The 228,004-nt window shown below is 66.6% G+C and carries 216 protein-coding genes and 1 tRNA gene (2 of these 217 only partly in view); 115 read left to right on the plus strand and 102 right to left on the minus strand.

Going from position 1 to position 228,004, the window contains the following annotated elements; all coding sequences use genetic code 11:
• A protein-coding gene (locus tag N6C22_RS15800; protein WP_261652083.1) for a lycopene cyclase domain-containing protein crosses the window boundary here: on the minus strand, positions 1–50 show its beginning. The gene continues 331 nt to the left of window position 1, outside the view; 50 of the gene's 381 nt are visible here — the first part of the coding sequence; the start codon lies at positions 48–50; its stop codon lies beyond the left edge, outside the window.
• A gap of 92 nt (positions 51–142) precedes the next feature.
• Here N6C22_RS15800 and N6C22_RS15805 point away from each other — a divergent pair, with 92 nt between their 5' ends.
• On the plus strand, positions 143–1,300 hold the full coding sequence (locus N6C22_RS15805) for a CBS domain-containing protein (protein WP_261652084.1): 1,158 nt from the start codon (positions 143–145) through the stop codon (positions 1,298–1,300).
• A gap of 62 nt (positions 1,301–1,362) precedes the next feature.
• Here N6C22_RS15805 and radB read toward each other — a convergent pair whose 3' ends face one another.
• The gene (gene radB, locus N6C22_RS15810) at positions 1,363–2,061 is read right to left on the minus strand and encodes a DNA repair and recombination protein RadB (protein WP_261652085.1); all 699 of its coding nucleotides are present in this window, start codon (positions 2,059–2,061) and stop codon (positions 1,363–1,365) included.
• Between the two features lie 88 nt (positions 2,062–2,149).
• On the opposite strand from radB, the gene N6C22_RS15815 reads away from it, so the two are divergent.
• Positions 2,150–2,911: a hypothetical protein gene (locus tag N6C22_RS15815; protein ID WP_261652086.1), complete on the plus strand. Its 762-nt coding sequence runs from the start codon at positions 2,150–2,152 to the stop codon at positions 2,909–2,911.
• Between the two features lie 86 nt (positions 2,912–2,997).
• Here the strand turns inward: N6C22_RS15815 and N6C22_RS15820 are convergent, their stop codons facing one another.
• Positions 2,998–3,288 carry a hypothetical protein gene (locus N6C22_RS15820; RefSeq protein WP_261652087.1) on the minus strand — a complete coding sequence of 97 codons (291 nt, stop codon included), beginning with the start codon at positions 3,286–3,288 and terminating at the stop codon, positions 2,998–3,000.
• Positions 3,289–3,656: 368 nt separating this feature from the next.
• On the opposite strand from N6C22_RS15820, the gene N6C22_RS15825 reads away from it, so the two are divergent.
• From N6C22_RS15825 to N6C22_RS15835, 3 genes are all read left to right on the plus strand, one after another.
• Complete coding sequence (locus tag N6C22_RS15825; protein ID WP_261652088.1) at positions 3,657–5,882, plus strand: CDC48 family AAA ATPase; 2,226 nt, start codon at positions 3,657–3,659, stop codon at positions 5,880–5,882.
• 93 nt (positions 5,883–5,975) lie between these two features.
• Positions 5,976–7,649, plus strand: a complete 1,674-nt coding sequence (locus N6C22_RS15830) for a CARDB domain-containing protein (protein WP_261652089.1) — start codon at positions 5,976–5,978, stop codon at positions 7,647–7,649.
• Positions 7,650–7,835: 186 nt separating this feature from the next.
• Entirely contained in the window at positions 7,836–8,057 is a 222-nt protein-coding gene (locus N6C22_RS15835) for a hypothetical protein (protein ID WP_261652090.1), read from the plus strand.
• 19 nt (positions 8,058–8,076) lie between these two features.
• Here the strand turns inward: N6C22_RS15835 and N6C22_RS15840 are convergent, their stop codons facing one another.
• The gene (locus tag N6C22_RS15840) at positions 8,077–9,009 is read right to left on the minus strand and encodes an EamA family transporter (RefSeq protein ID WP_261652091.1); all 933 of its coding nucleotides are present in this window, start codon (positions 9,007–9,009) and stop codon (positions 8,077–8,079) included.
• A gap of 160 nt (positions 9,010–9,169) precedes the next feature.
• Here N6C22_RS15840 and N6C22_RS15845 point away from each other — a divergent pair, with 160 nt between their 5' ends.
• Complete coding sequence (locus N6C22_RS15845; RefSeq protein WP_261652092.1) at positions 9,170–9,805, plus strand: ribonuclease H; 636 nt, start codon at positions 9,170–9,172, stop codon at positions 9,803–9,805.
• An 81-nt stretch (positions 9,806–9,886) separates the two neighbouring features.
• Here the strand turns inward: N6C22_RS15845 and N6C22_RS15850 are convergent, their stop codons facing one another.
• The 3 genes from N6C22_RS15850 to N6C22_RS15860 all read right to left on the minus strand — a co-directional run bounded on the left by N6C22_RS15850 (position 9,887) and on the right by N6C22_RS15860 (position 13,886).
• On the minus strand, positions 9,887–10,354 hold the full coding sequence (locus N6C22_RS15850; protein ID WP_261652093.1) for a twin-arginine translocation signal domain-containing protein: 468 nt from the start codon (positions 10,352–10,354) through the stop codon (positions 9,887–9,889).
• Positions 10,355–10,474: 120 nt separating this feature from the next.
• Positions 10,475–12,739, minus strand: coding sequence for an NADP-dependent malic enzyme (locus N6C22_RS15855; protein WP_261652094.1), 2,265 nt, complete (start codon positions 12,737–12,739; stop codon positions 10,475–10,477).
• Positions 12,740–12,803: 64 nt separating this feature from the next.
• Positions 12,804–13,886 carry a Xaa-Pro peptidase family protein gene (locus tag N6C22_RS15860; RefSeq protein ID WP_261652095.1) on the minus strand — a complete coding sequence of 361 codons (1,083 nt, stop codon included), beginning with the start codon at positions 13,884–13,886 and terminating at the stop codon, positions 12,804–12,806.
• Between the two features lie 172 nt (positions 13,887–14,058).
• Between N6C22_RS15860 and N6C22_RS15865 the strand changes: the two genes are divergently transcribed.
• From N6C22_RS15865 to N6C22_RS15890, 6 genes are all read left to right on the plus strand, one after another.
• A complete protein-coding gene (locus N6C22_RS15865) occupies positions 14,059–14,559 on the plus strand; it encodes a cytochrome AA3 biosynthesis protein (RefSeq protein WP_261652096.1) in 501 nt (166 codons plus the stop codon).
• Between the two features lie 84 nt (positions 14,560–14,643).
• Positions 14,644–16,323 carry a Na+/H+ antiporter NhaC family protein gene (locus tag N6C22_RS15870; protein WP_261652097.1) on the plus strand — a complete coding sequence of 560 codons (1,680 nt, stop codon included), beginning with the start codon at positions 14,644–14,646 and terminating at the stop codon, positions 16,321–16,323.
• 344 nt (positions 16,324–16,667) lie between these two features.
• Positions 16,668–17,480, plus strand: a complete 813-nt coding sequence (locus N6C22_RS15875) for a transporter substrate-binding domain-containing protein (RefSeq protein WP_261652098.1) — start codon at positions 16,668–16,670, stop codon at positions 17,478–17,480.
• A gap of 69 nt (positions 17,481–17,549) precedes the next feature.
• A complete protein-coding gene (locus tag N6C22_RS15880; protein WP_369684448.1) occupies positions 17,550–18,380 on the plus strand; it encodes an amino acid ABC transporter permease in 831 nt (276 codons plus the stop codon).
• A complete protein-coding gene (locus tag N6C22_RS15885) occupies positions 18,377–19,117 on the plus strand; it encodes an amino acid ABC transporter ATP-binding protein (RefSeq protein ID WP_261652100.1) in 741 nt (246 codons plus the stop codon). The genes N6C22_RS15880 and N6C22_RS15885 overlap by 4 nt, the downstream gene beginning before the upstream one ends.
• Before the next feature lie 84 nt (positions 19,118–19,201).
• Positions 19,202–19,507 (plus strand): YgaP-like transmembrane domain, encoded by a 306-nt coding sequence (locus tag N6C22_RS15890; protein ID WP_261652101.1) that lies wholly within the window; start codon positions 19,202–19,204, stop codon positions 19,505–19,507.
• Positions 19,508–19,584: 77 nt separating this feature from the next.
• Here the strand turns inward: N6C22_RS15890 and N6C22_RS15895 are convergent, their stop codons facing one another.
• Positions 19,585–20,898 carry a S8 family serine peptidase gene (locus tag N6C22_RS15895; RefSeq protein WP_261652102.1) on the minus strand — a complete coding sequence of 438 codons (1,314 nt, stop codon included), beginning with the start codon at positions 20,896–20,898 and terminating at the stop codon, positions 19,585–19,587.
• A gap of 212 nt (positions 20,899–21,110) precedes the next feature.
• Here N6C22_RS15895 and bioB point away from each other — a divergent pair, with 212 nt between their 5' ends.
• The 4 genes from bioB to bioD all read left to right on the plus strand — a co-directional run bounded on the left by bioB (position 21,111) and on the right by bioD (position 25,300).
• Positions 21,111–22,226 carry a biotin synthase BioB gene (bioB, locus tag N6C22_RS15900; RefSeq protein ID WP_261652103.1) on the plus strand — a complete coding sequence of 372 codons (1,116 nt, stop codon included), beginning with the start codon at positions 21,111–21,113 and terminating at the stop codon, positions 22,224–22,226.
• A gap of 21 nt (positions 22,227–22,247) precedes the next feature.
• Positions 22,248–23,312: a transcriptional regulator gene (locus N6C22_RS15905; RefSeq protein ID WP_261652104.1), complete on the plus strand. Its 1,065-nt coding sequence runs from the start codon at positions 22,248–22,250 to the stop codon at positions 23,310–23,312.
• Between the two features lie 111 nt (positions 23,313–23,423).
• The gene (locus N6C22_RS15910; RefSeq protein WP_261652105.1) at positions 23,424–24,629 is read left to right on the plus strand and encodes an 8-amino-7-oxononanoate synthase; all 1,206 of its coding nucleotides are present in this window, start codon (positions 23,424–23,426) and stop codon (positions 24,627–24,629) included.
• Positions 24,626–25,300, plus strand: a complete 675-nt coding sequence (gene bioD / locus N6C22_RS15915; RefSeq protein ID WP_261652106.1) for a dethiobiotin synthase — start codon at positions 24,626–24,628, stop codon at positions 25,298–25,300. The genes N6C22_RS15910 and bioD overlap by 4 nt, the downstream gene beginning before the upstream one ends.
• A gap of 68 nt (positions 25,301–25,368) precedes the next feature.
• Here bioD and N6C22_RS15920 read toward each other — a convergent pair whose 3' ends face one another.
• Both N6C22_RS15920 and N6C22_RS15925 read right to left on the minus strand, forming a co-directional pair.
• Positions 25,369–26,850: a hypothetical protein gene (locus N6C22_RS15920; protein WP_261652107.1), complete on the minus strand. Its 1,482-nt coding sequence runs from the start codon at positions 26,848–26,850 to the stop codon at positions 25,369–25,371.
• 94 nt (positions 26,851–26,944) lie between these two features.
• Positions 26,945–28,453 carry a replication factor C large subunit gene (locus N6C22_RS15925; protein WP_261652108.1) on the minus strand — a complete coding sequence of 503 codons (1,509 nt, stop codon included), beginning with the start codon at positions 28,451–28,453 and terminating at the stop codon, positions 26,945–26,947.
• A gap of 136 nt (positions 28,454–28,589) precedes the next feature.
• Here N6C22_RS15925 and N6C22_RS15930 point away from each other — a divergent pair, with 136 nt between their 5' ends.
• From N6C22_RS15930 to N6C22_RS15950, 5 genes are all read left to right on the plus strand, one after another.
• Positions 28,590–29,597 carry a metal ABC transporter solute-binding protein, Zn/Mn family gene (locus N6C22_RS15930; RefSeq protein WP_261652109.1) on the plus strand — a complete coding sequence of 336 codons (1,008 nt, stop codon included), beginning with the start codon at positions 28,590–28,592 and terminating at the stop codon, positions 29,595–29,597.
• Positions 29,594–30,340 carry a metal ABC transporter ATP-binding protein gene (locus N6C22_RS15935; RefSeq protein WP_261652110.1) on the plus strand — a complete coding sequence of 249 codons (747 nt, stop codon included), beginning with the start codon at positions 29,594–29,596 and terminating at the stop codon, positions 30,338–30,340. The genes N6C22_RS15930 and N6C22_RS15935 overlap by 4 nt, the downstream gene beginning before the upstream one ends.
• Positions 30,341–30,342: 2 nt before the next feature.
• Positions 30,343–31,251, plus strand: coding sequence for a metal ABC transporter permease (locus N6C22_RS15940; RefSeq protein ID WP_261652111.1), 909 nt, complete (start codon positions 30,343–30,345; stop codon positions 31,249–31,251).
• Positions 31,252–31,342: 91 nt separating this feature from the next.
• Positions 31,343–32,608, plus strand: a complete 1,266-nt coding sequence (locus tag N6C22_RS15945; protein ID WP_261652112.1) for a PQQ-binding-like beta-propeller repeat protein — start codon at positions 31,343–31,345, stop codon at positions 32,606–32,608.
• Between the two features lie 85 nt (positions 32,609–32,693).
• Complete coding sequence (locus N6C22_RS15950; protein ID WP_261652113.1) at positions 32,694–33,884, plus strand: PQQ-binding-like beta-propeller repeat protein; 1,191 nt, start codon at positions 32,694–32,696, stop codon at positions 33,882–33,884.
• A 98-nt stretch (positions 33,885–33,982) separates the two neighbouring features.
• Here N6C22_RS15950 and N6C22_RS15955 read toward each other — a convergent pair whose 3' ends face one another.
• Positions 33,983–34,609 carry a TMEM175 family protein gene (locus N6C22_RS15955; RefSeq protein WP_261652114.1) on the minus strand — a complete coding sequence of 209 codons (627 nt, stop codon included), beginning with the start codon at positions 34,607–34,609 and terminating at the stop codon, positions 33,983–33,985.
• A gap of 127 nt (positions 34,610–34,736) precedes the next feature.
• Between N6C22_RS15955 and N6C22_RS15960 the strand changes: the two genes are divergently transcribed.
• The 11 genes from N6C22_RS15960 (at position 34,737) to N6C22_RS16010 (ending at position 45,429) form a co-directional block, all read left to right on the plus strand.
• Positions 34,737–35,318 (plus strand): flavodoxin domain-containing protein, encoded by a 582-nt coding sequence (locus N6C22_RS15960; RefSeq protein ID WP_261652115.1) that lies wholly within the window; start codon positions 34,737–34,739, stop codon positions 35,316–35,318.
• 4 nt (positions 35,319–35,322) lie between these two features.
• Positions 35,323–36,186, plus strand: a complete 864-nt coding sequence (locus N6C22_RS15965; RefSeq protein ID WP_261652116.1) for a hypothetical protein — start codon at positions 35,323–35,325, stop codon at positions 36,184–36,186.
• 54 nt (positions 36,187–36,240) lie between these two features.
• Complete coding sequence (locus tag N6C22_RS15970) at positions 36,241–37,080, plus strand: SDR family NAD(P)-dependent oxidoreductase (protein ID WP_261652117.1); 840 nt, start codon at positions 36,241–36,243, stop codon at positions 37,078–37,080.
• Positions 37,081–37,335: 255 nt separating this feature from the next.
• A complete protein-coding gene (locus N6C22_RS15975) occupies positions 37,336–39,027 on the plus strand; it encodes a nitrite/sulfite reductase (RefSeq protein ID WP_261652118.1) in 1,692 nt (563 codons plus the stop codon).
• Entirely contained in the window at positions 39,017–40,627 is a 1,611-nt protein-coding gene (locus tag N6C22_RS15980) for a Coenzyme F420 hydrogenase/dehydrogenase, beta subunit C-terminal domain (protein WP_261652119.1), read from the plus strand. The genes N6C22_RS15975 and N6C22_RS15980 overlap by 11 nt, the downstream gene beginning before the upstream one ends.
• 81 nt (positions 40,628–40,708) lie before the next feature.
• Complete coding sequence (locus N6C22_RS15985; protein ID WP_261652120.1) at positions 40,709–41,164, plus strand: pyridoxamine 5'-phosphate oxidase family protein; 456 nt, start codon at positions 40,709–40,711, stop codon at positions 41,162–41,164.
• Positions 41,165–41,235: 71 nt separating this feature from the next.
• On the plus strand, positions 41,236–41,889 hold the full coding sequence (locus N6C22_RS15990; RefSeq protein WP_261652121.1) for a GNAT family N-acetyltransferase: 654 nt from the start codon (positions 41,236–41,238) through the stop codon (positions 41,887–41,889).
• Positions 41,890–41,981: 92 nt separating this feature from the next.
• Complete coding sequence (locus N6C22_RS15995) at positions 41,982–43,439, plus strand: hypothetical protein (RefSeq protein WP_261652122.1); 1,458 nt, start codon at positions 41,982–41,984, stop codon at positions 43,437–43,439.
• Between the two features lie 114 nt (positions 43,440–43,553).
• Positions 43,554–44,177, plus strand: coding sequence for a GNAT family N-acetyltransferase (locus tag N6C22_RS16000; protein ID WP_261652123.1), 624 nt, complete (start codon positions 43,554–43,556; stop codon positions 44,175–44,177).
• Positions 44,178–44,179: 2 nt separating this feature from the next.
• Positions 44,180–44,803, plus strand: coding sequence for a GNAT family N-acetyltransferase (locus N6C22_RS16005; protein ID WP_261652124.1), 624 nt, complete (start codon positions 44,180–44,182; stop codon positions 44,801–44,803).
• A 2-nt stretch (positions 44,804–44,805) separates the two neighbouring features.
• Positions 44,806–45,429, plus strand: a complete 624-nt coding sequence (locus tag N6C22_RS16010) for a GNAT family N-acetyltransferase (protein WP_261652125.1) — start codon at positions 44,806–44,808, stop codon at positions 45,427–45,429.
• A 115-nt stretch (positions 45,430–45,544) separates the two neighbouring features.
• Here the strand turns inward: N6C22_RS16010 and sod are convergent, their stop codons facing one another.
• Positions 45,545–46,147, minus strand: a complete 603-nt coding sequence (gene sod, locus N6C22_RS16015) for a superoxide dismutase (protein ID WP_261652126.1) — start codon at positions 46,145–46,147, stop codon at positions 45,545–45,547.
• Between the two features lie 227 nt (positions 46,148–46,374).
• Between sod and N6C22_RS16020 the strand changes: the two genes are divergently transcribed.
• Positions 46,375–46,992, plus strand: a complete 618-nt coding sequence (locus N6C22_RS16020; protein WP_261652127.1) for a hypothetical protein — start codon at positions 46,375–46,377, stop codon at positions 46,990–46,992.
• Positions 46,993–47,008: 16 nt separating this feature from the next.
• Here the strand turns inward: N6C22_RS16020 and N6C22_RS16025 are convergent, their stop codons facing one another.
• Positions 47,009–47,497, minus strand: coding sequence for a GNAT family N-acetyltransferase (locus tag N6C22_RS16025; RefSeq protein WP_261652128.1), 489 nt, complete (start codon positions 47,495–47,497; stop codon positions 47,009–47,011).
• Between the two features lie 56 nt (positions 47,498–47,553).
• Positions 47,554–48,195: a metal-dependent hydrolase gene (locus N6C22_RS16030; protein WP_261652129.1), complete on the minus strand. Its 642-nt coding sequence runs from the start codon at positions 48,193–48,195 to the stop codon at positions 47,554–47,556.
• A 102-nt stretch (positions 48,196–48,297) separates the two neighbouring features.
• Here N6C22_RS16030 and N6C22_RS16035 point away from each other — a divergent pair, with 102 nt between their 5' ends.
• The gene (locus N6C22_RS16035; RefSeq protein ID WP_261652130.1) at positions 48,298–49,005 is read left to right on the plus strand and encodes a helix-turn-helix domain-containing protein; all 708 of its coding nucleotides are present in this window, start codon (positions 48,298–48,300) and stop codon (positions 49,003–49,005) included.
• Positions 49,006–49,010: 5 nt separating this feature from the next.
• Here N6C22_RS16035 and N6C22_RS16040 read toward each other — a convergent pair whose 3' ends face one another.
• A complete protein-coding gene (locus N6C22_RS16040; RefSeq protein WP_261652131.1) occupies positions 49,011–49,490 on the minus strand; it encodes a DoxX family protein in 480 nt (159 codons plus the stop codon).
• Positions 49,491–49,643: 153 nt separating this feature from the next.
• Here N6C22_RS16040 and N6C22_RS16045 point away from each other — a divergent pair, with 153 nt between their 5' ends.
• The gene (locus N6C22_RS16045) at positions 49,644–50,456 is read left to right on the plus strand and encodes a hypothetical protein (protein WP_261652132.1); all 813 of its coding nucleotides are present in this window, start codon (positions 49,644–49,646) and stop codon (positions 50,454–50,456) included.
• Positions 50,457–50,458: 2 nt separating this feature from the next.
• On the opposite strand, the gene N6C22_RS16050 is transcribed toward N6C22_RS16045, so the two are convergent.
• The 5 genes from N6C22_RS16050 to N6C22_RS16070 form a co-directional block, all read right to left on the minus strand.
• Positions 50,459–51,382, minus strand: a complete 924-nt coding sequence (locus N6C22_RS16050) for a hypothetical protein (RefSeq protein ID WP_261652133.1) — start codon at positions 51,380–51,382, stop codon at positions 50,459–50,461.
• Positions 51,383–51,465: 83 nt separating this feature from the next.
• Entirely contained in the window at positions 51,466–52,803 is a 1,338-nt protein-coding gene (gene hmgB / locus N6C22_RS16055; RefSeq protein ID WP_261652134.1) for a hydroxymethylglutaryl-CoA synthase, read from the minus strand.
• 256 nt (positions 52,804–53,059) lie between these two features.
• Positions 53,060–55,357, minus strand: coding sequence for a PKD domain-containing protein (locus tag N6C22_RS16060; RefSeq protein WP_261652135.1), 2,298 nt, complete (start codon positions 55,355–55,357; stop codon positions 53,060–53,062).
• Positions 55,358–55,406: 49 nt separating this feature from the next.
• Positions 55,407–55,988, minus strand: a complete 582-nt coding sequence (locus tag N6C22_RS16065) for a DUF2150 family protein (RefSeq protein ID WP_261652136.1) — start codon at positions 55,986–55,988, stop codon at positions 55,407–55,409.
• A 102-nt stretch (positions 55,989–56,090) separates the two neighbouring features.
• The gene (locus N6C22_RS16070; protein ID WP_261652137.1) at positions 56,091–56,930 is read right to left on the minus strand and encodes a TatD family hydrolase; all 840 of its coding nucleotides are present in this window, start codon (positions 56,928–56,930) and stop codon (positions 56,091–56,093) included.
• 187 nt (positions 56,931–57,117) lie between these two features.
• Between N6C22_RS16070 and N6C22_RS16075 the strand changes: the two genes are divergently transcribed.
• The gene (locus N6C22_RS16075; protein ID WP_261652138.1) at positions 57,118–58,998 is read left to right on the plus strand and encodes a S8 family serine peptidase; all 1,881 of its coding nucleotides are present in this window, start codon (positions 57,118–57,120) and stop codon (positions 58,996–58,998) included.
• 288 nt (positions 58,999–59,286) lie between these two features.
• On the plus strand, positions 59,287–61,161 hold the full coding sequence (locus N6C22_RS16080) for a S8 family serine peptidase (protein WP_261652139.1): 1,875 nt from the start codon (positions 59,287–59,289) through the stop codon (positions 61,159–61,161).
• A gap of 140 nt (positions 61,162–61,301) precedes the next feature.
• Here N6C22_RS16080 and N6C22_RS16085 read toward each other — a convergent pair whose 3' ends face one another.
• Entirely contained in the window at positions 61,302–61,760 is a 459-nt protein-coding gene (locus tag N6C22_RS16085) for an NYN domain-containing protein (RefSeq protein WP_261652140.1), read from the minus strand.
• A gap of 259 nt (positions 61,761–62,019) precedes the next feature.
• Here N6C22_RS16085 and N6C22_RS16090 point away from each other — a divergent pair, with 259 nt between their 5' ends.
• From N6C22_RS16090 to N6C22_RS16135, 10 genes are all read left to right on the plus strand, one after another.
• Complete coding sequence (locus N6C22_RS16090) at positions 62,020–63,609, plus strand: S8 family serine peptidase (RefSeq protein WP_261652141.1); 1,590 nt, start codon at positions 62,020–62,022, stop codon at positions 63,607–63,609.
• 197 nt (positions 63,610–63,806) lie between these two features.
• Complete coding sequence (locus tag N6C22_RS16095) at positions 63,807–64,457, plus strand: adenylate kinase (RefSeq protein ID WP_261652142.1); 651 nt, start codon at positions 63,807–63,809, stop codon at positions 64,455–64,457.
• Between the two features lie 36 nt (positions 64,458–64,493).
• Positions 64,494–65,402 carry a DUF106 domain-containing protein gene (locus tag N6C22_RS16100; protein WP_261652143.1) on the plus strand — a complete coding sequence of 303 codons (909 nt, stop codon included), beginning with the start codon at positions 64,494–64,496 and terminating at the stop codon, positions 65,400–65,402.
• Positions 65,403–65,489: 87 nt separating this feature from the next.
• Positions 65,490–66,389 carry a DUF106 domain-containing protein gene (locus N6C22_RS16105; protein ID WP_261652144.1) on the plus strand — a complete coding sequence of 300 codons (900 nt, stop codon included), beginning with the start codon at positions 65,490–65,492 and terminating at the stop codon, positions 66,387–66,389.
• Between the two features lie 102 nt (positions 66,390–66,491).
• Positions 66,492–67,067 (plus strand): (d)CMP kinase, encoded by a 576-nt coding sequence (gene cmk / locus N6C22_RS16110; protein WP_261652145.1) that lies wholly within the window; start codon positions 66,492–66,494, stop codon positions 67,065–67,067.
• A 2-nt stretch (positions 67,068–67,069) separates the two neighbouring features.
• Positions 67,070–67,945: an RNA-guided pseudouridylation complex pseudouridine synthase subunit Cbf5 gene (locus tag N6C22_RS16115; RefSeq protein WP_261652146.1), complete on the plus strand. Its 876-nt coding sequence runs from the start codon at positions 67,070–67,072 to the stop codon at positions 67,943–67,945.
• A 70-nt stretch (positions 67,946–68,015) separates the two neighbouring features.
• Positions 68,016–68,086: transfer RNA gene (locus N6C22_RS16120), tRNA-Pro, on the plus strand.
• Positions 68,087–68,930: 844 nt separating this feature from the next.
• Positions 68,931–69,338, plus strand: coding sequence for a type IV pilin N-terminal domain-containing protein (locus tag N6C22_RS16125; RefSeq protein WP_261652147.1), 408 nt, complete (start codon positions 68,931–68,933; stop codon positions 69,336–69,338).
• Between the two features lie 2 nt (positions 69,339–69,340).
• Positions 69,341–69,763, plus strand: a complete 423-nt coding sequence (locus N6C22_RS16130; RefSeq protein ID WP_261652148.1) for a type IV pilin N-terminal domain-containing protein — start codon at positions 69,341–69,343, stop codon at positions 69,761–69,763.
• Between the two features lie 247 nt (positions 69,764–70,010).
• Complete coding sequence (locus tag N6C22_RS16135; RefSeq protein ID WP_261652149.1) at positions 70,011–70,832, plus strand: hypothetical protein; 822 nt, start codon at positions 70,011–70,013, stop codon at positions 70,830–70,832.
• A gap of 6 nt (positions 70,833–70,838) precedes the next feature.
• Here N6C22_RS16135 and N6C22_RS16140 read toward each other — a convergent pair whose 3' ends face one another.
• From N6C22_RS16140 to N6C22_RS16175, 8 genes are all read right to left on the minus strand, one after another.
• Positions 70,839–72,953, minus strand: coding sequence for a type B DNA-directed DNA polymerase (locus tag N6C22_RS16140; RefSeq protein ID WP_261652150.1), 2,115 nt, complete (start codon positions 72,951–72,953; stop codon positions 70,839–70,841).
• A complete protein-coding gene (locus tag N6C22_RS16145; protein ID WP_261652151.1) occupies positions 72,953–73,264 on the minus strand; it encodes a hypothetical protein in 312 nt (103 codons plus the stop codon). Before N6C22_RS16145 ends, N6C22_RS16140 begins: the two co-directional genes overlap by 1 nt.
• A gap of 2 nt (positions 73,265–73,266) precedes the next feature.
• Positions 73,267–73,920: a hypothetical protein gene (locus N6C22_RS16150; RefSeq protein WP_261652152.1), complete on the minus strand. Its 654-nt coding sequence runs from the start codon at positions 73,918–73,920 to the stop codon at positions 73,267–73,269.
• 239 nt (positions 73,921–74,159) lie between these two features.
• A complete protein-coding gene (locus tag N6C22_RS16155; RefSeq protein ID WP_261652153.1) occupies positions 74,160–74,768 on the minus strand; it encodes a hypothetical protein in 609 nt (202 codons plus the stop codon).
• Between the two features lie 243 nt (positions 74,769–75,011).
• Positions 75,012–75,650 (minus strand): hypothetical protein, encoded by a 639-nt coding sequence (locus N6C22_RS16160; RefSeq protein WP_261652154.1) that lies wholly within the window; start codon positions 75,648–75,650, stop codon positions 75,012–75,014.
• Positions 75,651–75,900: 250 nt separating this feature from the next.
• A complete protein-coding gene (locus N6C22_RS16165; protein WP_261652155.1) occupies positions 75,901–76,662 on the minus strand; it encodes a hypothetical protein in 762 nt (253 codons plus the stop codon).
• A 188-nt stretch (positions 76,663–76,850) separates the two neighbouring features.
• Complete coding sequence (locus tag N6C22_RS16170; protein WP_261652156.1) at positions 76,851–77,627, minus strand: hypothetical protein; 777 nt, start codon at positions 77,625–77,627, stop codon at positions 76,851–76,853.
• Between the two features lie 63 nt (positions 77,628–77,690).
• Positions 77,691–78,722, minus strand: a complete 1,032-nt coding sequence (locus N6C22_RS16175) for a Cdc6/Cdc18 family protein (RefSeq protein WP_261652157.1) — start codon at positions 78,720–78,722, stop codon at positions 77,691–77,693.
• A 99-nt stretch (positions 78,723–78,821) separates the two neighbouring features.
• Between N6C22_RS16175 and N6C22_RS16180 the strand changes: the two genes are divergently transcribed.
• From N6C22_RS16180 to N6C22_RS16190, 3 genes are all read left to right on the plus strand, one after another.
• Positions 78,822–79,697 (plus strand): protein phosphatase 2C domain-containing protein, encoded by an 876-nt coding sequence (locus tag N6C22_RS16180; protein WP_261652158.1) that lies wholly within the window; start codon positions 78,822–78,824, stop codon positions 79,695–79,697.
• A gap of 41 nt (positions 79,698–79,738) precedes the next feature.
• Entirely contained in the window at positions 79,739–80,422 is a 684-nt protein-coding gene (locus N6C22_RS16185; protein ID WP_261652159.1) for a hypothetical protein, read from the plus strand.
• Positions 80,423–80,532: 110 nt separating this feature from the next.
• Positions 80,533–80,811 carry an amphi-Trp domain-containing protein gene (locus N6C22_RS16190; protein ID WP_261652160.1) on the plus strand — a complete coding sequence of 93 codons (279 nt, stop codon included), beginning with the start codon at positions 80,533–80,535 and terminating at the stop codon, positions 80,809–80,811.
• Here the strand turns inward: N6C22_RS16190 and N6C22_RS16195 are convergent.
• On the minus strand, positions 80,707–82,473 hold the full coding sequence (locus N6C22_RS16195) for a glycosyltransferase family 39 protein (RefSeq protein WP_261652161.1): 1,767 nt from the start codon (positions 82,471–82,473) through the stop codon (positions 80,707–80,709). The genes N6C22_RS16190 and N6C22_RS16195 overlap by 105 nt on opposite strands.
• A gap of 24 nt (positions 82,474–82,497) precedes the next feature.
• Complete coding sequence (locus N6C22_RS16200; RefSeq protein WP_261652162.1) at positions 82,498–83,925, minus strand: arylsulfotransferase family protein; 1,428 nt, start codon at positions 83,923–83,925, stop codon at positions 82,498–82,500.
• A 164-nt stretch (positions 83,926–84,089) separates the two neighbouring features.
• Here N6C22_RS16200 and N6C22_RS16205 point away from each other — a divergent pair, with 164 nt between their 5' ends.
• The 3 genes from N6C22_RS16205 to N6C22_RS16215 are packed head-to-tail and all read left to right on the plus strand — an operon-like array spanning position 84,090 to position 88,129.
• Complete coding sequence (locus tag N6C22_RS16205; RefSeq protein WP_261652163.1) at positions 84,090–85,430, plus strand: hypothetical protein; 1,341 nt, start codon at positions 84,090–84,092, stop codon at positions 85,428–85,430.
• Positions 85,431–85,432: 2 nt separating this feature from the next.
• Positions 85,433–87,307: an ABC transporter substrate-binding protein gene (locus N6C22_RS16210; protein WP_261652164.1), complete on the plus strand. Its 1,875-nt coding sequence runs from the start codon at positions 85,433–85,435 to the stop codon at positions 87,305–87,307.
• 21 nt (positions 87,308–87,328) lie between these two features.
• Positions 87,329–88,129, plus strand: coding sequence for a phosphatase PAP2 family protein (locus N6C22_RS16215; protein WP_261652165.1), 801 nt, complete (start codon positions 87,329–87,331; stop codon positions 88,127–88,129).
• Here N6C22_RS16215 and N6C22_RS16220 read toward each other — a convergent pair.
• Both N6C22_RS16220 and ilvD read right to left on the minus strand, forming a co-directional pair.
• Positions 88,126–88,590 carry a hypothetical protein gene (locus N6C22_RS16220; protein WP_261652166.1) on the minus strand — a complete coding sequence of 155 codons (465 nt, stop codon included), beginning with the start codon at positions 88,588–88,590 and terminating at the stop codon, positions 88,126–88,128. The two genes, N6C22_RS16215 and N6C22_RS16220, sit on opposite strands and share 4 nt — an antisense overlap.
• A gap of 719 nt (positions 88,591–89,309) precedes the next feature.
• Positions 89,310–91,037 (minus strand): dihydroxy-acid dehydratase, encoded by a 1,728-nt coding sequence (ilvD, locus tag N6C22_RS16225; protein WP_261652167.1) that lies wholly within the window; start codon positions 91,035–91,037, stop codon positions 89,310–89,312.
• A gap of 231 nt (positions 91,038–91,268) precedes the next feature.
• On the opposite strand from ilvD, the gene N6C22_RS16230 reads away from it, so the two are divergent.
• The 9 genes from N6C22_RS16230 (at position 91,269) to N6C22_RS16270 (ending at position 100,980) form a co-directional block, all read left to right on the plus strand.
• Complete coding sequence (locus tag N6C22_RS16230) at positions 91,269–92,582, plus strand: alpha-amylase domain-containing protein (protein ID WP_261652168.1); 1,314 nt, start codon at positions 91,269–91,271, stop codon at positions 92,580–92,582.
• A 215-nt stretch (positions 92,583–92,797) separates the two neighbouring features.
• Positions 92,798–93,754 (plus strand): glycosyltransferase, encoded by a 957-nt coding sequence (locus tag N6C22_RS16235; protein WP_261652169.1) that lies wholly within the window; start codon positions 92,798–92,800, stop codon positions 93,752–93,754.
• A gap of 82 nt (positions 93,755–93,836) precedes the next feature.
• Entirely contained in the window at positions 93,837–94,829 is a 993-nt protein-coding gene (locus N6C22_RS16240) for a beta-ribofuranosylaminobenzene 5'-phosphate synthase family protein (protein WP_261652170.1), read from the plus strand.
• Positions 94,830–95,262: 433 nt separating this feature from the next.
• Positions 95,263–96,096, plus strand: a complete 834-nt coding sequence (locus N6C22_RS16245; protein WP_261652171.1) for an HTR-like protein — start codon at positions 95,263–95,265, stop codon at positions 96,094–96,096.
• A 56-nt stretch (positions 96,097–96,152) separates the two neighbouring features.
• Entirely contained in the window at positions 96,153–97,031 is an 879-nt protein-coding gene (locus N6C22_RS16250; RefSeq protein ID WP_261652172.1) for a hypothetical protein, read from the plus strand.
• On the plus strand, positions 97,024–97,563 hold the full coding sequence (locus tag N6C22_RS16255; RefSeq protein WP_261652173.1) for a hypothetical protein: 540 nt from the start codon (positions 97,024–97,026) through the stop codon (positions 97,561–97,563). Before N6C22_RS16250 ends, N6C22_RS16255 begins: the two co-directional genes overlap by 8 nt.
• Positions 97,564–97,569: 6 nt before the next feature.
• Positions 97,570–97,893 carry a transcription factor S gene (locus N6C22_RS16260; RefSeq protein WP_261652174.1) on the plus strand — a complete coding sequence of 108 codons (324 nt, stop codon included), beginning with the start codon at positions 97,570–97,572 and terminating at the stop codon, positions 97,891–97,893.
• 92 nt (positions 97,894–97,985) lie between these two features.
• Positions 97,986–100,673 (plus strand): phosphoenolpyruvate carboxylase, encoded by a 2,688-nt coding sequence (gene ppc, locus N6C22_RS16265; RefSeq protein ID WP_261652175.1) that lies wholly within the window; start codon positions 97,986–97,988, stop codon positions 100,671–100,673.
• A gap of 118 nt (positions 100,674–100,791) precedes the next feature.
• Positions 100,792–100,980 (plus strand): hypothetical protein, encoded by a 189-nt coding sequence (locus N6C22_RS16270; RefSeq protein WP_261652176.1) that lies wholly within the window; start codon positions 100,792–100,794, stop codon positions 100,978–100,980.
• Between the two features lie 251 nt (positions 100,981–101,231).
• Here N6C22_RS16270 and N6C22_RS16275 read toward each other — a convergent pair whose 3' ends face one another.
• Entirely contained in the window at positions 101,232–103,448 is a 2,217-nt protein-coding gene (locus N6C22_RS16275; protein ID WP_261652177.1) for a bacterio-opsin activator domain-containing protein, read from the minus strand.
• A gap of 263 nt (positions 103,449–103,711) precedes the next feature.
• A complete protein-coding gene (locus N6C22_RS16280) occupies positions 103,712–104,317 on the minus strand; it encodes a response regulator transcription factor (protein ID WP_261652178.1) in 606 nt (201 codons plus the stop codon).
• A gap of 111 nt (positions 104,318–104,428) precedes the next feature.
• Between N6C22_RS16280 and N6C22_RS16285 the strand changes: the two genes are divergently transcribed.
• Positions 104,429–104,935, plus strand: coding sequence for a YkgJ family cysteine cluster protein (locus N6C22_RS16285; protein ID WP_261652179.1), 507 nt, complete (start codon positions 104,429–104,431; stop codon positions 104,933–104,935).
• Positions 104,936–104,998: 63 nt separating this feature from the next.
• A complete protein-coding gene (locus tag N6C22_RS16290; protein WP_261652180.1) occupies positions 104,999–105,310 on the plus strand; it encodes a hypothetical protein in 312 nt (103 codons plus the stop codon).
• Positions 105,311–105,327: 17 nt separating this feature from the next.
• Here the strand turns inward: N6C22_RS16290 and N6C22_RS16295 are convergent, their stop codons facing one another.
• Entirely contained in the window at positions 105,328–106,224 is an 897-nt protein-coding gene (locus N6C22_RS16295; RefSeq protein WP_261652573.1) for a ZIP family metal transporter, read from the minus strand.
• Between the two features lie 66 nt (positions 106,225–106,290).
• Positions 106,291–106,983, minus strand: a complete 693-nt coding sequence (locus tag N6C22_RS16300) for an SDR family NAD(P)-dependent oxidoreductase (protein ID WP_261652181.1) — start codon at positions 106,981–106,983, stop codon at positions 106,291–106,293.
• A 124-nt stretch (positions 106,984–107,107) separates the two neighbouring features.
• Here N6C22_RS16300 and N6C22_RS16305 point away from each other — a divergent pair, with 124 nt between their 5' ends.
• From N6C22_RS16305 to cruF, 3 genes are read left to right on the plus strand one after another with little or no spacing between them, the layout of a single operon-like run.
• Entirely contained in the window at positions 107,108–108,595 is a 1,488-nt protein-coding gene (locus N6C22_RS16305; RefSeq protein WP_261652182.1) for an NAD(P)/FAD-dependent oxidoreductase, read from the plus strand.
• Entirely contained in the window at positions 108,595–109,473 is an 879-nt protein-coding gene (locus N6C22_RS16310) for a prenyltransferase (RefSeq protein WP_261652183.1), read from the plus strand. Before N6C22_RS16305 ends, N6C22_RS16310 begins: the two co-directional genes overlap by 1 nt.
• The gene (gene cruF / locus N6C22_RS16315) at positions 109,466–110,353 is read left to right on the plus strand and encodes a bisanhydrobacterioruberin hydratase (RefSeq protein ID WP_261652184.1); all 888 of its coding nucleotides are present in this window, start codon (positions 109,466–109,468) and stop codon (positions 110,351–110,353) included. The genes N6C22_RS16310 and cruF overlap by 8 nt, the downstream gene beginning before the upstream one ends.
• A gap of 27 nt (positions 110,354–110,380) precedes the next feature.
• Here cruF and N6C22_RS16320 read toward each other — a convergent pair whose 3' ends face one another.
• The 7 genes from N6C22_RS16320 to N6C22_RS16350 form a co-directional block, all read right to left on the minus strand.
• Positions 110,381–110,833, minus strand: a complete 453-nt coding sequence (locus N6C22_RS16320) for a disulfide bond formation protein B (RefSeq protein WP_261652185.1) — start codon at positions 110,831–110,833, stop codon at positions 110,381–110,383.
• 69 nt (positions 110,834–110,902) lie between these two features.
• A complete protein-coding gene (locus N6C22_RS16325) occupies positions 110,903–111,037 on the minus strand; it encodes a hypothetical protein (protein ID WP_261652186.1) in 135 nt (44 codons plus the stop codon).
• 76 nt (positions 111,038–111,113) lie between these two features.
• Positions 111,114–111,926, minus strand: coding sequence for an SDR family oxidoreductase (locus N6C22_RS16330; protein WP_261652187.1), 813 nt, complete (start codon positions 111,924–111,926; stop codon positions 111,114–111,116).
• Between the two features lie 84 nt (positions 111,927–112,010).
• On the minus strand, positions 112,011–113,060 hold the full coding sequence (locus tag N6C22_RS16335; RefSeq protein ID WP_261652188.1) for an NAD(P)-dependent alcohol dehydrogenase: 1,050 nt from the start codon (positions 113,058–113,060) through the stop codon (positions 112,011–112,013).
• Positions 113,061–113,123: 63 nt separating this feature from the next.
• Positions 113,124–114,089: a phytoene/squalene synthase family protein gene (locus N6C22_RS16340; RefSeq protein WP_261652189.1), complete on the minus strand. Its 966-nt coding sequence runs from the start codon at positions 114,087–114,089 to the stop codon at positions 113,124–113,126.
• 121 nt (positions 114,090–114,210) lie between these two features.
• Positions 114,211–115,545, minus strand: coding sequence for a phosphoribosylamine--glycine ligase (locus N6C22_RS16345; RefSeq protein WP_261652190.1), 1,335 nt, complete (start codon positions 115,543–115,545; stop codon positions 114,211–114,213).
• A gap of 64 nt (positions 115,546–115,609) precedes the next feature.
• Complete coding sequence (locus tag N6C22_RS16350) at positions 115,610–116,827, minus strand: DUF3179 domain-containing protein (RefSeq protein WP_261652191.1); 1,218 nt, start codon at positions 116,825–116,827, stop codon at positions 115,610–115,612.
• Between the two features lie 165 nt (positions 116,828–116,992).
• Here N6C22_RS16350 and N6C22_RS16355 point away from each other — a divergent pair, with 165 nt between their 5' ends.
• The gene (locus tag N6C22_RS16355) at positions 116,993–118,234 is read left to right on the plus strand and encodes a carboxypeptidase regulatory-like domain-containing protein (RefSeq protein WP_261652192.1); all 1,242 of its coding nucleotides are present in this window, start codon (positions 116,993–116,995) and stop codon (positions 118,232–118,234) included.
• 12 nt (positions 118,235–118,246) lie between these two features.
• Here the strand turns inward: N6C22_RS16355 and N6C22_RS16360 are convergent, their stop codons facing one another.
• Positions 118,247–118,765: a gamma carbonic anhydrase family protein gene (locus N6C22_RS16360; RefSeq protein WP_261652193.1), complete on the minus strand. Its 519-nt coding sequence runs from the start codon at positions 118,763–118,765 to the stop codon at positions 118,247–118,249.
• Positions 118,766–119,244: 479 nt separating this feature from the next.
• Between N6C22_RS16360 and N6C22_RS16365 the strand changes: the two genes are divergently transcribed.
• From N6C22_RS16365 to N6C22_RS16375, 3 genes are read left to right on the plus strand one after another with little or no spacing between them, the layout of a single operon-like run.
• Positions 119,245–121,479 carry an ATPase, T2SS/T4P/T4SS family gene (locus N6C22_RS16365; RefSeq protein ID WP_261652194.1) on the plus strand — a complete coding sequence of 745 codons (2,235 nt, stop codon included), beginning with the start codon at positions 119,245–119,247 and terminating at the stop codon, positions 121,477–121,479.
• Positions 121,476–123,542 (plus strand): type II secretion system F family protein, encoded by a 2,067-nt coding sequence (locus tag N6C22_RS16370; RefSeq protein WP_261652195.1) that lies wholly within the window; start codon positions 121,476–121,478, stop codon positions 123,540–123,542. The genes N6C22_RS16365 and N6C22_RS16370 overlap by 4 nt, the downstream gene beginning before the upstream one ends.
• Before the next feature lie 17 nt (positions 123,543–123,559).
• Entirely contained in the window at positions 123,560–125,215 is a 1,656-nt protein-coding gene (locus N6C22_RS16375; RefSeq protein WP_261652196.1) for an Ig-like domain-containing protein, read from the plus strand.
• Positions 125,216–125,442: 227 nt separating this feature from the next.
• On the opposite strand, the gene N6C22_RS16380 is transcribed toward N6C22_RS16375, so the two are convergent.
• Complete coding sequence (locus N6C22_RS16380) at positions 125,443–126,336, minus strand: DMT family transporter (RefSeq protein WP_261652197.1); 894 nt, start codon at positions 126,334–126,336, stop codon at positions 125,443–125,445.
• Positions 126,337–126,390: 54 nt separating this feature from the next.
• Positions 126,391–127,428, minus strand: coding sequence for an NAD(P)/FAD-dependent oxidoreductase (locus tag N6C22_RS16385; RefSeq protein ID WP_261652198.1), 1,038 nt, complete (start codon positions 127,426–127,428; stop codon positions 126,391–126,393).
• Positions 127,429–127,549: 121 nt separating this feature from the next.
• Between N6C22_RS16385 and N6C22_RS16390 the strand changes: the two genes are divergently transcribed.
• On the plus strand, positions 127,550–128,806 hold the full coding sequence (locus N6C22_RS16390) for a sodium:proton antiporter (RefSeq protein ID WP_261652199.1): 1,257 nt from the start codon (positions 127,550–127,552) through the stop codon (positions 128,804–128,806).
• A 135-nt stretch (positions 128,807–128,941) separates the two neighbouring features.
• Here N6C22_RS16390 and N6C22_RS16395 read toward each other — a convergent pair whose 3' ends face one another.
• Together N6C22_RS16395 and N6C22_RS16400 are read right to left on the minus strand one after the other, a co-directional pair.
• On the minus strand, positions 128,942–130,138 hold the full coding sequence (locus tag N6C22_RS16395; RefSeq protein WP_261652200.1) for a redox-regulated ATPase YchF: 1,197 nt from the start codon (positions 130,136–130,138) through the stop codon (positions 128,942–128,944).
• 106 nt (positions 130,139–130,244) lie between these two features.
• Positions 130,245–131,546, minus strand: a complete 1,302-nt coding sequence (locus N6C22_RS16400) for a cytochrome P450 (protein WP_261652201.1) — start codon at positions 131,544–131,546, stop codon at positions 130,245–130,247.
• A 124-nt stretch (positions 131,547–131,670) separates the two neighbouring features.
• On the opposite strand from N6C22_RS16400, the gene N6C22_RS16405 reads away from it, so the two are divergent.
• From N6C22_RS16405 to N6C22_RS16415, 3 genes are all read left to right on the plus strand, one after another.
• Complete coding sequence (locus N6C22_RS16405; RefSeq protein WP_261652202.1) at positions 131,671–132,621, plus strand: D-2-hydroxyacid dehydrogenase; 951 nt, start codon at positions 131,671–131,673, stop codon at positions 132,619–132,621.
• Positions 132,622–132,670: 49 nt separating this feature from the next.
• Complete coding sequence (gene msrB, locus N6C22_RS16410) at positions 132,671–133,087, plus strand: peptide-methionine (R)-S-oxide reductase MsrB (protein ID WP_261652203.1); 417 nt, start codon at positions 132,671–132,673, stop codon at positions 133,085–133,087.
• Between the two features lie 393 nt (positions 133,088–133,480).
• Positions 133,481–135,247 carry a hypothetical protein gene (locus N6C22_RS16415; protein WP_261652204.1) on the plus strand — a complete coding sequence of 589 codons (1,767 nt, stop codon included), beginning with the start codon at positions 133,481–133,483 and terminating at the stop codon, positions 135,245–135,247.
• Between the two features lie 8 nt (positions 135,248–135,255).
• Here N6C22_RS16415 and N6C22_RS16420 read toward each other — a convergent pair whose 3' ends face one another.
• The 6 genes from N6C22_RS16420 to N6C22_RS16445 form a co-directional block, all read right to left on the minus strand.
• Complete coding sequence (locus N6C22_RS16420) at positions 135,256–135,558, minus strand: antibiotic biosynthesis monooxygenase (protein WP_261652205.1); 303 nt, start codon at positions 135,556–135,558, stop codon at positions 135,256–135,258.
• 334 nt (positions 135,559–135,892) lie between these two features.
• Positions 135,893–136,552 carry a helix-hairpin-helix domain-containing protein gene (locus N6C22_RS16425; RefSeq protein ID WP_261652206.1) on the minus strand — a complete coding sequence of 220 codons (660 nt, stop codon included), beginning with the start codon at positions 136,550–136,552 and terminating at the stop codon, positions 135,893–135,895.
• A 130-nt stretch (positions 136,553–136,682) separates the two neighbouring features.
• Complete coding sequence (locus N6C22_RS16430; RefSeq protein ID WP_261652207.1) at positions 136,683–137,828, minus strand: AI-2E family transporter; 1,146 nt, start codon at positions 137,826–137,828, stop codon at positions 136,683–136,685.
• 90 nt (positions 137,829–137,918) lie between these two features.
• The gene (locus tag N6C22_RS16435) at positions 137,919–138,764 is read right to left on the minus strand and encodes an ion transporter (protein ID WP_261652208.1); all 846 of its coding nucleotides are present in this window, start codon (positions 138,762–138,764) and stop codon (positions 137,919–137,921) included.
• Positions 138,765–138,828: 64 nt separating this feature from the next.
• Positions 138,829–141,993, minus strand: coding sequence for a PAS domain-containing protein (locus N6C22_RS16440; RefSeq protein ID WP_261652209.1), 3,165 nt, complete (start codon positions 141,991–141,993; stop codon positions 138,829–138,831).
• Positions 141,994–142,079: 86 nt separating this feature from the next.
• Positions 142,080–142,346 carry a hypothetical protein gene (locus tag N6C22_RS16445; protein WP_261652210.1) on the minus strand — a complete coding sequence of 89 codons (267 nt, stop codon included), beginning with the start codon at positions 142,344–142,346 and terminating at the stop codon, positions 142,080–142,082.
• A gap of 263 nt (positions 142,347–142,609) precedes the next feature.
• Between N6C22_RS16445 and eif1A the strand changes: the two genes are divergently transcribed.
• Positions 142,610–142,897, plus strand: coding sequence for a translation initiation factor eIF-1A (gene eif1A / locus N6C22_RS16450; RefSeq protein WP_261652211.1), 288 nt, complete (start codon positions 142,610–142,612; stop codon positions 142,895–142,897).
• 134 nt (positions 142,898–143,031) lie between these two features.
• Here eif1A and N6C22_RS16455 read toward each other — a convergent pair whose 3' ends face one another.
• On the minus strand, positions 143,032–143,796 hold the full coding sequence (locus N6C22_RS16455; protein ID WP_261652212.1) for a cupin domain-containing protein: 765 nt from the start codon (positions 143,794–143,796) through the stop codon (positions 143,032–143,034).
• A gap of 98 nt (positions 143,797–143,894) precedes the next feature.
• Here N6C22_RS16455 and N6C22_RS16460 point away from each other — a divergent pair, with 98 nt between their 5' ends.
• Positions 143,895–144,896 (plus strand): NAD-dependent epimerase/dehydratase family protein, encoded by a 1,002-nt coding sequence (locus N6C22_RS16460; RefSeq protein ID WP_261652213.1) that lies wholly within the window; start codon positions 143,895–143,897, stop codon positions 144,894–144,896.
• A 13-nt stretch (positions 144,897–144,909) separates the two neighbouring features.
• Here the strand turns inward: N6C22_RS16460 and N6C22_RS16465 are convergent, their stop codons facing one another.
• From N6C22_RS16465 to N6C22_RS16485, 5 genes are all read right to left on the minus strand, one after another.
• Positions 144,910–145,155 (minus strand): hypothetical protein, encoded by a 246-nt coding sequence (locus N6C22_RS16465; RefSeq protein ID WP_369684449.1) that lies wholly within the window; start codon positions 145,153–145,155, stop codon positions 144,910–144,912.
• A 1-nt stretch (position 145,156) separates the two neighbouring features.
• Entirely contained in the window at positions 145,157–146,077 is a 921-nt protein-coding gene (locus tag N6C22_RS16470) for an EamA family transporter (protein WP_261652215.1), read from the minus strand.
• A 25-nt stretch (positions 146,078–146,102) separates the two neighbouring features.
• A complete protein-coding gene (locus N6C22_RS16475) occupies positions 146,103–146,945 on the minus strand; it encodes a winged helix-turn-helix domain-containing protein (RefSeq protein ID WP_261652216.1) in 843 nt (280 codons plus the stop codon).
• A gap of 408 nt (positions 146,946–147,353) precedes the next feature.
• A complete protein-coding gene (locus N6C22_RS16480) occupies positions 147,354–147,548 on the minus strand; it encodes a cold-shock protein (RefSeq protein ID WP_261652217.1) in 195 nt (64 codons plus the stop codon).
• Between the two features lie 388 nt (positions 147,549–147,936).
• Positions 147,937–148,134, minus strand: a complete 198-nt coding sequence (locus N6C22_RS16485) for a cold-shock protein (protein ID WP_261652218.1) — start codon at positions 148,132–148,134, stop codon at positions 147,937–147,939.
• Positions 148,135–148,505: 371 nt separating this feature from the next.
• Here N6C22_RS16485 and N6C22_RS16490 point away from each other — a divergent pair, with 371 nt between their 5' ends.
• Both N6C22_RS16490 and N6C22_RS16495 read left to right on the plus strand, forming a co-directional pair.
• Entirely contained in the window at positions 148,506–148,949 is a 444-nt protein-coding gene (locus N6C22_RS16490) for a CBS domain-containing protein (protein WP_261652219.1), read from the plus strand.
• Between the two features lie 77 nt (positions 148,950–149,026).
• Positions 149,027–149,392, plus strand: coding sequence for a rhodanese-like domain-containing protein (locus N6C22_RS16495; RefSeq protein ID WP_261652220.1), 366 nt, complete (start codon positions 149,027–149,029; stop codon positions 149,390–149,392).
• 56 nt (positions 149,393–149,448) lie between these two features.
• Here N6C22_RS16495 and N6C22_RS16500 read toward each other — a convergent pair whose 3' ends face one another.
• The 3 genes from N6C22_RS16500 to N6C22_RS16510 all read right to left on the minus strand — a co-directional run bounded on the left by N6C22_RS16500 (position 149,449) and on the right by N6C22_RS16510 (position 153,105).
• Positions 149,449–150,990 carry a hypothetical protein gene (locus tag N6C22_RS16500; protein ID WP_261652221.1) on the minus strand — a complete coding sequence of 514 codons (1,542 nt, stop codon included), beginning with the start codon at positions 150,988–150,990 and terminating at the stop codon, positions 149,449–149,451.
• Between the two features lie 52 nt (positions 150,991–151,042).
• Positions 151,043–151,888: a fructosamine kinase family protein gene (locus N6C22_RS16505; RefSeq protein ID WP_261652222.1), complete on the minus strand. Its 846-nt coding sequence runs from the start codon at positions 151,886–151,888 to the stop codon at positions 151,043–151,045.
• A 101-nt stretch (positions 151,889–151,989) separates the two neighbouring features.
• Entirely contained in the window at positions 151,990–153,105 is a 1,116-nt protein-coding gene (locus tag N6C22_RS16510) for a glutamate-cysteine ligase family protein (protein ID WP_261652223.1), read from the minus strand.
• A 630-nt stretch (positions 153,106–153,735) separates the two neighbouring features.
• On the opposite strand from N6C22_RS16510, the gene pdhA reads away from it, so the two are divergent.
• The 4 genes from pdhA (at position 153,736) to N6C22_RS16530 (ending at position 160,846) form a co-directional block, all read left to right on the plus strand.
• A complete protein-coding gene (gene pdhA / locus N6C22_RS16515; protein ID WP_369684450.1) occupies positions 153,736–154,812 on the plus strand; it encodes a pyruvate dehydrogenase (acetyl-transferring) E1 component subunit alpha in 1,077 nt (358 codons plus the stop codon).
• A gap of 273 nt (positions 154,813–155,085) precedes the next feature.
• Positions 155,086–155,847 (plus strand): response regulator, encoded by a 762-nt coding sequence (locus N6C22_RS16520; RefSeq protein ID WP_261652225.1) that lies wholly within the window; start codon positions 155,086–155,088, stop codon positions 155,845–155,847.
• Positions 155,848–155,862: 15 nt separating this feature from the next.
• The gene (locus tag N6C22_RS16525; protein WP_261652226.1) at positions 155,863–159,846 is read left to right on the plus strand and encodes a PAS domain S-box protein; all 3,984 of its coding nucleotides are present in this window, start codon (positions 155,863–155,865) and stop codon (positions 159,844–159,846) included.
• A gap of 52 nt (positions 159,847–159,898) precedes the next feature.
• A complete protein-coding gene (locus tag N6C22_RS16530) occupies positions 159,899–160,846 on the plus strand; it encodes an ArsA family ATPase (RefSeq protein WP_261652227.1) in 948 nt (315 codons plus the stop codon).
• An 18-nt stretch (positions 160,847–160,864) separates the two neighbouring features.
• Here the strand turns inward: N6C22_RS16530 and N6C22_RS16535 are convergent, their stop codons facing one another.
• The 4 genes from N6C22_RS16535 to N6C22_RS16550 form a co-directional block, all read right to left on the minus strand.
• On the minus strand, positions 160,865–161,554 hold the full coding sequence (locus tag N6C22_RS16535) for a metallophosphoesterase family protein (RefSeq protein WP_261652228.1): 690 nt from the start codon (positions 161,552–161,554) through the stop codon (positions 160,865–160,867).
• Between the two features lie 75 nt (positions 161,555–161,629).
• Positions 161,630–162,079 carry a universal stress protein gene (locus tag N6C22_RS16540; RefSeq protein WP_261652229.1) on the minus strand — a complete coding sequence of 150 codons (450 nt, stop codon included), beginning with the start codon at positions 162,077–162,079 and terminating at the stop codon, positions 161,630–161,632.
• Positions 162,080–162,111: 32 nt separating this feature from the next.
• Complete coding sequence (locus N6C22_RS16545) at positions 162,112–163,290, minus strand: MFS transporter (protein ID WP_303647768.1); 1,179 nt, start codon at positions 163,288–163,290, stop codon at positions 162,112–162,114.
• Positions 163,291–163,411: 121 nt separating this feature from the next.
• Positions 163,412–164,272 (minus strand): mechanosensitive ion channel family protein, encoded by an 861-nt coding sequence (locus N6C22_RS16550; protein WP_261652231.1) that lies wholly within the window; start codon positions 164,270–164,272, stop codon positions 163,412–163,414.
• Between the two features lie 98 nt (positions 164,273–164,370).
• Between N6C22_RS16550 and N6C22_RS16555 the strand changes: the two genes are divergently transcribed.
• Positions 164,371–164,592 carry a hypothetical protein gene (locus tag N6C22_RS16555; RefSeq protein ID WP_261652232.1) on the plus strand — a complete coding sequence of 74 codons (222 nt, stop codon included), beginning with the start codon at positions 164,371–164,373 and terminating at the stop codon, positions 164,590–164,592.
• A 37-nt stretch (positions 164,593–164,629) separates the two neighbouring features.
• Here the strand turns inward: N6C22_RS16555 and N6C22_RS16560 are convergent, their stop codons facing one another.
• The 4 genes from N6C22_RS16560 to N6C22_RS16575 all read right to left on the minus strand — a co-directional run bounded on the left by N6C22_RS16560 (position 164,630) and on the right by N6C22_RS16575 (position 167,457).
• Positions 164,630–165,271, minus strand: coding sequence for a helix-turn-helix domain-containing protein (locus N6C22_RS16560; protein ID WP_261652233.1), 642 nt, complete (start codon positions 165,269–165,271; stop codon positions 164,630–164,632).
• A gap of 71 nt (positions 165,272–165,342) precedes the next feature.
• Positions 165,343–166,116, minus strand: a complete 774-nt coding sequence (locus tag N6C22_RS16565; RefSeq protein ID WP_261652234.1) for a Nif3-like dinuclear metal center hexameric protein — start codon at positions 166,114–166,116, stop codon at positions 165,343–165,345.
• A 150-nt stretch (positions 166,117–166,266) separates the two neighbouring features.
• Positions 166,267–167,079 carry an agmatinase gene (speB, locus tag N6C22_RS16570; RefSeq protein ID WP_261652235.1) on the minus strand — a complete coding sequence of 271 codons (813 nt, stop codon included), beginning with the start codon at positions 167,077–167,079 and terminating at the stop codon, positions 166,267–166,269.
• On the minus strand, positions 167,080–167,457 hold the full coding sequence (locus N6C22_RS16575; RefSeq protein WP_261652236.1) for a translation initiation factor IF-5A: 378 nt from the start codon (positions 167,455–167,457) through the stop codon (positions 167,080–167,082). It lies immediately after the preceding gene.
• 177 nt (positions 167,458–167,634) lie between these two features.
• Between N6C22_RS16575 and N6C22_RS16580 the strand changes: the two genes are divergently transcribed.
• Together N6C22_RS16580 and N6C22_RS16585 are read left to right on the plus strand one after the other, a co-directional pair.
• Positions 167,635–168,165: a DoxX family protein gene (locus N6C22_RS16580; protein WP_261652237.1), complete on the plus strand. Its 531-nt coding sequence runs from the start codon at positions 167,635–167,637 to the stop codon at positions 168,163–168,165.
• Between the two features lie 145 nt (positions 168,166–168,310).
• The gene (locus tag N6C22_RS16585) at positions 168,311–168,601 is read left to right on the plus strand and encodes a hypothetical protein (RefSeq protein ID WP_261652238.1); all 291 of its coding nucleotides are present in this window, start codon (positions 168,311–168,313) and stop codon (positions 168,599–168,601) included.
• Positions 168,602–168,604: 3 nt separating this feature from the next.
• Here N6C22_RS16585 and N6C22_RS16590 read toward each other — a convergent pair whose 3' ends face one another.
• The 4 genes from N6C22_RS16590 to N6C22_RS16605 all read right to left on the minus strand — a co-directional run bounded on the left by N6C22_RS16590 (position 168,605) and on the right by N6C22_RS16605 (position 172,943).
• On the minus strand, positions 168,605–169,681 hold the full coding sequence (locus N6C22_RS16590) for an aminotransferase class I/II-fold pyridoxal phosphate-dependent enzyme (RefSeq protein WP_261652239.1): 1,077 nt from the start codon (positions 169,679–169,681) through the stop codon (positions 168,605–168,607).
• 340 nt (positions 169,682–170,021) lie between these two features.
• Positions 170,022–171,704: an ABC1 kinase family protein gene (locus N6C22_RS16595; RefSeq protein ID WP_369684420.1), complete on the minus strand. Its 1,683-nt coding sequence runs from the start codon at positions 171,702–171,704 to the stop codon at positions 170,022–170,024.
• 6 nt (positions 171,705–171,710) lie between these two features.
• Complete coding sequence (locus N6C22_RS16600; protein ID WP_261652240.1) at positions 171,711–172,070, minus strand: Hsp20/alpha crystallin family protein; 360 nt, start codon at positions 172,068–172,070, stop codon at positions 171,711–171,713.
• A 75-nt stretch (positions 172,071–172,145) separates the two neighbouring features.
• Positions 172,146–172,943, minus strand: a complete 798-nt coding sequence (locus N6C22_RS16605) for an E3 ubiquitin ligase family protein (protein WP_261652241.1) — start codon at positions 172,941–172,943, stop codon at positions 172,146–172,148.
• 126 nt (positions 172,944–173,069) lie between these two features.
• Between N6C22_RS16605 and glp the strand changes: the two genes are divergently transcribed.
• From glp to N6C22_RS16620, 3 genes are read left to right on the plus strand one after another with little or no spacing between them, the layout of a single operon-like run.
• On the plus strand, positions 173,070–174,290 hold the full coding sequence (gene glp, locus N6C22_RS16610) for a gephyrin-like molybdotransferase Glp (protein WP_261652242.1): 1,221 nt from the start codon (positions 173,070–173,072) through the stop codon (positions 174,288–174,290).
• Complete coding sequence (locus N6C22_RS16615; protein WP_261652243.1) at positions 174,287–176,173, plus strand: molybdopterin biosynthesis protein; 1,887 nt, start codon at positions 174,287–174,289, stop codon at positions 176,171–176,173. The genes glp and N6C22_RS16615 overlap by 4 nt, the downstream gene beginning before the upstream one ends.
• Before the next feature lie 60 nt (positions 176,174–176,233).
• Entirely contained in the window at positions 176,234–178,003 is a 1,770-nt protein-coding gene (locus tag N6C22_RS16620) for a M3 family oligoendopeptidase (RefSeq protein ID WP_261652244.1), read from the plus strand.
• A gap of 21 nt (positions 178,004–178,024) precedes the next feature.
• Here N6C22_RS16620 and N6C22_RS16625 read toward each other — a convergent pair whose 3' ends face one another.
• Complete coding sequence (locus tag N6C22_RS16625) at positions 178,025–178,717, minus strand: HAD family hydrolase (RefSeq protein ID WP_261652245.1); 693 nt, start codon at positions 178,715–178,717, stop codon at positions 178,025–178,027.
• Between the two features lie 93 nt (positions 178,718–178,810).
• Here N6C22_RS16625 and N6C22_RS16630 point away from each other — a divergent pair, with 93 nt between their 5' ends.
• Complete coding sequence (locus N6C22_RS16630; RefSeq protein WP_261652246.1) at positions 178,811–179,818, plus strand: M48 family metallopeptidase; 1,008 nt, start codon at positions 178,811–178,813, stop codon at positions 179,816–179,818.
• 6 nt (positions 179,819–179,824) lie between these two features.
• Here the strand turns inward: N6C22_RS16630 and lwrS are convergent, their stop codons facing one another.
• Both lwrS and N6C22_RS16640 read right to left on the minus strand, forming a co-directional pair.
• Complete coding sequence (lwrS, locus tag N6C22_RS16635) at positions 179,825–180,196, minus strand: LWR-salt protein (protein ID WP_261652247.1); 372 nt, start codon at positions 180,194–180,196, stop codon at positions 179,825–179,827.
• Between the two features lie 13 nt (positions 180,197–180,209).
• On the minus strand, positions 180,210–180,485 hold the full coding sequence (locus N6C22_RS16640; RefSeq protein ID WP_261652248.1) for a 4a-hydroxytetrahydrobiopterin dehydratase: 276 nt from the start codon (positions 180,483–180,485) through the stop codon (positions 180,210–180,212).
• Positions 180,486–180,581: 96 nt separating this feature from the next.
• Between N6C22_RS16640 and N6C22_RS16645 the strand changes: the two genes are divergently transcribed.
• Both N6C22_RS16645 and N6C22_RS16650 read left to right on the plus strand, forming a co-directional pair.
• A complete protein-coding gene (locus N6C22_RS16645) occupies positions 180,582–181,427 on the plus strand; it encodes a hypothetical protein (RefSeq protein WP_261652249.1) in 846 nt (281 codons plus the stop codon).
• A gap of 41 nt (positions 181,428–181,468) precedes the next feature.
• On the plus strand, positions 181,469–182,983 hold the full coding sequence (locus N6C22_RS16650; protein ID WP_261652250.1) for a sorbosone dehydrogenase family protein: 1,515 nt from the start codon (positions 181,469–181,471) through the stop codon (positions 182,981–182,983).
• On the opposite strand, the gene hemA is transcribed toward N6C22_RS16650, so the two are convergent.
• The 4 genes from hemA to N6C22_RS16670 form a co-directional block, all read right to left on the minus strand.
• On the minus strand, positions 182,967–184,322 hold the full coding sequence (gene hemA, locus N6C22_RS16655; RefSeq protein WP_261652251.1) for a glutamyl-tRNA reductase: 1,356 nt from the start codon (positions 184,320–184,322) through the stop codon (positions 182,967–182,969). The two genes, N6C22_RS16650 and hemA, sit on opposite strands and share 17 nt — an antisense overlap.
• Positions 184,319–184,966, minus strand: a complete 648-nt coding sequence (locus N6C22_RS16660; RefSeq protein ID WP_261652252.1) for a bifunctional precorrin-2 dehydrogenase/sirohydrochlorin ferrochelatase — start codon at positions 184,964–184,966, stop codon at positions 184,319–184,321. The genes hemA and N6C22_RS16660 overlap by 4 nt, the downstream gene beginning before the upstream one ends.
• A gap of 139 nt (positions 184,967–185,105) precedes the next feature.
• On the minus strand, positions 185,106–186,176 hold the full coding sequence (locus N6C22_RS16665; protein ID WP_261652253.1) for an Lrp/AsnC family transcriptional regulator: 1,071 nt from the start codon (positions 186,174–186,176) through the stop codon (positions 185,106–185,108).
• Between the two features lie 212 nt (positions 186,177–186,388).
• Entirely contained in the window at positions 186,389–186,793 is a 405-nt protein-coding gene (locus N6C22_RS16670; protein ID WP_261652254.1) for a DUF5778 family protein, read from the minus strand.
• A gap of 131 nt (positions 186,794–186,924) precedes the next feature.
• Here N6C22_RS16670 and uppS point away from each other — a divergent pair, with 131 nt between their 5' ends.
• Both uppS and N6C22_RS16680 read left to right on the plus strand, forming a co-directional pair.
• Complete coding sequence (uppS, locus tag N6C22_RS16675) at positions 186,925–187,848, plus strand: polyprenyl diphosphate synthase (RefSeq protein WP_261652255.1); 924 nt, start codon at positions 186,925–186,927, stop codon at positions 187,846–187,848.
• 114 nt (positions 187,849–187,962) lie between these two features.
• The gene (locus tag N6C22_RS16680) at positions 187,963–188,580 is read left to right on the plus strand and encodes a hypothetical protein (protein ID WP_261652256.1); all 618 of its coding nucleotides are present in this window, start codon (positions 187,963–187,965) and stop codon (positions 188,578–188,580) included.
• Between the two features lie 33 nt (positions 188,581–188,613).
• On the opposite strand, the gene N6C22_RS16685 is transcribed toward N6C22_RS16680, so the two are convergent.
• The gene (locus N6C22_RS16685) at positions 188,614–189,222 is read right to left on the minus strand and encodes an undecaprenyl diphosphate synthase family protein (protein WP_261652257.1); all 609 of its coding nucleotides are present in this window, start codon (positions 189,220–189,222) and stop codon (positions 188,614–188,616) included.
• Positions 189,223–189,320: 98 nt separating this feature from the next.
• Between N6C22_RS16685 and N6C22_RS16690 the strand changes: the two genes are divergently transcribed.
• From N6C22_RS16690 to N6C22_RS16700, 3 genes are read left to right on the plus strand one after another with little or no spacing between them, the layout of a single operon-like run.
• Complete coding sequence (locus N6C22_RS16690; RefSeq protein ID WP_261652258.1) at positions 189,321–190,682, plus strand: DUF92 domain-containing protein; 1,362 nt, start codon at positions 189,321–189,323, stop codon at positions 190,680–190,682.
• Positions 190,679–191,098 (plus strand): N-acetyltransferase, encoded by a 420-nt coding sequence (locus N6C22_RS16695; protein WP_261652259.1) that lies wholly within the window; start codon positions 190,679–190,681, stop codon positions 191,096–191,098. The genes N6C22_RS16690 and N6C22_RS16695 overlap by 4 nt, the downstream gene beginning before the upstream one ends.
• A gap of 51 nt (positions 191,099–191,149) precedes the next feature.
• Positions 191,150–191,944, plus strand: coding sequence for an alpha/beta hydrolase (locus tag N6C22_RS16700; protein ID WP_261652260.1), 795 nt, complete (start codon positions 191,150–191,152; stop codon positions 191,942–191,944).
• A 3-nt stretch (positions 191,945–191,947) separates the two neighbouring features.
• On the opposite strand, the gene N6C22_RS16705 is transcribed toward N6C22_RS16700, so the two are convergent.
• From N6C22_RS16705 to N6C22_RS16715, 3 genes are all read right to left on the minus strand, one after another.
• Positions 191,948–192,124, minus strand: coding sequence for a hypothetical protein (locus tag N6C22_RS16705; protein ID WP_261652261.1), 177 nt, complete (start codon positions 192,122–192,124; stop codon positions 191,948–191,950).
• A 122-nt stretch (positions 192,125–192,246) separates the two neighbouring features.
• The gene (gene dnaG, locus N6C22_RS16710) at positions 192,247–193,677 is read right to left on the minus strand and encodes a DNA primase DnaG (protein ID WP_261652262.1); all 1,431 of its coding nucleotides are present in this window, start codon (positions 193,675–193,677) and stop codon (positions 192,247–192,249) included.
• Positions 193,678–193,845: 168 nt separating this feature from the next.
• Positions 193,846–194,778, minus strand: a complete 933-nt coding sequence (locus N6C22_RS16715; RefSeq protein ID WP_261652263.1) for a helix-turn-helix domain-containing protein — start codon at positions 194,776–194,778, stop codon at positions 193,846–193,848.
• Positions 194,779–195,024: 246 nt separating this feature from the next.
• Between N6C22_RS16715 and N6C22_RS16720 the strand changes: the two genes are divergently transcribed.
• A complete protein-coding gene (locus tag N6C22_RS16720) occupies positions 195,025–195,681 on the plus strand; it encodes a hypothetical protein (RefSeq protein WP_261652264.1) in 657 nt (218 codons plus the stop codon).
• Between the two features lie 49 nt (positions 195,682–195,730).
• Here the strand turns inward: N6C22_RS16720 and N6C22_RS16725 are convergent, their stop codons facing one another.
• From N6C22_RS16725 to N6C22_RS16735, 3 genes are all read right to left on the minus strand, one after another.
• Entirely contained in the window at positions 195,731–196,453 is a 723-nt protein-coding gene (locus N6C22_RS16725; RefSeq protein WP_261652265.1) for a hypothetical protein, read from the minus strand.
• Between the two features lie 216 nt (positions 196,454–196,669).
• Positions 196,670–197,227: a maltose acetyltransferase domain-containing protein gene (locus N6C22_RS16730; protein WP_261652266.1), complete on the minus strand. Its 558-nt coding sequence runs from the start codon at positions 197,225–197,227 to the stop codon at positions 196,670–196,672.
• A 39-nt stretch (positions 197,228–197,266) separates the two neighbouring features.
• Positions 197,267–198,685 (minus strand): MFS transporter, encoded by a 1,419-nt coding sequence (locus N6C22_RS16735; protein ID WP_261652267.1) that lies wholly within the window; start codon positions 198,683–198,685, stop codon positions 197,267–197,269.
• 443 nt (positions 198,686–199,128) lie between these two features.
• Between N6C22_RS16735 and N6C22_RS16740 the strand changes: the two genes are divergently transcribed.
• Entirely contained in the window at positions 199,129–200,019 is an 891-nt protein-coding gene (locus N6C22_RS16740; protein WP_261652268.1) for a DUF6293 family protein, read from the plus strand.
• 18 nt (positions 200,020–200,037) lie between these two features.
• Here N6C22_RS16740 and N6C22_RS16745 read toward each other — a convergent pair whose 3' ends face one another.
• Complete coding sequence (locus N6C22_RS16745; RefSeq protein ID WP_261652269.1) at positions 200,038–200,625, minus strand: metal-dependent hydrolase; 588 nt, start codon at positions 200,623–200,625, stop codon at positions 200,038–200,040.
• A 260-nt stretch (positions 200,626–200,885) separates the two neighbouring features.
• On the opposite strand from N6C22_RS16745, the gene N6C22_RS16750 reads away from it, so the two are divergent.
• From N6C22_RS16750 to N6C22_RS16760, 3 genes are all read left to right on the plus strand, one after another.
• Positions 200,886–203,501 carry a valine--tRNA ligase gene (locus N6C22_RS16750; protein ID WP_261652270.1) on the plus strand — a complete coding sequence of 872 codons (2,616 nt, stop codon included), beginning with the start codon at positions 200,886–200,888 and terminating at the stop codon, positions 203,499–203,501.
• A 130-nt stretch (positions 203,502–203,631) separates the two neighbouring features.
• Entirely contained in the window at positions 203,632–204,054 is a 423-nt protein-coding gene (locus N6C22_RS16755) for a hypothetical protein (RefSeq protein WP_261652271.1), read from the plus strand.
• Between the two features lie 55 nt (positions 204,055–204,109).
• The gene (locus N6C22_RS16760; protein WP_261652272.1) at positions 204,110–204,526 is read left to right on the plus strand and encodes a hypothetical protein; all 417 of its coding nucleotides are present in this window, start codon (positions 204,110–204,112) and stop codon (positions 204,524–204,526) included.
• Between the two features lie 6 nt (positions 204,527–204,532).
• Here N6C22_RS16760 and N6C22_RS16765 read toward each other — a convergent pair whose 3' ends face one another.
• Entirely contained in the window at positions 204,533–205,261 is a 729-nt protein-coding gene (locus tag N6C22_RS16765) for a DUF1405 domain-containing protein (RefSeq protein ID WP_261652273.1), read from the minus strand.
• Between the two features lie 68 nt (positions 205,262–205,329).
• Positions 205,330–205,635: a CGCGG family rSAM-modified RiPP protein gene (locus N6C22_RS16770; protein WP_261652274.1), complete on the minus strand. Its 306-nt coding sequence runs from the start codon at positions 205,633–205,635 to the stop codon at positions 205,330–205,332.
• Between the two features lie 171 nt (positions 205,636–205,806).
• Between N6C22_RS16770 and pdxS the strand changes: the two genes are divergently transcribed.
• Positions 205,807–206,715 (plus strand): pyridoxal 5'-phosphate synthase lyase subunit PdxS, encoded by a 909-nt coding sequence (pdxS, locus tag N6C22_RS16775; protein WP_261652275.1) that lies wholly within the window; start codon positions 205,807–205,809, stop codon positions 206,713–206,715.
• 202 nt (positions 206,716–206,917) lie between these two features.
• Here the strand turns inward: pdxS and N6C22_RS16780 are convergent, their stop codons facing one another.
• The 4 genes from N6C22_RS16780 to N6C22_RS16795 form a co-directional block, all read right to left on the minus strand.
• Complete coding sequence (locus N6C22_RS16780) at positions 206,918–207,286, minus strand: hypothetical protein (RefSeq protein WP_261652277.1); 369 nt, start codon at positions 207,284–207,286, stop codon at positions 206,918–206,920.
• 4 nt (positions 207,287–207,290) lie between these two features.
• Positions 207,291–207,596, minus strand: coding sequence for a hypothetical protein (locus tag N6C22_RS16785; RefSeq protein WP_261652278.1), 306 nt, complete (start codon positions 207,594–207,596; stop codon positions 207,291–207,293).
• Positions 207,597–207,665: 69 nt separating this feature from the next.
• Positions 207,666–208,547, minus strand: coding sequence for a homoserine kinase (locus N6C22_RS16790; protein ID WP_261652279.1), 882 nt, complete (start codon positions 208,545–208,547; stop codon positions 207,666–207,668).
• Positions 208,548–208,611: 64 nt separating this feature from the next.
• Positions 208,612–210,444, minus strand: a complete 1,833-nt coding sequence (locus tag N6C22_RS16795) for a histidine kinase N-terminal 7TM domain-containing protein (RefSeq protein ID WP_261652280.1) — start codon at positions 210,442–210,444, stop codon at positions 208,612–208,614.
• Between the two features lie 107 nt (positions 210,445–210,551).
• Here N6C22_RS16795 and N6C22_RS16800 point away from each other — a divergent pair, with 107 nt between their 5' ends.
• Positions 210,552–211,925 carry an NAD(P)/FAD-dependent oxidoreductase gene (locus tag N6C22_RS16800; RefSeq protein WP_261652281.1) on the plus strand — a complete coding sequence of 458 codons (1,374 nt, stop codon included), beginning with the start codon at positions 210,552–210,554 and terminating at the stop codon, positions 211,923–211,925.
• Between the two features lie 482 nt (positions 211,926–212,407).
• Here the strand turns inward: N6C22_RS16800 and N6C22_RS16805 are convergent, their stop codons facing one another.
• On the minus strand, positions 212,408–213,001 hold the full coding sequence (locus tag N6C22_RS16805; protein WP_261652282.1) for a DUF6149 family protein: 594 nt from the start codon (positions 212,999–213,001) through the stop codon (positions 212,408–212,410).
• 172 nt (positions 213,002–213,173) lie between these two features.
• On the opposite strand from N6C22_RS16805, the gene N6C22_RS16810 reads away from it, so the two are divergent.
• The 11 genes from N6C22_RS16810 to N6C22_RS16860 all read left to right on the plus strand — a co-directional run bounded on the left by N6C22_RS16810 (position 213,174) and on the right by N6C22_RS16860 (position 223,047).
• Positions 213,174–214,424, plus strand: coding sequence for an NAD(P)/FAD-dependent oxidoreductase (locus N6C22_RS16810; protein ID WP_261652283.1), 1,251 nt, complete (start codon positions 213,174–213,176; stop codon positions 214,422–214,424).
• 99 nt (positions 214,425–214,523) lie between these two features.
• Entirely contained in the window at positions 214,524–214,754 is a 231-nt protein-coding gene (locus tag N6C22_RS16815; RefSeq protein ID WP_261652284.1) for a hypothetical protein, read from the plus strand.
• Positions 214,755–214,834: 80 nt separating this feature from the next.
• Positions 214,835–215,248, plus strand: coding sequence for a hypothetical protein (locus N6C22_RS16820; RefSeq protein WP_261652285.1), 414 nt, complete (start codon positions 214,835–214,837; stop codon positions 215,246–215,248).
• Between the two features lie 39 nt (positions 215,249–215,287).
• The gene (locus N6C22_RS16825) at positions 215,288–216,160 is read left to right on the plus strand and encodes a hypothetical protein (protein ID WP_261652286.1); all 873 of its coding nucleotides are present in this window, start codon (positions 215,288–215,290) and stop codon (positions 216,158–216,160) included.
• A gap of 63 nt (positions 216,161–216,223) precedes the next feature.
• Complete coding sequence (locus N6C22_RS16830) at positions 216,224–216,469, plus strand: hypothetical protein (RefSeq protein ID WP_261652287.1); 246 nt, start codon at positions 216,224–216,226, stop codon at positions 216,467–216,469.
• A 55-nt stretch (positions 216,470–216,524) separates the two neighbouring features.
• Positions 216,525–217,055, plus strand: coding sequence for a DUF5815 family protein (locus N6C22_RS16835; protein WP_261652288.1), 531 nt, complete (start codon positions 216,525–216,527; stop codon positions 217,053–217,055).
• Positions 217,056–217,137: 82 nt separating this feature from the next.
• The gene (locus tag N6C22_RS16840; protein WP_261652289.1) at positions 217,138–217,377 is read left to right on the plus strand and encodes a hypothetical protein; all 240 of its coding nucleotides are present in this window, start codon (positions 217,138–217,140) and stop codon (positions 217,375–217,377) included.
• A gap of 210 nt (positions 217,378–217,587) precedes the next feature.
• Positions 217,588–220,791: a carbamoyl-phosphate synthase large subunit gene (carB, locus tag N6C22_RS16845; protein ID WP_369684422.1), complete on the plus strand. Its 3,204-nt coding sequence runs from the start codon at positions 217,588–217,590 to the stop codon at positions 220,789–220,791.
• 94 nt (positions 220,792–220,885) lie between these two features.
• Complete coding sequence (locus N6C22_RS16850) at positions 220,886–221,869, plus strand: PrsW family intramembrane metalloprotease (protein WP_261652290.1); 984 nt, start codon at positions 220,886–220,888, stop codon at positions 221,867–221,869.
• 71 nt (positions 221,870–221,940) lie between these two features.
• Positions 221,941–222,201 (plus strand): hypothetical protein, encoded by a 261-nt coding sequence (locus N6C22_RS16855; protein WP_261652291.1) that lies wholly within the window; start codon positions 221,941–221,943, stop codon positions 222,199–222,201.
• A gap of 105 nt (positions 222,202–222,306) precedes the next feature.
• Complete coding sequence (locus N6C22_RS16860) at positions 222,307–223,047, plus strand: SDR family oxidoreductase (protein WP_261652292.1); 741 nt, start codon at positions 222,307–222,309, stop codon at positions 223,045–223,047.
• A gap of 71 nt (positions 223,048–223,118) precedes the next feature.
• Here N6C22_RS16860 and N6C22_RS16865 read toward each other — a convergent pair whose 3' ends face one another.
• The 4 genes from N6C22_RS16865 to carA form a co-directional block, all read right to left on the minus strand.
• Positions 223,119–225,083, minus strand: a complete 1,965-nt coding sequence (locus N6C22_RS16865; protein WP_261652293.1) for a sensor histidine kinase — start codon at positions 225,081–225,083, stop codon at positions 223,119–223,121.
• A gap of 2 nt (positions 225,084–225,085) precedes the next feature.
• A complete protein-coding gene (locus N6C22_RS16870; RefSeq protein ID WP_261652294.1) occupies positions 225,086–226,399 on the minus strand; it encodes a spermidine/putrescine ABC transporter substrate-binding protein in 1,314 nt (437 codons plus the stop codon).
• Between the two features lie 88 nt (positions 226,400–226,487).
• On the minus strand, positions 226,488–227,810 hold the full coding sequence (locus tag N6C22_RS16875; RefSeq protein WP_261652295.1) for a spermidine/putrescine ABC transporter substrate-binding protein: 1,323 nt from the start codon (positions 227,808–227,810) through the stop codon (positions 226,488–226,490).
• Between the two features lie 75 nt (positions 227,811–227,885).
• Positions 227,886–228,004, minus strand: partial view of a glutamine-hydrolyzing carbamoyl-phosphate synthase small subunit gene (carA, locus tag N6C22_RS16880; protein WP_261652296.1) — the end only. The gene runs 961 nt beyond the window's last position; only the last 119 of its 1,080 coding nucleotides appear in the window; the start codon falls outside the window, past its right edge; it ends in the stop codon at positions 227,886–227,888.

Genomic DNA, 228,004 nt, shown 5'->3' on the forward strand with positions numbered 1-228,004 from the left:
TCGGTCGCGAGGTAGGTCCAGGGACCGAGTACCGTGATGTCCGGCAGCACGTGCAGGGGTTGGTGTGGGTGACGCAAAATCCTACTGGGCTGAGATTGGCGGTATCTTGAAGACCGATGCGGGAGAACTCCTACGTTGTACTATGGATATTTCTGATATCGCGACTACGGAGTTCATCGAAGTCGATGTCGGCGAGCGCCTCGGGAAGGTTCGCTCGGTGTTCGAGAACGAGAACCCGAAAGGGATCATCGTGACCCGGGACGGCGAGTACGAGGGTGTGCTCTCCGAGCGCGTGCTGCTCCAGTCGCACGTCGAGGACGACGCCAAGGTCAAGGCCCTGGTGAAGCCCAGCCGGAACGCGCCGGCACCGAAGGTCGACCGGCACGAGGACGTCCGGGAGACGGCACGCGTCCTCGTCGAGGGCGGGGTGAAGGTCGCTCCCGTGTTCGAGGGAGACAACCTGTGGGGCATCGTCACGGCCGACGATATCCTCGACGCGGTGTTGCACAACCTCGACGCGCTCACCGTCGAGCAGATCTACTCCGACGACCCCGTCACCCTCGGTGAGCAGGACAGCCTCGGGAAGGTCATCAACCTGCTCCGCGAACACGGCATCTCGCGGCTGCCCGTCGTCAACGAGGGCGGCTACCTCTCGGGCGTCGTGACCCGACACGACATCGCAGACGTGGTCATCCGCGACATGAACAAGGCGACCACGGGCGAGCGCGCGGGCGACACCGACCGCGTCCTCGACATGCCCGTCTACGACATCATGACCAGCCCGGTCATGACGACCACCGTCGACGCCTCCGTCGAGGAGGCCGTCTCGACCATGCTGGAGAACGACCTCGGCGGGCTCGTCGTGGTGAACGACGACGACGACCGACTCGTCACCGGTGTCGTCACCAAGACCGACGTGCTCCGTGCCCTGACGTTCACCGAGGAGGAGCACATGGACGTCCAGATCACCAACATCAACCTGCTCGACACGCTCTCCCGCGAGGAAATCCGCCAGTCGCTGGAGGAGGTCGTCGACAAGTACCAGAAGATGGACGTGCTCCACGTCCACGTCCGCTTCCAGGAGCACAAGGAGAAGCTCCGCGGGACGCCCCTCATCTACAGCCAGATCCGTGTCCGGACGACCAACGGTCAGGTCGCCGGCTCCGGTGAGGGCTACGGTGCCGAGTCCGCCTTCCGCGTCGCACTCGACAAGCTCGAGCGCAACGTCCTGGAGATGAAGAACTACCGTTCGGACGAGCAGTACCGTGGCCAGCTGCTCCGCAAGCTCGACGAGCTGTAAGCGGAGGACGACCACCCCACGGGACACCGGGACCCTCCCCGGCGGTCCGGTTCGACCCGTCCTCAGACGTCAGCTGCAGCGATACCGGAATCCGTTATCTTGAACTGAATCGACTCACCGGCGGGTTTCGCTCGATGCTTCTCCAGCGTCGCGCGCCGGTTCCCGCCCCGGAACCGGTCGATGCGGACGACACTTCCCATCCAGTGTTCCAGCGTGTTGCCCCCGAGCGCCCGCGTCCGGTCGCTGTCGATGTCGGAGAACACCTGGTTCGTGAGCAACACCGCGAACTCGTGTTTGCGGGCGAGCGAGAGCAGGTGGGTGACCTGTCTGCCGACCTTTCGCAGGGCCTCGCCACCCTTCGAGTCCTCGCCGCGTTCGAGCCGGTAGAAGCCGGTCGCGGAGTCGACGACGACGAGGTCGGCCCGGTCGGCGAACCCGTCAACGTCGCGGACCGCCTCCTCCTGTTCCTGGAAGTCGAGCGCCTCCTCGACGATGATGCGGCCGGTGATGTCCTCGACGGACTCCGCCGAGCGCGAGGCCCGCGCGTTCGCGATCTGTTCGAAGCGGTCGAGCGACAGCCCTTCCGTGTCGATGTAGACGACGGTCCCCCCACGGGCGGCGGTCTCGACGGCGGAGACGAGCGCCACGTTGGTCTTGCCGGCGGCCGGCGGCCCGTACACCTGCGTGACGGTGCCTCGCTCGAACCCGCCCCCGAGGAGGTCGTCGAGGTCCGCACACCCCGTCTCGATGTTCCCTTGCACGTTCCCCCGTGGGTCGGACCCGGATAAAAAATCTCGGAAAGGCCGGGCACAGATTGACTTTAAGCCGGTCGGCTCGAAAGGACAGGGAGTGATAGTCGTCGCCACCGCCGACTTCGAGGTCTACCACGGCGTCGTCAACGAACTACGCGACCGTGGTGTGACGTTCACGACCATCGAGCCCGATGACGAGTTGCCCGAGCAGACAGCCGTCGTCATCACGGGCGAGGACGAGGAGGTCGAGGGACCGCGCGTGGTCCACGCCGACCCGGACGACCCGCGGCGCGCGGTCGACGCCGCGCTGACCCATCTCCGTGGAGAGGGTGGCCAGACCATCGTCGGGGTGGACCCCGGTCGCCGCCCCGGCATCGCGGTGCTCGCCGGTGACACGGTCGTCGCGGCGTTCCAGGTGCCGGCCGACGACGCGGTCGCCGTCATCGAGCGCGAGGTCGCGGACGCGGTCGACCCCATCGTCCGCGTCGGTGACGGGGCGCGCCTCGAAGGGGCCAGCATCGTGAACGCGCTCGACGACGTGCGGGTCGAGCTCGTCGACGAGACGGGGACGACGCCGTACCTCGGGACCGGCGCGCGCGGGATGGGCGACGTGCTCGCGGCGGCGAACATCGCCCGCATCGAGGGCGAGGTCATCGAGAACCGCGACATCGAGCCGACGGCCGGGGAGTTACAGGTCATCAAGAACCGCTCGCGCGAACAGTCCGGCGAGAACCGGGCCATCGACGAGGACCTGGCCCGGCGGGTCGCCGCCGGCGAGTTGAGCATCGAGGAGGCACTGGCGCTGCATCGTGGTGAGGACCCCGCGCTCACCGGGGACGATTCGGACGACGAGGAGTAGCCGGACGATACAGCAGCTCCGTTACGAGAGTGGTTCAGAAAGAAGCGAGGCCGCGGCGAGACGTGTCTCCAGGCGTCTCGTGCGGGTTATCTGGCGGCCCAGTCGCAGTCGGTACAGGCCGGGACGCCCTGGACGTTGACGAGTGAGCCATCACAGTTCGGACAGGCCATCGTGATCGCGACGCCGCCGTCCGCGACGACCGTCTTCTTCTCCGGTTCGGTTTCGCCGCTCTCCTCGGTCGCGTCGTTCTCGTCCGTCACGGGCTCAGAATGCCGCCACATCCCGAACGTGAACGGATGGTCCTGGTAGATCGATTCACGCGTTTCTTCGTCCTCGCTGACACTCTCCTCCCCAGGGGCTGTGTTGGTGGCAGTCATCGTCGGTCGCTACTGGAAAATTCGGACGCATATCATATAAGGCTAGGTGCGGATGTGTATCGTGGACTAAGGTATCTTAATACAATATAAGGCAGAGTGCCGTTCTGCACGCGACCTACGAGTGACTTAGTATCTCTGGGTTTCTACATACGCACGTTGGATGAACACACGAACTGAACCGCCGGGAGGACGTCGTCATCGGCATCAGGCGTCACTGTCAGGCCGGTAGGCCTTTGTATGTCTCAGAACCAACTTTAAGTGTTAACACACGACATGGGACTGACGGCGAATCGACCGCGGACCCCCGGGACCAAAAACCCTATCGGCACGCGAGACGCATTTCAGACCATCCCCGTAGCCCAACAATCATGAACGAAGTTCAACTAGAGGTCGCCAAGGCGTACCCGAACGATTCGGGACGCGGTATCGCCAGGCTCGACCCGGATACGCTGTTGCATCTGAAGCTCAGCCCGGGCGATATCATCGAAATCGAAGGTGCAGATACGACCGCCGCGAAGGTGTGGCGCGCAGACCGACAGGACTGGAACACAGACACCGTCCGCATCGACGGGTTCACCCGCCAGAACGCCGACGTGGGCATCGGCGAGCGGGTGACCATCAGAAAAGCAGAGGCCACCAAGGCGGACACGCTCGTCCTCGCACCCCCCGAGGAGGCGTCGGTCCAGTTCGGCTCCGACGCCGCCGGCATGGTGAAACGACAGATCCTGAAGCGCCCAGTCGTCGAACGCGACATCGTCCCGGTCATGTCGAGCACGAACCACCCGTTCATGCGCTCGCCGGGACAGGCCATCCCCCTCATCGCGGTCGAGACCGAGCCCGACGGCGTCGTCCTCATCACAGAGGACACCGAGGTCGAGCTCCGTGAGGAGCCCATCTCCGGCTTCGAGAAGACCGGCGGTGGCATAACCTACGAAGACATCGGTGGCCTCCAGGGCGAGATCCAGCGGGTGCGCGAGATGGTCGAGCTCCCGATGAAGCACCCGCAGATATTCAAGAAGCTCGGCATCGAGCCCCCGCAGGGTGTCCTCCTGCACGGCCCACCGGGCACGGGTAAGACCTTGCTGGCGAAGGCGGTCGCCAACGAGACCTCTGCGAGTTTCTTCTCTATCGCTGGGCCGGAGATCATCTCGAAGTACTACGGTGAGTCCGAACAACAGCTCCGCGAGATATTCGAGGACGCTGCCGAGGAGTCACCGGCTATCATCTTCATCGACGAGCTCGACTCCATCGCGCCCAAGCGCGAGGACGTGACCGGCGAGGTCGAACGCCGTGTCGTCGCCCAGCTCCTGACGATGATGGACGGGCTCGAAGCCCGCGGCCAGGTCATCGTCATCGCGGCGACCAACCGCGTGGACTCGGTCGACCCGGCACTGCGCCGCCCCGGTCGCTTCGACCGCGAGATCGAGATCGGCGTGCCCGACGAGGAGGGCCGCGAGGAGATACTGCAGATCCACACCCGCGGCATGCCGCTGTCGGACGACGTGAGCCTGGACCACCTCGCACACGAGACCCACGGCTTCGTCGGTGCCGACATCGAGAGCCTCACGAAGGAGGCCGCGATGAAGGCGCTTCGCCGGTACCTCCCCGAGATAGACCTCGACGAGGAGGACATCCCGCCGAGCCTCATCGACCGGATGATCGTCAAGCGCACGGACTTCAGCGGCGCGCTCAACGAGGTCGAACCGAGCGCGATGCGCGAGGTGCTCGTCGAGCTCCCGAAGATATCCTGGGACGACGTCGGTGGCCTGGAGACGGCCAAGCAGAACATCCAGGAGTCCATCGAGTGGCCGCTGAACAACCCCGAGAAGTTCGAGCGGATGGGTATCGACCCGCCGGCCGGCGTGTTGCTCTACGGCCCGCCGGGCACCGGGAAGACGCTGATGGCGAAAGCCGTCGCCAACGAGACGAACGCGAACTTCATCTCGGTGCGTGGCCCGCAGCTGCTCTCGAAGTGGGTCGGTGAGTCCGAGAAGGCCATCCGGCAGACGTTCCGGAAGGCCCGCCAGGTGGCCCCGACGGTCATCTTCTTCGACGAGCTCGACTCGCTCGCCCCGAGCCGGGGTGGCGAGATGGGTTCGAACGTCTCCGAACGGGTCGTCAACCAGCTCCTGACCGAGCTCGACGGCCTCGAGGAGATGGGCGAAGTGATGGTCATCGGCGCGACCAACCGGCCAGACATGATCGACCCGGCGCTCATCCGCTCGGGTCGGTTCGACCGGCTCGTCATGATCGGCCAGCCCGACGTCGAGGGTCGCGAGCAGATCCTCCACATCCACACGGAGAACATCCCGATGGCCCCGGACGTGAGCCTGCGCGAACTCGCAGAGCTCACCGACGGCTACGTCGGGTCCGACCTGGAGTCCATCGCGCGTGAGGCCGCCATCGAGGCCCTGCGCGAGGACGAGGACTGCGAGGTCGTCGAGATGCGCCACTTCCGCAAGGCGATGGAGTCGGTCCGGCCGACCATCACCGAGGACATCCTCGACTACTACGAGCAGATGAAAGAGGACTTCAAGGGCGGGACGGCCGACGTGGGCCACGACCGCCAGAGCAGTCGTATCGGCTTCCAGTAAGCGGGTCGCTGCGGGCGTCCTCCCGCATCGTCGCCACATCGTCCGGCGAACGCTTTTAAGTCTATGCGGGTTACACCTCCACTCGAATAGCGAATGCCGTCGGACCCCCCTGCAGGCCCACCAGCGCCCGAGCCCGCGAGCACGCGGAGCGACGGCACCTACCGCCCACTCCGGGACCCGCAGGTCATCCTCCTGATACTCATCGTCCTGGGCACGTTCGCGGTGATGGCCGGCGGGCTCGGAACCGGGCCGCCGTTCGGCGACGACGACGAGTCGAGCGGCCCGGTGTTCCCGGTCTTCGATTACGACGGGGAGGACCGACCGGAAGCGGAGACGCTCACGCTGGCGGCGAACCGGACCGTCGTCGACCCCGCGGGCGCTGTGAAGTTCACCGTGACCGCGTCGAACAAGCCGGTCGCGAACGTCTCGCTGCGGGTCGACGGCCGGAGCGCCGAGACCGACCAGAACGGCACGTCCGTCCTCACCTTCGACAGCCCAGGCTCCTACGAGGTGGTGCTGGTCCCGACGAACACCGACAACACCAGCACCGAGAGCGTCACCGTCAGGGTGCGCCGATACGAGGTCGACCTGGCGGCGTCGGTCCCCACCTCGGATCCGGTCACCGGACAGAACGTGACCGTCGCGGTGACCCGTGCCGACACGGGCGCGGCCGTCGCCGGCACGGTCGTCGCGGGTGGCCGGACGGTGAAGACCGGCGACGACGGCCGGGCGAACGTGACGTTCTCGACCGCCGGCACCCACACCGTAACGGTCCGGGCCCCACAGACCGAGACCGAGCGCTTCACCGACGCAGAGACGACCGTCGTCGTCGACCGACGGGTCGTCGGGCTGAACCTCGTGCTCGGCACGACCGAGACGCGGGTCGACGACCCCGTCCAGGCAACCGTGACCCGGGCGGACACGGGTGCCCCGGTGAACGCGACGGTCACCGTCGGGAATTCGACGACCACGACCGGGGCCGACGGCCAGACCAACCTCTCCTTCCCGACCAGTGGCACGTACGCGGTCACGGTCGAGGCACCACAGACCTCCGCCGTCAGGTTCGACTCGGCGACCACCGAGTTGTCGGTCGAACCGAAGCTGGTCGACCTGCGACTGGCCGTGAACCGGTCGACGGTGCCGGTCGGTGAGCGCGTGACGTTCACGCTCCGCCGAACGGACACCGGCGAGCCCGTCGCGGGGACCGTCGACCTGTTCGGGACGCCGTACCGGACCGGCGAGGACGGTCGGCTCCGGGTCGCCTTCCAGCGGGGAGCAGTCGTGACCGCAGTCGGAGACGCAGCCGAGACCGACACGACGCGGTTCGTCTCGTCGAGCCGGAAGCTCACCGTCCTCGGGCCGGACTGGGCGGTCATCGACCTGCAGGCCCCCGACGCTGTCCAGCGGAACGAGTCGGTCACGGTCACCGCCACGGTCCGGAACGACGGGACGGCCAGTGCGACCGAAGAGGTCGCGTACCGCATCGGTGACCGGACGCTGGCGACTCGCACGGTGTCGGTCGACGCCGGCGAGACGACCGAGGTCCAGTTCACCGTCGACGCGGTCGACCTCCCTGCCGGGAACTACACCCAGGCGGTGTCCATCCGCTGGGCAACCGCCGGGGCGGACCTGACCGTCACCGCGAACCGGAGCGAGCCCAGCGAGCGCGTGACCGACGACCGCCCGAGGCGCGAGCTCACCGCGGACATGACAGCCGGCTCGAACCGGTCGTTAGCTCGCGCCGAACACACGGTTCGCCAGTGGTAATCCGGATAGGTCAGCTCGGTTTCCTCGGTCGATTTTACCGCCCGAGCAGTGCCGATAAAACGTCTCGGGCGTGCTGCATCCGTCGTGAAACGATTAGGACACCCGTATATTTCTGTGAAACGTCGAGAAATAAAACAAACGCTCGTCCGGGTATAAGACCCCTGCTAGCGTAGTACTGTATGTCGCATGGCAAGTTCTCCACTCGAACAGATTTCGAACCGCCCCGCCGACGGGACCGGGTTCCAGCCCGTCCAGATGTTGAGCTTCTGGGCTGCCGTCTCGCTCCCGTTCGTGAACGTCGCTCTCCTCACCGTCGGTCTCGACACACCGACGAAGACCGCGGCATTCCTCTCGCTGTTGCTGTTGAACCTGCTCGCACTGGCGCTGGGTCGGACCTACCAGCCCTGAAAACGGACGCCCGCGAGTCTTACGATTCTTGCCGTCCCGTCGTTCTGATGTCTTCGACCTCCGCCGCGAGCGCCCGCCGTTTGACCACGGCGAAGCCGGCGAAGATTATCACGAAGCCGACGACGGTGTAGACGTCGACGGTATCGCCGAGGACCGCCCACCCCGAGAGCGCCGCGAACACCGGCGCCACGTACGACACCATGTTTATCTCGACCGGGCCGAGCCGGTCGAGCAGGTCGAAGTAGATGAGGAAGCCGAGGGCGCTGGCGAAGATGGAGAGGTACACCAGCGAGGCGATCGCCCGCGGCGTCCACTGGATGAGCGCGAACGATTCGCTCGGCATGGCGATGCTCACGGCGTGCATCAACAGCGCACCGAGGAGCATCGACCACGCCTCCATCGCCTCGATGGAGATGTCGCTGTCGATTCTACGGGTGAGCACGCTCCCCAGCGCGAAGGCGGCCGCAGCCCCGAACACGAGGAGCTTCGAGACCACCGCATCGGAGAGCAATGCGTCCGGGTCGGGGTGGACGAGCACCGCGACGCCGACCAGCGCGAGGAACATCCCCAGCCACGTCTCCGGGGTCACCGGTTCGTCGGGGAGCAGCAGGCGAGCGAACGCGGTCGTCAGGACCGGTGAGAGCGCGACGAGGACGGCGGCGGCCCCACTGCTCACGGGGCCGGTCTCGCCGACGAACAGCAGCGCGTGGTAGGCGGCGATCATGAACACGCCCCCGATGACGACCTCCAGCCAGCCGGCCCGGGAACGGGGCAGCCAGTCGTCGACGGCGTAGACGGCGTAGCCGAGCATCAGGACACCCGCGATGTCGTACCGGAGGGCCGCGAACAGGACCGGCGGGATGTCGGCGACCCCCGCCTTGATGGCCATGAACGCGCTCCCCCAGACGGCCGCGAGAACGAGAAAGAGCGAGACGTTCCGGTATCTGGTCACGGCCGAGACGAGCGGACCGACGATAAGGAAACTTTCTATCCCGGCCCGCGACGCCGGTTTAGGTCGGTTATTTCACGACTTCTGGCCGCTGTCGCGCACCCTGTTGTTCACTTTCACCCCGGGGCGTACCGTTTATATTCATGCTCGTATAATCTCAGGTATGGCCGCTCATGGCCGTCCCGCCTTGCGGGATCTGTTCGACGAGTCGCCGACGCCGCACATCGCACACCCGCCTACGACTCACCACCGCGATTTCTACGTCGCCACAGACGGTTCCTACCGAGCCTCTGGTGAGGGCGGACTCGGTGTCGTCATCGAGACCCGAGACGGCACCCGTGTCACACGCGTGTCGACCGGTGACTCGCCCCCGGACAACAACGTCGCCGAGTACCGCGCACTGCACCTCGGCCTCGACGTGCTCGCCGCTCGTGCGCCCGCGGATGCCCGCGTCGGCATCCTCGTGGACCACAACGACCTCGCGGCGAACGTCAACAACGCGGTACTCGCTACTCGACACCCGGACTGGCAACCGACCAAACCGTTCGTCGTCCCGCGGGCCAGCGAGAACCACTGGCGCGGCATCCGCGCCCGTCTCTGTGGCTTCGGCGAGGTGCGCGCCGCGCGCATCCGGTCCGACGACAACCCGGCGCACCCGCTGGCGAACGCGCCGAACCGCTACGCGCACGTCAACGACGAACCGGAACGGTGTGTCTTGCCCGAACCGCTCGGTCCGGCCGAGCCGGCAGGACCGCAGTACCCGCCGCCGTCGCGGGCCGACCGCCACGCGTCGGACTAGGCGGTGTCAGTACCGGTATTCGAGGGCGTACCTAGGGACGGCTCTCGCACTCCAGAACGAGTGTTCGACGATTCTTCTGTCCTACTCCACGAGTCTGCGCCGGTCGACGATCACGACCGTCGTCGCGTCGCGGATGCCGAGGACGACGCGTTCCCCAGCAGCCACCTCGTCCTCGTACACCAGGTCACCGTCGATGGAGATGTCGACGAGGTAGTCGGTGTCGGTGTCGAACTGCCCACTCAGGTAGATACGTTCGGCGTAGCTGAGCTCGCGCTCGCGGTTGTAGATGGTCGTCAGGTCTTCCAGGCGCGTGAGCCGAACCGAGACGTCGAGCAGGCCCGAGGCCGTCGAGATGACTTCGAGTTCCGGGGCGGGCTTCTCGGGAGCTGCAGTGGTCGTCGCGGCGGGCTCGGCCGTGGCGGTCGCTTCTGTGGGAGAAGTGATCGGGTCCCGTGTCTCGGGCTCGGCACGGGATTCGCGGAGGGACCGACCGAGGAAGCCGGTCGCTCCGGCGGCCGCGGTCAGCGTGAGGAACCGGCGACGGTTCATACTCGATGCTAGACGTGGGGCAGTAAAAGGGCACAGAAAACACAAACAGTCGTTTGAGATACCGCGCTTTGATATCGAGATGACAGGTCCCGGAAAACCCGGGACGTGTTCCCCCCGAGATTACTCGTTCTGCTGGGCGTCCACGACCGCCACACCTGCGAGGTTGACGATGTCCTTGACCTCGTCACCGCGCTGGAGCACGTGGACCGGCTTGTCCATGCCGACGAGCATCGGGCCGATGGCCTCCGCGCCGCCGAGGCGCTGGAGCAGCTTGTAGCCGATGTTGCCGGCCTCGAGGTTCGGGAAGACGAGCACGTTCGCGGGCTCGTCGAACTCGGCGAAGTCGTAGGTGCCTTCGAGGATCTCCTCGACGACGGCGGTGTCGGCCTGCATCTCGCCGTCGACCGGGAAGTCGACCTTCGGGTCGTCCCGGAGCATGTTGGCCGCGCGGCGCGGCTTGCGCGTCCCGGGGTTGTCGACCGAGCCGAAGTTGGAGTACGAAAGCATCGCGACGCGCGGGTCGACGTTGAACCGGCGGGCGAGGTCGGCGGTGTGTTCGGCGACCTCGGCCAGCACCTTCGCGTCGGGGTCCTGGTTGACGGTGGTGTCGGCACAGAAGATGACGCGGTTCTTGAACGTCAGCATGTACACACCGGCCGCGTAGTTGGCGTCCTCGCGGGTGCCGATGACCTGCAGGGGCGGGCGCAGTGCGGAGGGGTAGTGGTGGGTCAGGCCGGTCAGCATCGCGTCGGCGTCGCCACACTCGACCATCACGCTGCCGAAGTAGTTGGTGTCGCGGCGGATCATGTCGACCGCCTCGCTCTTGGTCAGGCCCTTGCGCTTCCTGATGCGGTAGAGGCGGTCGGCGTAGTCCTCGTACTCGCCGTCGGCTTCACGCGGGTTGGCGATCTCGGGGTCGAACTCCAGCCCGAGTCGGTCTTTCGTCTTCTCGATGCGGTTCGGGTTCCCGATGAGGATGGGCTCGGCGATACCCTGCTCTGCGAGCTGGTAGGCCGCCCGAATCATCTTCTCGTCGTTCCCCTCCGCGAGCGCGATGCGCTTGGGGTCGGACTTCGCCTTGTTGAGGACGACGCGCATCATCTCGCGGGACTTCCCGAGGCGTGCCTCCAGGCGCTCCTCGTACTCATCCAGGTCGAGCTCCTTGCGGGCGCAGCCGGAGTCCATCGCGGCGTCGGCGACGGCCGGCGCGACCTCGAACAGCACACGGGGGTCGAGCGGCTTCGGGATGATGTAGTCCGCGCCGAACTGCAGGGGCTGGTCGCCGTAGGCCTTGACGACCGCGTCCGGCACGTCCTGTTTCGCGAGGTCGGCCAGCGCCTTCGCGGCGGCGACCTTCATCTCCTCGTTGATCTCGGTCGCGCGAACGTCGAGCGCGCCACGGAAGATGAACGGGAACCCGAGGACGTTGTTGACCTGGTTCGGATAGTCAGAGCGCCCGGTGGCCATGATGACGGTGTCGTCGCGGGCCTCCTTGGCCGCCTCGTAGCCGATCTCGGGGTCCGGGTTCGCCATCGCGAACACGATGGGGTTGTCGGCCATCGACTGGACCATCTCCTGGGAGACGAGGCCGCCGATGGAGAGTCCGACGAACACGTCGGCATCTTCCATCGCGTCGGCGAGGTCCCCGCCGGGGACGTCCCGGGCGAACTCGCGCTTGTACTTGTTCACGTCGCCTGCCTCGGCGCGCTCCTGCGTGATGATACCCGAGGAGTCACACATCGTGATGTTCTCGCGCGTGGCACCGAGAGAGACGTAGAAGCGGGCGGTTGCGAGCGCGGACGCGCCAGCGCCGGAGAAGACGATGTCGAGCTCGCCGATGTCCTTGCCGGCGATCTCGCAGGCGTTGACGAGGGCGGCACCCGAGATGATGGCGGTGCCGTGCTGGTCGTCGTGGAAGACGGGGATGTCCATCTCCTCTCGGAGCGTCTCCTCGATGGTGAAACACTCCGGCGCGGAGATGTCTTCGAGGTTGATGCCCCCGAACGTCGGCTCCATCGAGCGGACGGAGTCGATTATCTTCTCGGGGTCGGCCTCGTCGAGCTCGATGTCGAACACGTCGATGTCGGCGAAGCGCTTGAACAGGACGCCCTTCCCCTCCATGACGGGCTTCGAGGCCTGCGCGCCGATGTCGCCGAGGCCGAGGACGGCGCTCCCGTTCGAGACGACGCCCACGAGATTGCCCTTCGCGGTGTACTTGTAGGCGTCGTCGGGGTTCGCCGCGATCTCGTTACAGGGGGCAGCGACACCCGGCGAATACGCCAGCGAGAGGTCTCGCTGTGTGTTGGTCGGCTTCGTCGTCGATATCTCCAGTTTCCCGGGTGGGTCCTCCGCGTGATACTCGAGTGAATCCTCGTCGATTCCCATACTCGGACCCACCACCGCCCCCGACAAAAAGCTAATCGAAAGAACAGTCCGACAATCGTCGAAATCAGGGTGACAGCACGGCTGGAATCGAGTACGTCTCGTCGGAACCGACGGCCGAGGCCCGCTGGATGGGCCACCCACCCGTGTCGGTCAGCCGGTCGACCATCCCGTCGGCCGTGACGAGGGTCGTATCTTCCCGGCGAACACCCGGCAGCGACGGCGTCCACGCGTAGGCCATCGGTCCCTGCAGGAGCACGTCGGACTCGGGCGTCGCCAGCCACTCCCGGCGGGAATAGCCCGTCGCCCCTCCCTGCGGATGCGCCTGCCAGCGGTCGGGCGACCCGACCGCGTCGTAGGCCGACTGGATGGCCGCGAACACGTCACCCACGGTGCCAGCCCCCTCCCCGGTGACCCCCGAAGCGGTCGCCGCGTAGGCCGTCGCCTCGACCCGGGCCGCAGCCTCGTGGCGTGCTTCGAGCCACTCTGGTGCGTCGAACGCGACCGTCCGGGTGCAGCCCGCGTGGAGGCCGTCGCGCCGCCCCGTGACCGAGACCACCACGTAGTCGCCGAGTTCGAGGGCGGTCGGCCTCGGCCGGACGAACCGCTGGGCGCGCGCTGCCCCGCCGACGAAGATGCTCACCGGCTCGATGTCACGCGCCGCCAGCGCGATGCGCACCGCGGAGCCGACCTCGTGCTCGGAGTCACCGGACTGGAGTTCCCGACAGACCGCCTCGACCGCGCCCGCCACGTCCTGTCCGAGCTGGTCGTATCGCTCGATGTCGCCGTCGACGAGTGGCTGTCGGAGCGCGTACGCGTCGACCGTCGCCAGCCCGTCCAGTGCCAGGTCGGCCGCCGCGTCCTCGCTGGCCCGGGCCACCACCGCCGCTTCGAGAGAGGACTCGTACCACGCGAACGTCTCGACGGCCACGTCGTCGTCGAGCTCCTCGGTCTGGAGCCGGTCGGCGTCCGGGCCCGCGAGGACGGTGACGCCATCGCCGTCGTAGCATGCCGCCGCGACACCGACCGCGTCGCTGGCGTCGATGCGGGTATCTGCCCCCGTGAGCCAGGCGACGTTCGCGGGGTCGAGGAACCACAGTTCGTCGTATCCCTGCTCGTCGAGGAAGGCGTCGAGACGGGTCTGTATCATGGCTTGACGGCTCTCGTGTCGAGGCTTGAAACCTGCGGACCAGCACGGGAACCGGCAGCCCGTTCCCACGTGCTGGGCGCTTCCGCACATCTTCCTGCGGAACCGGCAGCCCGTTCCCACGTGCTGGGCGCTTCCGCACAGTTGATATGGCCCGATTCCTGAGACACAGAGTATGCAAGCGCTCAGCAGGCGCGGCGTCCGCATCCTCGCCGTCGTCACGACCGTTCTGACGGGACTGCTCATCCTGCTCGGGGTTTACACCGCAGCGACAGGGACAGGGCTCACGTGCCAGGGCCGCTGGCCGCTGTGTGGCGGGCCGGTGTTCGGCCTGCTCCCGCCGAACTACGCCTCGATTCCGGAGTGGACCCACCGGTTCGTCGCGTCCATCACCGGCTTCTTCATCCTCGGGACGGCCTACGGCGCGTGGAAGGTGTTCGACCAGCGTCGCATCCACATCGCGCTCGCCGTGGCGATCCTCGTCCTGCCGGTCCAGATCCTGCTCGGCCGCGAGACCGTCGTCACCTACACCGCACTGGTCCAGACGCTGCACCACGCGGCCGCCCTCGTCATCTTCGGCGGCTTCGTCAGTGGGACCGCCTGGATGTTCGACGGGACCGAGACGCGCCACGAGTCCGCCAGCGCGACCGGCCACGGCGTGAACGCCGACGACTGACGGCGTAGCGGGCCCCTCGCTTCTGTCTGAACCGCCGACATTTATGCATAAGTTTCTTTTGGCAGTAGTGTGCCACACGGGAACATGGCACTCGAACAGATAGACGCAGGTGCATGGTCGGTCGTCCCGGCACTCGTGGCTATCGCGACGGCGTGGTACACGCGTGAAGCCCTCATCGGGTTGTTCCTCGGGGTACTCACCACCGGGAGTATCTACGGTGCGCTGCAGCCAACCGCCGTGGGTGTCCCGGCCGACATCGCGAACGGGTCGCCCGCGCTCGGGTCGGTACTCGGGACCGTCTTCGGGCTGAAGACCATCCCGACGCTGGTGGCGACCGCGCCGCTGTTCGGCAGCGAGTGGTACATCAAGAACGTCCTCATCGCCCTGTTCGCCATCGGTGGCACCATCGGGTTGATGATACGCGCCGGGGCGCTGCAGGGCGTCCTGCAGGCACTCGCGAAACGGGCCGAGGACGCCGGAGACGCCGAGAAAGCGGCCTTTCTGGCAGGCGTCGCCATCCACATCGACGACTACTTCAACTGCCTCGTGGTCGGCTCGATGATGCGCCCGCTGACGGACAAGTACAACGTCTCGCGGGCGAAGCTGGCCTACTACGTCGACAGCGCCGGCTCCCCCGCAGCCCGCCTCGCGTTCTACTCGACGTGGGGCGTCGCCCTCATCGGCTTCATCGGCGCGGGCCTCACCGCGGCGAAGACCCAGGGGACGCTCCCGCCGGGCATGAGCGAGATGGTCACCGGCTCCGGCGAGAACGCCAGCGCCGTCACCAGCGAGGTGTGGCCGCTGTTCCTCAACACCCTGTTCACCGGCTTCTACTCGTGGATCGCGCTGGTCATCGCAGCGCTGGTCGCCTGGCAGGTCATCCCGAACTTCGGGCCGATGGCCCGCGAGGAGAAGCGCGCCCGTCAGGAGGGCAAGGTCGTCGGCGAGGACCAGGACCCGATGCTCTCGCGCGAGATGGATGAGTACGAGATGGCCGAGACCGCCGAGCCGCGCTGGCAGAACTTCGCCATCCCCATCGGTGCGATGATCCTCGTCGCACTCGGCTCGATGTTCTGGACGTCGTCGCCGTTCGTCACCGCCGACCAGTACGACACGCTGTTCAGCATCGGCGGGTACAGTCTGCTCCTGCCCGCCGGCGGCGAGGTGGGCTTCGCACCCGGTTCGTTCGAACTCGGGCTCGCGGCGACCACGGCCCTCATCCTCTCGTTCGTCCTCTACCGGCTCCGCGGTGACATCCCCACGAACGACGACGCCACGAACGCGATGGTCCGCGGGTTCAAGGGCATCTTCCTCGCCGCGGCCATCCTCATGATGGCCTCGAGCATCCAGAACTCGGTGACGACGCTCGGTATCGCCGCGTTCGTCACGCAGTGGTTCCAGGGCGTCCCGGCGTTCATCGTGCCCCTCATCGTGTTCCTCGTGACCGCGTTCGTGAGCTTCTCCGACGGCTCCTCGTGGTCGACCTACGGCATCATGTTCCCCATCGCCATCCCGGTCGCACTGACCACCGGCGCGAACCTCCCCATCGTCATCGGGGCGGTGTTCTCCGGTGGCATCTTCGGCGATCACACCTCCCCCATCTCCGATACGACGGTGCTGGCGTCCTCGACCAGTGGCTCCGACCACATGGTCCACGTCCGGACGCAGATTCCGTACGCGCTCCTGACGGCTGGCATCACCGCACTGGTGCTCCTGATTGCGGGCTTCGTCGTGCCCGAAGGCTTCCAGATAATCCCGTACTGACCGGGCCACCAATTTTCGACGGCCTGTTCGAGGGAGACGGGGGCTACGAGTTCAGCGTGGCAGTCGGTGAGTCGCTGTCCAAGAACTACACGTGGGAGTTACGGACGGAGGAGAACTACCGCTACATCGATCTCCACGAGATCAACATCAAGTACGTTACCTGGCCCTGAGAGCCCGTTCAATCCACCGGAGGGGTTTCGCCCCTGGGACGTGGGACTGGCTGTCAATGTCGGCGTCGAGATACTCCCACCGTGACCGAATTATCCAATTTTCTACGCGCATCCGTGTGTAAACGTAGGATTTCCATCGAACCGTTTATTATGGACGGCACGAACCCGCATGGCATGGATAGACGCAATTACCTCAAGACGAGCGGTGCAGCAATCGCAGGAATGGGCCTCGCTGGCTGTCTGGGCTCGCTGACCGGTGGCAGCGGCGAGACCATCACCATCGGCTCCGACATCCCGTACAAGCCGTTCGAGTACCGTGAGGCAGACGGTGACCTCACCGGGTTCGACGTGGAGATCGCCGAGGCCGTCTTCGGCGACGAGATGGGCCGTGACTACGAGTTCAAGCAGACGAGCTTCGACGGTATCATCAACTCCCTGAACAACGGGAACTTCCGCGTCATCATGAGCGCGATGACCATCAACGACGAACGCGCACAGGAGGTCGACTTCTCTGACCCGTACTTCACGGCGTACCAGACCGTCCTCGTCCTCAAGGACGGCAACATCTCCGCGAAGGAGGACCTGAAGGGCAAGAACGTCGGCGTGCAGAAGGGGACGACCGGCGAGGCCGCAGCAGAACAGCTCAAAGAGGAGTTCGGTGGCGACCTGACCCTCAAGAGCTACGACCAGATTACGGGCGCGTTCGACGCGCTGACCAACAACCAGGTGTCGGCCGTCATCAACGACAACACGGTCAGCGCCGAATTCGCGAACGAGAACGACGCCGTGGTATTCCTCGAGGGCGACGGAGCCGCCGTCGAGGCTGGGCAGGAGGCACCGCCGTACCTCACCCTCACCGTCGAGAACTACGGTATCGCGTTCCGGCAGGACGACGACGACTTCCGTTCGGAGGTCAACGACGCCATCGCCGCCATCAAGGAGAACGGAACGTACGACGACATCTACAGCAACTACTTCCAGGGCTAATCCGTAGCCATGTCCAGCGCAACAGCGGAAACGGACGCAGGCAGTGAGGGGACGGCCAGTTCCCTGCTCATGCGGGACCGGCTGGTCCGTCGCGTCGGTGAAGTACTGGCAGCCACGTTCGTCGTGGTCGTCCTGACGATGGTCGGGTACATCGTGTCCACACAGGTGGACACCGAACTGCTCCAGGTCGTATTCCCGCGGTTCGTCGAAGCGTTCCTGCTCGTCGTCCAGATCGTCGGGATCTCCAGCGTGCTGTCGGTTTCACTCGGCGTCCTCGTCGGACTCGCGCGCATCTCCACCTCGCCCATCACGGGGCGAATCGCCAAGGGCTACGTGGAGTTCTTCCGTGGGACGCCGTTGCTGTTCCAGCTGTTCCTCATCTACTTCGGTATCCCGAGCCTCTGGGCAACCGGCACCTTCCCCATCCAGAACTGGGAGATACCTGCTGCCATCATCGGCCTGACGCTGAACCACGGTGCGTACGTCGGTGAAGCTGTCCGTGGCGGTATCGAAGCCGTCCCGGAAGGGCAGATGGAGGCCGCGCGCTCGCTCGGGATGTCCCGCGTGATGGCACTCCGGCAGGTCGTCCTCCCGCAGGCGTGGCGCAACGCGCTCGCTGCCATCGGGAACGACCAGATCATCCTGGTCAAGGACACCTCGCTCCTGACGGTCATCGCCGTCCCCGAGATAATGAGCCTGTTCCGGAACATCAACTCCAACCAGCTCGACGCGTGGACGCCGCTGGTCTGGGTGTGCCTGTTCTACCTCGCCATCACGATGTCGATGAGCTACCTCGTCAGCGTGCTCGAAGAGCGCGCCGACTGGGGCAGTGGTGAGAGCGACTCGAAGACTGCACAGCTCAAGCGGATGTTCATGGGCAGCCGAGGTGACATGTCGTGAGCGACCAGCATTCCCTCGTCGAGTTCGATGGCGTGAACAAGTACTTCGGCGAGAACCACGTCCTCAAGGACGTCGATCTCGCCGTCGAAGAACGCGAAGTGGTCGTCGTCATCGGCCCCTCGGGCTCCGGGAAGTCGACGCTGCTTCGCTGTACGAACCGACTCGAAGAGATCCAGTCGGGAGAGATTCGCCTCGACGGCGAACCCATCTCGGACCCGGAGGCGGACATCAACCGACTCCGCCAGCGTATCGGGATGGTGTTCCAGAGCTTCAACCTCTTCCCGCACAAGACCGCCATCGAGAACGTCGCCCTCGCACCCATCGAGGTGAAAGGACAGGACGAAGGCGAGTCGATGGTCCAGGCGGGGGACCTGCTCAAGCAGGTCGGTCTCTCGGGCAAGGACGAGTCCTACCCGAACGAACTCTCCGGCGGCCAGCAACAGCGCGTCGCCATCGCCCGGGCACTCGCGATGAACCCGCAGGTGATGCTGTTCGACGAGGTCACGAGCGCACTCGACCCCGAACTCGTGGGTGAAGTGCTCGAGGTCATGCGCGACCTCGCCTCGGAGGGCATGACCATGCTCGTGGTCACCCACGAGATGGACTTCGCGAAGGAGGTCGGTGACCGCATCGTGCTGATGGCCGAGGGTGAGATCGTCGAGGTGACACCTGCAGACGAGTTCTTCGAGGAACCCGAGACGGAGCGCGGACAGCGGTTCCTCGGTCGGCTGTTATAGCACCTGCAGCCAACACGCCTTCTTTCTCGAACCGCGGTTTCTCCTCGCCGGCACCGCTATCCCCCGTTGCGACCAACTGATACCATGGCATCGACTGATAAGACCAGGGGAGGCGGCGTCGCCGATGCGGCCGGACAGCTCTACCGCTGGACGCTCGGTATCGGGCACGAACGGAACATCGGCGGGATAGAGCGAACGGTCCGGTACACGCTCGGAATCGTGTTCGTACTGGCGGCACTCGCCGTCCTCGTCGTGCCCGTCCTGTCCGGACTCACGAACCTCGCACTGGCGGTCGTCCTGTTCGTTTGCGGCGCGTTCTCCATCTACGAGGCGCGGGTGCAGTACTGCCCGCTGAACGACACCCTCGGACGGAGCACGTACCGGGAGTGACGAGCCAGCGGCTCGCGGGTGCGGAAGCCGGCGAAAACGGAATGTGTTGAAGGGTATCGACGGGATGTCGATTGGGTTCAGTCCTTGACGGCGGCCTCGACGTCGACGAAGCCAGCGCCGTGGTACGGCTTGTCGCCCACGTCACGCGCGGTGCGGCGGAGCACGTTGCGGACCTTGTTGGCGTTGGAACTGCTCATCTGGCTGGCGACGAGTGCGGCTGCGCCCGCGACGTTCGGGGCGGCCATCGAGGTGCCAGCGACCCAGCTGTAGGTGTGCTGGGCACCGAGGTAGGACCCATCGTCGCCGAAGACCGGCAGCGAGATGGCGTTGAGGACGAGGTCGTAGTACCAGCCGGGGACGTCGTTGGCGGCTGCCTCGGGGTCGTAGTTGCCACCGGGTGCGGAGACGTCGATGGCGTTGGTACCGTAGTTCGTGTAGACGGCGGGCGTCTCGGGCGGCTGCTCGAAGCCGTCGTCGCCCCAGCCGAAGCCGACCGGGCCGGTCGCCGAGATGCTCATCACGTTGGAGGCCTCGTTCGGCAGCGAGATGACGCCACCGTCGTGCTGGAGGTCCGCGGCGTCGTTGCCGGCGGAGATGACGTAGAGGGTGCCCTGGCGGCGACCGTACGCCATCACGCTGTTGACGACCTTGCCGTAGAACGAGCCGAGTTCCTTGCGGGAGATCGGGTACGCGCCGATGCTCATGTTGGCGACGTCACAGCCGATGGCCGCGGAGTACACGGCGGCCGCGAGGATGTCGGCGAAGCTCGCCAGTGCGCTGGGCGAGAAGACCCGGCAGTCGACGATCTCGGTCGCCGGGGCCGTGCCCGCGACGCCTGCTTCGTTCTGGTCGTTCGAGGCGATGATACCTGCGACGTGGGTGCCGTGGTAGCCGCCAGCGGGCTTTGCAGCACCGTAGCCGTCGCCGGTGAAGTCCTGCGAGAGGTCCGTGTTCACGGCGTGTGCGAGGTCCGGATGGCCGGCGGCGACGCCTGTGTCGATGACGGCGACGCGGGTACCCTCACCGCGGGAGACCTCGTGGGCCTCGGGCACGTTCTGTGCCTCTTTGCCCCACTGGAGACCGTAGAGCGGTTCGTCTTCGAGTTCGGCACCGACGTCCTGCTTCATCGTCGGCCTGTCGAGCTGGATCTCGACGTCGGGCGCGTAGTCGAAGCCGGCCGATTCGAGCGCGGACTCCGGGCCTTCGACGACCGTGAAGTCGACGGGGTCCATGGCGTGGACGACCGAGAGGTCGCTGCCGAGGTCCTCGGCGTTCGCTTTGACGATGAATCGGTCCGTCGATTCGGCCGCGGTTACGGTCGAGCCGACCGCGATGCCACCGAGTAGTCCCCCACTGAGCTTGAGAACGTCACGTCTGGTGTGGTCCACCATGTCATCAACCGAGGGCCAGCATGACTTAATATTTGCTACTTGAGTCTCTAAATTACTGTTGAACATCGATATAATAGCCACTATTATGAAACCCAAAAAATCGCTGTAGCAGTCCTGACTCGCCATACTTGCATCACAACTACACCCGATGACCGATAGCGACAGCCGACCCGACCCCAAGGATTATCAACTCGTCAACCGAGCGCTAGGATGTGGTTTACGAGACAGGAAACAGGACGGTCGACGACGCCGTCGAACGGGTGGTCGCGGGCGAGACGCTCGACCGGACGGACGGGCTCGCGCTCGTCGCCCAGCCGGTCGCTGACCTCGCACCGGCCGCGGACTACGTCCGGTCGGAGTTCGGCGACGACACCGTCGATGCCTGCTCCATCGTGAACGCGAAAGCCGGCAACTGCGCCGAGGACTGTGGCTTCTGTGCCCAGTCGGTCCACTTCGACACCGGCATCGAGAACTACGGCTTCCTCGGGCCCGAGAAGGTCCTCGAGGCCGCAAAGCGCGCCGAACGCGACGGCGCGCAGCGATTCGGTATCGTGGTCGCCGAACGCGGTGTCTCGAAGGAGCAGCGCCCCGAGGAGTGGGCGGAGGTCATCGAGGCCATCCGCCTGGTCCGCGACGAATGCGACCTCGACGTGGACGCCTCGCTCGGCATCCTCACCGAAGAGGAGGCCGCCATCCTCGCCGACGAGGGCATCGAGCACTACAACCACAACATCGAGACCTCGCCGCGGTACTTCCCGGAGATCGTCGGCACCCACGACTTCGCGGACCGCGTGCACACGCTCGAGGTGGCCAAGTCGGCCGGGATGGACCTCTGTGCCGGCGTCATCCTCGGCATGGGCGAGACGCCGACCGACCGGGTCGACGCGGCCATCGCCCTGCAGGACATCGGCGTCTCCTCGCTCCCGGTCAACATCCTCAACCCGGTCGCCGGCACCGAGTTGGGCGGCACGGACTCGGCCGACATCACCACCGAGGAGATACTGAAGACCATCGCCGTCTACCGGTTGCTCCACCCGCACGCCCGGGTGCGCCTGACCGGCGGGCGCGAGGTCAACCTCGCGATGGACGAGCAACACCTGCCCTTCGAGGCGGGTGCCGACGGCATCCTCACCGGTGACTACCTCACGACCGAGGGCCAGACACCCGGCGACGACATCCGCGTCATCGAGCGGGCCGGCCTGGAGCCGAACATGGAGACGAACGAGTTCGACGCGGACGCGGTGAAGTCGGGAGCCAGCGAGGACCCCGACCTCGGCACCGCGGCCGGGTCCGCAACGAGCACCGCCAGCCAGACGACCGACGACTGACCCCGACTTCCCTACCCAGCTATGGACGACATCACCTTCGCCGTACTCGGCACCGGTGGCATCGGCCGACGAACACTCGACGTGGCACAGCACAAGGAGGGCGTGACCCCGGTCGCGGCCTGCGACCGCAACGGTATCGCGGTCGACCACGACGGCCTCGACGTGGCGGAACTCCTCGACGCGACCGAGGGGAACATCGCGAGCGCCCCCGGGGACGACGACGACGCGCGCACCGACGGCGGCACGACCGCTGTCAAACAGCACGGGGAAGACGCCGGCGTCGTCGCCTCCGCACAGGGCGAGCCGACCGAGACACCCATCCAGGACGTCATCGACGAAGCCGTCTCGGAGAACATCGACGCGGTCCTCATGGCGCTCCCGAACCTCACCCACGACTTCATCCCACAGACGGCCGAACGCTTCGCGGAGGCGGGCTACGAGGGCGTCCTCGTGGACGTGCTCAAGCGCTCGCGTGTCATCGGCATGCTAGACGAGCGCGAGGAGACCTTCGTCGAGTCGGGCATGACCTTCGTCTGCGGCGCGGGCGCGACCCCCGGCTTCCTGACCGGTGCGGCCGCACTCGCCGCCCAGTCGTTCGTCGAGGTCGAGGCGGTGGAGATCTGGTGGGGCGTCGGCCTCAAGTCGGGCTACGAGGACAACCGCGGGACCGTCCGTGAGGACATCGCCCACCTCGACGGCTACGACATCGGGACCGCCCGGGACATGAGCGAGGCGGAGATCGAGGAGCTCATCGACGAGCACGACGGCGTCCTGGAGTTCCACGACATGGAGCACGCCGACGACGTGTTGCTCGAACGCGCCGGTATCTGCGACGCCGAGGACGTGACCGTCGGTGGCGTCCTCGACGTCCGGCAGGACGAGAAGCCGACGACCACGACCGTCAGCGTCACCGGGACGACCTTCGACGGCGAGACGGGCACGAACACCTTCCAGCTCGACGACTGCACGAGCATGGAGGCGAACGTGAACGGGCCTGCACTCGGTTACATGAAAGCCGGCGTCCGGATGAACCGTGACGGTCGCTACGGCGTCTTCGGGCCCGCAGAGCTCATGCCCGGGTTCTGAGAGGCCCGCGACCCGTCGGGACGCGCCTCAGCCGAGTGGACACTCTCTTCTGCAAGAACCTGTATCGGGATTCCGAACCGTTCAAGATGCGATGTGCAAACAGTGAACCAGATGAGTAACCGCGGGTTCGACCTGGCAGGACGGGTCGCCGACCGTCGAGACGCCGCGCTCTACCGCGACCTCGAGCCGGTGGACAGGGTCGCAGAACGGTGCTACTTCGCCCCCGACCCCGGCGCAGCCCTCCCAGTCCTTGACGGGACACAGCACCTCGTGTTCGCGTCGAACAACTACCTCGGCCTGACACAGCACGACCGCGTCCAGCAGGCCGCCGCCGACGCCGCCGACGTGGTCGGAACCGGTGCCGGCGCGAGCCGGCTCGTGACCGGCGATACCCTGGTCCACCGCGACCTGGAGATGCAGCTCTCGGAGGTCAAGGGAACCGAGCGCGCGCTCGCCTTCTCCTCGGGCTACGCCGCCAACGTGGGCACCATCGCCGCCCTCTCGCCCGACGTGGTGTTCTCCGACGAACTGAACCACGCCAGCATCATCGACGGCTGTCGGCTCGCCGACGCTGATGTCGTCGTGTACGACCACTGCGATGCCGATTCGCTCCACGAGGAGCTGACCCACCGCGCCGAGACCAGACCGGGCGACGAGTCGTGGCTCGTCCTCACCGACTCCGTGTTCAGTATGGACGGGACGGTCGCTCCCCTCGCGGACATCTGCGACGCCGCCGAGGAGTTCGATGCGTGGGTGATGGTCGACGAGGCGCACGCGACCGGCCTGTACGACCACGGCGGCGGCATCGTCCAGCGCGACGGGCTCGAAGACCGCGTCCACGTCCAGATGGGCACGCTCTCGAAGGCGCTTGCGAGCCAGGGCGGCTACGTCGCCGGGAGCGAGACGCTCGTGGAGTACCTCGTGAACACCGCCCGGTCGTTCGTGTTCTCGACCGGGCTGGCCCCGCCGGCCGCAGCCGCCGCCAGCGAGGCCCTCCACATCACCCGCCACGGGGAGTGCCGCGACCGGCTCTGGAGCAACGCTGCTCACCTCCGGACCGGGCTGGAGGACCTCGGCTACCAGGTGTGGGGCGATTCGCAGATACTCCCCGTGGTCGTCGGCGACCGGGCCGACGCGCTTGCGCTCGCCGACGCAGTCCGCGAGGCCGGCGTGGTCGCACCGGCAATCAGACCACCCACGGTCCCCGAGGGGACGAGCCGCCTCCGCGTCGTCCCGATGGCGACCCACTCGAAGACCGACATCGAGGACTGCATCGAGGCGTTCCGCGTCGCCGGCGAGGAGGTGGGCCTGCTGTGAGCCGCCGGCTGGCCGTCGTCGGGACCGGCACCGGCGTCGGCAAGACCGTCGTCACCGCTGGGCTGACCGGCTGGCTCCGCGAGACGGGGCTCGATGCCCGGGCGGTCAAACCCTGCCAGACCGGCTACCCGCCGGACGACGACGCCGGGTTCGTGCAGGCCGCCTGTGGTGACCCGGCCGCCGCGACCTGTCTCGACCGACTGGAACCGCCGCTCGCGCCCCGCGTGGCGGCCGAACAGGAGGGCGTTGACCTCCAGTATTCGGACGTCCGCGACCGGGCGGCAGCCGCCCTCGACGAGCCCGCGGTCGGCATCCTCGAAGGCGTCGGCGGCCTCCGGGTCCCGCTGGCCGGCGAGCACGAGATACTCGACCTCGTGGCCGACCTCGACCCGACCACGGTTCTCGTGGCACGGTCCGGGCTGGGGACGCTCAATCACACCGCGCTCTCGGTCGACGCGCTCCGGGCACGTGGTGTCGACGTCCACTGCATCGTGCTGAACGAGTACGCGGGTGAGACGGTCGCAGAGCGGACCAACCCCGGAGAACTCGAACGCATGACGGGCCTGCCGGTGTACACGCTCCCCGAACTCGCGCTCGATTCGCCGGGTGACGCGGTAACTGGGGTCCGGGACAACCTGCCGGACGACGTGTTGCCGGGTATCGAGAGGTAGTAGCGGTCCGGTGTCTCGGCAGGAAGAGAACAGGGAGAAGAATCGCGGCTGGTCGGGGTGCCCTCGCTCTACGCGACGACCCGGGTCGCGGCCTGCTGGTCGACGACGACGCGGGTATCCTCGCCGTCGTCGTCCGCCTGCACGCTACCGGCCTGCTTGGAGTCGGTCATCGTGATGGTGACGTGGGAGTTGTTCCCCGTCGCGGTGGCCTGGGTCACGAAGTTCTCGTGACCGGCCAGGATGACGACCGTCTCGGAGTCGATGTCGACCATACGGTAGTTGTGCTCTTCGTCCATGGCGTAGACGCCGTTCTGCTCGGTGCCACGGTTGTCGAGCCACTGCTGGTAGATGTCGACGAACTCCTCCTTCTCGGAGGCGTTGTCGAAGCGGACCGTCCAGCCGTAGCCGTACTTGTAGCTCTCGGCGTAGCTGGTGTTCTGGAACTGCATCAGGCGGTCCGCGCCCCAGCCCTCGGCCCCGGCGGCGGCGAGCTCACCGGAGACCTCGGCGCGGAGCGACGAGCGCAGGAACAGCTCGCCCTTGGTGGACTTGGAGTACTGGTTCCAGACCGAATCCGACCCCTGCTCGACGGTGAGGTTCTTCGGGAGGTCCTCGTCGGGCATCTTGTTGTGCATTATCTGCTCCATCGTGACCGCGGGGTTGTCGTAGAGCTTCTCGAACTCGGCGGTGGAGTTGACGCGGAACTTGGTGTAGCGCTCGCCCATCACGTACGGGCCGAGCGTGTACATCGAGAACGCAGAGGAGTTCGCCCACGACTCGACCGAGCGGGAGGCGGCCTCCTTGCCCATGTACCGCTCCTGGTACTCGCTCTCGAAGTAGACCGCGCTGCCCTCGATGAGGGAGGTCTCGACGTTCGCGAGGTTCACGCCGTCACTGCGGAGGTTCGAGGCGAGGCGATCCTGGCTGCCCTGGTAGAACTGGACGGCGTGCAGGAACTCGTGGGCCGCGGTGACCTCGGCCTCGGAGGCGTTCTGCGTGCGGCCCGGGGCGGGCGAGCCGTCCTGCTTCGCGATGTAGCGCATGACGACGTTGACCTCGACGCCACCGTCGGGGTTCATCTGCGGCTGGGCGTAGCCAGCGACGTACACGCTGGGCGTGCCCTCGGGGGCGATGCCCATGACGGCCTGGAACGACTGGTTGCTGAAGCCGAACTGGTCGAAGGTGTACGGCGTGGTCTGCTCGGGGCTCTTCGACTGGATGGAGGGGCCCTGCGTGACGTTCGAGCCGGTCATCTCCAGGATGTTGCGGTACACCTGGTCGGCGTCGAAGCCGAGGCAGACGCCGCTCTCCTGGACGATGTCGTCGTCACCCTGGCCGGAGTACTCGCAGGACTCCTTGGCCGGTTCGGACGTGGTCGTCTGCGTCGCGGTCGGCGTCTGTGTCGCCGTGGTCGTCGTCTGTACGGTCGTAGCGGTGGACGTCGCTGCCTCGGTGTCCTCGATGGTCGTCGAGGTGTCCTGTGTGGCGGTGTTGCAGCCAGCCACGAGGAGCATGAGGGCCAACGTCAGTGCGAGAAGCGGGCGTTTCATCGGAAAACTACACGAAAAACAGGAGTCGTGAAACTTGAGCCTTCCGATATTTTTTCACAGCCAAACAGGTAAGAAGTTTAACCTTGAGAGAAATTCACATCCAGTCGTCGAGTCCGGACTGGCCGTCGTCCGTCTCGGCCTCCTCATCTGCCGATTCCTCGGCTTGTTCGGTCGTGTCAGCGCTGTCCCCGCCACCGAGGGTCTGCTGGTCGTCGTCCGAGCCGGACTCCTCGCTCTTGCCCCCGTCGGCTGCCGATTCCGCGGCGGCCCCGCCCCGCGTCGAATCGCTCGCGAAGCCCTCGAACGCGCCACCGGAGTGTTCGACGGCCTCGGTCTCGCGCAGCTCCTCGGCGTCCGCGACGATGTCCTGGACCTTGTTCGTGCTCTCACCGCTCCCCGTGATGAACGACACCTCGGCGGCGTCGAACTCGTAGACTGCGGCCATCTGGACGGTCAGGTCGCGGGGCTTGCAGTGGTGGGTCATCGTCGCCAGGAACGGCATCACGTCCCGGCGGGCCGTCGCGATGCTGAAGCCGCCCTTCTCGGCGATCTTGCGGGCGATGGCGTCGCGCTTCTTCCGGGTGCCCTTCGACCGTCCGAGCTTCGACCAGTAGCTCGGCGGGCCGTACCGGGTCCAGCCGCCGTGGTCGTGCTGGCGCGAGGCCGCGACGCCCGCGGCCACGTTGTCGGTGACGTAGCGCCAGAACGAGTAGTCCTGCGTCGAGCGCACCCGGCCGAGCCAGGTGTCGCCCCGCGCGATGTAGCCGTAGGCGTCGGCGAGTTCGTCGCCCCGGTAGTCCTTCGGCATGTTGTCCTCGACCCAGTTCAGCAGGTCGTCGGGCGTCTCGTCCACGTCGTAGGCCGCATACAGCGCCTCCTGTGCGCCCTTGTGCTTGATGACGTCGTCGAGGAAGTCGAAGATGCCCTCCGTCTTGTCCCGCTCGCCCATCACCACGTCGTCGACGGTGAGTCGCTGGCCCTGTTCGGCGAGCGCCTGCAGGTCGTTGACGGCCGAGCGCAGGTCGCCGCTCGTGTTCTCGGCGATCTTCTCCAGCGCGTCCTGTTCGTACTCGATATCCTCCTTGCGGCAGAGGTCTCGGAGGACGGGCACGATGGAGCGCTTCGAGACGTCGCGGAACTGGATGTCCTTGCAGGCGTTCCGGAGGCTGTTGCTCATGTCGTAGAACTCGTTCGCGATGAGCACGATGGGCTGGTTCGCCTCCTTGACGATGCGGGTCACCTCGCGCGAGCCGCCGTAGTCGCTGTTCCCGTGGAAGTTGTCGGCCTCGTCCACGATGAGCAGCTGGCGGCCGCCGCTGCCGCCGCCGAGCGTCTGGTTCTGCGAGGCGCGCCCGGCGAAGCGCTTGATGTCGTCGGCAGTCCGCGAGTCGCTCGCGTTCAGCTCCATCACCGGCCAGCCCATGTCGTTGGCCAGCGCGTGCGCCGCAGAGGTCTTTCCGACCCCCGGCGAGCCGTGGATGATGGCGGCCTGCCGGTGGTCGTCCCACGTGTCGGCCCACTGCTTGAACTGCTTGCGGGCCTTGTCGTTCCCCCGGACCTCCGACAGGGTTCTCGGGCGATACTTTTCGGTCCAGTCAGCCATTGCACGGTGGTTGGTGTGAGCCGCGTTTAGTGGTTGCGGAGCGGCCATCGCGGCCACGGGAGCCCGAGGCAGTTGTTGTTAATAATCGGCCAAGAAGTTAACAAGAGCTATTAACTAGCGTGTTTTCGTTAGCAACATGGAACGAACGACGCGCCGGAGCGTCCTTCTCGGGAGCGCGGCAACGACAGCGGCACTCGCCGGCTGTCTCGGGTCCATCACAACCGGGTCCGAGGGCGGCGAGGGCGAGACGACGGTCCAGACCTCCTTCTTCGTGGTCTCGGACTTCGCGAGCGCCGTGGCAGGTGACGACCTCGCCGTGAACAACCTGATCCCGTTCGGCCAGCACGGCCACGGCTGGGAACCGGGCCCCGACGTCCAGCGGAAGGTCCACGGGGCCGACGGGTTCGTTTACGTCGGCGAGGGGTTCCAGCCCTGGGCAGACAAACTCGTCCGGAACGTCCGCGACGACGGGGCGGACGTCCACGTCATCGAGGCCTGGGAGGGCATCGACCTGCTGCCGGCCGACGGCGGGCACGAGGAAGAACACCACGACGAATCGGGTCACGACGACGAGCACCACGAAGAGGAGGAACACGACGACCACGGCGCGGTGGACCCCCACTTCTGGCTCGATTCGGACCGGGCGACCCGGGCGGTCCGGACCATCGCCGACGGCCTCGCGAGCGTCGACCCGGACAACGAGGCGGCCTACGCCGAGAACGCGGACGCGTTCACCGACCGCCTCGCGGCCATGGACGCGACGTTCGAGGAGCGACTGACCGACCGGACGACCGACACCGTCCTCGTCGCGGGCCACAACTCCTTCCAGTACCTCGGGAACCGCTACGACTTCCACGTCGAGGCGCTGACCGGGATCGCGCCGGACGCGACTCCCACGCCGAAGGACATCACGCGGGCGCAGGCCGTCATCGACGAGCACGACATCGAGTACCTGCTCGCGCCGGTATTCGAGTCCGACCGGGCCGCGACCCAGCTCGTCGCCGAGACCGACGCGACCGAGGTCCTGCCCCTGACGCCGGTCCCGAGCCTCACCGACGAGTGGCACGAGCGGGGCTGGGGCTACGTCGACGTGATGGAGAACGTGAACTTGCCGTCGCTGGCGACGGCCCTGGGGGCCGAATGAGCGTCGTCGAGCTCACCGACGTGACCTTCGGGTACGGCGGGCAGCCCGCAGTCGAGGACGTCTCGCTTGCCGTGGAGGCAGGCGACTTCCTCGGGCTCGTCGGCCCGAACGGGTCGGGGAAGACGACCCTGCTCCGGCTCATGCTCGGGCTGGTCCGCCCCGACAGCGGCGAGGTCCGACTCTTCGACGAGCCCGCACGCCGGTTCTCCGATGGGACGAAGGTCGGCTACGTCGCCCAGGAGACCACCGGGACCGCGAGCGGGATGCCCATCACGGTCCACGAGGTCGTCAGGATGGGCCGGTACCCCCACGTCGGCCTCGGGCGGTTCGGGACCGACGACCGCGAGGCGGTCGCCGAGGCCATGGCGCGCGTCGGCGTCACCGACCTGCAGGACCGCCGCATCTCGGCGCTCTCGGGCGGGCAGCGCCAGCGGGTGTTCATCGCCCGGGCGCTCGCCGCCGAGGCGGACCTGCTCGCACTCGACGAGCCGACCGTCGGGGTCGACGCCGAGTCCCGCGAGGAGTTCTACGACCTGCTCCGGGACCTGAACGCCGAGGGGCTCACCATCGTCCTCGTCGAGCACGACATCGGCGTCGTCACGGCCTACACCTCGACGGTCGCCTGCATCAACCGGAGGCTCTTCTTCCACGGGGACTCGCTCGACTTCTCCGAGAGCGACGCCCTCACCGATGCCTACGGAGCGAACCAGCGACTGCTCGACCACCACCATCACCACCACTGACCATGTCCACGCTCACCCTCTCTGTCGCGTCACTCTCCAGCACATCCCCCTTCCAGCCCACCTTCCTCGGGTTCCTCGCCGAGATGCTCGGCTACCCCTTCATGCAACGCGCGTTCATCGCAGGGGTCTGTATCGCCGTCGTCGCCCCGCTGGTCGGGTCGTTCCTCATCCACCGCCAGCTGTCGATGATCGGCGACACGCTCGCCCACACCGCCTTCGCCGGGGTCGCCGTCGGCCTGTTCCTCGGCGAGACGGTCGGCCTCGGCGTCTCGCCGTACCTCACCGCCCTCGTGGTCGCCGTGCTCGCCGCGTTGCTCGTCCAGCTCCTCTCGGAGCACACCGAGGTGTACAACGACGTGTCGATGGCCATCGTCCTCACCGGCGGGTTCGCCCTCGGGACCGTCCTCATCAGCCTCACCAGCGGCGGCATCGCGGTCGGCATCGGTCAGTACCTCTTCGGGAGCCTGTCGACGCTGACGCGCCCCGCCGTAGAGCGACTGGTGGTCCTCAGCGCGGTCGTCGCGCTCGTGGTCGCGCTCGCGTACCGGCAGCTGCTCTACGTCACCTTCGACGAGGCGGCGGCCCACACCGCGGGCATGCGCGTCGACTGGTTGAACCGGCTGCTCGTCGTCCTCACCGCACTGGTCGTCGTCGGCGCGATGCAGATGATGGGCGTCATCCTCGTCGCCGCGTTGCTGGTCGTCCCGGTCGCGACCGCCATGCAGGTCGCCGGGAGCTTCCGGCAGTCCCTCGTGTTCGCCATCGTCGCCGCCCAGGTCGCGGTGCTCTCGGGGACGACGCTCTCGTACACCTACGGTATCGCCGCCGGCGGCACCATCGTCCTCGTCGCAATCGGGGGCTACCTGCTGGCGGCCGCGGTCGGGGGACTCGGACTCGCAGGAGCGCGGTGAAGCGGTCCCGGAACGGTGGGTCGGGCCGGACGGTCGTGGTGTCCGTATCAGTCCCGAAACTACTTTACTTAACAGTTCTTCCCGCAGAATTATGTGGGGCTTTCAAGCGCGTGGACGGGCGGTCGACCGGCGCACAGTCCTGGCGGGTCTGGGACTGTCGCTCGGGTCGGGCTGTCTCCGTCTCGAGGAGGCGAACGCGACGGGCGAGCCGGGGACCGGAGCGACGGGGACCCGACGGCGCACGACGCAGGGGACGCAGACCGCCAGTGCGACTGCCACCGACACCGAAACGGCGACTGCCGAACCGACGGACACGGCCGAACCGACGGACACCGAGACCGAGACGGAGACGGAGACCGACCCCGGTCCATCGCTCCAGCTGCGGTGGGAAGACCGGCGTCGAACGAAATACGGCGTCGCAGATGACGGACTCCTCATCAACGCCTGGGATCACGGGGTGCAGGCGACGGAAGTCTCGTCGGGAGACACCCGCTGGGAACAGCGGTCGCTCGCGCGAATCGGGACGGACTGCGTTCCACTACTGACAGACGACTACGTGTTCGCTGCCGGCCGGAACGAAGACGAATCGGGGAATCTCGTCCTGAAGATCGACCGTCGCAGCGGTGCGATTGTGGCCCAGAACACCATCGAACGGATAACCCCGTTCATCGGGCAGCCACACCTCGCCGACGGCACCCTCGTCCTCGGTATCGAGACGTACAACGACAACGATACCCTGTACACCCTCGACGCCGATACCCTCGAAGTGACGTGGTCCGGCCAGCCGACCACGGAGCGATTCATCGGTGCGGCCGTCGTCGACGGATTGATCTACACGAACTTCTTCAACTTCGACGCCCTGTTCTCGTTTCCCGACTTCTCCCTGCTCTGGGAAGACGATGGTGCAGGCCTCGGCAGCCCGCCGGTGGCCCACGACGGGCTCCTCTATGTGCCGGGGGACTCCTGCGTTCGGTGTCTGGACCCGGCCACCAGGGAGACGCGGTGGAAATCGATGCGGTTCGGGCGGGCGGAGGCGATCCGGGTCGTCGAGGATACGGTCTTCGTCGGCAGTTCGACCTACGCCACGGCGTTCGACAGGGCGACCGGGGAGCTGCGCTGGCAGACCTCGGTCGGCCAGGACACCTCGAATGGGCTTTCGCCCAACCGATTCGCCGTCGAAGCGGACCAGGGTCTCGTCTGGGGGCTCGGGAAGTACAACGTCACTGGCATCGATAGCACGACCGGAGAGGTCGTCGGCCGGGGCGAAGTCGGTGAGTGGGCTGACTGGCTCGCGGCCGACGGCGACCGCGTGGTCGCCGGAAACGTCGACGGCAGGAAGTGCTATCAGGTGCCATGAACGGCCACATCGCACTGGCGCATCCGAGAGACGACCGGCGGAACAGTCGGTATGAAGACACCAGATGGGTGAGAGGAGGTGTGAGATGACGCGACGACGCACCGTCGTCTGTGGCCTCGCGTCGCTTCTCAGCGCCGGCTGCCTCCGGCTCCAAGACACCACCGAGGAGGCCGGGCCGGCCAGGGAGCCGTCGACGACGGGCGAACCCAGCAGTGTGAAGGCCGAGTCGACGACAAGTGTGAAGACCGAGTCGACGACGACCGACGTGACGCCGAAGGTGAAGGAGGTGTGGGAAGAGTCCCGGTACGGGCAGGCCGGGGTCGCCGATGGCACCGACCTCGTCACGACCCGGCGCGTCGGCGTCCAGGTGGCCGCCGTGTCCGACGGGAGCAGGAAGTGGAACCAATCGGTCCCCGGTGACATCGAAGCTGCCTGTCTCCCGGTCGTGACGGACGAGTTCGTGTACGTCGCTGGCCAGGAGCGAGGGGCATCGACGAGCACGGTCAAGAAGTTCCGCCGGGACGGTGGTGCGCTGGCAGCCCAGGCCACGGTCGAACACTCCGAGAACTTCCACGGGGAACCGCAGCTCGTCGACGACCTGCTGGTCGTCGGCGCAGACCCCGGGCACGGTAGTGACCAGGACACGCTGTTCGCGTTCGACGCGGAGACCCTCGACCTCGTCTGGTCCGGCCAGCCCGTCAACGACCAGTTCGTCGGTGCGGTCGTGGTCGACGACACCCTGTTCGCCGGGTTCCACGGCTACGTCGGCGCGTTCTCGCTCCCCGACTTCGAACGCGTGTGGGAGCAGGACCGCAGCGGCGCGACGGGCCCGCCAGTGGCACACGAGGGGACCGTGTACCTGCCGGCAGATACCGAGGTCCAGGCCATCGACGCGGCCAGCCGCGAGACCAGCTGGCGGACACCGATAAACGAACGGACCAGACACGCCCAGGCCGTCGGCGACACGCTGCTCGTCGGTGGAAGGTCGAACCTGTACGCGCTCGATACCGGCACGGGGTCTGTTCGCTGGCGGGGGCACATCGCCTCGGCGACGGACGATTCGAGCACCGCCGCCGGCCCGGAAGGTGTGGCAGTCCAGCCAGCGGCCGGCGTCGTCTGGGGCACCAGTGGTGCGACCGTCACTGGCATCGACATCGAAACCGGAGCCGTCTTCGGGACCATCGAGTTCCCCGAGCGCGCCCGGTGGGTGACCGCGGTCGGCAAGCGTCTCGCGGCTGGAACCGCCGAGCGAACGGCCGGCTACGTCGTCGAGTGAGGCCTGTTCGGGCGCGAGTCGCGACCGAGGACCGCACGGAGGTCACCGGTACCTGCCGGCGGCCAGTCCGTTACTGGGCGTGACGCGATACCTGCCGGTCACGCCGTGACCCTGACGAGTCTGAGCTCGAAGAACGCGTTGACCGGCACGAGGAGCAACCACGAGAGGATACCGAACGTTGGATTCACGAACGCGAGGAGCGCCGCGAGCGTGAAGACCGTCGGCGTCGCCAGGAACCGGGCCGCCTGGAGCAGGACGGTGGGCGAGGTGAGCCCCTCCGCGATGAGATGCCTGCGCGCGGCGTGGACCCACAGGAGCGCGAGGCAGAGGCCCGTCATGGCCTGGACGACCGAGTAGAAGACGACGCCGAACCGGGTCGTCGGATAGGCCGTGAACAGGGCGGTCGCGAAGGGGAGGAACGCCACGAACAGCAGGAAGACGAGGTTGAGCCACAGCACCTTGCGGTCGTGCCCGGTGACGTAGATGAAGACCCGCCGGTGGAGCACCCAGTAGAGGCCGATGACCAGGAAGCTGAGCACGTAGCCGAACAGTTCGTGCCCCTGCTCGAACACCAGTTCGGTGAGGGCACGGTCGGTTGCGCCACCGGTGACGGTCGGGACGGTGAGGTCCAGTACCAGCAGCGTGATGGCGATGGCGATGACGCCGTCACTCAGGGCGACCAGTCGTGCGGTCTCCTCACTCTCGGACTCGTACGCCTTCGCCATACCTTGGTATAGGCCACGGTCACAGAAAGCGCGCACCCCCACCCGGCCAGCGAGTCGTTCCCACCGGGAGAGAATCTGAGACGACTATTCGGTCCGATACGTCGAATCTCTACGTGGTGACAGACACATGGCCGATTTCCTCGTGTGCTACGGGACCGGTGAAGGACAGACAGCGAAGGTAGCCGCCGCCATCGAGGCGGACCTCGCGGCACGCGGCCACGAGGTCACGACGGTCGACCTGACCGAGTTGCCGCCCACACTCGACGTGACGGCCTTCGACGCGGTGCTCGTCGGTGCGTCCATCCACATGGGGACCCACCAGAAGCACGTCGCCGCGTTCGTCCGGGAGAACCGGCGCGAACTCGCGTCGCGCCCGTCCGGGTTCTTCCAGGTCTGCCTGTCGAGCGCGGTCGAGGACGAGGCCAGACAGCTCGAGGCCGCCCGCTACGTCGAGGAGTTCGTCGAGAAGACGAGCTGGCATCCCGACCGGGTGGCCAGCTTCGCGGGGGCCATCCGTTACTCCGAGTACGGCCTGCTCAAGCGCGTCATGATGAAGAAGATCGCCAGCGAGGCGACCGGCGACACGGACACGTCCCGCGATTACGAGTACACCGACTGGGACGCGGTGGACGAGTTCGCCGTCGGGTTCGCCGAGTTCGTCGAGGGCGAGTCGGCGGCCGGCGAACCGGACGCGGCCACCGCGAGGTAGCGCGATGGGCACATCCTCTCTCGCGCTGCCACGCCGGCTCCTGGCCGCCTCGCTCGTGACGCTCGTTCTGGCGACGCTCGCCGCCGGTGCGGGCCTGCTCGTGCCGTCGCTCTACCGCGATTCGGACCCGCTCCTCCCGCAGCTCTACGGCCAGGACTTCCTGACGCTGACGGTGGCGGTCCCGGCGCTGGCCGTCGCGCTCCTCCTGGCGGCACGCGGGTCGGTCCGGGGGTACGTCGCCTGGCTCGGCGTCACCGGCTACCTGCTGTACACCTACGCCTCCTACGCGGTGATGACGGCGTTCAACCCGCTCTATCTCGTGTACGTTGCACTGTTCGGGCTGGCGCTGTTCACGCTCGCCGCGGGGGTCGCACGACTCGACCCCGACGTGGTGCGCCGGCAGGTCGGCGACGGGCCGGTCCGGGCGGCCGTCGCCTACCAGGTCGTCGTGGCGCTGCTGGTCGGCGTGCTCTGGCTGGCCGACGTGGTACCCGCGAGCATCTCGGGGACCATCCCGGCGGCCATCGAGAACACCGGCCTGGTCACGCCCGTCATCCAGTCGCTCGACCTCGCGGTGCTCCTGCCCGCGTTCGCGCTGTCGGCGTACTGGCTGTGGCGGGGGCGCGCCTGGGGGTACGCCTTCACTGCCGTCCTGCTCGTGAAGGCGACGACGCTCGGGCTCGCGGTCCTGGCGATGGTCGCCGTGATGCTCCGGGACGGGCAGCCGGTTTCGGCGCCACAGATAGTCGTCTTCGTCCTCCTGAGTGTGGCTGGGTTGGCCGTGACCGGCTGGTTCCTCCGTGCCATCGGCCCGGACAGCGACGCGACCCGGACCGCGACGGTCACGGCCGACTCACCCGGCCACTGACCCGGAATCGAGTTTGCGAGACGACCTTTTCCCCCTCCGTACCGTACACACCCCATGAGAGACCTCTCGGATACCGTCGCGCTCGTGACCGGGGCGAGTCGCGGCGTCGGTCGAGGCATCGCCGAAGAACTCGGGGCGGCCGGCGCAACGGTGTACGTCACCGGGCGAAGCGTCGCGGAGGACACGACGGAGGACATGCCCGGGACGGTGACGGAGACGGCCACACTCGTCACCGAGGCCGGTGGCGAGGGCATCGCCGTCGAGTGCGACCACACGGACGATTCGGCGGTCGAGACGCTGTTCGACCGTATCGAGAGCGACCACGGCGGCCTCGACCTGCTCGTGAACAACGTCTGGGGTGGCTACGAGGGCCACGACGAGACGTTCGGCTACCCGTTCTGGAAGCAACCCATCGACCGCTGGGACCGCATGTTCGACGCCGGCGTCCGGGCGCACTTCACGACCAGCCAGCTCGCGGCCCCGCTGATGCGTGCCCAGCAAGACGGCCTCATCGTCGGTATCTCGGCGGGTGACGGCGAGAAGTTCCGCGGCAGCGTCCCCTACGACGTGGCCAAGACCGCGGTCGACCGCCTGCATCAGGGGATGGCGTACGAACTCGAACCCGACGGGGTGACCTCACTCGTGGTCTATCCCGGCTTCACCCGGACCGAACGAGTCGTCTCGTCGTTCGATTCGGTCGGCGAGGAGCTGCCCGAAGGCACCCACTCGCCCGAGTTCGTCGGCCGGGCCGTGGTCGCGCTGGCGGCCGACGAGGACGTGTTCTCGAAGACCGGCGGCATCTTCAAAGTGGGCGACCTCGCCCGCGAGTACGACTTCACGGACACCGACGGGAGCCAGCCCGAGCCGTACGACCTCCCGACGGACCCGGTCTGAGCAGGCAGCGGTGGCCGGTCGGGCCACGCTGGTGACACGAGCAGGCGTCACCGAGACGAACTGAGACACGACCACCGCGGCCCTCACCGCTTCTCCGGGGGTCCTCTCGAAGTTCGTCCCTCGGTAGCACGTCACAGGAACCGGCAACGTCGTCGTCCATCTCGGTGACGCGACAGGTATGGCCGGGACGGGGAGGTACAACCCCGCAACCGGCGTGTATGTGATTACCTAGCGCGGCAACGCGCAGCTCTACTCATGAATACGGTCGAACGCTGGAAACAGGAGAAGCACCCGCTCGACGTGCTCGACGACGTGCGGGAGTACGCCGCCGAAGGCCTCTCGTTCGCGGATATCGAGGAACGGGCCGGCGACGGCGAGTGGGAACGGCTGAAGTGGGCCGGGCTGTACGCCCACGGCAACCATCGCGGCTACTTCATGCTGCGGACGAAGGTCCCCGGCGGCCGACTCACACCCGAACAGGCCAGGGTCATCGGCGAGGTCGCCACCGAGTACGCGACCGCCCCGCCCGAACACGGTGGGAGCGACCAGAATCCCGTGTGGGGCGACGCCTACCTCGATATCACGACCAGACAGGACGTGCAGATGCACTGGATCCGCATCGAGGACCTCCCCGAGATATGGGACCGCTACGACGAGGTCGGCCTGACGACGGTCCAGGGCTGTGGCGACTCCGCCCGGAACGTGCTGGGTTGTCCCGCGGCCGGACTGGACCACCACGAGTGCTTCGACGCCCAGCCGGTGGTCGACGCAGTCTCTGACTTCTTCACCGGGAATCGCGAGTACGCCAACCTGCCCCGGAAGTTCAAACTCACCATCACGGGCTGCCGGCACGACTGCGCGCAGTCCCAGATAAACGACCTCGGGCTCGTTCCGGCTCGCAGCGTCGTGGACGGTGAGGACTTCTACGGCTTTCACGTCCGGGTCGGCGGCGGTCTCTCCGACGGCCCGCGGATGGCCTCGGACCTCGACGTGTTCGTCCGACCCGAGGACGTAGTCGAGTTCTGTCGCGCCGTCGCCCAGACGTTCAAGGAGTTAGGCGACCGCCACAACCGCGGCGTCTGCCGGATGCGCTACCTCGTCCAGCAACTCGGTCCCGAGACGTTCGAGCAGGCGGTCCGGGACCGCTGCACGGTCGACCTCCCCGGCAGGGGCACCGACCTGACCGAGGGCTACCGCGGCGACCACGTCGGCGTCCACACGCAGAAAGACGACTCGCTCAGGTACGTCGGGTTCAACGTCGTCGCGGGCCGTATCGGCGGCGAAGAGTTCGCCGCGGCCGCCCGCGCCGCCCAGGCGTACGGCACCGAGGACGCGACCGTCAGACTCGCCACCGACCAGAACTTCCTCGTGAGTCACATCCCCGAAGACAGGGTCGACGACCTGCTCGCCGAACCGTTTGCGGCGGACTACCAGCCAGACCCCGGCCCGTTCTCTCGCGGCGCGGTCGGCTGCACCGGCAGCGAGTTCTGCAACTACGGCATCATCGAGACCAAGCTCCGCATCCGCCGGTGGGCGAAGGCACTCGACGAACAGGTCGTCGTCCCGGATGACGTGGACGTGGTCAGGCTGCATCTGTCCGGCTGTTCCGCCTCCTGTGCCCAGCCCCAGATTGCGGACGTCGGCTTCCGCGGCGAGACCGTCAAGATCGACCGCGGCGGCGAGGGTGACGACATCGTCGAGGGTGTCGACTTCGGCCTCGGCGGGAGTCTCGGCAGCGACAACGAGTTCCTCGACTGGGTCGAGACCGCGGTGCCTGCGGACGCGGTGGTTCCCGCACTGGAACAGCTCCTGCAGGCGTTCGTGACCGACCGCGAGGCCGGCGAGCGCTTCTACCAGTGGTGCCGCCGGGTCGGCAACGACCGGCTTCGGCAGGTCATGCAACGGGCCGACGCGAACGTCTCGGGAGGTGTCGCACATGGCGACTGAGGACGAGGAGCGGGGCGACGCCCCGGAGCAGTACGAGTCCGTGATTCCGGCCGACGTGGCCCCGGAGTTGACCGAACCGGGTGACGGCAAGCGAGAGCGTGACCCGGCCCCCGTCCCACACGTCCCCGAGACCGACCGGGACGCCGGGAACCCGACAGTCCCGACCGTTTCGACCAGTTCGTCAGGGGGTGACGCTGGCTGCTCCGGCGACACCTGCACCTGCGGCGACGCTGCCCCCGTCACCGACGGCGGCAGTCGCCCCGTGAACGTCGATGCCGACGGGAGCCTCGGCGACCTCTCGTTCACCCGACCTGCCGAGAACACCAGCCAGAACGTCGACGACGGCGACCCCGCCACCCGGGTCCAGTTGCCGGACGGTGCAAGTCTGGAGACGCCACCCGCCGCCATCAGGAGCGAGATGAACGACATCGAGACGCCGGACGGGAAGACCTGGTTCATGGAGCTCGACGAGGCCGTCATCGACGAGGGGCGGTGCATCCAGTGTGGCACCTGCGTCGCGGCCTGTCCCTCGGACTCCATCGGCATCGGCGACGACGACCTCCCCGAACTCGTGAAGATGTGCACCGGCTGCTCGCTGTGCTGGGACTTCTGCCCCCGGGGCGGCCTGCGGTACGAGCGCCAGTGGACGATCACCGGCGGCGAGGACAACGTGACGGGGGCGGGCGACCCAATCACCGAGTTCTCCGCCCGCGTCGACGAGGACTGGCGCGAGGGCGCACAGGACGGCGGCGTGGTCACCTCGGTGCTGAGCCACCTGCTCGCGGCGGGCGAGATAGACGGCGCACTCATCGCGACCGAGAGCGACGACGAGGAGTGGAAGGCCGAACCCTTCCTCGCGACCAGCCACGAGGACCTGGTCGCGAATTCGGGGAGCTTCTACAACCAGACGATGGCACTGGGCAGTCTGGATCCCGAGCAGTGGGCCGACCAGCTTCCGGACAAAGACCCCGAAGACCTCTCGCTCGCACTGGTCGGGACGCCCTGCGAGATAGAGGGCATCCGCGCCCTGCAGGACTTCGAGTGGGAGTACGGCGCACAGGAGGCCGGGGTGCGCGCCATCGACTACACCATCGCGCTGATGTGCACGAAGAATTTCAATTACTACTCCCTCATCGGCGAGCAACTGGCGGAGAAACGCGGCATCAGTCCTGCAGACATCGGGAAACTCGACGTGCTCCACGGGAAACTGCTGGCGTACGACCACGACGGTGACCTGCTCGTCGAGGAGGACGTGAAGAACTTCCACGATGCCGCACTCAAGGGCTGTAGCGAGTGCGCCGACTTCACCGGCTACTGCGCCGACCTCACCGTCGGCTCCGTCGGGTCGAGCGACGAGTTCTCCAGCGTCATCGTCCGGACCGAGCAGGGGCTGAAGGCGTGGGAACTGACCGAACCCGACCTGGTGTCCCACGACCTCGAGGACCGTTCCGCCATCGGAAAGTTACAGTCATGGGACAAGAAACAGGCGTTCGAGGCCCTGCAACGCCCCTTCGACCCGGACGCTCCGCGGTTCATCGAGTACACCGAACACGCCGAGTACTACGGGACGAGCCTAAATCCACACGAGCACGGGCACTGACGCTGGGGGGACCTCGCCGAGGTCTTTCGAGTATCGAGATTCTGACGAACACTTTTCTGCGCTGACGTGCTATCATTCCCCATGGAAGACATCCGCTCCGTACAGATGGACGAAGAGATGCGAAACGAGTTCCTCGGACGGGGCGGGACAGGGGTCCTCTCGCTCTCGTCGGGGAAGGAGCAGGCCCCGTACTCCATCCCCATCTCCTACGGTTTCGACGCCGAGGAGGAGACGTTCTACTTCCGGCTCGCGTTCGGCACCGACAGCACGAAGGCCGACCTGCTCGAGCGCGACAGCCACGTCTCCTTCGTCACCCACGAACACACCGACGACGGCTGGAAGAGCATCGTCGCGGCCGGCCAGCTCTCCCCGATAACCGAGGGGACCGTCGGGACGGAGATCCTCGACCGGATGCGCCGCATCCACATCCCGCTGGTCGATACGTTCGACCGCGACCCACAGGAACTCACCTTCGAGTTCTTCCGGATGAAACCGTACGAATTCACGGGCAAACGGGAAGCACACACCGAGGACTGAGCGGGCGAACAGGATTTAATCTCCTCCCAATCCTAGAAAAATTAATATACACTTACTCTGTTTTATATCTCGTGTTTCCCGACGAGATAAACACGCCGCGCCTGCAGTTGACGCCAGTCCGACCCGAATCGGTCGACGTCGCCACCCTCCACGAACGGCTGTTCGACGCCAGCCGGCCGACGGTCGAGACCGAACTCCGATGGCTCCCCTGGGAGCCACATCACACGCTGAAGGAGACGTACGACTACATCCACGACTGCGGGCACCAGTGGGACGAGCGGGAACGCGCGACCTACTGCATCCGGCTGGGTGACGGGTTCGACGACGCCGGAGCCAGCATCGGCATCACCTACCTCGACTGCTTCTGGCCGCGCCGGACCGCGGAGATGGTGATGTGGACCCGGAAGGACCACTGGAACCAGGGGTTCATGACCGAGTACGGGAAGGCGATTCACGACCTCGGCTTCTGTGACCTCGGGTTCGACCTGATGATCGCGGACGCCATCGACGGGAACGACCACGCCTACAACATCTTCGAGCACATGACCGAGGCGTTCGACGGCCAGTACGATGGCCTGTTGCGAAACTGGCTCCCCGACGGTCAGACGGTCCACGACGTCCACCGGTTCAGTATCACCCGACAGCAGTACCGGGCCGCGATGGGCTACGTGGACGAGGCGGCGGTCGAGACGGAGCCGGAGACGCACCCGGCCACCCTGGACTGACCGGCGCGACGCACGGAGCCACCGGTCAGGTCGTGCCACAGGCGCGCGTGCTCGGACGGAGCCATTAAGCATCGGCACGCGGAATCGCCGGTATGCCAATCGACACCGGCTGGGACCTCCCGGCGACGACCGCCGTGTCGTTCGACCCGCCGGCCGCAGCCATCGGCGTGAGCGACGCCGACGCGTTTCGTGACGCCTATGCAGTCTTCTTCCGGCGCGAGCTCGCGACCAACCTCGAGCGCGACCTCGACAACGACGCGCTCCACCGCATCGCGAACCGACTCAAGACGCTCTCGTGGCGGCCCGCGTTCGCGCAGTACGACCACCCGAACAGCGCCGACGAGCTGACCGACCTCACCCGTCTCGTGCAGGCGTACGCCAGGGCGGGAGCCGACCTTCGCCCGTCGGCACGACCGGACTACTGGGCGCACGACGACACCCGCGACTGGGTCGAGGAGACCGTCACCGACTGCGAACACTGCGAACAGCGCGAGCTGTCCGTCGTGACCGGCGAGGCTCTCGCCTACCACGTCTGCGAGGGACACCACCGCGAGGCCATGCAGCGATTCGTCGAGGCCACCCGCACCACGGCAGAGCCGCCCCATCCCGACGAACCGTTCGACCTCGCGGAGCGACTCGACGCCGAGGAGTTACCCACAGATGCGGCGCAACGACTCGCCGAGATCGGGGCGTACGACCCGCACGCCGTCCGACCGGTCACCGAGAGCCTGCTCCGGGCGTTCGAGTCCCAGCGTGGGGCCGTCGTGGTCTCCCGCGAGTTCCTCCACCCGGTGACGACCACGCTGACCCACCTCGGCACCATCGACGGGCAGGTCCGCGAGCGATTCGTCGCCTCCCTCGCGGACGACGACGCACCGATTCGACAGGCGAGCGCCGCCGCGGTCGCCTCCCTCGCCTGGGAGCGCCCGGACGCGCTGCTGGCGGTCGACGACAGCGTGGTCGTGCCCCGTCTCGTCGCCATGCTCGACGAGGACGACCCCGATTCGCGGGCGCTCGCGCTCTCGGCCCTGCGCGAGTTCGCCCGGTCCCACGCCCACGTCGTCGAACCGTACACCAGCCGCGTGGCGGCTGTGCTGGACTCCGATGCCGGCCCCGCGGTCCGGTTCCTCGCGGGTATCACCCTCGCGAACCTGACGCTGGGCTCCCCCGTCCTGGGTGCGCGCCGGGCCGACCGCTTCGAGAGCCTGGCCTGCGGGACGGGTGCTGGCGTCCTGGCCGGCCTCGTCGGCCTCTACTACCTCGACGCCGCGGGCTACGACGTGCAGGCATCGCTCCAGGCAGCAGCCGAGGCCGCGGAGGGAACCCCAGAACCGGTTCCCGACCCACTGGCCGACCCGGCCGCCGTCGTCCGGTGGTACGCCGACCCGACGCGGCACGACCGCCGAACCGTCCGCGAGGCGGTGTACGCGCTGGGCCACCTCGGCGGCCCGGGCGAACTGGACTACCTCGACTGGGTGGACGCCTGCGCCCGCGACGACGCGCTCCGGACCGCCTGCGAGACCGCGCGGGATCGGCTGTTCGTGACGTAGCGTGGCTGGAAGCCACGACAAAAAGCGTGGCTGGCGGCCGCCCAAACCGTGGGCGAGCCATGACCTGTCACACCCCGAGAACGCTTTTTGTACTCCCACGAGAACCCGCCAGGCATGCACCTGTTCCCCACCGCGTTCGAGACCGAACGCCTCCGCTACGAGCGCCTCGACCAGTCCGTCGACGTGTTCGAGCTGTACGACGTGATGAGCCAGCCGGGGTTCGGCGACACCGTCGAGCACATCTCGAAGTCTCAGCACCACACGCCGAAGGACACCTTCGACTACCTCGGCGAGAGCGCGGAGAAGTGGGAGGAGGCCGACCGGGCGAACTGGGCGATGTTCCCGAAAGACGGCGAGGAGGGCACGGGGGAGTTCGCCGGCGTCGCCTCGCTCATCCCGCTGTGGGACCGCCGGACTGCCCGCCTGGGCGTCTGGCTCCGCGAGGAGTTCTGGGGCCGTGGCTACTCCGGCGAGCGCGCCGACGCCCTGGTCAACCTCGCGTTCGACCGCTTCGACCTCGACCTCGTCGCGGCCGCCCACACCGACGAGAACGACGCCTCGAAGCGCGCCATCGAGAAGTACGTGGAACGCTGGGGCGGCCAGTACGACGGCATCCTCCGGAACTGGGTCGTCCTCGACGACGAGCCGCGTGACCTGCATCGGTACACCATCACCCGCGAGCAGTACGACGCGGCCGATGTCGCGGTCGAGGTGACGGTCCACGAGGGCGGGGAATAGCGATGGCCGACCTGTTCCCTGACAGCTTCGAGACCGACCGCCTGCGCTTCGAGCGCGTCGGGCTCGACACCGTCGACACCCTCGACGTCTACCCCTACTACTCCACCGAGGAGGGTATCGAGCAGGCGACGCAGTACATGACCTGGGAGCCCCACCAGACGCCGAAGGAGACGTGGGAGTTCGTCCGGGCGATGGGTGACCGTGCCGATGCGGGCGACGGGAAACTGTACGCCCTGTACCCGAAGGCCGGCCAGAACGGGGCGGGCGAGTTCGCCGGTACTGCGGGCCTCCACCCCGACTGGGACCGCCGGAGCGTCACCTTCGGGATGTGGCTCCGCAAGCCCTTCTGGGGCCGGGGCTACTCCGGCGAGCGCGCCGACGCCTTCGTCACGCTCGCGTTCGACCGCCTCGACCTCGACCTCGTCGCCGCGACGGTCCTCGACGAGAACGAGCAGTCGAAACGAGCCATCGAGAAGTACGTGGGCAGGTGGGGTGGCCAGCACGACGGCTACTTCCGCAACCTGCAGACCCACGGCGACGACCCCGCGAGCGTCCACCGCTACAGCATCACCCGCGAGCAGTACGAGGAATCGGACGTGGACGTTGCGCTGACCATCCAGGACTGACCATGACCGACCTCTTCCCCGACCGAATCGAGACCGAGCGCCTGACCCTGGTCCACGAGTCGCCCGACTCGACGGACGTGTTCGAACGATACGAGCCGATGAACACCGAGAACGCGAGTCCCGACGCGTTCGAGCACATCCCCATCGAGCCCTTCGACCACCCCCAGGAGGCCCGCGAGTTCCTCGCCTCGCGGAACGACCGCTGGGCCAGCGGGAACGCCGGGACCTACGTCGTCCGTCCGAAACCGGGCGAAGACGGTGCCGGGGAGCCAGCCGGCGAGGCCGAGCTGTTCGCCCTCTGGGACCGCCGGACCGCGTACTTCACCTTCGGCCTGCGCAAGCCCTTCTGGGGTCGTGGCTACTCCGGCGAACGCGCCGACGCCTTCGTCGTCCTGACCTTCGAGCGCCTCGACCTCGAGATGGTGTCGGTGTCCCACACGGTCGCGAACGAGCAGTCGAAGCGAGCCATCGGGAAGTACATCGACCGCTGGAACGGCCAGCGCGACGCCGTACTCCGGAACGGGCACGTCATCGACGGCGAGCCACACGACGTGGTCCAGTACAGCATCACCCGCGAGGATTACGAGGCGAGTGACGTCGACCCTGACGTGCGATTTTTCGGGTGAGAACAGGGGATGACTGCCCGCCGGGACGACCGCGTGTGATGCCCACGGCGTCGATTCGGCGGGTTGGCGGCTGGAAATCGAGAGATGCGATAGCGGGCCGAAGCGTGGTCGGACCTTATTCGAAGGCGGCGACGGCGTCCTCGTACCGGCTGCTCGGCTCGCGCCAGTCGACGACCTCGAAGAAGGCATCCACGAAGTCGCCGCGGGCCGGGCCGTAGTCGTGGTAGTACGAGTGCTCCCAGACGTCGAGCGCGAGGATGGGCTGGGCACCCCACAGCGCGCCCTGGTCGTGCTTGTCCACGACGACGTTTCGGAGCTGGTTGCTGAACGAGTCGTAGACGAGCAGCGCCCAGCCACCGGCGTTCCCGGCGGCGGCACGGAACTCGCCCTCCCAGGCGTCGTACGAGCCGAAATCGGCCTCGATTCGGTCACGGAGGTCGCCGTCGGGCTCGTCGCCACCCTCGGGGCTCATGCTCTGCCAGAACAGGTCGTGGAGGACGTGTCCGGAACCGTTGTGGGTGACACTGCGGATTGCACCCGGGGAGTCACCGAACTCACCGGCCTCGCGGTTCGCGGCGAGCGTGTCCTCGGCCGCGTTCCAGCCGTTCACGTAGCCCTGATGGTGGGTGTCGTGGTGCCACGTCAGCACCTGTTCGGAGATGTGCGGTTCGAGTGCGTCGTAGTCGTACGGGAGTGGCGGCAGTTCGTAGTCGGTCATGGTACGTTCGGATGCAGGCCCCGGACCCTGTTAACCGTAATCTGAAGCGTATTCCAGTAGTGAGAGTGACAGGTCGGGGGCCGTCGAACCTAGTGGTTTCGGTTCGCCCCCACTTCAACGACGACCCTACGTATCTTATCTTGTTTGTGATAAATGTAATCGATACTTACAACAAAGTCGCGGTTTACACAATGTCTTTACCGGATGCGCCGGAAGCCGGAACTATCATGTCGACCGACAATAGTCTGTCCGCGACGTTCGGTGACGAGGGCGCGACGCTCGACGCGACGACGGTGGCACGGAGCGCCGCCGCCGGCGTCGGCGCGTTCGTCGCGAGCTATCTGCTGGCGTTCGTCCTGTGGACGCAGACCCAGCTGCCACAGCCCGATTCGCTGGGGCAGGCGCTCGAACAGGCCTTCATCAGTGCCATCCGTGACGGTGTCGCGACGTGGAAGGCCGCAGGGATGGTGCTGTTCAACGGGCACTTCGTCCAGCTAGCCTACGAGGGCCCGCTCGCCAGCGGGTCGTTCAACCTCATCGACCTCGCCGGCGGCGGGCTCGTGCAGGTGACCTACGTCGTGGTCCCGCTGGCGCTCCTGGCCGCGGGCTTCCTCGCGGCGCGCACGAGTGGCCTCGCCGGCGACATCGCCGATTCGGCCGTCGCGGGCGCACTCGTCGCCGTGGGCTACCTCGTGCTGTCGGCCCTCGGCTCGGTCCTGTTCGCGGCCTCGGGTGACGGCACGTCGCTGTCGGTCCCGCTGGTCAACGCGGTGGTCGTCGCCGGCATCGTCTACCCGGTCATCTGTGGCGGGCTGGGTGGCGTCATCGCCCACCTGGCGGACTGACGCCGACCGACAGACCCTACAGCTGTCGGGCGACCATCTCGCCCCAGTGGTCGAACCCGTGGCGGTCGTAGAAGGACTTCGCACGCTCGTTCTCCCGGTCGACGTCCAGCACCAGCCGGTCGAGCGGGAGGTCCTGGTCACGGGCGAGCGCGACCGCGGCGGCCATCAGGTCGTCTGCGACCCCGGTGCCGCGGTACTCGGGTCGGACGTAGAGCTCGTTGAGGACCGCGGCGTCCCAGATGAACGCGAATCGTGACGGAAGGACGAACACGTAACCGGCGATGGTTCCGTCGTCGTCTTCGGCGAGCGTCACACAGCGGTCGTCCTCGTCGACACATCGCTGGACCCAGTCGAGCCACTCCTCGCGATAGTCGTCGTCCAGCTTGTCCTCGTACTTCGCCTGCTTCTCGTCGCCGCCCGTCCCGGAGCCGAGCCCGAGCTCGAAGCCGCGCTTCAGTTCCCAGAGCGTCTCCGCGTCGCTGTCGGGGTCGTACGGTCTGGTCATGGTCACAGTTCAGCAGGGGCCCACCTCACCGTTTCGTTCGCGGACTGGCACGCCGGTCATCGCTCCTCCCACAGCCGCGCCGCCGAGACGAACCCCCCGGTGAGGACGAGCAGGAGCTGGACGCCGGAGTCGACCAGCGGGAAGATGCGCTCCCGGGTGACCGGTTCCCCGGTGCGGTCCGGGTTGGTGTCGACGCCGGTGTAGTACTGGAACTCCCTGGTGGAGCCCTTGGCGACCTTCTTCGTCGGTTCGCCGTTCTCGAACTCGACGAAGGTCTGGATGATGCCCTCCTGGTTCGAGAGGTGGAGCTTGCCGGTCAGGGCGTAGAACTGGTCGTGGAGCGGCCAGAACACGTTCACGCCGTTGGTCATCAGGTCTGGTCCGATGGCACCGAACACTGCCCCCACGACGGCGACACCGGCGATCCGGGGAGCGTGCGGGCCGAACCGCGCGGCGAGTTTCGAGGGGCGGTCGGCGAGCAGGTCGAACGCGAGGATGCCCGCGAGGGCCGCGGGAAACAGCAGCGTGTGGAACGCGGCCCGGTGGGCACCGACGAGGACGAACCCCAGGAACACGTCGAGGTCGACGAACGCGGTCAGGCCCATCACGACGAGGAGTGCGCGGCCGGAGAAGGCTGGCCCGAGGAGGGCACAGCCGATGATGGCGGCGAGGGCGACGTGGACGACGGTCGAGGGCATAGGAGACGGTATCGGTACCCATGGTGAAATCCCTCGTGGTTCGTCGTCTGTCGAGGTGCGGTTTCGATACGCTTTTGCCCGGGGTCGCACCATTCCGTGACGATGAGTGACAGTCCACGGCGCAACCTGGCGACGAAGATCGCCGGCGAGGTGACCCTCTCGGACGACCCCGGCGCGACCCTCCGGAAGTGGCGCACCGACTTCGGGGTCTCCCAGACCGACATCGCAGCCCACCTCGACGTCTCTTCGTCGGTCATCTCCGACTACGAGAGCGGACGCCGCGAGAACCCCGGAATCGGGGTCGTGAGCCGGATGGTGAACGCGCTCCTCGACATCGACGAGGCACGTGGCGGCGACCACATCCGGCAGTACGCCCGTGTCCTCTCGGCCGGCTTCGAGAGCGACATCGTCCGCGACCTGCGCGAGTACCCGACGACCATCCCGCTGTCGCGCTTCTACGACGCCATCGACGCCACCGAGATACACGCTGCCGAGGAGCGCAACATCTCGGGCCACACCGTCATCAACTCCATCGCGGCCATCACCCGTCTCTCCTCGGAGGAATTCTACCGGCTCTACGGGCAGTCGACCTCGCGGGCGCTCGTCTTCACCGACATCACCCGCGGGGAGTCCCCGCTGGTGGCGATGCGGGTCGTCACGCCGACCCCGAACGCGGTGGTCCTCCACGGTATCGAGGAGGAGGACCTCTGGCGTCACGCCTCGAAACTCGCGCGTGCCGACGGCTTCTCGCTCGCGATAACGAAGAAACCCGTCGACGAGATGGTCGACGCGCTGCGCGAACTGCCGTAGGAGAATCAGGCTGCGGGCCGAGCCGTCTTCTTCTCTTCACGCTCGGCCAGCCAGTGTGCGACCGAGTACTTCCCGGGGTCAGTGAACACGAGCGACACCGACGCGAGCAGGACGAGCAAGGCGAACTCGTAGCCACCGTTCGAGACGACGAAACCGTTCGGCAGGTGGACGAGCAGGATGGCCCCCGTCATGACGACCGCGATGGCAGCCGCGCCAATCCGGCTGAATAGCCCGACGAGCACGAGCAGCCCGCCGATGGTCTCGGCGAATCCGACGAGCCACGCGGTCAGCACGGGTGCGGGGACCCCGAGGCTGACGAGGGCGGCAGCGAATCCCTCGATTCCTGAGCCTGCGGGGCCGGCCCCGGTGAGCTTCCCGAGCCCGTGGACCAGCATGATGAGGCCAACGCCGAGGCGCACGGCCAGGACGCTCACGTCCGTGTTCGACACCCGGTCCAGGTCGAGCCGCCCGGTTACTGTAGACATACCCGGAAAGACGGGGCGCAGAGACATTTGTGCTATTCTCGTCCGCTGGGGAAAGAAACCCTCAGAACCCGAGACATCGGCCGATAGAGGTATGTAGGCACGTCTCGCCCGGCCGTAGTGTTTACATCGGCCACCGACCGATTCGAACTCGACATGCGAGGTCGACTCCTACTGACCGTCGCCGTGCTGGTGATGCTCGCGGGCTGCAGCGCGACGGGCTTCGGCGTGGGACCCACCCCAGCCCCTGCTGACGCCGTGGTCCCCGACAGCGACGACCCGGTTTCGAGCACGCAGACCTCGGGGGACTCGACGGCAGGCGCTGGCGATGAACCGTCGCGCCCGGTCGGCCCCGCGGCCACTCCCGACCCGCCCCGGACGATTCGACACGAGGGCGACCTCGTCGTGACCAACCGGACGAGCTACGAGTCGGTCCGGCTCGTCGTGACCGGTGACGTCGTCGTCGCCGACGGCGGCTCGCTGGTCCTCGAAGAGTCGGTCCTCGAGCTCGGCGATGGTGCCAGTGCTGACGACCCAGCACTCACGGTCCGTGGCCAGGGTAGTCTCACCGCGAAGACGGTCGCGTTCGCCACCGAGCCAGCGGCGACCCTCGCCTACGACGACCACGCGACGGTCGACCTGCGGAACGTCTCCCACCGGAACGGGAGCGCCGTCCACCGCGTCAGCGACGACGCCCACCTCTCCGTCACGGACAGTCAGCTCGCCGTGATTGGAGCAAACGAGGCGACCGTCGACGTGGAGACCTGCGACTGTCGCATCACCGTTCCCCTCCCCGGAGAGTCCGGATCGTTCGCCTTCCCGGACGGATTCACCGCCGACTACCGGTTCGTGGTGTCGAACGAGAACACCGCGGTCACGGTCCACGTGACGGAGTCGGTCATCAGGACGGAGTCGGTCATCAGGACGGAGTCGGTCATCAGAACCGGAACGTCCGACGCAGACGAATAGACTCAGTTCTCTGTCGTGGTCTCCTGTCCCGTGCAGAGCCGGTAGTAGTAGCCGTGGTTCGCGTCGGGGAAGACGAAGCCCGTCTCGTTCAGCCGAGTCCGGGTCGGTTCCGAGAGGAAGTCCCGCGGCCCGTCCCGCTCGCCGGACAGCCAGCCCGCGCCGGTGTGGCCGTCCTCACCGACCCGCCCGGCGACATTGTGGAGCAACTCGTGCGTGATGACGCCCGAGACGCCCGTCCCGTTGTGGGCGTACCACGGCGCGTCACGGTGGACGACGCTGGCGTAGCCCGGCGCGTCACCCAGCCCGAGGTACCGGCCCGCGTCGAGTTCGCCGACGGTGACGCCGTAGTAGGTGCACAAGCCGCCGTCGAGTCGCTCGCGGGTGTAGTGCCCGCGGACCGCCTCGGCGTCGACGGATTCGACCGTCACCGCGTGGTCCAGCCGGTCTGCTCTGACGATGTGGAGGTCGATACCCGTCGAACCGTCGGGGTTCGACACCGGCATCTCCGCCCAGATGCGTTTCAATCGTATCTTCTCGCCCTGGGTCAGTCGCTCGACGTTCGAGCCGTAGCTCAGGTAGACGTAGATGTCCTTCCGGTCCGGGTCAGCGCCCGGAAGTGGTGTTCCGTCGGGCAACTCGCCGGCGCGCTCCCACGAGTCCGCGAGCAGGTCGCCGTCGCGGTCCGGGGCGGGACGGTCGGGCGTGCCACCGATGCTCCCGTCCCCGAGCAGCAGGCCGTCGCGAATCTTCGTCATCGTCTCGCTGCCGACCAAGCCGAGGTCCCGCGCCAGGTCCTCGCCACCTTCGAGGATTCCCGTATCGTCGTCGTCCGCGACGACCACGACGGTCACACTCGTCAGTACACCCACCAGCAAAGCGACGGCGACGAGGACACCCAGGCCTCGTCGCGTCGGTCGAGCCACCATCTGCCCGAGGTTACGCCGGGGTATCGGTATAGGTTGCGTATGGTATCAGCCACCGACCGGGCGGAAGAAAAGACGAACCGCGACTATTCGACGTACCGGTACTTGCGCTCGCCCATGCGGCCCCAGCCGTCGAAGGCGAACTCGTTCTGCGGCGCGGTGAACTCCTCGAGTTCCTTGTCCTTCTCGTGGTTGTGGCGGTCGTGGACCTCCTCGTACTCCTCCCAGGAGAGGTCGTAGCGGGCGTCGATCTGCTCGTCGACGTCGAGCGCCTCGACCTCCTCGAGCCAGTTCTCGGAGACGGTCTCGGCGTGAATCTCGGCCTGTGCACCGGAGCCGTAGGAGCCGACGAGGAGCTTCTTCCCGGCGAGGTCCTCGCCCTTCTCGGCGGCGTGCATGAGCGCGGAGAGGCGAGCGATGTGGACCGAGCCGGTGTACCAGTTCCCGACCTCGCGGGAGATGCCCAGGGTGGGCTCGATGGTGCGGCCGTACCAGTCCTGGTACTGTTCGGTGCCCTTCAGGGCGTCCATGTACTCGCGCAGTGCCTCGGTGAATTCCTCGTCGTCGTCGAACGCCTCCTGGCGGGGCTGGCGGCCGATCTCGTCGGCGAGCTCGTCCTCGACCTCGGTGTCGCGGATGATGTGGCGGTACGCGAGCAGGGCGGCCTTGCGGACCATGCCCGGGAACGGCGTGTGGAACGGGCCGTAGGCGAAGTCGTCGGGGTGGATCTTGCCCGCGACGGACTCGTAGTCCTCCAGGGCTTCGCGCATGCGGGCGAGGTACACCTTCACCGAGCGCTTGCCGTCGACGCTCGGGAACTGCTGGTTCGGCTTGAGGAAGTCGGTCTCGTCGGCGGAGCCGTAGCCCTGCTCCATCGAGAGTTCCACGAGGTCCGGGTCTTCGTCGATGAGCATCGCGACCGCGCCCGCGCCCTGGGTCGCCTCGCCGGCGTCGCCCCGGGCGTACAGCGCGGTGTCGGTCGCGATGACGAGCGCGGCACGGCCGCGGTTGCGCCCCGCGCGAATCCAGTTGTAGGCGTCGTCGATGGACTGGGTGCCCGCGATGCAGGCGAACTTGCGCTCGCCCTTGTTCGCGTGGTGGAAGTCACCCTCGTACACCTGTTCGAGACAGCCTGCGATGTACGTCGAAATCGGCTTCGAGTTGTCGAAGCTGGACTCCGTGGCCACGTCGATTCGGCCGATGTCGTCCGGTTCGAGGCCCTTTCGGTCCATCAGCTTCTTCGCGGCGTTGGCCCCCATCGTCACGATGTCCTCGTAGGAATCGGGGAACGACGACGCGTTCAGCCCGAGGCCCTTCGTGTACTTCGCGGGGTCCTCGCCCTTCTCCGGGGCGAACGTGTTGGGCAGGTCCAGTTTGAGCTTTCCTGTCCAGATCTCCATGGCGTCGATTCCGACGGTGGTCATGATACCAGTGATTGCGTGTCGGTTCTATATGATATTGTCGACTGCGAGTTCGACAGGTGTCGAATTACTAGGGGACGTTCACCCGAGGCGAACGCAAGCAGAATACCCCGCCAATCTGTACCGTGACGGCACGCTCAAGCATTACAGCCTGTTTTAATTATCAAATAAATAGATCTATTGTCGATTTTGCGGTGGTGGAAATCATAGGTGGCAGAAGATAGAAACTTACTATCGAGCCCCGTTCATCAAGCAACCCCTAAGACCGAAGGAGCATTTCACGCTTCACTGAAAGACGAATATTCGTCGTATCGCTGCCGTCTGCCTTCTGCGTATCACTCTGAGAACTCTGGTTGTTCGCGGCGTCGATTACGGTAATCGTGATTGTGTAGTCCTCGTTCTTCCGCAACTTGGTGTCTTCCACAGTCGTCTGGCCCGAGGCGGTCGTCCCGCTGACGGCGATGGTCTTGTTCGCCACCACGCCATCCTTCACGTTACTCAGCGTGATACGGACCGTCTGTAGGTCTTGGTTATCGGAGACGGACCAGTTGACCTGGAAGGATGCCCTCTGGTTCGGACCGCTGGTCGTACTCTGGTCAGTCACACTGAACGTATCGATGGTCGGTGCCGTCGAGTCGCCACTCCCACCAGTATCCTGTACGGTCACCGTCGTCGTATCCGTGCTCGTCGACCCGTTGTCGTCGGTGACCGTCAACTGGACGGTCATGTCGGTGTCAGACCCGACGTTGGCAGGCGCGTTGTAGGTCGCAGTTGGCGTCGTGTTGTCGGTGTTCGTGATGCTCCCCGAGCCACTGATGACCTGCCAGTCGTAGGTCTCGATTGTGCCGTCACTGTCGCTGCTCGCGCTCCCATCGAGCGTGGTACTGTTCCCTTCGTCGACCGTGTACGGCCCACCGGCATCTGCGACTGGCGGGTTGTTCGCCCCACCGCCACCGCCGCTCCCGATGACCTTCAGCGTCATCGTCTCGGGGTCCTCGACCGCGGACGCGAGCAGCCGAAGCGTGCCCGTCGGATCACCGTTCTCGAACGACAGCGTGGTCGTCCGGTAGCCGCTCCCGTCGGTTGCGCCCTCGGACGGGTTGAACGCCTTCACGATGGTGCTGTCGTTGTGACCGAAGTCGACGAACACCTCGGAGGTCGCTGGCGTCGTGTTGACGCGCATGTCGAGGTTGTCGTTGGTCGTCTGGCTGATGTTGTAGACGCAGGTCTCGTTGGCGGTGTAGCACTGGGTGTAGGTGTTCTGGGCTTCGATGTAGTCGAAATCCCACATCATGTCGTAGTTGCCAGCGCCGCCGCCACCACTGCCGTCAGAGTTCCGTATCTCGACGGTCGCCGAGACGTTCTCCGGGGCACTGGCGTCGATACTGGTCGTCGAGGTGTTCACCGTGAAGCTCGCATTGACGGTGTCCGTGTTGTCGCTCCCATCCACGTCGCTCGGAGCCTGATAGGAGAACTCGACCTGACCGTTCGCGGCGGTCGTCTGCGGGTTCGAACTCGTGATAGTACCGCTCGACGCGCTCGCGTTCACGGTTATTCCACTGACTGGGTTGTCGTACTGGTCGCGGACCTCGAACGTCACCGTGCCCGTCTCGCCCTCGCTGACCTGTGGGTCGCCGACGAGGGTGAGATACGTCGCGTTCGTCCTGTCTACCCCACTCGTCTCGCCGACCCCGATCCGGGCGAGGTCGAGTTCGTAGGTCACGTCCTGTTCGAACTCCAGCGTGACGAGGTTGAACTGCTGTCCGGGGACCGGTTGGTAGCTCACACTGTGGACGTAGGCGTCGTTGCTGGTGTTCCCGGTCCCGTCGACCTCGTCACCCATGACGTCCAGCCACTGGGTCTGGTTGAGGTACGTCGGGAACGTGATGGTGAGGTTCGTGCCGGTCTCGTTCGTCAGTTCGACCGTGTTCTCGGAGGTGCTCAGGCTGGTCACGTCGACAGTTTCGGTTCCACCAGAGTTCGCCTGGAGTTCACCACCCAGAGCGACCAGGGTTATCTCCGTCCCGTCGACCATGCCTTGCCCTGCGACGGTGATGTTCGCCGACCGGTAGACGTTGTAGAGGAGCGAGTTCTCGTACACCGTCGTCGGCCCGTTCTCGTAGACGTTGTAGTTCGGCTGGTAGACGAGTGCACCCGTCGAAAAGTTCCGGGCCGTGCCGTCCCAGTAGTCGTCTATCTCGGCGTCGACCGCGGTCCCGTTGGCCACGGAGACGTTGATACTGGTGTTCTGCGTGCCGACGGTTCGCAAGGACCCTGCTGGTGGTCCAGGGTTGACGAAGATGGTCCGCGAAGGATAGGTCGTCCCGAGGCTCACCGTCTGGGGTGTCGCTCGCCCGGTCGCCGCAGCGGTGACGATGCTGTTTCGGACCTCCTGCAACTGCGTTTGGACCTGCTGGTTGTGGTTGTACTCGACCTGGGAGTTCTGCTGGGGGACGACCTGCGCCTGGTAGGTCGCGATGGCGATGACGACGAACGCGAGCAAGATGACTGCGCCTACCTGCACGGTCACGGCGCGCTCGTCCCCGCAGCTATCCATTTGTCTGTCCTATCCCGCGTGAGACTAAAACCCTTGTTGCCAACCGGGGTTACTCGTCGTCTTCTTCGACGACTTCTGGGTCTTCCATGGCGGACTGGAGGCTCGCGAGGCCGTTGAGCCATTCGGCGACCGGGCCGTACTCGAGGTCCTTGCCGAGTTCGGGCGAGAGGTTCTCGCCGTCGATGATGAGCGTCCCGGCCTTGACGAGGAAGCCGCGGGCGCTCTCGATGTCCTCTTCCTCCTCGGCGTCGGCGGCGGCGGCGACGTACTCTTCGATGCTCGCCTCTTCGGCAGCGCCGGCATGGATGTACTCCATGCAGGCGTGGAGGACGATGCTCAGACTCTCCTGGACGCTCCCGACGAGGAACACCTTGTCCTCGTCGTCGAAATCGGGTTCGGAGAAGACGATGTCGCCGATCTCGTTGATCTTCTCGGAGGCACCCTCTTCGTCGAGGTCGCCGTCGTCGAAGCTGGAGACGATCTTGGCGGCCGCGATGGCCGCGTCGTCCTGCATGAGGTCGAAGACGCGCATGGAGTCCTCGTCTTCGGCGTCTATCTCTTCCTCGCGGATGCGGTCCACCCAGTTCTGCCAACGTTCGGCCGAGTAGTACTCGGTCGGGGGCGTGCTCATACGTGAACCTACCCCGGCGTAGTCAAATGCCTTTCTCTACTTGGGCCCCGTGGGGACGGTGCACATCCGGTCCGAGCGTGACACGTGGCCTCGGCCAGTCGGTCACAGGGTCGCTTCGGTGTCGATGTCGTACACCAGCCGGGGCGTCTCGACGTGGGCCCGGTGGACCGCTTCGTCGTAGCCCTCCTCGAGCAGCCAGCGGACCCGGCGGGGGACGGTCTTCGGGCCGAGGACCGCACCCGGGCGGTCGGGGTCGTCGACGAAGTCGGTCTCCATCAGGAAGTGGTCGTCGCGCTCGGCCGCCAGCTCGAGGCGGTCCTTCTCGCTCATCACGCTCGGGATCGGGCCAGCGAGTTTGCCACCTGCGTAGTGCTTCACCACGTGCGTGCGGTCGAGGCCAGCCGCTTCGGCCCACTCGGCGACCTCGGTGAGGTCGTCGGAGCCCTCGGTGTGGAGCTGGACGGCGCACTTCTCGCGAGCGCCGAGCCTGAAGGCGTGGCGCATCACGTCGTTGGACGCATCCCAGACCGCGTCGGAGACCTCGTAGTGGGGACGGCCGGACTTCAGCGCGAGTGCCTTGCCGTCGTCGACGTACTCGGCGGCGAGGTCCAGTCCGGCCTGCATGAGGTCGCGGGCGTCTGTCGGGGAGTGCCCCGCGTCGACGAGTTTGGAGACGAGCCCGGGGTGGACGCCGAGGACGGGCCACGCCCTGCCGGGGAGTTCGGTGGTCGCGTCGGCGACCACGTCGATGGTCGTCTCGAAGACGTGCCGGAAGTCCGAGCGCTCGGCCGGGAGGTCGCCGAGGTGCCACGACGGCTTGTTCACCACGAGCAGGTGGGTGCCGCCGACGCGCGCGAAGTCTTTCACGGCCTCGATGCCGCGCCCGTGCGCCGGGTCGAGGTGCATGTGGTTGTCCAGTACCGGCGTGTCGAGTTCGGCCATTGCTGGTCGTGCGTGCGCGTGGGCGAGTGAAAAATTTGTCCCCAGCGGTCGCTCGCCCTGCGAGACCGCCGCGACGCCGGCGCACAGTTTCTCTACGATTCAATCTGTAAACTAGTGTAACTCAGAATTGATTTATAGCAATATTTGGCAAAATATAAGTGGTAATCACCATTCGACAGTGGTAGGCATGGCAGACGATAGCAACCAGCCGTCCCCAAGCCGACGTACGTTCCTACAAGCAACCGGTATCGCCGCAGGTGCGGCAGCCCTCCCCGGCCTGACCGCCGCAACGCCGGGACGCTCCCCCGGACCGAAGGAGGACGAACTCCTCGTGGGCGTCGCCGCGAGTGCGAGCGTGGCCGACGCGAAGGCAGCTATCACAAGCGACCTCCCCGCGAACGCGGACGTCGTTCACGAGAACGACGAGCTCGGCTACATGGCCGTCAAGCTCCCCGACCAGGCCGCCGCGCAGGCGAACTCCTCCGTCGCAGAGGCGATGAAACAGAAGCCCGGCGTGAAGTACGTCGAGGAGAACAAGACGCACTACGCGCTCGGGACCCCGAACGACCCCAAGTTCGACGGGCAGTACGCGCCCCAGCAGGTGCGCGCACCGACCGCCTGGGACACGACCCAGGGGAGCTCGGACGTGACCATCGCCGTCGTCGACCAGGGCGTCATGTACGACCACCCCGACCTCTCCGCTCGCTTCGGCTCGGACAAGGGTCAGGACTTCGTCGACTCCGATTCGGACCCGTACCCGGACTCGATGAGCGACGAGTACCACGGTACCCACGTCGCCGGCATCTGCGCGGGCACCATCGACAACGGCACGGGCATCGCCGGCATGTCGAACTCCACGCTGCTCTCCGGGCGCTCGCTCAGCGAGGAGGGCTCCGGGTCGACGGCCGACATCGCGGACGCGGTCCAGTGGGCCGCAGACCAGGGCGCGGACATCATCAACATGAGCCTCGGTGGCGGCGGCTACACGGACACGATGAAGAACGCAGTCAGCTACGCCGTCAACAACGGCGCGCTGCCCATCTGTGCCGCCGGGAACGCGGGCGAGGGCTCCGTCGACTACCCCGCCGCGTACAACGAGTGTGTCGCGGTCTCCGCCGTCGACGAGAACGAGGACCTCGCGAGCTTCTCGAACTACGGCAGCAAGATCGACGTGGCTGCACCCGGCGTCGACATCCTCTCGTGCTGGACGAACGACGACGGGCAGCGCTCGGCAGACATCCCGGGCAAGTACGCCCGTATCTCGGGCACCTCGATGGCCTGTCCGGCCGCCGCGGGTGTCGCCGCACTCGGCCTCGCGGCCGACCCGGGCCTCACCGTGTCGGAACTCCGTTCGAAGCTCAAGAGCACGGCGGTCGACATCGGCCTCTCCTCGGACGAACAGGGCGCGGGCCGCGTCGACGCCGCGAACATCGTCGGCGGCGGTGGCGGCGGTGGCGGTAACTCCGGCCCGACCGCGGACATCGCGGGCGGTTCGCGCACGGTCACGGTCGGTGACTCCGTCTCCTTCGACGGCTCCGGCTCCTCTGACTCCGACGGCTCCATCAGCTCCTACGAGTGGGACTTCGGTGACGGCTCGTCCGCCACGGGCGCGACGACCTCGCACTCCTACGGGAGTTCGGGCGACTACACCGTCAGCCTCACCGTGACCGACGACGACGGCGCGAGTTCGTCGACCTCGGTGACCGTCACGGTCGAGTCCGACGGCGGCAGTGGCTCGTGCGGCGACACGTCCTCCGGTGGCTCCGCCGACGGCTCGCTCTCGGGCTACTGGGACAGTGACAGCTACTCGTACACGGCCGACCTCGCCGACCCGTGCCAGGTCACGGTGACCCTCGACGGGCCGTACGACGCCGACTTCGACCTGTACGTGACCAAAGACGGGCGCACCCCGAGCACCAGCGACTACGACGAGCGCTCGATCACCCAGGACAGCAACGAGCAGATCGTCATCGACACCGTGAGCTCCGGGCAGGAGTTCGGCATCCTCGTCGACTCCTACTCCGGCTCCGGCAGTTACACCGTCTCCGTCGAGGAGCTCGGCAAGTAACGACGGCTGCCCGAATCGCGTCACGCCACCAGCGAATCCCCCGCCGCTTTTTTCTCGCAGTATCGCACGACGAACACGAGTCGCCGAGCCGTGGGTGTCGCTGTCAACCACGGCGCGAGACGCCGAGGTGCCGGATATCGAACAACCAGCGCTCCGTTCACAATAGTTTCTATCTGCGACGGCACACAATTTTATCCGAAATTATTCGGAAATAGCCTCAATCTACTATAAATTTAGCTCAGTTTTGTAAAAATATAAGTAGTGGCGGTACATCTGCTGGCGTGTGTCATGACAGACGATAACAGTCAATCGTGGGCACGGCGTACCTTCCTGAAAGCGACGGGTGCAGCGGGCGCAGCCGCTGTTCTCGCAGGCGTCACATCGGCGACGCCCGGTCGCGACCCCGGACCGAAAGAGGACGAACTCCTCGTGGGTATCTCGGCATCGACCAGCATGTCGACCGCCCAGTCGCGCGTCCAGGACGCGCTCCCCAGCAACGCACAGGTCGTTCACCGGAACGACGGCCTCGGCTACATGGCCGTTCGACTCCCCGACCAGGCCGCTGCACAGGCCGACTCCGCCGTCGCCAAGGCGATGAAGAAGAAGGCGGGCGTGAAGTACGTCGAGGAGAACAAGACGCACTACGCGTTCGCGACCCCGAACGACCCCGACTTCGGTGACCAGTACGCACCGCAGCAGGTCCGTGCCCCCCAGGCGTGGGACACGACCCTGGGAAGCTCGGACGTGACCATCGCGGTCGTCGACCAGGGCGTCATGTACGACCACCCCGACCTCTCGGCCGCCTTCGGCTCCGACAAGGGCCAGGACTTCGTCGACTCCGATTCCGACCCGTACCCGGACTCGATGAGCGACGAGTACCACGGCACCCACGTCGCCGGCATCTGTGCCGCGACCACCGACAACAGCACCGGTATCGCCGGCATGTCGAACTCCTCGCTCCTCTCCGGGCGCGCACTCAGCGAGCAGGGCTCCGGGTCGACGGCCGACATCGCCGACGCCGTCAAGTGGGCAGCCGACCAGGGCGCGGACATCATCAACATGAGCCTCGGTGGCGGCGGCTACACGGACACGATGAAGAACGCCGTCAGCTACGCCGCAGACGCGGGCGTCACCATCATCTGTGCGTCCGGGAACGACGGCTCCAGCTCGGTGTCGTACCCGGCGGCCTACGACGAGTGTATGGCCATCGGTGCAGTCGACGAGAACGAGGACCTCGCGAGCTTCTCGCAGTACGGTCCCAACCAGAGCGTCGTCGCCCCCGGTGTGGACATCCTCTCGACGTGGACCGAGAACGTCTCGCAGTACGGCGGCAAGTACAACAAGATCTCCGGCACCTCGATGGCGTGCCCGGCCGCCGCCGGTGTCGCCGCGCTCGGCCTCGCCGCGAACCCCGACTGGACGAACACCCAGCTCCGTTCGAAGCTGAAGGAGACGGCCGTCGACATCGGTCTCTCCTCGGACAAGCAGGGTGCCGGTCGCGTCGACGCCGCGAACCTCGTCGACGCAGGCGGCGACGGTGGCGGTGGCGGCGACGGCAACACGGCCCCGACCGTCGACATCAGCGCGTCCTCCGCGACTGTCACGGTCGGCCAGGACGTCACCTTCGACGGCTCCGGCTCCTCGGACTCCGACGGGTCCATCAGCTCCTACGAGTGGGCCTTCGGTGACGGCGCGACCGCGACCGGCGCGACCGCGACCCACGCCTACGACACCGCCGGTGACTACACGGCGACGCTGACCGTCACGGACGACGACGGCGCGAGCTCGTCCGACTCCGTCGCCATCACCGTCGAGTCCAGCAGCGGTGGCTCCTGTGGCGACGCCACCTCCGGCGGCTCCGCCGACGGCTACCTCTACGGCTACTACGACTCCGACTCCTACACGTACGACCTCGACCTCGCCGACCCGTGCCAGGTCACCATCTCGCTGAACGGTGGCAACTGGTCCGACTTCGACCTGTACGTGACCAAAGACGGGCGCACCCCGAGCACCTACGACTACGACAAGCGCTCGATCACCCAGGACAGCAACGAGCAGATCACCCTGGACGACGTGAGTGCTGGACAGACCATCGGCATCCTCGTCGACTCCTACTCCGGCTCCGGCAGTTACACCGTCTCCGTCGAGGAGCTCGGCAAGTAACGGCTCCGGACGCCACTCGGTCTCCCACCCACCACGACTGCGCGGGTAGCGCCCCTTCGCCGGTGTCGACTGGCGCGGCTCCCGCGCGTTCTTTCTGCCCGATCTGAGAGAAACAGCGACGGCACCGCCCGAGACGGTCGCTACTGCAGGACGATAGCGTCGTTCGCGGCGTTCTGGAGCGCATCCGACCGGCCGTACTCGCCCGGCGCGATAGCCAGCGTGCGCAGGCCGTGTCGGCCCGCGGTCTCCAGGACCGGTTTGAAGTCGGTGTCTCGCGAGACGATGGCGAGGGTGTCGATCGCCTCGGTCACCGCGGCTTCGGTGGCGTCGATGGCGAGTTTCACGTCGACGTCGCCACTCGTCACGATCACTTCGTAGCCCCGGGCTTCGGCCGCCTGGATGAGCCCCGGCGTGGCGTGCTCGTCGAGGTAGAGTCGCGTCACGACGAGGTCGCCCTCGGCTCGAGCGGCCTCGCGCACGTCGTCGAGGTCCACGTCGAACTCGTCACGGAGCACGTTCGGCCCGTCCACGAACAGGCCGATTCGTGCACGAGGATGGGGCTCGGTGCCCGGCAGGAGCCGTCTGAACCGCTCGTTCATGCCCCAGAGTATCGGGGTCGCGCTCAAAGCCATGGCGGTTTCTGTCGTCGCTGTCGGCGACCGCGCGCCACCGCATCCAAACAGTGTTTCGTGAAATAATAAATAAAATTAAGACTAAGACATATTTGAATTAGATTCTGTCCCTGCTGAGGCGGCGATATATTTTTATATCTATTGGAAATAGCCATCGGAAATCGGACATTTATTGCAGGCATTTCGTAACAGTTTAATAGTATCTCTCGGGACGGTATCTCGTCTCATGGCAGATGATGACACCCCACAATTCGGGCGGCGACAGTTCGTCAAAGCAACCGGTGCAGTCGCAGGCGCTGCCGCACTCGGCGGCGTGGTGAGTGCAACTCCCGGACGCAAACCGGGTCCGAAAGAGGACGAGGTCCTCGTCGGCGTCTCGGCAGGCGTCGACCGGCGTGCCACCGTCGAACAGGCGGTCCCCGGCAACGCCGAGATCGTCCACGAGAACGACACACTCAGCTACGTCGCGGTGAAGTTCCCGAGTACGGCCAGTGACGCGGCTCGTGAGAACTTCATCGAGGCGGTCACGAAGAAAGACGGCGTGAAGTACGCCGAACCGAACACGACCCACACGACGATGCTGTCGCCGAACGACCCGCAGTTCGGCGACCAGTACGCCCCCCAGCAGGTCAAGTCCGACCAGGCGTGGGACACCACGCTCGGTGATTCCTCGGTCACCATCGCGGTGATAGACACGGGCGCACAGTACGACCACCCAGACCTCGCGGGCAACTACAAGTCCAACCCCGGCAGGGACTTCGCCGACGGCGACTCCGACCCGTACCCGGACGTCCCCTCCGACGAGTACCACGGCACCCACGTCTCCGGCTGTGCCGCAGCCGTCGTCGACAACGGCACCGGCGTCGCCGGGCAGGGCAACTCCTCGCTCATCAACGGCCGCTCGCTCGACGAGAGCGGGAGCGGTTCCACCAGCGACATCGCGGACGCGGTCCAGTGGGCAGCCGACCAGGGCGCAGACGTCATCAACATGTCCCTCGGTGGCGGCGGCTACACGAGCACGATGAAGAACGCGGTGAGCTACGCCCAGAACAACGGCTCGCTCATCATCGCCGCCGCAGGAAACGACGGCTCCAGCTCGGTGTCGTACCCGGCGGCCTACAGCGAATGTATGGCCATCTCGGCGGTCGACTCCAACGAGAACCTCGCCAGCTTCAGCCAGTACGGGGACAGCGTCGAACTGTGCGCCCCCGGCGTGGACGTCCTCTCGACGACCACCGAGGCCCGCGGCAGCTACGAGAGGCTCTCGGGCACCTCGATGGCGACGCCGGTCACCTCCGGTGTGGCCGGGCTCACCCTCGCGAAGTGGTCGAGCCTCGCCAACAACGAGCTCCGGAGCCACCTGAAGAACACGGCCGAGGACATCGGTCTCTCCTCGAGTCAACAGGGTAGCGGCCAGGTCGACGCCTACGCCGCAGTCACGACCGACCCGTCCGATGGCGGCGACGGCGGTGGCGGCGGCGGTGGCGGTGGTGGCGACTCGACCACCGCGACCGTCAGCGACTCCCTCGCGGGCTACTGGGACTACGACGACTGGTCCTACGCGTGGGAGTACAGCGACCCGAGCCAGGTCGTCGTCGAACTCGACGGGCCGGCCGACGCCGACTTCGACCTCTACATCAACACGGGGACGACGACGAACGCCAGTCCCTCGAACTACGACTACGCCTCCTACAGCACCGACAGCCAGGAGTCCATCACCATCGACGCGCCCGACGACTCGACCGACATGCAGATCGACGTGGACTCCTACTCCGGCTCCGGCAGCTACGACCTGACCATCACGGAGTACCAGTAAGACAGGACACACCCCACTGAGCCACACTCCCGTCGACGCTCGCCGGGTGCCCGACTCCCACTCGACCCGGCAGCGCCGACACCGCGTCGACACCACACTGTCGACACACTCCCTGCCACCATGCCAGCCTCCCACACGGGCTGGCATCGCTGACTGCTTTCTTTAACTCTTTACGTCATCACCGAGATGCCCCCCACATGAGCAAACCACACATCCTGATACTCGGTGCGCCCGGGGCAGGTAAGGGCACGCAGTCCAAGCACATCGTCGAGACGTTCGGCGTCGAGCACGTCACCACCGGCGACGCGCTCCGCGGGAACAAGGACATGGACATCAGCGACATGGACACGGAGTACGACACCCCGCGAGAGTACATGGAGCAGGGCGACCTCGTCCCCGACGAAGTCGTCAACGCCATCGTCGAGGAGGCGCTCTCCAGCGCCGACGGCTACGTCCTCGACGGCTACCCGCGTAACCTCGAACAGGCCGAGGAGCTCGCCGAGATGACCGACCTCGACGTCATCCTCCACCTCGACGTGGACCGCAGCGAACTCACCGACCGCCTCACCGGTCGCCGCGTCTGTACGGAGTGCAAGACGAACTACCACGTCAAGTACAACCAGCCCGAGGAAGCGGGCGTCTGCGACGAGTGCGGTGGCGACCTGCACCAGCGCGACGACGACACCGAGGAGGCCGTCGCGAACCGCCTCGACGTGTTCGAGGAGAACACCGTGCCTGTCATCGAGTTCTACGAGGGCCGCGACGAGTTCGCCGCCATCGACGGGAACCAGGCACCCGACGCCGTCTGGGCTGACGTGAAGGCCGCCATCGAAGCGCGCGCAGAGTAAAAGCTTCTTACCCATCCGTTCCTAACACGTCTCCATATGGCGTGGACAGCGGACAAGGTAGCCTCCTTCATCGAGGACAACCCCGAGATGGCCGAGGCGCTCACCGTCCTCATGGACGCGAGCGACGACGGCGACAGGGCCCTCGAATGGAAGGACGTCAAGGACACGAACGGGATGGACAGCGGCCGGTGGGGTCGACTCATCCAGACCGACCTGCTCGTCGACAGCGACGACGGGTTCAAGATCGCCGACCCCGAGGCCGTCCAGACGGCCCTCGACGGGGACCTCACGGTCAGCTCCAGTAGCGTCGAACTCGACGAGACGAGCAGCGGGTCGAGCTGGCGCACCGAGGACAAGGTCGCCGGGGTCGTCGCGCTCGCGATGATGGCCGGGTACTACTACACCCCCATCCGGAACGTCGTCGGCAGCACCATCGACGTGGTGTTCCAGCCGCTGAACAACGTACTCCCGTTCTACGCGGTCATCCTCGCGATCGCCCTGCTCACGGGGCTCTACTCGACGCTCCTGCAGGCGAACATGGTCGACCAGAGCAAGGTCAAGGGCATCCAGAAGAAGATGCAGGACATCAACGAGCGCGAGAAGGCCGCCAAGGAGCGCGGCGACGACGACGCGCTCGACAAGATCCAGGAGGAGAAGATGGACGCGCTCGGCGACCAGGGCGAGATGATGAAGGAGAACTTCCGCCCGATGGCGTGGATCATGCTCCTCACCATCCCCGCGTTCCTCTGGATGTACTGGATGATCCGTGACGGCCACCTCGACACGGCCATCGAGGGCGGCATGGTCATGCCCATCTTCGGCGAGCACGGCTGGCAGGAGGGCGTCGGCCCGATGCCGGCGTGGATTATCTGGTACTTCCTCTGCTCGATGGGCTTCACGCAGCTCATCCGGAAGACGCTCGACCTCGACGCGACGCCGACGTAATCGTCCGCGCTCCCTCTTTTTCGCCTTTGTTTCGGCCCTGTCGAGAGTGACAAGTTTTGTAATGGGCGGTTTCAAAACTGTCGCCAGATGACCACTACAGTCGGAACGACCATCAGGGAGAATCCCGGCCTGGCTGCCGCCCTCGAGGCCATCATGGACGAAAGCGACGATGGCGAGGAGACGGTCGAGTGGAAAGACATCAAGGACAGGGACGCGATAGACAGCGGGCAGTGGGGTCGACTCATCCAGACCGACGCGCTGGTCGAACGGGAGAACGGGTTCGCAATTGCCGACCCAGATGCAGTTGCCGAGGCACTCGAATCGGACGCCACGGCTGGCTCCAGTAGCGCCGACCTCGACGAAAGCAGCGGGTCAAGCTGGCGAACCGCCGACAAGGTCGCTGGGCTGGTCTCACTGACGCTGATGACGGGGTACTACTTCTCTCCGATTCGGACCGTCGTCGGAGGGGCGGTCGACGTGGTGTTCCAGCCCCTCAACGACGTGCTCCCGTTCTACGCGGTCATCCTCTCACTCGCACTCGTCACTGGTCTCTTCACGTCCCTGCTACAGGCGAAGATGGTCGACCAGAGCAAGGTCAAGGGCATCCAGCAGAAGATGCAGGACATCAACGAGCGCGAGCAGGCCGCCAAGGAACGCGGCGACGACGACGCCCTCGAGCAGATCCAGCAGGAGAAGATGGACGCAATCGGGGACCAGGGCGAGATGATGAAGGAGAACTTCCGCCCGATGGCCTGGATCATGCTCCTCACCATCCCCGCGTTCCTCTGGATGTACTGGATGATTCGCGACGGCCATCTCGACACCGCCGTCGAGGGCGGAATGATCCTTCCCTTCGTCGGTGAAACCGGCTGGCGAGAGGGTGTCGCCGGGCCGATGCCGGCGTGGATCGTCTGGTACTTCCTCTGCTCGATGGGGTTCAGCCAGCTCATCCGGAAGCCACTCGACCTCAACGCGACCCCGACGTAACTCGTCACTCCGCGTCTCGAACCGCCACACCCAGCCGTGACACGCCCCCGCGTGCCCGGCTGAAGTCACAATCTCTTTTACAGGCACGCTCCGAGGATGGATATGTTACTGACCGTCTCCGGACCGCCGGGAACAGGCAAGAGCACCACGGCTGCCGGGCTGGCCGAGGCCTTCGACCTGGAACACATCTCCGGCGGCGACATCTTCCGCGAACTCGCCGCCGAGCGGGACATGACGCCCCTGGAGTTCAACAAGCTCGCCGAGGAGGACGAGCAGATAGACATCGACCTCGACCGACGACTGCGAGAGATCGCCCACGAGCGCGACGGCGTCGTCCTCGAATCCCGCCTCGCGGGCTGGCTCGCCGGCGACACCGCGGACTTCCGCTTCTGGCTCGACGCCCCGCTCTCGGTCCGCGGCGAGCGCATCGCCGACCGCGAGGAGAAGTCGCCCGAGACCGCCGCCGAGGAGACCCAGGCCCGCGAGGCCAGCGAGGCCAAGCGCTACCAGGAGTACTACGGCATCGACATCGGCGACCGTTCTATCTACGACGTCTGTCTCAACACCGCCCGCTGGGACGCCGACACCGTCGTCGACATCCTCGTCGGAGCCGTCGACGCCCACGACGGTGACACCGACGAAGGCAAGAGCGCGGTCGAGTTCGACTACGAGTTCTAAGCATGAGTCTTCGCGCACCGCCCGACGACCGTTCGCCCGAGGAACTGCTCGAATTCGGCGTCGTCAACCTCGACAAACCGCCGGGACCCTCCGCACACCAGGTCGCCGCGTGGGTCCGTGACGAGGCCGGCGTCGAGCAGGCCGCCCACTCCGGCACGCTCGACCCGAAGGTGACGGGCTGCCTGCCGATGCTGCTCGGCGACGCCACCCGCATGGCACAGGTGTTCCTCGAAGGCTCGAAGGAGTACGTCAGTGTACTCGAACTCCACGGGACCGCCCCCGGGGACTTCGAGGCCACTGTCGCCGAGTTCGAGGCACCCATCTACCAGAAGCCGCCGCGCAAGAGCGCGGTCTCGCGTCGCCTGCGCGTGCGCGAGGTGTACGACCTCGACGTGCTCGAGATCGAGGACCGCAAGGCACTCCTCCGCATCGAGTGCGAGTCCGGCACCTACATCCGCAAGCTCTGCCACGACATCGGGCTCGCCGCGGGCACCGGCGGCCACATGGGCCACCTCCGGCGCACCGCGACCGACCCCTTCGACGACTCGACGCTCGTGACGCTGGAAGACCTCTGGGACGCCCTCGCGTTCTACCGCGAGGAGGACGACGAGTCCTGGCTCCGCGACGTGGTCCAGCCCGCCGAGCGGGCACTGGAACACCTCCCACACGTGACCATCGCACCGAACGCTGCCGAGCAGGTCGCGAACGGCGCACCGGTGTACGCCCCGGGCGTCATCGACGTGGACGACGATGCCGAGTCCGGTGACCTCGTTGCCTGCTTCGCCCCGCAGGGAACCGCGGTGTGTCTCGGACGGTTCGTGGGCGAGAAAGGAGCAGACTCCGGCGTCGTCGTCGAGCTGGAGCGCGTCCTCGTCTGAGTGGCTGTACCTCTCACGGTGCCAACGAAACGACACCCTTAAACGGCAGACGGGCATCGGTCAAAGTACAGGGACCGTGGGGTAGTGGTATCCTCTGCGGATGGGGTCCGTAGGACCCGAGTTCAATTCTCGGCGGTCCCATTTTCTGCAACGAAACGGAGCGATAGCGGAGTGTAGTGGAAGAAAATGGGAGCAGGTTGCGAGCGTAGCGAGCAACCGTGGTCCCACTTTCGACCCTTGTGAAAAGATGGACCAGGTCGCGAGCAACCGTGGTCCCATTCTCGAGCTTCGTGAGGAAGCCCTGCCCGGAGTGAGCAGTCGTGGTCCCTCTCCCAGCACGAACGATCACGACCAGCACGGCAGTTGGCTCGGTAACGGTCGTGCCGGAAGAATTGCGACCGTGTCTTCACAGCTGGCAGTCAGTAACGAGTGACTCGACCACGACCACCTCGTGACTGCAGCGAAGATCTCGGGTCGTCACCCTCGGCCTGCGGCATGTGCCTGTGGTTGTCACTGTTGGTGATGTCTTTCAATTGCAACTCCATACAGGCCATACGACACGTTCCTTTCCGGCATTCTCTGTCAGATTTCAACGTCAGACAGGGTCGGCACGAAAGCGCGCGTGAGAGAATTGCCGGGACCGCACTCGAACTTATAAATAAGGTTGTCGGCCAACACCGGGTAGTTCTCTGGAAGTTACCTTTCACAGACGCTGGAGAAATCAGCTTTGATAATCATTCGGTTTCTGGGGATATGAACTATCTTAGTCGGTTTCAATGGGGCCTTGACGGGTTACAACCCACTGCTGAAGGCGGTTCCTAACTACCCATTAAGATAAGAAATATTTCATATTGAGATAGGTTTATCCCATCCCAATGACCTTCCATCCGATAACACCTGACGGCACCGGCGGGCTACCCACCTGCCGCGTTCCCCTGGCAGGCGCTCGCCGGCTGTCGCACGGTGTGGGATACAACACGCAAACATGGAACTGAAAAACCTCTTTACAGACGACGACGCGGTCTCGCCGGTTATCGGCGTCATCCTGATGGTCGCCATCACGGTGATTCTGGCCGCAGTTATCGGCGCATTCGTACTGAACATCGGTGGATCGCAGGAGAAGGTGCCCCAGGCGAGCTTCTCCTATGCCAACAACAGCGGTAACATCACCATCACGCACGATGGTGGAGACGATATTGAACTCTCTCAGCTTGAGGTCACGAACGGTTCGGCCACGAACTCCAGCCTCAGTCTGTCCGGTGGTGCAACCACTTGGAGTGGTGGTATGAGCATGGACAATGCTACGTACAGCAGCGGGTCCGAGACCGTCCGTATCGTCTGGAATAGCCCGAGCGGTGGGAGCAGCAACGTGATCAGCGAGCACCAGTTCTAACAATGAATCTTAAAAACCTCTTCACAGACGACGACGCAGTCTCGCCGGTCATCGGCGTGATCCTCATGGTCGCGATTACGGTCATTCTCGCGGCTGTGATCGGTGCGTTCGTTCTGAATATTGGCGGCAATCAAGAGAAAACACCCCAGGCAACGTTCTCGTGGGAAAACGGTGCAAGCTCCAACCTGAACATCACTCATGAGGGAGGTGACACTCTGGACCCGACAACGCTCTCACTTGCTGGTGCGGGCTTCAGTCAGGACTTGGACAGTGTTGGCAGTTTCTCGAGTGGTGCATCTGAGTGGACTGCTGGTGAAACGTATTCGTCGACGAACACTGGCAACTCTGGTGAAACGGTGCGACTCGTTTGGTCCTCCCCCAGCGGTGGAAGTAGCAACGTCATTGCAGAGTACACGCTCCCGTAATCCAGGAGCCCATTTTATTTATTTGCAGTGAATAGCGGCTGCTATTCTAGAGATGTTAGACACCCCGTCAATACCCTCTTAGTCTATCTAATGAACGGGTTCCGACGTCCTTGAACAGGGTGTTCAGAAATAGAATCTCCAAAGCCGGATGCTGGACTTCCGGGAGGGTAAATAGTCACTGCGGTGGATAACCTTAGCTCCTTACCGCCACACCACTTACCACCACGCACTCGAAACACCCCTCACAGTGCCCCGCGACGAACCCCACCAACTCCTCACAGACCTCGTCGCCCTCGCCTTCATCCCCCTCACACTAGCAACAATCCACTTCCTAGCCCCAACAGCCCGCCAATCACTAGCCCTCAACCACAGCAACCCGACCCTCCTCACCCTCTGGTCCTCCGCCTTCGTCCACGTCAACCTCGCACACCTCCTCTCCAACCTCATCGGCTACTTCCTCGCGATCATCCCGACGTACCTGCTCTACCTGCACTGGAACCGCCGCAGACTCTTCTGGCACAGTCTCGCTCTCTCGCTCCTGCTAGTCCCACCGCTCGTCAACCTCGGGAGCTTCGTCTACTTCACGTCGCAGGGAGTGGCCGACGAAACGATCTCCAGGGGCTTCTCCGGTGTCGTCGGTGCCTTCGCCGGGATGGGCCTTGCCTCGGTCGTCGCCTTCGTCGCAGAGGTGTACGGCCTCCGGCGGGCGTACTGGCTGGCGCAGGCGCTCGTCCTCGCAGCGGGCGGCGTCATCCTGGTCGGGCTGGTCGGCGGGCTCGAACCGCTGCACGCTGGGCTCGTCGCGCTGGGAATCGTCCTCTCCGTGACGGGGCTCGTCCGTCAGGAACCCGAACCACTGCGGAACCTCCGCGAGCACGCCACCACCCTGCTCGTCCTCGGGTATGCGACCGCCATGTCGCTCGTCGTGGTCTATATGCTGTTCCCCTCGGAGGTCGTCACCGACGGGGGCGTGACGAACGTGGTGGCGCACGCCGTGGGCATCGTCGTCGGGAGCGTGCTGCCCGGCATGGCCCGGATGGTCACGGGCGCGGCGGTCCTCCTCGAATAGCCACCGTCACAGGAACGCCGACAGGGCGGCGTCCCGGCGCTCGTGGAGGTAGTTCGTGATGTCGTCGCGGTCCCAGCCGAGGGGGGAGACGATACTCTCGGTGGCGCGCATCGCGAGGTCGGCGTAGTAGTCGGCATCGTAGTCCGTGCACGCCTCGAAGTCGAGGCGGACGCGCTCGGCGTTCCGGGCAGCATCGGCCACCACGACGTAGTTGACGGGCTGGCCGGGGTGGCGGTCGACGCCGTGGCGGTCGTAGCGCTGGAGCGCCGCGACGGTGTGGGTGCGCTGGTCGTAGTCCGCGAGGCGCTTGCCGACGCGCTTGCTGATGACGAGGTCGGCGGGGTCGACCCGGCCGGCGCGGAGGTCGCAGAGCCAGACTCGGAGGCGGTCGACGACCGGCTCGGGTTCGCGGTGTTCGTCGAGCACGGCCAGCAGGTCGCGCTGGAGGTCGTCGATCCAGTCCGGGGTGGAGCGCTGGCGGGCCTCGACGCCCCGGAGCTTGTAGTCCCCGTCCTCCGACTTCCCGAAGTACTTCATCAGCGCGCCGGCCTGGGTGCCACGCCGGGGGACGAAACAGACCCAGTCGTAGGCGGCCTCGTGTTCGAGGGTGATGCCGGCCCGGTCCGAGATCTCGGCCGCGAGTTCGTCGAGGGGCGCTTGCTCGCGGCCCTCGCAGGCGGTGACCCACAGCGAGTCGACGATACCGTGGACGACGCGCCAGCCGCCGGCTTCGAGGATGCGCTTGGCCGCCATGAACACGTCCCGGGCGACCGCGTTGATGGCCTCGTGGCACTCGATGCGGCCGAACTTCGCGTTGCGGTAGCCCTGGTAGCCGAAGCAGGAGACGAGCACCCACTTGATGGCCGCCGAGATGGACTCGGGTTCGCTGGTGTCCGCGTCGGCGTCGGCCGCCCTGATGCGGCGCTTCAGCTCGGCCCGGTCGTCCAGCAGGGGCTGGAGCACGTCGGGGAGAAACCCCGGTTCGTCACAGATGCTGTAGCCGAGTGTGGGCACGTCCTCGCGGTCGGCGTGGCAGGCACAGCCGACGGTCTCGGGGCTGATGTTGTGCCGGCAGATGACGTTCGGGTAGAGCGACGCGAAGTCGAGTTCGTGGACGTCCTCGTGCAGGCCGACCTCGGGCGAGAGCGTGACCCCGCCGCGGTCCGCGGCGTGGAGCGTCCGGGCGTCCTTGAACGTCTCGGGCTCCCACTTGTTCCAGGGGACGAGCACGCCCCGTGAGAGCGCCTCGCGGGTCTGCATCGCGGTCAGCACCGTCCCGATGCTGGCCCAGCCGGTCTCCTGGATGGGCCGCCAGGAGCGCTCGACCATGTACTCCAGGCCGGCGAGGCTGGACTCGTGCCAGAGGAAGCTGTTGTTCGTCGCGACGATGGCCCGCCCGGGCACGTCGTACCGGGCCGGCGAGTGCCCGACCCGGCCGTAGCTCTCGTACGTGTTCGAACCCGCGAGCCGGGTCCAGCCGGGCCGCCGACCGAGTTCGAGGTCGACGTCGTGGTCGCTCGCGGCCTCGTACAGCAGCGGGACGAGGTCGCCGTGGCTCAACAGGAGCACGTCGGGGTCGACCCGGTCAAGCCGGCGGGCGAGCGTCCGCAGGGCCGCATCGGCATGCTCACCGGCAGGCTCGCCTTCGACGTGGAGTGAATCCACCTCGCCGTCGGCCAGCGACTTCTCGTCGAGGCCGACCCGGAGCGACCGGAGGTCGTGGGCGGGAACGGGAGAGGTGTCGGTCTCGACGCAGTACCGGAACCCCGGCGCGAGGTCGACGTTGAACAACCTGAGCGTTCCTGGGGGGTAGGACCCGCGCTCGTGGTGGTGGCGAATCTCCCGGGCGAGCGTCCGGACCTCGTCGACCCGGGCGCAGTCGATTCGCAGGACCGGTTCTGGCTCGGCGGCGTGGAGGTCGAGGTGCCACTGGTCGTGGACCGTCATCGTCTCGACCACCTTCGGGTCCGCGTCGAGCGCCTCGCGCAGGTCGACTCGCGCCTCGGCCGGGCCGGCGACGTAGATGGTCGGGTGGTAGTCCTCGCGTTCGACCGTCCTGACGCCGTCTTCGGTCCGGTGCCACTCCACGACCGCCTCGTCGAGGAAGTCGACCGCGAACATCAGTCCGGCACCTCCGTGGGTGTCGTCGTGCGTTCCGGTCCGTCCTCGGGTTCGCCCTCGCCTTCGGCGACCGCGAGGCGCTCACGCAACTCCCGAAGCTCGGCCTCGTGGGCGACCAGCATCGACAGCAGGGCCGCCACCTCGGGGTCGGTCGCGTTCTGGTAGCCGGCGGCGTGGGCGTGGGCGTCGGCGCGCTCGAACAACCGGTCGAAGTCTGCCTGGTGGCGTCGCCGGAGTGCGCGCCGGAACGGGCTATAGCGGTCCTCGAACGACCGCAGACAGTCTCGGTAGGTGGGGTTCGTCCGTCCCATGGTCAGGCCCTCGCGAGCAGGTCGGCGACGGTCGGGTCGGTGTCCACGGCGATACCGGCGTCGGTGACGGCCCCGAACAGGTCGACCCAGTACGGGATGGTCGTCTGCCAGCCGCCGGGAACCGGGTACGCCGCGGTCTCGAAGTCCTCGCCCTCGTACCGGAAGCCCATCCGGGTCCGGGTGCAGTCCAGTTCCCGGTCGGCCACGGCCGCGACCTGTTCTGCGGCGTCGTCCCGGGCCGTCACGAGCACCGGGACGTCGCAGGCCCGGGCGAGGTCGGCGAGCACGGCCACCGACCCCTCCAGCAGGTCTGCGGCCTCCGCGTCGGGCACGTCGGGGTCGCGGTAGAGCGCCCCGAGGTTCGGACAGACGACCATCGCGGTCCGGCCGTCGACCCGCCGGACGAGCTCGCGAACGAGTTCGTGGTGCTGGTAGGCGGTGAACGCCCGGGCGACCTGTATCCGGTCGAGCAGCCGGTCGCTGTCGGCGAGTTCGGCCAGGACGTACGTCGCCGCGGTGTTCCGGGCGTCGACCCAGTAGGTGGTTCCAGCTTCGCCGGCGAGCGTCCGGACGACGAGCCGGTGCAGCGCGGTCGAGCGTGCGTCGGGCGTGTCGAGGAGCGTGAGCCCCGCGTCGAGCGTCGGTTGGGTGTCCATACGAGGACAGAGGAACACCTATCACAAAAGTTACAGAGTGTGCGTTCCGGAAGTTCCGGAAGTCGTCGGTTCGGTCGAAAACGGTCGTTTCGATGCCTCTGAATCCGGAATAGCACCGTTCCGGAAAGGGGCCGGAAGTCGTTCCGGAAGCGTTCCGGAAGTGGTCCGGATGGGTTGCTGGGGAGTGACGCGGGTCCAGCCGACGGGTCGGGACGAGTCGTCCGAGCCGTCACCGAGGGTCAGGCTCGGTCGTCATCGAGCGCCCGGGGCTGCGGCTGGGGCTGTGGTTGTGGCTGTGGCTGTGGTTGTGGCTGCGGTTGGGGCTGTGGGCGGGGCTGTGGCTGCGGTTGGGGCTGTGGGCGGGGCTGTGGCTGCGGTTGGGGCTGCGGTCGCTGGGGCTCCGGCTCGGGGCCGGAATATGGCTGGGCCGGTTGGGTCTGCTTGCTGGTACAGACGTACGCGTTGTACACGTGGCTGTACTTGCACCGGTAGTTCATCCGCGCCCAGTAGCTGGTCGGATAGTTACGGCAGATGTACGCGCCCAGTTCACGGCTGTACTGGCAGTTCGGCTGTGCGGAGCCGCCGCCAGCCGTCCGGCAGATGTACGCGTTCAACTCGCGGTTGTACCGGCACTGGAGCCCCGAGGCTGCGGGGTCTACCGGGCGGCGAAGGCAGACGAACGCGCCCAGCCCACGGTTGTACTGGCAGCTGAACGTTGTGGTCCAGCTTCGGGGAGCGCTCTGCCGTGAGACAGCGCCGCCAGCGGCGTCAGCCGCGGCGATGCCACTCCCGAGCCCGAGACAGATACCCCCGATACCGATGCTCCGGACGAGGTCGCGCCTCGTCACTCCTCGGTCTGGTTCTCTCATGGTTGGTGAGGTAGAGATGGTTCCCCCTCAGAGAGACGGAGACGATTGCCGGGGATAGCCTCGCGGCGAAGTGAACGTAACCCGGCAACCACCGGGTTTCCACGTGATATGTGATTTCCGGTCGGTTAGTCACCGAGCGCAACAACACCCAAAATCGGTTCAAGCCGGTCGCCGGGACAGTCCCGGTCGCCAGCGGTTCACGGTCCCGCAGCAGCAGGCAGGTCAGTACGACCCGCCCGAGTCCCCACCGAGGGGCTGGTTCTCACCGAACGGGCTGGGCCGCGGCCGTGGGCGTGGCCGTGGCCGCGGAAGCTCGTCGTCCCCGAACGGGTCAGGCCAGGGGCCAGGGCGGGGCCGGGGGCGCGGGCGTGGCCGCGGCAGGTCGTCCTCGTCGAACGGACGACCCGGGCGGAGCCGGCGGCGGCAGATGTACGCGTTGAACCGGCGGCTGTACCGGCAGCGGAACGACCGCGCCCAGTAGCCAGTGGGCCGGCGACGGCAGACGTAGGCGTCCAGCCGGCGGTTGTACCGGCAGTACCGCGGCACGAAGTCGGGCCGGTCGGGCCTGATGCGGCGGCAGACGTACGCGTTGAACCGGCGGCTGTACCGGCACCGGTAGCCGGCGAATCCGGGGTCTATCGGCCGGCGGCGGCAGATGTACGCGTCCAGCCGGCGGTTGTACCGGCATCCTCGCAGGCCGGGACGGGGACGTCTTCGACGACGGTCGCGGTCGTCGCGACCGTCACGCTGTGGGGAGAACGGCACGCCACCGGAGACGGTGTCCGCGGCGGCGACGCCGCTCCCGAGGCCGAGGCAGATGCTCCCGACCCCGATCGTTCGGACGAGGTCGCGCCTCGTCACCCCTCGTATTGGTCCTCTCATGGTTGGTGAAGGAGGTATCTTCCCCCTCACCGAAACGGAGGCGATAGGCGAGAATAGCCTCGCGGCGAACCCGGCGTAACCCGGCAACCACCGAGTTTCCTCGCACCACGTGATTTCGCGTCGGTTAGTCACCCCAAGAAACAGCACGGCGGCGCGCCAGTGAGCCGGCCGTAGACCGAACTAGCCCGGAGCAGGCCCCGAAAGCGGCCGGATGGCCCCGGGTGCTGGCTCAGTTCTCGTCGTCGTCAGCGTCGGCTCTGCGTCCCCGGCGTCCGTCACCCGGGCGCGTCCCACGACCACCGTAGGGCGAGTCGTCGAACGGGCCACGTCCGCGGCCGCCGTCGAATGGGCCCCGTCCGCGGCCATCGTCGAACGGCCAGCGTCCGCCCGGCCGCCCACCGCGCCGTCCCTCACGGCAGATGAAGGCGTTGAACCGGCGGCTGTACCGGCACCGGAACCGCGGGCGTCGCGGTGGCCGCCGGCAGATGTACGCGTTCAGCCGGCGGTTGTACCGGCAGCCGCGGGGACCTGGTCGGCCGTCACCGTCGCGTCGACGGCAGACGAAGGCGTTGAACCGGCGGCTGTACCGGCACCGGAACCGCGGGTTCCGTGGCGGGCGACGGCAGATGTACGCGTCTATCCGCTCGCTGTACCGGCAGCGGCGTGGGCCCGGTCCCGGGCGGTCCGAGTCGTCGTCGACCCGGCGGCAGATGTACACGTTGAACCGCTCGTTGTACCGGCAGCGGATGAGGCCGGTCGTTATCGGGCGTTCCCGGCAGATGTACGCGTCTATCCGCTCGTTGTACCGGCACCCGCGCAGGCCGTACCGTGGGCCGCGGCCATCGTCGTCCCGGCCTCGGCCCCGTCCTCGGCCGGGACCGTCGTACTGTCGTGCGAGCGCGTCACGAGGTGCTGCGGCGGCGGTGCCGCTCGCGAGGCCGAGACAGATGCTCCCGACCCCGATCTTTCGGACGAGGTCGCGCCTCGTCACGCTTCGGTCTGGTCTTCTCATGATGGTGAGGTGGAGATGGTTCCCCCCTACAGAGACGGAGAAGATGGACGCGAATAGGCTCGCGGCGAAGTCGACGTAACCCGGCAACCACCGAGTTTCCTCGCACCACGTGATTTCGCGCCGGTTAGTCACCGCGGGAGACAGGAATCGGGGCCGCCACCGCGTCGCTACACCGCACCCGCCGGGACCGTCCCGGTCGCGTACAGCGTGAGGTTCCCGCCGACCCAGAGCACGACGATGAGGAGGACGAGCTGTGCGTGCGAGAGGTCGAGCCCGGCCCAGCGGAGCAGCCGGCGGCGCGTCAGCGGAACCGAGACCAGTCCCGCCGCGGTCGCGAGTATCCCCGAGAGGAGGATGCCCACGTTGACCTCGGCGACCGCGAGGAAGAGGACGCCCATGCCCGAGAGCAGCGCGAGGAGGCCGAACGCCCACGCGACGATGGTCGAGATGATGCCGAACACACCCCGAGACGTGCTCGATGCCGTGGGACCGTCCCAGTCGTCGGCCCAGGCGTCGGCCGCTTCACGGACCTCTCGAATGGGCGCGAGGTCGGTGCCGCCGCAGTTCGGGCAGACGTCCTTCTGGTCGGGATAGCGCGCTCCACACGCCTTGCAGAGGTGTTCGACCGACGGGGCCACCGACTGCTGCTGGGCGGTCGCGTTCCGGTCACGGGACGCCGGTTCGGACCGGTCGCCAGTGCCGCCCCAGTCGTCGTCTATCCAGTGGTCGGCGTCGGTGCCCGTCGAGGCGTTGTTCCCGGTCTCGGCCCACTCGAACTCGTCCGTCGACTCGTCGGTCGTGGCCGCGTCGTCCCCCCCATCGTCGGCCTCGTCGCCGACGCGAACGAGGGTCTCGCCGGCACAGTACATGCAGGGCGGGTTGTACGACTCGTGGGTGCGCCCACAACTGGCACAGCGCCATCGGTCGTCGCCAGCAGTGTCCATGCCGCATAGGTGTCACCCCGTGACGACAAAGGTTCCGCCTGCGGCGACACGGACACGCCCTGCTCAGAGGTTCGGCGCGGGCTCGACGACCCGGTAGGTCCGCGCCCGCCCCTCGCCCTCCTTCGCGAGCAGGTCGTACTCACAGAGCTTGTGGAGGTGTTTCCGGCGGGTCCGGCGGACGTGTGGCTCCTCGACCCGCTCCTCGTAGGCGTCGTGGAGGGTTGCCGAGGAGACCTCGCCGCGCTCGCGGACGATCTCGTACAGGACGCGCTGGTGTGCCGAGAGCTTCGAGAGGGTGCTCCGGCGCATGTCGTGTTCGGCTTCCGGAATCGCGCTCGTGACGTGGTCCGCCGCCAGCGTGTCCGAGCCCTCCTCCTGGGCGGCCTGGGCGGCCGTCCGGAGGATACCGATGGCGAGCCGGGCGTCACCTGCCGCCGCGTCCGCGATGCGTTCGAGCTGGGCCGTCGCGACCGAATCGGGTTCGAATCCCAGGCGGACGCGGTCCGAGAGGATGGAGACGAGCTGGTCGGTCGCGTAGGGCGTCATCCGGATGGACGTGCAGGTCCGGAGGCGACTCTGCAGCCGCGGGTCGAGGTTCGCCAGGAACTCCTCCTCGTCGTTGGCGATGAGGACGACCGCCACGTCGGGTATCTGGTAGAGGTCGTACAGCACGTCGGTGTCCCGGAGCACGTCTACCTCGTCGAGGACGACGACGTAGGGCTCGCCGTGGTCGCGCAGCCGGCGGACCAGTTCGTCCGCGGGCGTCGACTGCCGGTGGATGTCGCCGACCGCGCCGAGGTTCTCCAGCAGGCGTTCGAGCACCGCGAATCGGGTGGAGTCGCTCCAGCAGTTGACGTACTGGTGGGCCACGTCGCGGACCTCGCGACAGAACTGCTCGACGATGTACTGGGCACAGCAGGTCTTGCCCGCGCCGGGCGGCCCGTACAGGAACGCGCTCCCCGGTCGGTCGTCGCCCGCGACGGGCCGCAGCGCCGTCGAGAGCTGGTTCAACTCGGCGTTGCGGTGGCGGACCTCGGACGGCACCCATTCCTCGCGAAGCACCCGCGGGTCCGTTATCATTGCCCGGTCGTTCACACCGGGGCGACGTAAGTGACACGGGGCCGGCACCGGGTCGCACCCGACCCGGACCCACCCAGCACCAGCTACTTGCCCGCAGGCCGTGAGATTTCGACCATGCGAGCAGACAGTGCGACGGCCCACGTCGATTCGGGCGTCGGCGTGAACGAGGACGTGGCGACGGTGACCAACGGCGCAGCCTGGGTCCTCGACGGTGCGACCGGCCTCGGTGGGGAGAGCCACACCCCGGGCGCGACCGACGCGACCTGGTACGTCGGCCGGGTCGACTGCTACCTGCGCGAGCACGTCCACGACGACGTCCCCCTCGAAACCGTGTTGCGGCGGTGTGTCCAGTCGGTCGCCGCCGAGTTCCACGAGCTGGCTGGCGACGTTGACCCCGCGAACGAACCCTCGGCCGCCGTCGCCGTGGCACGCTGGCGCGAGGACAGTGACGCGGTCGAGTACGCGGTTCTTGGAGATGCGAGCGTCGTGTTCCGGTTCCCCAGCGGCGACGTGGAGACGGTTCACGGGCACGGCCCGCGCGAGCACGACGCCGCGGCCGTGGCCGAACTCGGCCGACTGAAGCGCGAGGAGGGCCTGAGCCACGAGGACGCGTTCGAGGCACTGCTTCCTCGATTGCGCGAGATCCGCGCCGTGAAGAACACGCCGGAGGGCTACTGGGTCCTGAGCCTCGACCCCGACGCGACCGACCAGGCGACCACCGGGACCGTCGAAGGGGTCACCGGCGCGAACCTGTTCACCGACGGGGTCGAACCGCTGGTCGAGTCCTACGAGGTGTTCGGCGACTGGGCGGAGGCGACCAGCTTCCTCCACGAACGCGGCCCGGCCGCGGCGGTCGAACACCTCCGCGAGTTCGAGCGCGCCGACGCCGACTGCGAGACCCACCCGCGATTCAAACAGCACGACGACGCGGGCATCGCCCTCGTCACGTTCGCCGACGAGACTGTCAGACCTACCGATAGTGCTAAGTGAGTGAATCGTCAGTTATTGCATGAATCCTAACGGGCAGAACCGTGTCTGGCACATTATCCGATATCCTCCCGGACGACGCGTTGTCGCGTCACCGGGACTTGCTCGTCGCCGGCCCGAGTCGTGAGACCGTCTGGCCGGTCCCGAGCCACATCCTCGCCAGCGCGGTCGCCCCCGACGACGGGCTGGCCGTCGTGACGACACGCACCGCCGCCCGAACGATGGTCGACCGACTCGTCCGCGACGTCCCCGCGCTCGAGCGCGACAACACGGGCGTCGTCGACGGTACCCCCACGCACGACGAGGTCCGGGTGGACCCGCGAGAGCGCTACTGGAGCGTCCCCTCACCGGTCGACCTGACCGGCACGAGCATGGCCGTCCACGACTGCATGGAGACGCTGTGGGAGCAAGGCGTCGCGGACCGCCACATGCTGTTCGACTCGCTGTCGAACGTCCTCATGTCGACGGACTCCGAGACCGTCACGCGCTACGCCCACCAGCTCCTCCTGCTCGCGAACGCGACCAGCGCGGTGTCGGTGTTCCCCATCTACACGAACGTGACCGACGGGACCGACTTCGAGCGACTCAAGCACCTCTTCGACGGCATGGTCCGCGTCCGTCGCCGGAACGGCACCAGAGAGGTCCGCTGTGTCGGCATCGACGGCGCGGCGACGGGCTGGGTCAGACTCGGCGATTCCGAGGCTGTCTCGGGAGCCGAAGCCGATTAACGACGAATCGAGTGCGCCGTCCATCGCAACGCAGTCCGCCGGTTTTCCCCGTCGAATCGGCGCACTGAGGGACGCTTCGTCTTATCACGGAGTCTCGCCTAGGTAATTACATGGTCGAAATCGAGACCGAAGAGCAAAAGACACGGGCGGAGATCGCCGCCTGCCTCCGCATCCTCGCCGACCAGTTCGAGCGAGACGGTGAGGTGAAGGTCCGCATCGGGGGCGAGAACGTGACCTTCGACCCGGCCGACACGGTGAACGTCAGGCTGGAGACGGAGTCGGAACTATCGCCCGAGTCCGTCCGGATGTACCGCCGCGTTGGGTTCGATATCGAGTGGTTGCAGCCCTTGCCACTGCGCTCGGGCCCGGTCGACAGTCACACCGACTGACCCGTAGTCGCTGCCTCGTTTCTCCGCGTCTGCCTCGCCAGTGCCGACTGCCGCCGTCTCCTCCTGGACGGCCACGACGACGACGCCCTCGTTCTCGTACACGACGGTGTAGCGGTCGCTCTCGACCAGTGAGTCGCGCATCGAGGGGGACTGCTGGTGGTGCATGCCCCGAACGGTGTAGCCGTCTTTCGGCACGTAGACGTACTCCGGCGACTGCGAGCCCGATTCGAGGAACCGGGTGAGGCAGGCGGCATCGTCACAGGTCGAGCTGTCACGGAAGGTGTTCAGCTGGTGTTCGTACCTGGCTGGCGTGGTCCACTCGACGCCCCAGGGGCCGATGAGGATGCTGCGACCGGTCTGCTGGGGGAACCACTCCGCGGCGTCGCCCAGTACGACGAAGTCGGCCGACTGGGCCGTGTTCGCCTCGGCCCACTGCATCGCCTCGACGTCGTGCGAGTCGACGAAGGCGGGCTGTGACGGGTCGCCGTGGTGGCTGTCGACCATTCCGCCCGCGTAAGCGACGCCCACGCCGACCGCCGAGAGCGACAGGAGCGCAACGGTCAGGACCGACGCGGTCCGTCGCCAGCCGGGGGCGGTCCCCGCGTCGAGGCGGGCCACGAGCGCGGGAACGACCGCGAAGACGAACTGGGCGACGAGGATGCCGCCTGCGATGAACTGGAACCGGGTCTTGCCGAGGACCCACGCCGAGACGAACAGCCACGCGGGCACGAGGAACCGCCGCTTCCAGAGGGCGTAGAGCCCTGCCGCGTACGTGACGACGAAGAAGGGCGTGACCGCGTCGGCCACGACGATGGGCTGGACGAACTCGTCGTACAGTCGCCCGGTCCCACCACCGAGCCCGGAGTGCGTTCCGGCGGCACCGAAGAACACGTCGAACCCGTGGTGGGACGCGACGGTCAGCCACCAGGGCGCGGTCACGAGAACCCCACCGACGGCCACGATCGCGCCGGAGACCAGCCCCATCGGCGACCGGTCGAAGGCGGCGTACAGCACGAGGTAGTTCAGGCCGAAACAGACCGCGTACAGCGGATGGGTGAGGATGGTCAGTGCGAACAGGACCAGCCCCGGGGCGAGCCAGCGCCGGTCGCCGTGGCGGAACAGTCGCAGCCCGGCGAACAGCCCGGTGACGACGAAGAAGAACGCCGGGGCACGGTTGATGCCACCGGCCGAGAGGTGCCACTGCAGGACCGGCGGTGCGACCGCGAACACCAGCGACGCGAACGCGGCCCGGCGAGGCGTCCCGAGGAACTCCTGTGCCACGTAGAAGTACGGGACGACGGTCGCGAGCACGACCAGTCCGGGGAGCAGGCGGCTCAACAGGAACGCGTCGACCCCGGTCAGGTCACGGACGGCCGCCACCACGTAGAACATGAGTGGCGGGTACGCCAGTGGGACGCCCTCGGCGGTGTAGCCGGGGACGGTCGGCGGGAGCCCGTACCCGTGGGCGCTGATGGTGTCCGCGATCTGGACGTAGAGGCCGGCCCCGTACGCGGGATACTGGTGCGTGAGGAGGTAGCTGACGTAGACGAGCAGGCCCGCGGTCAGCGCGAGGCCGAGCCAGAGTCGTTCGTCGAACTGGCCGGTGGCCAGTCGGGTCGCGATGCGGCTGGTGGTCGAGTCGCGAGAGGTGGTGTGTTCCATGCGTGGGGACAGACGCGAGGGCGGTCAGTCGCGTTCCAGTTCGAGTGGCTGGTGAACGGACACGGAGTAGGGTGTCCAGCGGAGTTCGAGGGCGGTCCAGACGAGCAGCGAGGCGACACCCGCGAGGGCGGCGAACACCTCCAGCGGGCCCATCCAGAGCGGTTTGACGTACATCACCGCGTTGAGCACCCGGCCGGGGAGGAGGCCCTTGGCCGTGAGCCAGAGGGAGCCGAGGAGGCCGTCGTCGCTGGCCGTGCTCCCGTTGGTACCAGCGTCGCCGCCGGTGCCCGGGGTCTGCTCGGTCCCGTCGCCGCCGGTGCTCGATTCGCCACCGAGAGCCTGCATGCTCTGGCCGCCCGAACTCTCGTCACCGGTGCCGAGGCGCTCGGCCTCGTACGGGAAGGCGACGTCGACGCTCCAGACGACCTCGCCCTGCGCGTTCACCTCGAACACGCGGTTCCCGTTCGAGTCGGTGATGAGGGTGTTCCCGTTCGGGAGCCGGTCGGCGTCACGGGGCCACTGGGCCCGGGCGTCGCTGTATCGCCACGACTCGGTCCAGTTCCCGTCGTCGGTCCGCTGGTACTCGACGACCCGGTTGTTCTCCGAGTCGGCGACGAGCACCGCCGGGCCGCCGTTCTCGGCAGGGATGTAGTCCGGGTTGTGCTGCTCGTAGATGGTGTCGTGGTCGCCGTCGCTTCCCAGCGTCCAGTTCTCGACGAGACCGGTCTCGCGGTCGAGGAAGACGACCTGGTCCTGGTTGCGCAGGCTCACCATGAACTGGCCGTCCCTGACGACCTCGACGTCGTTGACGTGGGTCCAGTCGGAGGGGTAGGGGCCCCCGCTGGAGCGCGGGTACTCGCTCTGGGCGTCCCACGACCACTCGACCAGCTCGGTGCTGGTGTTCACGACGAAGACGCGGTCCTTCGCGATGTCGGCGACGACGTACCGGGTGTCGGAGAGCCGGTCACCGTCGTGCCAGCGGGTCGAATGCTTGCCGGGCGTGACCCTGGAGTAGACGTCGGTGACGGTCCCCGTGGTGAGGTTTACGCGTTCGATCCCGTTTCGCGTACAGACCGTCTCGCTGTTGCACTCCTCGGCGGAGAGGTGGTCGGCGTAGAGGTACTCGACGGTCGCGTTCGTCCCCTCGACGGGGTCGACGTCCCAGTAGCGGGTGTGGGTGTCGTTGTAGTACAGCGTGCTCCCGTCGGCGGCGAAGGCGACGAGTTCGGCGTTAGAGCGCGGGCCCTCGTCGGCCGAGCCGAGCCAGGTGTTCGAGTCGGTCGCGATGACCGTGATTCCGTCGCGGGGCGGAACGGACTGCGTGTCGGCGTCGGCGTCGGTGTCGTCGAAGTCGGTCGTCCGGTCGGCCGTGACCAGTCCGAACGACAGGGTCAGAACCGAGAACAGGACGACGACTCCCAGCGCGACGCGGTACGCTCGTCTCGTGAGCATCTACCGGCACGACGATGCTCGGGTGGTTTACTATAGAGTCGTTAAGTGCGGGTCGTGAACGTTCCTCATCCCTCCGGGACGGTCGGTATGGAACGCCGGTTAGGGGGTGTGTAACGGTTAACTCGTCCATAATAATCCCCTTCGAGGATGTACGCAGGTGACGAATGGGACGTGTCTCGCGCAGCCGACTGTTGCTCGTGGTCGCACTCGTGGCCACCGTGGCCATGGTCGGGTTCGATGCCCAGCCACGGGCAGGGACGGAGCCCGCGGCTCCGAAGTCCGCCGACGAGGTGAAACTCCGCCCCGTCGCGCAGGACGGGTCGACCGCCCTGTGGCCCTACACGAGCCGCGAGACGCGGTTCGAGACACTCACACTCCCCATCAACGTCGTCATCCGCGAGGACCCGGCTATCGTCCGGGCGATGTTGACCCGCGAAATCGCCGACGAGGGCCTCGACAGCGACGGGAGGCAACGCGTCCTGCCCGAGCTGGGCGGCGACGTGTGGGGACAGACCCACGGCGCGACTCGCTACACCTACGTCCACGACCGGGTCGGTGACGACGGGACCTGGCAGACCGAATACGCCCAGTTGCACGTCGGCTCGTACCTCGGGAGTCGCCAGCACGTCCGACTGTACGAGGTCCCCGGCGACGACGGGCGGGCGACGGCCATCCAGGCCCATCACGAACACTGGGACTGGTTCCGCCTGCGCCACACCGTGGGGAGCACCGCCGCCGGGCAGGTGTACCTCGAACAGCACTTCTACGGCGTGCCGGCGGTGAAGCAGGTGAGCCGCGAGCGCTACGCGAACGGCGGCATCCTCGACGCCGACGGCTGGGTGACGGTCGTCGACGTCCGCGACCGACAGGCGGTTCCCCCAGGGGGCGCAGGCGGGACCGGGACACCCGCCTCGATGCCTGGCGACCTGCCGGGCGGGTCGATGCTCGACACGACGCTCGTCGGGCTCGCTGGACTGGCCATCGCCGGCACGCTCGCGACGGACGAACTGGACGAGGTCCGTCAGGAGGCCGAGGATGCTCTCGAGCAGTTCCGCGAGGACCTGAACGTGACCCGGGGCCACGTCCTGCTGTTCGGGAGTCTCGCGACCATCCCCCTGTGCGTCCGCGTCGGCGGTGTCACGGTCGAACGCCTCGGACTCGTGACGAACCCGAAACTCGTCGTGGCCGCGTTCTACCCGGTGCTGGTCGTCGGGCTCCCGCTGTGTGCCTACGGTTTCGCCGCCGGTCTCGGATTCGCCGAGAGCGCCCTCGTAGCGGTTCTCGGGCTCCTGACCGGCGTCATCCTCGATTACACGTACCTCGGCATCGAGGTCATTCCCCGGTACGTGCTCGTCCAGCGTGCCCTCCTCCTCGGTGCCATCGCCGTGGTTGCCGCCGCCGGGACCGTCCGTGCCGACCGGCGGTGGCGCCACAACGAACTCCTCGCCGTCGGCGTCGTCTGCTGGCTGCTCGCCGTGGCGTGGCCGCTTCTGGACCTCCTCTAACGATGACGAACTCCCCTGACCCCCCGCAGACAGCTGAATCGACACGCGACCCAAACCGACCACGCGACGACGGCCCGAGCCTCGACCGCCGTACCCTGCTCGGTGGGCTGGCGAGCGCCGGGATGGCCGCCACCGCCGGGTGTGCCAAGAAGGCACACTCGATGCTCAACCGGTCGAACCCGGAGCAGGTGTCGCTCTCCATCAAGACGGTCCCGGCCGACGACGACCCGGTCGCGACCCGCATCGCTCGCTCCCTCGCCACGCGCCTCAAACAGGTCGGCATCGACGCGACGGTCGAGTTGCTCCGCCGCGAGAACCTGCTCATCGACGTGCTGTTCAAGCAGTCGTTCGACCTGTACGTCTGGCAGCTACCGCCGCTCACCGACCCCGACGCGCTTCGGTCCCTGGTCCACTCCCGCTTCGTCGTCGAACCGGGCTGGCAGAACCCGTTCGGGTACGCCAACCTCGGTGTCGACGACCTGCTCGAACGACAGCGACGGCTCCCCGGTTCGCGTCGGCAGGACGTGCTCTCGACGCTGCAAGAGCGCCTCGCACAGACGCTCCCGTTCGTCACCATCGCCTTCCCGAGCCAGGTCCGGGCGGTCCGGAACGAGACGGTCTCGTTCCAGGGCGGCCCGGAGATACACTCGCCGGTCGGCTACTGTACGCTCGACGCCGTGGGCGGAACCGGAACGACCGGGAACGAGACGGCGACCACGACCGCGGCCGAGCCCCGGACGCTGACGGCGACCCTCAGCGACCCGCGCCAGACAGAGAACCTGAACCCGCTGGCCACGGAGTACCGCGACGGCTGGACCATCCCGGGGCTACTGTACGACCCGCTCGCGCGGGCAGTCGACGGCGAGATTCGCCCGTGGCTGGCACGGAACCTCGACTGGGGACAGGACGACGGGCGAGACGGACCGGTCGCGACGGTCACCCTCCGCGAGGACGCCACGTGGCACGACGGGACGCCCATCACGGCCGACGACGTGGCGTTCACCTACCGCTTCCTCTCGGATACGTCGCTGGGTCGCATGGAGAGTCCGCTCCCGGCACCCGCGTTCCGTGGGCAGTCCACCCTGGTCGAGTCGGCGATGCCACTGGACGACCAGCGCATCCGTCTCTCGTTCGTCCCGTGCACCCGGGACGTGGCCTGGCGGGCCCTGACCGTCCCCGTCCTGCCCCGGCACGACTGGGAGCAGGCCAGCAAGCAGGCGAACGTCCCGGGCGTGCAGAACGGCCCGGTCACACGGGCCCTCGTCCGTGACAACATCGCGCCGGTGGGGAGTGGCCCCCTGCGATACGAGTCGCGAGCGGTCCGCAACTCGCTCACGCTGGTCCGCAACGACGACCACTTCCTGCACCGGGGGGACACCGAGGGCCTGCCGTCGTGGGTCGACGGCTTCGACTTCGACGAACTCACCTTCCGGGTGGTCCCGTCGGCCGCGGTCGCCCGCGACCTCGTGCTCGCGGGTGACGCGGACGTGTCTGCGAGCCCCCTGCGGCCGGGGGCGGTACAGGAGGTGGGAGCGTCGAGCGACGTGACCCTGCACGTCAGGGACTCGTCCGCACCCTACCACCTCGGGTTCAACGTCCGGGCCGCGCCGCTCAGCAACACGCGGTTCCGCCAGGCCCTCGCCACGTTGCTCGACCGGGAGCACCTCGTCGACGAGGTCTTCGACGGGTTCGCCCGGCCCGCGGTGAGCCCGCTGGCCGCGACCGACAGCGTCCCGGCGACCCTGCAGTGGGCCGGGTCGGATCCGCTGTTCCCCTTCCCGGGCGAGGACGGTGAACTGGACGCCGACCGCGCGAGACAGGCGTTCATCGACGCCGGGTACCGCTACACCAACGATGGGAGGTTGCTCGCCCGATGACTCCCATGGAGGTGCCCTGAGATGAGCGTCCTCGCCGTCGCCGGCAGCGTGCTGGCCATGGACCTGTTGCTGTTCGTGGTCGCCGGAGCCGTGCTGTTCGACCGGCCGGCGCTGGGTGGCGCACGCGGGCGGGTCGGGTCGCGACTCCGCGAGATATCCCCGTACCTCGTCGTACTGGCCGTGGTCCTGCTTGTCAACCGGGTCGCCCGGGACGCCGGCCCGGACCTCTCGTGGGTCATCGGCTGGAACATCACCGACGAGCTGTACGCCATCGAAGGGACGCTTGTCGCGACCATCCAGTCCGTCCAGTCGCCCCTGCTGACGCAGTACTTCTCGTTCGTCTACCTGCCGGGGTACGTGTTCCTGCTGACGTTCCCCCCGGTGCTGTACTTCTGCTGCCGGGACCCGCGTCCGCTGAAGGAGACCATCCTGGCGTTCACGCTGAACTACTCGCTCGGGCTGGTCTGCTACGTGCTGTTCATCTCGTACGGGCCCCGGAACCTGCTCCCGGAGGCCGTCGAGCCCCTGCTGTACTCGACGTATCCGGATACGCAGGTGCTGACCGGCGAGGTGAACTCGAACTCGAACGTGTTCCCGTCGCTGCACACCTCGCTGTCGGTCACGACGGCGACGCTGGCAGTTCGCCACCACGACGCCTACCCGAAGTGGACGCCGGTCGCCATCTGGGGTGCCGTCAGCGTCTGTCTGGCGACGATGTATCTGGGGATTCACTGGGGGACCGACGTCGCTGCGGGTATCGTACTCGGCGTCGGGAGCGTGTGGCTGGCCGGGCAGGTGGTGGACTGGGAGGAAGGGCGTTAGGCGTCGTCTCGCCAGGGGGCTTTCGGGTCGCACTGGGTCTGGGTGGTACTGTGCCCGTAGCCGAGACTGCCGTCCGGTTCGACCGAGACGGATGCCTGGACGCACCCGTTCTTGGCGACCAGTTGCTCGCTCGTGAACGCGGTGACGGTCGGGTCGTCGTCGAGTCGGACGCGAATCTCCCAGTGACCCGGCGCTGGGTCGAAGTCCGGTGGAGCGACGAGCGCATTGTAGAGTCGCTGGTCGGTCCGCCCACGGATCGGAATCGACTCCTGGAACTGCCGGGATTCGTCGCGCCACAGGTCGAGATGGAACGTGTGTGGCTCGGGGCGCTCGTTCTTCAGGTAGACCGCGACCAATCTCGCCGGGTCGTCGGCACCGTTTGCGCTGAAACAACCCGCGAACGCACCAGCCACCCCTGCCGAGACGCTTCCGAGGAGGGTTCGGCGTGACACCGGCCGCATGATACCGTACAGGAGGACGAGCGCGAGTATAACTGGCGTACTTGCTATGTTGGCTGTCCGCCCACCTGTCGCACACGCCTGTCAGGGTCGAGAACGAGGGAGTGGAGCCAGAAGCGACGAGAAGAGACGAGATAGCCGTCGCACAGCCGGTTCAGGGTCAGATTCGGCTCCGGAAGGAGGGATGTGAATGCAGGGAGAGGCAGATACTGAGAGACCAGAATGGGAGTTCGACGGGTGCGAGGACGGGTCGTCGTGAGGCGGCTGGATTCGGGTGTTTCGCCGGGATCGACACCGGCTCATCGACCGGCGAACGACCGAGTACCAGCAGGGGAAATCGCAAGACTACACCCGTGTCTGAAGATATCCGGGATGGACAGCAGCTGTCGCAGTCGGCTCCCGGATTGCGGTTTCCCTACTGTGACGGCCTCTACCTGTCGAATACGGATATCTGAACGGTCCTCGATTGCATCAACACTGGCCGTCTCTGTCCCGTCGCCTCACCTAGTTAACGTACCACCTCATCGCGACGCCACCTTCCGGAGGACAGACCGAGTCTGAACGAACACAGAACCGAGGAGACGGCCAGCCGGCGTCGCTCGATGGCTCGATTCCCGCGATACCAGGTCTGTGCCACCGCGAGAACACTGGCCGAGACTGGAGGGGTTACACCGGCTGCTCTCGGTGGCCGGTCGCAAAGCGGCCGGCTTCTGTCAGTTCCCTCACTCCCGCTTCGCGCCGGGGTTGCTCACCGCGCCGTTCGCGGCGGAGCCGAAGTCGCGGCAGTACTTCGCGAGCACGCCGGTCGTGTACGACGGTTCCGGCTCCTCGCGCGCGTCGAGCCGTTCCTGAATCTCCTCGTCGGAGACGTCCACGGAGAGTTCGCGGTTCGGGATGTCGACGGTCACGACGTCACCGTCTTCGAGCGCACCGATGGGGCCGCCGGCGTAGGACTCGGGGGCGACGTGGCCGATCATCGGGCCGCGGGTCGCGCCGGAGAAGCGGCCGTCGGTGAGCAGCGCCACGTCGTCTTCGTGGCCCGCGCCGACCACCGCGGCGGTGACGCCGAGCATCTCGCGCATGCCGGGGCCGCCCTGTGGGCCTTCGTTCCGAATCGCAATCACGTCGCCCGATTCGATGTGGCCCTCCTGGACGTACCGCATCGCGTCCTCCTCGCTCTCGAAGACGCGGACGGGGCCCTCGTGGTAGAAGTTGTCCTCGCCGGTGACCTTCAGGACCGCGCCGTCGGGTGCGAGGTTGCCAGTCAGAATCTTGATGGCACCCTCCTCGTGGAGCGGCTCGTCGACCGGGTAGAGGAAGTCCACGTCGATGTCCGCGTCGTCGGGAAGGTCGCCTTCGGCTTCGAGGTGGGCGATCTCCTCGGCCATCGTTCTCCCAGTCACGGTCATGGCATCGCCGTGGAGGTAGCCGCCCTCCAGCAGGCGACGGAACACGACCGGGACGCCCCCGACCTCGTGCAGGTCGTTCATGACCCTGGTGCCGCCGGGCTGGAGGTCGGCGATCTTCGGCGTGCGCTTCGATATCTCGTCGAACTCCTCGATGGAGAGGTCGATGCCCGCCTCGGCGGCGAGCGCGAGCAGGTGGAGCACCGCGTTGGTGGAGCCGCCGATGGCGACCTGCAGGGCGATGGCGTTCTCGAAGGACTCCTTCGTGAGGATGTCCGAGGGACGGCGGTCCTCCTCGACCACTTCGAGGGCGAGTTCGCCCGCGCGGCGGGCGACCTCGTAGCGTTCCTCGTCTTCGGCGGGCGGACTTGCGGAGCCGAGGGGGGCCATCCCGAGCGCCTCGGAGATGGAGGCCATCGTGTTCGCGGTGAACATCCCGCCACAGGAGCCCGCGCCGGGGCAAGCGTGGCGTTCGAGGTCGTCCAGCTCCTCCTCGGTCATGTCGCCGGAGGCCACTGCCCCGACGCCCTCGAAGACGTTCTGGACCGTGACCTCGCGGCCCTCGTGCTCGCCGGGCATGATGGAACCGCCGTAGAGGAAGACGGAGGGCAGGTCGGTGCGGATGGATGCCATCAGCATCCCGGGGAGGTTCTTGTCACAGCCCGCGACGGTGACGAGTGCGTCCATGCGCTCGCCGAAGGAGACCAGCTCGACGGAGTCCGCGATGACCTCGCGCGAGATGAGCGAGGCCTTCATCCCTTCAGTTCCCATCGAGATGGCGTCCGAGATGGTGATGGTGCCGAACTCGATGGGCATGCCCTCGGCGTTCTCGACGCCCTCGATGGCGGCGTCGGCCACGTCGTCGAGGTGGACGTTACACGGTGTGATGTCGGCGGCGGGGTTCGCCACACCGACCATCGGGGAGGAGAGGTCGGCGTCGTCGTACCCCATCGCACGGAACATCGCCCGGTGGGGGGCGCGTTCCGGTCCCTCCGTGACCTCGCGGCTTCGGAGGTGCTCTGGTTTGTCCGGTCGGTCGTTCATGCTCGGGTGGTAGCCACGAGACGCCTTAAGTCCCGCCGACGGGACAGATGTTGCTGTCGAAGGCGGGGGTGGTGCCGGTGATTCGACCCGGCGAGACGCCATCCCGGTCGGTGTCCTGCGCTGACTCCGCAACAACACCAATAGTTTGTAACTAATCCGGAATAACCTTAATCTATATTCGAGTGAAAATCTAGTGGGTTTATCTATTATGTACTATTACTTCGCAGATGCATGTCAGAGGAAGACAGCCACACCACTGCGACGCACACTCACGACCAACCCACGACGACACGGCGTGGGGCGCTCCGCGGCATCGGCGCGGCCATCCTCGGGACCGTCGGCGGCGCAGCCGCCCTTTCGGCAAACAGCGAACCCGTCAGCGCCGCCGCTGGCGAGGACGCAGTCCTCCAGTACTACCACACTCCGTGGACCGAGATCACCGGGAACATGAGCAAAGTGGCGGACGCGGGCTACGCGGCCATCCAGGTCCCGCCGCCACAGAAGAGCAAACTGAGCTGGGACGACCAGGACGAGAACAACCACCCGCCGCTGGGCTACCAGCCCATCGACAACGACTCCTTCGACAGCGCGTTCGGGACCGAGGCCGAGTACCGCGAAATGATCTCGACCGCCCACCAGCACGGCGTCGAGGTGTACGCCGACATCGTCCTCAACCACATGGCGTACATCGGCGACGGCGAGTTCGACTTCCCCGAGTTCTCCCGACCGGACTTCCACGACTGCCGCTCCATCGACGACTGGGACGACCAGTGGCAGGTCGAGAACTGCGACCTGCTCGGCCTCAAAGACCTGGAACAGGAGTCCTCGTACGTCCGCGGCGAGCTCAAGGAGTACATGGGCAAGATCGCCGACTGCGGGGCCGATGGCCTGCGCTACGACGCGGCCAAGCACGTGCCCAAGTGGTTCTGGCGCGACTACGCCAACCAGTGGGCCGACGAGTTCGGCCTCGACTACCGCGTCGCCGAGGTTTTCCACAGCGACCTGAACTACGTCGAACCCTACGCCGACACCGGCATGAGCGTCACCGACTACCCGCTGTACAACGCCATCCAGGGCGCGTTCAGCGACGGCGGCAGCTTCACCAACCTCGACGGCGCTGGTGTCGTCAACCAGAACCCGTTCGCCGCCCAGACGTTCGTGGCGAACCACGACAGCGGGTTCCCACAGTACACCGACCTCGCGCGCGCCTTCGTCCTGACCTACGAGGGCTATCCGCGCCTGTACAAGGCCGGCCTCGACGACAGCTACGTCAACCAGCTGCTCTGGATCCGTAACAACCTCTGCGGCGGGCCCGCCTACACCCGGTACGTCGACGACGACCTCTACATCTACGAGCGCTACCAGAACGTGCTCGTCGGCCTCAACAAGACCGACCAGTGGCGCGGCGAGTGGGTGTACACCGGCTGGACGGACACCACCCTCAAAGACTACTCGGGCAGCGCTGCCGACGAGACCGTCAACAGCGACGGCTGGGTCCAGGTCTGGTTCCCGCCGAAGGGCTACGCCGCGTTCGCACCGTACTGACCCCGCGACAACGACGGCCGGGCCGTCGTGCCCCACGACAGGCCGTCATCCCGACTCCATCGCCCGCACACCACACCCGTCAGCCACTGCGTGTCCCCTTCCCGACGTATCGGGCCGTGCCGTCCCGTGGCGCAGGCTCCCGGACAGGAACAGGTTAGGGGACTGTCGTCTCGGATTTCAAAACCTTCTTGCGCGCCGCAAGTAGATGAACCGATATGGACCCCGTCGTCGCCGTCGCCCACTATCCCGAAGGAGCCGGCCACGCCACACGCATGCTCGCGGTGGCACAGGCCCTCGAAGCCCGCGGGGCAGCAGTCCACCTCGCCGGTGGTGGCCCCGGCCAGGAGTTCGTCGAGTGCCAGGGCTACGACGAGTTCGTCCCCGCCAACGTCGACTACATCGGGGACTACCAGAACGGTGGAAACCTCCTCCGCGTGCTCACCCACAGCGTCCCGATGAGCGGCAAGCGCGTCCTCGACTACGCGGGCTGGCTCCGCCGGCTCGACCCGGACGCCATCGTCACCGACGACATGTTCGCCGCGATGGCCGCCACCCTGACCGGCACGCCGCTGCACGTCCTCACGCACAACTCGCCGCACTTCTACGATGCGGTCGTCGAGGAGGTGTTCACCTGGCTCCTGACGAAGTACCAGATCAGCTCCGGCGAACAGTTCCTCTACCCGTCGGTGTGGCCGGCCTGCAACGCCGACCCGAAGGGCGTCACCCACATCCCGCCGATCGCACTGGAGGGCGACGGCGAGGCCGACCCGGACCCGATGGACGCGATTCTCGTCCCCAGCTACTACTCCCACGGGTTCGACGCGCTGGAGCGGACGCTCACCGAACAGGGCCACGACGTGACCCGGGTCGGCAGCGACGACTGGGAGTCGGTCCCCGCGATGCTCCCCTACCTCGAAGCCGCCGACGTGGTCGTCTGCTCGGGCTACTCGACCGTGATGGAGGCTGCCGTCGCCGGCACACCGTGTGTCATCTGGCCCTTCACCGACGAACAACACGGCGTCTCCCGCGTCATCGAGAAGACCGGCGTCGCCGGCTTCCAGGTGGAACACTCCATCCCACACGTCGCGCGAGCGGTGCGCCAGCCCCCAGAAGAGCCCGACTTCGAGAACGGCGACGACACCGCCGCAGAGCACGTCCTCCGGGCGCTCTGAGCGGAACGTCCCACCCCACGCCGACACCGGATACCGTTGCCACCGCCGCAACCGTTTCTCACCTCCCCCCGTAGGTGTGGGTATGGCAGTCGTCTCGACCGGCGCGCGTCTCCACTTCGGCTTCCAGAACCTCTCGCTGGCACACGAACGGCTCTATGGAGGACTGGGCGTCGGACTCGCGGAGCCGCGGGCTCGCATCGAGGCGACACGTGCGGACTCGCTCCGCTGTGACGACCCGGACGTCGAACGCTACGCGGAGCGGGTGTTGACGGTGCTCGACCTCCCCGGGGCCGAGGTCCACGTCGAGGACAGCCTCCCGCGCCACGTCGGGCTCGGAAGCGGGACCCAGCTCGCGCTCGCGACGCTCGTCGCGGTCGCAACAGCGTACGGCCGCGAGGTCGACGTCCGGGCGCTTGCGCCACAGCTCGGGCGTGGCGGTCGCTCCGGTGTCGGCGTGGCGACGTTCGAATCCGGCGGCTTCGTCGCCGATGCCGGGCATCCGACGACGCGGTTCACGAGCGCGCCACCCGCCGACGGAGAGTGGACCGTCCCCGCGGTGGCGACCCGGCACGAACTCCCGGGGAGCTGGCGCTTCGTCCTCACCGTCCCCGACGTCCCTGCCGGTCGCAGTGGCTCGCGAGAGAACGAGAGCATGCGCGCCGTGGTCGAGCGTGCCGACGCCGCGGTCGCCGACGAGATCGCGGGCATCGTCACGCGGCAGTTGCTCCCCGCGGCTGCGGAGGGTCGCCTCGACGCCTTCGGCACCGCCGTGAGCGAAATCGGCCGGCTCAACGGCGCGTGGTACGCCGACGAGCAGGGCGGCGTGTTCCGGCCCCCGGTCGGGACCATCGTCAGCGAACTCACCGAGTCGGAGTCACTGACTGGCGTCGGTCAGTCGTCGTGGGGGCCGACGGTGTACGGCCTGACGGACCGCGCCCGGGTCGAGGACGCCCGTGCCGCGGCGGAGCGGGCGCTCGACGCGGCCGACGTGGAGGGGCAGATCCTCGTCTGTCGGCCCGGCAACACGGGAGCCTGGGTCGACACCGGGTCGCGCGCCGACCCCGAAGTTCGGTGAGCGTGGCCGGGGGGAGTCGGGCTGCTGGCGAACAGACGGCTTTTGCTCCTCTGGAACACGCGACGGCTAACCGTGCAACCGCAGCCCGCCGCGTGGTGGCTCGTCAGGACATGGCTCGTCTGGTCCCGTGTTCGTATTTGAACGGTGGGATTGGCAGCCGTGTCTTCGATATCGTGCTGGCTAGTTCGGGAAGCAGTTCACTCGCGCTGGCGTCCGTGACCGCCCTGCACCGCACCGCAACCACGCCCTCCCCAGCCGATTCTGTTCCTCGCTCCGCGCTGCTCCGCTCCGGTACTCATCCCTCGCGCGCTTCCGCCACCGGCCCTCACGGTCGTTCGGTCCGGCGGCCGCGCGCGCCGCCTGGACATTTCGAACACAGGTCGCCAGCCAACCCGCCGTAACCGTTACTTGTACCCGTCACGACTGCCGGGGTATGGAGCGGCTGCCGATGGGCATCTCGCGGCTGGATTCGATGATTGGCGGGGGCGCGCCCCCGGGGAGTGTCGTGCTCCTCGCGGGCGAGGTGGGGGCGGGTGCACGTGAGTTCGTCTACACGAGCATCGCGATGAACGGGCTGGCCCGGGAGAACCCCGAGCTGTTCGACCTCTACTACGGAAGCCTGCACAGTCAGGCGACCGTCCCCGAGGAGATACACTACGTCTCGTTCACCGCGGATCGCGACGCGCTCGTCGAGGAGATGGGATACACGATGGACAGTGAACTCGTCGAGGCGGGCACCGACCCCGTCGACTTCGCCGACCTCTCCCAGCATTACTTCCAGCTCTCGCAGGTGCCACGGGAGTGGTACTCCGACGCGACCAGCGACATCGCCTCGCTGGGTGACCGCGACCGCCGGAGCACGCTCGACGCCGTCGGCGAGTACCTCAACCGGAACGCGGCGGGCAGCCTGGTCGTCATCGACTCGGTGACTGACCTGCTGAGTGCGGCCGAAGAGCAGATGGACTGGAACCAGATCACCCTGCTGATGAAGGGGCTGAAGAAGGCGTCCTACCGGTGGGGCGGGCTCATCCTCCTGCTGGTCAACATCGAGGCCCTCTCCGAGCGCCAGCTCGGCCGGCTGATGGACGCGGTCGATGGGTCGCTCGTGTTCCGGTGGGAGTCCGGCGGGTCCGAGCGCGCCCGGACTCTCGTCGTCAAGCAGTTCCGGGGGGTGCTCTCCCGGCTGGAGGACGAGAACATCATCCAGTTCGAGACCGAGATTCACGACGGCGGATTCGACATCAGCGACGTGCGCAAAATCCGGTGAGGAGATGGTTTCATCGGCGACAATCCTTAAGAGTATCCCCACCTAAATCCGGCTGAATGGCGAGCGAGGAGCAGGTCGACCTCTCTGTGCAGCTTCCGCCGGAACTCGGCGAGTGGTTGCACGAGCAGGCCACCGCGCAGGACACCGACGCGGATGAACTCCTCCAGCAGTTGCTTTCGGCGTACCGGACGGTCACCGAACTGGACGAGGACCGTCCCGACTACGACCTTCCCGAACTCCTCGACGCACAGAGCGAGGAGCTCGACGCGCGCTTCGACGCCCAGCACGAGGAGTTCATGGAACTCGTCGAGGACGTCAGAGAGCGCGTCATCCAGGTCAAACACGAGACCGACGGGAAGGCCCCGGTAGACCACACCCACGAGGCCCTCGAGGAGCGTCTGGCCCGGGTCGACGAACTGGCCGAGACCGTCGAAGAACTCGACGGTCGGCTGGAGACGGTTCGAGCCGACCTCGACGCCGGCTTCGAGAACTACGAGGACATCCTCGAGTACCTGGTGGCGACGACCGACGACATCGACGCGAAGCTCCTGAAACTCGCCCGCGTGACCGTCGACGTCCGGGCGGAAGTGACCCGGCTCGCGGCCGCCGAATCCCGCCGCGCCGGGGCTGACGCCCTCAAACTCGCGGCCAACCGCGAGGGTATCGAGCGCGGGAAGTGCGAAGAGTGTGACTCGACGGTGACGCTGTCGCTCCTGACCGAGGCCGAGTGCCCGCACTGTGCGAGTTCGTTCAGCGACGTCGAGCGAGGCAGCACGTTCGGCCCGTTCGGCTCGCACCGGCTGGTGACGGGCGACCCGCCCGCGCTGCCGGAGAGCGACGTTTCGCGCGTCGACGACGATCTCGTCGAGGACTTCCTGGACGACGACGGCGAGGACGCCCCCGAGTTCCAGACCGGTGGTGAGACCGATGAGTGACGACGGCGACGATGCCCCGCTGTCCGACCTCCGCGACGAGGTCGTCGACGACGGGGACGACGACGCAGCCGATGAGACCGAGACCGAGGTCCGGGCCGAACTCGTCGACGGCGACGGGGACGACGAATCGACGCCCGCGATTCCGGGCGAGAGCCTCGACACCGACGACGGGCCCACGGTTCGCTCCGGGCCGCTCAGCGACATGGCCGAGGACCTGGAGGAGCGACGCCGTGACGGCGACGCTGCCGACGACGACCTGTTCGAGTCGGTCGACGTCGGCGAGGTCGACGCCGACGAACTGTGGGACCAGGTCGACACCGACGGTCCGACCATCGACCCGGAACCCGACCGTGAGGAGGTCCGGACCATCAAGAAGAGCAAGTACTGCCAGCGTTGCGAGTACTTCGCGGACCCCCCGGAGGTCGCCTGTCACCACGAGGGGACGACCATCCGCAAGGAAGCGGACATGGAACACTTTGAAGTAGCGGACTGCCCGAAGGTTCTCGAAGACGAGCGACTCGAGAACGCCTGAGATACTATGCAATTCTGTGATGACTGCGGTTCGATGATGAAGGCACAGGGCGACGAATGGGTCTGTTCGAGCTGCGGCGCGACCGAGGCTCGCAACCGCGACGACGAGGCCGACTTCGTGAGCACCGAAGCACAGACCGACAGCGAGGTCATCGAGACCGAAGAGAACGCCGAGTTCGAGGGGAAACCCACCGCGACCGACGTGACCTGTGACAACTGTGGCACGCAGAAGGCGTGGTACTACATCCAGCAGACCGCGTCGGCCGACGAGCCGCCGACGCGCTTCTTCAAGTGTACGGAGTGCGGGAAGAAGTGGCGCGGCTACAACTGAGCCACCGACTATAACGATTATTTACTCCGCACCGAGTGGCAATTTTCTCTTGAGACTTGGCCATTATAGGGGGTGGTCCCGTATCGCATGATATGACCTTGCACGACAGGGACGTGCGACAGGACGTCAGGGAGCTTGGGGCCCTCCTCGGCGACGTACTCGAAGCGCAGGCCTCTCGAGGCGCGTTCGAGACGGTCGAATCGATCCGCGAACAGGCCATCGACTACCGACGAGACGAACTCGACAGCCGCGACGAACTCGAACGGGAGCTCGACACGCTCACGCCGGAACTGGAGAGCGTCGTCGCCCGTGCGTTCACGACGTATTTCGAGCTCATCAACCTCGCAGAGGAGCGCGAGCGCGTCCGGGCGGTCCGCCGGGCCAGCCAGGACGGCGTGCCCGCAGACGGTATCGAGGACGCCGTCCAGCAACTCGCCGACGCCGACCCCGAGACGGTCCAGCAGGTGCTCGACGACGTGCTCATCGAGCCGACGTTCACCGCGCACCCGACCGAGGCGCGCCGGAAGACCGTGAAGGCGAAGCTCCGGTCGGTCGCGGGCCACCTCGAAACCCTCGACGAGCACCGGCTCACCGACGACGACCAGGCCCGTGTCGAGCGCGACCTCGAGGCCGAGGTGACGAGCCTGTGGCAGACGCCGCAGGTCCGCAAGCGTCGCCCGCATCCGACCGACGAGGCCCGCAACGTCCAGTGGTACCTCGAGAACACGCTGTTCGACGTGGTCGGCGAGGTGTACGACGACCTCGAGCAGGCCCTCGGCGAGTCCTTCGAGGACCTCGACGTGGACAAGCTGTTCGAGTTCCGGTCGTGGGCCGGCAGTGACCGCGACGGCAACCCGTTCGTCACGCCCGAGGTGACGACGGACACCCTCGAACGCCAGCGCCGCGTCGTCCTCGACCGCTACCGCCGCGAGCTGAAGTCGTTGTCGGGCATCCTGAGCCAGGACGGGGCCCGGGTCGAGGTGGGGGACCAGTTCGCCGAGTCCCTCGAAGCCGACCGCGAGCGCCTCCCCGGCGTCGCCGACACGGCCGAGGAACGCTACCCGAACGAGCCGTACCGCCAGAAGCTGAAGCTCATGCGCGAGAAGCTCGACCGGGTGACCGACGTCCGCCCCGGCGGCTACGACTCCGCCGACGAACTGGCCGCCGACCTCGACGTGCTCGTCGAGAGCCTCGAGGCGAACGACGCGGACTCCGTCGTCGCCTCCCACCTCGAACCGGTCCGCCGGCAGGTCGCGACCTTCGGCTTCTCGCTGGCGAGCCTCGACCTGCGCGACCACCAGGAGAACCACACCGAGGCCGTCGCCGAGGCCCTGGCCAGGAGCGGCATCGACTACCGTGACAAGAGCGAAGACGAGCGCGTCGAACTGCTCACCGAGGCCGTCCTGCAGGACGAGCCCATCGTCGACGTGACCGACCGCGAGGACGTCTCCGACACCACCGAGCGCGTCCTGCGCCGGTTCGACTGCCTCGCCGACTGGCAGGACGAGTACGGCACCCACGCCATCGACACCTACGCCATCTCGATGACGGACGAGCCCTCGCACGTCCTCGAGGTGCTGTTCCTCGCCGACCAGGCCGGCGTCGTCCAGCTCCCCGAGTACTGCGGACTCGACATCGTCCCGCTGCTGGAGACCGAACGCGCCCTCTCGGGAGCCCGCCGCATCATGGGCACCCTCTACGAGAACGAGGCGTACGAGCAGGTGCTGGAGGCCCGCAACGGCACCCAGGAGATCATGCTCGGCTACTCGGACTCGAACAAGGAGAACGGCTTCCTCGCGGCGAACTGGTCGCTGTACAAGAACCAGCGCCGCCTCGCCGACATCTGCGACGAGTTCGACGTGACGTTACGACTGTTCCACGGCCGTGGCGGCTCCATCTCGCGCGGTGGCGGCCCGATGAACGAGGCGCTGCTCGCGCTGCCGAACCGGACCATCACCGGGCAGGTGAAGTTCACCGAGCAGGGTGAGGCCATCGCCGAGAAGTACGCGAACCGCCGGGTGGCAAAGCGCAACATCGAGCAGATGCTGAACGCCCAGCTCCGGGCCCGCAAGAACGCCATCGAGAATCCCGACGAGTCCATCCCCGAGGAGTGGCTCGCGGCGATGGAGACGATGGCCGATGCGGCCCGCGACGAGTACCGCGGCCTGCTGGAGACCGACGGCTTCGTCCAGTACTTCGAGCAGGCGACGCCCATCACGGTTATCGAGGACCTCAACCTCGGCTCCCGCCCGGCCTCGCGCTCGGGCGAGCGCACGGTCGAGGACCTCCGGGCCATCCCGTGGGTGTTCTCGTGGACCCAGTCCCGGTGCATCCTGCCCGGCTGGTACTCGCTGGCGACCGGTATCGACGCCTACCTCGACCAGGGTGGCGACGTCGAGACGCTCCAGGAGATGTACGACTCCTGGCCGTTCTTCCGGTCCATGCTCGACAACGCCGCACTCGCACTCGCGCGGACCGACCTCGACATCACCGAGCACTACGCCGACCTCGCCGATTCGGAGCTTCGCGAACGCTTCTTCCCGCGCCTCTCCGACGAGCACGAGCGTGCGGTCGACCTCGTGCAGACGGTCGCCGAGCGCGACGAACTGTACGCCCGCGAGTGGTTCGGCGAGAGCCTCGACCGGCGCAACCCCTACGTCGACCCGCTGAACATGCTCCAGACGCGGCTGCTCAAGCAGACCCACCGGACCGAAGAGGAAGAACAGACCCTCCGGCTGACGGTGAAAGGCATCGCTGCCGGGATGAAGAACACCGGGTGAGCTCCCGCGAGAAAACCGGGTGAGCCCCCGCGTATCGACGGGGGACACGCTCTCAGCGACGGGATAAGTAGGTCCAACCCTTACAAGGACCTGCCGACAAGTTCCTCACGAGCGGATCATGGACCCGACAGAGACAGCCCCGGCAGAGACACAGCAGCCGGCCGCAGATTCGTGTGCCATCTGTGGGACCCCGGTGACGACGAGCGAATGGCATCCAGCGGCGACGAAGACGACGGCGACCGGGAAGCTGGTCATCGTCTCGTTCTGCGGGCAGCCCTGTCGTGACGACTGGGCGGACGAACAGTAACGACGAACCGGCGGTTCTGCGGGTTCTCACGCGAATCGACGACTGGAGAGCCGAGACGGACCAGCGGCGGAACCGGGCTGTCGGGGCCGTCGTCAGTGGGACGAAAAGTCACTGACAGCCATGGGTGAGTGGCTGCCTGACACATGGGCGTTGGGGATTCGGGTACCTATGACCAGGATGTGGGCGTCCCGGTAGCGAAGGCAAGGGCGGAATGCGACAAGGGTTCCACCCCTATTCTGTTAGGAGCGGCGTCATTCTACGTCACGGACGTATTCGGCGTTCCCATCGAAGAGGTCGGTGAGGAGCTTCTGTTCGGCCGTTCTGAGGTGTTCGTGGAAGGTCGGCGAGGAGATGCCGAGTGCGGCTGCGATGTCCTCGGCGTCGCTCTGGCGCGGCCACTCGAAGTAGCCGGCATAGAGGGCCGTCTCGATGGCTTCGCGCTGGCGGTCGGTGAGTTCGTCCTCCAGTGCCGACCGGAGTTCGGCGATGCGGCGCTCGGGCCGTTGCTGTTCGCGTTTCGCCCGCATGTCCACGCGCTGGTACAGGTCCTCGAACGACTCGATGATGGACCGGATCGAGGCCGATTGCGGGAGTTCGGCGACCACGCGAGCCGTCGTCCCTTCTATCTCGAGCGTGCGTAACGTCCCGCCGTGGTCGGCCAGCAGCGTCGAGATAGGTGGGTCGACGATGGTCAGCGTGAGGAGCGTCTCGTCGCCGTCCTCGTCGACGATGGAGACCTCCTGGACGGCGTCGGTGTCGGTCGCGCGCTCGGAGATGAGCTCGACGTCGCCGCGTGTCACGGTGAAGTACTCGATGAAGGTGTGGTCGTCCAGTGCACCCGCGCCGTCGAGTTCGAGTCGGGCGTCGGCGTCGTCGACCGCCTGGAAGAACGCCGACTCGCCCGCCTGGATCTCCAGTTCGAGTTCGATGGTCTGGTCCGCGATGAGTGCCGCCCGCCGGTCAGTCGCACTGTACGCGAGGCCGACGACGCTCCGAAGCTGTGAGAGCGCGTCGACGACGCCCTCCGTGAACGCGCCCTGTTCCTCGCTGTAGATGTTGAGAACGCCGAAGAGCGTGTCCTTGTAGACCAGCGGAATCGCCGCGGCCGAACTGAACTCGCGGTCGCGCACCCCGCCACAGCACGGGTCGCTGTCGTCGGTCTCGACGTCGTCGACGACCTGGACCTCGTGGGTTCGGACCGCCGCGTCTGCCAGCGTCTCCCCGTTTGTCGAGGTAATCTGCTCGTCCTCGATAGCCGGGACAGTGGGTCCATCGCCCGCGGCCGCGACCGGTTCCAGCCCGCGGGTGGGTCCCTGGGCCCGTCCCAGCCAGACGTAGTCGAACTGGGGCGATTCGACCAGTTCATCGCAGACGAGTCGCTCGACCGCCTGCTGGCTGGCCGCTTCGACCAGCGCCTCGTTGATACCGTGGACGACCCGGTTCAGCTGGGCGATGCTCTCCAGTTCGGTCCGCTGACGGGCCAGCTCCTGTTCGCGCTCCTTGCGCTCCGTGACGTCCTGGAAGTACACCGAGAGCCCCGTCTCGGAGGGGTACGCCCGTACCGAGAACCACGCTTCGAGGGGCGGGAAGTACTCCTCGAAGGAGACGGACTCCTGGGTCTCCATCGCCTTCTCGTACTGCTGCTGGAACGTGGAGTTGATCGCCTCCGGGAAGCGGTCCCAGACGTTGTCACCGACCACCGCGTCCGGGTCGACGTCGATGAGTTCCGCACCGTGCTCGTTGACGTACCGGAAGTCGAAGTCGGTGTCGAGCGCGAAGAAGGCGTCAGTGACGCGCTCGAAGTGCGATTCGAGTTCGGTCTCGAGTCGCTTTCGCTGCGATATGTCGCGGATGATGCCGGTGTAGTAGGGGCCGTCCTCGTCCGCGAAGGCACCGAACGTCGCGAGCACGGGGACATCGTGGCCGTCAGCGTGCTGGACGTCGAGCTGGGTGGTCTGCCACTGCATCGACGGCTGCGAGCCGCTCGTGCTCGGTGAGAGAACGGCGTCGGAGGCGGCTCTGTCCGGAATCACGAACGAGAGCGGTTCCCCGACGAGTTCCTCGCTCTCGTACCCGAAGAGCGTACAGGCAGCCGGATTCACGTCGGAGATGATGCCGTCGTCGTCGACGGTCACGACGGCGTCACGGGAGTGCTGTGCGAAGACGCCGAACCGGTCGGCCGTCCCGTCCTGGTCGTCCGGCGTGGCGAGGTCGCTGGTCGCCGAGACGTAGGTGGCGAGTTCGCGGAACGGGACCTGCTGGTCGGGCTCGACCGTGTGGACGATACCCTCCGAGAACACGTCCGGCGGAATCTCCTCGCCCTCGTCGGCGAGCAGGATGAACGGGATGTCGCAGAACTCGTCGCGAATCGCATCGAGGACCGACGGGTCGTCGATCTCGGCGGCACCGACGTCCGCGATGACGCAGTCGAACTCGCCCGTATCGAGTCGCTCGCTTACTGCCGACACCGACCGCTCCGTGACGACGGACAGGGGTGGCCCTCCGGTAGTGGGCGGGGACGTGGAGGAACGCCCATCCGTCAGAAATAGAACGCTGAACTCACTGGCCATCTCGTTGGCGGTATTGCGGTCCAGAGAATGTTAAAGGCATCGCGGTAGTGACAGCTAAGAAGCGGTAAATTACGACGGTCCTACCCACGGTTTTACGGGTTCGACGCGCAGTCGTGGCAGATGCCTGAGCAGATTCGGGGACGGGAGGCGGACCGGACCTCTCAGGGCTCCATCTCCGAGGGAGGGAGGAGGTCGATCGGGAGCGCCGCCTCGGTCTCCTCGTCGAGACCGGCCCGGGCGGCCTCGCGCTTGCGCCGGAGTCGGCTCCGGAGTCGCTGCAGCTGGTCGTTCGCGTCGGCGTCCCGGTACTCCAGGCGTTCGAGAACCGTCAGTGTCGAGCGGAGGGCGTAGTACTCGCGGACACGCTCGTCGCCGAGGTCGGCGAGCGCGGCCAGTCGCTCGACCGTTCCGACGACGGTTTCGCGGTCGACCGGCTTCAGGAGGTACTCGTCGAAGGGGACGTCGAGCAGGTCGAACGCCGGGCCGACCGCCGTGACGATGGCAACCGGGCAGGAAGCGTCCCGTGCCTGCAGTTCGCGGGCGACCTCGTCACCGGAGACCGAGGGCATCCGCCGGTCGAGCAACACGACGTCGACCGCTGGTCCGTACCGCTCCAGCGCAGCCTCCCCGTCGTCCACGACCCAGACGTCGTACTCGTTGCCCAACCAGAGTGCGTACGTCTCGGCGAGGTCCTCGTCGTCGTCGACCACGAGGACCGTGGTCTTCCCCTCGGTCGCGTCACTGCTGGGGGAGTCCGTGCATGTCATAGTCGTCGCAGTTACCCTATCGTTTGACACACAGTCCCGAATTACCCCTCCCTATACACCTTGGGAACCCAGACCGCCGCCTCTTTGGGTCCCGAGCACCGAACACAGACGATGAGCGATACCCGGCGCGTCGAGGTCCACCCCGGCTGCGAGGTCGTCGTCGAGTTCGACCCCGAGTTGACGTTCGAGTGTGTCGACGACTGCACCTGGTGTTGTACCCACGGCGTGTTGCTGTACGAGCCGGACTTCTTCGAGCTGGCCGAGCGCGCGAACCTCAGCGAGGCGACCACCGAGTTCCGCGGGCACGACTTCGTCACGACCGAGGAGAAGGACCGTGACGAGCATGTCGACGAGGACGGCCGCGCCTGTTACTTCCTGCGCGACGACGGCCTCTGCTCGCTCCACCTCGACCACGACTGGAAGCCCGCCCGCTGCTCGGTGTTCCCGCTCGCGGTGACCGTCGAGGACGACGGGTTACACGTCGACATCCGGGAGTCGGCCCACGAACACTGCGAGGGCCTCGACGTCTCCGAGCGGAAGGTCATCGACAATCTCGACGCCTTCCTGCCGGAGGTGCTGTGGGAGATCGAGGACCCGACCAGTGACGTGGCGCTGTAGGCAGACGGGAGCCAAACGAACATAGGCCCGACGCACTTCTGGCTCGCGAAGCCACCGTCGCATATGACACGAGACAGCAACAGCGACCCCGCCCCGGACTACGACTGGCCGCTGGACGACCGCCCCCGAGACGACGTGGAACACGTCGGGCTCCTGGAGAAGGGGACGAACGTGTTCTACCAGCCGGCGAACTCGATGTTCTTCACCACGGAGATCGACGAGGAGCGCCGCGCCCACACCTTCGTCGAGGGGTCCGAACGCGAACTGAACCCGGAGGAGACGCCGGCCGAGGCCATCGAATCAATCGGCGAGACGACCGGCTGGGACTCGCTGAGCGAGTGGGCGGAAGAACACCTCGAATCGGGAGAGAAGTAGACGAGAACCAGAAGCGGCTATCCGACCAGCAGCCACGCGACGAAGACGATTCCACCGCCGAGCAGCGTGCTGCCGACGGCGTGGTAGCGAAGATGGTCGAGCAGGTGGTGGGCGTTGTCCGACACCTGCGCGACCTCGTACACCTCCCCGCCGATCTCACACTTCGGCAGGAAGTCCATGGCGACGTGGAGGAACACGCCGGCGGCGAAGCCGAAGACGGCCGCAGTCACGAGGGGGTCGCCCGAGAGGTCGAGGAAACTGGCCGGGATGGCCGTGAGGCCGACGCCCGTCGCGGGCAGGAGGAGGACGGTCGCCGACTTCCCGTTGGCGGCGAGTCGCCGGGCCGCAGCATATCCTGCCGGGCCCTTGTGCGAGACGATAGCGAGGCCGAGCCCGATACCGAGGGCGGGCATCGTCCCGTAGACGATACCGATGATGACGCCCGCCGCGAGGGCGTGCGCGGAGAGTTCGACCGCGGTGTGGTCGAAGCCGAGGTCGAGGTGCCCGAAGCGATGAGCGATGGTGTGCGAGCCGAACCCGGTGAGCAGGCCTGCCGCGACGCCCACTCCCGCGTATTTCATCCCGACGGCAGGGTTCGCAGCACCCTGTGCGAGCCCGAACGCCTGCGGGAGCAGGAACATCGCGGCGCTGACGACCATCGCCCCGGAGGCGAGGCCGTACCCCCAGACGAGCGTCTTGGCGTGCTGGTCCTTCGCACGGACCCCCAGTGGGATGGCGAGTGCCATCGCGAAGAACGCGACCCAGGCGATTCCGACCGGTTTGAGCGCGGACGTCGAGTCCGCGACGTAGACCGCGCCCGCAGAGAACGCGACGAGCAGACCGACGGCACCGAGGCCGACCGACGCCCCGGTCCGGCCTGCTTTGTTAACGAGAGACTGCGTGCTGCCCATGATATTACTAACTACGAGAAAGTGATTAATAACACGTTCGATTGGCCGTCTACAGGCTTTGCCGGCCCGTCAGCGCGTCGCCGACTTCCACTCCCGCAACCCGACGACCTGCCCCGCGAGGTCCTCCGCCGGACACTCGGTGGCGGCCCAGGTGAACATCGGGGCCACCTCTGCCGGGTCGCGCCCGGCCGGGCCAGAGAGGTCGGTCGCGACCTGCCCGGGGTCGACGCAGCCGACGACGTACTCGGTGTCGGCGGCGAACTGGCGGACGACGGCCTCGGCGGCCGCCTTCGAGACGGCGTAGGAGCCGATGCCGGGCTTGGCGTCGCGAGCGATCTTCCCCGTCGGCACGAGCATGCGTGCCCCCTCGTTGAGATGGGGAATCGACTCGTCGAGGGTGGCGAACACGCCCCGGACGTTCGTCCGGAGGTGGTCGTCGAAACCCGCGTACGACTCCTCCTGGATGGGCGTCTCACCGGGCGTCCCGTGGTAGACACCGGCGTTGGCGACGACAACGTCGATGCCGCCGCCGACCCGCGAGGCCGTCTCCATCAGGCGCTCCACGTCGTACTCGTCGCGGACGTCGGCCCGGACCGCGGTCGCGGTTCCCCCGGCGGACTGGATGTCCCCTGCGACCGCGTCGACGTCGTCGCCACCGCGCGCACAGAGCACGACGTGGGCCCCCCGGTCCGCGAACTCGCGTGCGATTGCTTCCCCGATGCCGCGACTCGCGCCGGTGACGACTGCTGTGAGGTCGTTCATACCCACTCGTTGGCACGCCATCCGCAGGAAAGCATCGGTCGCGGTACTCCCTGACATGCCACGGTCGCACCGACCGAACGAGGTCGGCACCGGGTTTATGCCGGTCTCATCACTACAAGAGTACATGACTTCCCTCTCTGGAACGTCGGTGGTCGTCGTCGGCTCCGGCTTCGGCGGCCTCTCGACGGCCTGCTATCTCGCTGACGCCGGCGCGGACGTGACGGTCCTCGAGAAGAACGAGCAACTCGGGGGGCGCGCCTCCGTGCTGGAGAAAGACGGGTTCCGCTTCGACATGGGCCCGTCGTGGTACCTGATGCCCGACGTGTTCGAGCGCTTCTTCGGGCACTTCGACCGCACGCCCACGGACTACTACGGCCTCGAACGGCTCGACCCGCACTACCGCATCTTCTTCAAAGACGGTGACGAGGTCGACATCACCGCCGACAAGGAGCGCACCAAACAGGTGTTCGAGTCCTACGAGGCAGGTGCTGGCGAGGCCCTCGAACGCTACCTCGACAAATCAGAGGAGAACTACGAGGTCGGGATGGAGCACTTCGTCTACGAGGACCGCTCCTCGCTCAGGGACTTCATCGACCTCGACGTGGCCCGGCAGGCCCGCGGCCTCTCGCTGCTGGGGTCGATGCAGGACCACGTCGAGAAGTACTTCGACCACCCGAAGCTCCAGCAGATCATGCAGTACACGCTGGTGTTCCTCGGCGGCTCGCCGAACAACACGCCGGCGCTGTACAACCTGATGAGCCACGTCGACTTCAACCTCGGCGTCTGGTACCCCGAGAACGGGATGGGCGGCGTCGTCGACGGCATCGTCCAGATGGCCGAGGAACTGGGCGTGGAGTTCCACGTCGACGAGCCCGTCACGGCCATCAAGGGCCGCGGCGGCGGCTTCCTCGTCGAGACCGCCCACGGGAACAAGTTCCCGGCAGACCTCGTGGTCTCCGACGCCGACTACGCCCACACCGAGCAGGAGCTCCTGCCCGAAGAGAAGCGCCAGTACGACGCCGAATACTGGGACTCGCGCACCTATGCGCCCTCGGCGTTCCTCATGTACATGGGCGTCGAGGGTGACGTGGACGAACTCGCCCACCACACCCTCGTGCTCCCGACCGACTGGGAGGAGCACTTCGGCCAGATATTCGACGACCCCGAGTGGCCCGAGAACCCGGCGTACTACCTCTGTGTCCCCTCGGAGACCGACGATTCCGTGGCCCCCGAGGGCCACAGCAACCTGTTCGTGCTCGTCCCCATCGCGCCCGGCCTGGACGACGGCGAGGAGACCCGCGAGTGGTACCGCGACCTCGTCCTCGACGACATCGCCCAGAACACCGGCGTGGACCTCCGCGACCGCCTCGTGGTCGAGGAGACGTTCTCCGTCTCCGAGTTCGGCGAGCGCTACAACTCGATGCAGGGCACCGCCCTCGGCATGGCCCACACGCTGCGCCAGACCGCACTGTTCCGTCCGCCCCACCGCTCGAAGAAGGTCGATGGCCTGTACTTCACCGGGTCGTACACCACCCCCGGAATCGGCGTCCCGATGTGTCTCATCTCGGGTGACCTGACCGCGGACTGCGTCCTGGAGGACCACGCGAACTGATGACCGACGTGGCGACCCGGCTCGCGGCGGCAGTCCCCTCCGAGGAGACGCTTCCGGGCTACCTGCTCCGGCTCTCCCGGCCCAGGTTCTGGTTCTACCTCGCCGGCCCGGTCGTCGTCGGGGTGACCTACGCCGCCACCTCGACTGCCGAGCTGTTCGCCCCCGTCGCCGTCTTGCTGTTCCTCTACTTCACGTTCCCGGCGAACGTCTTCCTCTACGGCGTCAACGACGTGTTCGACCGCGACGTGGACGAGCACAACCCGAAGAAGGAGGACAAGGAGGTCCGGTATCGCGACAGCCCGGCGGTGAACGTCCTGATACTGGCCTCGGGCGTCATCGGGCTCCCGTTCGTGTTCGTCCTGTCGCAGGAGGCCGGCATCGCCATGGCCCTCTACTACGTCCTCGCGGTGCAGTACAGCGCGCCGCCCTTCCGGTTCAAGACGAAGCCCCTGTTCGACTCCCTCTCGAACGGGCTGTACGTCCTCCCCGGCGTGGTCGCCTACGCCACCCTCGCGGGCGAGTTCCCGCCGCTGCTCGCGATTGCAGGCGGCTGGCTCTGGACGATGGGCATGCACACGTTCTCGGCCATCCCGGACATCGAACCCGACCGCGAGGCCGGGATTCTGACCACCGCGACGTTCCTCGGGGAGAGTCGGACCTACGGCTATTGCGGGCTGGTGTGGCTCGCCGCCGCGGGCGCGTTCGCCCTCGTGGACTGGCGACTCGGGCTCCTGCTCGGAATCTACCCGGTGTTCGTCGCAGGTATCGCGCTCTCGGACGTGGCTGTCGACCGGGCCTACTGGTGGTTCCCGTTCGTGAACACCTTCGTGGGTATGCTGCTGACGATGGGCGGCCTGTGGGTGATGCTGTATGGATAGGCTGGGTTCGCGGTCGAACGGACTCGACCGCCGCGGCATCGAAGCCCGCCTCGACGCCCTGGTCCGCGAGCACCGCTTCACCATCGCGGTCGTGTTCCCCGCAGTGGGAGCCGTCTCGCTCGTCGCCAGCGCAGAGGGCCTGCTCCCGGCCTTCCTGACCTACAACGCCCTGTTCATCATGTTCGGGGTCGTCGTCATGCGCCTGCCCCTCGTGGCCGGTGTCCTTCCCGTACTGGGCAAGAAGGGCCTCGCGAGCCTCGGGCTGCTCACCGTCTACGCCTACGGTATCGAGTTAGTCGGGGTCAGGACGGGCTGGCCCTACGGGCACTTCGAGTACGAGATCTCGCTCGGGCCGATGCTGTTCGGCGAGATACCCATCGGGCTCCCCGTGTTCTTCTTCCCGCTGGTCCTGAACGCCTACCTGCTCACACTCCTGTTGCTGGAGGACCGCGCAGAGAACCGCGCCATCCGGCTGCTCGCGACCATCGCGACCGTCCTCGCCATCGACCTCGTGCTCGACCCCGGCGCGGTCGCGGTGAACTTCTGGGAGTACGCGGCCCACCCCGACGGCGTCGGCGGCTACTACGGCGTCCCGGCCTCGAACTACCTCGGCTGGGTGCTCTCTGCCACTGTTGCCGTCGTGCTGTTCGACATCGCCTTCGCGGGTACGAGACTCCGCGAGCGCCTCGACTCCTGTGAGTTCATGCTGGACGACCTCGTGAGCTTCGTGGTGCTGTGGGGCAGCATCAACGCGGTGTACGCCAACTGGATTCCGGCGTTCCTCGCAGTCGGCTTCGGCTTCGGCCTCCTGCAGACCGACCGGTTCGACTTCGAGGTCGGGGACAGCGCGCTGGTTCGCGTCGTCAAAAGAGCGTTCTGAGCGGGACCGTCGCCGCACAAGGGTGGTTCAGTCGGACCCGACCCGCTCGGGGTCGGTGGTCTCGGCTGCCGTCCGGCGGGCCTCGAACGCGAGGCTCCCGACCAGCACAAGAATCATCGAGAACGCGATGAGTGAGAGGTTCGGGATGGTCAGCACCCCGAAGAACTGGTACTGGATCGTTGCACAGAACGACGAGCACATCAGCGAGTCGCCCGCGACCTGGGCGTAGGAGTGGTACGCCGCGATGAGCCAGCCGATGGCCGCGACGGGCAGGACGGTCCGGTAGACTGCGACGCGGTTCTCGACGGCGGCCACGCCGAGGACGATGACCAGCGGGTACATGAAGATACGCTGGAACCAGCAGAGTTCACAGGGGAACAACCCCATGCCGTGTCTGAAATAGAGGCTCCCGGCCGTCGCGACCGCCGCGACGAGGGTAGCTGCAACGAGGACGTGGCGCTGCATACGAGACGTGTTCATCACGTCTAGTTTGCGAGCATCTCGGATAGCCCTTCTATCAGGGCCGTGAGGAGAGGGTCGTGATGCAACCTACTCTGTCAGCCCGTCGTAGTCGCGGTGTTGCCAGCAGAACTCCTGCTCGCTGGTAATCGTCCGTTGACACGGCGTCCCGTCGTCGCATTCCACACCACAGCGATGAACTGTGGTCTCCTCGCTCTCAGACATCAGAGACGGATAGTGGCTGAAACGTAAGAAACCCTATTTTTACTCAAATACTCACAACAGTCTGGACAGGCGAGACTCACGTCTCCGCCTCCACCGGCTCGCCCGCCGTACTCGTCCCCTGTGCCGCCTCGTGCGCCTCGACGAACCGCTCGGTTCCCTTCTTCACCAGGAACGGAAATCGCTGTGCCGCCGCCAGCCCGATTCTGGTGACCCAGTCGGTGAAGATGGTCGGCTTCCGCGACTCTATCTGCCGGGCCAGCTTCCGCCCCACGTCGGCGGGGTCACTCATCTGCGAGGCGGGATAGTCGAGTTCCTTCGCCTGCCTGGTCGCAGCCAGCGTCGGATGCATCACGGTCACCGTGACGTTCGTGTTCTGGAGTTCGAGCCGCAACGACTTCGTGAACGCCTCGATGGCACCCTTGGTCGCCCCGTAGCCGGTCAGACCGGGATTGCCGACCAGTCCGACGCCGGAACTCACGTTGTGGATGATGCCCTCGTTCCGAGCTCGCATGTGCGGGAGGACGGCGTGGATGGTTCGGAGGTAGCCGAAGAAGTTGACCTCGAAGGTCTGTTTCGCGTCCGCGAGCGTCTGGTCCTCGAAGAAGCCGAAGTTCAGGACCGCGGCGTTGTTGACGAGCACGTCTATCTGGCCCCACTCGGCGATGATGGCGTCGACTGCGGCCTCGACGTCCTCGTCACTGGTCACGTCGCACTCGTGGTAGCGCAGGCTCTCGGGATGTGTCTCCTGCAGCGATTCGAGGTTCCGCACGTCGATGTCGAGGCCGACAACTCGGTAGCCGTCGTCGAGGAGGGCCCGCAGCATGTGGTGGCCGATACCCTCGTTCGCACCCGTGACGACGACGACCCGTCCCGCGCCAGAACTACTCATGCTGTAGAGAGAACGCTTGCGAGGGATATGAGGTGAGAGCCGATTCCTGCGAGGTGAGAGCGAGCGAGACGCGAGGCCCGTCGCTCAGACCGTGATGACGACCTTTCCGCGAGCGTGCCCAGTTTCGAGATACCGAATCGCTTCGGGCGTCTCCGACAGCGGATACGTCCGGTCGATGGTCGGCGTGACCGTACCGTCCGCCAGGAGTTCGGCCAGCGTCTCCAGATCCTCGGTGTTCACAGTCGCGAGGAACCCACGGAGTCGCTGGTCCGAGAACCGCCCGACAACGACAGCCCTGGCGAGCGTGCCGAGCGGCCCGAGCACTCGACCGCCCGCGCCACTGCAGAGGACGAGCGTCCCCTCGTCTGTCAGCACGCGCCGAAGCGCCGACAGCGAGTGGTTCCCCGCCAGGTCGAAGACGAGGTCGTATCGCTGCTCGCCCGTCGTGAAGTCCGTCTTCGTGTAGTCGATGACGTGGTCGGCCCCGAGCGACCGGACCAGTTCGACGTTCCGCGTGCTGCACACACCGGTCACGGTCCCGCCGAGCGATTTCGCGAGCGGGACGGCGAACGTCCCGACGCCACCCGACGCACCGTTTATCAGGACGCTCTGTCCGGCCGTCAGCTCGCCGTGGTCGCGCAGCCCCTGCAGGGCGGTGGTCGCCGCGACGGGGACCGCCGCTGCTTCTTCGAAGGAGCAGGTGGCCGGTTTCGCGGCGAACGTGTCGACACTGCCGACGACGTACTCGGCGAACGCGCCGGCTGCCTGCCCGAACACCTCATCGCCCGACTGGAACTCCGTGACGTTCGCGCCTACCGCTTCCACGACCCCGGCCACGTCGACGCCCCGGACGGGGGTCGACGGCCGTCGCAGTCCCGACTGTAGCCGCATGAGATACGGCTCGCCACGCATCATGTGCCAGTCGAGCGGGTTCGTGGCCGCCGCCCGAACACGAACCAGTATCTGGTCGGCCGTGGGGACCGGAACCGGAACCTCGCGATGCTCGAGGACATCCGGAGGCCCGTACACGTCCTGGGTGATGGCCAGCATCGTCTCCTCGCGGACCGCGCCGCGGTGGACGTGTGATGAGCCGGTCGAATCCGCTGTGACGTTGTCGCGAGTGGTCGATGCCATAGTCTCTCTGGGATTGAGACGTCGGCTGCGAGAATAGTTCTTCCGTAGAGAAATCGAAGACTGCTACCGCGTCGGCAGCCAGCGCGTCCAGCCCCGGCTGTGCTCGTGGGTCCCCGCCTCCTCGGTCGCGGGCACCGCGCTCACGCGGTGGAAGATGGCTTCGGGGTCCTTGTTCCAGAGCCAGTGCCAGCGGGTCTTGGCCACCAGCGAGAGCTTGCGGGCCAGCGAGAGGTCGGGCTCGTGGTCGATGGTGTTGTAGTCCACTTCCCGGATAGCCCGGTGGTGTTCGGCGTACAGCACCGACGCCAGAAGGACCGCGAACTGGCAGTCCTCGGGCAGGTACCGGATGCCGGCGACGCCCTCGCGGTAGAGGTCCTCGGCGCGGGAGACCTCCTCGCGGACCGCGTCGCGGAACTCGGGCGAGGAGTCGAGGTTCAGGACCTCCTCGACGTCGACGCCGTGGCGTTCCAGTGTCTCGATGGGGAGATAGACGCGGTCGCGGTCGACCACGTCCTCGCGGACGTCCCGGAGGAAGTTCGAGAGCTGGAACGCCTCGCCGAGCTTGACGGCGTGGGGGAGGGCGCGCTCGTACTCCTCGTCGGAGAGGTCCATGATGTCGGTCATCATGACGCCGACGGCGGCCGCGGAGCCGCGCATGTACTCCTCGAGGTCGGAGTACGTCTCGTAGCGGTCCGTCTCGATGTCGGCGGCCATCGCGTCGACGAACTCGTTCACCCACTCGTCGCTGATGTCGTGCTCGTCGCAGAGCTCACAGAACGCCTGCATGACCGGGTCGTCCGTCGGTTCCTGGCCGAGGGCCTGTGCGCGGAGGGTTTCGAGGCGGGCGGCCTGCTGTTCGGGGGCGTCGCCGTCGGGGTCGTCGACGACCTCGTCGGCGATCCGGAAGAAGCCGTAGAGTACGTACGTCGGGTGGCGGATGCGCTGTGGGAGGAGGCGCGTGGCGATGTGGAACGTCTTCCCCGTCTTGCGCTGGATGGCCTTCCCCGCGTTGACCTGTGTTTTCTTCATATGTAGGTTCGGTGTTCGAAAGACCGGCGAGAGCGTGCTTCCGTGGTAATCGATACGTCAGCGACGGGAATAGCCTGCGTCGGTAACCAGTTAGGTTCCCGCCCTGACAGTGCATGACGGCTCATCGCAGGTACCCCCACGAGAGGAGTTTGTCCCCGTCGTTCACCCAGCGGTCGCCGATGTCGTCGCGGTAGTACATGTTCGGGAGGATGATGTCCTCGATGCGGTCGTACGCCTGTTTCTGGGCGGCTCGCATCGAGGTTCCCTTGCCCGTGACGACCAGCGGGATGCCCGAGGAGCCGGAGACGCGCCACTGGCCGTTGGCCGGGGTGACGCCCTCCGCGGTCCCGTCGGGGCCGACTCGCTTCGCGTCCTCGATGTGGACGCCCGGCGGACGCTCGCCCTCGAACGCCTCGCGGAAGACGATGGCCGCGTTCTTCGAGTTCTCGTCGAAGGTCGCGTCGTCGTTGAACGGGAACGGCGGGAGGCAGACCCGGACACCGACCTGGAAGCCGCGATGCACCTCCAGGCCGGGGTCGTTCCCGTTTGCGATGTCGTAGAACAGCTCCGAGATGGGTGTCTTCATGCCCTCCTCCTGGATGAAGATGCCCGGGTAGCCGAAGCGCGGCGTGAACTCCAGCGGGTAGATACCCCGTCCGTTGACGATGCAGTTCAGGTCGATGTAGCCGACGTAGCCCTCCTCGGCCAGCGTCTCCTCCATCGGGCGGAGGGTGCGCTCGAACAGGCTGGTCGGCTCGGTCCAGAACATCGAGGTGCCCATCTCGCCGGTCGGCGGGCCGACGTTGCCCGGGAACAGCTTCTTGTGCTCGAAGTTGACGTTGACCGGCTCGACGAACTCGTTCCCGTTGAAGAACGCGCCGATGGCCACCTCGACGCCCTCGGCCCGGCGCTGGAGTTCGAACGACTGCATCCGGTGGCCCCAGGCCTTCTTGTACGCCCGGAGCACGTCGACCACGTCGCCGCCGTCGTCGTCCTCGCCGACGTACACCAGCCGCTTGACGTTCTGCACCTCGCCCGAGGGTTTGATGACGTACCGGGCGGGGTTGTCCTGGACGAACGAGACGGCCTCGTCGAAGTCGGTGAACCGCCTGCGAGGCAGGATGTTCACGCCGTGGTCGGCGAGTTCCTCCTGCCCGAAGCCCTTGTCCTCCTCGAGGCGGTCGGTGTACTCGGTGCCGCCGACGACCGCGTGCCCCTCCTCGCGAAGTCGTTCCGCGTGGGTCCCGTGGCCGAACACGTCGTCGAAGACGATGACGTCCGCCCAGGCGACATCGGCTTCCCAGTCGTCTGTCTTCTCGACGAAGCCGTCGGCGATCTCGCGTTCGGACTCGCTCTCGATGTAGTACCGAACGTCGTGGCCCTGCTCGCGGACGCGCCAGGCCACGTCACCGACGAGACCGTCGATAGAGACGAAAAGGAAGTTGCGTCGGTCCATACACAGAACGGGCGCGGAATGGGGGTAAATGTTTGGGAGGTGAGAATCCTCTGTGGCTGAACGGTCACTCCCGCCCGTACACCGTCGTCTCGGGATGGAACGTCAGCCAGGCGAACCAGAACATGGTGGACGTGTCGGTGGCAGAGACGAGCATCTCGCCCTCGTGTGGGCCGTCGACGGCCTCGCCGGTCAGACGGTGCCAGCGCGAGCCGTCCGCCAGGAGGTGTGCGTCGTCCACCGGCTCGAAGGTGTGGGCCTCGCCGTCGATTCGGCGGTCCCACGCCACCATGCTCCCGTCGGCCGAGAGCGTGACGACCACGGGGAGCCCGCCGACCGTCTCGTGGATGGGGCCGTCCCACTCGATCTGCTGACGGGGATACGCCCGCGCCTCGCCGTTGGCCGCGACCCCGAGGACCATGGTCCGCCGGCGGAGGCGGGTGTCCGTCCAGGTGTCCTGCCCGAAGCTGCCCAGCTCGGGGAACTGCTCGGCGAGTTCGTTCTGTCGGCCCGCGATATCGATGTCGTAGTTGTAGCGGACCTCGCCGACGACGGTCCCCGAGAGTGGCGGGGGGAGCAACACCTCGGTGGCGGGATGACGCTCGCGCCACTCGGCCCAGGTGGTCCGACTGACCGGGTGCAGGTCGAGCGTCCTCCCCGTTCGTGGCCCGCGGATGGCCGTCGCGAGCAATTGGCTCCAGAGGCTCTCGGTCTCGTCGTCGTACATCACCAGGTCGGCGTGCCACAGCAGTCCGGAGACCCCGAACGTCGCCGGCGTCCCGTCGACAGTCCGGTCGGCGACGACCCCACTCTGGCAGATGGGACAGAAGGTGACGAGCATGGGTTTCGAGAGCGTGTCGTTGACGACCTCGTGCCAGCGAAGGAGCGTCAGGGGATACGCCCGGACCGTGTCGCCGTCGACGACGCCGAGCACCTCGTCGTCCGTCGAGAGTTCGGGCTCGTAGCGCTCGCTGGTCCCGTCGCGGAAGTGGATGTCGTAGCTGACATCGGTCCAGTCTGGGCCGAAGGCGGGGTCGACGATGGCCGGGATGGCGTCCTTGCCCGCCGACCGGTGCAGGGCGGACTCGGGGACCGGCAGCGACACGTCTTCGGGGGCTGTCACGCCCCGCTGGGTCGCACCGGACTGGGCCGTCCCTGGCGGTGTCGAGCCGGTCCCCGAGGGGGACTCGTCCCCGTCACCTCCGCCAGAGAGCCCGGTACAGCCAGCCAGGCCGAGGGCACTCCCGAGCCCAGCCAGCGAACCGAGATACGCCCGTCGTCGCATAGCTCCGGATAGGCACCCCCATCCTAAAGCGGTCCGCCGCCCGTGCGAACGGACCGCACGACCCGGGAACCGACGCGAGACGCCTTCATCTCGCCCGCACAGACAGTACCGGGACGTGAGAGGAACCAGAGAAATTTAAGTAAGCACGCCCGGGATAGCCAACTAATGCGCCTGATTGCCATCGGAATCGGCCTCCTTCTGCTTCTCGCACCGGTCACGGGTGTCGCTGCCGCCGACGGCAGTACACAGGACGTGGCACTCCGAATCACCGTCGTCACCCAGAACGGGGACGGCGTCGGCAACGCCGAGGTCACCGTCACCTACGACGGCCAGAGCCAGACACGCGAGACCGTCTCGAACGGCGAAGTCCTGTTCGACGTGCCCAAGGGAGCCGACGTGAAGATCGACGTGGAACACCCCTTCCTGGTCCGGAACAACGCCGCCACCGTCACCGACGTCAGCGACGGTGACGAGGTGAGCGTGACGATGTACGAGACGGCCAGCGCGTCGTTCACCGTCGAGGACGGCGACGGCCCGGTCGCCGACGCGAACGTCAAGGTCAGGAAGGCCAACCAGCTCCCCGCGGCCACCGGCACGACCGGGAGCGACGGCAGCTTCGAGACCGGCGAGATAGAGAAGGGCGAGTACACGGTGACGGTCACCAAGCCGGGCTACTTCGACGAGGAGACCACGCTCGCCATCAGCGGGTCGACCACGGAGACCTTCGACCTCGAACAGGGGAGCGCGAACGTCCAGTTCTCCGTCGTCGACAGCCACTTCGAGGACCCGCAGCCGCTGGAAGCGACCATCGCCATCGACGGCGTCGGCTCCTTCCAGACCGACAAGAACGGGAACCGCGGCGTGACCCTCGACGTGAACACCGAGTACACGGTCACGGTGAGCAAGGACGGCTACGATGGCCAGAGCGGGACGCTCACCGTGGGCGAGACCGACAAGCAGCTCACCTACGAGATCTCGCGCACCCCCGAGCTCACGCTCGAACCGGCCAACACGCAGGTCGTCGTCGGCCAGACCGTCCGCGTCACGGTCACCGACGAGTACGGTGAGGCCGTCGAGGGCGCGACCGTCCGTGTCGGCGGGACCGACGCGGCCACGACCGGTGCCGACGGCGGTGCGACCGTCGAGATAGCGTCCGCTGGCGACGTGGAACTCGAAGCGGTGAACGGGTCGGTCACCTCGGATAGCGTCACGGTCGAGGGCGTCCAGGCCGCGACCGACGCACCCGAGCAGACCACGACGACCGGGACGACCGAACAGACCACCTCGGCACAGGCGACGACCGCGGCCGACGAAGGTGGTGACGGCTCGACGCCTGGATTCGGCGTCGGTGCTGCAGTGGTTGCGCTCCTGGGGAGTCTCCTCGTCCTCCAGCGCCGGCGCGCCTGAGACGACGAGCCCTCAGTCGAACAGGTCCTCGTGCCGGGACGCGAGGTCGGTGTAGGCACCCGACGAGTAGGCGTCTGCGATCTCTTCTGGGTCGACGCTCGTCTCCGAGAGCGGGACCACCTGTGCGGGGACGCCCCGGACGAACGACTCCGACGGGATGGTGAACCCATCCGGGACCACCGTCCCGGCGGCGACGATACTCCGTTCGCCGACCGTGACGTTCGAGTTGAGCGTCGCGTTGATGCCCACCAGCGAGCCCGTCGCCACGTCCGCGTCGTTCAGGACGGCACCGTGCCCGACCATCACGCGTTCTTCGACACGGGAGTCGTGGAAGACGGCGTTGTCGCCCACGTGTGAGCTCGCCCCGATACGGACGGGACCGACGTCACCACGGAGGACGACACCCGGCCAGACGCTCGCGTCCTCCTCGACCGTGACGTCGCCGACGAGGGTCGCGTCACGCGCCACGTAGGCGGAGTCGTGAACGTTGGGAGCCGATCCTTCGAACTCGTAGTGACGGCGGTCTACCATGCTGGGTGTCGACACGCGCCACGCTGAAAACCGTTTCCCTGAGTGACAGAGGGCGACGCGACGGGATGTGGTCGCACTCGGGAGGGGTCACGTGGGGGGCCAGACACGGTGTCGACCCGAAGCCCACCCCGTCGCCGACACAGCGCCAGCCGGTCCGGTCTCCCTACCAGCCGTGTGTCTGCGTGTTCTCGGTCCGGACTCGCGTCCCGTTCGACGCTGGTGCCGGGCGGTGTGCCCCGCCCATAACGACGCACTCCTCGGTTCAACCGGGCATAGAAGGACCCGAACGAGCCATTCGAGTGGCCCCACCCACCAATCGCGGCACATGATAACCAATAGCAATTTTTATCATAGTAACATAGTCAAATCCGTCACCCACGTATTGCGTTTTCCCTGATTTTCACCCATTAGAGGACCGTAACGTAACAATCTCGCAAAGCTTTACGTCACTAGCCCGCGTATCGTATCAACATATATTGATGAATCACTATGAGAAAACCGACGAGGGGGAGGACCGCACGGACACCACCGACGGGGGTTGGACGGTGACCGAGAGCGAGTCGACGTCGACCGAGGACGAATCGATGTCGACCGAAGGGGAAGAGTCGGCCGCAACGGGGGCTGGGGACACCGACACCGATGTCGGTCCCGAGTTCGGCCCAGTAGCCGAACAGGACACCGTCGAAGACGTGTCCGAACAGGCGGACGGGGACGCGATGGACGAGGAAGCGGCGGGTGAATCGGCAGACGCGTCCGCCACGGTTACGGAGAGTGACTCACTCGTCCCCACGGAGGAAACAGTAGACGAGCTGGAGCGCCACGAGGCCGCGACCATCCTGGAGGACGAAGAAGCCGACGCCGACGCCGACGCCGACAGCGACGAACCGTCCGAGGAGCTCGTCCGCCGCGAAGACGAGGAAGACCCCGCCGACGAGGGCGAGACGGCCGACGACGCGTCGGACGAACTCGTCGTCCGCGAGGACGACCCCGAACCGGCGGAAGACGAGGACGAGACGGAGGACCCGACCGAACTCGGCACGGAGGAGCTGGTGCTATGGGTCGAACAACAGGAGACCCTCACCAAGGACGACATCATCAAGCTCATCCTCGACGACGTGAAGGCGTACTACGACAGCGTCACGCTCGACGAGAGCTTCGCCGCGCGCCCGACGAACGAGTTCATCGACGAGCGCTGGTTCGACTTCTCGTACCTCGACGACCTCGTCGAGGTCGAGCGCTACTGGGTCAACCGCCCGTACGCGTACGTCTCCATCATGTTCTGTCCGAACCGGAAGGAGTTCCGCTACGAGGTCACGGAGGTCAAACTCGACGGCTTCGAGCGCTACGTCCGGGAGGACCTCACGCGCATCCTGCGCAACAGCCTGATGTACCACGACATCGAGTCAGAGCGCGGCCGCGAGGTCGTCTTCGAGGAGAAGTCGAAGGACATCATCGCCGAGCACGCCGCGACCGTCGAGGACGGCAGTATCTACAAGCTGCTGTACTACCTGCTGCGGGACTTCCTCGACTTCGGGAAGATAGACGCGATGATGCGCGACGAGAACCTCGAGGACATCTCGTGTGACGGTATCGACGTCCCGGTGTTCGTCTACCACGGCGACTACCGAGACCTGCGCTCGAACGTCGTCTTCGACAAGGACCGGCTGAACTCGTTCACGGTCCGGCTCGCCCAGCGCGCCGGCAAGCACATCTCCGTGTCCGACCCGCTCATCGACGCGAGCCTGCCCGACGGGTCACGCATCCAGCTCACGCTGGGCTCGGACATCGCGACCCGCGGGTCGAACTTCACCATCCGCAAGTTCGCGGAGGTGCCGTACACGCCGGTCGACCTCATCAAGTGGAACACGTTCGACGTCCACCAGATGGCGTACTTCTGGCTCGCCATCGAGAACAACAAGTCGCTCGTGTTCGCGGGCGGTACCGGGTCCGGCAAGACGACCTCGATGAACGCCATCGGGTTCTTCATCCCGCCGAACTCGAAGGTCGTCTCCATCGAGGACACCCGCGAGATCACGCTGCCCCACGACAACTGGATCCAGTCCGTCTCGCGCCCCGCCGTCACCGACGGTGGCCGCGGCGAGGTGTCGATGTACGAGCTCCTCCAGGCGTCGCTCCGGCAGCGCCCCGAGTACCTGCTCGTGGGTGAGGTCCGCACCGAACAGCGCGTCGCCCTGACGTTCTTCAACGCCATCGCGACCGGCCACACGTCGTACACGACCATCCACGCCGACTCCGTGGAGGGCGCACTCGCCCGCCTGGAGAACGCGCCGCTGTCGGTCCCGGTCCAGATGATACAGGACCTCGACGTGCTCGCCATCCAGAAGCAGATATTCACCGACGACACCCGCGTCCGCCGCAACCAGGTCATCGCCGAGGTTCACGCCAGCGACGACCTCACCGCGATAGAGACCAACGAGGTGTTCCGCTGGGACCCGCGGAGCGACGAGTACGAACGAGGCGACGAATCGCGGCTCCTCGCGGAGATCGCCGACGAACGCGGCTGGACGGCCGACGAGCTCACCGACGAGCTCGCGGTCCGGACCGAGGTCCTCAGCTTCCTCGTCGACAACGACATCACCGACTACCACGACGTCACCCGGACCATCCACACGTTCCAGCGCGACCGTGACGAGATCCTCGACGCCATCCGCGCCGACCGGCTGGACGGCGTCATCCACGCGGAGGCGCGATGAGTACCCGGGAGAGTGGAGGCGTCCAGACGCCGTTGAGCGAGGGACAGACGCCGTTGCCCGACTACGAGGTCAGCCAGTACTTCCCGCGGTCGCGGGACATGACCCCGGAGGAACGCAGCGAGCTGCGCGACCAGTACGGCGTCATCCGGACGTACTTCAAATCACGCCCCGCGAAGTACCGCGACGTCCAGCGCTGGCTGAACCAGGCCCGTATCGGGACGACCTACGACATCTACCTCACCCACAGCGCCATCCTCGCGATGGTCGGCGGTGCAGTGGGGGCGACCGTCGGGGTCCTCCTGACGTTCTGGCTCGCAAACGCCGGTATCCTCGGCGGCCTCACGTCGCCGGTCACCGCCCCTGGCGGTATCACGTCGCTGGTCTCGTCGAACCGGGTCCTGTTCGCCGGCGGTGCCTCGGCGCTGCTCCTCGGGAGTACGGTCGGAGGGTCCATCTGGGCCTTCCGGTACTACTACCCGCGGAACGTCGTCTCGAACCGCGAACGCTCCATCAACGTGGCACTCCCGCACGCCATCACGTACATGTACGCGATGAGCTACGGCGGCATGAACCTCGTCGAGGTGTTCAAGGCACTCGCGAAGTCGCACGACACCTACGGTGACGTCGCCGACGAGTTCGACATGATCGTCCGCGACATGGAGCTGTTCGGGAACGACCTGTTCACCGCGTTGCGGAACGCCCGCAACCTCACGCCGAGTGACAACCTCGAACAGTTCCTCGACGACCTCGTGAGCGTGCTCGACTCCGGTGGCGAGGTGACCTCGTTCTTCGAGGACCAGTCCAGCCACTACGCCGAGACCGCCAAGGACGAACAGGAGGAGTTCCTGGAGACGCTCTCGGTGCTCTCCGAGATATTCATCGTCGCGTTCGTCGCCGCGCCGCTGTTCATCATCGTGACGCTGATGGTCATCAGCTTCCTCGGCGGCTCGACGCTCACCCAGATGGCCGTCCTCATCTACGTGGGCCTCCCACTCGGGATGGTGGGCTTCCTGCTGCTCATCGACGTGCTCTCGGCCCCGTTCGTCCAGACGAGCGGCGTGAAGCTCGAAGAGAAGCGCGCCAGACCCATCGACACCGAGCCCGTCGAAGACGACGACCGGTTCGGTCCCTACCAGAAGGACCAGCGCCACGAGCGATTCACCGAACTCGCCCGCGACCCACTCGCGGTCGTGAAGGCGACGCCGCTCCTGTCGCTCCTGTTCACCGTCCCGGCCGCACTCGCGTTCACCGCCGCGGTCGTGTTCCAGGGCTTTGCGACCCCGTCGGTCGCCGGCTTCGAGGCCGCACCGGTCGCGGCGACGGCCCTGCTGGTCGTCCTGCCGCTGCTCATCGTGGCGATGCCGCTGTCGTACTTCCACGAACGCAAGCGCCGCCGCGAGAAGATACTCGCCGAGCGCTTCCCCGACACGCTGAACGTGCTCTCGAGTGCGAACTACATGGGCATCCCGCTCATCGACGCGCTCGACATGGTGGCTCGCTGGTCGAAGGGCGTCCTCGCAGACGAGCTCCGGCTCGTCCGCAACGACATCCACTGGAACCACGACCTCACCGAAGCACTGGTCGGTCTCGGGAACCGCCTCAAGGTACCCCACCTGACCCGCACCATCAAGCTCATCGCGGAAGGTGGCCGGTCGTCCGGCGACATGTCGAAGATCCTCGCCATCGCGGCCGAGGACACCCGCAACCGTCACCGCATCGACCGGGCCCGCCAGCGCGCGATGTCGTCGTACATCGCCATCGTGGTCATCGGGTTCCTCGTGTACCTGATGGTCATCGTGCTCATCGACGCGAGCTACTTCGGTGCCATCGCGGAGACGACCGCCGAAACGGAGAACCTCGCGGAGGCCCAGGCGGCTGGATTCGCCTCCCTGAGCAACGTCCCGCTCGACACCTACCGGGCGCTGTTCTTCCACTCCGTCATCATCATGGCGATTGGAAGTGGCATGCTCGCGGGCAAGCTCTCGGACAACGACACCCTCTCGGGGTTGAAGTACAGTATCGGCCTGACGCTCGTCGCCGTCGTGACGTTCGTCCTGGTCTGAACGAAGGGGGAGAATCAATGCAACACAACAACACCAACAATACACTCAAACTGTGGGGGGACGAGCGCGGCGTATCGCCGGTGCTCGGCGGTATCCTCATCTTCGGGCTCGCGCTGTCCCTGCTCGCACTGACGCAGGTCAGCCTCGTCCCCGCGATGAACGGCCAGATAGAGTTCGAACACAACCAGCAGGTCCAGGAGGACTTCGAGCAGCTCAACGCTGGTATCCTCGAGGTCGCCGAAGAGGGGACGCCGACCGATATCGTCATCCAACCCGGCACCCGGTACCCGGCACGGATGTTCCTCGTGAACCCCGGGCCGGCTTCCGGCCGACTCGACTCGACCACGGGAACCGGGATTCGAATCTCGAACGTCGCAGCGGTCGATCCGGACGCTGACGAGTACCTTGCTGGACTCGCGACGAGTCGCGAACTGAGCTACTCGACGAGCACCATCGCGTACACGCCCCGGTACAACAACTACGGGACCGCCCCCACGACCTACCTCGAGAACGGTATCGTGTACAACCGGTTCCCGAACGGTGCGACCACGCTGGTGACCGACGGCGCGTTCATCGACGGGAACCGCATCACCCTCGTCGCCGTCGACAGTGACCTGTCGCTGCAGTCGGTCGACTCGGAGACGCTCCGACTGGAGCCCGTCACTGGTGCAACCCAGCGACTCGCCGTGACGAACAGCGGCGGCGACCTGACCATCAGGCTCGATACGCAGCTCACCCAGACCGAGTGGGACGAACTACTCGCAGAGCCCCTGGCCAGAGGCACCGTCACCGACGTGGATGTCTCTGCTGGAACGGTGACGGTCACCCTCAAGCCGGGGACCTACACCCTGCAGGTCGCTCGCGTCTCGGTCGAGAAGTCGACGGCGAGCGAGCAACCCGCCTACATCATCAACAAGGGCGGGAGCGACCTCTACATGACCGTCGGCGGGTCAGAGACCCTCCGCGTCCAGGTCCGTGACCAGTACCACACCCCCGTCAGTGGCGTGGTCGTGAACGCGACCGACCCGGGTGTCGGCTCACTCGCCGAGAACAGCGCCGTCACCGACGAGGACGGTATCGCGGAGTTCGTCTATGCCGCAGGAGCGTCGGACGGCTCGGCTTCGGTGAACATGAGCTTCGGGGCTACCCCCACGTCTGTGGAATCGACCGAGGTCTCTGTCAAGGTCGGCGAACGCAACGAGGGCATCGGGGGGACCATCAACCCGGGCAGCGCCAACACCGTGAACCTGCAGACGGCCGACATCATCGAGGTGAACACCAGCGATAAGAAGTTCTACGCGGACCTGACGCTGGAGAACCGCGGGTCGGTCGACCGGACCATCGACGAAGTTCGCGTGAACTTCTACTCCGCGCGCCAGATCTCGAACAGCAACAACCGGGACCCACCGCTAGAGTACAGGATCGACGGGACCGGTCCAAGCGGTAGTGCAGCCAACTTCACCATCGGCGGTGACTACGCTGAGCCGGCGAGCACACTCGGAACCATCGCGAAGAACGGCGGCACCGAGACGTTCCGGTTCGAGTTCATCGGCGTGGACAACAAGGGCGACCTCGCGAACTACCAGCTCGAGGAGGGTGACTACTACATCCTCTCCATCATCTACGACGACGGTACCTCGGCGACGTACTTCGTGACGCCGCAGGTGCCCTGACCCGGCCACGAACGGCCACCGATTCGACCCCCGTTTCGAATGCTGATTCTCTCCGGAGTATTAACCACCCAGCCATCCAGCCACTACACGTGCTCACACGGTAATCCCAACCGTCGCGGCTGTTCCCAGGTGGGGCTGGTGCAGTCGACTCACAGCGGCACAGCACTTGTCATAGGTCGAGCGCTGCGGCTCACCGCGCGCTCAGATTCCACACCCGCATCGCACGTTCACGCTATCGTGATGAGCGTCGCACCGACGACGACCAGCAACGCGCCAGCGGCCAGCCCTTTCGTCACCCGTTCCAGATCCCCGAGCAACAGCGCGGTGAACACGGCCACGAACAGCGGCGCAGTCCCAACCAGCGAGGAGACGACGGCCACGTTCCCGCGGTCCAGCGCGGCGAAGAACAGGAACAGCGAGGTGGCGTTGAGGAGACCGGCGACGAGGTAGAACCCGAGCGCCCGACGGGGGATGTCGATAGCGTCCCAGCCGACACGCCCGCCGATGATGGCGACGAGCCAGAGGACGCCCCAGGTCTCGTGGAGGGCAACTGCCTCGAGTGCCGTGACGGGTGTCTCGGTCAGGCCGAAGCGCCGGACCACGTCACTGCCGCCGTAGGCGATGGCCGCGAAGATGGGGAAGACGAGTTCCCACGGCTGCCAGCCGGCGATGTCGCCACCTTTCGAGAGAGTGAGGACGACGAGCCCGACCACGAGCACGACGATGCCGGCGATGGTCAGCTCGTTCACGACCTCGCCGATGAAGAGGAAGGCGAGGCCAGCGGCGAACAGGGGTCGGGTCGAGATGCCGGCGGAGTTCACGCTCGCGCCGACGCGGTCGATGCCGACGAACGAGGACAGTCGCGCGATGGCGGTGCCGACCGTCCCCGAGACGAAGAAGATACCCAGCACGAACGGCGTGATCGGTGGCGTGTGGCTGGTCGTGACGGCGACACCACCGATGACGAGCCAGTAGCAGACCGCGTCCATCGTGGCGACGACCAGCGAGCCCTGCAGCACCGTCCCCCCGGCTGCCAGCCCGCGCTTCTGGAGTGTCATCGAAAGCGCCCAGATGGCGGCGGCCGCGATCGCCAGGGCGGGGACGAGGAGTTCTCCGGTCACTATCGGGCGAATGGGACGGGGGGTCGTGAGCCTACCGGAACCGGCGAATGCGAGTCATCCCTCCCGTTCGGCGATTCGGGAGCCCACGCTCCGCCCGTTCTCGAACGCGAGATGGACCCGTCCCTCGCCGACTACCCAGTCACCGGCGACGAACAGCCCCGCGTCCTCGGCACAGCTCGCCGTCTCCGGGTCGACCGCAGCGTCCGGGAGCGCGTACCGCCAGCCCTGCGAGTCGACCCAGTCCGGTTCGGTGAGTCGGTCGTCGTCGAGCAGGGTGGCGACGAGGGCTGCGGCTTCCGCGGCGGCCTCTTCGGTCGGGTCGTCGTAGTGCTCGACCGACCACTCGGGACTCATCTGTGCGATGAGCAGACTCTCTCCCTCGGGGACGTGCCCCGGCTTGCACTCCTCGCGCGAGAGCCAGCCGACCGGGTGCTCGCGGTCCGGGTTGACGAGCGCGTACCACGGCCGGTCGAGTTCGAACGGGTAGTGCAGGACGAGCGTCCGGATGGTCCGGTACGGAACCGACTCGACCGCCTCGTGAAGCCGCGAGAGACGGCCGTCGGCCCAGTCGGTGGCTGCGAGCAGGTCGGCGGTCTGCGGTGCCGGCGGGGTGAGCACGAGGACGTCGAACGGGCCGTAGGACTCACCGTCGGTGTCGGTGAGGGTCCACGCGTCGTCCTCGTTCGCAATCTGCTCGATTCGAGTCGCCTTGTGGACCGATGCGCCCGCCCGCTCTCGGACGCGCTTGGCGAACTGGGTGATTCCTTCCACATAGGTCCACTTGTGCGACTCGTCGTCGCGGCCCTCGGCGATGGTCCCCTCGGCGTCGTGGGTCCACACCGGCTGCTCGATGTCGGCGAGGCCCTCCGCCCCGAGCTCATCGAGCAGTTCGTCAACCCAGGCGTCCTCACCGGGCTTGAGGTAGTTCGCGCCGTGGTCGTAGCGACAGCCGTGCTTGCGGCGGGTCGCGGCCCGGCCGGAGATGCCTCTCCCCTTGTCGAACAGCGTGACCTCGGTGTCCGTCCCACGGAGCGCGTCCGCGACGCCGACGCCTGCAGCGCCAGCGCCGACGACGGCGACCGTTCGTGTCATACCCTGAAGTCGGGCTTCCACGGGAAAAACCGCCGCGCTCCCCGAGCGGCTTACCGGGAGGTGACCGCATCACCCGACCCGGAACGAACGTTATCCGGCTCGGGGGCCTTTCCTGAGACAGATGAGCGAGATCGAGCCGGTCCTGGCGAGCGTCGTGGCCATCTTCGCCATCGCGTTGCTCGTCAAGCTCCTCGCCGACTGGCGCCCTGAATTCTCCTACGCCAGCGTGCTCGTCGCCGTCGGGGTGCTCGTCTCCGTGCTCGGTCTGGAGTTCGACCTCGTACTCTCCGCAGACCTCATCCTCGCCGTGTTGCTCCCGACCATCGTCTTCGAAGGGACGACCAGTATCGACGTGCGCGAACTCCGCCACAACGCGGTTCTCATCCTCGTTCTGACCCTCGTCGGGCTCCCGGTGGCGGTCCTCACACTCGGGCTGCTCGGGACGGTCGCGTTCGGCTTCCCGCTCATCGTCGCGCTGGTCTTCGCGTCGGTCGTCCTCCCGACGGACCCGGCCGCGGTGCTCTCGGTGTTCGAGCAGTTCGACGTGGGGAAGCGACTCTCGGTCACGATCGAGGGTGAGAGCCTGCTGAACGACGGGGTCGCCATCGTCATCTTCTCCACGCTGGTCGCCGCGTTCCGGCAGGCCGAGAGTGCCAGCGACGCGGTCGCGTCGCTCACGACGTCTGGGCAGGTGGTGTCGTTCGTCCTCAGCATCGCGATCGTCGGCGGCGGTGGCCTGCTCGTCGGCGTGGTCGTCGGCTACCTCGCACACCTGTGCGCTCGTCGGCTTCGGGACCGGCTGGCGGTGATGCTCCTCACGGTCGTCGTGGCATACGGGAGCTTCCTGCTCGCAGAGTGGGGTCTGGGCCTGTCCGGCGTGCTGGCGACCGTCGGGGCGGGTCTGGCGATGGGAGCCCACGAACTGACCCACGAGCACATGTCCGCGCCAGAGTCGTTCGTCCAGCGGGTGTGGAACGTCGCCGCCTTCCTGGTGAGCACGGTGCTGTACGTGCTCATCGGGGCCACCGTCGACGTGGCCCACTTCGTCGAGTACGGCGGATTCGTCCTGCTGGCCGCAGTGCTCGTCGTACTGGTCCGAGCCCTGACCATCTACCCGCTCGTGACACTGACGAACCAGGTGCTGCCCGACCCGCTTCCGGTCGCCTGCCAGCACATCGTGGTGTGGGGCGGCCTGCACACCGTTGTCCCGGTCGGGCTGGCCCTGGCGCTTCCCACGGGGCTTCCGTACCGCGAGGTCGTCCAGACGATGGTGTTCGGCGTGGCCATCATCAGCGTGGTCGCCCAGGGGTTGTTGATGCCGACGGTGCTTCGGCTCACCGGGCACGGCGATGGCCAGTTCGGGAATACGGCGGAGTGAGCAGCTACTCGATGGTGGCGAACAGGCGACACGGGCGAGGAGAAGAACGGAGACGGGCGTGTCGCACAACCGCGGCACCGTCCCCGGCGATGGTCAGACCATGCCGGGGGTGGCCGCGGCTTCGTATTTGAAGTCTCAGCTGGTGGTGACGAGTTCGACGACCTCGCGGTGGTCGAGCTCGGTGTCGCCGCCGATCTGGCGCTTGGTCCGGCAGTTCAGGCCGTGGAGGAGGCCGTCGCCGATGTCGGAGTGGAGGTGGTACGCGAAGTCGGAGGTGGTCGAGCCTTCGGGGAGGAGGAAGCAGTCACGCATGACGCGGCCCTGCTCGTCGCCCATGGCCTCCGCACCGCCGGGGAAGACGGCGATGACGCCGAGTTCGTCGAACAGCGCGGTCTCGATGGCCTGCTGGACGCCGGTGCCGCCGTACTCGGTGACGAACTCGCGAATCTGTTCGAGGCCCTGCTCCTGTTCTTCGGACACGTCGGCGACGATGTCGAAGTCCTCGTCACCGGCGTGGTAGTCGACGATGTCCTGCTCGGCGGCGTTCTTGAGCGCCTTCTCGGCGTGGGCGCTGGCCGCGACGAACGTGAGGTGCTCGTAGTCCGGGTCCGTGGTGATCTCCTCCCAGTTCGCCTGGGCGGCGGGCGTGTCCATCTTGTTCGCCGCGATGACCATCGGCTTGGTGTACTTGCGAATCTCGCGGGCGAGGTCCTCGCGGTCCTGCGCGTCCCACTCCTCGGGCTCGAAGCCGAGGTCGAGTCGGAGGATGAGCTTCTTGACCTCGTCCTTGTTGATGCCGAACGCGGACATCTGCTCGGCGAGTTCGACCTCGATGGCGAGTTCGTCCTGGCCCTGGTAGCGGTTCTGGAACTTCTCGATACCCTTGTCGAGGATGCCGACGTACCACTGGTCGAGTTCGTTCTCGAGGAAGTCGATGTCCTCGCGGGGGTCGTGCCCCTCGGTGTTCTCGCCCTCGATGTCGGTGGTGCCGGAGAAGTCGACGACGTGGACGAGGACGTCGGCCTCGTTCAGGTCGGTGAGGAACTGGTTCCCGAGGCCGCGGCCCTCGTGTGCGCCGGGGACCAGCCCGGCCACGTCGACGAGTTTCGTCGGGACGTAACGTGTCCCCTGCTGGCAGTAGCCGGTATCGGGTGTGCAGGACTCGTCGAACTCCGGGGCCGCACAGTCGACGCGGACGTACGCCTCGCCGACCGAGGGGTCGATGGTCGTGAACGGGTACGCACCCTCGGGCACGTCGTTCATCGTCGCCGCATTGAAGAAGGTGGACTTGCCCACCGAGGGCTTGCCCACGAGACCGATCTTGTAGCTCATTGGAATCGTCAAGCCGGTCGGGCAGTATAAGGCTTGAAATCCGTTTCTGCAGTGGTATGCGGCCCCATACCGTACGATGTCCAGTCCGGGTACAGACGCCAGCCGCTCAGGCTGGCGGCGGCCGGCGAACGTCCGACCCGGGCGCGACGAACCGGACCGGGAACGACTCGACGCCGTAGATGAAGGCGCTTCGGACCGGCGTGAGCCCGTCGGCGGTGGCCACAGCCTCGATGTCGTCGACGCTGTCGAGGAGTGCCGAGAGTGCGAGACGGGTCTCCAACCGGGCCAGCGGCGCGCCCAGGCAGTAGTGGATGCCACGCCCGAACGCGAGGTGCTGGTTCGGCGTCCGGTCGACGACGAACTCCTCGGGGCGCTCGAATGCGTCGGGGTCGCGGTTCGCCGACCCGACCCAGAGGACGACCACGTCACCCTGCCGGATGGTCTGGCCGCCGAGCGTCGTGTCCGTCGTGGCGACCCGCCCGAGGGCCTGGACGGGCGAGCGGTAGCGAAGGACCTCCTCGACGGCCTTGGTCAGCAGAGTCGGCTCGGACTGGAGCCGTTCCAGGGTCTCCGGGTGCTCCGTGAGCGTCCAGACCGCGTTGGTGAGGAGGTTGGTCGTCGTGATGTTCCCGGCGACCAGCAGGAGCACGCAGAACCCGCGCATCTCCTCGGCCGACAGGGGTCGGTGCTCGATCTCGGCGGTGACGACCTTCGAGATGAGGTCGTCGCCGGGGTCGCGCTTGCGCTGGTCGATGAGGTCGTCGAAGTACTCGCGGAGTTCGTCGAGCGTCTGCTGGCGGCGGTCCTCGACCTCGCGGGCGGCAGCCTCGCTCCGCTCGGTCGGTGTCTCGACCAGCGAATCGGACCAGCGCTTGAACGTCTCGCGGTCCTCACTGGGGATGCCCAGCAGCTCGGCGATGACGATGACCGGGAGCGGGTACGCGAGGTCGGCGACCACGTCCATCTCGCCGTCGGCGAGCACGTCGTCGAGGCAGTCTTCGGCTATCTCCTCGATGCGGGGCGCGAGGTCGGCGACGGCCCGCGGCCGGAAGTGTTCCTCGACGACTCCCCGGAGGTGCTCGTGCTTCGGTGGGTCGCTGCCGAGCATGGTCTCCATCTCGACGCCCTCGCTGGCCCGCCGGAACGCCTCGTTGCTCGCGTTCCGTGGGTCCGACGAGAAGGTCTCGGGGTCAGAGAGCACGGCGGAGACGTCGGCGTGCCGGAACACGTCCCAGCACTCGCGGTCGGCGTCCCAGTGGACCGGCTCCGTCTCGCGCATCTCGGCGTACCACCCGAACGGGTCGAGCCACGACTCGGGTGTCGACAGCGCCTCGGGGACGGACAGGACGCCCGGCGGTCGGGCGTTGCTCGGCCGCTCTGGCGGTGTATGTGGGTCTCGTTCGGCCATGTGCATCTCTACGGAGCGATGGCGCAAGTTGCCGCGCTTACGCGGGGGTAACGCTGCACCAGCAGTGACACCTCAGGCGACCGATGACCCAACGGCTAAGCAGCCGCGAGCGAGTCCACGACACATGACGACTCCCCTGGTCCTCGTTCCACACAGTGTCGGTCCCGAACGCGCCGAAGCACTTCGAGAGTCGCTGGAAGCGGCGGTCCCGGCGGCGACGGTTCGAGCGACCACGACACCAGCAGAGACGGCCGAACACCTCCCCGACGCCGACGGCTACGTGGGCTATCACCTGGACGCCGACGCGAGGGCGCGAGCGACGAACCTCCGCTGGATTCACTGCCTGAGTTCGGGTGTCGACCACTACGACCTGGACGCGCTCGCCGAGGAGGGCGTCATGCTGACCAACTCCTCGGGCATCCACGCCGAACCCATCGCCGAGCAGGTGCTCTGGTACCTGCTGACGTTCGAGCGAAAGATGCACGTCGGCCAGCGCCAGCAGGCCGAGGGGCACTGGGAACGCTTCGAGGGAGGCGAGATACACGGGAAGACGCTGGGTATCGTCGGCGTCGGTGCCATCGGTGGCCGGGCGGCCGAACTCGCCAGCGCCCTCGGCATGGACGTCCTCGGACTCAAACGGGACACGAGCGAGGTCCCCGACGGGGTGGACGAACTGTTCGCCCCCGATGGCCTGCACGACCTGCTCCCCCGCGTCGACTACCTCCTGCTGGCCTGCCCGCTCACCGACGAGACGGCGGGACTCATCGGCCGGGAGGAACTCACCCTGCTGGGCAGCGACGCCGTACTCGTGAACATCGCCCGCGGCGAGGTCGTCGACCAGGACGCGCTGGTCAGGGCACTCACCTATCACACCATCGGCGGGGCCGCCCTCGACGTGTTCGAGGAAGAGCCACTACCCGAAGACTCCCCGCTGTGGGACCTCTCGAACGTCGTCATCACGCCCCACATGGCCGGGTCGAACCCGAACAAACTCGACCGCTGGACCGAGATTCTGGCCGAGAACTACCGGAAACTCGCGGCCGGAGAGACGGACCTTCGGAACCGTCTCGTCTGAGCCCACCGCGACCACGGCCTCTTTGCCGATGGCGTCCGTACAGCAGGGCATGAGCGACAGTTCCGCCGACGCGAAACGAGACGTTCCCGAGAGCGACGCCGAGTGGCGCGAGAAGCTCGACGACGAGTCCTACCACGTGCTCCGCGAGCAGGGGACCGAGGCCCGGTTCTCCGGCGAGTACGTCGACCACTTCGAGGACGGCAAGTACCGCTGCAAGGGCTGTGGCGAGGTCCTGTTCGACGCCGAGACCAAGTTCGACCACGGCTGTGGTTGGCCGTCGTTCTACGCCGCGGACGAGGGGAAGATCGAGAAGCGCGAGGACCACAGCCACGGGATGCACCGCATCGAGGTCGTCTGTGCGAACTGCGAGAGCCATCTCGGCCACGTCTTCGACGATGGACCGGCGCCGACCGGAAAGCGATTCTGTATCAACTCGGTGGCGCTGGAGTTCGACGACGAGGAGTGATCGACCACCCCAGGCACCGTTCTTCGACGCCGAGCAGTAAGCGATCACTCGGCCGCGCTTCGATGACGTTCGACCGCCAGTTGCCGATAGTCGGCTGCCACCTGCGGAGAGACGGCCGGCGATATCCCTCCAACCAGTTAGCGCACCTGTTTTCGCTACACTGCCGAAAGCACCCGTTCCAGAGCCCCAAATGCAAGATTAGAAGTGTTATCGTAGATACGTTTATATCCCTGAACGTCCAATATGCTAATGGCTCTGGGGAGAGTCAGGGGAATGAGGGGAGATACACAACACCGGGAGTGCGGAGCATCGGGTAACGAACGATTCGGCGCCGGCCAGTGGGGGATTCAGACGTCGCAGCGTCCTGTTGACAGCCAGCGTGCTGTCACGCCCGTGCTCGCGCTCGTGTTGCTCATGCTGGTCGTCTCGATGAGTGTCGTCGCGGTACTCGTCGGGGGCCAGACCGTCCTGACCGGCTTCCAGTCCGAGGTCGACGTCGACCACGCGTCGGCATCGATGCACGAGCTGGACAGCCAGATCACGGACCTCTCGGTGGGCGACAGCGACGCGACGGTCCTCGCACTCGGGGGAGGCGAGGGTCAGTATTCTGCGTCCTCGACCGCAGGTCGAGTGACCATCACGCATTACAACTACACCGGACTGGGTGACAACCACACCCTGTACGACCTGCCACTGGGCGAGGTCGCCTACCAGAACGGTGACACCGAGCTGGTGATGCAGGGCGGCGGTATCTGGCGGACCGACGGCGCGGGCAGTGTGATGCTCGAATCGCCCGACCTCTACGTCCGCGACGGGACCCTGCACGTCCACCTGCCCCGCATCGCGAGCGACACCACCAGCACGGGTATCACCACCGCGACGGCCACCCGGACCGACCGCTCGCGGGTCTACCCGAGCGCGAACAGCTACCCGAACGGCTACCAGATGGCCAACCCCATCGCGAACGGGAGCATCGCCATCACGGTCCAGAGCGAGTACTACGACGCCTGGGGACGTCACCTCGCGAAGACCACCGGCCGTCCCGTGACGTTCGACCACGCGGCCAAGACCGCGACGGTCGATTTCAGTACCTACACGCGAAACGTCACCCGGACGACCGCGACCGTCTACCCGCCCGGACCCATCCCGGGGAAGCCGCTCGTCATGGGCGCAGTCGTCTCGCCGTTCGACGGCGGGAGCCTCACCCTCAACCACGAGTCGACGGTCGACAGCTACGACTCCTCGCTCGGGAACTACACGACCACCCGGACGACCACCGGTGAGATCTACTACGGCGGGAACGTGACGCTCAGCGGGAACGCCACGGTCGAGGGGAACGTCAACGCGAGCGGGACCGTCGACGTCGGGACCTACTCGTACATCACCGGAGACCTCGCCCACGGGTCGGGCACCGTCTCCAACGCCTCGGTCGGCGGCACCGTCAGCGACACGGGCTCGGTCCCCCTGGTCGAACCAGTCACCGACCTGGTGAACACCGAGGTCGACCGCATCGAGGCGACGAACGACAACGGCGCGACCACGGCCATCTCGGGCACCACGCTCCAGTGTGCCAGTGGCTGCACCCTGACCACCGGGGAGTACTACCTCTCCGAACTCACGCTGAAGCCCGGCGCGACGCTCGTCGTGGACACGACCGGGGGCGACGTGACCCTCGCAGTCGATGGGAACGTCTCGCTCAAGAACAACGCCCACATCGAGGTCGTCGGCTCGAACCAATTCACGGTCTACACGACCGCGAGCGCCATCACCTTCAACAGCGGGACGACCCTCACCGCACCCGAGAACCGGGCCACGCAGGTCTGGCTGTTCGGCCTACCCGGAACCGTCGTCGAGCTGAACCACGCGGGCACCTTCACCGGCGTCATCTACGTCCCCGGTGACGAGGCCAACCCGTCAGACATCCGCCTCAACAACGCCGGTGCCGTCTACGGGGCCATCGTCGGCCGGGTCACCGAGATGAACAGCGACTCGAACCTGCACTTCGACCTCGCGCTGCGTGGCGATATCGGGTCACCCGTGTTCCCCTACACCGTCACGACCACCAACGTGAGCTACGAGTTGCAGGCAGGGGCCGACGTCAGCTCGCTCATCGAGTACGTCCAGTGCACCGACCACGTCGTGACCGTCAGCTTCGACTGACAGCGACCCTACTTCTCCGCCGAGATGAAGACCTCGTGTGACTCCATCTCGCTTTTGCCCGAGAACATCTCCTTCGGCGGGCGGTCTCGGTGTGCCTCGCGGAAGTCCTCGCTCTCGGTCCACGCGTCGAACGCGTCTTCCGATTCCCAGTAGGTCAGGACGACGTACCGGTCGGCCTCGACCGGGCGCAGGACCTCCATCCGGACGAACCCCTCGCGCTGGTCGACCTTCTTGGCGCGCTTCTCGAACCGTGCCTCGAAGTCGTCTTCGTGTCCTTCCGCCACCGGGATGCGGTTCGCTACGACGAACATGAGGGACGAATCACACGAGAACAGTAATAAGATATCGGACAGGCAGCGGCCGTCGATGGGGCGCGATGCCCCGGTCGGTCAGTCCGCGCCGTGGGGCGGGACGTACCCGCAGGTGGGGCAGCGGTCCAGATACGGTTGGTGAACGATTCCGCGGCAGGTGGAACACGAAGTACGCGTCATCAGCACTCTAGGCGCGGTCCGCCAGCATAAGCTTGTCCTGTGACTGATATGTTCCCCCAGTCCACACGCTCGCACTGCCCGCGGGTCGCGGTGCCGGGGCTGGAGATGGTCGATACCGGCGCGGGGCTCACGTTCCCGAAAAGGGTGGGTCCGCTCAGGTCCAGGTGTCCGAGTCGGGACGGTGGGCGACGGCGTTCGAACCGGCAGACTGCTCGTGCATCGGCTGGTCGTCTTCGGTCGCCGTGTCGGTCTCGGCGAGGAGTTCACCGGCCCGTTCGACCCAGATCTTCGCCCGGCTCTTCGAGACGTCGACAGCCTCGGCGACGTGTTCCGGCGTCGACAGCGAGAGCCCCCGGAGCGTCTCGATGCCGACCCCACGGAGTCGGTTGGCGTAGGTCGGCCCGAGACCGTGTATCGCGGTGAGTTCGGAGAACGCCGTGGCCCGTTGTTCGTCCGTCATCTCCGACCAGTCGTCCCTGTCGGTCGCCGGTTCGTCGAACTCCATCTCGGGGCGGTCCGTGGCCGTCTCGGACTCCCCGGTCGGGCGGTGCTCGATGTCGATGCCGACGGCCTCGCCCGTCCCCTCGCTCCAGGCGACCTCGTCGTCGGTGAGCGCGTGTGTCGTCGAGACCGGCTCCTCGTGAGCGTCGAGCTGGTCGGCGACGTCGTCGGGGAGGACGAACTGCAGGTCGTCGTACGGGATGAACCCGACCACCTGTTTGCGCTTCTCGTCGGCGGTGAGCACGACGCCTTCGTCGATCGCCTTGAAATTACCACACGATACCGACACGCCGCTCTTGGTTATCGCCTTCATAGCTCTCCCCGGGGACCGAGTCCCCTGCTACGTCGTCTAGAAGCGCCGAACGGGCATGAATTCTACCGCAGAGATGCCAGCAGCCGCGGAGGTCTCGGGCAGGCCACCACCGGAATCGCCCGGCCTCCGGTCAGTCCAGTTCGTCGGGGTCGGGCGGTACCGCCGGTGCCGGCTCCGGCGTGAGGTCGCCGTGAACGAGCTTCGGGAAGACCAACGTCACGAACCGGAGCACCACCACGAGGACCAGCGGGGCGAGGAAGACGCCGTACCAGCCGAATATCGCCGCACCGAGCAGGTACGCGACCAGCATCACGGGCGGGCTGACGGTCTGGCCCGCCAGGTACGGTCTGACCCCGTACCGGATGACCACGTCGAGGCCGAACAGGCCACCGAGGAGGACGAGGACGGGGAACCAGAGGTAGCCGATTTCGACGAGCAACGCCTGCACCCCGACGTACAGCGTGAGCGGGACGTACACGATGGAGCGACCGATGAGGGGGATGAACGACCCGACACCCGTGAGCAGCCCCATGAGAAGTGGGAACGGGATGGCGACGCCCGGCGGCGCGACCGCGTTCAGCAGCGAGTAGAACAGCCACCCGAGCACCATGACCGCGAAGATGGTGAGCATCTGGCCGAAGTATATCTTCTCGAGCTCCCTGTCGACGCTCTCGAAGTAGTCGTAGGCGACCGACTCGCCGTCCGCGAGGTTGGTGCGAACCCAGCGACCGATGGCTTTGTCCTTGCGCAACAGCAGCGAGACGATGACGAAAAGCAGCGTGACGTGGAAGAAGAACTGCGTGAACGCCCCCGCCGCCCCCGTCGCCACGTCGATGGTCGAGGAGACCAGTTCGCCTCGCGGCTGGCTCTCGACGAAGGTCACGACCCTGTCGACGAGTTGCTGCACCGAGGTCACCTCGGTGACGGAGCCGAACTCCGCGAGGAGTTCGTCGACCCAGTCGAACCCGCCCTCGCTCAACTGGAGCACCTGCCCGGCGAGGACGACCACGAACACGACCAGGATGAGGACGAACGGGGCCATGATGGCGAAGACGGTGAGCGTCGTCGCCAGGTCGACGCTGACGTGTGTCTCCAGGCGACGGCGAATCGGCCTGCCGAAGTAGTACAGGAACAGCGCGAACGAGAGGAGGCCGAGGAACCGGTACGAGACGTACAACAATAACCCGGCGACGAACAGACCGAACGTCCACCAGCCGAGGTGGATTCGAGCGAGCAACGAGTCGCTGTCACTCGGTTGACCCGGTGCAGTACTCATGGAGGAACTACTCTGTCAGGCAGAATAAGTGGTGTCGGCGGTCCGCTGGTGATTCGGTGGGTGTGGGCGACCGACAGACACTGCCGGGACTCACGACTGCCGCGAGTCGAACTCCTGGTAGATGATGTGGCCGCAGGCCTTGCAGTGGGACGCGTCCGGGTCGTGGTACGAGAGGCCGCAGGAGTCACAGGTGACCGAGACCTTGTCGGTCGTCCACTCGCGGACGATACGGCCCGCCTGCCACGGGATGAGGACGATGCCGGAGATGATGGCCGCCGTGGTCACGAATCGTCCCGCTCCCGTGACCGGGGTGATGTCGCCGAACCCGACGGTCGTCAGGGTGACGACGGTGAAGTAGAACGCGTCGTTGAAGTTCCCGACCTGCGGGTTCGCGGTGTGCTCGACGGCGTAGAACACGCCCGCCGAGACGAAGAAGATGGTGAGAACGGTCAACAGCAGCTTCAGGATGCGTAGCTCGTGGGCGGAGATGGAGCCGAAGAAGAACTCCTCGTCCCGCGTGAACCGGTAAAAGCGCATGAATCGGACGACCCGGAACGCCCGCAGGAAGCCGATATCCAGCGCGAACACCGACAGCCCCGGGACCAGCAATACCGCGGCGGTCGGCAGGATAGCGAGCAGGTCGACCATCGTGTAGAAGTCGGTCACCTCCTGAAGGCGGTCCGGGGCACCGTACAGTCGGAGCACGTACTCGACGAAGAACACGGCCGCGATAGCGACCTCGATGCCCCACATGAGCCGTCGGGTCTCTGTCGAGATGTCGTACGTCTCCAGGACGAAGATGCCGACGAACACGAGGTTCAACACCAGCAGTGCGATGTCGATGGCCTTGCCCAGCAGCGTCCGGTGGTCCAGCAGGTAGAACTCGACCAGCTCCCTCGGCCCAGCGCCGGTCGGACGCACGTCACGGTTGCCCATACTGTCACACGGAAGCCGCAACAACATGTAGCCGTTGGGGTGTGTTCGCCTGCCAGACAGTCGGTCACTCGACGACGACGACGTCGCCGAACTCGAGGCGAACCCCGCCGTTTCCATCCTCCGTGCGCGTCATCGTCCAGCCGTTCGCGGTCACCATTCGACCGACCGCGCGCAGGCCATCGAGGCTCCGGTGACTCCGGGTGGCGACGCTGTGTGCGGCGGCCCCTTCGTCTTCGGTCTCCCAGTCGACGGCGACGACGAACCCCTCAGGCTCCTCCTGGTGCGAGAGGCTGACCACGCACTCGCCATCCCCTCCCGTGGTTACGGCCTCGAAGAGCGACTCGAAGAGCTGTTCGACCGCGCGTCGGTTCGCCTCGACGACGAGGGAGCCGTCGGTGACCACGAGCCGGTCGGTTGGCTGGTCGAGGTCCGACCAGACCGTGCGGGCGAGCGCGCCGAGGTCGACGCGCTCGGTCTCGCTGGCCGTCATCGACAGGGCGAGCGTGAGCGCCTCGTCGAGGAGCGCCTCGGACCGTTCCAGCGCCTGGGTGGCCGCCTCCAGCGAGGGCAGGTCTTCCTGCTGACGGGCCTCCTCGGTGTGTGCCTGCGCGTCGCGCACCGGTACCGCGATGCGCTCGGAGAGCAGTTCGGCGAGCTCGTGAGCGACGGCGTCGCGACGGTCCAGTTCCGTCTCGTAGCGCGACTCGGCGAGTTCGTGCCCGAGCCAGTTGGCCAGCAACTCCACCATCGAACACCGGTCTTCGGTGAGTTCGGTCGGCGTCTCGGACTCGTCGAGGAAGCAGACGACGCCCCACAGCGACTCCTCTACGTAGACGGGGGCACCGACGTACGAACCGATCGACGGCGCGGCGGACGGGATGCCGCCGTTCGATTCGGCCAGCTCTGTCGCGTACGTCGCGACGACGCGTTCGTCCGCAATCACCTGTTCGCAGAGCGTGTCTCCGAGCGGCACCGTCGTGCCGACCGGCGGCGGGTTCACGTCCCCCAGCGAAACCACGATCTCGTGCGTCTCGGCGGTCTGGTCGACGCGACAGAGCTGCGCACTGGTCGCTTCGAGCGAGTCGTGGAGCGTCTGGATGAGGAGTTCGATGCGCTCCGTCGAGGAGAGGCTCGCGTCCGTCATCGTGTCGTGGAACGCGTCGAGCAGGTCGTCGACCGCCGCGCGGTCCGTCACGTCCCGGCTGATGCCGATGATGCCGACGAGTCGGCCCGCGTCGTCGTAGTGGGGGTACTTCTCGCTCTCGAAGACGTGTTCGCGGCCGTCGATGATGTGTCGCTCCACCTCGGCCCTCGGCTCCTCGTGTTCGAGGATCCAGCGGTCGATGTCCAGCAGGTCCTCGTCGAGGTCGAACAGTTCCCTGTCGGTCCGGCCGACGACCGCCGTCGGTGCGAGTTCGAAGTACCGCGCACCGGCGTCGTTGATGAACTCGTACCGCCCCTCGAGGTCCTTGATGTAGATGGCGTCCTGCGTCCGTTCTGCGATGGCCTGCAGTTGCCACGTCTGTCGGCGCTGTGCCGTTATGTCCTGGACGAACGAGAGGACGCTCACCGTCTCCCCGTTCTCGTCGAGGATGGCCCGGTTGTGCCACTCGCAGTCTATCTCCGCACCGCTTTTCGTCACGTTCCGGTTGACGATGTGCTCGGTCTCCTCTCCGTCGACGAGGCGTTCCCACACGGCATCGACCGCGTCTTCCGAGGTGTGCGGGACGATGAACTCGGCGTGCTGACCGATTGCCTCCTCGCGGGTGTACCCGAAGAGCTCCTGGGCGGCGTCGTTCCAGCGCACGACCTCGAAGTCGAGGGTCCACTCGATGACCGCCATCGGGGACTGCTTGAACAGGAACTGCAGTTGCTGGTTCGCCCGTTCGAGGACCTCCTTGCGGTGGCGCTGGTCGCGGTTGTGCAACGCGATGACTGCCTGGTCGGCGAGTTCGGCGGCGAAGCGTATCTCGTCCTCGTCCCACTCACGTTTCGGCCCGCCGGTCTCGTTACAGAGCACGCCGACGACCTGCCCGCCGCGTCGGATGGTCGCGTCGAGCATCGAGGTGATGCCGAGCGGTTCGAGGTACGGCTCGCACAGCTCCGCCGTCCGTGCGTCGGCGCGCGCGTCCGTCGCCGGAATCGCCCGGTGGCCTGCGAGTGCCTCGAAGTAGCTGGGGTAGTTCTCCACGGTGAGTTGCATGCCGGTCTCGTGGTCCCTGGTGGACCGGTCGTAGAGGTCGAGACACTCCAGCGTGTCGAAGGTGTCGTCGAACAGCCAGATGGAGGAGCGGTCGACGTCGAGAGTCCCGGCCGCCGTCTCGGTGATACGCCGCGCCGCACACTGCAGTTTCCCGCTCACCAGCACCTCGTCGGTCGCGAGGTCGATGACGGCCTGGCGCTGGCGTTCCTGGCGCTGTTCCCGGAGGTACCGGTTCGTGATGTCCCGGAAGATGAGGACGACCCCGACCACGTCGTCCGATTCGTTCGTGATGGGAGCCGCACTGTCCGCGATGTAGCGCTCGGTGCCGTCGAGCGAGCGGAGCTTCGTGTCCTCGGAGAACTCGAACGCGCTCTCGTGTTCGATGACGCGCTCGACCGGGCTCTCGACGGAATCACCGGTCTTGGCGTCCACGATGTCGAAAACCTCTGCCAGCGGCTTCCCGACGGCGTCCTCACGGTCCCAGCCCGTCAGTTCCTCGGCGACCACGTTCATGCGCTCGATGACGCCGTCGGTGTCGGTCGCGATGACGCCGTCACCGATGGAGTCGAGCGTGATGCGAAGGTCCTCCTCGCGTTGCTTGAGTGCCGAGCGCGTGCGCCAGTGGTACGCCTCCTGCTCGATGGTCTGGGCGAGCAACCCGTACTGTGCCATCGGGTCGCCACCCTTCTGCAGGTAGCGGTTCGCGCCGAGGTTCAACGCCTCCATCGCCACCTCCTCGCGGCCTTTCCCGGTGAAGATGACGAACGGAATCTGGTTGCCTCGCTCCTGGCGGAGCTGTTTCAGGAAGTCGAGACCGTCCATCTCGGGCATCTGGTAGTCCGAGACGACGACGTCGAACTCCTCCTCGCCGAGTCGGTCGAGGGCGTCGACCGCCGAGGCCGTCGTCTCTACCGACAACTCCTCGAATCGCTCTTCGAGATACGTCTGTGTTGCCTCGAGAAGCGACTTGTCGTCGTCCACGTAGAGGACGTGGATTCCTCGGCTCGAATTGGTCTCGGCCCCCATACTGGTACGAGAGTAGGGACTCACAGCACATAGCGAGTGCGCTCGTCGTGGCCAGATATATCAGCAGTCGCGGGCGGCCAGACCCGTCACTTACCCGACGGCATCGCCTGGTTCGCGTCGTCGGCAGTGTTCGTAAGCCGGTCTGTCGCCGTCGAATCGAAGGAGCGCTGGCAGCGCGCGACCCAGCTCGCGGCGTCCTCGGTCGGGTCGGCGCTGTCAGGTTCTTCCGTGTCGAACGGTGTCTCGCGTGTGGCGGTCTCTGCCGCCTCGTCGGTCGTGGTGGTGGTGTCGATGCTGGTCGGGTCTGTCGTGGGTCGGTACTGCTGTGTGGCAGCGGGTGTGTCTGTTCTCATACGGGATGGGTGTCGTGTGGTCGGCAGGCTGGGCTGGGTCGGAGAATGAAGTCAGCGGTGTACCCGTACGAGCATCATGTACTCACCACTCAGACCGCATCTATAATAAATGTTCATGTTCAACTCGTCGTCGGTGTCGGAGTCGGCCCCGGTTCGGCAGAAGCGGGCGACGTTGCCGCCGCTTCAGCCATCCCCTGGACACCATGTGCCGCGATACCACTGGCCCTCCCATGATTTAAACGTGCTCTCTACATATACTACGTGTGAGCGAAGAAACACAGGAGCGGCGGAATCTCCGCATGCCCAACAAAGACGAGCTTTTCGGAGTCGTAACAGAACACAACGGCGGCAACCACGTCCGCGTCCAGTGCGAGGACGGTGTCAGCCGGATGGGCCGAATCCCCGGCCGAATGAAGTACCGCACGTGGATCAACGAGGGCGACGTCGTGCTCGTCGAACCGTGGTCGTGGCAGGACGAGAAGGCGAACATCGAATGGCGTTACACTGGCCAGGACGCCGACCAGCTCCGTCGCGAAGGCCACATCCAGTAATTCTATATCGCTGACCGGCAGGCGACAGTCTGCGGGCAGGTCCGTCACAGCCCGAGCATAGGCTGGCACGGGTAGTCACGACGCTCTCTCTCTCGACGATAGTTCAGTCGCTCCCGAGCGGCCAGCTCGCCAGTTCAGTTCGCCGTCGGTTCGTCGACGTGGACCACGCGAGGCTCCGAACCGGTGAGCCAGAGCACGTAGTCCTGCTCGGCGTCGCTGGGATTCACGTCGCGGTGGACGAGGCCCGCCGGGATGTGGAAGCACTCGCCGGCCCGCGCGAGCGCCCGCTCGTCCGGCCCGGTCCCATACTCGACGTAGCCCTCACCTGCGATGACGTACCCGAACACGTCGTTGTCGCCGTGGTGGTGCCAGTCCGACTCGATTCGCCCGGCAGCGTGGCCCCGGACCTGCTGGACGTCGGCCTCGGGGAACGGCATCAGGCGTGTCAGGTTCTTCAGGGGCGCAGCCGGGACGAGGTCGTCCGCACCGGCGACGCGGGGCTGGTGGGTCGAGTCGGCGGCGCGTGGCCCGTCCACGGGTACCCTGGTCGGTCCGGACCCGATGAACGCGACCAGTACCACGAGTTCGGAATCACCCGGGTTCGTCGTCCGGTGGACGAGACCGGCTGGGAGGTGGAGAAAATCGCCGTCGGTTGCGGCCATCGTCTCGCCACCGTCGGGACCGAACGCGAGTTCCACCCGACCGTCGAGGACGTAGCCGTAGGCGTCACGGTCGCCGTGGGTATGCCAGCCGGTCGTCGCCCGTGGGGCGAGCGTCGTGCGTGCCAGGGTGACGCCGTCGGTGTCGAATATCGTCGTGACGGTTCTCTCGGAATCCGGGTGCTGGCCGTCGGCGAGGTCGGCCAGCTGGACGACCGAAACGGCCTGTTCGAACTGCATGGTCTCGTACTGACAGACGCGCCCAGCAGGCGTAACGAGTGCGGCGGCGACGTGAGAAGACGCAGTAGGCCTATCGTGCTCGCGTCCGGGATGCCCGTATGGACGTCCTCATCATCGGTGGAACCGGCCTCATCAGCACGGCCATCACCCGCCAGCTGGTCGAGACAACCCACGACGTGACAATCGCGACGCGCGGCGAGACCGACGCCGACCTCCCGGACGCCGTCACACACGTCACCTGCGACCGGAACGACAGCGACCGACTGGCCGCGGTCGCCGAGGCGGTCGCTCCCGACTGCGTCATCGACATGGTGTGTTTCACCCCCGAACAGGCCCGCGAGGCCGTCGACGCCTTCGCGGGCGTAACCCAGTACGTGTTCTGCTCGACCGTCGACGTGTACCACCGCCCGACCGCCAGCGTCCCGAGTACCGAAGACGCGGCCCGCGATCCCGGCGTCAGCGAGTACGGCCGGAACAAGGCCGCCGCCGAGGACGTGTTCCGCGACGCCCACGGAGACGCCTTCGCGGCGACGATTATCCGCCCGTGGAGCACCTACGGCGAGGGCGGGCCGGTCCTCCACACACTGGGACTTGGAACGTACTACATCGACCGAATCCGGCAGGGGAAACCCATCGTCGTCCACGGCGACGGGACCTCGCTCTGGGGGCCGTGCCACCGCGACGACGTGGCGCGAGCGTTCGTCAACGCGGTCGGGAACGAGACCGCCTACGGCGAGACCTACCACGTCACCAGCGAGGAGGTGATGACGTGGAACCAGTACCACGAGACGGTGGCCCGGGCGCTCGACGCGCCCGACCCCGAGCTGGTCCACATCCCGACCGACGTACTCAGCGAGGTCACCCCCGACCGGACGGGGATGCTCCGCGACCACTTCCAGTACAGCACGGTGTTCGACAATTCGAAGGCCCGCCGAGACCTCGATTTCGAGTACACTGTCTCCTTCGAGGAAGGCGTCCGGCGGACCGTCGCCTGGCTGGACGAGCACGAGGAAATCGAGGCCTGGGACAGCGAGAACGACGACCGGTTGATTCGAGCGTGGCGCGACGCCACCGACGGATTCGTCTCCGCGATGGAGTGAGCCGCCCCGGGTATCAGCCGCCCTTCTTGCGGAACCACACCTGCGAGCCGACGGGTGACTCCTCGGGCGCGAGGTCGAGCCGGCTGGTGAACAGGTCCCGGATCGCGAGCGTCACCACGAGTTCGACCTGCTCGCCATCGTCCGCCGTCACCGTGACCACACAGTGCCCGTCGCGTTCCTCGATGCGGTCGATGGTGCCCGCCCGCCAGCGCTCGATGTCGTGGGTCGGCTCCCGCGCGTGGATGCGGTCGTGGGCCACGTCAATCACCCATCGATGGCTGGCGGGACTCGACGACGAGTTCCGCGAGCGCGCGGCGCTTGAGCAGGACGAAGCCGAGGAAGACGACGAAGAACCCGGCGATGGTCAACGGCGTGATCTGCTCGTTCAGGATGAACACGCCCGCGATGGTGGCGACCACCGGGACCAGGTAGGCGACGAGGCTCGTCTCCAGCGCGCCACGGACCTCCAGCAGCGAGTAGTAGATGAAGAAGGCGAGTGCCGTCGCGAACACGCCCAGGTAGAGGACGGCCGCGACCGGCTTCGGGGCGGCGGGAATCGCGAACGGTTCGCCCACCGCGACGCTCGTGAGGTGCAGGATGACGCCGCCGACGGCCATCGACCAGCCCGAGAGCGCCGCGCGGTCGAGCGTCGGCCGCGAGCGCTGGACGAGGACACCACCCAGCGAGACCGAGGCGACCTGCCCGAGGATGAGGAGCCGGCCCAGGGTTCCGCCCGCGAACAGGTTGCCCGGGTCGGGCCGGACGATGAGGCCGACGCCGAGGAACCCGAGCAGGATGCCGACCGCACCCACCGTGGAAACTCGCTCCTCCGGAAGGATGCCGAGCGCCCACAGCGTCGTCGCGATGGGGACCAGACTCTGCATGACCGCGGCCACCCCCGACGGGACGGTCTTCTGCCCGAGGAACAGCAGGGCGTTCCCCGCGACGAGGAAGACCCCGCCTGCGAGGACGGCCGCGAGGTCGTTCCTGGCCGTGGGATACCACTCGGCGGTCCGGACGACGCCGTAGCCGACGAGCAACACGGCCGCGATGTCGTACCGGAACGACGCGAACAGTATCGGGTCGAGCGTCTCCAGGCCGACGCTGATGGCCGGGAAGGAGAGTCCCCAGAGCGTCGCGAGCAGCCCGAACAGACCGATGACGGCGAAGCGATTGCGCACTGGTTCGTTCTACGACGCCAGCGGGTTATGCGTCTCGATTCTCCGCGAGGAGATCCCCGGTCCGCTCGGTGGCCCGATCTCTGTATCGGTCGTACCGGGCCTCCGCCCACGCCACGGCCTGTGGCGATTTCGTGACGACCGTCCCGTTGGCGTTGTGGTACTGCTCGTCGTAACAGACGACCGCGGCCTCCGAGTCGACGATATTTCCGTCCTCGTCCTCGATGTATCCCACCCCGAACCCGTACGGGATATCGTCGGTCGGAAGCGAGTAGGCCGTGATGTCCCGCTCGCGGAACATGATGCCCATCTCGTCACCGAACCGCTCCCAGAGGAACTCGAAGAACTGGTCGGGGACCACCAGTTCGACCGAGAGGTCGTTCTCGATGACCTCGGTGGCGAAGTGCAGGAACGTCCCGTCACGGGTGAGGTTCGGAACGACGACGTGGAAGCGGTCGACGCGGGAGACGAACTCGAGTATCTGGTCGAACACCTGATGTCTCGCGATGGTGCTGTCCGTCGCGACCTCGACCGACCCTTCGGTGAGGACGAACGAGGGAAGCGTCGCGTCGGCCGGAATCGCGTCGTAGAGCGACCGGTACCGCTGGTGTGCGTGCCCCTCCTCGGCCCAGGACAGCAGCTGCCGCCCGAAGAAGGTCAGCGAGTAGGTGTGGGGCTTCTCGCTGTCGTCGGTCTGGAGGACGCCGTGGTCGTCCAGCTCGTTGAGTGTCCGGTTGACGGTAGACTTCGAGTATTCCGTCTTCGCGGTCAGCGTGGAGAGGTCCGCGGCCGGTTCGTCGGCGATGGCTCGCAGGAGCGAGTGCTTGTCGAGCAAGTGCTGCAACAGTTCCGAATCACCCACCTTGCCCATCTCTGGAACCAATGTTACCGGCCAGTTGGTATAACCACGTCGGTTGTTCCCACAGTTTGCAACTGGTTTCAATCCTTGCGACGTTCCCGCTCCGGCTGGACGCTCCCACCATCCGACCGCAGACTCATGTCACGAAAAATAAACTATTTGGGCGTGGGAAACATAGATGTCGTCTGGGGGGAAGGTGTCTACCGGCTCAGGTCGTAGAAAGGTACATTCTGTGACGCCGGCGACGCCCGACGATAACGAGCGTCACTGCCCGTGACGTTCGTTCACAACAGTCTTCTCTCCATTGCGTTCTCTCGCGAGTGACGACCGACGTGACGCAGTCGCTCTCGACTATGTGACGTTTCGGTAGAAGCGTTGGTACGCTCTGTCGCCCCGGTGGCGACTAGTTAGAAATCCGATTTATACGCGAACGACGTTCTTCGCGCGGGGACCCTTGGGAGCGTCCTCGATGTCGAATTCGATCTCGGTACCTTCCGTGAGGTCCTCACCGCCAACGTCCTCCATGTGGAAGAAAACGTCCTCGTCAGCATCCTCAGTCGCGATGAAACCGTAGCCGCCTGTGTCGTTGAAGAAATCAACCTTACCGTTTGCCATTGCGAATGAACCCAGTTGGAGGACACGGTTAAGGGTTGGCATTCGTCCGTAGAAACCCGTTTTTCGCAGACATGTATTCCCGAATCCAGTTCTGTATTGGCCATCCGTACACAGACATCGGATTCTAGGTCGAGGTGGTGCCCGATTCGGCAGAACCTGCGGCGACTTCCGACGAATCCACAGTTCCCGACCGGGACAGTTCGTCGACTGCCCCGGTACCACCGTTCTGCAGGTCCTGAAACACCGACGAGACCAACAGCTCGCCCAGCGCGACCGCTCCGTGGTTCCCTGATTCGGTCACGACAGAGAACGCTCTCGGTGGGGTGGTTCTCGGAGAGAAACGATGTAACGCTACGTCGCCGTGGGGCGACCGTGCGGTAAAATCGCGTTAGTTAGTGCGAACGACGTTCTTCGCGCGGGGACCCTTGGGAGCGTCCTCGATGTCGAATTCGATCTCGGTGCCTTCGGTCAGGTCCTCGCCGCCGACGTCCTCCATGTGGAAGAAAACGTCCTCGTCAGAGTCCTCAGTCGCGATGAAACCGTAGCCGCCTGTGTCGTTGAAGAAATCAACGTTGCCGTTTACCATTGCGAATAGACCCAGTTGGAGGACACGGTTAAGGGTTGTCATCTGTCCGTAAAATCAGCGATTTAGAAAACAAATATCTCGCGCTACGCTGTTGCAACGGACATTCGACCATACACAGTCGGCTCCTCCGGAAAATAGTGACCGTGCAGTCGGAACCAGCGACTGACTCTGTGGTATCCACAATTCCCAGCGCCGGGGGTTCGACGATCGGGACCAGATATGATTAGACATTCGGAGCGTATTCCCCGATATTTCGCTATTTCTGTGTAGAGAAAGTAGAGTTTTGAGGAAAATAATAGCAACTGTTCTAGGACCTAAACCACGTATGTCCACAGACACTAAATAGTGTGTTGGGCTAGCATACGACAACCATGATCGCAACCACGGTCGATACCCTCAGACTCCACTCGCTCGATACCGTCACGCCCGAGACGCCGGTCGGCGACGCCGCCGAGCGCCTTCGCTGCCCGTCGGTGCCCGCTCTCACGGTCATCGAGGACGATACGGTCGTCGGGACGGTCACCGAGTCCGATATCGTCGCGATGGTCGCCACCACGGACGAACGCAAGACGGTCGAATCCGTCATGTCGATGCCGGTCACCATCTCTCCCGACGCGACCCTGCACGACGCCGCCGACACGATGCGGGCCACCGGCGTCGAGCACCTCCCGGTCGTCGACGAGGCGTACTGCGGGCTGCTCTCGGCCAAGACCCTCGCGCCGTACCTCTCGCGCCGGACGCTGGACTTCGAGACGCGCGAGGCGACGGTTCCCGTCGCGACGGTCGACGGGCACGAGCTGGCCGCCGGGGACTGAGACAGCTACCGGCTTCCCGAGCGCTCGGACGAACGCCGGTCAGTACGTTTTACCGATTCGGTGTACAAGCGGGCGTGATGAGCAAGCTCCGCCCGGACGAACTCGACGCCCGGCTCGACGGTCAGCAGCCCTTCCTCCTCGACATCCGCCCACGCGAGGCCTACCAGACCGAGAACATCGACGGGAGCTACAACCTCCCCGTGTACGACGACCTGCGCTCGGGCGACGAGGACGCGCTCCGACAGCGCCTCGACGAGGTCCCCCGGGACCGCCAGGTCGTGACCGTCTGCAAGATGGGCGTCATCGCGAAGGAGGCGACCCGCATCCTCGACGACGAGGGGTACGAGGTGACCACGCTCGCTGGTGGGATGAGTGGCTGGCGAGGCTACCAGAACGGGACGGTGGGATACCGGCTTCGGTCGCTGCTCTGGCGGCTGTTCTGAGCGTGCCTGCCAGAGGAGGCTGCCCCCGGTACTCCCGATGGCGCGCCCGTCCTCGCTTACCGCGGTAACTGGCCGTTCATCGCCGGGATCCAGTTACAGGCACAGTCTTTCGATGGGCAACAGCAGCCGTTGTGGCAGGGTTCTGCCGCGTCGACCTGCACGAGGGGGCAGTCGAGTGCGCCGATCAGGCACTGCATGGCCATCCCCTCGCCCGCACCATCGACGAGTGGGACCCGGGCTTCCGTGGGGCCTTGCTGCCCGTCGTCGCTCCCCTCGGGCTCCTCTCGTGTCCGGCCGGTACGGGCCGAGCGTTTGCTGATGGAGGCGAGTCGCTGTGGGCCCTCGCCGTCGTGGAAGTCCGGCGGCAGGTAGGCGAGCGATTCGCGGTCGAGCGCGCCGTCGTAGCAGACGGACCCGAAGCGGCCTCGCTTGCGAGTGAACCCTGACTCCGCTGCTTTTCGCATCGCCGCGGCGTCGTCACCGTGTTCGATGCCGACGATGTCGTTCGGACCCTCGGCGACCAGCATCGTCGCGCTGTTCTCGTAGAGTGCCCCGTCGTCGACGAGCCAGCCACCGACGTAGAGCAACTGGCCCCCGTGACGGAGCCGCCAGGCGTTGAACAGCGCCGGCATCGGGCAGGGGCACCCCGGCGGCTGGACCGTGACCGCCCCGACGAGACAGGGACTCACCGCGGCCCCATCGACGCTCGTCTCCCCGCCCCAGTTCGACGGGACTGTGGAGAGGCCATCGTCGTCGCTGTCGTCGTCGCCCGAGTCAGAGACGAACCGCCACGATGGCGCACCCTCGTCGCGGGGGACGGTGGAGACGACGACTGCCCCTCCCATTCGTTCGACGGCGACCCCCCGGTTGCTGCCGTCGGTATCGACGCTGAGGTGTGCTGCCCGACAGGCCATCTTGTCACCATCTGTCCCGGCGGCGTCGCCGGAATCGACGCGATAGCACTCCAGACGGTCGTCGGCCCCCTGTTTCGCCCGCCCCCACACGAACATCCCCTCATCGTTGGCGAGACGGGTCGGCTCGGCGGAGAGCTGGTCGAGCAGTATTTTGGGCGTGAGCACGTTCGCGAGTGACTCTTCGCGGCCGGCCACACTCGCGTCCGGCACCACGACGACGAACCGCTGGGAGACCGTTGGCTCGGCGGCGAGGTACTCGAGGAGACGGCCGATATCGTCCTCGTCAGTCTCGTCGTCGAAGGCGATCTCGGTTCGCGGTTTGTTCGACCGGCTGCTGTTGTAGTCCTGTGCTGCCGCCTTCGAGTCCGTGTAGATGCCGTCGAGGTCGACCGTCCTGGAGACGCCTTCGAACTCGCCCCTGGCGACGATGGGGACGTACTCCATCGTGTAGTCCGTCTCCACCTGCTGGCGCTCACCGGTCCGGTTCTCGCCGCCGGCGTAGAAGAACGACGGGCTCGCCGCTGTACCCGAGACAACTCTCCCAGCTACCTCGTCCCCGAGCCGACCCCGTATATCCTGGATACACCCACCCAGACTCGCCATCCCCATGGCGCCAGCCGCGGCCAGTAGTTCCCGCCTGCGAATCGTCCCCTCCCTCCCGGGTCGTCGACTGGTAACACCCATCTTATCAGTTGAATTAGGAGACTCGCAGACATAACCGTATCTGTGCGTTCGGTCAGTATCCAAGCGTTTCGAGCGTCGCTTCGAGGGGGTCCAGGTATTCCTCGCCGAAGTGCCGAACGTGCGTCAGCAACGGGTAGAGCCGGTAGACGTGTTTTCGCTCGTCGTAGCCCGAATCGACGCCAGCCACCTCGCGGTAGCGCTCGAAGAAGGCGTCGCCGGCCACCTCGGTCCACTCGGCGTAGGCCAGTTCGACCTCGGGGTCGGCGTAGTAACACGCCGGGTCGAGGAAGGCCCGAACCGACTCACCGTCGGTCAGCAGGTTCGCCGACCAGACGTCGCCGTGGATGAGCGACTGGGTGGGGTCGTGGTCCAGCAGCCCGGGAAGATCCGCGGCGAGACTGGTGAGTCGCTCGCCGAGGTCGGCCGGCAGCACATCCTCCTCCCGAGCACGGCGAGTCGCGTGCCGGAGTCGTTCGTCGCCGAAGAACGTCGCCCAGTCGGCCGTCCAGGGGTTGGGCTGGCGGTATTTTCCCGTAAGGGTGTCGAAGGGGAAGCCGAACTGGTCGCGTTGGGTGCCGTGAAGGGCGGCCAGTCGGTCGGCCAGGTCGCGCTCGACAGTGGGTGTAATCGTCGAGTCACCCATGACGAACTCCAGCACCAGCAGGTCGGGGGTGACGTGGTAGACCTCGGGGACCCGGAGACCGCCCTCCGAGCGCAGGTGGGCGAGCATCTTCGCTTCCGTCCGCAGGTCGGTCCGGGCGGTCTTGACGACGACGCGACGGTCGTCGGCGAGGTCGACCCGGTAGACGGTCCCGACCAGCCCGCCATCGAGTTCGGTGACTGTTTGGACGGGGCAGCCAGCCCAGTCGGCGACAGCTGTAGTGGTCGACTCGTCCATTAGCAACACGCTGTCGGGGGAGTCAGATAGTTTCTCGGGGATTCCTCTGTCCACCCGACCGTGTCCCAGCGGACGTCCTGTGGAGGGGAGCCAACTACCAGTTATAGTCGGTTGACATCTATCGAACGGCTGCGAACCGCCCGTTCGAGCACGTCGGCATACTCCAGCCGTCGGTCTCGGGCCGCCTCGGCCGATATCGTCGGCCCGTCGTCGACGTGCTCGGTGAGCGGATCGTACGCCGCGACGTCGAATCCCATCCGTTCGAGGTAGCCACGGACCTGCTCGGAGTCGAGCCCGTCCTCGATGGCGGCGTCGACGTACTCGAGGACGGTGTCGAACGACGGGAGGACGAGACCTTCCTCGGTCCGGCGACCAATCTCGCCCTCGATACGCACCTCGCCGTCGCGGACACTGGCAGCCACGTCGGCAAGCTGGTCGGCCAGCCGAAGGACCTGGCCCGGCAGTGCCGCGTCCGCCGAACGCCATTCGACGGTCCCGAACCGCTCACGGAACTGGACCGGAGTCCAGACCGCGCTCTCCGGGTCGAAGTTCGCCTCGACCGTCGCCCGGTCGACGTCCGCGTCCAGCGTGGCCGTGACGAAGTCCTCGTAGCGACGCTCCAGGCGGCGCGTCCACTCCGCTTTGTCGTCGATGTACGACCACAGCCGTCCCTGATGGGGCATACCGTCGTACGCTCTCCGCCGGTACAGTTTCGACCGCGCGCCAGCTGCCAACCGCTCCCCCCGGTAGTACGGCGAGGAGTTGACCAGCGCCAGCGCCGGGTCGAGGGCGACGAACGCGTTCCACTGGTCGACCTCGTGACCGGGCTGCTGTTCGACGTGGACGTGCGTCCCGGCACAGTGGCGGACGTACCCGAAGTCCTCGCCGATCACCTCGTTCTGGATTCGCGTGCGTTCGCTGGGTATCTCGTCGACCTCGGACCCGGCCATCGGCGTCGCCAGCGGGACGAGCCGCTTCCCCGACTCCTCGGCCCGGTCGAGTACCGCTTCGAGCTGGTCGAACAGTTCGTCGCGTAGTTGGCTCGTCGTCTCGCAGGGCGTCGTCTTGACCTCCAGCAACGGACGGACGAACTCCCGTTCGGCCCTGCCCGATGCCGACACCAGTTCGCCCGGTTCGACCAGTTCTCCCTGTTCGTCGATGACCCAGTACTCGACCTCGATGCTCCGCCGAATCGGCTGTGTAGTGTGTGCTGCCACGGTAAACGGCCGTCAGGTCGGCCGAACCTCCTTGTGCGGCCCAGCGTGCAGACACCCAATCGCCCCACGTATGCCAATCTTTGTCATAGTCTCGTGTAGTAACTACCGTCTCGAACTAAATACCTTCCGCCGACTGCAACCAAATACCTTACATACCCACCAGCTTCTACGAGTTTAGCTATTTTATGAAGAGTTTTTGGGCCAAAATCAGAACAAACGTCGTTTTTCTACTGCTCACTTCGGTAGGCGACGCCCGGTGTAGCCGGTAGAATCGCGGTACTGGAGCGGTCTGGTCGATTGTCGCGGCGGCAGGAAGAATGTTCGTTCCGATACTTCTCATCCAGCCCGGGACCCACCGCTACTGTGGCCACAACGAGATACCCCCGGAGACATTGATTTCCCAGAATTATGGCGGCCTCGGCACTCATAGGGCTCGTCACCACCAGGAGCCACCCCGGTTCGGAGCGGTGCCTTCGTCATCGGCCACCCGGAACTCGGAGACCCGGCACAAAGAGCGTACTCCTTCGACCTGCACGCTCACCACCCCAGAGAAGATTCGCCGGCACACACAGGTCTTTTTGCCCGGCCACGGTATGCGCTGGCATGACAGACACGGCCGGTTCGTACGAGATGGTTCGGCGGCTCGACGAGGACGGCAGGCCGGTCGAGGAGGGGTACGAACCGCCCCTCGAAGACGAGCAACTCGTCGCCCTCTACCGCGATATGCGCCTCGGCCGCCGGTTCGACGACCGGATGATCAGCCTCCAGCGACAGGGCCGCATCGGGACGTACGCCTCGCTGGCGGGCCAGGAGGGTGCGCAGTTCGGGTCGATGTACGCGATGGACGAGGTGGACTGGCTGAGTTACCAGTACCGGGAACATGCGGGTCCCATCGTCAGGGACTGTCTCGCGCCGTACATCCAGTACTGGATGGGCCACGAGGAGGGGAACGCGGCACTGGTCGACGAGAACATCATGCCGCTGAACATCTCCATCGGGTCCCACATCCCGCACGCGACCGGGTACGCGTGGGCGGCCAAACTTCGCGGGGACGACCGGGCGGTGGTCTGTCACTTCGGGGACGGCGCGACCTCGGAGGGTGACTTCCACGAGGGGCTGAACTTCGCGGGCGTGTTCGACGTGCCGGCGGTCTTCGTCTGCAACAACAACCAGTGGGCCATCTCGGTCCCCACGGAGCAACAGACCGCGAGCGAGACGTTCGCCCAGAAGGCCGAAGCCTACGGGTTCGAGGGCGTCCGGGTGGACGGGATGGACCCACTGGCGATGTACGAGGTGACCCGGGACGCCCTCGAGAAGGCGAAGGACCCGGACGAGGACAAGCGACGCCCGACGCTCATCGAGGCGGTCCAGTACCGGTTCGGCGCGCACACGACCGCCGACGACCCGACGAAGTACCGCGACGACAGCGAGGTCGAGGCGTGGAAGCAGAAGGACCCGATCGTTCGACTGGAGGCGTTCCTTCGCGGGCGCGGACTGCTCGACGACGAGCGGATCGAGGCCATCGAGACCGAGGTGTCGGAGACGCTGGCCGAGGCGGTCGACGCGGCCATGGCGGTCGAGGCCGACCCCGACTCGATGTTCCAGTACGTGTACGAGAATCAGACACGTCGACTCGCCGAGGACACGGCGCGTCTCCGAGCGCTGCGTTCGGCGTTCGGCGACGACGCCTTACTCCGGGACGAGTAACCGGCCAGGTCGGCAACATCTACCGGTTTTCGCGTGACAGGAGTCTCCCCGGAAGGTTCCTGAAACGCCTCAAAACCCGTAGGAGAGAGATTATTACGCAGAGAAAGCGGCAGATACATAACCATCTCGTTAATACGCCAGGGCGAGAATTGTACGACTGTACACGGAATGGGGTTGGGAGGACATATCTCTGCAACGAGAGACGGGTCGTAAGCGGCACCGGGCAAGTGCCGTTGACCAGGACCGACACGTCATTCCGGTGCAGTATGGACCATGACCGAACAGACAGACAACACCGGTGACGCAGCACACATCCCGAGCGACGACCTCTTCGAGGCGCTCTCGGACCATTATCGACGGAAAGTGCTGTTTCACCTCCGCCAGAACGGGCTCGCGACCGTCGACGAGCTGACCGTCGTCGCGGCGGAACAGGAAGACGAGGCCGCCGACGTCCGCGAGACGCTGGTCGAGACCCACCTGCCGATGCTCGAATCGCTGGGTCTCGTAGACGTCGAGGCCGACGAACAGAAAGTGGAGTTACTCGCAGACCCCGACGAGATCGGAGACTGGCTCGACCTCGCGGTGAAGCGAGACGTGGAAGCAGAAATGAACGAAGACGCAGAACAGACAGAGGTGGCGGCGCACGAACCGGAAGATATCAGGGTACTACTTGTCGACGACGCGCCCGACTTCGTGAGCGCCGTCGCCGACCTGCTCGAGCGCGAGCACGAGGACCTCGACATCATGACCGCGACGAGCGCGCCGGACGCGTTCACCGTCCTGAAGAACGAGGAGGTCGACTGCATCGTCAGCGACTACAAGATGCCGGCCATCGACGGGCTGGAGTTCCTCGACGCCGTCCGGGACGAGTACCCGGACGTCTCGTTCATCATGTTCACCAACAAGGGCAGTGAACACACCGCGGGTGAGGCGGTCGCCATCGGTGTGAGCGATTACCTCCAGAAGGAGACGAGTCCCGAAGGCTACGACCGCCTGGTCGACTCTATCAGGAACGCGGTAGGCAAACAGGCCTGACCCCCCTTCCCGTCGATGAACGACAGGGACTACGAGTACGAGCACCACACCGCCGAGAGCGGGCTGGAGAGCGTCATGACGACCCCGCTCTCGGACACCAGCCAGATACGGGTCCTCCACGTCGACGACGACCCGGACCTCGTTGAGGCGACGGCAGCGTTTCTGACCAAGATAGATGCCGGCCTGACCGTCGCCACGGAGACCGACGCGGAGACAGCGCTCGCTCGACTCGATGGGGGAATCGACTGCGTCGTCAGTGACTACGAGATGCCCGGGATGGACGGCATCGACTTCCTCGAGGCTATCAGAGAGCGATACAACTCGCTCCCGTTCATCCTGTTCACCGGCAAGGGGTCCGAGGAGATAGCCGGAAAGGCACTCTCGGCCGGCGCCAACGGCTACATCCGGAAGGAAGGTGGGACCGGACAGTTCACCGTCCTCGCCAACATGATCCGCGAAGCCGTCTCGAAGGTCCGCGCGGAGACGAACTACCGGGAGATATTCAAGGCGACGGCGGAGGGCATCCTCATCGTCGACCCCGGAACCGGTATCATCCTCGACGCCAACCCCGGTGCGTGCGAGTTGCTCGAACGGGACGCCCACGAACTGGTCGGGCACGCCTTCGGCGAGGTCAGTTCCGACTACGAACCACACACCGGGGCGGCCCTGTCGGAGTGGCTGACACGGACCGTCGAGGAGGGCACACAGAAGCTCGAGTGGCAGCTGCTCGACGGTGACGGAGACCTGCTCTGGACCGAGTTGCAACTCAACCCCACGCGGCTGGGTGGGGAGGAACGCGTCCTCGTGTTGCTGCGCGACATCTCCGACCGGAAGTTCCGCGAGAACGAGCTCAGACGTCGGGAGAAGGAGCTCATGCGGGCCGAAGAGCGCTACCAGTTGCTCGTCTCGAACGTCGAGGACTACGCCATCTGCGAACTCGACCCGGAAGGGTACATCAGTTCGTGGAACGAGACGGCCGCCCGCATCACCGGGTTCTCCCGCGAGGAGGCCATCGGCACCCACCTGTCGCTGCTCTACACCGACGAGGACATCGAGCAGGACGTTCCCCGGCGACTCCTCGAGGAGGCCCAGCGCGAGGGACGCTCCGAGGACGAGGGCTGGCGCGTCCGCCGCGACGGCTCACGGTTCTGGGCGAACGTCGTCATCAGCAAACTCCAGGCTGGTAACGGCGAAACCGGGTACGAGGCGCTGACCCGGGACCGCTCACGCGAGCGCGAGCAGCGAGCGCAACTGGACCTGGTCGAACAGCGCTACCGCCAGCTCGTCGAACAGAACCTGGTCGGTATCTACGTCATCCAGGACGACTCGCTGGCGTACGTCAACCCACGATTCGCGGAGATATTCGGGTACGACCAGGACGAACTCGTGGGAACGGACCCGCTGGACCTGGTGATAGACGAGTACACCGAAGAGGTCGAGGACCGCCTCCGCCGCCGCATCGAAGACCAGTTGACGGACATCCAGTACCGGTTCGAGGCTGTCCGCAAGGACGGCGAGACCATCCTCGTCGAGGTGCACGGGAACTACATCGAGTACGACGGCCAGCCGGCGGTGATAGGGTCGCTCATCGACGTGACCGAGGACGCCGAGCGAAAACAAGAACTCGAACGCTACCAGCGCATCTTCGAGGCGATGGGCGACGGCGTGTACAAGCTCGACCTCGACGGCAACATCACCGACTGCAACCGGACCGCAGAGGACATCAGCGGCTACAGCCGCGAGGACCTCGTCGGCGAGCACGTCTCGCTCGTGATGACCGATGCGGACATCGAGCGCTGCGAGCGGGGCATCCACGAGCTGTTGACCGTCGGCGACGAGCGCGTCAAGCGCTACGAGATAGACATCAAGCACCGCGACGGCCACACCGTTCCCTGCGAGCTCAACCTGACGGTCCTGCCGCTCGGCCCGCACGGCGAACTCCGGGGGACGGTCGGCATCGTCCGCGACATCTCCAGGCGCAAGGAGCGCCAGCGCCGGTACGAGGCGATATTCAACCAGACGTACCAGTTCACGGGGCTCCTCGACCCCGACGGAACGATGCTCGAAGCCAACGAGACCGCCCTCGAGTTCGGCGGGCTGAACCGGGCCGACATCGTCGGCAAGAAGATGTGGGAGACCGGCTGGTTCACCGACGACGAGGAGACGAGAGAGACCCTGCGCGGGCTCGTCGAACAGGCCGCCGCCGGCGCGTTCGTCCGATGCGAGATGGACGTTCACGGCCCCGACGACGTTGCCGTCACCGATTTCTCCATCAAACCGGTCACCGACGACGACGGCGAGGTGGTCCTGCTCATCCCCGAGGCGCGCGACATCACCGAACGGGTCCGCATCGAGAGCGAACTCCGCGAGAGCCGCCGGAAGTTCTCGACGCTGCTGTCGAACCTCCCCGGGACGGCCTACCGGTGTGCGAACGAGCCGGACTGGCCGACCGAGTTCGTCAGCGAGGGCTGTCTGCCCCTGACGGGATACAGCCGGGAAGAGATCGAATCGGGCACGGTGACCTGGGGGAGCGACATCATCCACCCGGACGACCGCGAGGACGTCTGGGAGTCGGTCCAGGCGGCGTTGCGAGCCCGCGAACCGTTCGAGGTGAACTACCGTATCGTGACCAGAGACGGCGAGGTGCGCTGGGCGTGGGAACAGGGCGAGGGCGTCTTCGACGACGATGGCGAACTCGAGGCACTGGAGGGGTTCATCACCGACGTCACGGAACGCTACCGCATGGAACAGGAGGTCCGCGCCGGAGAGCAAGCACTTCGCGAACTCGCCGACGTGGCCTCGCGCGTCGACCTGACCTTCCAGGAGAAGCTTCCGAAGATACTCACAATCGGCTGTGAGCGCCTCGGGCTGGAGCACGGCCACCTCACCAGGGTCCAGCCACAGTCCGACCTTCGGGAGGTCGTCGCGGTCAGCGACGACCACCAGTACGTCGTCGAAGGTTCGGTGATGCCGCTCTCCGAAACCCTCTGTGCGAAGACCATCGACTCGCGGGAGATGAACTGTATCCACGAAGACGGCGACGGCCCGTTCAAGACCTACGTCGGGGTGCCGGTCGTCTCCCAGGGCAGGATCTACGGGACGCTCTGTTTCGTCGATTGCGAGACGCGCGACCCGCTCTCCGACGCCGAGCGGTCGTTCGTCACGCTGGTCGCCCAGTGGATCCGCTTCGAACTCGAGCGCGAGGAGTACGAACGACAGCTTGAACGCGAGAACGACCGGCTGGAGGACTTCGCGAGCATCGTCAGCCACGACCTGCGGAACCCCCTCGACATCATCTCCATCACGCTCGAACTCATGCGCCAGGACGAGGACCTCGACCGACTCGACGCCATCGAACGGGCCGCGAGCCGGATGAACGAGCTCATCGACGACCTGCTGTTGCTGACCCGCCAGGGCAAGATCGTCGGGGAGACGAGCCTCGTCGACGTCGGGGCGGTCGCAACGCGGGCCTGGGAGAACGTCGATACGGCCGACGCCGACCTGACCGTCGAGCCCGACCTCGGCCACATCGCCGCCGACGAACCCCGGCTCCTGCAGGTGTTCGAGAACCTCTTCCGGAACTCCGTCGAACACGGGCGGTCGGAATCTCAGCTGCGGTTCGAGGAGGCGGGCGACCACGAGGCTCGACAGACTGTGGGTGAGCCCAGCGCCGGAAACGGTGGTATCACCACCGCTGACGAGTCCCTCTCGATCCGCGTCGGGCCACTCGATACCGCCCCGGGATTCTACGTGGAGGACGACGGCGCGGGCATCCCGCCGGACCAGCGCGACCGCGTGTTCGACCACGGCTACACCACCTCCGAGGCAGGGACCGGCTTCGGGCTCTCCATCGTCCGGGACATCGTCGAGGCCCACAAGTGGCAGATATCGGCGACCGAGAGCGAGGCTGGCGGTGCCCGTTTCGAGGTGCGAAAGCAGCCGGCCACCGGTGTGGCAGACACCGGGTTCCCGCCGACCCAGCCTGAACCCGAGGAGTGACCGGCGCTCGCAGGCCGCTCCTTTTTCGCCGCGGCGACCGTAGCACCCACCCGTGACGCGATTCGTCTGTTACGGCGGGAAAGGCGGCGTCGGGAAGACGACCTGTGCCGCAGCGACCGGACTGGCACTGGCCGGGCGCGGTCACGACGTGCTCGTGGTCTCGACCGACCCGGCGCACTCGCTCGGTGACGCGTTCGACACGACGGTCGGCGGCGAGCCACGCGAACTCGCCGACGGCTGCTGGGGCGTCGAGGTCTCGCCCGAGACCGGGCAGGCGGCGTACCGGCGCGTGGTCGAGGCCCTGGTCGCTGACTTCCGTGACGCCGGCCTCCGCATCGACGAGGAAACCTTAGAAGAGCTGTTCGCGGCCGGCCTCGTCCCTGGTGCCGACGAGGTCGCGGCCCTGGAGCACATCGCGGACTACGCCGCGAGCGACGACTGGGACTGCGTGGTGCTCGACACCGCCCCGACCGGGCACACGCTCCGTCTGCTCGACCTCCCCGAGGTGCTGTCGAGCACCCTCGGCGCGGCCGGTGAGGTGCAGGGACAGGTTCGCCGGCTGGTCGATGGGGCACGCAGTGCGATGTTCGGGCCGGCCGCCTTCTTCGGCCGCAACCGCGACGAACCCGACGCCATGACCGACCTCCGGGACCGCCTCCACGCGGTCAGCGCGGTGCTCAGGGACCCCGAACGGACCGAGTTCCGGCCGGTTCTCGTCCCCGAGGCGATGGCCATCGCGGAGACGGAACGGCTGGTCGACCAGCTCGAAGACGCCGAGGTGCCGGTGGGCCCCATCGTCGTCAACCGCGTACTGGAAGCCGACGACTGCGACTGCCATCGATGTACGACCCGGAGAACGCTCCACGACGAGCGCCTCGCGGAGATCGAGGAGACGTTCCCCGGCCGCGAGGTGTGCCGACTGCCGGTGCTCGACGGTGAAGCACAGGGTCGCGACGCGCTCGACGCCCTCGCCAGCCGGCTCGACGCCACGTTCGAGTGAGACCGACGCTCGCAGCCGTCACCCGAATCCGGCCGGGTCGATGTACTCCCCCGGGTCACGCTCACGGTGCGATGCCGCCGCGGGGACGCTCACGGTTCGCCCTGCCGTGCAGTCGAACGCCGTGAGCTGGTTCCCGTACACGCAACCGGTGTCCAGCCCGACCGCGTACCTGCTCACGAGGGGCGCAGAGAACACCCGGTGCCCGAAGAAGACGCGATGTGGGCCCGAGTAGAACTCCCACCAGTACGGTCGGCCGGTCCCGCTCGCCGCGAGCGACCCCGGCTCCATGAGGTCCGCAGGGACGTGTGACGCGAGGGGTTTGCGGGGGTCGATGCCTCCGTGCACGACGAGCAGGTCGTCCCACGACAGCGCGACCGGCAGCGACGCCAGCCACTGCCGCTGTTTCTGGGACAGGTCCGGCGCGTCGACCGTCCCGTCGAGGACGTTCTGTTCGGTGTTCCCCCGAACCGCGACCATGTTCGGCGACTCCCGAACGAGGGAGACGACGCCCGCGCTGTCCGGACCCCGCGTCACCAGGTCGCCGACGAACACGACCAGGTCGTCGGCATCGACCGCGAGGGTGTCGAGTAGCGCCTCCAGTGCCTCCAGACACCCGTGGACGTCACCGACGATGTAGACGTCTCGACCGGCAGGGTCGACCCGCCGGTGCTGGCGAGAAACGGCGTCACCGAAACGCGGCGGGTGCATGTGCCAGCAGTCACGGGCAGGGGTAAAAAGCGAGGGCCCGACCTTGTGCGGGTGCGGGCCCAGCCAGACAGCAGATCACTCCGGGTGACGGACGATGTGAACGTCGTACTCCGGGTCCTCGGAGATGGGGGAGCCGACGCTCGCCAGGGGCGTCGAGACGCGCCCCGCGTTCTCGCTCCCGATGAAGAGGATCTCCGCGTCGACCTCGGCCGCGACCTGTCTGATGCGACGCGCCACGTCCATCGGGACCGTTGCCACGGGGTCGGTCGGGTCCTCGATGAGTTCGCATCGGAACTCGGCGGTGGGTGCCTCGTCGTGGACGCGCTGGCGGAGCTTTCGCTCGATGACGCCCACGTCGAACGTGTCCTCGGGGTCGAGCCAGCCGCGCTCACGCGCGTACTCGGGGTCGTCCGGCACGAGCGTGAGGACGACGAGCTCGGCGTCGGAGAACGTCGCGAACTCCTGCGCCCGCCGCAGTGCAGTCATCGAGAGCGTGGAACCGTCGAACGGGACTAACAGCGACATCGTCCAACGGTTCAAACGGCCGAGACAATAAACTATCCCCGCCCGCCGGCGAGGTCGGCAGCCTCGGGGCGCGCCCGGAGCCGGAGCATCGAGAGCGTCCCCACGAGCGGACCGGCCGCCAGCGGGACGAACGCGTACTGCCAGCCGACCGCGTCGGCCACGATGGGGGTCAACTGGATGGAGACCGTCGTCAGCAGGAACCCGACCGCCGTCTGCAGGGTCAGCGCGCTCCCGACGTAGCTCGGGGCGGCGAGTTCGGAGACCGCCGCCGAGAACTGCGCCGAGTCCGCGACGATGGCGACGCCCCAGACGAGCAGGAACGGCGTCACCACCCAGAGTGGTGCGCCGAACAGTGGCACCGCCAACAGGCAGCACGCGCCGCTGACGGCCATGCTGGCGCTCGTGAGCGGTGTGCGACCGACCCGGTCGGCGACACGGCCGGCGGCAGCCGCACCGACCCCACCCACGGCGATGGTCGCGAACGAGAGAAGGGCGATGACCTCCGTGTCGACCGCCCCCGAGAACCCCGCGGTGAGGTACAGGGGAATCCACGTCCACACCGCGTACAGCTCCCACATGTGGCCGAAGTAGCCACCGTTCGCGAGCATGGTCGGCCGGTCCCGAACGATGCGCCGAACCGCACCCGGGTCGAACGGTGCGGCCGGAGCCTGGTGCGGGCCGGGCCTGGCAGCGAGCGCGAGCAGGCCACCGAGTGCCCCGAGTGCGGCGGCCCCGTAGAGGACGGCCGTCGGGTCGCCGATACCGCCCACTGCCCGGAGGAGATGCGGCATCGCCGACCCGACCGAGAGCGCCCCGACGAGCGTCCCGATGGCGAAGCCTCTCCCGGTGTCGAACCAGCCCGCGATGAGCTTCATGCCCGGCGGGTAGACACCGGCGAGGGCCGCGCCGGTGAGGAACCGCAGGGCGACTGCTGGCAGGAACGAATCGACCGCGCCAGCGATGACTGCCGTGGCCCCTGCGCCGACCAGTGCCGAGGCGGCGAACAGGTACCGCGGCGGGACGGTATCAGAGAGCGTCAGGACCGCCGACAGCAGCGCTCCTGCGACGAAGCCGAGCTGAACAGCGTTGGTCAGCCACGCCGTCTGCGCCCCGGAGAGATTCCAGGCGTCGGCGAGTTCCGGGCCGACCGCGGACGCCGAGAACCAGAGCGTCATCGCCAGCAGTTCGGCCGTCGCCAGCAGGGCGAGCATCCGCCACTTCGGGTCGAATCGCGTCACTGCCCGACGTTCTCCGGCCACCGGCATAAACCGGCTGCGGTCCGGCAGCGCCGGTGCACTGCCGGCGACACCGGGGACACCGATTGCGACGGGCTCAGGACTCGTTCGCGGCGACGCGCTCTGCGGTCTCGATGGACCCCGAGAGCTCGCGTTGCGGGGCGGGGAGCGAGATACCCTCGGCGTCGTAGCGCGCCTTCACGTCCTCGACGAACTCCGAGCGGATACGCACGAAGTCGGTCCGTGCCGGCCTGTCGATCCAGAAGCGCGACTGGAGGATGACCGCCGAGTCGCCGAGTTCCTGGATGCGGACGCTCGGGCCGGGCCGGTCGAGTATCTCCTCGTTCGCGAGCGCTTCCTCGACGATGATGTCCTGGGCGCGCTCGAGGTCGTCCTCGTACCCCACGCCGAACGGGAACGTCACCCGGAGGCGGTCCTTCGCGACCGGGTTCGTGATGGTGTTCTTCGTCAACTCCGAGTTCGGCACCGTCACGAGTTCGTTGTCGAAGGTGTGGATACGGGTCACCCTGAAGCTGATGTCCTCGATGATGCCCTCCTTGTCCTTCCACTGGATCCAGTCACCGATGTTGTACGTCGGGTCCGCGACGATGAAGACGCCGCTGACGAAGTTCCCCAGCACGTCCTTCGAGGCGAAGCCGATAGCGATGGTCGCGCCGGCGGTGATGGCCTCCGTCGCGGCGAGGAAGCTCGCCACGCCCGAGACGGTGATGGCCGTGAACACCGCGAACACGCCGAACCCGGCGTTCAGGGCCTTGAGGAGCGGTAGTTCGACGGTGTCGTCGATGTCGAGGGCGTCCATCAGCCAGCGGGCCCCCGGGACCACGAGGTACCGGCCCGGCAGGTAGATGACCGCCGCGACCGCGAGAAAGACCGCGCCGTCCTGCAGGACGGTCGCGAGCTCCGCGAACACCTGCTCGAGCGAGCGAATCTGGGTCATCGGCCCGACACTGCACAGCGAACGCTCTTAGTACCGCGGGTCGTCACGCAACCGACAGGAGCGAAAAGTCTTCCACGGTCGACGGCGATGGGGGAGGTATGCCCCTCGGGGAGACCGACACCGACGTCCTCGCCTACGAGCTGACACAGACCGATTTCGACGCCGTCGAACGCGACGGCTACCGCGCCGAGTGGAACGTCGAGGGAACGGAAGTGTACGTCACGGAGCTGGCGACCGAGGACGTCACCGAGTACAACGCCGAGGACCTCGTCCGGGCGACCTCCGACCAGGAGGTCGAGAACGCCAGAACCAGCCAGTAGCGCTCGAACGGTCGCTACGCCCCGTACAGCCCCGGTCTCAGTCCGTGACCGATTCTTCGACGAGAGACCGAACGGCACGGCGGAACCGCTCGGAGGCGGCGTTCTCCGAGATATCCAGTCTGCCGCTGAGTTCAGCAAGGGACACCTCGCGAGGGATAGAGAGGTAGCCGCTGTCGAGCGCTTCCAGGAGTATCTCGCGCTGTGCAGCCGTCAGCTTCGGTCCCTTCCCGACGCCCCAGTCGGTCTCCTCGTACATCCGGTCGAAGCTGAACGAGATGTCGTTGTCACCGCAGAACTGGTACACCTGTTCGAGCGATTCACGGTCCGGGAACCGGGCCCGGCACCACCACCCCTCGTTCGTCCCGATGGCCTCCTGGAGGACCCCACCGACGTCCATCAGGACCGGCATCAGGTTGGCATCCCTGCCGGGGTCGTCGAAGGTGAGCCGGTACAGCCGCCGGTCGCCCACTTCGGCCAACATCGTGAAACCGGCCAGCGCCGAGTCGTCGGTGATGGCTGCCTCGACGCCCTCGAAATCGGCCGAGGTTATCCACGCGAGCATCTTCGTCAACCCGGTTTCGGTCTCGTACGTCTCTTCCCAGACGACCTCGATATCGCGAACGCGTCGCAACGCTTCGCGGAGGACTGGGTGGTCGATGGTGAATTCGGCGATGAGCATCGAGATTCGTCTCGTTACGTCATCTCCAGCGAGAGGGACCTTAACAATCAGGGCCGACCGGACGGCGTGGCTCAGATACCGGTCGGGACGTCGAAGAACGTCGTCTCCAGCGGTTCGTCCCACTCCTCCACCCACGACTGGAGGTTACGGACGCCGAACGTCTCGGTGGCGTAGTGGCCCGCGAGGACGACCGTGAGCCCTGCCTCCTGGGCCTCGTGGTACGTCTTCTGCTTGCCCTCGCCCATGATGACGGCGTCGACCCCTTTGGCTGCGGCTTCGTCGATGTAGTCCGACCCGTCGCCGGTGACGATGGCGACGTGTTCCAGCTCTGCCGGGCCGAAGTCGAGCACCTGGACGGGCTGGTCCCCGGTCGACAGTTCGGCTTCGAGCGTCTCGCGAAGCTCGTCGGCGGGCTGTGGCTCCGGCAGGCGACCCTGCTGGCCGGCGTGCTCCGGGCCGACACGACCGAAGGGTGCCCGGTTCGCGAGGTCCAGCAGGTCGGCGATGCCGGCCGCATTGCCGAGGTCGGGATGGCCGTCGAGCGGGAGGTGCGAGACGTACAGCGCCACGTCGTTCTCGACGAGCGGGGCGATGCGGCCGTACTGTCGACCGGTGACGCGCTCGATGCCGCCCCACGAGATGCCGTGGTGGACGACGATGGCGTCCGCTCCCCAGTCGGCTGCCATGTGGAACGTCTCCTCGACACCGTCCGTACAGAACGCGACCTGCGCCACGTCGGCCTCCTCGGGGCCGACCTGCAGGCCGTTCGCACTGGCATCGAGGTCCGCCCAGTCCGCGGTTCGCAGTTCCTCGTCGAGTCGGTCACAGAACTCGGTGAGCTTCATGGCTGCACCAACGGCTGCGAGGAGGAAAAGCCCCAGTGATTGGCGAGCAGGCGGCAGACTGTCCGGTCGGGAGTGTGCCGCACAACCGCTGGCTCCCGACCGGTGACTCGTCAGGGCACGACGGGTCTGGGCCCGTCTTCACTGAAAAACTCAGTCGTCGCTGGCCGCGTCGGCGAAGACGAACTCCCGGAGGAGTTTCCCGCCGAGTGCGGCGGCCTGGCCGTCGTCGCGGTCGTTGACCTCGACCACGTCGAAGCCGGTCACCTGCCCCGACTCGCCGAGTGCCCGGACCACGTCGCGCATCTCCCGCGGCGCGAGCCCGAACGGTTCCATCGTTCCCGTCCCGGGGGCGAACGCGGGGTCTGCGCCGTCGATGTCCACCGACAGGTACACTTCGCGGTCGCCGACGTCGGGTTCCCAGTCGGCCACGTCTTCGGGGGCGACGACCGTCACGTCGGCCTCGGCGGCGCGGTTCCACTCCGCCTCGGAGCCGGTTCTGGCCCCGAGGATGACGGCTTCGTCGGCGATGTCGAGGACGTGCCGGGTGACAGTCGCGTGGCTCAACTCGTTTCCGTCGTACTCGGCTCGCAGGTCGAGATGGGCGTCGAGACAGACGAACACGTCCGGGTCGACCGCGCGGACGTTCGCGAGCGTGACGGTGTGTTCCCCGCCGAGGAGGAGGGGAATCGCGTCGTCCCACACGGCGTCCCGGCAGACACCTTCGAGGTAGTCGAGGTACTCGGCGGCGTCGTCCCAGGCGCGGACGTCACCGTGGTCGTGGACGCCGAGTTCGGAGAAGTACCGGTCCGTCCGGTGGTCGTAGTCGTCGTACGTTTCGGAAAAGCGGCGAACGCGGTCCGGTCCGAACCGCGTGCCTGGTTGGAAGGTCGTCGAGATGTCGAGTGGAGCTCCGACGACCACGTAGTCGGCGTCGGCGCGGTCGGCGAGCGCTCCGGGGAACATCTAGACGATCTTGCGCTGTTCGTCGAGTTCGAGGTACTCGATCTCGTCGTCGGGCGAGGCGTCGAAGTCCTCGGGGATGGACATCGTGATGGTCTCGTACGTCTCGAGGTCCATGACCTGTGCGACGGTGTCGGACTCGACGGAGACGATCTGGCCCTGCTTTCGCTCGATGATCGGGACCCAGCACTTGGCGTCGACCGGCTGGGACATCGAACGCTTCTTTCCGTCGAAGACACCGACGGCCTCGACGCGAGCCTTCGCACTTCCGTGCTTACCCGGCTTGGCTGTGGAGTAGTGGTTGATCTTACACGCGGCGTCGTCGATAACCACGTAACTGCCTTCGCGGAGGTCACGAACTTCCTTTTGCTCTTTAGCCATGTTCCTGCGTTCCCCCCGTATCGGTATAAACGGTTTGGAACGGTCCAGCGGTCCCGGTGCCCCGTCCCCGCCGTCTCCGCGCCGAACTCGCCCGACGCGCCCGTTTTTACATCGGATTGGGAATATGTTCGGATTATAAATAGTTCTCTGTTGTATGGTACCGTGGGTGAACCCAATATGGCAACCAGAGAACCCGAGATGGAACTGTTCGGGAGACAGACCGGCTTCGAGTACTCCGAGACGTGGGTCGGCTACGCCCTGCTGGGCATGCGACTCACCATGGGCTGGGTGTTGTTCTACGCGGGCATCGACAAGGTGCTCGCCGGAGACTGGTCGGCAGGCGGCTTCCTGATGGGAGCAGCGTCCGGAGAGAACTTCATGGCGGGGTTCTGGGAGACCATGGCCGCGGACTGGCTCTGGCTCATCGACCCGCTCAACATGTGGGGCCTGACACTCACGGGCCTCGCCCTGATGCTCGGGGCGTTCGTCCGCTGGAGCGCGTTCTGGGCGGCCATCATGATGCTGTTCTACTGGCTGGCGAGCTTCCCGCTCGAGCACTCGTTCATCATCGACGACCACGTCGTGTACGCGATGCTCCTGTTCGGCCTGGGCGCGTTCGGCGCAGGCCGCATCCTCGGCGTCGACGACTGGCTCGAGGACACCGAATTCGTCCAGAACAACCGCTGGATGACGTATCTGTTGGGGTGACCGCGACGCTGCTGCGACCACACCAGCACACAGCCGAGTTCTTTTTTCAGCCACTGGCGGCGAACCGGGCCAGCGACCGGTACCCGAACCGCCTGCGAGCACGTATCAATACGTCTATAAGTTCTCGCGAGGCGTCACGAGGGGTATGAGCACCACCATGCCCCACCCAGACGCCAGTTCGGTCGCGAAGATCTACTACGCCGACGACCAGCCCGCCCAGGTCGACGCCGCCTTCGTCATCGAGGGGTGGGACTGGGTCGTCGGGTTCGACCAGGTCAACACCGACGACTACGACTACGTCTCCATCCCCATCGACCGCGTCGTCGGCGTGATGTCGCCGCAGTACACACAGTTCTCGCACAACGGCCGGCGCGTCACCGCCTACGGCGTCGACGACGTCGAGGTCGAGGAGTTTATCCACCTGCTTCCGCTGTAGGACCTAGTTCGTTCCGCCGCGCTCGATGACCCGCGCAACCCGTTCCAGTCCCTCTTCTAACTCCGCGGTCGGCAGCCCGAACCCGAGCCGCCAGTAGTTCTCGAAGCCGAACAGGTCGCCCGGCGCGAGCACGACGCTCTCCTCCTCGACGACGGCGACGCAGAACTCCCGGGCGTCCGCGAAGCCCTCCGGCACCGAGACGAACCCGTTCACCCCCACCGGGTCGTACCACTCGAGGTCGTGTTCCTCGACGAACTCACGGACGATATCGCGGTTCGTCTTCGCCAGCTCGCGGTTCTCCGCCAGAATCTCGTCCTCCTGCTCGCCCAGCGCCTGTTTCGCGACGTGCTGGCCGAAGATGGGCGGCGAGATGGTGGTGTAGTCCTTCCACTCGACCGCCTGCTGGACCACGTCCTCGGGACCGGCGATCCACCCGAAGCGCAGGCCAGCGAGACCATACGCCTTCGTCAGGCTGGTCGTCGAGATGCCCCACTCGCCCAGGCTGGCGACCGGCGGGAGCGGGTCGTCGTCGAGCAGTCGGTACACCTCGTCACAGAGCAGGTATGCTTCGTTCTCGGCCGCGAGGTCGTACAGTTCCTGCACCTTCGCCTCGTCGTGGTATCGTCCGGTCGGGTTGTTCGGGTTGTTCAGCACGACGAGTTTCGTCTCCTCGCGCATCGCGTCGGCGACTGCGTCGACGTCCAGCCGCCAGTCACCCTCCGAGAGCCAGACGCGGGTCACGTCGCCGACGGCGTCGGGGACCGACTGCAGGGCCTGGTAGGTCGGCGTGACGACCACGGCGTGGTCGCCCTCGTCGAGTAAGGAGAGGAATATCAGGAGGTTCGCCTCCTGTGTCCCGCAGGTGAAACACACCTCGTCCTTGCCCCGGCCGTAGCGCTCGCCGATTTCGTCCCTGAACTCGGGGTCGCCATCGGTCGGGATGACGTAGTTCAGCTCGCCGGGGTCCGTATCGAAGCGCTCCGAGTCGAGCGGGCGAATCCCGGATTCGGCGAGCATGATGTCGGCACCGTGTTCGTACTGCCCGAACCAGCGTTCGAGGCCGAAGGGCTCGATGTCCATGGCTGGTGGTGAGTTGGGCTGGTAGAAAGGTCGTTGGGTCTCTGTGCCGGCGGCGGCGGCGTGCGAACCCGGGCCCGGTGCGGGAGACGAGGGGAGGGTGGACGCCGCACCGTCTCGCTCAGTCCTCAGCCGTCTGGTGGAGGCCGAACACAGCTTCGAGTCCGAACATGACGAACGCCATCGTGCCGGCCTGCAGGAGACGTAACTCGTCACTCACCAACAGTCCTGCGAGAAGGACGCCCACACCGCCTGACAGGCCGAGGAACAGCGCGTATTGGTATCGAGGGAGACCCCGCAGCCACCGGTCGACCCGGTCGTAGAGGTGCCACATGCTGGTCCTCTACTCGTTCCCGCGGCGCTCTCTGAGGTTCTGGCGGGTGAACTGCGGCTGCGCCCGGATACCCTTCTTCGTCCGGAACGACCGCCACAGGCCCACCAGCGTGAGCAGCGAGAACGCCGCGATGACGGCGGCGACGCGGACCTCCCAGACGCCGCCGGCGGCGTAAAGCACCGACGAGGAGACCAGCCCGAACGCGAAGAACAGGGCGTACACCAGCCGTTTCGCCAGTTTGTCGAGCGTCCCCGAAGAGTCGTTCAGCTCGATCTGCACCGTGAGGTTCCCGCGCTGGGCGCGGTCCAGGGTGTTCTCCAGCTTCGGTGGGACCCGGAGCATCGACTGGGCGGACTCCCAGGCCTGGTCCTTCGTCTGGTCGACGAACTGCTTGATGGACTCCTCGCGGTAGCCCTCCTCGGTGAGGTACTCCGTCGCGGTGCTGATGAAGTCGAAGTTCGAGTCCAGCGTGACACAGACGCCCTCGACCACGGTCGCGACCCGGAGGACGAGCGCGAGGTTCGCCGGCAGGCGGAACGGGAACTCGTAGATGGAGTCCTCTATCTGGCCGACGATCTGGTTCACGCGGTACTGCTCGATGTCGTCACCACGGGCGTCCGCGATGGCCAGTTCCATCACCTCGCCCATGACCTGCCGGTCGGCGGTGGGCGAGAGTGTCCCGATGGCGATGAGCGAGTCGAGGATGCCGTCGATGTCCTGGTTGGCGACGGCGATGTAGAACTCGACGATCTTCTCCTGGACGAACGAGTCGACCCGGCCGGACATGCCGAAGTCGTAGAAGATGATGGCCCCGTCGTCCCGGACCGCGAGGTTGCCGGGGTGGGGGTCGGCGTGGAACACACCGTCCTCGATTATCATCTTGAGGTAGGCGCGCTGGAGCGTCTCGGCGACCGCGCTCCGGTCGATGTCCTTCTCGTCGAGTTCGTCGACGTCGTTGATCTTCGTCCCCGTCACGTAGTGCATGGTGAGCACGCGGGGGCCCGAGTAGCCCGCGAGCACGTCCGGGATGACGATGTCCTCGTCGTCGTCGAAGTTGTCGCGGATCTCGTTCAGCATCCGGGCCTCGCGCTGGTAGTCCATCTCCTCGCGGATGGTCTTCGCGAACTCGTCGGCGAGGTTCTCGAGCGAAAACGCCCGTGCCTCGCCCACGAACCGCATCAACAGCGGGAGCGACCACTTGATGACCGTGAGGTCGGCCTCGACGAGCGACTCGATGTTCGGCCGGCGGATCTTGACGGCGACCTCCTCGCCGTCGACCCGGGCGCGGTACACCTGTCCGAGGCTCGCGCCGCTGATGGGCGTGGTGTCGAACTCGTCGTACACCTCCTCGACGGGCCCGAGTTCGTCCTCGATGACGACCTTCGCCTCGGCCCAGGGAGCAGCGGGCACGTCGTCCTGCAGCGACGCGAGCACGTCGATGTACTCGGCGGGGAGGATGTCCGGGCGGGTCGAGAGCAACTGGCCGAGCTTGATGAACGTGGGACCGAGCGTGAGCAGCGAGTCCAGCAGCCGCTCGGCGCGGCGGATTCGTGTCTCTCGGTCGACCTGCCGTTTCCCGCCGAAGAGGAGGTACTTCCGGCGGTCACGGGCGTACGCGAGCAGCAAGGGGAGGAACTGACGCGCGACGACGAAGAAGCGCCAGTAGGCGCGGAGGGTTACCAGCGTGACCACCCGGGCTTACTCGGCGTCCGTGATCTCGATGGTCGTCTCCTCTGTGGCCCCACGCTTGGGCAGCGTGAGCTGGAGGACACCGCGCTCGACCGACGCGTCGGCTCCCTCGGCCGTCGCGTCCGGCGGCAGGGGGAGTTCCACGTCGAGGAACATCGACCGGTCCTCCCGGTCGTAGCGGAACTGGGGCGGGACGTCCTTCTCGCGGCGTGCCTCGATGCTGAGACGGCCGTTCTTCACGGAGACGTCGAGCGTGTCGGCGGTGACGCCCGGCAGGTCGATGACCAGCAGATACGCCTCGTCGGACTCGAGGAAATCGGCGAACACCGCGTCCGGCAGCTCCCGTAACGCGTCACGCAGCGCTGACATGGCCGACTCTTGGTATCGGGGGGCGAAAAAGGCCGCGGATGCGGTACCGCAGGAGCGAGAGACCATGCCAGCTATTCACAGCCAGGCGACGGCGAACACGAGACACGCGGCCCCGATGATGCTCGGCACCGCCGCGCGGTACAGCAGTCGGCGGACCGCCCCGCCCTCGCTGGTGTCCGAGATGAGAAACGGCGGCTCCATGGCACGGGCAAGCAGGTTCCCCAGGAACCCACTGTCGAGGCGTTTCTGCGCGCCGACGATGGCGTACAGCCGCGACCCGAACTCGCGGTCCGGGTCGGGGCGGCTGTGGCCGAGGACGTGGACCGTCTCCCCGATGTCGAGGCGTTCCTCGATGTAGCGCCGGTCGTTGCCCGTCTTGAGCTTGAACAGCTTCAGGTCCATCGACGTGTTCTCCGAGTCGACGTCCTCGTTGGCGTCGATGAACTGCTGGACCGTCTCGGGGGGCATGGTTCCGCCGTCGACGTGGATACGGCTCGACTCGTCGAGCGAGAACCGCGCCCCACTGGGGTCGACCAGCACCTGCCCGGTGTCGTCCTCGACCCGGAACGGCCGCCACCAGGTGCCCTCGTCGATGGTCGCCCAGTGGCTGTTCTTCCCGCTGCTGCGGTACTCCTCGACCTTCCAGTGACAGACGAGACAGTGGGCGTCCGTGAACGGCGACCGGACGTACTCCTCGTGGAGCTTCGCGGTGCCCTCTATCTCGAAGGGGCCGCTGTTCCGGGCCTCGTAGGCCGATTTCGGGTCGTTGGCCTGGATGCGGTAGGCGTCGCGGACCGAGCGCCCACCGTAGCCGAGGAAGGCGATGCCGACGAGGACGAGCAGGAGTGCGAACGTGGAGAGACCGAGGACCATACCGGCCCTTCAGCAGCGTTCCAGATAACTGTCACGTTTGGTGGGTGCGCCTCGGACGCGGTCGGTTCCAGTCGCACGAAGTCATGCTCCCGCAGGCTTTTGCCGCTCCCGAGCACAGTTCAAGTCATGGACGAGGACAGGAAGGAATCCGGTTTCAAGGACCGGACGCGCGTCGACGACGCGCGGGAGTTGTTGGCGGAGCGGGTGACACAACTCGACCGCACGGAGACGGTCACGGTCGCCGAGGCCGACGGCCGAGTGCTTGCCGAACCGGTCGAATCCGACCGGAACGTGCCGGACTACCCGAAGGCAGCGATGGACGGCTTCGCGGTCCGGGCGAGCGACACCTTCGGCGCGAGCGACCGCTCCCCGGAGATACTTCGGGTGGTCGACGAGGACCCGATGCCGGGCGAGGCGGTCCGGGTCCACACCGGGAGCGCGCTCCCGGGTGGGGCCGACGCCGTCGTCATGATAGAGCACACGGACACCTTCGGCGACGAGGTCGAGGTGTTCGACGCGCTGGCCGAAGGCGAGAACGTCGCGCCCGTGGGCGAGGACGTGCGCGAGGGACAGCACCTCTACGACCCGGGCCACCGGCTCCGGCCCTCGGACCTTGGCTTGCTACGGTCGGTCGGCATCGAGTCCGTCTCGGTGTTCGAGCCACCGAGCGTGGGCGTGATTCCGACCGGAGAGGAACTCGTGGATTCGGACCCGGGTCCCGGCGAGGTCATCGAGACGAACTCGCTCACGGTCTCGCGGCTCGCCGACCGCTGGGGGGCCGAGGCGACCCGGTACGACGTGGTCACGGACGACTACGAGCAACTGAAAACGGCCATCGCCGACGCCTGCAAGGAACACGACGTGGTCGCGACCACCGGCGGCTCCTCCGTCGGCGAGCGCGACCTCGTCCCGGAGGTGGTCGACGAACTCGGCGAGGTGTTCGTCCACGGCGTCGCCCTGAAACCGGGCCACCCGGTCGCGCTGGGACTGGTCGAGGATACCCCCGTCGTGATGCTGCCAGGGTACCCCGTCGCCTGCATCGTCAACGCGGTGCAGTTCCTCCGGTACGCCGTGAAGTGGACCGGCTCGCTCCCCATCGAGGAGCCGCCGACGAACCCGGCGATGCTCGACCGGAAGATACCGAGCGAACCCGGCGTGCGGACGTACGCGAGAGTCCGGTTCGACTCGAAGGACGGCCAGCGCGTGGCGGTCCCGGTGCGAGCAGGCGGTTCGGGCGTGCTCTCCTCGGTCGCCCTCTCCGATGGATGGGTCGAGATACGCGAAGGTATCGAGGGGCTGCCGGAAGGCGACCTCATCGCGGTCCAGAACTGGGAGTGGTCGGCATGAGGAAGGAGTTCCGCGACCTGGCTCCGCCCGAGGAAGCGCACGAGGCCATCGCGAGCCTCGACCTCGAACCCGAGGCAGAGACCGTTCCCCTCGAAGACGCCCGCGGGCGCGTCCTCGCCGAGCGAATCGACGCGACCATCGACGTGCCCGGCTTCGACCGCGCGAAACTCGACGGCTACGCACTCCGGGCGAAGGACACCTTCGGCGCGGACGAGGCCGACCCCGCAGTCCTCGATCTGGTGGGGGAGGTCCACGCCGGAGCCGAACCGGACGTCGAGGTCGGCGTCGGCGAGTGCGTGGAGATATCGACGGGGGCCGTCATGCCCGACGGCGCGGACGCGATGGTCATGGTCGAGAAGACCGAGGAGTCCGACGACCGCGAGCACGTCAGCGTCTACACCGGCGTCGCCCCCGGCGACAGCGTGATGTTCGCCGGCTCGGACGTTGCGGCGGGCGAGCGCGCCCTCGGCCCCGGAACCCGGCTCACCTCGCGCGAAATCGGGCTGCTCTCGGCGCTCGGGGTCGAGGAGGTCCCGGTGAACGGGAAGCCAGTAGTCGGCATCGTCTCGACCGGCGACGAACTCGTCCGTCCCGGCGGCGAGCTCCACTCCGAGCGCGGCCAGATATACGACGTGAACAGCTACACCGTCGCGTCGGGTGTCGAGGAAGCGGGTGGCGTCCCGAAGCTCTACCCCCACGCCGGCGACGACTACGACGAGATGGAGCGCATCCTCGTCGAGGCCAGCGAGGAGTGCGACCTCGTGCTCTCCTCGGGCAGCACCAGCGCCAGCGCGGTCGACGTCATCTACCAGGTCATCGAGGACCAGGGCGAACTCCTGCTCCACGGTGTCGCCGTGAAGCCCGGAAAACCGATGCTGGTCGGCCGTCTCGACGACTCGGCCTACGTCGGCCTCCCCGGGTATCCCGTCTCCGCGCTCACAATCTTCCGGACGTTCGTCGCCCCGGCCATCCGCCGGGCGGCGGGCCTGCCGGAACCCCGAACCGCCACCGTCGAGGGGGCGATGGCCGTGCAGGAACGCTATTCGGAGGGGCGGATGCGGCTCATGCCCGCCGGACTGGTCGAGGACGCGGAAGGCAACACGCTGGTCTACCCGGTCGACAAGGGCTCCGGCGCGACCACCAGCCTCGTCGAGGCCGACGGCGTGGTCGAGGTTCCCGCCGACACGGAATACCTCGATGAAGGTGAGTCGGTCGAGGTCCAGCTGTTCTCGCCCGACGTGCGCCCCCCGACCGTCTTCGGCGTCGGCGAGGACGACCCGCTCCTCTCGCGGGTCCTCGACCGCCTCGGCTCCCCGCGATACCTCTCGGTCGGGTCGCGACAGGGCCTCCGGCGACTGCGCTCCGGCGTACCTGACTTCGCGGTCACTGCCGGCCCACTCGAACGCGAGGTCGACTCTGAAGTACTCGGCTCGTGGACCCGCGAGTGGGGTCTCGTGGTCCCGGACGGCAATCCAAAGAACATCGAGGGGCTGGCCGACCTCGTGGACCGGAAGCTCCGGTTCGTCAACCGGACGACCGACTCCGGTTTGCGAACGAGTCTCGGGAACGCGGTCGCCGAACTGGCCGAACAGCGCGGCGAGGACCGCCACGACACCGTCTCCGAGATCGACGGTTTCGACCTCTCGCTGCGCGCCCACGAGAGCCCGGCCCGGAAGGTGCTGGCTGGGAGGGCCGACGCTGGCCTCGGCCTGCGGGCGACTGCGGACCGGCTGGACATGGACTTCGTCTCACTGGGCGAGGAACAGGTGCAGGTGCTCGCGAATCCGGACAGGGTCGAGAAGTCGGGGATGCAGGTGTTGAAAGCGGTGCTGGCTGCCATCGACGAGGATCTGGCGATACTCGCGGGCTACGAGGAGGCGTAGCCCACCAGGATATCTGTCTGCAGCCCAATACTTTTCTGGCGGCTGGGCGAAGTCCAGTCGATGAACTCGCTGCCCTCCCGCTCCGCCATCGACGCCGAGTACCGCTGGGACCGTTCACTCGTGTTCGAGACCGACGAGGCGTGGGAAGCCGCGTTCGAGTCCCTCGAATCCCGTGTCGAGACCTTCGACCCGGTCGACGAATCGGTGGTCGAGGACGGGCAGGCGCTCCGAGACGCGCTCGAACGCCGCGAGGCTCTCCTCCGGGAACGGGGCCCGGTCTGGCTCTACCCGCAGCTCAAGTTGCTCGTGGACACCGACGACGAGGCCGCCGAGCGCCGCCGCGAGCGCGCCCGGGGGCTTCGAGCCCGCATCGACGGCCTGTTCAGCGGGCTGGAGCCGGCCATCCAGCAGGCCGGGCGCGACCACGTCGAGCGCCTCCTCGCCGAGACACCCGAACTCGAGACGTACGAACACTTCCTCGACGACGCCCTCCGACGCGCTGCACACACGCTCTCCCCAGCCGAGGAGGACCTGCTCACCGACCTCGAGGACGCGCTCGACGCGCCCTCGCGGGTCCTCGAACGCATCGACTCGGCCGCGGTCGAGGCCCGGACGGTCGAGGTCGGCGACGAGACGCTGACCGTCACCGGTCAGTCGTTCGGGCGGCTGTTGAGCCACCAAGACCGCGAGGTTCGACGACAGGTCCACCACGCCTACCGCGACGCGCTCTCCGAGCACCGCATCGCAACGGCCCAGGCCTACGCCGAGCACCTCCGGTCGGCCGCCACCCGGGCCCGCGTCCGGGACTACGACTCGGCCATCGACATGGCGACCGACGACCTCCCGACCGAGGTGCACGAAGCCCTCACCGACGCAGTCCTGGAGAACTACGACCCCTTCGCCCGCCGGCTAGAGTACATCCGGGAGGACCTCGACGGCGACGACCTCCACAACTGGGACCGGGCCGCCCCACTGGCGACCGGCGACGGACCCGAGATTCCCTACGACGAGGGAGTCGAACACGTCCTCGCGGCGGTCGAACCGCTCGGCAGCGACTACCAGGACAGACTCGCGGACCTGCTCGACCAGCGCCGGGTCGACGTGTACGAGACCCAGGAGAAACGCGGCATCGTCGCAGCCGCGTTCGGGAGTTACGAGGTCGGCTCGTTCGTCCACCTGAACTACGCCGACGACCTCTGGTCGCTGCTCTTCTTCGTCCACGAACTCGGCCACGTGATGCACAAGGACCACTTCGACGCGGCACAGCCGACGACCTACCAGTCCTACCCGGACCACGTCGCCGAGATAGCGAGCTTCTGTCACGAGGCGCTGCTTGTCCGCCACCTGCTCGACACCTTCGAAGCGGAGGCCGACCGGCGGCACGTCCTCGACACGTTCACCCGGAAGCTCCCGATGCTCGCGGCAGCCCGCGGTATGGCGTTCGTCCGCCAGTTGTTCCGGGACATCGAATCGGGCGAGACGCTCACCGCGGACCACATCGACGCCCGGAACCTGGAGACGATGCGGCGGTTCTACCCGGACGTGACCTTCGATGACGCCGACGCGACGCTCTGGATGAGCCAGAACCTCGACCGCGAGCCCTGTCACGCCTACTGGTACCTGCTCGGGTCCGTCGGCGGGCTGGCGACGGCCAGTCGCCTGCTCGACGGCGACCTCGCCCCCGAGACGTACCGGGACTTCCTGCGGGCCGGGTCGAGCGAGTACGCCGTCACCCTGCTGGACCGGCTGGGCCTGTCGGTCCGGGACGGAAGCATGGTTGCGACGGGTATCGAACAGTACGACGAGTATCTGGACGCGCTGGCAGAATAGCGGAGAGAACCGACCGAACACTCAGTCGCTTGCCGTCTCGGAATCGACCTGTCGCCACAGTTCTTCGAAGTTCGTCACCCGGTAGTCGCCCATGACGCAGTGGCCGCGCTTCTCGTGGCCGTGGCGCTCGACGTGGATGGCGTCGAGGCCGGCGTTCCAGGCCGCGCCCACGTCACAGCTGCCGTCGCCGGCGAGGACGCCGTCGGCCACGGACCCGAAGCCGCCGTCGGAGGCGACCCGCCGGTAGTCGACGTCCATCTCCGAGAGGGCGCGGTACACCGGGTCCGGGTCCGGTTTCCAGCCCGTGTCGTCGGTACAGCAGACGATGGTGTCGAACCAGTCGCGGATGTCGAGGTGGTCGATGACGGGGTCGGTGAGGAACTGCTGGCAGTGCGTCACGAGGCCGACGGGGGCGTCGAGTTCCCCGACGAACTCAGCGTCCGGGTGCAGGAACGTCCGTTCGGCCCGCACGTCGGGGTTCTCGATGGAGTGGAAGGCGGGCCAGAACTCGGCGGGGTCGATGCCCCATTCGCGGAGCTGGTCGTCGCGCTTGCCCGTGAGGCCGTTCCAGATGATGTGTGCCTCGCGGTCTGTGAACTCCCGGCCGAGGATCGCGCCGACGTCGTCGAACACCTCGCGAGTGTAGGACCAGTCGACGTCGATAAGCGTACCGTCGAGGTCGAACAGCCAGAAGTCGTAGTCCGCAGGTCGCATAAGGAACAGAACGTAGGCAATATTCGGCTAAATGCTTTCCGGCTTTCGTGATACGACAGAAGAACTATCGGGCAAGACGGACTGCGATGTGACATGTCCCGCTCGGTGGCCCTCTCCCTCCGCATGGTCGTCGCCCTGTTCGGGTTGCTCGTCGTCACACTCACACTCGGTGGTGTCCTCTTCGTGGTCTTCACGGGTGCTTCGCTGTTCGTGGTCGGACTCGGCGGCGGTGGCGAGGGCGGCGTCGTGCTCTCGCTCGCTGCAGGGGCCCTCGGCACCCTCGTCGTCATGGGCTGGTCGGTACGGCGGGAACTCGGCGATTCTCCCCTCCAGGGTCTCGGTCGCGGGCGACGCGACGCACCGGCCGAACTGACACGACTCGTCACCACGACCAGCCAGCAACTCGACATCCCGGCACCCACCATCCGATTAGTCGAGAGCGAGACGCCACTGGCGATGGTCACAGGGCTTCGCCGGCGAGACGCGACACTGGTCCTCTCCACCGGCGTCACCGAGACGCTCGACCCCGATGAGCTGGCCGCCGTGGTCGCCCACGAACTCGCCCACGTGGCGAACCGTGACGTGACGCTCACCAGCCTCTGTGCCATCCCTGTGTTCGTCGCGGACGACCTGTTCCAGTGGGGCCTCGGCACGCTCGGGAGCGACGATATCGCCAGGAAGGATGGGAACCTGGTCGGACTGCTCGCCGCCGGCGCGTCGGTGGCGGTCGGCGGCTGCTTCCTCGTGGTCGGTCGCGGCCTCCTGTTGCTGTTCTCGCGCCAGCGCGAACTCGCCGCCGACCGGACCGCCGTCGAGGTGACCGGCCAGCCGGGTGCGCTCGCGAGCGCGCTGGCTAGCCTCGACGAGCGGTTCGACGCGGCACCGACCCTCGACCCGCGAGCCACCGACAGGGTCGAGGCGTTCTCCATCGTCCCGCCGCCGCCCGAGGACCCGACGCCCGACGTGCTGCTCGGGCCCGAGGGCACGCGGCTACCCTACGGCTGGACGTTCGAGCGCCTGCGCATCCAGTTCACGAACAGACTCCCGGGAACCCATCCGCGGACGGAATCCCGCATCGAGCGCCTTCGACAGCGCGCCTGACCCGACTCAGTCCTCGACCTGTATCGAGCTCCCGAGGTACTTGTTCAGCACCTCGTGGACCGAATCCGCCCGGAACAGGTCGAGATTCTCACCGATAGCCTCCTTGAGCGCCGAGAAGTACTCGTCGTCGGTCCGAAGCCCCCGGAACTCGACGAAGAGCACGGTCACGCCCAGTTCGTCCTCGGCCAGTTCGCGGACGTAGGCGGGGTCGTTCAACTCGCCGCGCCAGAGGTTGTCCCGGAAGAAGAGCCAGCCGTCGGTCCCGGGCTCGTCAGCCTCCCGCAGCAGAGTGGTCTCGAACTCGTTCGGGGTCACCGAGACGTCGGCGCTGGTCGGGTCGAGTCGGAACCGGACAGCAACGACGTACTCGGCGTGCATCGTCGGCTCCCTCTCAGACTTCCCTGTTCAGGAACTGCGCCATCTCGATGTCCTTCTCGGTTATGCCGCCCTCCTCGTGGCTGGTGAAGCGGACCTCGACCTCCTTGTACCGGATTATCATCGTCGGGTGGTGGAACTGGGCTTCGGCGATCTCACCCGTCAGTTGCGCGAAATTGACGCCTTTCATGTAGTCGTCGAACTCGAAGGTCCGGACGATCTCGTCACCGTCGAGCGACCACCCCTCGGGGAGTTGCTCCTGGATTTCGTCGGTTGACAGCACGTCGGCCATGGCGGAAACATCGATGCCGGTTCAAATAATCGTTGGGGCATAGACACTGCACCGTCCGGGGGAAACGTGATACGGCCCGCCGTCGAATCGCCGGCCGTGCCCCCGACCTCCAGGAGAGCGGTCCTCGCAGCCCTCGGCCTCGGCGCGCTCGGCTCCCTCGGGCTCGCGTCCGCCCCCGAGTTCGCGTCCGCCACACACGAGACGTCTCGCCCGACCGCCCGCCTCGCGGTGCAGGTCCATCCCGACAGCCGGTTCGGCTGGTCGACACGGACGAGACAGATCGCCCAGGCCGTCGCGAACGGCGTCGAACAGGTCGCGTACCGCCTCGAACACGGTCACGACGTGGCCGTCGACGTGTCGGTCACCCGTGGCGCGCCGATTCCCGAGTCACGGGTCGGGATGGGGACGTACCAGCAGCTGTTCGCCGACGTGGAGTCCTGGCTGCGTGCCGAGGACGCCTACGACCCGACCGCCTGCCACCTGTTCCTCCCGAACGAGCCGTACAACCAGGCGCTCGGCTACGGCGGCGCGAACGGCGTCGTGGGTGACGGGGGTGCCGTCGCGTTCGCCAACGTCGGCGCGACCGCCATCTGGGACGGGCGCGCCGTCTCGGAGAACATCGCGGTCCACGAGTGGCTCCACACCGTGTTGACCGGTGACGCCGCCGAGACGCAGGTCGACTCCCGGTGCGAACACGACCTCGGCGCGGTCGTGATGCGCGAACTCGGGACCGTCCTCGTCACGCCCATGGCGACCGCGTACGCCGACGACACGGTGTTCGGCGGGGAGACCCGCTGGCACGGCTCGGGCTGTTACAACCACGAGGCGTTCTCCCGGCACGACGGGCTCGAACTGCGCCCGCGGCGCTGGGAGCACACCTGGCAGTTGAGCGAGGCGACGCTTCGGGCAGCATCACACTACGTCACGGAGACCCTCGTCTGAGCGACCGGCCACCTTTCCTGCTGGCGGCCCTACCCAATCACATGACAGGGAGACCGATAGCCGGTGGCCGGCGTCGCACCCGTCGCCATTTCCTCGCCAGCGCTGCGGCGGCGGGCGGGGTCGCACTCGGCGCGGGCTGCGTGACTGGGAGCCTCGGCAACGCCGACGACACCGGCCTCGCGGCCGGCCCGACCATCGCGCTCGAATCGGTCGCCGAGGGGTTCACCGCGCCACTCGGTGTCGAGTTCGCCCCCGGGGACGACCGACCCTACGTCGTCGACCAGACCGGCACCGTCGACGTGGTCGAAGACGGGGAGCGCAGCCGCTTCCTCGACGTGCGCGACCGGATGGTCTCGCTCGGTGGCTACGAGGAGCGCGGGCTGCTCGGGCTGGCGTTCCATCCCGAGTACGAGGAAAACGGCCGGTTCTTCGCCCGCTACAGCGCCCCGCGGCGGTCCGGTACCCCCTCGAACTACTCCCACACGTTCGTGCTCGCGGAGTTCACCGCCGACGGCGATTCGGCCGACCCGGAGAGCGAGCGAACCGTCCTCGAGATTCCGCAGCCACAGTCGAACCACAACGCCGGTGCCATCGTCTTCGGTCCCGATGGATACCTCTACGTCGCAACCGGCGACGGCGGCGGCGGTGGCGACCGCGGGACGGGCCACGTCGCGGACTGGTACGACGCGGTCTCGGGCGGCAACGGCCAGGATGTGACCGAGAACCTGCTCGGGAGCATCCTCCGAATCGACGTGGACGGGACCGACGGCAGCGAGCCCTACGCCATCCCCGACGACAACCCCCTCGTCGGCCGCGAGGGCCTCGACGAACACTACGCCTGGGGCTTCCGGAACCCGTGGCGGATGTCCTTCGCGGGCGAGGACCTGCTGGTCGCCGACGTGGGCCAGAACCGCTACGAGGAGGTCAGTGTGGTCCGCGCGGGCGGCAACTACGGCTGGAACGTCCGCGAGGGTGCACACTGCTACTCGGCCGACTCCTGCCCGACCGAGACGCCCGACGGCGACCCACTGGTCGACCCGGTCGTCGAGTACCCCCACGAGCGCGACGGCGAAACCCTCGGCATCGCGGTCGTCGGTGGCTACCTGTACCGGGGTGACGCGGTTCCCGAACTCGCGGACCGGTACCTCTTCGGCGACTGGCGGGGCGGTTCAGGCGGCAGACTGTACGTCGCGGACCCGACCGACGATGGCCAGTGGCCGATGGCCAGCGTACAGGTCGCGGGCCAGGGGACGGTCCTCGAGTCGCTCTTGCTCTCCTTCGGCGAGGACCACGACGGCGAACTGTACGTCGGCACGACCCGGAGCGCGCGGCTCTCGGGGAACTCTGGCGTGGTCTCGCGGGTGACGGCCGCAGGAAGTGCGGGTGGCGGGGACACCGAACCGGACAGCACGGAGCCGGCTCCTGATGGTGATGGTGATGGGACTGCAGACGGGACGGACGACTCGAGCGGGACGCCCGGATTCGGCCCGCTGGCGGCGCTGGCGGGGCTTGGAATCGGCGGATACGCGGCTCGAGAACTCAGTCGTCGTCGCTGAGCGCGCCGACCGGAGCGTCCGATGGGAGTTCCTCCGCGACGCCCTCGGGAATCTCGTCGGGCATCTCACCCATCTTCGCGAACTTCGCGATCGGCGGTGCGTCGGCCCCGAAATCGGGGTCGAACAGCTGGAGTGCGGTGTTGATGGTCGTCCAGTCGTCCTCGGCGGCGGCCTCGCGCAGGCTCTTGGTCGGGGCGGAGAGCAACTGGCCGACGAGCGAGTCCGCCATCGATTCGAGCACCTCGCGCTCCTCCTCGTCGAGGTCGAGCTTCGACAGCGCCGTCTCGACCTCGCGCTGTTTCATGCGGTCGGCGGACTCGTACATCGCGGCGATGACCTCGTCGGCGCGTTTTCGCTTGTACTGGTCGAGCAGCAGGTCGAACTCCTCGTCGATGAGCGCCTCGACGGCCTCGGCGGCCTCGCGGCGCTGTTCGCGCGTCTCCTCGGTGACGTCCTCCAGCGTGTCGAGGTCGTACACTGTCACGTGGTCGAGGTCGCGGGCCTCTGTCGCCACGTCCCGGGGTTGCGCGAGGTCGACCACGACGTGGTCGTTCCCGTCGTCGAGGTCGGCTGCGGTGAGAACCGGGTCGTCGCTCCCGGTCGCCGTGACGACCACGTCTGCACGGTCGACGACGGTCGTGAGCGCGGCCAGCGTGACCGCCTCGGTGTCGATGTCAACCTGCTCGGCGAGGTGTTCGGCGTGTGGGAGCGTGCGGTTCGCGACCACGAGGTCGGTGACGCCGCGGTCCGCGAGGGCGCGGGCGGCCAGCGTGGCCATCTCGCCTGCGCCGACGACCAGTGCGGTCGCGCCGTCGAGGTCTCGCTTCGTGGCGACGAGTTCGGCGGCGGCCGAGCCCAGCGAGACGACGCCCTCGTTGATGTCGGTCTCGGTGCGGACGCGCTCGCCCACGTGGATGGCCTTCAGCACCGCGTCGTCGAGCATCTGGCCGATGCCGTCCTCGGCGCGCGAATCCTCGTAGGCGGTCCGGACCTGCCCGAGGATCTGGTCCTCGCCCAGGACGAGCGAGTCCAGGCCGGCAGCGACCCGGAGCAGGTGGCGCAGGCTCTCCTCGTGGCCCATGTACTCGACCACGTCGTCCGGCACGTCGTTCGCGTAGTCGGTGACGACGGCCCGCCCGGTGACGGGGTCGTCGGTGACGACGTACGCCTCGGCACGGTTGCACGTCTGGAGGCAGTACGCCTCTCTGACACCGTCACGGGCGCGGAGCGTGGCGACCACGGCTCGCTGTGACTCGCCGCTTGCGGCCGCGATGTCGTCGACGCTGGCCGTTGAGTGCGAGACACGTACGCCGGTGATGACGCCTGTTCCTGCGTTCATTTCTCGGTGAGTGCGCGGTCCCGAAGGACCTCACGCGCTATCTGACGGGGCTTGGTGTTACCAGTACGTAAAACTGTCCAAACGTCATCCTGTCTGACGACGTCCCGCACGATGGCCCGGCGTTCGGCCGGGTCCACGCCCCGTGACTGAAGTTCGTCGCGCAGGTAGCCAGTCAACTCGGCCATGGCACCTGCGCCGGCCAGTTCGTCCTCGAGTCGCTCACGGAGGTACTTCGAGAGGGCGGGCGACGCGCCACCGGTCGAGATGGAGACGACGACCGGGTCGTCACGCACCGTCGCCGGAACGACGACGCTCCCGCGCTCCCTGCTCCCGTGAATATCGGTCCGGTTGACGAGCACGTCTCGTGCCCTGGCTTCGTGCTCGATAGCGGCGTTCAACTCCCCGTCGTCGGTCGCCGCGACCACGAGCATCGGGTCCAGCCGGTCCAGCCAGTCGGGCACGTCCTCGGGGTCGAGGGTGGCTTCGACCAGCTCGGCACCGCCGAAGTCGGCGTCGGCGAAGTCGGGACTGACGACGACGACGCGCGCCTCGCGGGCGAACCGGCGGGCCTTGCGGGCCCCGACCCGGCCGCCACCGACGACGAGGACCGTCTCACCCTCGAAATCGTGGAGTAGCGGTATCATGTGTCCCTCCGTTGGTGGTCGAACGACACTGTCTCGTGCTGTGGATTGGACGAGATGCATAAAAGGGTAGCGTCCACTCTCACCGCGCTGGAACGGTCCCCGACACGTTCGGGGGGCTGGCTGTCGACGCCGGCGGCGGTCACTCGGACTCCGTGTTCGCCTCGGCGCGCTCGGCCATCCGGATGCCCGTCTTCTTCAGGATGCGCGTCGAGAACAGCGAGTCCCAGTCGTCCTCGCCCACGTCCCAGAACTCGCTCATCTTCTCGCGCACCTGCTCGATGCGCTGCTGGCTCTCTTCTTCGGACCTGCCGTGGGTCATCGCGAAGAAGTTGTACGGCCAGACGCCGTCGTGGCGAGGGCGCTCGTAACAGTGCGTGACGAACTCCAGGCCCGCTATCTCGGGGCCGACCTCGTCGACCAGATCGTCCGGGACGTTCCAGACGGTCATCCCGTTCTCCGTGTACCCGAGCGCGTAGTGGTTCGGGATGACGCCGATGCGGCGGATCTTCCCCTCGCGCTCGAACCGGCGGATGGTCGAGAGCACCCAGTCGAGGTCGGCGTCGATGGCCTCGGCCACGTCGCTGTACGGCGTCGCCGTAACTTCGAACCCGTCCTGTATCTCGAGGACGAGGTCGCGCTCCTGTGGCGTGAGCGTGTTCCGCCCGGACGGTTCCTCGTTCGGGCCCAGGCCGGTGAGGTCGACCGACCCGCCCTCGATGACGGCGTCGACGTAGAACTTCGCCTCGACGCGGAACTCCTGCTGTTTCGGCAGGTTGTACGTCCGCTGGCCCGTCTCCTCCTCGATCTCGGCGAGCACCTCGTCCACGCGGTCCGCGTCCGCCACGCTGACGACGAACCACATGTTCAGGTGTGGATGCTCGCGCTCGTAGTTGTGTGCCACCTCGCGGTGGGCGTTGACCTGCTCGGCGACCTCGTCGAAGCGGTCCTCGGGGGCGTGCATGGCCACGAGCGTGGCCGTCCCCCCGATCTGCTGTGCGTTGATGAGCGGCCCGAACCGGGTGAGCACGCCCTCCTCGTCGAGTCGGCGCACCCGCTCGACGAGTTCGCCCTCCGTCAGTTCGATGCCGCGGTCGCGGAGTGCCGCCGCTGCGGGGTCGAAAGGTCGCGCCACCACCGGGAACCCACCCTGGAACGCGTTGACGATGGCGCGGTCTGTGCTATCCATCTCGTAATCGACCGCCCTTCCCATGCCCCGTGCTCGGTGTCGGGTAGACATAAGGACCTCGGCCTCGGTCGAAGCAGGCGAGAACCCCGAGAACAGCAGTCAGTCGCCGCGAACGCCGATGAACACGTCCACCGAGCCCCCGGCTCAGTCCCCACGGACGCCGATGGACTGCGTCCACCGAGCCCCCGGCTCAGTCGCCGCGGACGCTGAGAGGCATGGCCTCTCAAGCCCCCGGCTCAAGAGCCGAGGACGCCCGTCACGTCGTACCCCAGCTCCTCGATGTCGGCGAGGATGGCCTCGTGGTCCGCCGTCGCCTCGTAGTAGATGACGACGTCGAAGCTGCCGTTGCGCAGGAGCTGTTGGCACTCCCAGACGAACTCCTCGCCGTCGAGGGTGAGTCCCTGGTGCTGGTTCGAGGAGAAGTCCGGGTCGTCGTTGCCGGAGTTGACGTACACGTCCTTCGGGTCGTGCCCGGCGTGTTCGGCGATGATGTCGCCCACGTCCAGGGTCGCCTGCATCATCTGGACGTCCTCCTGTCCGGCGTACTCGGTGTGGACGATCGCCCCGTTGAGCTGGATGTCGCCCGGTTCGAGCAGAGCCTTCGTGCGGCGCTTCAGGTCGTCGTCGATGGTGTCGGCCATGCGCGGGACTCTGCTCGCCCCACAGTTAGCACTCACGGTCCGGTTCCGTCGCCGCCCTCGGCGGCCGGTTACAGGGGACGACGAACCCGTAACACAAGACACATTAGCGCCTTCGGTGTTAGCATCAGCAAATGCGCTCGTGGCTCAAGCGACAGTGGCGTGCCGGCTACGAGCGACTGCTGCGTCGCGAGATATCCGGCACCCCGACCCACGTGGCGGTCATCCAGGACGGGAACCGCCGGTACGCCCGGGAACAGGGTGGTGACGCACCCGACGGACACCGCGAGGGTGCCCAGACGACCGAGCAGGTGCTCCAGTGGTGTCAGGACCTCGACATCGAGGAGCTCACCCTCTATGCCTTCTCGACCGAGAACTTCGAGCGCCCACAGGAGGAACTCGACCCGCTGTTCGACCTCCTCGCGCGCAAACTCCGCGAGTTCGCGGACAACGAGAAGGTCCACGAGAACGAGGTCCGTATCCGGGCCATCGGCGACGTGTCGATGCTGCCCGAGCGCGTCCGGTCCGCGGTCCGGTACGCCGACGAGCGAACCCGCGACTACGACCGGTTCGTGCTGAACATCGCGCTGGCCTACGGCGGCCGGAACGAACTCCTGTCGGCCGCGCGGACCGTCGGCGAGTCCGTCGAGGCGGGCGACCTCGACCCCGCGGACATCGACGTGGGAACCATCGAGGACCGGCTGTACGGTCGGTCGGTGCGGGACGTGGACCTCATCATCCGGACCGGCGGCGACGAGCGCACCTCGAACTTCCTGCCGTGGCACGCCAACGGGAACGAGGCCGCGGTGTTCTTCTGTGCGCCGTACTGGCCGGAGTTCTCGAAGGTGGACTTCCTCCGGGCCATCCGGACCTACGAGAACCGCGAGCAGTCGTGGCGACAGACCCGTGCCCGGCGCGCGCTGGCCCTGCTCCGGGCCTTCGGGACCGCCGAACTGGAGGAGGCCCGGACCGTCGTCGACCGGTTCCGTGACTCGCTCTCGGGCGAGGAGCGCGACGAGGCGAACCGGGTCGCCGAGGAGCCACAGCCGGCCGACTGACCAACGCACCCCCTTCCGGTCAGGACCGTTCTGTCTGAGCACAAGCCACTAACGACCCGTTCGGGTCACCAGCCCGACGAGAGCGTTAATCTCGCCGGCACCGTCTGGTAACGTATGGCAGAGAGCGTACCCGGCCAGGACGACCAGCTGGAGACCCGGACCATCCTGGGTCAGCCCGCGCACGTCTGGCAGACACCCGACGAGATATTCATCGAGTGGCGACCGACCCGCCCCTCCTACTTCCGCGTCGCCGAGGGCGACATCGTCAAGGACGCCGACCGGGACGTGGAATCGCCGCTCATCAAGCAGTGGGCCGTCACCGACATCACCCCGGACCGGGTCGTCGCGGAACGTACCCGTGACGGCGACGTCGACATCCGCGAGTGGGACCGCGAGGAGTTCGAGCGCAAGCTCGTGAACCAGACCTACGCGACGAACCTCACCGACTTCGAGCGGGTGACCGTCCACCAGTTCGGCCACTGGGGGCTCGAGGAGGCCGAGCACAGCGAACACACCTACGTCGGTGAGCCCTACGTCATGGTCCTCGCGTACGGGAACAACGGCGAGAAGTACGGCCGGCGCTACCACTTCGTCACGCGCGAGAACGACACCGACCTGACCCTCTGGCGGCAGGACCTCGCGATCAGCAAGCTCCCCGCCGAACGCGAGGCGACGCTCGACAAGCGTGTCACCAGCGCGCTCGAAGCCGAGGGCTACCGGGTCGTCGAATAGCCCCCTTCTACCGGGTTGTGGAATATCCCCCTTCTACCGGCCGAACCGTCGGTTCCGGTCCTGGTACTCCAGGAGCGCCCGCAGGAAGTCCCGTCGTCGGAAGTCCCGCCAGTTCACGTCGGTGAAGTAGAGTTCGGAGTAGACCGACTGCCAGATCATGAAATCGGAGAGTCGCTCGGCACCGGTCTTGATGACGAGGTCCGGCTCCGCGGGGAACACCAGCCGCTCCTCGATGTCCGACTCGTCGATGTCCGCGGGGTCGAGGTCGCCCTCGGCCACCTCGCTGGCGACGTTCCTGACCGCGTTCGTGAACTCGTGTTTGCCGCCGAGGCCGATACCCACCTGGATGGGCGCGTCGGCGCGTTCGCCGTCCTCCGGGCCGCGGACCGCCACCTCGGCCGGCGCGTCTATCTGGTCGAACTGGCGGGCCAGCGTCGGGGCCGCGGCCGCGTCGAGGACGCTCACGTAGACGGTGATGCGCTCGGCACCGAACTCGAACGCCCACCTGAAGAAGCGAGACAGCGTCTCGTAGGCACCCTGTTCGAGCAGGTCGCGCTCCGTGATGACGAGGGCGACGTGCTCTGGCAACGGGGTGTCGTCCATGCGGACACGCATCGCGAGATAGCTGTCGTACAGTCCCACACGCACGGTTTGCGGCCACTGGCCCCTGAACCTGTCGTCTCGCGGCCGACCAATGGCTTCGGAATTGGTAAGTAACCGCCGGGAAAAGGGGGACTCGCGTGACTACAGCAGTCCGGAGAGCAGGTGCCTTCGCGGCCGTCGGGACGCTCGTGCTGGTACTCCCCGCATACGGGGTGGCCGCCGCCGCGCCGCTTGCCCTCGCCGCACTCGTAGGGGCAGCGTTCGTCACCGACGGGCCGCTGTTCGAGCTGTTCGCCAGACCCGGCGACCGCGAGGAGAACCGTCTGTACGGTCTCCTCGGGTTCGTCCTCTCTCTCACCGGTCTCGGTCTCCTCACCACTGCCTCCATCCTGACGACCGGCGACGTCCCGGAGCTCCCGCTGTACGTGTACGTCGGGACGGTCCTGCTGCTCGTCTACGGCAACCTCTGTTCCGAGCTGGTCAAACGGTATCGGCGCGGCCCGTTCGCCGCCAGCACCGGCTTCATGGCTGGCGGGTTCGTCGCCAGCGTCGCCGGGCAAGCCATCACCATCTGGCTGACGACCGGCACCATCCCGACCGACGTACTGCCGAAACTCGCCTTCCTCGCCGCGAGCGGGGCGTTCCTCGGCGCGTTGCTGCGAGCGCTCCTGTTCGAACGAGACGACTCGCTCGTCCTCTTCTCGGTCGGCCTGCTCCTCTGGCTGCTCTCCGAACTCGCCCCGCAGGTTCACTATCAAGACGTCGCCGCCGCCATCCTCGTGACACTCGCCCTCGGATACGTCTCCTATGCGCTCCAGACCGCCTCGGTCGAGGGGATGCTCACCGGCATCCTGCTCTCGGTCCTCACCATCGTCCTTGGCGGCCTCGGCTGGTTCTCGCTGCTCATCACCTTCTTCGGCGTCGGCGCACTCGCCACCAAGTTCAGATACGACATCAAGAAAGACCGCGGTGTCGCCGAGGAGAACGACGGCGCTCGTGGCACGGGGAACGTCCTCGGGAACGCCGCGGTCGCCCTCGCGTCCGTCCTCGGGTTCGCCGCGGCGACCGTCGAGCTCCTCCCGGTGGACGCGACCTACTTCCTGTTCGCGTTCGCCGGCTCGCTCTCGACCGCACTCAGTGATACGCTCTCCAGCGAGGTCGGCGCGATCTTCGACGACCCGCGCCTCGTCACGACCTGGCAGCGCGTCGAACCGGGCACCGACGGCGCGGTCACCTGGCAGGGCGAACTCGCGGGCATCGCCGGCGCGCTCGCCATGGGTATCATCGCAATCGCGGTGTTCCCGGGCGTCGACCCGAGCATGACCGTCACCCCGACCGGCGGCGGCATCGTCCTGCTCGCCGGCGTTGCGGGCATGACCGTCGACAGCCTCCTCGGTGCGACCATCGAGGGCGCGGTCGTCGGGAACCAGGGTGTGAACTTCCTCGCGACGCTCTCGGGAGCCATCGTCGCGGTCGCCGCGTTCGTCCTCGTGCTGTGACCGACGTGATTCGCGCCGCGGAACCGAGAGACCTCCCTTCGATTCGAGCCCTCCAGACGTGTCTCCACGAACCCGCATCCGACCTCTTCTCCGACATGCCACCGGGCGTGACGCTGGTGTCGGAAGCGGACGGGCTCGTGGTTGGGTACATCCACGCCTTCACCGGCGAGCCCGCCTTCGCGACCGAGTTGGCGGTCGCTCCCTCACACCGGCGCGAGGGACGGGGCAGACGCCTGTTCCAGGCGCTGTTCGTCCACCTCCAGCGCGCGGGCTGTCAGGCCGTGACGCTGACGGTCCAGCCGGAGAACGAGGGTGCCCGAGACCTGTACGAGGAACTCGGGTTCGTGGTGGAGACGCGGCTGCCCGGCTACTTCGAGGACGGTGGAGACGCCCTGCGATTGCGGCGACCGCTGTAGGCAGCAACCGGTTTTACTACGACGCGCCGCGACGGGTCGAGCAGACCTCGAATGGCCCCCGACGTGTCCCTCACCCGTGACGTCACCTTCCGCGAGACGGACGCCGGTTCGCTCCCCCTCGATGTGTACGAACCGGCCGACGGAACGGACCGCCCCGCAATCCTGTTCCTCTACGGCGGCGAGTGGCGTGGCGGACAGAAGGGCCGCTTCGCCCGGTGGGCCGTCTCCTTCGCCGACCGCGGCTACGTCTGCATCGAACCGACCTACCGGCTGGCCGACGAGACGACCCTCCAGGGGATGGTGACCGACGTGAAGACCGCCATCGCCTGGGTCCGCGCGAACGCGTCGGACTGGGGTGTCGACCCGGACCGAATCGCGGTCGCCGGGCACTCCGCGGGTGCCCACCTCGCCGTGCTCGCGGCGACGACCCCGGACCGAGACGAGACGGCCCCGGACGGTGTCGAGGCGTCCCCGGAGGTGGCCGCAGCTCTCGGTTTCAGTGGTGTGTACGACCTCCGGGGCGGCACCGAAGCGTCGGAGGGTGGAGGTGACGACGGCCTCGACATCATCGGTGGAAAGGGCAGTGCACGCGAGCGTCGGGCAGCAGCGGTCTCACCGGTCGTCCACGTCGGTCCGGAAACTCCGCCGACCTTCCTCGCCCACGCCCGCGACGACGGAATCGTCCCGGTCGCTGCCTCCGAGCAGCTGGTGGGGGTACTACAGAAGGAGGGTGGGCAGGTTACGACGTTCTTCCCGGAGACCGGCGGCCACGAGTTCCTGTTCAGCACGTGGTCGGTCGCGGAGACGATGGACCGGACCGCCGACTTTCTCGAAACCAGTCTCTGAGCCCTATTTCGAGCCGGTTCGGGTCCGTCTGTTGCCCGTCGCGATGAGCGCGAGTCCGACGATGAGGAGCGTGACTGCGGCAGGGGCTGTCCGGTCGCCGAAGACCCCGCCGTCCCACAGCATCACTGCGGCACCGAGCGCGAGCAACAGTCCGAGCCAGAACGTCCAGTGTTGGCCCATACCTATCTCTTGGTCGTCTGAGGCGATAGCTTTCTCCACCGTCGCTCGTGAGCAACCGGTGAACGCCAAAAACCGAAGTCCGAGACGGTAAAAGATGAGATGGACCGGCTATTTTGGCCCCGTTACTGTTCGCCGAGCAACTGGTCGCCCGTCCGGATCCGCACCGTGGTCGGTCGCTTCACGAACTCGCCGAACTCCCGGGCGACGACGTGGTCGACCCCGCGCTGGGCGGCCACGTCGAGAACCCGCTGGGAGAGTTCGCCGTCGAGGACGACCGCGTGGGGTACCTCGTCGGCGTCGCGGACGAGCTCGAACGCTTCCTCGGCGTCGTCGGCCGCGAGCACGTCCCACTCGTCGTCCAGCAGCCGGACCTCGCCGCTGGCGTCGCCGAGGACCGCCGCGACGTGCCCACGGAGGGTCTCGACGCCCGCGGGGTCGTCGGCGGGCTCGGCATCTGTTTCCGCGGACTCTGCGGTGGCCGACTGGGCAGCCTCCGTCTCGGCCGAACCAGCCGATGTCGCGTTCTCTGCTTCGGCAGCCGTCGTCGCGGTCGCGGCTTCGTTCGCCGCCTCTCCGCCGGTCGTGACGGCCGTCGCCTCGGCGGCGGCTGCCTCGGCGGTGGCCGCACCGTCGCCCGCGCTCGCGGGCTCGTCGGGGGATTCAGGGGTCGCCGTGTCACTGCTCTCCTGTTCGGGTGCGGGGACCGTGCTCCCGTCGGTCGCCGCGATGGCGACGTGCGGGTCGCTCTTCTCCGCGACGACCTCGAAGGGGACCTTCTCGCGCAGCGCCTCGAACACCTCGTGGTGGAGCATGTCCTCGACGGACTTGCCCTCGGGCGCGAAGGCGACGTAGTCGACCTCAGCGACCTGCGAGAGTTCCTTGAGGATGAGGTCGCCGCCGCGGTCGCCGTCGAGGAAGGCCGTGACGGTCTTCTCCTGGGTCAGGTCCGCCACCGCCTCGGGGACGTTCGTCCCTTCGACGGCGATGGCGTTCTTGATGCCGTATTTCAGGAGCTGGAGCACGTCGGCGCGCCCCTCGACGACGACGATGGCGTCGCTGTCCTCGACGCGAGGGCCAGCGGGGAGCCCGTCGTACTCAGTGATATCCTCGACGCGGACGTGCTGGCGCACCTCGCGAAGGATCTCCTCGGAGGACATGATGGAGTCGTCGAATGAGGTCGCCAGGAGCTCCTTGGCGCGTTCGACCACCTCGCGGCGCTTGGCCGCGCGGACGTCCTCGATGTCCGTTACTTCGAGCCGGGCGGCACAGGGACCGACCCGTGTGATGGTTTCGAGCGCCGCCGCCAGGGTGGCGGTCGCGACCTTATCGATGCTGGTGGCGATCGTGACCTCGCCGAACGAGCGCCCGGCTTCGGACTGGATCTCGACGTCGATACGCCCGACCTTCGAGGACTGCTGGAGGTCTCGGAGGTCGAGTTCGTCGCCGAGGAGGCCCTCCGTCTGGCCGAATATCGCACCGACGACGTCGCTGCGTTCGACCACCCCGTCGGCCGTGATGTTCGCGTGAATGAGGTATTTGGATGTATCGTCCATTGATGAATCTGCCCCGTCGTGGGGGCGAATGCTGATAACGCCATGATTGTACTCATGGGCTGCACCACTCTCTAGGGGTTCGTCGCGGATACTTGTTGTTATCGCCGTAGGAAACGAGAAACGGGGCCGCGAACGCTGTGATTCCAAAGAGCTGTCACTCGGTTTACCTTACAGCTTCCCGTCGCGGACGTACCAGACGGCGACGACCAGGGTGAGGACGAGCAGGCCACCGGCGAAGAAGAGCGCACCCGGCGGGATGGACGAGAGCGCCGCGTCGGCACCGGCAGCGGCGGCCTCCGTCGCGGTCTGGGTAGTCTCGACGCCCCCGTCCGTCGCGGTCTGCATGCTCTCGGCGGTCGGCTGGGCGGTGGCTGCCTCGGTCGCGACCTGGGTCTGCGTCTCCGTCGCAATCGGCTCTTCGGTGCCCGTTGCCTGGGGTGTCGCGGTACTCGTCGCCTGCGCCGCCTCGGTACTCGTTGCCTGCGCCGCTTCGGTACTCGTCTCCGTCGCGTCCTGGACGGAGACAGCGCCGCCCCCATCGCCGCCCGCTTCAGTGGCAGTCGCGCTATCGTTTCCGGCTGACTGGCCAGTCCAATCTGCATCTCCATCGCCGCCGCCCGCCGACTCGCCACCACTGGTCGGGCTGGGCACGCCGCCGAGCAGCCGGGGCAGGCCGTACTGGACGAACAGGCTCCCGGCTGCGATGACACCGATGCCACCGATGAATCGGGCGAGCGCGCCCTTGAGTCGCGAGGCGCGCTGTTCGTCGCCGGAGATGACGAGCGGGCCAGACTGGGGCGCGTAGACGTTCATCTCGTTGCCCCGCGAGGAGTACCACACGTCGACCACGTCGATGAGGCCGGCATCTTCCAGCTTCTCCAGGTGGTAGCGGACGTTCTGGATGGAGGAGTCTATCTCGTCGGCGATATCACTGGGAGTGCGCGGCTCCTCGTGGAGGCAGGTGTAGATCTGGCGGGCAGTGTCGGACGAGAGAGCGCCGAACACCTTGTCGGCGTCGTCGCCCTCCAGTTCGACCACCCGTGGTGCCTGCTCGCCGGGGGTCGGTGCGTCGTCCGAGCGGAACGGGAGGAGCCGCGACATCGTATACCCTTCTTCATGCCCGGTAAGTAAACGGGTTTCGCAAGCTGAAACATCGTTTTGAGCTACCCCACCCCGTCGCTGTCGTGCGATTCGTTCTGTCGGGTCGTTTCGGACAGTATCGGGCGTGTTGGTAGAACCACGTAGGTGAAACGGTCGTTTCGGCGGGTTCGACCGTCGGTGAAACTCACCTCTCACCAACCGCCGTGACCGGCACGCCGAAGTCGGTCCGGTTGCTACCTCCAGTCGATGAGCGCCCCCCGCCTCTCCGAGGAGTTGCTCGCGGACTACGGCTGGGAGCTGTCCCAGACCGAGACCGAGAACGCACTCACCCTCCCGTTCTTCTCCATCACCGCCCACAACGCCATCTACGAGCACAGCGACAGCATCGTCGCCTACGACGACATCGCCGACCCGCGGGTCACCATCGGCGGCCGCGCCTTCTTCACGACCGACCTGCAGTTCAAGCCGCCGCTCTCGAAGTTCGGCGTCGACCCCGCCTCTGTGTTCGGCATCGCGACCCGGCACGCCAAGAAGGAGTTCAAGAAGAGCGTCGAGGCCGACGGGCTGACCGAGGTCCGGAAGATAGACGCCCGCGAGTTCGACCGCCCCGGCGGCGGCCCGGCCCGCGCCTTCGGCTACGAGGTGAAGTTCCCCCTGCACGACGACGTCATCGAGCAGGACGTGGTCGACGGGCAGTTCGTGCTGGAGTCGGAGCTGTGGGCGGGCCTCTGGCCGACCGAGGGCGCATACGCGATGGCCGGCGGGATGTACCCGCTGGAGGAGGTCGACGAGGCGATTCTCCGGCAGGCGTCGGGGGCGCGGCTGGCGACGGATGCCCGGGTGCATCCGAGTCCCGAGCGCGACCGGGAGCAGGTGTTCGAGGCGATGCGACTGGTGGAGTGAGTCGTCGAGTTCTACCAGTCGTAGCACATTCCAGTACTGCAGAACGCGTTCAGGCCAGTTCCCGTTGCCGAAACGCAAAGACGACGAGTGCAGCGCCGGTCACCCAGGAACCGAGCGTTACCAGGCTGTCAGTCAATCGTTTGGAATCAGCTGCACTACAGAACCCGTCACCACCGGAGAAGCAGGAACTCCCGCCGCTTCCATAGTGTTTCACCCCGGTCGCGTAGAGTGTGTAGTACTGTCCATCGTGTCGAACGAGTGTATTATCCTCCGGCAGTTCGCGGTACGTCAGCGCCGACCCGTCCGAAATCGTTCTCCGGGCACCTTTCGAGAGCCCCCCGCTCTGGGCCACGTATCGGAGGGGATCGGAGTCGGTCACCCGATCGAGGCTCATCCGGGACTCCTCCGCGCGTTCGACAGTCGTTGGCCTGTAGAGCGTCTCATCAATATACACGAATCGGTAGTGGGCATCTCCACCAAGGCCGAACGCACTCACGTTCTTACCGTCGTGAACGGCGAACTCGAACTGGCAGATCCGTTGCGTCCCAGGGCCATCACAGACGATATCGTCGTCCACACTCAGAAGCGGGAGGTCTCGGCCCGTCTCCAGGTCGACTACATGCAGTCCCGTGGAATCGGTGTAGGTCACTGCTGCCGCTTCGTACCGATGCACGCTCTCATCTCCGAAATGGAGGCCGGGCGCGTACGGATTGACCAGCAGCGCGATACCGACGACCAGGAGAAGAGACGACAGTCGACGGGAACTCAACATCGTGGACGCTGTTGCACAGTGGAGTACTGGTCGTGACAGGTTGTACGGAGGGACATGACAGTCGAGCCGACAACATACAGAATCATAAATGATTGGAACGGGTCACCACACCCCGGCGAGTAGTGTACGCCCCATTCAGAGCCCGTACCACCACTGCCCCGCAGCCTCAAGCATGCTCGGCAGCGCACGCCCGAGCGAATGTCCAGCTCTCGAAATCTACTCTATCTCCTTGATGATTCGAGCCGGATTCCCGCCCACGACAACGTTCTCCGGCACGTCATCCACGACGACTGCACCAGAAGCGACGACGGCGTCGTCACCGATTTCGACGCCGGGGTTGATGACGGCCTGCCCGCCGACCCAGGCCCGGTCGCCGACCGTGACGGGTGCGCCGGATTCACGGCCACTGGTTCGCTCGGCGGCGTCGAGTGGATGGGTCGCGGTGTAGACGTGGACGCTCGGGCCGAGCATGCACTCGTCGCCGAACCGGATGGGACAGACGTCGAGGAAGGTGCAGTCGTAGTTCGCGAAGAAGTCGTCGCCGACGTGGATGTTGTAGCCGTAGTCACAGCGGAAAGTCGGCTCGACGGTGACGTTGGCCCCGAGCGAGCCGAACAGGTCGTCCAAGATAGCATGGCGTTCCCCGACCTCGTCGACGTCGGCCTCGTTCAGGCGGTTGCACAGCCGGCGGGCGCGATGTCGCTCCTCGACCAGGATGGGGTCGCTCGGGTCGTAGGGTTCGCCCGCCAACATCTTCTCCTTCTCGGAGGGCATTGCTACCCGGTTCGCGCGCCCCGGACAAAAAGCCGCGAGTCAGAACAGCGGTTCGCCCATCGTCTCCCGACCGAACAGGAGCACGACCAGTCCGCCGAGCCCGAACGCCACCGCGAGGGGGACGAGCGCGACGAGGTAGCCAGTCTCCACGAGGAGGCCGGCGAGGATGGGCCCGATGACGGCGGCTATCTTCCCGACGCCGCCGGCGAAGCCGTTCCCGGTGGCTCTCGCTTCCGTGGGGAACAGTTCGGGCGTGTAGGCGTAGATGGCACCCCACGCGCCCAGCGTGAAGAAGCTCGCGGCGAGCAGGCCGCCGAAGAACGGCCAGAAGCCCGAGAGGCCCAGGTCGAGGAAGTCCACGCCGGGCATCGAGGCCGCGAAGACGAAGGTGAACACGCCCGAGAGCAGGAGGTAGGAGCCGAGGGTGGCCCGTCTCCCGATGACCTCGACCAGGTATGCCGCGCTGAGGTAGCCCGGAATCTGGACGAGCGCGATGAGGACGAAGTAGACGTAGATGCCCTCGACCGTCAGCCCACCCAAACTGATGCTCTCGACCACCCCGGCTGCGCCCACCGTCTGTGGCAGCCAGATGAACACCCCGTAGTAGCCGAAGTTGATGGCGAACCACGCCGCGGCGATCATCACGGTCTGCTGGCGCAGGTCGGCCTCGAACAGCCGCGAGAACTCGGCTTTCGGGGCGATTTCGACGCGGTCGGCCTGGATAGGCGTGTACTCCGCGTTATTCTCCTCGGCGATGGCCTTGATGCGCTCGTTCGCCCCGTCGATGTCACCCTGGCGCGCCAGGAAGTACGGCGTCTCACGGAGCTGGGACCGGATGACGAACACGAGCAGGGCCGGGAACGCCGAGCTCACGAACAGGAGCCGCCAGCCCGCGACCTCGCCGAGGACGGGCACCCCAACGGTCCCGCCCGTCGTCAGCACCGAGAGGAACAGCCACGCCAGCAGGACGGCGAGCAGGTTCCCGATGGGCCAGAACGCGTCGAGGTACACCAGATATCGGCCCCGCCGATTGGTCGGCAGATGCTCGGAGAGGTAGGAGGTGTCGACCGCCAGCGCCCCGCCGAGACCGATGCCCGTCAGGAACCGCAGGGCGAACCCGCTGTAGAATCCGACCGCCAGGGCGGTCAACCCGGCGAACACCGAGTAGGTCAACACGGTCCACTGGAATGCGTCGATTCGCCCGTGGCGGTCGGCGTACCAGCCCCAGCCCCAGTTCCCCACTATCATCCCCATCAGGCTCGCAGAGCCGAGCAGTCCAGCCGTCAGCCCGGAGAGTTCCCACGCGCCCACGAGGACGGGCAGGGTGAAGCTGATGATGATGACCTCCATCCCGTCGAAGGCCCACGCGCTCCCACAGATTGCCAGCAGGCGGCGGTGGAATGCCCCGACCGGAATGCGGTCCAGCACCTGCGAGACCGAGACGGTGTCGTCTGCCATTCGTCAGTGACTCACTTACCACGGGGAGTACTCGTGTACGTACTTAAATCAAGAGGAATCTCGCTGTCGATTGCCAGTATCGAAGACGGATTTTCTTCGGTTTCGGAGACGGGACGTTCGTGGGTCTTCGATAGTGGAGAAACAGCCGGGTGGCGCGTGCGGACTCGCGTGCCGAGCGAAGCGAGGCCGCGAGTCGGCAACGCGCGAGGGACGACTGGAGCGGAGTGGAGTGAAACGGAACGAAGCGAAGGGAGTCGGCTGGGGAGGGCGTGGTGCGGTGCTGGGCGGTCGCGGTTCCATTGCCATCGGCGCGAGTCAACTACTCCTCACCACAACCACCACCAACCACTCCTCCACAACCACCAGCCTGACCACACCACACGAATCCACGACCGACACCCCGAGTAATCAGATTCAAGCGCCCCTCCATTCAAAAGACGCCTATGCAGACACACATCGTCCCGGTCGGGTTCGACTACGACCGGCTCATCGCGCCCCTGGTCCGCGACCAGTTCGACGTGGACCGGGTCATCCTCCTCGAAGGGGCGGTGGGGAGCGAGGCCAACGTCGAGTACTCCCAGAACCTCTCGAAGAAACTGGAGAAGGACTTCGAGAACCTCCTCGGCGCAGAGACCGAGCGCCTCGTCCTCGCGGACGTGTACGACTACGACGCCGCGTTCGAGCAGGCGTACGACCTCATCAACGACGAACTCGACCGCGGGAACGAGGTGTGGGTGAACATCGCGGCGATGCCCCGGACGGTCTCGTTCGCGTTCGCGACCGCCGCCCACTCGCTGATGGTCGAGCGCCAGGAGGACCGCCAGCACATCCACACCTACTACACCGCCCCGGAGAAGTACCTGGAGACGGAACTCGCCGAGGAACTGCGCGAGCAACGCGACCTGCTCCAGGACCTGCTCGACGACGGGGTGGACGACGAGCGCGTCGAGGCCCACCTCGACACCGCGACCAGCCTACTCGAGGAGTTCGACGAGCGCGGGACAACCATCGGCGCGAAGGAGATCGGCGGGAGTCACATCGTGGAACTGCCGGTGGCGTCGTTCTCGAACGTCAAACCGTTCGAGGAGGTCATCCTGTTCAAGCTCGGCGAGGAAGGTGAGTTCGACTCGGTCTCGGAACTCGCGGAGGCGCTCGCGAAGGAACTCAACGAGGAGTACACCGACTCGTTCCGGTCGAAGGTCATCTACAACGTCGACAGGTTAGGGCCGGGCGGGAAGGGCTACATCGAGCAGGAGGAGGTCGGGAAGTCCTACCGGACCAGACTGTCCAGAATCGGTGAGCTGTGGGTGCGGGCGCACTCCGGCGAGGAGTAGTACCGAGTACGAAGACTCTCAAAACCGAATCCGAAAACCATCGCGAGCCGTGCGCTGATCGAGCACGATGTGGCTTAGGAATCCGACGAAAAAGTAGAGTGCTGCGACCGGTGCGAGCAGCATCCCAATCGTCCCTCGCTTGATTCCCTGGAACGTCCAGAGCACGACCCCTGCGAGCCCGACACTCGTTAGAAGCCCTGTTGAACCCCGATGTGTCCTCCCCCTGTGCTTCGTTTTCCCGAGAATCTGGGATGCAAGTTCACGAAGCACCAATCCCAGTACGATACCGAGAATTATCGCGACGCAGAGTTTCACGACGGATCGGACGTTCCACTCGGCACGTTGAAGTTGGTAGTAGAACGCGACCAAGATTCCAAGTACTGGTATAGAGAACATCAAGCGTCGATACGGCACAGAAGTTGAAACGTCGATGTCAGGGAACATAGCTCCAGTTCGCACCGCGGGATACCCGACGACAGTGAGAGCCACTATCGATACCACCGCCTGTGTGAGTGGCAAGAAGAGCAACACACCCACCGAAATGATGCTTGTCACCCATTTGAACCAGATTATGCTCTCGAATCGGTGTTCCTCGAAATTACCCACATGTGCTTATGGACATGTCTGGTAATAACAATTACCTGGACGCACCGCTGACTTTTTATCCCACCGTCGACCTTCTTCGAGTATGGAGCACCCTGCTGCCGCCGTAGTACGTCCGTAAGGCCAGCCAGCGGTGCCCGGCGATTCTCGCGCGACCACCGTTTCGCGTAGCAGCCGCACCCGAGCGCGCATCGCACAGGCGCGACTGCATCGATTGTATTAAACGGCGAATGGACGACTGACCCAACAAGAGATTCCCATCTATGCCAGAAGGAGACTACGACCCCCGAGCGACAGAGGAGGAGTGGCAGAACCGCTGGGTCGACGAGGAGACCTACGCGTACCAGCCCGAAGACGAGGAAGTCGACCCGAACACGGTGTTCGCCATCGACACGCCGCCGCCGACGGTTTCGGGCAGCCTGCACATGGGCCACCTGTACGGCCACACGCTGCAGGACTTCGCGGCCCGGTTCAAGCGGATGCACGACGGCGACGTGATGTTCCCGTTCGGCTACGACGACAACGGCATCGCCTCGGAGCGACTCACCGAGTCCGACCTGGGCATCAAGCACCAGGACTACGAGCGCCGCGAGTTCCAGGAGAAGTGCCGCGAGGTCTGCGAGCAGTACGAGGCCGAGTTCACCGAGAAGATGCAGAACCTCGGGATGAGCATCGACTGGAACCGCACCTACAAGACCATCGAGCCGCGGGTCCAGCGCACCTCCCAGCTCTCGTTCCTCGACCTGTACGAGCAGGGCCGCGAGTACCGCAAGAAGGCCCCCGCTATCTGGTGTCCCGAGTGTGAGACCGCCATCTCGCAGGTCGAACAGGAGGACGCCGAGCGCCACACCCACTTCAACGACATCCGGTTCGACCTCGTCGAACCCACCGACGACGGCCGCGAGAGCTTCGTCATCGGCACCACGCGCCCGGAACTGCTCCCGGCGTGTGTCAGCGTCTTCGTCCACCCCGACGACGAGGAGAACCAGGACCTCGTCGGCGAGACCGCAGAGGTCCCCATCTTCGGTCACGAGGTCCCCATCATCGAGGACGACCGCGTCGACCTCGAGAAGGGGACCGGCGTCGTCATGTGCTGTACCTTCGGTGACCAGAAGGACATCGAGTGGTACCAGGCCCACGACCTGCCCCTGCGCGTCGCCATCGACGAGTCCGCGACGATGACCGACCTCGCGGGTGACTACGAGGGCATGAGCACGCACGAGGCCAGAGAGGAGATCGTCGAGGACCTCGACGAGCTGGGCCACCTCGAGGGCCGCGAAGACCTCACCCACACCGTCCAGGTCCACGAGCGCTGTGAGACCGACGTCGAGTTCCGCGTCTCCAAGCAGTGGTACATCGAGATTCTCGACCACAAGGACGAGTACCTCGAAGCGGGCGAGGAGATGGACTGGTACCCGGAGAAGATGTTCACCCGGTACAAGCACTGGATCGAGGGCCTGGAGTGGGACTGGCTCATCTCGCGTCAGCGCGACTCCGGGATTCCGTTCCCGGTCTGGTACTGTGACGACTGCGGCCACGAGGTCCTCGCCGAGCGCGAGTCCCTCCCGGTCGACCCACTCTCGGACGACCCGCCGGTCGATGCCTGTCCGGAGTGTGGCCACGACGAGTTCGAGCCCGAAGAGGACGTCCTCGACACGTGGGCGACCTCCAGCCTGACCCCGCTGGTCAACTCCGGCTGGGACTGGGATTCGGAGAGCGAGGAGTTCACCTTCGAGAACCCGGAACTCTACCCGGCCGACCTCCGCCCGCAGGGCCACGACATCATCAGCTTCTGGCTGTTCCACACGGTCGTCAAGTGCTACGAGCACACCGGCGAGGTCCCGTTCGACTCCGTCATGATCAACGGGCACGTCCTCGACGAAAATCGCGAGAAGATGTCCAAGTCCCGCGGGAACGTCGTCGACCCGGCCCGCGTCGTCGCGGACTTCCCCATCGACGCCATCCGCTACTGGGCCGCGAGCACCGCGGTCGGCGACGACTTCCCGTTCAAGGAGAAGGACATCGTCGCGGGCGAGAAGCTCCTGCGCAAGCTCTGGAACGCCTCGAAGCTCATCGACCACCTCGCGCCCGAGGCCGTCGCCGAGCCCGACGAGCTGGACGACCTCGACGAGTGGATTCTGGCGGAACTCGACGACACCGTCGAGACGCTGACCGACCACTTCGTCGACTACGAGTTCGCGAAGGCCCGGGACACGCTCCGGACGTTCTTCTGGAACACGTTCTGTGACGACTACCTCGAGATCGCCAAGCAGCGCCTCGACGAGGAGGACAGCCAGTCCACGAAGTACGCGCTCCAGACCGCGCACGCGACGTTCCTGCAGCTGTTCGCGCCGCTGATGCCCCACATCACGGAGGAGCTGTGGCACGACATGCACAGCGAGGAGAGCGTCCACCTGCAGGACTGGCCCGAGCCGAAGGGCTACGAGGCGAACCTCGCAGCCGGCGAGAACGCGATGGCCGTCATCGGCGCGCTCCGCCGGTACAAGTCCGAGCACCAGCTCCCGCTCAACGCCGAGCTCGAGACGGTCCAGGTCTACGGCGACATCGGCGGGTTCGCGGACGCCATCGCGGGCGTCATGCACGTCGGCGCGCTCGAACAGCTCGACGAAGCGCCCGAGATCACGACCGAGATCGCCGACATCAGCCTGGAGTACAGCACTCTGGGCCCGAAGTACGGCGGCAAGGTCGGCGAGTTCGACCAGGCCATCGCGGCCGGCGACTACGAACTCGACGGCGACGTGATGAAGGTCGCCGGCGAGGAGCTCACCGCCGACGAGTTCGAGGTCCGCGAGGAGCGCACCTACTCCGGCGAGGGCGAGATGCTGGAGACCGACGACACGCTCGTCATCGTCTCCTGAGCGACTCGGAACCGATTCTCCTCTCTCTGTTCTCACCACCGCCAGCGGTTTCTCCGTCGTGCGTCACCGCCTCACAGCCGCGCTGCGGTTAATACGAGCAGTAGAGTTACCAGTAGTAGGTAGATAACAAATGGTAACCATCGTATCCGGACTCGCAGGCGGACTGGTCGCAACGGTCGTCATGACGGTGTTCATGCTGCTGCTCGGTGACGACTCCCCGCCGCCGACGGCCGCGCTGTGGGCGAAGTTCATCGGTGACGAGGGTCCCGAGGCGTACATGCCCCAGGGGATGCTACTGCACATGCTCTACGGAATCGGTGCCGGGGCGGTGTTCGCGCTCGCGCTCCCACTCATCGTGAGCGACGTGACGCTCGTGAGCGCACTGGGTATCGGCTTCGTGTACGCCATCGTTCTCACGGTCGTGGGCGCGGTGGTCTGGATGAAGGGCGTCCTCGGGATGGACCCCGACAAGGCGACGGCGATGCAGTTCGGGTTCTTCCACCTCGTCTACGGGTTGGTGCTCGGCGGGGTCGTCGGCGCGGGCATCCTGTGAGGCGAGTCGCGACCCAGCAGCGGGCTTTTTCCGGCCACGACGCCGAGTACTGGGTATGCGACGCTGGTTCGCGGAACGGGTCCTGACGCGGCCGACCGAAGCGCAAGAGCGACTCGCAACCACGCTCGACGTCGATTCCGTCGACGAACTCTCCGCCGGGGCCCTCCACGAGCGGACGGACGCACTGGTCGAACACCCCGACGAGGACGGTCCGCCGCGATGTGCGATACATCGGACACCCATCCACGACGAATCGGTTCCCATCGCTGGCGACACCGTGGTCGTCCAGCGCTGCGAGACCGACCCGTGTCCCGTGAACGCGCTGGCCGACCTCGCCATCGACCGCGAGCGATACCTCGCCGGCCGGGAACCGGAGTACCGCGAGACGCGGCAGCTGGTCGATGCAGAGCGGCTCCAATCGGAGCGACAGGTCAAGGAATCGATGTCAGGAGACGACGAGAACGGCAAGTGAGTACGACTACTCCAGGTCCAGCTCCAGCTTCTTCACTCGTGTCGACAGCGACAGGAACGTCGCCAGCAGCGTCAGGGCGACGGCCCCGGCGGCGGCGACCCGGTGCGGACCGGGCGTGTGGATGACGCCGGAACTCGTTATCTCCTCGGCGGGAATCAGCGTGTGGTGGGGGGTGCCGACGATGGGGACGAAGTAGTCAACGAGGTCGTTGAACCCGTACCAGAGCAGCGCGACCGCGACGGCCCGGACCGGGAAGTCCGTGATCCGGTGGAGGACGAACCCTTCGAGGACCATCGCGAGGTGACTCCAGAACAGGAAGTTGTACATCGACCAGTGGAGGTACGAGAAGTCGCCCTTGAACGCGAGCAACACGAACGGGGTCCACGCGCCGAGTTTCAGGCAGCCGAAGAACGCCAGCGCGCTCAGGTAGTCGTTCTGGCGGCCGAGTGCCCAGGCCCCGAAGGCCAGCGCGATGAACAGCGTGGCGACGGGGCTGTCGGGGACCACCGGCCAGGCCGCCAATGGTTCCAGCGCGAACTGGCTCAGTTCCGCGACGAAGCCCGGGGCAGTGGGGTCGAGACCGTAGTAGTAGAAGCCGAACGCGGTCCCCCCGACGTTGATGGCGACGACCAGCCACACCAGTCGCAGACCGAGGTCCTCGATGGCCTTCGGCACCGGGGCGACGTACCAGGGGAGCGAATCACGGTCGGGCAGTTCGTCGGCGAACCCACGCATCGTCCACGACGATGGCCGCGGGTTCCATAGCGATGACGGTTCGGCGGCAGTCGCGAGTCCCTCTCCGGCTACTTCACGACCACGCGGGTGACGTGTCCACCGCAGCCGCACTCCTCGACGTACCCGACCAGGATATCGTCGCCGAAGACGGCGTCCAGTTCCCCGAAGAGGTACGTCGACGGGTGCCCGTGGTTCGCGTGGGTCACGAGGTTGACGAAGGTATCGGAGGCGGTGAACTCCACCGCCTCGATGGCCTGGGCGACGACGAGTTCGCGGTCCTCGGCGTGCCTGGGGAGTTCCAGGTTCGCGGACCAGGAGTTGTGGTGAACGTGGTCGGTGATCGGTTCGGCATCGGTGAACGGCGCGGTGCTCATACTAGCTGTATCGACAGCTCGACATGTATAGGGACCAGCTGATTCTCACCCGCCGGAAATCGGCCCGCGAGCCCCCATGACTAACGTGCCCAAATCGCACGACACGAACTCCTCGGACGACTGGAGGGACGTACCGACCTGATTAAGTGTAGCCGGTCCTAAGCCGGCGGTATGACCGAGGAGACAGACCTCGAAGACCTCAAGCGTGGGACCGAACTCGTCAAGCGCGGGTTCGCCCGGATGCAGAAAGGCGGCGTCATCATGGACGTGGTGAACGCCGAGCAGGCGAAGATCGCCGAGGAGTGCGGCGCGGTCGCCGTGATGGCCCTCGAGGCCGTCCCGGCCGACATCCGCAAGCGAGGCGGCGTGGCCCGGATGGCCGACCCCGCCGACGTGAAGGAGATCATCGACGCGGTCTCCATCCCGGTGATGGGCAAGTCCCGTATCGGCCACCACAAGGAGGCCGAGATCCTGGAGGCCATCGGCGTCGACATGATCGACGAGTCCGAGGTCCTCACCCCCGCCGACGACGCCTACCACATCGACAAGCGCGACTTCACCTCGCCGTTCGTCTGTGGCGCACGCAACCTCGGCGAGGCCCTGCGCCGCATCGACGAGGGTGCCGCGATGATTCGTACCAAGGGCGAAGCCGGCACCGGTGACGTCAACCAGGCCGTCCACCACCAGCGCACCATCAAGGGCGCGATCCGCAAGCTCGAGGGGATGAACTGGGAAGAGCGCGAGAAGTGGGCCCGTGAGCACGAGGCACCCGCAGAACTCGTCCACGAGACCGCCGAGATGGGCCGTCTCCCGGTCGTCAACTTCGCAGCTGGCGGCATCGCGACGCCCGCCGACGCCGCACTCATGATGCACCACGAGTGTGACGGCATCTTCGTCGGCTCCGGTATCTTCGGTGCCGAGGACCCCGAAGCGATGGGCAACGCCATCGTCCAGGCCGTCAACAACTGGGACGACCCCGAGGAGCTCGCGGAGATCGCCTCCAACATCGGCAAGGGCATGAAGGGCGACGCCAACGTCGACCTGCCCGAGGAGGAGAAGATGCAGGGTCGCGGCGTCTAGGTCGGTTCTACTCCCGTTCTCGATTTCGTTTTTCCACACGCACCAGCCACGCGGCTACGCGAGCCGAGCATTCAAATAGCAAGCCGCGGCCACCCCCGGCGTGTCCTGACGACCAACCGCCGGGAGGGCAGCGGGTGTGCGGAACGACTCCCGGCGACAGCGATGTTCCGCCTGTTCGCCATTCCTTCGCTACAGGATTCGCTCAGTCGTCAAACCACTCCGTCGACGGCGGGACGAACCCCACGATGACCAGCGCCGCGAGCCCGAGGTAGCCCGAGAGCCCACCCCAGAGCACCGAAAAGACGACCGACGGGGCGACCACGGTTCCGACCAGACTGGCGACGACGACCAGCGTGAGCGCCGCGGGGCGGACCCCCTGGCGCGTCCACAGCGCCCGGACGGTCTCGGCCCTGCGCGAGAGCAACACCTCAAGGAGTATCGAGACCGCCGCGGCGACGAGGAACAGCGTCGTGGAGACGTCGACGTTCACCGCGAAGCCGACCGCGACGGCGAACGCCAGCGACACCGCTGCGAGTGCAGCGTCGTCTGCGGTTCCAGCCTCCGCTTCCATCACCCTATTCGAGGAAGCCGGTTACGATAAAACCGAGGCCGAGGAACCAGCCGCCGACGGCCACACCGACGCTGGCCCAGTGGAAGACGAGTGCCAGCCCGGAGAGTGTCGACGCCGGGGCGGTCGCCACCGCGACCAGCTGGCCGACGTCCGCACCTGTCGTCGTGGCGAGGAGCACGCTCCCGGTCGTGAACGCGACGACTCCAGCGAGGAGCGCGACGACCGCGCCGCCGCGCTCCGCGAGCACCCCGAGCCGTTCGACCGGCCGGTGTTCGAACGCGGCCTGGAACGGTGGTCGGCTGGCTGCCATGTCAACACATATCGTGTTCGACCGTGATAAACCTGCGGTGCGACGAGCGCACCGGTTCGCCAGTGACGACTACTCGAACACCTGCGCACCACGACCGATGGCGGTCTGGTACGCACGGGCGTCGACGCCCGCGTCGTCGAACGCATCCAGGAGCGCGCTGGCGACCTGGCGGCGGTCGCCCTTCGACCGGCAGACGGCGAGGACCCCTGGGCCAGCGCCACTCACGGTGACCCCGGTCGCGCCGGCGTCCAGCGCGGCCGACCTGGCCGCCTCGTAGCCGTTGATGAGCTCGGCACGCGCCGGGGTGACCACCTCCTCCGACAGTCCGCGGCCGACGAGGTCTGGGTCACCGCGGTGCATCCCGGCGGTGAGCGTCGCGGCGCTTCCGACGGTGTCGACCATCTCCTCCATGGTGACCGTGTCGGGGACGACCCGCCGAGCGTCACGGGTGGAGACCACGAGGTCCGGCAGGCACGCGACCAGCGGGAGCGACGCATCGACCTGCGTGACGCCGTCGTCCCGGGCGATGGTGAACCCGCCGAGGATGGAGGGTGCGACGTTGTCGGCGTGGGCCGCACCGGAGACCACGGCTTCGCCTTCGGCGGCGATGTGGACGAGTTCTTCCCGGGAGTAGCCCCGGTCGTACAGTTCGTTGAGGGCGACGGCCGCACCTGCGGCACTCGCAGCGGAGGAGCCGAGTCCAGACGCCGGGCGGACTCCCTTGTCGATGAGGATGCGCGCCGGCGCGTCGAGTTCCTGGGCGACGACGCCGGCGGTGTTCTGTGACGGGTCTTCCGGGATGTACTGGCTGCCGGCACCGGTCACCTCGATGGAGATCTCGTCGGCCCGTTCGACACGGACGACGTCAGCGGGGGCGTCGAGAGCCAGCCCGAACACGTCGAACCCACTACCGAGGTTCGCGCTCGTCGCCGGTGCACGGACGGTAAGCATGCACCCGACTTGGCTCAGTCCGTCCAAAAAACTAGCGGACTGGACAAGATTGCGGTCGCCACTGTCAGTTCGGGGGCGTGTCGGCGTCGACACGTATCTCGAACCGCGCACCGCCCTCGTCGGACGAGGTCGCCCGAACTTGCCAGCCGTGCGCCTCCGCGATGGACGAGACGATGGCGAGGCCGAGGCCGGTCCCGTGCTCGCTGCTGGTCACGCCGGACTGGAAGGCGTTCTCTCGCAGGTCCTCGGGAAGCCCGACACCGTCGTCCGCGACGTAGAATCCGGTCCCGTCGGGCAGTGGGCCCACGCTGACCTGGAGGGGGTCGCCCGTCGAGCCGTCTCCACCGTCGGTCAGCTGGTGGCCCAGATCGGCTCGCCCATCTTCGACTGCGTCACCGGACAGCGTCCGGGTGCCTGCCGAACCATGTTCGACAGCGTCGCCGGGCTGCGCCCGGCTGCCAGTGGAACCGTGTTCAACAGCGTTGCGGAACAGGTTCTCGAACAGTCTGAGCACGCGCCCACGGTCGGCCTCGACCGTCGTGTCTCCGGTGATTCGCAGCGTCGCACCGTCATCGGCCACGCTCTCCCAGGCGCGCTCGGCCGCGGTCGCGACCTCGACCGCCTCGGTGCTCGTCACCGCGCCGCCATCGCGGGCGAGCGAGAGGAGGTCCTGGACGATGGTCTCCATCCGGTCGTGGGCCCGCTCGGCCGCGTCGGCGTGGTCCTCGACCCCGCTCTCGCGGTAGAGGTCAAGGTAGCCTTTCGCGGTGCTCAGCGGGTTCCGCAGGTCGTGGCTGACGACGCTCGCGAACTGGTCGAGGCGCTCGTTCTGCCGGCGGAGTTCACGCTCCCGGCGGACCCGGTCGGTCACGTCGCGGAAGATCACGAGCGAGCCGATATCGCCCGCACCGTCGGTGAGTGCCGTCCGGGTGTGCTCGTAGTGGCCGGTCTCCCCGTCGCCGTCGGTGACGGTTACGAGGGCTCCGGTGTCGCCGTCGAACGGGACCGTGCTCGCTTCGTCCGCGAGTCGTCCAGTCGGGTCGTCACCCTCGAACAGCGGGATGGCGGCGGGGTTGTAGTCGAGAATCCGGTCGTCGACGTCGAGGACGATCGCCGGGTCCTTCATCTGCTCGACCGCGGTCCGGCGAGCCACGGGTCTAAGCTGGAACAGCCGATTCCGCAAGACCGACCAGGCGACCGCGCCGGCGGTCACGAAGAAGCCGAACGCGGTCAGGTTGTACGTCCCGAACGCTTCCGGCCCGAAGAGGTAGAGCGCACTGGCGGCGAACGGCGCGAGCGACCCTGCCAGCAAGCCCGCGACCTGCCGGCGGTAGAGCCCGGTCGACTCCGCGTACGCCCGGGCGAGCAACGCGGTCGCCGAGAGCACGAGCAGGTAGGCGTAGGCCGTGAACGCGTAGAACGCGATTCCGTGCTCGTTGACCAGGACGGCCGAGCCACCAACCGACTCGAGCGAGACGGCCGTCCAGAACTGGTGGTGGAGCGGGTTGGTGAGGACGACGATGGGCGTGGCGACCGCACCCGCCGCGATGGCGGCCCAGCCGAGACGTGGAATCCCGTCGAACCGGATGAACCGGGCCACGTAGCACAGCCAGAGGCCGGGAATCGCACCCATCCCGAGGTACTGGACCATGTTCCACTGGACCTTCGCCTCACGGACGGCCGCCTGGTTCTGGCCGACGACCGAGAGCTCGGCGGCGTACGCGACCATCATCAGGCTCACCGCGAGCAACAGCCCGGCCGCGACCGATGCGCCGGGGAGGCCGTCGTACCCGTCGTCGCCCCCGTCGCGCCGAGAGAGAACGTAGAGCGCGAGGACGGCCTGGATGAACGCGCCGAGAACCAGTGGGATGGTGAGTGGCGTCGGCTGGAAGCCCATATCGATACCAGTCGTTCGGTTTCATCGACGTTAACGCTAGGGGCCGGCCTGGTCGTGCTCGCCAGCATCCAAAAGACACATCGCCGGTCGCCTCCGACACCGCAATAATGACTGTCGGTATCGTCGGCGGCGGCGTGGCCGGGCTCGCGGCGGCCTATCGGCTGCAACAGGCGGGCTACGAGGCCCAGGTATTCGAAGCGAGCGAGGACATCGGTGGACTCGCCGCCGTCTACGAGACGGCGGGCCAGCCCATCGAGAAGTTCTACCATCACCTCTCGAAGTCCGAGGAGACCATCGTCGAGTTAGCAGAAGAACTCGGGGTCGGCGACCGGCTGGAGTGGCCGTACAAGTCCGACGCCTACTACGTCGATGGGGTCGTCCACCCGATGGACAAGGCGTGGGAGATCGCCGCGTATCCCCATCTCTCGTTCTACGACAAGTTCCGCCTCGGCATGCTGACGATGGAGATCGACCTCCGCGGCGGGGTTCCTTCCTTCGACACGTACGAGCGCCTGGAGGACTTCGAGCACGTCCCCATCAAGGAGTTCGTCGTCGAGCACACGACGAAGAACGTGTACGAGAGCTTCTTCGAGCCGTTGCTCGACGCGAAGTTCGGCAGCCGCAAGGAGGACGTCTCGGCAGCGTGGCTGCTCGGGCGCATCAAGTTCCGCGGCGAGCGCGACCTGCTCAAGGGCGAGCAACTGGGCTACTTCGACGGCTCTTTTTCGGTGCTCATCGACGCGCTGGTCGACGCGGTCGGTCGCGAGAACGTCACCACGGGCGCACGCGTGACCGAGGTCGACACGTCGGGCGAGCAGGTCTCGACGCTGACCGTCGAGACCGACGATGGGACCGAGACCCACGACGTGGACTCGGTCGTGGTGGCGGCGATGCCGAACGTACTGGAGGATTTGACCGGGTACGCCTGCGACATCGACTTCCAGGGGACGGTCTGTTCGGTGTGGAGCATGGACGAGTCCATCACGGACACGTACTGGCTCAACATCAAGGACGAGGCCCCCTTCGGCGTGCTCATCGAGCACACGAACTTCATCTCGGAGGAGCGATACGGCGGCGAGCACCTCTACTACACCGCGAGCTACGTCCAGGACCCGAGCGAGGACCTCTGGCAGATGAGTGACGAGGAGGTCGAGGAATACTGGCAGGAGGGTATCCAGGACCTGTTCCCGCACTTCGACCCCGAGATGGTGAACTGGGTCCAGACCGCCCGCAACCCGCGGACCGCCCCGGTGTACGAGCGCGGCTACCTCGACATGGTCATCCCGTACGACCTCGCCGACGAGGTCGCCTCGGGCGTGTACTACGCCGGGATGGCCTCGCGGGCACAGTACCCCGAACGCAGTCTGAACGGGGCTATCGTCGCGGGCTACGAGTGTGCCGACCGCATCGCCGGCGCGGGTGCTCGAACGGAACAGGAACAGGAACGCGCGAGCGACGAACAGGCGTCGCTCGCGGAGTAGGATTCGAAGAAACCGAGAAACACGGCTTGGACCCGAACGGGAAACGTTGTCCCCGGACCTCACGGCCATAGCTGGCTTTCGTCGGACTTTCACCGACTCGGTTGACCGAAGCCAACTTCGGCAGGGTTTTCGCCTGCATGCCGAGATATTCCCGAAGTCCCTTTACAGGTACTCCGATACTTGGCCTTCACCTTCGACCGCCATGGCGGCCGAACACTGGTCCGGTACGGTTCTCCTTCGGAGTCGTGACCTCGTTACCCTGTTACGGGTTCTTTGGTGTTGACCCCTACTTCCGTCCGTCTCGTCCGATTCTTGTGGAACCGGTTCGATCTGGGCGTGAAGCGTCCGGTGCGCCCCCGTGATTCCCGGTGGGCAATTTAGAGTAGGGCCGAGGAGAAGATAAGGATTTTGTACGGTAACACGGCACATGGTTCTGAGACCAAAACCGATTGAGGGGAGCGAGGTATTCCCGAGCGATTCTCTCACTCCTCGTCTTCGACGGCGTCCGCCATCCCTGGGGCATCCGCGATGTCCACGTCCTCGGGCTCCTCTTGCCCACCGACGACGAGCTCGCCGTCGGCGGTCTCGACGTACACGTCGTCGGCGAAGCCACCCTCGGCGTACGGGTGGACCGGGTCGTCCAGCTTCTCCGGCGTCGATGGCGCGTCGGCGACACCGTCGGCCGGGTGAAAGTCACCGAGTGGGTCGTCGATGGTGATGTTGTAGTCCTCGAAGAACTGCTGGTAGCGGTCGTAGTGTTGGTCGAGTTCGTCGGTCGGGAACTCCATCATCTCGGTCCAGCCGTGGTTGAAGAAGTCGAAGTTCGCCTGGATGTGCGTTATCTCGCGCGCCTCGGCCTCGGGCATGTAGTCGAGCGCGGCGACGTAGGTGTCCATCGTCGCGTCGAAGAAGTCGTCGAGGTGCTCGCGGCGCTCCTCGCGGTGTTCCTCGTCGGACTTCTTGAGGAATATCTTCGTGTGCATGTCGACGAGTTTCTCGTTCGCCACGTCGCTGATGACCGGCGCGGTCAGCGCCGTCTTGAACGCGAAGTGCTTGACGTTCTGGCGTATCTTCATCGTTGGGCGGGGCTTGGGAGTGGAAGGGTAAGAACGTCCCGCCGCCGGCACGACGCCCGTGGTCGCCGGAGGAGGGAATTACGAAACCGAATCCCAGAGGGACGAACGTGACAGTTGGCGGGAACCGCTCGAATGGTAATCCACTTTAACCCCCGTACCGAACCCTGCGCGTATGAGTGAGTCGTACGTCATCATCGGCGACGGAATCGCCGGTGGCTCCGCGGCCAAAACACTTCGGGAGGAGTCGCCCGACGCTGACATCGCCGTCCTGACGGACGAGGGCGAACCACTGTATAATCGTATTCTCATCAAAGAGTACGCGAAAGGCAAGATCCCGATGGAGGACCCCCTGTTCCTCCACGACGAAGAATGGTACGAGGAGCGTGACATCGACCTCGAACTGAACACGCACGTCACCCACATCGACACCGACGCGCACGTCGTCCGCACCCACGAGGGCGACGACTACGAGTACGACAAGCTGCTGGTCGCGACCGGTGGGACCCCGACCCAGCTGCCCGTCGACAACTCCGACGCCGAGGGCGTCCACCACTTCTGGACGTTCCAGGACGCACGCGGTATCGCGGACCACTCCTCCGAGTCCGCGACCGGTATCGTCGTCGGTGCGGGCCTGCTCGGCATCGACTTCGCCGCGGTGTGCGGTGCCCGCGGCATCGACGCCAAGTACCTCATGCGCGGTGACTGCTGGTGGCGCTACGCCCTCAGCGAGGACGGCGGGGAGATCATCCACGAGGCCCTGCGCGACATGGGCGTCGAGCCGGTGTTCCAGTCCGGTGTCGACCACTTCGTCACCGACGACGACGGCGTCGTCACGGGCGCGGTCGACCCCAACGGCGTCGAGTACGAGGGCGACTTCGTCGGCGTCGCCATCGGCCTGAACTTCAACACGGAGTTCCTCCGCGGCTCCGGCATCGAGACGGACAACGGCATCGTCGTCGACGAGTACATGGCGACCAACGTCGAGGACGTGTACGCGGCCGGTGACATCACCAAGTTCTACGACGTCATCCTCGAGGAGCACGCCCAGAACGGCTCCTGGGACTCCGCGAAGAAGCAGGGTGCCGTCGCCGCCAAGAACATGGCCAACGGCCACGAGGCAGAGGAGTTCCGTCACGTCTCCTCGTACTCCATCTCGCACTTCAAGGACCTCCCGTTCGTCTCCTTCGGCCACCCGACCCTGGGCGACGACGACGCCGAGCGCAAGTACTCCGACACCGAGTGGCGGCGTCTCACCTTCAAGAACGGCAAGCTCATCGGTGGCGTCCTCATCGGCGACCTCAAGCTCCAGTCGACGTTCAAGCGCATCATCCGCGAGGAGCGCGACCTGAGCGGCCAGGAGGAGGTCCTGCTCGAGGAGGACTTCGACCCCGAGATGCTCGACGCGCCGGCCCAGGAGCAGTAACCGCTCGACGGCGGAACGACCGATCGGTTCGATTTTCCGGAGATTCATGCCCGCCAGAGGAATCTTTAAGCCTATGTATGCCATACCATACCATGGCCCATGGCAGTCAGTGACATCGCGGAGGGCACCCTCCGCCTCACGGAAGTTGAATCGGTTCCCGCGGACGCCAGCGTCCGGCACGTCGACCAGCTCTCGGAGGACGCGTTCGACCAGGTGATACAGCTCGTCGACGACGACGGACCGAATACGTTCCAGGGGCTACCAGCGGCAGATCTCGCCGACGGCGAGATTATCGTGTTCACTGACTACCTGCGGGTCGAACTCCGGTAAGACCCCTACCCGAGAGGCCACCGGCTCTCGCCGGGACGTTTTCCGATACCGTTTTCCGCGCGCCGAGGTGAGCCTACTGCATGAACGGCGGCAACGATGGAACGATGACGTTGGCGTTCGAGCTGTCGGCGCTGCAGGCGCTGGCGGACCCCGAGCAGGTGTTCGACGACGCCCGACGCTGGAGCAAGTACGTCGGGGTCGTCTCGGACAAGCCGACGTACGTCGTGACCAACTTCACCCGGAAGAACCGCATCAGACAGGACTTCTTCTCCGGTCCACGTGGGAAAGAGGAGAGCCTGGAGAGCGTCGGCGAGCAGTTCGACACCGACCGCCACGTCTTCGTCAGCACGACCCAGGAGGACGCCGACCTGGCCGACCGCGCCGGCTGGGAGTACCTCGCCGTCGAGGACGCCGCGGAGGCGGCCGGCTGGGAACTCTCCGATGCGGAGGACGCCGAGGAAACCGAAGAACAGGTCCGGGACGACTGGCCCTGACGGATATCTATTTCTTCCCGGTCGCATAACTCCGTCCAGATGGGTATCGATTTCGAGGCCGCGGTCGTGGCCGCCATCGAGCGAACCGCAACCCGGGCGGGTGCCACGCTCGCGTGCTGTACCTTCCTCGTCCAGTTGGTCTCCGCGGTCGGGTTCGACACGGAGCAGGCGTATCTCCAGCGACAGCTCCTGACGCGGACCGCCGACGCGCTGGGCACGACGCCCGCGGCGCTACTCGACCAGGGGTCGGTCGCGGTCTCGCGTGGCGCACTCGGCCTGCCCGCAACGGTCCCGCACTGGTACGGGACCGTCCTCGCGGCCATGGCGGCGGCCCTCGGCGTCGCGGTCACGGTCGTCGGCCTGCGAACCTTCAGCGGCGCGTACTCCGAGGCCGTCCCACGGACGGCGGTCGCCGGGCTCCCGTCCCGGACCGCCCACGCCGTCCTCGCGTCGGTCCTGTTCACGTCGCTCGTCGTGGGCGGGCTGGTACTGTTCGTCGTCCCTGGCGTGTTCCTCGCGCTGACCCTCTACTTCGTCACGGCGGCCGTCGCCATCGAGGACGAGTCCGTGTTCGCGGGGCTGCGCCGGAGCTGGGAGCTGACGGCTGGCAACCGTCTCGATTCGTTCCTCTTCGTCTGCCTGCTCGCCGCGGTGACCCTCTCGGCGACTATCACCTCGACCGCGGTCGCCAGCGTCCTGGGCGGGGCGGTGGCCGACCAGGCCGCCCTCGCCAGCCAGCTCGCGACCGCCACCTCGCCGGTGGCCCGGCTGGCGTCCATCGCGATCACCAGTGTGGCGACGGTGTTCTCCGTCGCGCTGACCGCCGTCGTGTTCGACCAGTTGCGCGACGCGACGGGTGCCGGCGGTCGCGAGGACGACCTCGCGGACGTCGACCCGGCGTTGCTCCCCTGATGGGCGAACACTCGCCTTTCCGCAGGGCGTGGACTTTTATCGCGGTCCCGAGTGGGTCGAACCATGTCCGAGGACAACAACGTCACGGTGGACGTGGAGGTCGAGGTCGAGGTCGACTCCGACGAACTGGAGATCGAGGTCGGCGACGTGAAAGACGCCGAGGCGGAACTCTCCCTGGAGGGAGTCGACATCGAGGTCGAGGTGGCAGTCTCGGTGGACGACGCCGACGACGGCGAAGGGGCCGAAGACGAGGACGCCGACGGGGGCGATGAGGAGGAGGAGTACGACGACGGCCCGATTTACGAGTGAGGACCGCTGTCCCGAGAGCGCGGCACTTTTCACTGCCGGTCCCGGAGAGTGGAGCATGGCTGAACCACGCGTTCCGGGTGGGTCCGGGACCGAACTGTCGCTCCCCGACGGGCCGACCGTAGCCGTCAGCGACATCGACCTCGGGATGCGGGAGTACGTCGAGAACGGCGAGCGCTACGCCGTCGTGATGGACGTCCACCCGCCGTCGCGTTTCTTCCCGGAGTCGCTCGTCGCGGTCCTGCAGGAGACGGTCGAGACCGCCGACGACTTCGGCGAGTTCGGGACGCCCCACCTCATGGGCATCGTGATGGAAGAGTTCCCGGAGAAGGTCGCGAGCGCCGATGTCTCCGACGACGGCACCGTCGGCTGTTCGATGATCTGGCTCACCGAGTTCGACTCGCGCCGGCTCCACGAGATAATCGTCGAGCTCGTCGTCGAGATGATGGAACACGCCGTGAGTCACGCGGACGACGACAGTGCGGTCTCTGACTTCGAGCGCCAGATGCTGGAGTTCGACGTGAGCGAGTTCGTCGAACAGTACCGCCAGCAACGCGAGTTCACGAGCGAACACGACACCGCGCTGTAGGCGGCACTCGCCCCCGTCGGTGTGTGGCAAGCCAGCATACTACTGCCCTCGTTTTATGCTGGTGGACGTACTGTTCTCGCACATGCCATCCCGCCGGAGCGAGTTCGAACGGATCAAGGCCGTTCTCGCAGAGGCGGACCCGGACGAGCCGTTGTCGGCGCGCGATATCGTCGCCCTCCTCGACGAGCACGGCGAAGACATCGAGAGCGCTCACCGTGTCGCGACCATCCTCGGCCGACACGCCGAACGTGGCGCGGTCGAGGTCATCCGTGACCGGCCCTACCAGTACCGGATTCTCGAACAACCGGACGCTTCGAACTAGGTCTACGCCCGGTCCTCGCTGTCCCATCTCGTTGCGGTCGTTTCGTCAGTAGTGCCGGTACCGGTAGCGTCCTATCCGTCCGAACAGTCCATCCGATAGACTCGCGCACGCGACCGGCCGTGAACCCTGCGACAGCCATGCGACAGAGTCGCAAGTTCGAATTTCGAAAAGTCGTTACGTTTCTCGCAGTCTTTCGTGGGGCTTATTACGATGTACGAATTTGCAGTGAACAAGAGAACCATGACCGGCGGGACACCGGACGACGCAGACGGACGTACCATCCTTCTCATCGGGAGCGGCCCCATCCAGATCGGCCAGGCGGCAGAGTTCGACTACTCCGGCGCACAGGCCTGTCGCGCACTGCAGGAGGAGGGCGCACGAGTCGTCCTCGTCAACTCGAACCCCGCGACCATCATGACGGACCCGGACATGGCCGACCGGGTCTACATCGAGCCGATCACGACCGAGGCCATCGCAGAGATCATCGAGAAGGAACGCCCCGACGGCGTCATCGCCGGGCTCGGCGGTCAGACCGGCCTGAACGTCACGGCCGAACTCTCCGAGGAGGGCGTCCTCGAGGAGTACGACGTGGACGTCATGGGCACGCCCCTCGACACTATCTACGCGACGGAGGACCGCGACCTCTTCCGCCAGCGCATGGAGAAGATCGGCGAGCCCGTCCCGAAGTCGACGACCATCAGGCTCGACGAGGGCGAGAAAGTCGCCGAACTCTCGGAAGACGCCATCGCGGACCGCGTCGAGAAGGCGGTCGAGGAGGTCGGCGGCCTCCCCGTCATCTCGCGCACCACCTACACCCTCGGCGGGAGCGGCTCCGGCGTCGTCGAGGACATGGACGAGCTCAAGCGCCGCGTCCGCAAGGGCCTGCGCCTCTCGCGTAACAGCGAGGTGCTCATCACCGAGTCCATCTCGGGCTGGGTCGAACTCGAGTACGAGGTCATGCGCGACGCCGACGACTCCTGTATCATCATCTGCAACATGGAGAACATCGACCCGATGGGCATCCACACCGGGGAGTCCACGGTCGTCACGCCCAGCCAGGTCATCCCCGACGAGGGCCACCAGGCGATGCGCGACTCCGCGCTGAAGGTCATCCGCGAACTCGGTATCGAGGGTGGCTGTAACATCCAGCACGCCTGGCGCGACGACGGCACCCCCGGCGGCGAGTACCGTGTCGTCGAGGTGAACCCCCGCGTGTCCCGCTCCTCCGCACTCGCCTCGAAGGCGACCGGCTACCCCATCGCCCGCGTCACCGCCAAGGTCGCCCTCGGCAAGCGCCTCCACGAGATCACCAACGAGATCACCGGCCAGACCACGGCCGCCTTCGAGCCGGCCATCGACTACGTCGTCACGAAGGTCCCGCGCTGGCCCAAGGACAAGTTCCCCGAGACGGACTTCACGCTCGGGACTGCGATGAAGAGTACCGGCGAGGCGATGGCCATCGGGCGCACCTTCGAGGAGAGCCTGCTGAAGGCGCTTCGCTCCTCGGAGTACGACCCGGACATCGACTGGGCCGACGTCTCCGACGCGGAACTGGAGACCGAGTACCTCGAACGCCCCAGCCCGGACCGTCCCTACGCCATGTTCGAGGCGTTCCACCGCGGCTACACCGTCGAGACGGTCATCGAGCTGACCGACATCGAGGAGTGGTACGTCGAGCGCTTCAAGAAGGTGGCCGACTCCTACGACGCCGCCTCGGAGGGCGACTTCACGGCCGCCGCCATCACCGGCCACACCAACGCCGAGATCGCCGCGTCGACCGGCGAGAGCGTCGACACTATCGAGCAGAACGTCCCCGGCCGTACCTACAAGCAGGTCGACACCTGCGCCGGCGAGTTCGAAGCCCAGACGCCGTACTACTACTCCGCGCGCAAGCCCGAGTGGTACAGCGGCCCGTTCGAGGGTGAAGCGGCCGCGGGCGAGCTGAAGGTCGACCACGACGTCGAGAGCGTCGTGGTGGTCGGCGGCGGCCCCATCCGCATCGGGCAGGGGGTCGAGTTCGACTACTGTTCGGTCCACGCGGTTCGCGCCCTGCGCGAGATGGGTATCGACGCCCACGTCGTGAACAACAACCCCGAGACCGTCTCGACCGACTACGACACCTCCGACGGCCTGTTCTTCGAGCCCATCAACGCCGAGGAGGTCGCCGACGTCATCGAGGCCATCGGGGCCGACGGCGTGATGATCCAGTTCGGTGGGCAGACCTCCGTCGACATCGGTGAGCCGCTCCAGGCAGAGATCGACCGCCGCGGGCTCGACTGCGAGATCGTCGGGACCTCAGTCGAGGCGATGGACCTCGCCGAGGACCGCGACCGCTTCAACCGGCTCATGGACGACCTGGGCATCGCCCAGCCCGAGGGTGGCTCCGCGACGAGCGAGGAAGAGGCGCTCGACCTCGCCCACGACATCGGCTACCCCGTGCTGGTCCGCCCGAGCTACGTCCTCGGCGGCCGCGCGATGGACGTGGTGTACGACGACGACGAGCTGAAGACCTACATGGAGGAGGCGGTTCGCGTCTCCCCCGACAAGCCGATCCTCATCGACGACTTCCTCGAGGAGGCGGTCGAACTCGACGTCGACGCCGTCTCCGACGGCGAGGACGTCCTCATCGGCGGCATCATGGAACACGTCGAGACCGCCGGGGTCCACTCCGGTGACTCCGCGTGTATGATTCCGCCGCGCTCGCTCGACGAGGAGACACTCGGTCGCGTCCGCGAGGTCACCGAGGACCTCGCCCGCGCGCTCGACACGGTCGGCCTGATGAACGTCCAGCTCGCCGTGAAAGACGGCGAGGTGTACGTACTGGAGGCGAACCCGCGCTCCTCGCGCACCGTCCCGTACGTCTCGAAGGCGACCGGCGTCCCCATCGCCAAGCTCGCCGCGAAGGTCATGGCCGGGAAGTCCATCGAGGACCTCGAAACCCAGGAGCAGATTCCCGAGCACACCAGCATCAAGGAGGTCGTCCTGCCGTTCGACCGCCTGCCGAACTCGGACCCGCGTCTGGGCCCCGAGATGAAATCCACGGGTGAGGTCATGGGCACCGCCAGTTCGTTCGGCATGGCCTACTGGAAGTCCCAGCAGGCCGCCTACAACGACGTCGACTCGGGCACCGCCGTGGTACACCTCGACGTGGATGGCTTCGAGGAGTTCTACGACGTCGCCGAGTTCGACGACCTCGAACAGGCGCTCATGGAGGGCAAGGTGAACCTCCTCGTCAGCGACGACCCCGACTCCCTGAAGACCGCGGTCGACGAGGACGTCGCCTACATCTCGACCGAGGCGAGCGCGAAGGCCTACCTCGACGGTCTCGCCGCCAAGGAGGGCGACCTCGAAGTGATGGCGGTCTCGGACCGCCCGCGCACGGTCGCGAAGTGGGGCAACCCCGAGCAGAACTGACCTGACCGCGAACGCCGTCTCCTCCTCTCTCGCCGGGTCGATAGACAGTTTGGCCCGCTACCTACCCGTCTGGCTTCGAAACGACGACATAGCGATGACGGGGAGCGACAGACCGCGCGACCCGGTCGAATCGAACGGTCGAACCAACCGCTACGAGGTGACCGACTGGGAGTCACGGACCCGACTGGACGCCGTCGCCGAGACGGTCCACGGGGGCCTCACTCGCTCCGCACGGTGGGGTGTCATCCTGCTCGCCCTGCTGACGTTCGTCGCCCAGCTCGGGCTGGTCACCTCGGCGCTGTGGTACCGGCCCACGCTCGGCATCCTGACCGTGGCGTCCGTGGTGCCGGCCTTCCTGCTCGCGGGCGCCATCTGGTACGGCAACCCGACGATGCGTGAACCGGTGTGGCCGCTGTCGGTGACGTTCCTGCTGTCGGTGCTGTTCGCGAGTTTCGCGGCCACCCTCAACAGCGCGCTGCAGCCCCTGGTGACGGCCCTGCCGTTCGTCGGCATGGTCGTGTTCTTCTTCCTCGTGGTCGGTCCCATCGAGGAGACGGTGAAGTGGCTCGCGGTGCGCCTGCACGCCTACCGCGGTGACGACTTCGACGCGGTCATCGACGGCGCGGTGTACGGCGCGGTCGCCGGCCTTGGCTTCGCGACCATCGAGAACGCCCTCTACATCTCGAAGGTCCTCTTCGACTCCGGGACTATCGCGCTGAGTGGCGGCTTCGGGCAGATGCTCTCGGTCGCGACCCAGCGCGCCTTCGTCGGCCCGGGTCACGTGCTGTACTCGGCCATCGCGGGCTACTACCTCGGGCTGGCGAAGTTCAACCCGGACGACCGGGGGCCCATCGTGGTCAAGGGGCTGCTCATCGCGGCGGGTATCCACGCGACGTACAACTCGCTGGCGTCGAACCTGCCCTACGACGTCTTCGGGGGCGGCATCGCGTTCGTCGCGTTCGTGCTGCTGTTCGACGGCCTCGTCGGGTACTTCCTCTACCGGAAGCTCTCGCGCTACCGCGCGGCGTACGATGAGGCGGCATCCACAAACGAGAGCGACGCAGTTAGCGCCGACTAACGCGCAATCGAAGCGCGCTTAGACCCTCAAATTTTTTGAGGGTCCCCTTCGTACGACTCCCTGGTGAAAGGATGCAGCGCGCAGAAACCGAGTACAGGCATGAACGTGCATCGCTGTCGACCATCCGAACGCTCGTCGCGGCCGTCTCCCGGTACGACCTGGTGCTCGCGATGATTCCACTCTCGTTCGTCGCCGCGGCCCTCTGGTCCGCCCTCGCTGACGCGTCCTCGACGACCGCCATCGGTATCGCCGGCGTGTGTTGCCTGCTCGCCCTCGTCGACGCGCTGTTCGTGAATCCGCCGGGCCGGGGACGCCGCGGAACCGGCCGATGAGCCGACCGGCAACCGGCGCTGACTTCGCCGCGCAGTCGGGCGGTTCTCCGGGGTGTACTGTCGTGCGCGGAACGGTTAACACACCCCAGTCCGTATCATGGTACAGTGACCCACGATAGCTACCGGCTCCTCGTCGCAGGAGCGAGTGGGGAGACCGGCACCGCCATCCTGGAGTATCTCGCTGACACCGAGTACACGGCCCGCGCGCTGACACGGCACGGTGAGAACGAGTCCATGCTCCGCCGGCACGGCGCCGACGAGGTTGTCGTCGGCAATCTGTTCGACCGAGACGATGCGATGCGTGCCATCGCCGACGTCGACGGCGTCCTCTGTGCGGTCGGCTCGCCCCGAAAACGACTGCTGTTCGGTCGGCCCGTCGACGGCGACGGTGTCCAGAACCTCGTCGACGCGGCCCTGCATGCGGGCGTCTCGTACTTCGTCCTCGAATCCGCCCTCGGTGTCGGCGATTCGAAAGACTGTCTCTCCTGGCCACAGCGCCTGCTTCGCCATCGACTCCTGCGAGCGAAGGGCAAGACCGAGGCGCACCTCCGCGACTCGAACCTCCCCTACACCATCGTTCGGCCCGGCCGCCTGCGCGACGGCGAGATGACACAGCAACTCGTCGTGGCGGAGGGCGGTGCCACGGTCTCGGGGAGCGTCCGGCGGGCGGACGTGGCGTGGCTGATGGTCGCCGCCCTCACCACGCCCGAGGCCAGGAACCGCACCTTCGAGGTCGTCGGCCCGGAGAGCGTCCCGGGTGGCGTCGACGACGCGGTCGACTTCGACTGGCGCGGGCCCGAATCGGGGCTCGTCGCCACCCGCTCGGATTACTCGATTCCCTCCTGATCGATTCCCTCCTGAACCGGTCGTGCCAGCCCGGCTGTACCGAAATCATCCTGTCGTGACGTTCCGCGACATCACTCCTGCTGGGGACTGCTCTCCCCGGGCTGGAACTCTTCGGTGTGGCGCTCGGGGGGGTCCGCGGCCGACTCGGCGGCCTCACCCGCCACCTGCGACTCGGGCACGTCGACCGACTCGGCCGCTTCGAGTTCGACCACGACGACGGTCCCGCGCGGCTCCCGGTGCTCGAACGAGACCTGCCCGCCCGACTTGCGGACGGTCCAGACGACGATCCAGAGGCCGATACCGCTCCCGTGCCGGAGCGGTTGCTCCCGTCCCTCCAGCACCGGCTCGATCTCGGCCTGTGGGATTCCCGGCCCGTCGTCGGCGACGCGCATCGTGACCATCCCGTCGCTCCCGTTCGCCGGTTCGACCGACACCTCGACGCTCGGTTCGTCCCTGTCGTTGTGACGGACCGCGTTGTCGACGAGATACTCGACGACCGACTGGATGGAGAGGAGCGACTGGACCGGGGCCGTCTCGGGCAGGTCGGTCGTGATGGTCGCCTCGGGGTGTGCCTCCCGCATCGCGTCGACCGCGTGTTCGACCGCGGCCACGAGGTCGACCTGATGGACGTCGCCGCCGTCGCGCTCGGCGATGGCCTCTATCTGCTGGGCCTTCCGGGTGTTCTCCTCTAGGCGTTCGGCCGTCTGGATGAGCGCTGTCAGCGCCTGTCGCTCCTCGGGTTCCAGGTCCGCCCGTTCGAGAACCTGCGCGTTCCAGGTGATGGCGCTCAGGTCGTTCCGGAGGTTGTGGCGCAACAGCCGGTGTAACACCAGTATCATCTCGCGCTGTTCGGCGAGCATCTGGTTCGATTCGGCCAGGTCGCTGGCCGCCGCCATCGCATCGGCACTGGCCTGCTCCGCGGCCTCTATCTGGCGTCGAAGCGACCGCTGCATGCTGTCGAACGCGGCGGCGAGTTCGCCGAACTCGTCGGTCCGGTCGGTCGACAGGTCGACCGCCAGGTCACCCGCCTCGAGTCGCTCGGCCTTCTCGGCCAGCTCCCGGAGCGACCGGGCCGTGTTCCGCCCGATGGTGGCCGCGATGGCCAACAGGCCGACCAGCGAGACGATGGTGACGCTCAACACGAGCGTCGTGATCTGCCGGTCGACCCGGTACGCTTCCGACGTCGGCGTGTAGACCAGCACCACCCAGTCGCTGTCCCGAACCGGCGCGTACCCGACCACGTGGCCCGAGGGCAACGCCGGCCCGACCTCGTCCCGGCCGAGGAAGCCGGCGTCGTCTATCGCTCTGTCACGGAGGGGCGCCGGAAGGTCACCGGAGTCGTCCGTCACGAGCGGGTGGGGGACGGCATCGCCGAACCCGTCGTAGAACACCGTCCCGTCGGCGTCGACAAGCTGGACGATCCGCGGCCCGACCTCCTTCTCCGGGCTGGAGGCGAACGACGGGGCGGTCGCCACGAGGACCAGCCACTGGTTCGGCCGCCGCGGCACCGGCGTGATGTAGGCCACGACCGGCTCACCGAGCGACGTGTACACCGACGAGACGTGGACCTGCATGCTGTCCTCGAACGTGAGGTCGGCCTTCGCCCAGGGTGCGCCCTCGTCGGCGAACACCGTGTTCTCGTGAGAGCGCCACGAGTCCGTACTCGCGAGCACCGCCGAGGAGTCCGCCTCGACGACGTGGACCGCCCTGACGGTGTCCGGCAGGAACCACGCCTCGCGCTGCAAGAACAGTTCGACCGCGCGGGGCTCGTCGTGCTGGAGGTCCTGGTACTTCGAGAGCATGCGGACGATGCGGACGTTCCGGTCCTTCCAGTCGCCGACCCGGTCGGCTTCGAGTCGTGCGACCGTCAGCGAGTCGGCCTCGACGGACGCATCCAGCTCCGCGTCCGTCTGGACGTAGGCGTTGACGCCGACGCCAGCGACCACGACGACGACGAGCAACAGCGCGAGCGTGAGCTTTGCGAGGTAGCTCCCCCGAATCGCACCCGGGAGCAGTTGCCCGAGCGAATCTCGCATCGTCACCGCCGGGCCTCCAGGTGTGACACGGCCGGAGATCGGGCGTACTCGGTGGCGCGTGGCGCCGCGGTGTCCGGTCTGGGTGGGGTCACCGGCATCGGCCACAGGTCCCGTGCCGAGGACGCCCGGATCCGGTCACTGGCGGACAGGCCGGTCGCGTCCTCCCACACCTCGTCGTAGGTCTGGATGGCCGGACCCACGTCGCGGACGAACTCCAGTTTCTCCAGGCGGTCGGGTGGCGGGTAGATGTCCGGGTTCTCCAGGATCCAGTCGTCGACGTACGGCCAGGCCGCCTCGTTCGGCGTCGCGTAGAACACGTAGTTCGAGATGCTCGCGTTCACTCGCGGGTCCAGCAGGTAGTCCACGAAGGCGTGGGCCGCGCCCGGGTGCCTGGCGTCGACCGGCATCGCGACCGTGTCGACCCACATGACGCCACCTTCCTCGGGGATGCGGTACTCGATGGGGGAACCCCCGTCGGCGAACAGGTGCCAGTACGCGACGAAGGCGTGGCCCGACCAGGTGTGGATGGGGGACGCCCGCCGGTCGACCAGGTTCGACACCATGTTCGTCGAGTTGTACTCCCGGAGCAGGGGTCGCTGCTCGCGCAGGAGCTCACCGGCCTCGCGTATCTCGCTCTCGCTGGTGGTGTTCAGCGAGTAGCCCAGGCGCTTGAGCGCGACGCCGAGCGTCTGGCGCACGTCGTTCAGCATGGTGATTCGCCCTGCATAGTCCGGGTCCCACAGGACCGCCCAGGAGACCGGGTCGGCGAACGAGGCCAGCTCCCGGTTCCAGCCGACACCCACGGTCCCCCACTGGTACGGGACCGAGTGGCGGCCGGGGCCCGGGTCGTACGGCGGATTGACCTGCCAGCGCGTCTCCAGGTTCGACCAGTTCGGCAGCTTCGCGAGGTCGAAGCTGGCGACCTCACCCCGCTCGGCGAGGCCGGTGACGAAGTAGCCACTCGGGAAGATGAGGTCGTACGGCGCGGTCCCTCGGTCCCGGAGGCCCCGGTACATCTCCTCGTTCGACCCGTAGTAGTCGACCGTGACGTCGACGCCGAACGCCGACTCGAAGGTTCGGACGGTCTCGCGCGGCCAGTAGTTCTTCCACTGGAACACCCGGAGCTCTCCTTCGATGTCGTACGCTGGCGTCGAGAGTCCGAGCTGCGAGCGCAGGACACTGTTCCCGCGGCCGGTCGAGGACTGGAGTGGTCTGGTGCGCCGAACCGGTCGTCCGCCGATGCAGCCCGCGACGAAGCCGCCGCTCGTGGCTGCAAGCCGACGCAGGACTGACCGACGGCTCCTTGGCACCTCCATACTCCTTGCTGTGTGCTAGTAGGGGGGTATACGAGATAAAGAAGCGGCTACAGTGGGCCGAAACGGGTGTATCCAGCAGCCTCGGTCGCTACGATGGCCGTTTTCGCTGCAGCGTGGCCAGTGCCGCCGCCGGGGGACCGCCGTGACTCGGCCAGAATGTCGGCCGGCCGTCGGCAACGCGACGCGCCACACCGGCCTTGTGTACCTCTCGTGTCGGCAGCGTCTCGGCCGGGTTATCTATCGACGTGCCGGTCAGCTCCTCCCAGACGTCCTGATAGGTCTCGATTGTCGGGCCGACGTCCCGGACGAACTCCAGTTTCTCCAGGCAGTCCGCCGACGGGTAGATGTCCGGGTTCTCCAGGATCCAGTCGTCGACGTACGGCCAGGCCGCCTCGTTCGGCGTCGCGTAGAACACGTAGTTCGAGATGGACGCGTTCACCTTCGGGTTCAACAGGTAATCCACGAACGCGTGGGCCGCGTTCGGATGTGCGGCGTCCGACGGTATCGCGGCCGAATCGACCCACATGACCCCACCGTCGTCGGGGATGCGGTACTCGATGGGCGACATCCCGTTCTGGAACAGGTGCCAGTAGGCGATGAACGCCTCACCGGACCAGGTGTGGATGGGGGACGCCCGCCGGTCGACCAGGTTCGACACCATGTTCGTGGAGTCGTAGCCCCGGACCAGCGGCCGCTGCTCGCGCAGGAGCTCACCGGCCTCACGTATCTCGCTCTCGCTGGTGGTGTTCAGCGAGTAGCCCAGGCGCTTGAGCGCGACGCCGATGGTCTCTCGCACGTCGTTCAACATGGTGATACGACCGGCGTGGTCCTGGTCCCAGAGCACCTCCCAGGACACCGGACTGGGGAGGGTCGCCAGCTCCCGGTTCCAGCCGATTCCCGTCGTCCCCCACTGGAACGGAACCGAGTGACGGCCGGGACCGGGGTCGTACGGCTGGTCGAGCTGCCAGCGTCTCTCCAGGTTCGACCAGTTCGAGAGCTTCTCGAGGTCGAACGGGACGATACGACCCGCTCCCACGAGGACGGTGACGAAGTAGCCACTCGGGAACACGAGGTCGTACGCCGGTGTCGACGGGTCGTGCAGGCCCCGGTACATCTCCTCGTTCGAATCGTAGTAGTCGACCGTGACGTCGACACCGAACGCCTGCTCGAAGTGGCGAATCGTCTCGCGGGGCCAGTAGTCACGCCACTGGAACACCCGGAGGTGGTCCTCGATTTCGTAGGGAGGCAACGAGAGCCCGAGCTCCGCGCGCAACACGCTGTTCCCGCGTCTCACGGGTGGCGTCGTCGTCGGTTGGCGCTGGGTGGTCTCGCCGAAGCAGCCGGCGGCGACGGCGCTGCTCGCGGCAGCGAGTCCGCACAGGACAGACCGGCGGCTTCTGGACTCCTTCATAACCCCCCTGTACTGGCTAGTACGCGGGTTCGAGAGATAAAGAGACGGCCGGCGTGGCAGTCGTCGGGCGGACGCTCAGTCGTCGGCGACGACCATTCGACGGTCGCCTGATGTGTCGACCATGCCGAGCACGTCGTCGAAGAAGTCGAGGGAGTCGTTCGGGCCGGGGTTGGCCTCGGGGTGGTACTGGCGCG

The sequence above is a fragment of the Haloarchaeobius sp. HME9146 genome (assembly GCF_025399835.1).
In the GTDB taxonomy this organism is placed as follows: domain Archaea; phylum Halobacteriota; class Halobacteria; order Halobacteriales; family Natrialbaceae; genus Haloarchaeobius.

Coding starts and splice junctions, on each gene's coding strand:
- N6C22_RS15805 (WP_261652084.1), top strand. CDS start 143: ATGGATATTTCTGATATCGCGACTACGGAGTTCATCGAAGTCGATGTC.
- N6C22_RS15820 (WP_261652087.1), bottom strand. CDS start 3,288: ATGACTGCCACCAACACAGCCCCTGGGGAGGAGAGTGTCAGCGAGGAC.
- N6C22_RS15825 (WP_261652088.1), top strand. CDS start 3,657: ATGAACGAAGTTCAACTAGAGGTCGCCAAGGCGTACCCGAACGATTCG.
- N6C22_RS15830 (WP_261652089.1), top strand. CDS start 5,976: ATGCCGTCGGACCCCCCTGCAGGCCCACCAGCGCCCGAGCCCGCGAGC.
- N6C22_RS15835 (WP_261652090.1), top strand. CDS start 7,836: ATGGCAAGTTCTCCACTCGAACAGATTTCGAACCGCCCCGCCGACGGG.
- N6C22_RS15845 (WP_261652092.1), top strand. CDS start 9,170: ATGGCCGCTCATGGCCGTCCCGCCTTGCGGGATCTGTTCGACGAGTCG.
- N6C22_RS15850 (WP_261652093.1), bottom strand. CDS start 10,354: ATGAACCGTCGCCGGTTCCTCACGCTGACCGCGGCCGCCGGAGCGACC.
- N6C22_RS15855 (WP_261652094.1), bottom strand. CDS start 12,739: ATGGGAATCGACGAGGATTCACTCGAGTATCACGCGGAGGACCCACCC.
- N6C22_RS15860 (WP_261652095.1), bottom strand. CDS start 13,886: ATGATACAGACCCGTCTCGACGCCTTCCTCGACGAGCAGGGATACGAC.
- N6C22_RS15865 (WP_261652096.1), top strand. CDS start 14,059: ATGCAAGCGCTCAGCAGGCGCGGCGTCCGCATCCTCGCCGTCGTCACG.
- N6C22_RS15870 (WP_261652097.1), top strand. CDS start 14,644: ATGGCACTCGAACAGATAGACGCAGGTGCATGGTCGGTCGTCCCGGCA.
- N6C22_RS15875 (WP_261652098.1), top strand. CDS start 16,668: ATGGATAGACGCAATTACCTCAAGACGAGCGGTGCAGCAATCGCAGGA.
- N6C22_RS15880 (WP_369684448.1), top strand. CDS start 17,550: ATGCGGGACCGGCTGGTCCGTCGCGTCGGTGAAGTACTGGCAGCCACG.
- N6C22_RS15890 (WP_261652101.1), top strand. CDS start 19,202: ATGGCATCGACTGATAAGACCAGGGGAGGCGGCGTCGCCGATGCGGCC.
- N6C22_RS15895 (WP_261652102.1), bottom strand. CDS start 20,898: ATGGTGGACCACACCAGACGTGACGTTCTCAAGCTCAGTGGGGGACTA.
- N6C22_RS15905 (WP_261652104.1), top strand. CDS start 22,248: ATGGACGACATCACCTTCGCCGTACTCGGCACCGGTGGCATCGGCCGA.
- N6C22_RS15910 (WP_261652105.1), top strand. CDS start 23,424: ATGAGTAACCGCGGGTTCGACCTGGCAGGACGGGTCGCCGACCGTCGA.
- N6C22_RS15920 (WP_261652107.1), bottom strand. CDS start 26,850: ATGAAACGCCCGCTTCTCGCACTGACGTTGGCCCTCATGCTCCTCGTG.
- N6C22_RS15925 (WP_261652108.1), bottom strand. CDS start 28,453: ATGGCTGACTGGACCGAAAAGTATCGCCCGAGAACCCTGTCGGAGGTC.
- N6C22_RS15930 (WP_261652109.1), top strand. CDS start 28,590: ATGGAACGAACGACGCGCCGGAGCGTCCTTCTCGGGAGCGCGGCAACG.
- N6C22_RS15935 (WP_261652110.1), top strand. CDS start 29,594: ATGAGCGTCGTCGAGCTCACCGACGTGACCTTCGGGTACGGCGGGCAG.
- N6C22_RS15940 (WP_261652111.1), top strand. CDS start 30,343: ATGTCCACGCTCACCCTCTCTGTCGCGTCACTCTCCAGCACATCCCCC.
- N6C22_RS15945 (WP_261652112.1), top strand. CDS start 31,343: ATGTGGGGCTTTCAAGCGCGTGGACGGGCGGTCGACCGGCGCACAGTC.
- N6C22_RS15950 (WP_261652113.1), top strand. CDS start 32,694: ATGACGCGACGACGCACCGTCGTCTGTGGCCTCGCGTCGCTTCTCAGC.
- N6C22_RS15955 (WP_261652114.1), bottom strand. CDS start 34,609: ATGGCGAAGGCGTACGAGTCCGAGAGTGAGGAGACCGCACGACTGGTC.
- N6C22_RS15960 (WP_261652115.1), top strand. CDS start 34,737: ATGGCCGATTTCCTCGTGTGCTACGGGACCGGTGAAGGACAGACAGCG.
- N6C22_RS15965 (WP_261652116.1), top strand. CDS start 35,323: ATGGGCACATCCTCTCTCGCGCTGCCACGCCGGCTCCTGGCCGCCTCG.
- N6C22_RS15970 (WP_261652117.1), top strand. CDS start 36,241: ATGAGAGACCTCTCGGATACCGTCGCGCTCGTGACCGGGGCGAGTCGC.
- N6C22_RS15975 (WP_261652118.1), top strand. CDS start 37,336: ATGAATACGGTCGAACGCTGGAAACAGGAGAAGCACCCGCTCGACGTG.
- N6C22_RS15980 (WP_261652119.1), top strand. CDS start 39,017: ATGGCGACTGAGGACGAGGAGCGGGGCGACGCCCCGGAGCAGTACGAG.
- N6C22_RS15985 (WP_261652120.1), top strand. CDS start 40,709: ATGGAAGACATCCGCTCCGTACAGATGGACGAAGAGATGCGAAACGAG.
- N6C22_RS15995 (WP_261652122.1), top strand. CDS start 41,982: ATGCCAATCGACACCGGCTGGGACCTCCCGGCGACGACCGCCGTGTCG.
- N6C22_RS16000 (WP_261652123.1), top strand. CDS start 43,554: ATGCACCTGTTCCCCACCGCGTTCGAGACCGAACGCCTCCGCTACGAG.
- N6C22_RS16005 (WP_261652124.1), top strand. CDS start 44,180: ATGGCCGACCTGTTCCCTGACAGCTTCGAGACCGACCGCCTGCGCTTC.
- N6C22_RS16010 (WP_261652125.1), top strand. CDS start 44,806: ATGACCGACCTCTTCCCCGACCGAATCGAGACCGAGCGCCTGACCCTG.
- sod (WP_261652126.1), bottom strand. CDS start 46,147: ATGACCGACTACGAACTGCCGCCACTCCCGTACGACTACGACGCACTC.
- N6C22_RS16020 (WP_261652127.1), top strand. CDS start 46,375: ATGTCGACCGACAATAGTCTGTCCGCGACGTTCGGTGACGAGGGCGCG.
- N6C22_RS16025 (WP_261652128.1), bottom strand. CDS start 47,497: ATGACCAGACCGTACGACCCCGACAGCGACGCGGAGACGCTCTGGGAA.
- N6C22_RS16030 (WP_261652129.1), bottom strand. CDS start 48,195: ATGCCCTCGACCGTCGTCCACGTCGCCCTCGCCGCCATCATCGGCTGT.
- N6C22_RS16035 (WP_261652130.1), top strand. CDS start 48,298: ATGAGTGACAGTCCACGGCGCAACCTGGCGACGAAGATCGCCGGCGAG.
- N6C22_RS16040 (WP_261652131.1), bottom strand. CDS start 49,490: ATGTCTACAGTAACCGGGCGGCTCGACCTGGACCGGGTGTCGAACACG.
- N6C22_RS16045 (WP_261652132.1), top strand. CDS start 49,644: ATGCGAGGTCGACTCCTACTGACCGTCGCCGTGCTGGTGATGCTCGCG.
- N6C22_RS16050 (WP_261652133.1), bottom strand. CDS start 51,382: ATGGTGGCTCGACCGACGCGACGAGGCCTGGGTGTCCTCGTCGCCGTC.
- hmgB (WP_261652134.1), bottom strand. CDS start 52,803: ATGACCACCGTCGGAATCGACGCCATGGAGATCTGGACAGGAAAGCTC.
- N6C22_RS16060 (WP_261652135.1), bottom strand. CDS start 55,357: ATGGATAGCTGCGGGGACGAGCGCGCCGTGACCGTGCAGGTAGGCGCA.
- N6C22_RS16065 (WP_261652136.1), bottom strand. CDS start 55,988: ATGAGCACGCCCCCGACCGAGTACTACTCGGCCGAACGTTGGCAGAAC.
- N6C22_RS16070 (WP_261652137.1), bottom strand. CDS start 56,930: ATGGCCGAACTCGACACGCCGGTACTGGACAACCACATGCACCTCGAC.
- N6C22_RS16075 (WP_261652138.1), top strand. CDS start 57,118: ATGGCAGACGATAGCAACCAGCCGTCCCCAAGCCGACGTACGTTCCTA.
- N6C22_RS16080 (WP_261652139.1), top strand. CDS start 59,287: ATGACAGACGATAACAGTCAATCGTGGGCACGGCGTACCTTCCTGAAA.
- N6C22_RS16085 (WP_261652140.1), bottom strand. CDS start 61,760: ATGAACGAGCGGTTCAGACGGCTCCTGCCGGGCACCGAGCCCCATCCT.
- N6C22_RS16090 (WP_261652141.1), top strand. CDS start 62,020: ATGGCAGATGATGACACCCCACAATTCGGGCGGCGACAGTTCGTCAAA.
- N6C22_RS16095 (WP_261652142.1), top strand. CDS start 63,807: ATGAGCAAACCACACATCCTGATACTCGGTGCGCCCGGGGCAGGTAAG.
- N6C22_RS16100 (WP_261652143.1), top strand. CDS start 64,494: ATGGCGTGGACAGCGGACAAGGTAGCCTCCTTCATCGAGGACAACCCC.
- N6C22_RS16105 (WP_261652144.1), top strand. CDS start 65,490: ATGACCACTACAGTCGGAACGACCATCAGGGAGAATCCCGGCCTGGCT.
- cmk (WP_261652145.1), top strand. CDS start 66,492: ATGTTACTGACCGTCTCCGGACCGCCGGGAACAGGCAAGAGCACCACG.
- N6C22_RS16115 (WP_261652146.1), top strand. CDS start 67,070: ATGAGTCTTCGCGCACCGCCCGACGACCGTTCGCCCGAGGAACTGCTC.
- N6C22_RS16125 (WP_261652147.1), top strand. CDS start 68,931: ATGGAACTGAAAAACCTCTTTACAGACGACGACGCGGTCTCGCCGGTT.
- N6C22_RS16130 (WP_261652148.1), top strand. CDS start 69,341: ATGAATCTTAAAAACCTCTTCACAGACGACGACGCAGTCTCGCCGGTC.
- N6C22_RS16140 (WP_261652150.1), bottom strand. CDS start 72,953: ATGTTCGCGGTCGACTTCCTCGACGAGGCGGTCGTGGAGTGGCACCGG.
- N6C22_RS16145 (WP_261652151.1), bottom strand. CDS start 73,264: ATGGGACGGACGAACCCCACCTACCGAGACTGTCTGCGGTCGTTCGAG.
- N6C22_RS16150 (WP_261652152.1), bottom strand. CDS start 73,920: ATGGACACCCAACCGACGCTCGACGCGGGGCTCACGCTCCTCGACACG.
- N6C22_RS16170 (WP_261652156.1), bottom strand. CDS start 77,627: ATGGACACTGCTGGCGACGACCGATGGCGCTGTGCCAGTTGTGGGCGC.
- N6C22_RS16180 (WP_261652158.1), top strand. CDS start 78,822: ATGCGAGCAGACAGTGCGACGGCCCACGTCGATTCGGGCGTCGGCGTG.
- N6C22_RS16190 (WP_261652160.1), top strand. CDS start 80,533: ATGGTCGAAATCGAGACCGAAGAGCAAAAGACACGGGCGGAGATCGCC.
- N6C22_RS16195 (WP_261652161.1), bottom strand. CDS start 82,473: ATGGAACACACCACCTCTCGCGACTCGACCACCAGCCGCATCGCGACC.
- N6C22_RS16200 (WP_261652162.1), bottom strand. CDS start 83,925: ATGCTCACGAGACGAGCGTACCGCGTCGCGCTGGGAGTCGTCGTCCTG.
- N6C22_RS16205 (WP_261652163.1), top strand. CDS start 84,090: ATGGGACGTGTCTCGCGCAGCCGACTGTTGCTCGTGGTCGCACTCGTG.
- N6C22_RS16210 (WP_261652164.1), top strand. CDS start 85,433: ATGACGAACTCCCCTGACCCCCCGCAGACAGCTGAATCGACACGCGAC.
- N6C22_RS16215 (WP_261652165.1), top strand. CDS start 87,329: ATGAGCGTCCTCGCCGTCGCCGGCAGCGTGCTGGCCATGGACCTGTTG.
- N6C22_RS16220 (WP_261652166.1), bottom strand. CDS start 88,590: ATGCGGCCGGTGTCACGCCGAACCCTCCTCGGAAGCGTCTCGGCAGGG.
- ilvD (WP_261652167.1), bottom strand. CDS start 91,037: ATGAACGACCGACCGGACAAACCAGAGCACCTCCGAAGCCGCGAGGTC.
- N6C22_RS16230 (WP_261652168.1), top strand. CDS start 91,269: ATGTCAGAGGAAGACAGCCACACCACTGCGACGCACACTCACGACCAA.
- N6C22_RS16235 (WP_261652169.1), top strand. CDS start 92,798: ATGGACCCCGTCGTCGCCGTCGCCCACTATCCCGAAGGAGCCGGCCAC.
- N6C22_RS16240 (WP_261652170.1), top strand. CDS start 93,837: ATGGCAGTCGTCTCGACCGGCGCGCGTCTCCACTTCGGCTTCCAGAAC.
- N6C22_RS16245 (WP_261652171.1), top strand. CDS start 95,263: ATGGAGCGGCTGCCGATGGGCATCTCGCGGCTGGATTCGATGATTGGC.
- N6C22_RS16250 (WP_261652172.1), top strand. CDS start 96,153: ATGGCGAGCGAGGAGCAGGTCGACCTCTCTGTGCAGCTTCCGCCGGAA.
- N6C22_RS16255 (WP_261652173.1), top strand. CDS start 97,024: ATGAGTGACGACGGCGACGATGCCCCGCTGTCCGACCTCCGCGACGAG.
- N6C22_RS16260 (WP_261652174.1), top strand. CDS start 97,570: ATGCAATTCTGTGATGACTGCGGTTCGATGATGAAGGCACAGGGCGAC.
- ppc (WP_261652175.1), top strand. CDS start 97,986: ATGACCTTGCACGACAGGGACGTGCGACAGGACGTCAGGGAGCTTGGG.
- N6C22_RS16270 (WP_261652176.1), top strand. CDS start 100,792: ATGGACCCGACAGAGACAGCCCCGGCAGAGACACAGCAGCCGGCCGCA.
- N6C22_RS16280 (WP_261652178.1), bottom strand. CDS start 104,317: ATGACATGCACGGACTCCCCCAGCAGTGACGCGACCGAGGGGAAGACC.
- N6C22_RS16285 (WP_261652179.1), top strand. CDS start 104,429: ATGAGCGATACCCGGCGCGTCGAGGTCCACCCCGGCTGCGAGGTCGTC.
- N6C22_RS16290 (WP_261652180.1), top strand. CDS start 104,999: ATGACACGAGACAGCAACAGCGACCCCGCCCCGGACTACGACTGGCCG.
- N6C22_RS16300 (WP_261652181.1), bottom strand. CDS start 106,983: ATGAACGACCTCACAGCAGTCGTCACCGGCGCGAGTCGCGGCATCGGG.
- N6C22_RS16305 (WP_261652182.1), top strand. CDS start 107,108: ATGACTTCCCTCTCTGGAACGTCGGTGGTCGTCGTCGGCTCCGGCTTC.
- N6C22_RS16310 (WP_261652183.1), top strand. CDS start 108,595: ATGACCGACGTGGCGACCCGGCTCGCGGCGGCAGTCCCCTCCGAGGAG.
- cruF (WP_261652184.1), top strand. CDS start 109,466: ATGGATAGGCTGGGTTCGCGGTCGAACGGACTCGACCGCCGCGGCATC.
- N6C22_RS16320 (WP_261652185.1), bottom strand. CDS start 110,833: ATGAACACGTCTCGTATGCAGCGCCACGTCCTCGTTGCAGCTACCCTC.
- N6C22_RS16325 (WP_261652186.1), bottom strand. CDS start 111,037: ATGTCTGAGAGCGAGGAGACCACAGTTCATCGCTGTGGTGTGGAATGC.
- N6C22_RS16330 (WP_261652187.1), bottom strand. CDS start 111,926: ATGAGTAGTTCTGGCGCGGGACGGGTCGTCGTCGTCACGGGTGCGAAC.
- N6C22_RS16335 (WP_261652188.1), bottom strand. CDS start 113,060: ATGGCATCGACCACTCGCGACAACGTCACAGCGGATTCGACCGGCTCA.
- N6C22_RS16340 (WP_261652189.1), bottom strand. CDS start 114,089: ATGAAGAAAACACAGGTCAACGCGGGGAAGGCCATCCAGCGCAAGACG.
- N6C22_RS16345 (WP_261652190.1), bottom strand. CDS start 115,545: ATGGACCGACGCAACTTCCTTTTCGTCTCTATCGACGGTCTCGTCGGT.
- N6C22_RS16350 (WP_261652191.1), bottom strand. CDS start 116,827: ATGCGACGACGGGCGTATCTCGGTTCGCTGGCTGGGCTCGGGAGTGCC.
- N6C22_RS16355 (WP_261652192.1), top strand. CDS start 116,993: ATGCGCCTGATTGCCATCGGAATCGGCCTCCTTCTGCTTCTCGCACCG.
- N6C22_RS16360 (WP_261652193.1), bottom strand. CDS start 118,765: ATGGTAGACCGCCGTCACTACGAGTTCGAAGGATCGGCTCCCAACGTT.
- N6C22_RS16365 (WP_261652194.1), top strand. CDS start 119,245: ATGAATCACTATGAGAAAACCGACGAGGGGGAGGACCGCACGGACACC.
- N6C22_RS16370 (WP_261652195.1), top strand. CDS start 121,476: ATGAGTACCCGGGAGAGTGGAGGCGTCCAGACGCCGTTGAGCGAGGGA.
- N6C22_RS16375 (WP_261652196.1), top strand. CDS start 123,560: ATGCAACACAACAACACCAACAATACACTCAAACTGTGGGGGGACGAG.
- N6C22_RS16385 (WP_261652198.1), bottom strand. CDS start 127,428: ATGACACGAACGGTCGCCGTCGTCGGCGCTGGCGCTGCAGGCGTCGGC.
- N6C22_RS16390 (WP_261652199.1), top strand. CDS start 127,550: ATGAGCGAGATCGAGCCGGTCCTGGCGAGCGTCGTGGCCATCTTCGCC.
- N6C22_RS16395 (WP_261652200.1), bottom strand. CDS start 130,138: ATGAGCTACAAGATCGGTCTCGTGGGCAAGCCCTCGGTGGGCAAGTCC.
- N6C22_RS16400 (WP_261652201.1), bottom strand. CDS start 131,546: ATGGCCGAACGAGACCCACATACACCGCCAGAGCGGCCGAGCAACGCC.
- N6C22_RS16405 (WP_261652202.1), top strand. CDS start 131,671: ATGACGACTCCCCTGGTCCTCGTTCCACACAGTGTCGGTCCCGAACGC.
- msrB (WP_261652203.1), top strand. CDS start 132,671: ATGAGCGACAGTTCCGCCGACGCGAAACGAGACGTTCCCGAGAGCGAC.
- N6C22_RS16420 (WP_261652205.1), bottom strand. CDS start 135,558: ATGTTCGTCGTAGCGAACCGCATCCCGGTGGCGGAAGGACACGAAGAC.
- N6C22_RS16425 (WP_261652206.1), bottom strand. CDS start 136,552: ATGAAGGCGATAACCAAGAGCGGCGTGTCGGTATCGTGTGGTAATTTC.
- N6C22_RS16430 (WP_261652207.1), bottom strand. CDS start 137,828: ATGAGTACTGCACCGGGTCAACCGAGTGACAGCGACTCGTTGCTCGCT.
- N6C22_RS16435 (WP_261652208.1), bottom strand. CDS start 138,764: ATGGGCAACCGTGACGTGCGTCCGACCGGCGCTGGGCCGAGGGAGCTG.
- N6C22_RS16440 (WP_261652209.1), bottom strand. CDS start 141,993: ATGGGGGCCGAGACCAATTCGAGCCGAGGAATCCACGTCCTCTACGTG.
- N6C22_RS16445 (WP_261652210.1), bottom strand. CDS start 142,346: ATGAGAACAGACACACCCGCTGCCACACAGCAGTACCGACCCACGACA.
- N6C22_RS16455 (WP_261652212.1), bottom strand. CDS start 143,796: ATGCAGTTCGAACAGGCCGTTTCGGTCGTCCAGCTGGCCGACCTCGCC.
- N6C22_RS16460 (WP_261652213.1), top strand. CDS start 143,895: ATGGACGTCCTCATCATCGGTGGAACCGGCCTCATCAGCACGGCCATC.
- N6C22_RS16475 (WP_261652216.1), bottom strand. CDS start 146,945: ATGGGCAAGGTGGGTGATTCGGAACTGTTGCAGCACTTGCTCGACAAG.
- N6C22_RS16480 (WP_261652217.1), bottom strand. CDS start 147,548: ATGGCAAACGGTAAGGTTGATTTCTTCAACGACACAGGCGGCTACGGT.
- N6C22_RS16485 (WP_261652218.1), bottom strand. CDS start 148,134: ATGGTAAACGGCAACGTTGATTTCTTCAACGACACAGGCGGCTACGGT.
- N6C22_RS16490 (WP_261652219.1), top strand. CDS start 148,506: ATGATCGCAACCACGGTCGATACCCTCAGACTCCACTCGCTCGATACC.
- N6C22_RS16495 (WP_261652220.1), top strand. CDS start 149,027: ATGAGCAAGCTCCGCCCGGACGAACTCGACGCCCGGCTCGACGGTCAG.
- N6C22_RS16500 (WP_261652221.1), bottom strand. CDS start 150,990: ATGGGTGTTACCAGTCGACGACCCGGGAGGGAGGGGACGATTCGCAGG.
- N6C22_RS16505 (WP_261652222.1), bottom strand. CDS start 151,888: ATGGACGAGTCGACCACTACAGCTGTCGCCGACTGGGCTGGCTGCCCC.
- pdhA (WP_369684450.1), top strand. CDS start 153,736: ATGGTTCGGCGGCTCGACGAGGACGGCAGGCCGGTCGAGGAGGGGTAC.
- N6C22_RS16520 (WP_261652225.1), top strand. CDS start 155,086: ATGACCGAACAGACAGACAACACCGGTGACGCAGCACACATCCCGAGC.
- N6C22_RS16525 (WP_261652226.1), top strand. CDS start 155,863: ATGAACGACAGGGACTACGAGTACGAGCACCACACCGCCGAGAGCGGG.
- N6C22_RS16535 (WP_261652228.1), bottom strand. CDS start 161,554: ATGCACCCGCCGCGTTTCGGTGACGCCGTTTCTCGCCAGCACCGGCGG.
- N6C22_RS16540 (WP_261652229.1), bottom strand. CDS start 162,079: ATGTCGCTGTTAGTCCCGTTCGACGGTTCCACGCTCTCGATGACTGCA.
- N6C22_RS16545 (WP_303647768.1), bottom strand. CDS start 163,290: ATGCTCGCCCTGCTGGCGACGGCCGAACTGCTGGCGATGACGCTCTGG.
- N6C22_RS16550 (WP_261652231.1), bottom strand. CDS start 164,272: ATGACCCAGATTCGCTCGCTCGAGCAGGTGTTCGCGGAGCTCGCGACC.
- N6C22_RS16555 (WP_261652232.1), top strand. CDS start 164,371: ATGCCCCTCGGGGAGACCGACACCGACGTCCTCGCCTACGAGCTGACA.
- N6C22_RS16560 (WP_261652233.1), bottom strand. CDS start 165,271: ATGCTCATCGCCGAATTCACCATCGACCACCCAGTCCTCCGCGAAGCG.
- N6C22_RS16565 (WP_261652234.1), bottom strand. CDS start 166,116: ATGAAGCTCACCGAGTTCTGTGACCGACTCGACGAGGAACTGCGAACC.
- speB (WP_261652235.1), bottom strand. CDS start 167,079: ATGTTCCCCGGAGCGCTCGCCGACCGCGCCGACGCCGACTACGTGGTC.
- N6C22_RS16575 (WP_261652236.1), bottom strand. CDS start 167,457: ATGGCTAAAGAGCAAAAGGAAGTTCGTGACCTCCGCGAAGGCAGTTAC.
- N6C22_RS16580 (WP_261652237.1), top strand. CDS start 167,635: ATGGCAACCAGAGAACCCGAGATGGAACTGTTCGGGAGACAGACCGGC.
- N6C22_RS16585 (WP_261652238.1), top strand. CDS start 168,311: ATGAGCACCACCATGCCCCACCCAGACGCCAGTTCGGTCGCGAAGATC.
- N6C22_RS16590 (WP_261652239.1), bottom strand. CDS start 169,681: ATGGACATCGAGCCCTTCGGCCTCGAACGCTGGTTCGGGCAGTACGAA.
- N6C22_RS16600 (WP_261652240.1), bottom strand. CDS start 172,070: ATGTCAGCGCTGCGTGACGCGTTACGGGAGCTGCCGGACGCGGTGTTC.
- N6C22_RS16605 (WP_261652241.1), bottom strand. CDS start 172,943: ATGGTCCTCGGTCTCTCCACGTTCGCACTCCTGCTCGTCCTCGTCGGC.
- glp (WP_261652242.1), top strand. CDS start 173,070: ATGGACGAGGACAGGAAGGAATCCGGTTTCAAGGACCGGACGCGCGTC.
- N6C22_RS16615 (WP_261652243.1), top strand. CDS start 174,287: ATGAGGAAGGAGTTCCGCGACCTGGCTCCGCCCGAGGAAGCGCACGAG.
- N6C22_RS16620 (WP_261652244.1), top strand. CDS start 176,234: ATGAACTCGCTGCCCTCCCGCTCCGCCATCGACGCCGAGTACCGCTGG.
- N6C22_RS16625 (WP_261652245.1), bottom strand. CDS start 178,717: ATGCGACCTGCGGACTACGACTTCTGGCTGTTCGACCTCGACGGTACG.
- N6C22_RS16630 (WP_261652246.1), top strand. CDS start 178,811: ATGTCCCGCTCGGTGGCCCTCTCCCTCCGCATGGTCGTCGCCCTGTTC.
- lwrS (WP_261652247.1), bottom strand. CDS start 180,196: ATGCACGCCGAGTACGTCGTTGCTGTCCGGTTCCGACTCGACCCGACC.
- N6C22_RS16640 (WP_261652248.1), bottom strand. CDS start 180,485: ATGGCCGACGTGCTGTCAACCGACGAAATCCAGGAGCAACTCCCCGAG.
- N6C22_RS16650 (WP_261652250.1), top strand. CDS start 181,469: ATGACAGGGAGACCGATAGCCGGTGGCCGGCGTCGCACCCGTCGCCAT.
- hemA (WP_261652251.1), bottom strand. CDS start 184,322: ATGAACGCAGGAACAGGCGTCATCACCGGCGTACGTGTCTCGCACTCA.
- N6C22_RS16660 (WP_261652252.1), bottom strand. CDS start 184,966: ATGATACCGCTACTCCACGATTTCGAGGGTGAGACGGTCCTCGTCGTC.
- N6C22_RS16665 (WP_261652253.1), bottom strand. CDS start 186,176: ATGGGAAGGGCGGTCGATTACGAGATGGATAGCACAGACCGCGCCATC.
- N6C22_RS16670 (WP_261652254.1), bottom strand. CDS start 186,793: ATGGCCGACACCATCGACGACGACCTGAAGCGCCGCACGAAGGCTCTG.
- uppS (WP_261652255.1), top strand. CDS start 186,925: ATGCGCTCGTGGCTCAAGCGACAGTGGCGTGCCGGCTACGAGCGACTG.
- N6C22_RS16680 (WP_261652256.1), top strand. CDS start 187,963: ATGGCAGAGAGCGTACCCGGCCAGGACGACCAGCTGGAGACCCGGACC.
- N6C22_RS16700 (WP_261652260.1), top strand. CDS start 191,150: ATGGCCCCCGACGTGTCCCTCACCCGTGACGTCACCTTCCGCGAGACG.
- N6C22_RS16705 (WP_261652261.1), bottom strand. CDS start 192,124: ATGGGCCAACACTGGACGTTCTGGCTCGGACTGTTGCTCGCGCTCGGT.
- dnaG (WP_261652262.1), bottom strand. CDS start 193,677: ATGGACGATACATCCAAATACCTCATTCACGCGAACATCACGGCCGAC.
- N6C22_RS16715 (WP_261652263.1), bottom strand. CDS start 194,778: ATGTCGCGGCTCCTCCCGTTCCGCTCGGACGACGCACCGACCCCCGGC.
- N6C22_RS16720 (WP_261652264.1), top strand. CDS start 195,025: ATGAGCGCCCCCCGCCTCTCCGAGGAGTTGCTCGCGGACTACGGCTGG.
- N6C22_RS16725 (WP_261652265.1), bottom strand. CDS start 196,453: ATGTTGAGTTCCCGTCGACTGTCGTCTCTTCTCCTGGTCGTCGGTATC.
- N6C22_RS16730 (WP_261652266.1), bottom strand. CDS start 197,227: ATGCCCTCCGAGAAGGAGAAGATGTTGGCGGGCGAACCCTACGACCCG.
- N6C22_RS16735 (WP_261652267.1), bottom strand. CDS start 198,685: ATGGCAGACGACACCGTCTCGGTCTCGCAGGTGCTGGACCGCATTCCG.
- N6C22_RS16740 (WP_261652268.1), top strand. CDS start 199,129: ATGCAGACACACATCGTCCCGGTCGGGTTCGACTACGACCGGCTCATC.
- N6C22_RS16750 (WP_261652270.1), top strand. CDS start 200,886: ATGCCAGAAGGAGACTACGACCCCCGAGCGACAGAGGAGGAGTGGCAG.
- N6C22_RS16755 (WP_261652271.1), top strand. CDS start 203,632: ATGGTAACCATCGTATCCGGACTCGCAGGCGGACTGGTCGCAACGGTC.
- N6C22_RS16760 (WP_261652272.1), top strand. CDS start 204,110: ATGCGACGCTGGTTCGCGGAACGGGTCCTGACGCGGCCGACCGAAGCG.
- N6C22_RS16765 (WP_261652273.1), bottom strand. CDS start 205,261: ATGCGTGGGTTCGCCGACGAACTGCCCGACCGTGATTCGCTCCCCTGG.
- N6C22_RS16770 (WP_261652274.1), bottom strand. CDS start 205,635: ATGAGCACCGCGCCGTTCACCGATGCCGAACCGATCACCGACCACGTT.
- pdxS (WP_261652275.1), top strand. CDS start 205,807: ATGACCGAGGAGACAGACCTCGAAGACCTCAAGCGTGGGACCGAACTC.
- N6C22_RS16780 (WP_261652277.1), bottom strand. CDS start 207,286: ATGGAAGCGGAGGCTGGAACCGCAGACGACGCTGCACTCGCAGCGGTG.
- N6C22_RS16785 (WP_261652278.1), bottom strand. CDS start 207,596: ATGGCAGCCAGCCGACCACCGTTCCAGGCCGCGTTCGAACACCGGCCG.
- N6C22_RS16790 (WP_261652279.1), bottom strand. CDS start 208,547: ATGCTTACCGTCCGTGCACCGGCGACGAGCGCGAACCTCGGTAGTGGG.
- N6C22_RS16795 (WP_261652280.1), bottom strand. CDS start 210,444: ATGGGCTTCCAGCCGACGCCACTCACCATCCCACTGGTTCTCGGCGCG.
- N6C22_RS16800 (WP_261652281.1), top strand. CDS start 210,552: ATGACTGTCGGTATCGTCGGCGGCGGCGTGGCCGGGCTCGCGGCGGCC.
- N6C22_RS16805 (WP_261652282.1), bottom strand. CDS start 213,001: ATGAAGATACGCCAGAACGTCAAGCACTTCGCGTTCAAGACGGCGCTG.
- N6C22_RS16810 (WP_261652283.1), top strand. CDS start 213,174: ATGAGTGAGTCGTACGTCATCATCGGCGACGGAATCGCCGGTGGCTCC.
- N6C22_RS16815 (WP_261652284.1), top strand. CDS start 214,524: ATGGCAGTCAGTGACATCGCGGAGGGCACCCTCCGCCTCACGGAAGTT.
- N6C22_RS16820 (WP_261652285.1), top strand. CDS start 214,835: ATGAACGGCGGCAACGATGGAACGATGACGTTGGCGTTCGAGCTGTCG.
- N6C22_RS16825 (WP_261652286.1), top strand. CDS start 215,288: ATGGGTATCGATTTCGAGGCCGCGGTCGTGGCCGCCATCGAGCGAACC.
- N6C22_RS16830 (WP_261652287.1), top strand. CDS start 216,224: ATGTCCGAGGACAACAACGTCACGGTGGACGTGGAGGTCGAGGTCGAG.
- N6C22_RS16835 (WP_261652288.1), top strand. CDS start 216,525: ATGGCTGAACCACGCGTTCCGGGTGGGTCCGGGACCGAACTGTCGCTC.
- N6C22_RS16840 (WP_261652289.1), top strand. CDS start 217,138: ATGCCATCCCGCCGGAGCGAGTTCGAACGGATCAAGGCCGTTCTCGCA.
- carB (WP_369684422.1), top strand. CDS start 217,588: ATGTACGAATTTGCAGTGAACAAGAGAACCATGACCGGCGGGACACCG.
- N6C22_RS16850 (WP_261652290.1), top strand. CDS start 220,886: ATGACGGGGAGCGACAGACCGCGCGACCCGGTCGAATCGAACGGTCGA.
- N6C22_RS16855 (WP_261652291.1), top strand. CDS start 221,941: ATGCAGCGCGCAGAAACCGAGTACAGGCATGAACGTGCATCGCTGTCG.
- N6C22_RS16865 (WP_261652293.1), bottom strand. CDS start 225,083: ATGCGAGATTCGCTCGGGCAACTGCTCCCGGGTGCGATTCGGGGGAGC.
- N6C22_RS16870 (WP_261652294.1), bottom strand. CDS start 226,399: ATGGAGGTGCCAAGGAGCCGTCGGTCAGTCCTGCGTCGGCTTGCAGCC.
- N6C22_RS16875 (WP_261652295.1), bottom strand. CDS start 227,810: ATGAAGGAGTCCAGAAGCCGCCGGTCTGTCCTGTGCGGACTCGCTGCC.